Genomic DNA, 230,686 nt, shown 5'->3' with positions numbered 1-230,686 from the left:
AATGGTAGACACTATCTGGTTTCGTCCTGAAGTTAATACCCTTTGGTGGCTCATGGTTGCCTTAATTGCTAGCTATTGGACACCTTTAGCTCAAAACCAGACTCAAGCACCAAATTCACCGACCTGAGAAGTAGCAGTATCAAATAAAAAACAGTCAATAATCAGTTGTCTTTTACTAACTATTGACTGTTTTTGAATTCTTAATTGTCTAATCTCTGTAGGTAGTAGCCCCAGGGGTATTAGGGTCACGATAACGGGTTGGTTCGTCATCACGCTTTCTACCTGCTAAACCAGCTAGACCTAATAGACCTATTAATCCTAGCCAACCCCAATCAAAATCATTGCGCTCATAGGTTGTTGTCCTGGGGGCTGTATTGACTCCGGGGTCAGTAGTTGTCTGGGCTTGTGCCGACAGAGTCAAGGGCATAATTCCCATACTCAAGGTGAGCACGCCCGCGCCAACAGCTTTGGTGAAATTGCGTTTCATCGTGAAAGTTCCTCATGCCATCCGAAGTTATTCACAACTGTATCGAGTTTAAAAGTTAGTAAAATCAATCTGTGGCTATAAACTGGGCATTTTCTTAACTCACGCTGAGGACATATAACATGCTTTCTACTGCAATCCGTTTCTCACCCTAGTGTAGTATGGCAACGCTTGTACTTAATAATTTTTCATTGCCCTCTGAATATCGCGCTGATCTTGGCGTCGCTTCAAGTCTTCTCGTTTGTCGTGAAGCTTTTTACCTTTACCAAGAGCTATACTGATTTTCACCCAGCCTCTTTTAAGATACATTTTCAAAGGGACTAAAGTTAAACCTTGCTGTTCAACTTTGCCAATTAGCTTGCGGAGTTCTTGGCGATGTAGTAGCAGCTTGCGTGTGCGCCGCGGTTCATGATTAAAATATTGTCCACTAGCAGTGTAAGGAGAGATATGCACGTTGATTAACCAGGCTTCGCCATTGCGAAGTAAAGCATAGCCATCTTGAAGATTGACTCTACCCGCCCGAATCGACTTGACTTCGGTTCCTGTCAGCTGAATTCCAGCTTCGTAGGTTTCCAATATTTCATACAAATAACGGGCTTGACGGTTGTCGCTAATAACTTTGTAACCTTCGCTCTTTTCACTCATTGATAATTTTGGATGCGTTAAATGTACCTAAAAAATGGTTTGGATTGACTTTGTGAATTTTTGAGAGGAGATTAAACCACTATAAATGCTGAACTGTATATCACTAATTTAGCTTTTCCAAGTTCCAATTTAAAGTTTTTTCAGTAAATTAAAGTTGCTTAGAAGTCTGTAAACATAATCATTCGGTTTGTCAATTAAGTGTTGCCAAAAACGAGTAAACACTATTGACGTTAATAACTTTGTGTATAGGCTTATTCATGTTTGTTTACTCGGTTTATAGGAAATTATTGTTTAAGTTAATATTAATTTACATGATGGTGAGTATTTACTCTATCTTTTTGGTAATTTGTTACGAATTATAAAGCTCTTGATTTCTCCTAAGCCTATAGATCTGAAATGGGTTTAACGTTGTTAACACTTCTTAATGATTTAAGATTTTCTTTATAAATTAACCCTAAGGCGGTTATTAGCCGCTAATCCTGTCATAGTATGAAACATAAGAACACTAATATTTGCTTGTATTCATTGATAGTGCTCATAGAAGCAAATTTCTTACTAAAAAAAATGCTAGGGGTCTACTGTCCATGCCCTTGACGATCCTTGTAGTGGATGACGATCTGGGCACTCGTCTGTCTATTAGCGATTATCTTGAACTGTCTGGCTACTCGATAATCACGGCTAATGACGGTCAAGAGGCTTTAGCGATGGTGGATGAGTACCATCCTGATTTGATTGTTACGGATATTGTCATGCCACGGATAAACGGCTATGAACTAGTGCGACAAGTGCGTCAAAAACCAGCGTTCCGTTTATTACCTGTAATTTTGTTAACAGCACGAACTAAAACTCAAGAAAGAATTCTGGGCTATCAGTCAGGGTGCGATTTATATTTGCCCAAGCCTTTTGAATTAGAAGAGTTAGCAGCAGCAATTCGTAATCTTTTAGAGCGATCGCAAATCATTCAATCGGAGTATCGTTTTTCTCATAATTTGGGACTTTCGGCTTCCACAAAAGCAGTAGACGCCCATAATTCTCTGTTCACTCAGATTCAGCAATCCCAGCTGTTCTCAGCCCTAACTCACAGAGAACAGGAAGTTCTAGAGCTATTGACTCATGGTCTTTCTAATGCCGACATGGGCCATCAGTTACACCTTAGTCCTCGAACAGTGGAAAAGTACGTTAGCAGTTTATTGAGAAAAACCTCAACTAGCAACAGAGCAGAGTTGGTACGTTTTGCAATTAAGCATGGTTTGGTGGAATAAAAATAGAAGTCAGGACTCTCAAAGTCTTAACTCCTATACTTTCTACGTTGCTATATTGATTGCTGGCTAGTAACGTATGTGAGCAAGCCTTCACAAGCATCGACAAGTAGATCTATCACCTGATTAAATCCTTCTAGACCACCGTAATAAGGATCTGGAACTTCCTTGAGAATGTGTCGAGAGCAAAAATCGCACATCAAACGCACTTTGTGGTGATACTGCCTAGTTTGATCAACAGAGAGAATATCCTTGTAATTCTCTCTATCCATAGCCAAAATTAAATCAAAATCTTGAAAATCTAACTTTTTAAACTGGCGTGCTCGACCACGAAGTTTAATTAAAAGCTTTTTAGCAGCCGCAGCACTCATGCGTTGGTCAGGTGGGCTACCAATATGGTAGCTAGATGTACCTGCCGAGTCACAAAAAATGCTATCACTCAAGCCAGCCTGCTCAATTAGATGATTCATAATATTCTCTGCCGATGGCGATCGGCAGATGTTACCTAAGCAGACAAACAGCAGCTTGTAAGGCATAAATATTTGATTGTTCTTTGTCCTTAGTCATTTGTCATTTGTCCATAGTTATTGACCAAGGACTAATGACTAATGACTAACAACTAAAATCCAGGAAGTTCCAGTCCACTTGTCAAATCTTCCATGCGTTCCCGCATTGTTGCTGTGGACTTGTTGTAAGCGTCTTTCATTGCCACTGTCACAAGATCGGAAAGTACTTCTGCACCTTCTCCTAAAGCATCTGGAGAAATTTCCACTCGCTTGGGTTCTTGGTTGCCACTGACAATTACCTTAACTAGACCACCACCAGACTCTCCTTGAATCTCCATTTGCTCCAATTCTTCTTGGAGTCGCTTTGCACCTTCTTGAACTTGCTGTGCTTTTTTAAAAGCTTCGGCTAATTCTTTCATTTTTCCTAAGCCAAAGCCGAATCCCTGTCCTTTTCCTGTCATAATTGATTGTCCGCGCGTGCGTTGAATAACAAATCAAATTCAATTATAGATGCGGTAGGCAATTTGCCTCTTTTTTTACCAATAATTAATACTGGGCAGGGGGCATGAAGCAGGAGAGCAAGGGAGCATAGGGGAAGTTGCAGTACGGGCAGAGGGCATGAAGCAGGAGAGCAAGGGAGGACAGGGGAAGTTACAGTCAGTCTTTTGTTCCTCTGCCCTTTTGCTTGTTCAGTTCCCACACCATTGATTGCAAGTTTCAACAAGCACTTTAAAACTCTCCGATCATTTTGACTTCTGGCTCTAAACAAATAGACCAACGTTCTTGAACTTGTTGTTGGATATGACGAATGAGACAGAAAATATCACTAGCCTTTGCCCCGCCACGGTTGACGATAAAATTTGCGTGGAGTTGTGCTACTTGTGCTCCACCAATTTGGTAACCTTTTAGACCAGTTTGTTCGATTAACCACCCAGCAGTGTAAGGTTTGGGATTGCGGAACACACTGCCACAGCTAGGGAAGTTGTAGGGCTGGGTGGTCAGCCTATGCTTTTTGTGCTGCTTAGTAAGCGCTACAACTTGTGCTGGATCGGCGCCTGGCTTAAGTTGCAGTGTGACTTGAGTGACTATGCAAGCGCCACCTTGTAGTAATGAAGTTCGGTAGCCATAACCCAGCTGTTCAGGCGTAAGAGTTCCTACTGTACCATCGGGCGAAAGTACTTGGGCGCTAACTAACATATCTGCGATACAGTGCTTATGTGCGCCTGCATTCATGACAACAGCGCCCCCAACAGTTCCAGGGATACCAACAGCCCACTCCAATCCTTGCCATCCTAGTTCTGCTACCTGCCATGCCAAGCTGGGAATTGATTCTCCTGAAGCAACGGTTAATTGACCTGTTTTGGAGTCAAAGTAGCTATAGCGGAGATGACGAGTAGCAATGACTAAGCCTGATATACCGCGATCGCTCACCAACAAGTTAGAACCTGCTCCCAGTATTGTTACTGTTAAATCATGTTCTTTTGCGTAGTTAAGACTGGACTGTAGCGCTTCTAAGTTTCGGGGAGCAACGTACCATTGGGCTGCTCCTCCAACTCTATAGGAAGTAAACGCTGACAAGGAAGCCTGTGACTTAATCGCACAATCAGTACCAGGTAAATAAATTACCTCACTCTTGACTGAATTAGTTGTTTCCTGTTTCTTTGTATTCAAAGCAGAAGGTGTGCAGACGTTTCCAGCTGCCTGGGAAATTGTCATTTTTACTTTAATAGGTAAAATTTTTACATTTTTTTACCGTAATAATACGGCAATAGCATAAACCAATGGAACCGTTGTTAGACGGGCGCTTTGCTTAAAAATCAGACCTCGCAACTTATGATGTGGCTTTAGCCGGTTCGCAAAGTGTTGTAATTACTTCGGGGATTACCTGATTCAAGTTCCCAGCTCCTAGAAAAAGTGCTAAATCACCTGGATGCAGTGTTTGCAACAAGTATTCGCACACTGAGGGTAACGATGGTTGATAAACCACTTGCGGATGTTGCTTGGCAATTTCCGCTGCCAGTTGTTCACCACTGATTTGCCCTAAATTTGGTTCGCCTGCACTGTAAATATCAGTCAGCACAACTAAATCAGCATGAGTAAAAGATTGGGCAAATTCTTCTAAAAAGGTAAGTGTGCGGCTGTAGCGATGGGGTTGGAAGATGGCAACAACTCTCTGCCCTGGTCTTGCCTGTAAACGTGCTGCGGCGAGAGTAGCGCGAATCTCGCTGGGATGATGGGCATAATCATCAATGAAGGTAATACCATCGACTTCACCTCGGAACTCAAAGCGGCGTCTTGCTCCTTCAAAAGTAGCAATTCCTTTGGCTATCTCTCCAAATTCTAAGCCCAAGGCCCGACCAACAGCTACTGCTGCTAGGGCATTACTGAGATTGTGCCGACTAAGCAGCCGCAATTTCAACACGCCCAAAGCTTTGCCTTGTTCCCAAACTAGAGCTGTGGTGCCATCAGCACGATAGTCAACATTGGTGACAGTGTAGTCAGCGTCAGTATCAGAGTGTAAGCTGTAGCTGATTGTTGGTTGCAGGCGATCGCGTACTGTAGCACAGTCAATACTACCTACTAATATCTTACAACTCTTGGCAAATGTCTGGAAGATGTCAACTACTTCCTCTAAAGTATCGTAGTGATCAGGATGATCAAGTTCAATATTGGTAATAATGCCAATTTCAGGGGCGTGTTTGACTAGAGAACCATCTGATTCATCTGCCTCTGCTACCAAATATCGACTTTGCCCCAATCGAGCATTGCCTTCCCAAGCATCTACTTCCCCGCCTACCAAAATCGTTGGGTCTAAACCTGCTTGCAGAAGCATATATCCAATCATGCTACTGGTTGTGGTTTTGCCGTGTGTTCCTGCCACTGCAATACTGTAATAATCGGCAATCAAGGCTGCTAGTACATCTGAACGATGTAAAACCGGACAACCTAATTCCAAAGCTGCTTTGTATTCTAAATTATTAGTGTTAATCGCTGTCGAACAAATGACTTGAGGCAGTATTGATTTAGTAGGAGTAGGCAATTGTTCTTGTGAGTTTAATGCTACTTCATTAGTCAATACCTGAGGGCGAAAGAATTCGAGATTGCTTGCCTCTTGTCTACCAAAAATATGAGCTCCGATAGATTCCAACTTGTGCGTAATGTGGTTTGGACGAAGATCCGAACCTGATACTGGAAATTGGCGTTTGGCAAGAACGTATGCCAGAGCAGACATACCTATGCCGCCGATCCCAATGAAATGAAATGGTCTACCACTAAAATCTACAGAATTACTCATTTATTGCTCCTCTTACACCACACCACACCATAATCACAAATGACACGCGTATCATAACAGGAATTTGATTTTTTACCGTAACTGTTCGTACATGATGTTTATATTTGATGCCAAGTTGACTTTTCTGCTCTGGCTTTGTTTATTCAGAATGATTTTACCTTGGTTGGAGGTTTTTGCTATTTCCAAACTGTTGTTAAGATTATTCTGAAAATTTCTGCCGCATCGGGAAAGAAATTCTTGGTAATGTCAAATACATCTTTTGGTTACCTCACTGGAATTGGCTGCGATCATACAATGTTGGCGAAACTGATTTTAAATTGCATCAAGACTAGGCGCGAATTGACTTCAATAGTACATTGGTAATGAAACTATTTTTCAATTGCATGAAACCCAGGCTTGACTGGATGCAGCAACTAGCAATTTTTGGTGGCACATTTGATCCAATTCATTGGGGACACCTGCTCATAGCCGAAACAGCTTTGCATCAAGTACCACTAAAAAAGGTAATTTGGGTGCCATCGCTAAATCCTCCTCATAAAGAAGCAGCTTTGTTTGAGCATCGCGTGGAAATGCTGCAAAGAGCTACAAAAGATAACCCTGCGTTTACTGTCTCACTGGTGGAGGTAAATCGCTCTGGGGTTTCTTTTGCCATCAACACCTTAATCGACTTATCTGCTTTTTACCAAAATACTCACTGGTACTGGATTTTAGGTTTGGATGCCTTCCAAACCTTACCTCGTTGGTACCGTGGACACGAACTAGCGCAAATGTGTGATTGGTTAATCGCACCCCGATTGCTAGGTGGTGAGACCATAGCTCAAAGCGAGTTAATCTGCAAGCAAGTGGAGCAACAACTGAAGAAGCAGTCACTCACCATTCACTGGCAATTCTTGAATATACCTTTAGTAGGAGTTTCGTCAAGTCTGATTCGCAAACTTTGCTGCCAACGCCAGTCAATTCGCTATTTAGTCCCGGAATCGGTTAGAGCGTATATCGCTAACAACAACCTCTACTCAAACAAATCTGAATAAATTGTGTGTTTTTTTATTGATCCGACACTTTATGGTTATGAGTGCTCCCCCCCTTTGCGATATGATTGGGGTCAACGATATCAACTTATAAGCATAAATACAGAGGGCAAGACACTGTGATTAGAGTTGCAATCAACGGTTTCGGGCGTATCGGACGTAACTTTGCACGTTGCTGGGTGGGTAGAGAAAACAGCCAAATTGACCTTGTCGCTATTAACGACACCTCAGACCCTAGAACCAACGCTCACCTGCTGAGGTATGACTCGATGCTAGGGAAGTTAAAGAATGCTGACATTACTGCCGATGATAACTCTATCATCGTTAATGGTAAGACCATTAAGTGCGTATCTGATCGCAACCCAGAAAACTTGCCCTGGAAAGAGTGGGAAATTGACCTGATTATCGAAGCGACGGGAGTATTTACCAGCAAAGAAGGAGCGCTGAAGCATGTGAATGCTGGAGCCAAGAAGGTTTTGATCACTGCCCCTGGTAAAAATGAGGATGGCACTTTTGTGATTGGTGTGAATCATCACGACTATGACCACAATAAGCATCACATCATCAGTAATGCCAGCTGTACTACTAACTGTTTGGCTCCCATCGCCAAGGTGTTGAACGATAAATTCGGCATCATTAAAGGTACAATGACCACTACCCACAGCTACACTGGTGACCAGCGCTTGCTAGACGCTTCTCACCGAGATTTGCGACGGGCGAGGGCAGCAGCCATAAACATTGTACCCACCTCGACTGGTGCGGCAAAAGCAGTGGCGCTGGTAATCCCAGACCTCAAGGGCAAGCTGAATGGCGTTGCCCTGCGTGTACCTACCCCGAACGTTTCAATGGTAGATTTCGTGGTTCAGGTTGAGAAGCGTACTATTACGGAAGAAGTGAACCAAGCTCTCAAAGACGCCGCTGAAGGCCCACTGAAAGGCATTTTAGACTACAGCGAACTACAACTAGTATCGTCCGATTATCAAGGTTCTGACGCTTCTTCGATTGTTGATGCTGCCTTGACTTTGGTTATGGGCAATGACCTAGTAAAAGTTATGGCATGGTATGACAACGAGTGGGGTTACAGTCAGCGAGTCCTGGATTTGGCAGAATTAGTAGCCCAGAAGTGGCAATAAGATGTCAGTTGTCATTTGTCATTTGTCAAAGGACAAAGAACTAATGACTAAAATGTTGAAATCCCTGGCTAAGATTCAGAACTTGGTCGGGGAATTTTTCTTTTTTGTCGTGTAATATTATTGTTGATTCCGATGTAATCCTGCCCACAATAGCTGCACTTTGATCTAGTTGTTGTACTAAGTCATGGGCTAGTTCTTGTGGCAAGCAAAGCACTAATTCAAAGTCTTCGCCACCATAGAGAGCGTATTCCAGTGCTTGCTCTTTTGTCAGCCAGTGTTCAAAAGCTGTTGGTAAGGAAATTTGGCTGCGCTCTAGGATAGCACCGACACCGCTGGTGCGGCAAATTTGCATAACTGCATCTGCTAAACCGTCGCTGCTATCCATACCAGCGATGGAGAGTAGAGGAGGAGTGGGAGAGTAGGATGCTAAGATTTTTTGGAGGATTGGTAAGACGTCTAATCGTGGTTGGGGGCGTTGGTGTGCTTTGATTAAAGCCGTCTTTTCTGTGTCCCTGAGGTTCTGTCCTAATTCGGGATGTAACAGCAATTCTAAGCCAGCACGGGAGGCTCCGTGGACGCCTGTAACGACGATCGCATTTCCCACTTGAGCAGCAGAACGGCGGATAATTTGATTGGGGTGAACTTGACCGAAAGCGGTAATTGCCAGAGTGGTAATAGGCGATCGCACGATATCACCCCCCACAATTGGAGTATTGTACTGTTGCAGGCATTCTGTCATTCCCTGATACAACCGCTCAACCCAGCTCACCCTAACTTCACCAGGGAGTCCCAGTCCGATAGTGATTCCTAAAGGTGAAGCACCCATTGCTGCTAAATCTGATAAGTTTGCTGCTGCTGCTCGCCAACCAGCATCTTCTGGGGAAGTAGTGACGTTACTAAAATGTACGCCGTCAACCAGGACATCTGTTGTTACTACTAAAGATTGTTTTGGTTCTGTGACTAATACCGCTGCATCATCCCCAATGATTTCCGGGGGACAGAATCGCTGTAGTCTTTCTAAAAGTCCTTGTTCACCAATATCTTGTACTTGTAAGGAAGATAACTCACTGTTCACAATCGGTTTTCCGGTTTGCAAAGTTATAAGAAAACTGATGATTTACTTTACGGTTTAGGATAAGGGTATCGTCTAGGAGTTAGTTGGGATGGTAACAACACCAGTAACTAGCATTACGTTTGAAGAGTACTTAATTTATGATGATGGTAGCGATGTTAGCGATTTCCATTATGAACTCGTGGATGGCAGGCTTGAGCTAATGAACCCACCTAATATTCAACATTTCCTGACTGCCAAATTTCTTGAGCAAGTGCTAGATGCAGAAATCAAACGTTGTGGCTATCCTTGGCTGTGTTTGCGAGAAGGTGGGGTGAGAACGGGTAGAAATAAATCTAGGTTATCTGACCTGTGTATAGTGACGTTAGAGCAAGCAAAAGAATTGTTGAATGTGTCAGCTGTATTTCAATCACCCCCGTTACTAATTGTAGAAGTGGTTAGTCCAGATTCAGTAAAGCGGGACTATCGTTATAAGCAATCTGAATATGCGGCGTTGGAGATTCCAGAATACTGGATTGTAGATCCATTGAAAACGAAGATTTCAGTTTTATTACTAGAAGAGGGACTGTACGAAGAGACAATTTTTACGAGTAACCAGCAGATTGTCTCGCGGACTTTTCCAGAATTAGCAATACCTACGGCACACTTCGTGAACGCTGTTGATCAGGTGTTTACCGCTGGTAATCTTAGTTGATAGGGTTGAATCCCTGAAATTTTTAGGGCAGGCAAGAGATGCCCACCCTGATTCGGAGATTAAGATTATACAATGCCCTGCTAATAGAGCGATCGCATAGCTAACACAGACTCAAGTTTGTTCTGCAATTGATTATATTGCTTGCGGCTCAACCAAATTTTCTATACCTTGCACAACTGTTGCCGATTCAATTTTGTCACCCGCTTTCAGTTTATCCAAAACCTCTTTACCTTCAGTAAGATAGCCAAAAATCGCATAGCGACCATCTAATAAATTGCGTCCTGCGGGTGTGAGTTCAGGCTCAAACAGGAAGAAGAAAAATTGTGAAGAACCTCCATTTACTTCACCTTCGGGACGAGCCATTGCCAACGCACCAAAGGCAGAAAAAGGCAAAACTGGCATATCAATGTAACGACCAGCTTCTTCTAAGGTAATACCATAGGTAGGCTGCTTGTCACCTTCAACCAAAATCTCTAAGGGAATAGCGCGATATTTGTTGTTTTTTGGGTCAATGAAACCCGCCTCCTTTCCTGGTGGATCTCCAGTTTGCAGCACGTAAGATTCTTCAGAACGGGTAAATTCTAGGCCGTTGTAAAAACCACGTTGTACCAAATCTACAAAATTCCCAGCAGTAACAGGGGCACTGTAACCGTCCACTACAAGAGTCAAGTTGCCTTTGTTGGTTTTGAATTCCACGGTGGCACGACCTTTAAGTTGAGGCAGGTTACTGTACTGAGAAGGCACTTCAAAGGGGAATTCCTTCACCATCGACTCTTCTAGCTGAGTAACGATATTTAGTAGTTTGGCTCTTTCTTGTAAAACGTGTTCTTTGTCTTTGACGTTCGCTAATTCTTGCAATTTACCCACGCCAGATTTTAATTCTGCAATCCAAGCTTCGGCTTGGGGTTGGCGTTCTTCGGGAACGCTTGTTAAGATTTGGGAGGGTTTATCGAGAATCCGCGATGCTTGGCTGAGGTCTTTGGAGATAGCACCCCACCGCCGATTCGCCCGCAGCTGGGCAGATATGTCTTCTAAGCTGGCTTGCAGTTGCCGCACAGGTTTATTATCTATCGGAAGTGCATACCGCAACAAAGCTTTGCCGTCGGTAATTGCATTTCCAGCTGGCAGAGCGGCGTTACTGGAGGGAGTCCACCCAGATGTAGTTATGCCTAAAAATATTGCTACCAGCAGTATTGTGATGAGGCTGTTCTTCAGCCAGGATTTTAAAAAGTTAAACATGGCATGGCTCAAATGCAGCATCAAATTGTTAACTGGACGTAACCCATCAATAATCTTCCCACGTTACGTGCTGAGGGAGCAGGTGAAGCAGAGGGAGTAGGGGAAGAATAAATAAAGACAAATGACTCTTAACTCTTGACTCTTGAACGCCAGTTGCTTCTCCTCGCGGAGACGCTGCGCGTAGCTTGCTTCCCCGCAGGGGTACAAGTCGGCGGAGCCGCCCAACACACTGGCTCCTCTTGACTCTTAACAAATGACAAATGTCAACTGACTAATTACTCCGCTTGAAGGGTACAATAAATGCCGATTGTCTTCCAAAAATTGAAAGCTTCATGATCTCCAGTAACGACTTTCGACCCGGTGTTTCAATTGTATTAGATGGGTCTGTATGGCGGGTGATAGAATTCCTCCACGTTAAGCCCGGTAAAGGTTCTGCTTTTGTGCGGACAAAACTGAGAAATGCTCAGAATGGGAACGTGGTAGAAAAAACATTCCGGGCTGGGGAAACAGTACCCCAAGCCACTCTAGAAAAAAGCACCATGCAGCATACTTATAAAGAGGGCGATGAGTTCGTCTTTATGGATATGGAAACTTATGAAGAGGGTAGATTGAGTGCTGCGCAAATTGGCGATCGCGTCAAGTACCTTAAAGAAGGTATGGAAGTTAACGTTGTACGTTGGGGTGAGCAAGTGCTAGAAGTAGAACTGCCCAACTCTGTGGTTTTAGAAGTTGTGCAAACAGACCCAGGTGTCAAAGGTGATACTGCTACAGGCGGCACAAAACCAGCAATTCTAGAAACTGGGGCAAGTGTAATGGTTCCCTTGTTTATTTCCCAGGGGGAACGTATCCGCATTGATACTCGTGACGATAAATACCAAGGTAGAGAATAACTCTGTTCTCTACTGAGGTGCTTTCTTCCGATTTCAATCCCTACAAAGGATTAAATCCCTGCCACACTTAAGATTCTAATTTACTGATAGGTCGAGGTAAGAAAAACTGTGCCATTGGACTTTAATGAAATCCGCCAACTCCTAGCAACTATCGCACAAACAGATATTGCAGAAGTAACGCTTAAAAGCAATGATTTTGAACTAACGGTACGTAAAGCTGTGAGCGTTAGCACTCAGATGTTGTCGGTAGGTCAAGCATCTGGTGGTGTGGTTAGTTCGGGATTGACATCGGTTTCACCCGCACCCCAAGCAGCATCAACTCCAGTACCGGAGGTGGGAACAAATCGCGTTTTTGACAATGCCGCCACTGCAACGCAACTACAGTTGTCAGTAGCTCCCTCAGCAATTGACCAAAGATTAGTAGAAGTACCTTCTCCAATGGTGGGAACGTTTTATCGTGCTGCTGCACCTGGGGAAGCGCCATTTGTAGAAGTTGGCGATCGCATCCGTAGCGGTCAAACAGTCTGTATAATTGAAGCCATGAAGCTGATGAATGAAATCGAAGCTGAAGTCTCAGGACAGGTAATGGAAATTCTCGTTCAAAATGGTGAACCGGTAGAATATGGTCAGCCTTTAATGCGAATTAACCCTGATTAAGTATTAATCTATATATGAAATGAGTCATATACTTTCAATCCTTGCGGGTTAATCCTGATGAAACAAGCTTTGCCTGTACCAGAAGTGGTGCAACAAGTAGCTGAATACTTCAGCATGTTAAGTGAGCCGATGCGTCTACGGCTGCTACACTTGCTGCGGGATGAAGAAAAATGCGTGCAAGAGTTGGTAGAGGCAACACAGACTTCTCAGGCAAATGTGTCGAAGCACCTGAAAGTAATGTGGCAAGCAGGAATTCTTAGTCGCCGTAGTGAAGGAACTTGCGCCTACTACCGGGTAGAAGATCAAATGATTTTTGATTTATGCAACCGGGTTTGCGATCGCCTTGCCACAAGGTTAGAACAACAAGCCCGTAACTTTCGCGTATTAAATGGCAAGCGGTGAGTCCAAAGTTCAAAGTCCAGAGTCCAAAGTCTAAAATCCTACATGTTTTCGACCTTGACTATTGAACGCCAGTCGCACGCGACTTGCTACCCTATGGAAACGCTAAGAGCGAACAACCAGGGAAACCCAGGCAACGCAGTGGCTCCTCAAGTCGAGAAACCATGCACGACAGTCGTTCATGGAGGAAACCGCCTTCTCTACGAAACGCTCCGCGAAGGCTCAGCCTCTCGTAGAGAAGACCCTTCGGGTGACGCTTAAGAGCGTCGCTTTAAGCTTACCCCTACGGGGAAGCAAGCTACGCGTTGGTCTCGTAGAAAAGCCATGCCGTTGGCGCAGCCTCTCGTAGAGAAGGCTTTACGCTACGAAAACAGCTAGTTCCCTAGGTTGCGGAAACCCGCCTACCCCACGGACACGGGAACGCCAAAAGCGAACAGGACTGAACTCACCGCGCTGTCGGTGCTACGCACAGTCGCTACCGCTAGCACTAACACCACGGCACTGGCTCCCCTTGACCTTCGACTCATAACTAAAGCGGATAATTTTTCTGAAAGCTTTCACGAGTTAGTGGCTGTTGTAACTCCACACCTTCACCACCCAAAACATCCAAGGGTTTGCCGTTCACATCAATGTACACCTTAGCTTTTGGATTTAAAGTTGTCGCAGTGTAAACAACTTGTCCCACGCGACCCATCATTGAGGAACTACCACCACCGCTGGTAAAATCTTCAGATAAGTTAACGTGAACCTCATTATTGTCTGCTTTCAGCCCCAATAATTTGGTTCCCTTGGGGATAGTCGTCGAATCTGTCCCTTCTGTCGGGCCTGCTAACAAACTTTGGAAAGCTGCTTCTAAAGCTTGATTAGGCTGTGCAGTAGCTACTTTAACTGGTTGAGGAACCAAATTAATATTTTTGTCTTTTGGTCTGAGCCAATAAACGCTAGGGGTTTTCTCATTACCTAGTTGGGTGGTAGATGGTTGCTGTCCTGGCTGGGTTATTTTTTGAGACGAGCTTGACGGTGTAGGAGAATTATTAGAGTTTGAAGTAACCCAAGCTACACCACCACCCACCGCTAAAACCGCTGCTGAGACAACTGCAATTACACCTGGAGTTATACGGTTAGATCCTTGTTGGTCTTTCATTTTCAAAACCTTCCTGACTGAGGGCTGAATAGTCTTTGTATGAGGAGCAGCCTGGTTAAAGACGATACTTACAAGTGGAGAGTTTCCCAAAATCTACTAGGAGAAGCTCTCTGCTTCAAAATCTTATAATTCGTAATTTTGCTGGTTTCTTACTCTATTTTAGAATTTACACTTATAGTCCGTCACCTGCCCAATTATGTAAATTTAGGGGGCCGACGGCTGAGGATTGGGGACTAGGGATTGGGAGAGTGGAGGAAAAGAACTATTGTCCCATGACACCAGTTGCACGCTACTTGCTACCCTACGGTAACGCTAAGAGCGAATAACCGGGCGAACCCCCCTTCGGGTGACGCTCCCCGAAGTTCAGAGCGGCGGAAGCCGCCGCTCTGACTTCTCTTCTCTTCGAGACGCTCCGCGTAGCTTGCTTTCCGCAAGGTACGCAGCACTGGACTTACCGCAACGAAGTGGTTCCCCAACGCCTATTGCTCTATTGCAGCTTTAATCCAGTGTTTGAGTGTAGTTGTAACTTCATCAATGGCAATTTCTTGAGATTTACGAGTTGCTCTTTCTACAACTTCGACTTTGCCGTTGGCGATCGCTCGTCCAGTTACAATCCTGTAAGGTATGCCAATTAAGTCGGCATCTTTGAATTTCACTCCAGCCCGTTCATCCCGGTCATCTAACAGGGTTTCAATTCCCGCTTGGTTAAGTTCTGCGTAGAGTTTTTGGGCAATTTCGACTTGTTGAGCATCATTAATGTTAGGAATTGTGACTATTGCGTGATAGGGTGCGATCGCTACCGGCCAAATAATCCCATCTTTATCGTAAGATTGCTCTACAGCAGCTTGTGCCAGTCGTGACACACCTATACCAAAACAACCCATAAATAGCAGCTTTTCTTCACCCTGTTCACTAGTATAAGTTGCACCCATTGCTTGAGAATATTTAGTACCCAATTGGAAGATGTGACCTGCTTCGATCCCACGAGCGCTTTGTAAGGTTTGTTCTGGGTTGTGGATCGCGCGATCGCCTGGTCTAGCTTTACGTATATCTACGATAGTATGTGGTAATTGAAATTGCTCATTCCAATTAGCACCCACGACGTGATAGCCAGTTTCATTCGCGCCTGTGACGAAATTTTTTAAATCAACGGCTGTTTGATCCACCAAGCGCACAAACTGAGGATGGATTTGTTTATTCTTAGTTATATAATCATCTGCGATGTCAGGTGCGATATAGCCTAATGGTAGAGATTTAGCTGTCCATGTTTGCTGCGCTTCCGCATTTGGTACATTCAAACTAATGATAGTTTTAGCACCGTAATTAGAAGCTAGTTTGGTCAATTCATTCTGTAATTTGACCTCATTAACTTCTTGATCGCCTCGGATAATCACCAGAACCAACACCGTCATACCATTGTCATAAACTGTCTGGTAAAGGACGTTTTTCACAATTTGGGTGGGAGAACAATTGAGGAATTGACACACCTTTTCAATCGTTTCTGATCTAGGTGTATCGCGTTTTTCATAGGTTGTAAACCGTGAGGGTTCGGCATTAACTGGTAACGAAACAGCTTTCTCCACATTGGCGGCGTATTTGCCATCTTCGGTGAATAAAACCTCATCTTCTCCAGCTTCCGCCAACACCATAAATTCTGTAGAACCAGAACCACCAATTGCACCAGAATCAGCTTCTACCGCTCGAAAAGCTAAACCAGAACGCCGTAGCATGTTGCTATAGGCTTTGTACATATCTTGGTAAGTTTCTTTAAGGCTGGCTTCATCGACATGAAAAGAGTAGCCGTCTTTCATGATAAATTCTCTGCCGCGCATCAAACCAAAACGGGGACGAATTTCATCGCGGAATTTGGTTTGAATTTGGTAGAGATGCAATGGTAGCTGACGATAAGAGCGAATCATATCACGAGCGATCGCTGTGATCACTTCCTCATGAGTTGGGCCTAATCCTAATTGTTGCTCACGGCGATCAATCAGGGAAAACATGATCCCCTCAGCTTTCGTGTAGGTGTCCCAGCGTTCCGATTCTTTCCATAAGTCAGCGGGTTGTAATTGCGGTAGGAGACACTCTTGTGCGCCTGTAGCGTTCATTTCTTCCCGCACAATCTGAGAAACTTTTTGCAGTACCCGCCACATCAATGGTAAATAAGCATAAATACCGCTACCAATGCGACGAATATAACCTGCACGGAGTAATAATTTATGACTGGGAATCTCAGCATCAGATGGATCATCCCGCAGTGTAACGAATAACATTTGTGACAGTCGCATCGTTTATTCCCTTTCCAGAATCGCTAATTTCTAAAATCGGTTAGTCTAAAATTTCTAATCGCAACTTTAGGAGAAAACTACTTTGTCAGATGTGATTTATCAAGCACAAGCACCCTTAGAATTTATTCCTCCGGCGTTTAACCCCTGGGTATTAAAAGTAGTCCATCTGTTACTACCCAGTTGGATAAACTGGCAAACAGCTATTACCCAAATTGAAGCAGACAATGTAGAGGTTTTAGTTGATCTCTATCGCCAGTTTCAGGAGGGTAAGATCCGTTTTATGTTGGCATTTCGCCATCCCAAAACTGACGATCCATTTTGTTTGAGCTACTTGCTTTCTCAACTCGTGCCAAAGGTAGCACGACAGGGGACAGCGCTACAACTTCCGATTCATGCTCATTTTATCTACGATCGCGGCATTCCTCTATGGGCAGGTTCCCATGTTGGTTGGATTGCTTCTCGTTTGGGTGGTACGCCAATTCAGCGGGGTAAGGCTGACTGGACGGGGTTGCGTTCGGCGCGTGATTTGTTTACCAATGGGAAATTCCCGATGGCTGCTGCGCCAGAAGGTGCTACTAATGGTCTATCGGAGATTATCAGCCCCTTGGAACCTGGTATCGCCCAATTAGGCTTTTGGTGTGCTGAAGACTTGCACAAAGCCGGACGCGACCAGCAGGTTTTAATTGTACCAGTTGGGATTAAGTATAGTTACGTTGATGCTCCTTGGGAAGCGATCGCTCAGCTTTTAAGTGAATTGGAAGCGGCCAGTGGTTTACCTGTGAATCCACCAGCACAAGGTAATGTTGCTTCTATAGAGTCGCTTTATCCCCGATTATTGACTTTGGCAGAACATTTACTTTCGCTAATGGAACAATTTTACACGCGGTTTTATCATCAAAAACTGCCAGATGCCAAGATTGTAACTGGGGAAATTCAAGATAGAAATGAAGCACTAGCACATCGTTTGCAAGCTTTGTTGAATGCGGCGCTACTAATATCAGAGCAGTATTTTGACTTGCAGCCAAGAGGCAATTTAAATGACCGCTGTCGGCGGGTAGAGCAAGCTGGTTGGAATTATATATTTAGAGAAGAATTTAAGGATATAAAAGCATTATCTTCTATAGAACGCGCTTTAGGCGATCGCGTTGCTGAAGAAGCAAATGCGCGGATGTGGCACATGCGCTTAGTAGAAAGTTTTGTCGCAGTTTCCGGTAACTATATCCGAGAAAAACCGACAGTAGAAAGGTTTGCTGAGACAACTTTAATATTATGGCAGATGATTACTCGGATCAAGGGTGCTAAAGCTTTACGGCGTCCGCAATTGGGTAAGCAGCAAGTTAAGATAACTGTAGGTGAGCCGATATCTGTTTCTGAGCGTTACCCGGTGTATAAGGAAAATCGCTTGGGTGCGAAGCAAGCTGTTGCCCAATTGACGAATGATTTACAACAGACAATGGAGAGTTTGATTTAGGTGGGAGAAAATAAAACAATATAATGGTAGTGATATTAGTACAGCAATCATAATTAGAATATAGACAAGTTAACAGCTATAAGGATTATATAGCAGTCACACTTTGGATATATTTCTTAAGGATGATTGCTATGCTTTTGTGAATGGTTTAATAGGAATCTTATTATTAGGGAATATTATGAATTTAGCGTATTTAGTATTAGCACATAATACTCCTAATCATTTGTGCAAATTGATTAATGCTCTTAATAGTACTGACACTCAGTTTTTTATACATATAGATAGCAAGAGTGACGAATCGCTTTTTAAAGAAAAAATCAATCATCAAAATGTTACATTTCTTCGAGACAGAGTATCTGTTTATTGGGGTGAATTTTCTACAATTGAAGCTACTATAAATTTGATTCGAGAAGCCTTAAACAGTCAACATAGATTTGACTACCTAATTTTAATTAGTGGAAGTGATTATCCTTTAAAAAGTGCAAGCTACATAAACGACTATTTTTCTCAAAAGGTTGGAACAGAGTTTATCAATTTAGTCGAGATGCCCAATCAAGAAGTAAGTAAGCTTCTAGATAGACTTTATAAGTACCAACCGCAGACACTATACAATCACAGCCTTTACCGTATAATAATGCGAATTTTTGCTGCTGTAATCAACAATATTATACCTAGGAAACGCGATTACAAAAAAGCTCTAGGAAATCTAAAACCATATGCAGGAAGTCAATGGTGGGCATTGTCAGCAGATGCATGTCACTACATCTTATCGTTCGTCGAAACAAATCCTAAAATAGTGAAGTTTTTCCAAAACACATTGACACCTGATGAAATATTTTTTCAGACAATTATAGGTAATTCAAAATTTAGAGAAAAAGTTGCGAAAAATTTGACATTTACTCAATGGCAAGGTGTTGAACATCCAGAATTTATCAACATGGAACAGCTGGAGACTTTGAATAAAATGGATAAAATTGAGGAAGAGAATATCTATGGAAGTGGCGAATTGCTGTTTGCAAGAAAGTTTAAAGATGAAAGTTCAGAACTCACAAATTTCATTGATAATTGGATAGAGAAATCCTAAAGGTAAATGCAATTAAGCATTAGAACTATTGCCTAAATATTTCAAATCTCATGTTGAGCGATCGCTGAAAGCGTTCCCAAAGGTTAGCGAAACATCTATGAGATTCTTTCTTGTGGAGCGAGACGCTGCACATAGCTTGTTTATCGCAGGGTATGTAACATATTAGGGGAAGTAAGCGACAGAATAAAAACCCTGATTTTTTGATGAATTATGTGCTAGGTTTACTTAAGCGATCGCCTCTGACATCTCCTGGAAAAACTTTAGATAAATCGAGAACTAAATCAGGAAAATATGGCAGATTAACTGATTCATTTGGCAAATAAATTAACTTGCGGCGATAACCAAATTTACCCTGCAAATATTGATAAGGCTCGCTATAGCATCCCAAAGAATTATCTACTAAATTAAATATCCAATAATTAGAAATATTCGCTTCTGCATAAAGCAGTAATTTTACCTCTTGGTCATATTTAAAGAAGGAATCAGCAATCTCTATTAAAAGTAATACGTCAGATGGGCTGGGATGATTTGTTAGATAGTCATCATCTCTATTTTTTGCAATTACTCTATCTGGTTCAGGCTCACTGTAGTTAGACAAAGTAATTGGTTGTTGTCCTCGCAGGGTTGCACGATCGCCTACTAACTTATATAATTCTCGCTCTAGGCGTGTTTCACAAACTGAATGTGGTGTACCTTTTACTGCCATGTAGAAAATTTCACCCTTAATTAGCTCAACTCGATCATCCTCCTTAAAGAAGCCGAGTTCTGCCATCCGGTGATATTCAGCTATGGTGAAGCGTTTAGCAGTGGTTAGGCTCATAACAAATACAGGACATGCAGAGTTATTTGCATCTTAACGTTTTACACTAAAAATAAATAGGTGGAATAGGAGCTAACCTTTTCCACCTGTAAAATTAACTTACAAATATCTTTGCAACTTAAGTTAAGTGTTTTTCTAGCAAAGATGCGATCGCGTCTGGATGAATATTTTTGTATTTCTTTTTACCAAGCTGCAAAACACAATTAGGGGCGCTACCGCAGCATTTTTGGCAGCCTGTGTGTTCAATTTTGACTTTATCTAACAAACCGCGATCGCACAAGGTTTTTTCCAATTCTGATAATAACCCTTTGCCACCACGCTTCATACAACCAGACTTTTGACATACCATAATCCTGGCTTTGGGTTGAGGTGGCAGATCTGGAACTGGACAAACACCCATTGATGTTACCCGATAAGCTTTGAGTTTAATTTTACCTGTGTGTGGATTTAATTTACTATGACCACAAACGCGAATTTGCTCACCAGGTACTAACGATGTCAAAGAACGGCGTAACTCTTTAGGAAGTTTAACTTGCACACTTCCAGATGGAACTGCTAATTGTAAGTATTTATATTTTCCTGGTTCATCACCAACAAAACCTAGTAACTGTCCCTCAACATTCAATTCCGATAAAGTCAGATATTTGTCACCCATTTTCAGTCACTCAAAATATAAAATAATAAACCCCATTCTGATGGGGTAATTTCACTCATCCAAAGAAAGAAGGAAAAATCTATTTTTTATCTTTTACCTTCTCTCTTTACTGTCGAATTAGGATTTTATGCCAGGCGTTTAGCTTCTACAGTTTGAGGTAAATTTGCTGCATCTGGCAAATCACGAAATTCTAATTCCCAGCCATTTGCTAAGGTAAGAATTTTTCCCTCATTTCCTTCTGTTTGTTTAACTACTTCTTCCTCTAAGTCTTTTTTAGCAACGTAGACAACTAAATTGCCGGCATCATTCATCCGTAACATTACTTTCATGAGATTCCTCAACAGATTCTAGTTCTTTTTTCTTGCAGCCGACGACGAACCCTGTTTCCAAAAAATGCACGGCATAGATATAAGAAGTCTGCAAATATGTGCCAATACTTGCTATGTAGCCGATATCTCCCTTGTTTGCTAAAACTTGCCCGACTTCTTTCCCAGGAAACGTACCATCGTTTTTTAGCAGTTTGCGAACTCTGACTTTTTCACCAATTTCAAAAGCGGGTGGTAAGTTAAGCTCTAATTCATCGCGTTGCATGAGAATACCTCTGTTCTCGTACCAAATTCAAAAGTTCTTCTGTAGTCAAGCTGCGTTTTTTCTGTATCGATTGATGACGCACTGCGTCTAAAACAGACTGGGTTTCTTGTGGGTTCAAGAAAATACCATGCTGTTGTAGCAGGCTAGATACTAAATGCCGACCAGAATGTTTACCTACTACTAAACGCCGTTCCCAACCTACTTCTTCGGGCGCAAATGGTTCGTAAGTGATGGGGTTTTGCATTACGCCATGAGCGTGAATACCAGACTCGTGAGCAAAGGTATTTTCACCAACAATCGCTTTCCAAGGTGGTACGTCAGCACCGGATGCTGAAGCAACGAGTTGAGATAATTCCAGCAAACTGGGAGTGTCAATACCCAAATCGACGCCATAGATGCGTTTGATCGCCATGACAACTTCTTCTAAGGCTGCATTGCCAGCTCTTTCGCCCAAGCCGTTAACTGTGGTATTGACAGATGAAGCTCCAGCTTTAATACCAGCCAAAGCATTAGCAGTTGCTAGACCAAAATCATTGTGGGTGTGAATTTCTAGGGGTACCAACAAAGCTGATACAAGTCGCTTGACTTTTGTGTAGGTGGTGAAAGGGTCAAGAACTCCTACAGTATCGCAGAAGCGAAACCGTGACGCACCCCATTCTTGGGCATAAAGTGCTACATCTAAGAGGAAGTTTTCATCAGCTCTAGAAGAATCTTCTCCCCCTACTGCTACCCAAAGACCTTTATCGACGGCGAAGCTGATACAATCTTTGAGTTTTTGCAAACTTACTCGCCACTGACCGTGAAATTTTGCGGCGATTTGGATACCAGAGACGGGAATGGCAATATGCACTCGGTTCAGACCGCAGGCTACGGAAGCCTTAATATCTGATATGACAGCGCGGTTCCAGCCTAGGAGTTTAGCTTGTAAACCCAAGTCAGAAATTGCACAGATCGCGCGGATTTCTTCCTCACCCATCGCCGGAATACCGACTTCTAATTCGGGAATACCAATGGCGTCAAGAAACTTAGCGATCGCTACTTTCTCTTGTAAGTTAAAGGCAACACCTGCTGCTTGTTCGCCATCACGTAATGTAGTGTCATTAATTATGATTTGATTCATTGCAAACTTCCCTCTCTCGGAATGTTTCCTAATATCCTTTCTCTCTACAATTCCTAATGATGGTAAATGCTAAAAATATCACAACTCATAATGCAGTATTCTTCATTCTTAATTATTATCGAATTGGGAACACCACATCTGTATGACAAAGAACCAAAACCTGGTATAATTTACGAATTCTTTTTACTGTTGTCAGTTGAAATTTGTTCGAGTAGCAAGCAGCTGATATAGCTATTAATAAGTCCTGAACAAAGCAAAAGACCAAATCCAGCAATTAAAGTGGAAATCATTGTTGTAACCTCATAGTTTCTAGATAATTGGTGTGTAGTTTAACCAGGAAAATGCACTTCAAAGTTAAAGGGTGCAAATTAGCTAAACTTGTTCGGCTAACCAATCAAAAATTCGTCCTAGTTGCTCTAAGTCAACTAGGCCATACTGCCAAAGAAGCATTGGTAACGGCCCATTGTTCAACTCACGGTGTCGCAGCGCCACAGCAATATCAGCTTTTGTAAGTTCGAGTTCATTGTGCAAAAAAGTAATGAATTTTATATCGCTGTTACGAGTTGCCATATCGGACATTCAAATTATTGAGCTAGGTAAGAATTAAAAATTTTAAATTCCAAGTGTTGCTTGGTAATTTCGCCTTTTTAATTGTCGGGATATGTCAGGATAATTTCAGATTTCGTAGACTAGACAAAATCCAAAATTAGGTTAACCTCTATCAGTCTGCAACAAAATTTGCTAGCGGACAGTAACTTCAACTTCTAAATCTATTAGGCGTTCATGCATCTGTGTAAAGAAAACGAATAATACTTGCGTGATGAATTAAGTCTTACTCCTTTCCTGGTAGAAGAATAAGGAAATATTTTTTATCTCACGCAGAGGCGCAGAGAAAGAAAAGATAGGTAATTTTAGAGCGTGAAGGGAGTAATAGTGTATGGATTAGCCATTACCAAATACTGAAGAAAATATCTTTCCTGTTCTATTCAGCACTCAATACTCATTACTGTAATTCCAGCACCGCTCTAGCCAGTCCACTAATTCGTGGCGAGCGGCAATAAATTGCATAACTGTACTGCGTATCAGAATTGCTTCTTGCAAATTATTTACTTGCACTCGCAAAGAACCATCGGGGTGACAGGAACTTTTAATCATTAACTCTTGCAAACGGTGATATATTCGCCAGCGATCGCTCAAAGGAATCTGCAAAACTTGATCGCCTGATGCGTCAGAACTACAAGGTGATAACATAGTCGTTTGTCCTTTGTCAAAAATTCTTGGTTCACGCCTGGTAAAGTTCAGGGTCAAAAGTCCAGAGTAATTAATTTTGACTTTTGACTTTTGACTCTTGACTCTTGACTCTTAAGGTTTGTAGTTGTTGTTCAAGTTGCTCAATGCGCGAGAGCAACGAGCTAATCACAGTTGCTTCTAAATCGGGTAGTTTTCCGTGCTCTAGGGGACTGAGACTGGCGTCATTGCGGGAAATAATCCGCCCCGGAACCCCTACAACAGTGCGATCGCTGGGGACTTGGCGTAAAACAATTGAGCCAGCACCAATACGGACGCGATCGCCAATTTGTATATTTCCTAAAACCTTTGCACCCGCGCCTATCACAACGTTTTTACCCACGGTGGGATGACGCTTTCCGCTTTCTTTCCCAGTCCCGCCAAGGGTGACGCCTTGGTAAATCAGTGTATAGTCTCCCACGATCGCAGTTTCACCAATGACAACACCCATCCCGTGGTCGATAAACACACCTTTACCAATCTCTGCACCTGGGTGAATTTCAATTCCTGTCAAAAACCGCCCGATATGAGAAATTAAGCGAGGGATGAAACCCACTCCTCGACGGTGTAACCAGTGAGCGAGACGATGCAAACATAATGCGTGGAATCCAGGGTAGCAAAACACGACTTCTAACCAATTACGTGCTGCTGGATCGCGCTCAAAAATAATGCGAAAATCACTCAATAATGGCTCAAAAAAAACGCCAGAGAGGAGATTTTTCAGCAGGGATGTATGTGCAGAATCCTGCGTTTTGATAGTCTGGCGATCGCTGATACTGTCAAAGGACTGTTGCATCGGTACTGTCTATCTGGTTAAAAGAGCCATGTGCTATTTTTATGCTTATAGCAGGCGACTTCCAACTAGACAGCAAACCCAATGTCGATTGGATTTATTGAATTGATTAAGGTTGTACTCAAGCGCCCAAACCCCGACTTAACATAAATTTAAAATTTGTCTTGGGGTAGGGGTGCTAGTGTTTAATGATGGGGGTACTAGTATTTTTGGGATAGGGTTTAAGAATTTCTGTACTCGCTACAAGAAACTTTACCTGTAAGACTTTGAAAACATTTAAGCAAGATATTTTGCAATATATTAAGCTGTACTCAGATGCACTCAAATATGAGGTAGATGAAGCTAAAAATCAATATTCTGTATATCGTATTACTATTATTATCTTATTATTTAGCTCTGCAAAAAACAAGTTTCTTTATTTTCTTTTAGGATTTGCTGTCTGTATGTATGCATACGTTTCTAAATATAGCTATAGCTCATAGTAAATATTTTATTCTATTGGTGTGTGGAAGGGAAGCATCTCACTTTTGCAAATATACCTGGCGATTAGAAATCGCGGCTACACAAACAAAGTCCGCCTGCGCGGACTCAAAGAATTTGAAACCCACGAAGATGGGTTTTGTCTGTATAGCCCCGAATAACCTTTGGCAGGGCTAAACATTTCAATCTTCGAGGTGGATTCATCCAGTTCAAATACTCGCCGACGGAGTTCAAAGGTGGATTCATCCAGTTCAAATACTCGTCAACGGAGTTCAAAGGTGGATTCATCCAGTTCAAATACTCGCCGACGGAGTTCAAAGGTGGATTCATCCAGTTCAAATACTCGCCGACGGAGTTCAAAGGTGGATGAACAAAATAGGGGCCTACATGTGTACACCCCTACAGCCAATTTATTTATTGCAAAGATTTTTGAAAATGATATGAGACTCGCCGACGAGTATTAATTTATCAAGAGACGGGAGTTTTTGCAGATTTACCTTTACCAATAGCTTTAAAGCGTTCGCCCAACTGTTCAGCGACAGTCTTTAAGCCTGGAGTCTTTTTCGATGCAGTCTTCACGTAATCATAAACAGTCAAACTGCTAGTCATAGCTTCACTACCGACTGCCATTAGGGTATCATCTACCTGTTCGGTAAGTTGCTGCATTGAGATTAAAAGTTCGGTAAGCGTAGCGGCTAATTGATAATCTTGAACAAGTTCCTCAACGTCAAAGGTGGATGGAAGAATTTCGCGGTTAGACTGAGCAGCGGTGATGCTATTGTTCACAAAAGCTAGGCTTTTATCGCCCATTTTCACCAACTTGCGCCGTTCTTCAGTGCTGAGAGTAATCAAAAAGGGCATCTTTTGTTGGACTGTCTGTAGCGCAGCTTTAATTTCTTTGATATCTTGTGGTGAAAGGGAGGCTGCAATATTTTGATAAGCCATTGTATATTTACCTTGGTAGTTCTAATGGTGAAGTAGCAATAGTTGCTAAGTATAGAATTCCCATTGGTAAACGCGATCGCACATTTTCTTATAATTTTTAGTTTAGTAAAGTGTGTTAGCGCAGCGTAACGCCCCGCAATACAACTAGCTAATTAATAATCCCAAACAAGTTCTTCAGGCGATGTCTACGACGGGCTACGCCTACGCACATCATAATCTATTTATTGATCTGTTTTAGTGCTGATGCTGAGGGATACTGATCAGATGTAATCAAAGCTTGTCGCTCTAGAAGCCTTTCATCGCTGTTAAAATCTAGGATACGTGCAGTCACTTCACCGATATCTGTTTGATGCTGAATTACAGCCTCATCTAGTCGAAAATGATCGCCCCAAAAGTCTCTGCGTGGGTTAAAAAACCGCACAAGTTCGCCAGTTTGCCAATTAATTGACCCCAAATCCGTGCCTTTTTGCAAGTTACAGAAAATACAGGCATAGCAGAGATTATCTGCTACTGTAGTGCCGCCGTGTTTCACGCTGATGATATGGTCAACTTGACAACCCGATGATCTATCTACTTCAGAGACGAGACAGTATTCACAAATATGATCAGCGCGATCGGCAACTAAACGCCGCAGTTCTGCATTAATATATGAGCGAGACACTTTGGATACTTATTTAGGGTTAATGTACTTACGAGCTTTTGCTTTTGCTAATGTCATAATATGCTCTAGTGTGAGGAAATGATCTAACTCTTGCTGGTTACTTCCTGTCAGACCTTCAGTTTTTGCTCGGTAAACGAGATCCTCTAAGCGCTCTTTAGCTGCATCCGAGAGTTTAAAATCGATAACACTTTGGGGAGTGGTTCCAGCAGCAATAAACTCTATAATTTCGTCGTATACTTTGGCTGTATTTACAGATGTGTTCATAAGCTACCTTTTTAATTCATAAATTTTATGCAACTTCCAAAGACTTTCCTAGCGTCTTAGGCTCTGGTAGAGTTTCACCGTCAGCCAAAGATGATTCAATCAGCATTTCTAAAACTTCTTGAGCATTTTTAAAAGCTTCTTCATAAGTCTCTCCGTGAGTGTGACAAAATTCTCCCCATTCAGGAAGACTGACAACAAAACACTCATCTTCATCAGACCATTGAATAATTATTGTGTAGTGAGAATTCATTCTTTTTCTTCCTCTTGAGTATTTTTAATTTCTTCTAACCTTTGAAGTGCATTATTAACGTCTTTCTCTTGGTAAGCTTTAGCATCATTTCCGTCTTTACCTGATATAGTAACTCTCCCAGGTAGGAGGGGATGATACCAATTAGTGTGGCTACCTTTACCAGGACGGTAGGTAAACCCTGCTTGCAGCAATAAACTTTTGAGTTCTCTGATTTTCTTGGGCATATACTCAGCTTACATTTACCCTTCCAACTGCTTTAACTTCTTCTGAGCAAATTCCCGCACTTGCTCATCTGGGTCATTTTTGGCGCGATCGCGCAACAGTGGTAAAGTCTGGGGATGCTGAGGAAATTGCTTGATAATTATCTCTAGTGCAATGCGCCGAGGGTTGGGGTTATAGGGAGGATTATGGCTATCCTTAAAGGGGTCATTAACAGCGCACTGGTAGTAGATGTCAAACAAATCAGCGTAATATTTAAAGTGTTTAGCTAATTCTTCGACTGCTACACGTCGCACATACCAGTTATCATCCTGGGTAGCGCGTTCTTTGAGGATGGATTTGGTGTCGGGATCATCTTTGAAATTTTGAGCTAATTCTTCTATTGCTGTACCTCGCACATAGTCATCATCCTTGGTAGCACGTTCTTTGAGAATGGATTTGGTGTCGGGATCATCTTTGAAATTCTGGGCTAATTCTTCTACTGCTGCACCTCGCACATAGTTGTTATCATCCTGGGTAGCGAGTGCTTTGAGGATGGATTTGGTGTCGGGGTCATCTTTGAAGTTCTGAGCTAATTTTTGGACTGCTAAACCTCGGACATCTTCGTTATCATCTTGGGTAGTGCGTTCTTTGAGGATGGATTTGGTATCGGGGTCATCTTTGAAGTTCTGAGCTAATTTTTGGACTGCTGTACGTCGCACATCGTTGTCATCATCTTGGGTAGCGCGTTCTTTAAGAATGGATTTGGTGTCGGGGTCATCTTTGAAGTTCTGGGCTAATTCTTCTACTGCTACACGTCGAACATACCAGTTATCATCCTTGGTAGCGCGTTCTTTGAGCCAGGTTTTGGTGTTGGGGTCATCTTTGAAGTTCTGGGCTAATTCTTGGACTGCTAGAAGTTGCACGCTTGGGCTATCATCCTTGGTAGCACGTTCTTTGAGCCAGGTTTTGGTGTCGGGGTCATCTTTGAAGTTTTGGGCTAATTCTTGGACTGCTACACCTCGGACATCTTCGTTATCATCCTTGGTAGCACGTTCTTTAAGGATGGATTTGATATCGGGGTCATCTTTGAAGTTCTGGGCTAATTCTAGGACTGCTGCACGTCGCACATACCAGTTATCATCCTTGGTAGCGCGTTCTTTGAGCCAGTTTTTGGAGTCGGGGTCATCTTTGAAGTTTTGGGCTAATTCTTGGACTGCTAGAAGTTGTACGCTTGGACTATCATCTTTGGTAACGCGTTCTTTGAGGATGGATTTGGTATCAGGGTCATCTTTGAAGTTCTTGGCTAATTCTTGAACTGCTACACCTCGCACATCTTCGTTATCATCTTGGGTAGCACGTTCTTTAAGGATGGATTTGGTGTTGGGGTCATCTTTGAAGTTCTGGGCTAATTCTTCTACTGCTGTACGTCGCACACTCGCATTATCATCCTGGGTAGCACGTTCTTTGAGGATAGATTTGGTATCGGGGTCATCTTTGAAATTCTGGGCTAATTCTTGGACTACTACACGTCGCACATACCAGCTATTATCATGGGTAGCACGTTGTTTGAGCCAGGTTTTGGTGTCGAGGTCATCTTTGAAATTCTGGGCTAATTCTTGAACTGCTGCACGTCGCACACTGGCACTATCATCTTGAGTAGCGCGTTCTTTGAGCCAGGTTTTGGTATCAAGAGATTCTTGCCAAGTCGTTGCAATTGCTGTGACTGCTTGAGTGCGAATTTCCTGAACTAGCTTAGTTTCTTCTTCATCGTGATACAGGACGTAATAGTACCAGAGGTCATATTTAGTTAAGTCTTTAAGCTTATTAAGTAATTTATTAGCCGTTGACGCGATCGCCGAGCGATTTCTCACCTCTACAAGACACTTAGCCGCTAAAAAGAGATTGACAAACTTTTCCTCTTCGCCATCTTGCGCCATTAAATAATCAAGAATCTCCCCAACAAATCTTGGCTCAATCATTCCTGCAATTAGTAGCAAGACCTCATGCCAACTTTCATCCTGCCAGTGCTTGCCAAAAACTTCATTCTTAAGTTTCTCAATAGTCAGCGTTTGCGTTTCTTTAAACTGCCAGACAAACTCCCAAGCACAGAAATATTCTAAAAATGTCCGATGCACAAAAGCATAATAATCCGCACCCAAGAAACATAACATAAAGTTGCGAGTCCGCAGTTGATTAATCATCACCTTCGCAACTTCTCTAGGTTTATCAAATTCTATGGTTTTGAGATAATCAGTCAGAACTTTGACTAAATCATTTTCATTAATCAAATTACCTGCCAAACCTTTCTCACCAGTTTGCATAAGATAAGCAACCTGACGCAGAATCGCTTGCTTATCTTTATAATCAATAGTCTTGGGATCTAACCTCTTATCTTCTATCAAAGCGCGTTCCACATCCCATTGATGCAGCAACACCCGCGATGCTTGTTCATAAAGTGTAGCTCTATCTCTTGGTAGCTCCTGATTACGATTAAGAATTGCCATCATCGTCAACAGCAGAGGATTTCCCGCCAATTCTGCAATAGATTTGGAAGTGTCAATCCCTCTTTGCAGGCGTTCCCGTTTTCTAACTTTATCAACTGCATCGGTAAAAGTTAACTCATGCCAACGGTTGATAAAATCCTGAATTTGTTCTGAGTCTAAATCTTGTAATATGAAGTGGCGAAACTCAGCATCACGCAATCGTTGCGGTTTATAGCCAATAATGCGAGAAGTGACAATCACCTGCACATTCTGATATTGATTAGTAAAGCGATGAATATCTGTAATTACATCCTCTCGTTTACCAGAGTCAAATACCTCATCTAAACCATCAAACATCACTAAAGCATTACCCGCCTTTAGTTGTTCATCTAGTTGATGCTGATTGAGATGATGAATCGTTCCACTGCACTTATGGAAGAATTCTAGAAAATTATTGCATTCTTTATCTTCCCGTCGTCGCATATAAGTGCGTAACTCAATTAGCAACGGAATCGGTAATGAGATAACATTATCCAGTGGGGACTCTGCCCAATTCAAAGCCAGAAATTGCAACAATGTAGACTTACCTGAACCAGGATCCCCCAAAATCACGATGTATTTATAATTTTGCTTTTCATTGATAACATCTAATACTGAACGGATCGGCTGTTCAAAATAAACCCGTTTGTGGCGTTCTAATTCTTCTAATTCAATTTCTGCTTCTATTTGGTTACATTCTCGCAGCCGTCTCAGATGTTCTTTAGGCAGTTCGTGAACTTGTGCTAAAACCTGATGAGCTTCCCGAACATTTTGAGCAGTAAAAATTCGCCATAATTTCAGTTCGTTATAGGCATAGCCGCTAGTATCTAAGCTATCTAACTTAAGATTGCCATACCGTTCGCGGATTCCTTCTTGATATTTAATTAAATTAAACTCTGGAACAACACCAGCAATTTCTTTTGTATTTATTTCAATATCAGATAATTTTTGTAATTCTAGGATATGGTGTAATTCTTTTGAATCTAAAAGAAGTTCTTGGACTTGTGTAAAATACTGTTCTGTAAGTGATTGCCAGTTAAACTTAGATGGCAGAGGTTTTAATTGCAGCCTATTCCAACTATCTTCTAGGGTTTTAGCGTCTAGAGATTCACAATTAATATCAAAAGCCTTACCCAGAATTTCTGTAACCGACTTCTCGCTGATAAATTTCTTGATGTCTTTGGTGTACTCTTTAATTTCAACCTCACCAAGCTTGCAACGAACCTTTAGCTGCTGCTGCATGAGTTGCAAAAATTCCTTTAATGCTTTACCAGCAGCAATTTCTGTATCTTCCTTCTTAAGTTTCTGGAAAATCTTGCCAGGGATGCCTTTTAATAAATCTTTAGCCCAATCTTTAGCAGCATCCTTGGCTAAGTCTTCAAGAATGGGTTTAAAAATCAACCCGGCGGCCTGAGTTACACCCCAAATAGCTAACCAGTCCAGCATAATACTCGTGTCTGTTGAGATTTTGACTACGAGTATATACACTAGGTTGAGTAATGTTTCCAAATTTCAGAGTTATTGCAGAAACATCTTGCACGGTGTCCAGATCCCCGACTTGTTTGAAAAGTCGGGGATCTAACAAACCTATCAACTCGCAACTGCGATCGCAATCTTCCCCACAGCACGCTCAGTTTCGCTACAAGTATGAGCAGCCGCTAGTTCTGCTAAGGGATATGTGCGATCAATCACCACCTGGATTTTACCTGCCTCAATCAAATCTTTGAGATAAACCAAGTCTTGAGTGTTGGGCCGCTCAATGATAAATTTAGCTTTTTGACCAGGAATAAAAGCTGTTAATATACCTTGCACAAAGATTTCGGGCGTTGGCAGAGTTGTGATATAAATTCCGTTAGGTTTGAGGACTCGTTTGCTAGTAGAGAGCGATCGCTTTCCAACCACATCAAAGACAATATCGTACTGCGCTATACCTTCAGTAAAATCTTGTCGCGTATAGTCGATGAGGTGATCTGCTCCCAGAGATTTCACAAAATCCAAATTTTTAGTACTGCAAACTCCCGTTACCTGTGTCCCTAAAGCTTTGGCAATTTGCACCGCAAAAATCCCCACACCACCCGCAGCCCCATTAACCAAGACAGCTTGTCCAGCTTGAATATTACCTTGATCTCGCAAGGCTTGCAATGCCGTGAGCGCAGCTAAGGGCACAACAGCCGCTTCTTCATAAGTCAGGTTTGTTGGTTTGGGCGCAACCAAATTTTCTGAAACAGCTGCAAATTCAGCATAAGCTCCTCCAGGGAAGCCAGTACTGCCATAAATGGAATCTCCTGGCTGAAAACGTGTGACTTGACTACCAACCGCTATTACTTCTCCCGCCAAATCAAACCCCAGAATCATCGGGAATTTGTTCCCTGTAAGCAAGCTCAACATTCCTTTGCGGATTTTCCAATCAATGGGATTAACGCTACTGGCATGAACTTTTACAAGTAATTGCTCAGGTTTAATTTTCGGCTGCTCTACGTCTTCGTACTGCAACACTTCAGGCGAGCCATATCGCCGGATAACGACTGCTTTCATCGTATTCCTCCTGCTACCCTGTTTTGTTTACGGAACTCAGAAAGCTTGTTATTGCTTATGACTTTAGTTTAGCGATGTCTACGGCGGGTGTAGATGCAGCATTGGATTTAGTAGCTTGGTTAACTAGCAAAATTTCTGAAACCGTTGAAAGTAGGTAGAAACTTTCTAAAATGAGGATATGAATCTAACACTGCACCTGTATGCCAGCTAGAGACATTTATCACAATAATGTCAAAAATGCTTTGATTAAGGACAAATGGACAATTACTCATGACCCACTAACTCTTAAGTTTGGTAAAAAAGACTTGTACGTTGATCTAGGTGCTAGACAGTTATTAGCGGCAGAGAAAGCAGAATGTAAGATTGCAGTTGAGATTAAAAGTTTTACTGGAAGATCGGATGTTGATGATTTAGAGAAAGCGTTGGGTCAGTATGTTTTATATCAAGATATATTGACTGAGTTGGAGCCAGAGCGGGCGTTATATCTTGCAATACCTAGCAACGTCTTCGATGATTTGTTTGAAGAACCCATTGGCAAACTTTTGCTGAAAAATCGACGTTTAAAGCTGATTACCTTTGATTCAAAACAGGAGGTTATCAAACAATGGATCACACCCAATTAGACAACTATCGCCAAGTAATTGAAAATATCCTGAGTGAATATGCTTCAATTACCTATTCCTATGCCGATATTCAGTCGGAGGTAGTGTTTGATCGAACCCGCGATCGCTATTTGTGGATGGATGTGGGTTGGGATGGCGATCGCCGTATTCATGGCTGTCTGGTTCATGTTGACCTGATTGATGGCAAAATCTGGATTCAACGGGATGGGACTGAAGAAGGCATTGCCGCCGATTTAGAACGGGCTGGAATCCCTAAAAACCACATTGTACTTGGGTTTCGTTCACCGGAAGTAAGGCCCTACACGGGCTACGCAGTTGCTTAAGCTTAAGAGGCGATTTGGTAAGTTGGATTCCAAAATATTCCCTATTCCCTGCTACATCATCGACGAACTCAAACAGATCGTCTTTACTTTGAGCAGTTTTTTCAGGTTACTCAAGTTGTGCCAATTTCTCAAATAGTTCTTGAGCAAGCAGTTTTACTAAGACACATGCGAAGAATAACGTTAGGTGATGCCATTATTAGTGGAACTGCCATAGTGCATAACTTAACTTTGGTAACACGAAATACAGAAGATTTTCGTTATTTCACTCAGCTTCGCCTGCTTAAACCTTTTGAAGCAGACACAATTTAAAAACTTCCGTTTTCTAAGAAGCATTTACCGCAGCAGAACGCCTAAATACTCCTTTGCTGTTCAGGCAAAAGCTTGATGCAATGATAAGTTGTGCCTGAGCGTATTCAATTCCACAGTTATAGCAAGAGGCAGGAGGCAGGAGGTAAAAGTCTTGCTGTACCCGACATTCACGCTTTCAAAATTTCCTAATCTATATGTTATGAGCGATGGATTCTTTCACTCTTTGCTAGCAGAAAACAAAGAGAAGAAAAAGGTTTAAAATTAGATTAGTTGCAAATATTATGCATTAAGCATTTCTTTGAAGGAGTTTATATGCCTTATCAGACAAGGCTTCTAAGCGCAATTTAATGTCATTATCAAGACAAAAATTAAGAAAATATGAATTGCATTTTTCCTCGCAAAAAAATGATATGTTAGATACAGAATTGAATTTCGCACGTGTCTGGAGTAGCACGACGTAGCCTACTCCAGTTTTTCCCCTTAAATCCCTTGACGGTTGTCGCTTTGAACGGGATTTAAGGATGATTTGAGTACATACTAGAATGCTCTCAGAACAGTTAAATGTAGGCTGAAATCCCTGCTGATATTGAGTTTAAATTGAGTACAAAGAAATCCTGAACCCCTCTCCCTAAATACTCGAACCCCAACCAGAAAACACTAGAACCCACACCCGAAAAAAAGTTTTTCAACTCATCTAATGCCTTCACAATCAGGGTTGTGGATTTTGAGTACAAACTTAATAAATCCAATAAATTCTATCCTAGATAGACATATCACTGACCTTGGGGACGGCTGATATAAATCTTATATCGCCAATCACTTAACGCTCTGGCAAACACCAGCAGCTAAAAGTGAGTGGAGAGATGAGATAGCACCATGCCTGAAGTGAATGGAAGTCGCGGCTGTACACATAAGTTCTACCCAAGACCCAACCGTTGACACACACCAGCAGAACCTCAATGATTTTATCGCCTGCCCTACTACGTAATCAGCCGCCCTCATCAGGCATCTTTGCTCTAGTAGGCAGCGTGGGTATAAGACGCGGCTTCAATTCCTAGGCACAGACAAGAGCAACGGCATCTCCCACAGTGGCAGCCAAGTCCACCGACCTTTTGCGAAATTCAATGACATCACCGTCTACACGACTCCTCACCTCCCCCGCTACGGAATCGACGACAACCCCAGCAAAATCAGGTGGTTGCGGCTGCGACAGCACCAGCAGCGCCACCGTGGAAAGGGATGAAAAACTCCAAGAACGCATTGCTAAACATCCCTGCTACAGCGAAGACGCCCATCACCATTACGCCAGGATGCACGTTGCAGTTGCTCCAGCTTGTAACATTCAATGCAACTATTGCAATCGTAAATATGACTGCGCTAACGAAAGTCGTCCGGGAGTGGTTAGCGAGTTATTAACACCAGAAGAAGCAGCACACAAAGCTTTGGTGATTGCAGGTAAGATTCCCCAAATGACAGTTGTGGGAATTGCCGGCCCTGGCGACCCATTGGCAAATCCAGAAAAGACTTTCCGCACATTTGAGTTGATTGCAGACAAAGCACCGGATATCAAGCTTTGTTTATCAACCAACGGTTTAATGCTGACCGAACACATTGATCGCATTAAACAATTAAATATAGATCACGTTACGATTACCCTAAACACCATCGACCCAGAAATCGGCGCACAGATTTATTCCTGGGTTCACTACAAACGCAAGCGTTACAGAGGTGTGGAAGGAGCCAAGATTCTGCTCGAAAAGCAGATGGAAGGATTGCAAGCCTTAAAAGAAGCTGACATCTTGTGCAAAGTCAACTCGGTGATGATTCCCGGAATTAACGACCAGCATTTGGTGGAAGTGAATAAATTCATTCGTGAGAATGGGGCATTTTTGCACAACATCATGCCGCTGATTTCTGCACCGGAACATGGCACACACTTCGGCTTAAGCGGTCAGCGCGGCCCTTCAAACAAGGAACTCAAAGAAGTTCAAGATAATTGCTCCGGCAATATGAAAATGATGCGCCATTGCCGTCAGTGTCGAGCCGATGCAGTCGGGTTATTGGGAGAAGACCGCAGCCAGGAATTTAGCAAAGATAAATTCTTGGAAATGTCCCCAGAATATGACCTCGAAAAGCGTCAAGAAGTACACGAAGGTATTGAGAAGTTTAAAGAAGAACTTAAAGTAGCCAAAGAAAAGGCGCTAGTCGGCAAGAAATTTGCTAACAATCCTAAAGTCCTAGTTGCAGTAGCAACCAAAGGCGGCGGATTGGTTAACCAGCACTTCGGTCATGCCAAAGAATTCCAAATTTACGAAGTAGAGGGCAACGAAGTTCGCTTTGTCAGTCATCGCAAGATTGACCAGTATTGTCAAGGTGGATACGGTGAGGAAGCCACTTTTGAGCATATTATGAAAGCGATCGCAGATTGCAAAGCAGTTTTGGTTTCCAAGATTGGCAACTGTCCTCAAGAAAAATTGCAAGAAGCTGGCATACAGACTATTGAAGCTTACGACGTGATTGAGAAGGTTGCTTTGGAGTTTTACGAGCAATACGTAGAAGGACTAGGGAATAAAGGCTAGGGACTGGGGACTAGGGACTAGGTAAGAGGGGAAAAGGTTAAAGGGAAAAGGAATCATTTTTACCTTTTCTCCTTACCCAATACTCAATCCCCAGTATCCAATACCCAGTACCCAGTACCCAATCCTCAATCCTCAATACCCAAAAAAGGAGAATAATCATGGCTTACAAAATACTTACTAGCCAATGTATTTCCTGCAATCTCTGTTTGTCTGTCTGTCCCACTAATGCAGTTAAGGTAGTTGATGGACAGCACTGGATTGACCCCGAACTTTGCACAAACTGCGTTGGTAGTATTCATACTGTGCCTCAGTGTAAAGCTGGCTGTCCCACCTGCAATGGTTGCGTCAATCAGCCCAGTGATTACTGGGAAGGCTGGTTTGCCAATTACAACCGTGTAGTTGCAAAGTTAACAAATAAACAAGATTACTGGGAGCGTTGGTTTCAATGTTATTCCCAGAAATATTCCGAGCAGTTGCAAAAGCGTCAACACCAAGCAGTAGCAGCAGAAGCCTAATTAAATAATTCGTAATTGAAGACAACAATGCAAAAGAACTGCATCTATCTCGATAATAATGCCACCACCAAGGTAGACCCGGAAGTTGTAGAGGCGATGCTGCCTTACCTAACTGACTATTACGGTAATCCCTCTAGTATGCATACCTTTGGTGGGCAACTTGGTAAAGGAGTGAAAACAGCAAGAGAACAACTTGCAGCCCTTCTGGGAGCAGATGAGTCAGAAATTGTCTACACCAGTTGTGGTACTGAAGGAGATAACGCTGCGATTCGCGCTGCATTATTGGCGCACCCAGATAGACGACACATCATCACCACGCAAGTTGAACACCCAGCGGTGTTGAATGTCTGCAAACAATTAGAAACCCAAGGTTACAGTGTTACCTATCTTTCAGTAAATCATCAAGGGCAGCTGGATCTAGATGAACTAGAAGCATCCTTGACAGGTAACACCGCCTTGGTGACAATTATGTACGCCAACAACGAAACTGGCACGATTTTCCCGATTGAACAGATTGGCTTGCGAGTTAAAGAGTACGGTGCTATTTTCCACGTAGATGCGGTGCAAGCAGTGGGAAAACTTTCTTTGAATATGAAGACCAGTACCATAGATATGTTAACCCTATCTGGTCATAAGATTCATGCACCTAAAGGAATTGGTGCTTTGTATGTGCGGCGTGGCGTCAGGTTCCGTCCTTTGTTAATTGGGGGACACCAAGAACGCGGACGTCGGGCGGGAACAGAGAATGTTCCAGGAATTATTGCCTTAGGCAAAGCAGCTGAACTGGAACTGTTACATTTAGAAGAAGCAACCAAGAGAGAAAGAAGGCTGCGCGATCGCCTAGAACAAACTTTACTCGCTACAATTCCCGATTGTGTCGTGAATGGTGACTCTACGCAGAGATTGCCAAACACCACCAATATTGGCTTCAAGTACATCGAAGGTGAAGCTATCTTACTGTCCTTGAATAAATACGGTATCTGTGCCTCATCTGGCTCTGCTTGCACCTCTGGATCTTTGGAACCTTCTCACGTTCTCCGGGCTATGGGCTTACCCTACACCACTTTGCATGGTTCCATTCGCTTCAGCCTTTGTCGCTACACCACAGAAGCCGAAATCGATCAAGTTATCGCAGTCATGCCCGGTATTGTAGAACGTTTACGCGCCCTCTCACCCTTCAAAAATGATGATGCTGGCTGGTTACAAGAACAGGAGCAAGCACTGGCGGCGCATCACTAATTAGGGAATAGGGAATAGACAATTTCAATATTCACTACTCCCGACTGATCACGGGCTAAAGCCCCGCTACCGCTAACGGAACTCAGCACTCAGCACTCGGAACTTAATATGTGGGACTACACAGATAAAGTATTAGAGCTATTTTACGATCCCAAGAATCAGGGAGCTATCGAAGAAACGGATGAACTTGGAGTTAAAGTTGCAACTGGAGAAATCGGTAGCATTGCTTGCGGCGATGCTTTGAGATTGCACCTGAAAGTGGAAGTAGAATCTGATAAGATTCTAGATGCTCGCTTTCAAACCTTTGGTTGCACCAGTGCGATCGCTTCTTCTAGTGCATTAACCGAGATGATTAAGGGTTTAACTCTCGATGAAGCCTTGAAAGTCTCCAACAAAGACATTGCAAATTACCTTGGTGGATTACCAGAAGCAAAGATGCACTGCTCTGTCATGGGGCAAGAAGCGCTAGAAGCGGCGATTTATAATTATCGTGGCATTCCTCTAACTTCTCATGATGACGATGATGAAGGAGCGCTAGTTTGCAGTTGTTTTGGTATCAGCGAGTCTAAGATTCGCCGCGTGATTCTAGAAAATAATCTCACTGATGCTGAACAGGTAACAAACTACGTCAAAGCTGGTGGCGGATGCGGTTCTTGTCTAGCCAATATCGATGATATTATCAAAGCAGTACAACAGGAATCTGCTGCACCTGCGCTTAACAATTATGCTCTGAAAGTTGCTACAGATATTGCTACATCTCAACAGCAATCGCAACTATCGCTAACCAACGTCCAAAAAATTGCTCTAATTCAAAAAGTTCTGGATGAAGAAGTCAGACCTGTTCTCATCGCCGATGGTGGAGATGTGGAATTGTATGATGTGGAAGGCGATCGGGTGAAAGTTTTGTTGCAAGGTGCTTGCGGTTCTTGTTCTAGTAGTACAGCAACTCTGAAGATTGCGATCGAAGCGAGATTACAAGATCGTGTCAGCAAGAATCTTGTAGTCGAAGCAGTTTAGGAATTGCTGTAGGACTTAACGTACTCTACAAATACGCCCTAATATGCATCAGCCAAGAACAGAAAGTAGGATTTGAACCGGATAATTGTCTTCTCATCAATGCTTCATACCAATTCGCTAAAAGAAAGCTACAGATTAAAATCTGACTTTCTTAATTACGAATTACGAATTACGAATTACGAATTACGAATTGGTATCTGTCCTACGGCTAACAGCATATAGGCAAAACATTAAGTGCCTACTTGCGAATTTCATCATCCAACTCGCTTCAAAGGAACAGGATATGAGCACATTGTACGACAAACTTGGCGGACAACCAGCTATTGAACAAATAGTAGATGAACTCCACAAACGCATTGCAACAGACAGCCTCCTCAATCCCATTTTTGCTGGTACAGATATGGCTAAGCAGCGTAATCATCTAGTTGCTTTCTTATCTCAGATTTTTGAGGGGCCAAAGCAATACGCGGGTCGTCCAATGGACAAAACCCACGCAGGAATGAATCTACAGCAGCAACACTTCGATGCGATCGCCAAGCACCTGAGTGAAGCAATGGCTGTGCGTGGAGAGTCATCAGAAGACACAACCGCTGCACTAGAGCGGGTCTCAAATCTGAAAGGCGCCATTTTAAACAAGTAATAGGACTTACGCATTGATTGTTGACAAATAACAACGTTAAGTCCTACTTGATTCCGGCTAACACACATTATGACGTATTTGTAAATTGCGTAATTTTCTTTGTTCTTTGTCAGAACAAATGACAAAGAACAAACAGAGAAGTCTGTTCGCCGGATAGAGGCGATGGCTTCTCTACGAGACGCTGCGCGAACGCCAAGGGCGAACAGAACTTCAGGGACAAAAAGAAAAGAAATTTAACCAGGAAATAAATGTACTTGCTTTCGATAATTTTAGCTGTGGAGCGATCGCCCCCAGCAGGCATTTATGCCAACGCTACCAACGATGCTCTACACGCGCTCACTACTGTCGCTCAACTGGCGTGAACGCAACTGACAAACGCAAAGACCCACCAACCAACCAATTGCAGGAAAACACCAACCATGACAGACGAAAACATTAGACAGATAGCTTTTTACGGTAAAGGCGGTATTGGTAAATCTACCACCTCCCAAAACACCTTGGCAGCTATGGCAGAAATGGGTCAACGCATCCTTATCGTCGGTTGCGACCCTAAAGCTGACTCCACCCGTTTGATGTTGCACAGCAAGGCTCAAACAACCGTTCTTCACCTCGCCGCAGAACGTGGTGCAGTAGAAGACATCGAAATCGAAGAAGTAATGCTAACCGGTTTCCGCAACGTTCGTTGCGTAGAATCTGGTGGGCCAGAACCCGGTGTAGGTTGTGCAGGTCGTGGTATTATCACCGCCATCAACTTCTTAGAAGAAAATGGTGCTTACCAAGACCTAGATTTCGTATCGTACGACGTATTAGGTGACGTTGTGTGCGGTGGTTTTGCAATGCCTATCCGTGAAGGTAAAGCACAAGAAATCTACATCGTTACATCTGGTGAAATGATGGCGATGTACGCTGCTAACAACATTGCTCGTGGTGTTCTTAAGTATGCTCACACTGGTGGCGTGCGTTTGGGTGGTTTGATTTGTAACAGCCGTAACACAGACCGGGAAATCGAACTGATCGAAACCTTGGCAAAACGGTTGAACACCCAAATGATTCACTACGTACCTCGTGACAACATTGTTCAACACGCAGAATTGCGCCGGATGACTGTTAATGAGTACGCACCTGAAAGCAACCAAGCTAACGAATATCGGATTTTGGCTCAGAAAATTATCGACAACAAGAATCTAGCTATTCCTACACCCATCGAAATGGAAGAACTAGAAGAATTGTTGATTGAATTCGGTATTCTCGAAAGCGACGAAAATGCTGCCAAGTTGGTTGGTAAGACTGCTGCTGAAGCTCCTGTAGTCTAAGTCGCTACTAATAAATAACGCTTTAGCACAAGGAAAAAGGAAAAAGGAAGAATCTCATATTTTACCTTTGACCTTTTACCTTTCCCTCTAATCTCCCCCCTAACTTTAGAGGGGACTCCTAGTCCCCCTATGCCCCGATCCTTACGAGTCACAGAGGCTAAGTATGACACCTCCAGAAAACCAAAACATCATCGAAGAAAGAAAAGAACTAATTAAAGAAGTTCTAGACGCTTATCCCGATAAAGCTAAGAAAAAACGGGAAAAGCACTTAAGTGTATACGAAGAAGGTAAGTCCGATTGCGGCGTTAAGTCTAACATCAAATCCCTTCCTGGTGTAATGACCGCTCGTGGTTGTGCTTACGCCGGTTCTAAGGGTGTGGTTTGGGGCCCTATTAAGGACATGATCCACATCAGCCACGGGCCTGTAGGTTGCGGTTACTGGTCTTGGTCTGGTCGTCGTAACTACTATATTGGCACCACAGGTATTGACACCTTTGGTACCATGCACTTCACCTCCGACTTCCAAGAAAGAGATATCGTTTTCGGTGGTGACAAGAAACTTGTCAAGCTGATCCAAGAACTAGATGTACTTTTCCCCCTCAACCGTGGTGTTTCCATTCAATCTGAATGTCCCATCGGTCTAATTGGGGATGATATCGAAGCTGTTGCTCGGAAGACATCCAAAGAAATTGGCAAGCCAGTTGTTCCTGTACGTTGCGAAGGCTTCCGCGGTGTTTCTCAGTCTTTGGGACACCACATTGCTAACGATATGGTTCGCGACTGGGTATTCACAAGATCTGACCAAGCTAAAAAAGACGGCACACTACAGTTTGAAGGCACTCCCTATGACGTAGCCATCATTGGTGATTACAACATTGGTGGTGATGCTTGGGCTAGCCGCATCCTCCTAGAAGAAATCGGCTTGCGCGTAGTCGCTCAGTGGTCAGGTGATGGCACCATCAACGAAATGTTGATGACCCCTAATGTGAAGATGAACCTCATCCACTGCTATCGGTCGATGAACTACATCAGCCGTCACATGGAAGAAGCTTACGGTATACCCTGGTTGGAATACAACTTCTTCGGCCCCACCAAGATTGCTGAATCTTTACGGGAAATCGCTTCTAAATTTGACGAGACAATCCAAGCAAACGCTGAGAAGGTCATCGCCAAGTATCAGCCAACAATGGATGCGGTAGTTGCTAAGTATCGCCCCCGCTTGGAAGGTAAGACTGTAGCCATCATGGTTGGTGGTCTACGTCCTCGCCACGTTGTCCCAGCTTTCCAAGACTTGGGCATGAAGATGATTGGTACAGGTTATGAGTTCGCTCATAACGATGACTACAAACGTACCACTCACTACATCGAAAACGGCACCATCGTTTATGACGACGTTACCGCTTACGAATTCGAGGAATTTATCAAGGCGCTGAAGCCTGACCTTGTAGCTTCTGGTGTGAAAGAGAAGTACGTCTTCCAAAAGATGGGTCTACCTTTCCGTCAAATGCACTCTTGGGATTACTCCGGCCCTTATCACGGTTATGACGGCTTTGCCATCTTCGCTCGTGACATGGATTTGGCACTCAACAGCCCAACCTGGGGACTAATCGGCGCTCCTTGGAATCAGAAGGTTAAAGCTGACGCTAAAGCTAAAGCTACCGTTTAGGTAAAAGGGAGAGAGAAGTAAGGATAGCCTGGGGTTTTAGCCCCAGGGGGGAGTAGAAAGTAGGGAATTAGTATTCACCACTTCCCACTCCCCATCCCCAGCTCTTGTTACCGACTCCCACCTCAAATCCTCATTCCTCGACTAGAAAATACAGCAAGCTTGGAGATCCACCAAATGCCTCAGAATCCAGAAAAAATTCAAGACCACGTTGAGCTATTCCACCAGCCGGAGTACCAACAACTATTTGAAAACAAAAAGCAATTTGAAAACGGTCACGACCCCGAAGAAGTAAAACGGGTTGCAGAATGGACGAAGGGTTGGGAGTATCGTGAAAAGAACTTCGCTCGTGAAGCTTTAACGGTTAACCCTGCTAAAGGTTGCCAACCTTTAGGAGCAATCTTTGCTGCTGTTGGTTTTGAAGGCACTCTACCTTTTGTTCAAGGTTCTCAAGGTTGCGTTGCTTATTTCCGCACCCACTTAACCCGTCACTACAAAGAACCATTCTCTGGTGTATCTTCTTCGATGACTGAAGATGCAGCCGTGTTTGGTGGTTTACAAAACATGATTGACGGGTTGGCGAACTCTTACCAACTCTACAAGCCGAAGATGATTGCTGTCTGCACCACCTGTATGGCAGAAGTAATTGGTGATGACTTACAAGCCTTCATCAATAACTCTAAGCAAGCTGGTTCAGTTCCTCAAGATTTCCCAGTACCCTACGCTCACACCCCTAGCTTTGTTGGTTCCCACATCACTGGTTACGACAACATGATGAAGGGAATTCTTTCTAACCTGACAGCAGGTCATAAGAAAGAAACCAGCAATGGTAAGATCAACTTCATCCCAGGTTTTGACACCTACGTAGGCAATAACCGGGAAATCAAGCGGATTGCTTCCTTGTTCGGCTTTGACTACACCATTCTCGCTGACAACAGCGACTACCTGGATTCACCAAACACAGGTGAATTCGATATGTATCCAGGTGGTACAAAGCTAGAAGATGCAGCAGATTCAATTAATGCTAAAGCAACGATCGCTCTGCAAGCACACTCTACTCCCAAAACCCGCGAGTACATTGAAAAAGAGTGGAAGCAACCAACCTCAGTTTCCCGTCCTTGGGGTATTAAGGGTACTGATGAGTTCTTGATGAAACTCAGCGAACTGAGTGGTATCCCCATTCCCGAACAATTGGAAATTGAACGCGGTCAGGCAGTTGATGCCATGACTGACTCCCACTCATGGATTCACGGCAAGCGTTTTGCTATCTACGGTGAACCAGATTTAGTTTACAGCGTAGTAGGCTTCATGCTGGAAATGGGTGCTGAACCTGTGCATATCTTGGTTCACAACAGCAACGAAGTATTTGAAGCAGAAATGAAAGAACTGCTTGCTTCTAGCCCCTTTGGTAAGAATGCAACTGTTTGGCCTGGTAAAGACTTGTGGCATATGCGTTCATTGATGTTCACCGAACCCGTAGACTTCCTTGTCGGCAATACCTACGGTAAGTACCTGTGGCGCGATACCAAGACTCCTCTGGTGAGAATCGGCTATCCCATCATGGATCGTCACCACCTGCACCGCTACGCTACTATCGGCTATCAAGGTGTGATCAACCTGCTCAACTGGACTGTAAATACCCTGTTTGAGGAAATCGATCGCAACACCAATATCCCATCCAAAACTGATATTTCCTACGACTTGATTCGTTAGGAATTGAATTCACTCGCAGCGTGCCAATAAAGGGCGGGGAATAATTCATAATTCATAATTCATAATTATGAATTATTTCCACCTTTTTCTTTCTAGCATTTACCTGAAGGTATTGATTATGGAATCTATAAATCACACTCATACTCACTCTCACCCGCACCCTAATTATCATCCACCTAACCAGAAAAAATCTGGCTCATTCGATATCCTAAATCCTTTGCGTCGCGTGGTAGATGGAATTCAGGTTAAACATAATCGCATCGCTCATCTAATTTGCCAAACAATTCCTTGTTGTTGTCCCTTTGAGCGAAAAATTAACTTATTTGGGCGAATCTTCGATATTCCAGCACTGTGTAAACTCAATCCTTTATATAACGAATTTGTCGGATTGCGTTTCCGTGCTTTATCTTATCTCGCCGATGAATGTGGCGAAGATGTCACAAAATACATTTGCTAGTTATTAGTCAAAAGTCAAGAGTCAAAAGTCAAGAGTTAAGAGTCAAAATTAATTAGTTTGGACTTTGGACTTTTAAGCAGTGGACAAATGACAAAGAACAACTGCCATTCAGCACGAGAAGAGAGATGAAAATCACCCAAGGCAAAATTAACGAGCTGCTCAGTGAGTCAGGATGCGAGCATAATCAGCACAAACAAACGGAAAAGAAAAACAAGTCTTGCACACAACAAGCACAACCTGGCGCGGCTCAAGGGGGCTGTGCTTTTGATGGTGCAATGATTGCCCTTGTACCGATCGCAGATGCCGCTCATTTAGTCCACGGGCCGATCGCTTGTGCTGGTAACTCCTGGGGCAGTCGTGGTAGTCTCTCCTCTGGGCCCCAACTCTACAAGATGGGCTTTACGACTGACTTGGGTGAAAACGATGTTATCTTCGGTGGCGAAAAAAAGCTCTATAAAGCGATTCTGGAAATCCAAGAGCGCTACCAACCGGCGGCGGTGTTTGTCTACGCTACCTGCGTTACAGCCCTGATTGGCGATGATATTGATGCTGTCTGTAAAGCTGCTGCTGAGAAAATCGGTACTCCTGTTATCCCAGTAATTGCTCCAGGATTCATTGGTAGCAAAAATCTGGGGAACCGTTTTGGTGGTGAAGCTTTGCTGGAATATGTTGTTGGTACGGCAGAACCAGAATTTACTACGCCCTATGATATTAATTTAATCGGTGAATACAACATCGCCGGGGAAATGTGGGGAGTAACACCACTGTTGGAAAAATTAGGCATCCGCGTTCTGTCCAAAATTACGGGCGATGCTCGCTACGATGAAATTCGCTACGCCCACCGTGCCAAACTCAACGTGATGATCTGCTCACGAGCGCTGGTCAATATGGCGAGAAAGATGGAGGAGCGTTACAACATTCCCTACATTGAAGAGTCTTTCTACGGTATCGATGATATGAATCGCTGTCTGCGAAACATCGCTGCCAAATTAGGCGACGCTGATTTGCAAGAGCGGACAGAAAAGCTGATTGCAGAAGAAACTGCGGCTCTAGATTTGGCATTGGCTCCCTATCGTGCTCGACTCAAAGGTAAGCGGGTTGTTCTGTATACCGGAGGTGTCAAGAGTTGGTCGATTATCTCGGCTGCTAAGGACTTAGGGATAGAAGTTGTTGCTACCAGTACTAGAAAAAGCACTGAAGAAGATAAAGCCAAAATCAAGAAGTTAATCGGCAACGATGGCATCATGTTAGAGAAGGGCAACGCTCAAGAATTGCTACAGCTGGTTAAAGATACTCGCGCAGATATGCTGATTGCTGGTGGACGCAACCAATACACTGCTCTAAAAGCTCGGATTCCTTTCCTTGATATTAACCAAGAACGCCACCATCCCTATGCAGGTTATGTGGGGATGATCGAGATGGCACGGGAACTGTACGAAGCTCTTTATAGCCCCATTTGGGAGCAAATACGTAAGCCTGCTCCTTGGGACGAGGAGGTAGTTTAATGGCGATCGTTAATGTTCCTAACAAAGCACTGACAGTTAATCCCCTCAAGCAAAGTCAAGCTTTGGGTGCAACCTTAGCCTTTTTGGGATTAAAAGGGACGATGCCCTTATTCCACGGTTCTCAAGGTTGTACTGCTTTCGCCAAAGTTGTCTTGGTGCGGCATTTTCGGGAAGCGATTCCTCTGGCTACAACCGCGATGACGGAAGTCACTACCATCTTGGGTGGCGAAGAGAATGTAGAACAGGCAATTCTCACCCTGGTAGAGAAGGCCAACCCAGAAATTATTGGTCTATGCACCACGGGGTTGACTGAAACCAGAGGGGATGACATCGAGGGCTTTCTTAAAGAGATTCGCGATCGCCATCCCGAACTGAATGATTTGGCGATCGTTTTTGCCCCTACCCCAGATTTTAAAGGTGCGTTGCAGGATGGTTTTGCTGTTGCTGTCGAGAGCATAGTCCAGGAAATTCCTCGACCAGGTGGAATCAGAACCGAGCAAGTAACGATTTTGGCTGGTTCTGCCTTCACACCAGGTGATGTACAGGAAGTCAAAGAGATGGTGACTGCCTTTGGACTAGTTCCCATCTTTGTCCCTGACCTTGGTGCTTCTCTAGATGGACACCTAGAGGATGCCTATAGTGCTGTCACAGTCAGCGGTACGACCCTAGCACAACTGCGGCAAGTAGGTAGTTCTGCTTTCACCTTGGCATTAGGTGAGAGTATGCGAGGTGCAGCCAAAATTCTGGAAGAACGTTTTGGCACACCCTACGAGGTGTTTGGCGAACTGACTGGATTAGAACCAGTGGACGAGTTCTTGCAAGCATTGGCAATTCTTAGTGGTAATAGCGTCCCGGAAAAATACCGTCGCCAACGCCGTCAGTTGCAAGATGCAATGCTAGACACTCACTTTTACTTTGGTGCTAAACGAGTTTCCCTAGCCTTAGAACCAGACTTGTTGTGGTCAACAGTGTGTTTCCTGCAATCGATGGGAAGTCAAATTCATGCTGCGGTGACAACCACGCGATCGCCATTGCTAGAAAAACTCCCAGTTAAAAGCGTCACCATCGGCGACTTGGAAGACTTTGAGAATTTAGCGGCCGGATCTGATTTGTTGATTGGTAACTCAAATGTCAGAGCGATCGCTAAACGTCTTTCGGTTCCTTTATATCGTCTAGGCTTGCCCATTTATGACCGCTTAGGTAATGGTCAATTTACCAAAGTAGGCTACCGAGGCACAATGGAGCTTTTGTTTGGTATTGGCAATCTATTTTTAGAACAAGAAGAGTCGTTAGTTAAGAGTCAAGAGTCATTAGTCAAGAGTCATTAATTAAAGTTAATTACTTTGGACTTTTGACCCTGGATTTCGCAAAGCGGTAGACAAAGGATAAATTAGGATGAAAATTGCCTTCACGACAAGTGACCGAGTTCATATTAATGCTCACTTCGGATGGGCAAGAATGATTGATGTCTATGAAATTTCCGATGAGGGATATCACTTCTTAGAAACCCTCAATTTTGAAGGCGACCTGAAAGAAGATGGTAACGAGGACAAAATCACACCAAAACTTGATGCAATAGTTGACTGTACGATTGTTTACGTAACAGCAATTGGTGGGAGTGCAGCGGCTCGTTTAATCAAGAAAGGTGTCACCCCAGTGAAGGCGCGATCGGAAGAGGAAGAAATTAGCGAAGTCCTAAATAAGCTAGTGCAAACCCTCAAAGGCAACCCTCCGCCTTGGCTGCGTAAAGCTTTACAGCAAAAACCCTCAAATTTTGCCGATGAAGTTGAAGATGAAGCAACAGTATGACCACAAATAATAGTGTTAACGGAACTGCTACAACCGAAGTCTTGAACTCGCCTTTTCTCAAGGTATTAATCAAACAAATCCGTGGTCAAGACAGCTATGGAGTTTATCGTAGTTGGTCGGATGAGTTAATTCTCAAACCTTTTGTTGTTAGCAAACAAAAGAAACGCGAAATATCTGTTGAAGGTGAAGTTGATCCGATAACTCAAGCTCGAATTATGGCATTTTTTCGAGCTGTAGCCGCTGGTATTGAACAAGAAACAGGTTTGATATCCCAGGTTGTGGTTGATTTGAGCCATGAAGGATTTGGCTGGGCGCTGGTCTTTTCTGGGCGTCTTTTGCTAGCTGTAAAAACTTTGCGAGATGCTCATCGCTTTGGCTTTGACTCGCTAGAAAAACTAGCAGAAGAGGGAGAAAATTTTGTCCAAAAAGGGATTAATTTGGCGAAGCGCTTCCCAGAAGTCGGCAAACTATAAGAGTTCTAAGTAATAAGTGAAAGTTAATTTATTTGTGTCTTAGTGCCTTTGTAGTAAAAAATAACTCTTGAAATACAAAGGCACTAAGACACGAAGAGAAAATGCCAAGATTTAGGAGTGGTTGATGGTGCAGGCAAAAGAAACAAGTATTGAGGAATTAAAAGGTCAGATTAGACGCCTCAATAGCAAAGCAGGTCAAATGAAAATGGATCTGCATGATTTAGCAGAAGGGCTGCCAACAGATTACCAGCAACTTATGGATGTTGCAGCTGCAACTTATGAAATCTATCGACAGTTAGATGAGCTTAAGCAACAGCTGAAAAAATTGGAGAATGCTAAATGACTGGAACTATTGATGAATTCAAGCAGCTCGTAGATACAGAGGAATTTCTTAAGTTTTTTAACCTGCCTTATGACCAAAAATTTGTGAACGTAAATCGTTTACATATTTTGAAAAAGTTTTCTCAATACATCAAGGAAATTGATGAGAATTCTCCTGATTTAAGTTCAGAAGAGAGACTAAATCAATATTCTCTAGCTTTGCAAAAAGCTTATCAAGTATTTCTCGAATCAACACCGCATGAACAAAAGCTGTTCAAAGTGTTTAATGACAAGCCGAAAAATGTAGTCACACTGACAGAAATCACTTCTGATTAGGAGGTAAAAATTGGTAAACCTGACGCCTACCGAATTAGAACGCTATCGTCGTCAAATTATGCTCCCGAATTTTGGCGAAGTAGCACAGAAGCGTTTGAAGTCGGCGACTGTTCTGGTTACAGGTGTGGGGGGATTAGGCGGTACGGCGGCGCTTTACTTAGCAGTAGCGGGCGTTGGAAGACTAATCTTAGTCCGGGGTGGTGACTTGCGGCTAGATGATATGAATCGTCAGGTTCTTATGACGGACGATTGGGTAGGTAAGCCAAGGGTATTTAAAGCTAAAGAAACTCTGGACGCTATTAATCCTGATGTCCAAGTGGAAACTGTTCATGATTACATCACCCCGGAAAATGTAGATTCGTTGGTGCAATCTGCTGATATGGCTCTTGACTGCGCCCACAATTTTACGGAGCGCAATTTGCTGAACGAAGCTTGTGTGCGCTGGCGTAAGCCAATGGTAGAGGCTGCAATGGACGGGATGGAAGCTTACCTAACTACGATTATTCCTGGTGTGACTCCTTGTTTATCCTGTTTATTTCCAGAGAAGCCTGATTGGGATCGGCGCGGCTTTTCGGTTCTAGGTGCTGTTTCTGGGACATTGGCTTGTCTAGCAGCGCTGGAGGCTATTAAGCTGATCACCGGGTTTAGTCAACCTCTATTGTCGCAATTGCTGACAATTGACCTGAGTCGGATGGAGTTTGCCAAGCGTCGTTCTTATCGCGATCGCTCTTGTCCAGTATGCGGTAATAACGCACCTTGGAGACAAGCGCAATCCAAATCGATGGAACCCAGCAGTATTGCACAAAATAGTTAATTTGACCCATACCTGTAATCAAAACAACCAATCGCTACAATTCAGGAGATTTGATGACCGTTACTTTGTCAGAAAAAGCAGAATTTCATCTGCGAGCATTCCTGCGAGGCTCAGCTCCCGACGCCGATGGCGCAACTAAAGGTGTTCGTATCTCTGTGAAAGATGGTGGTTGCAGTGGCTATGAGTATGCGATGGATATCACCAGCAAACCACAACCCGATGATTTAGTACTTCAGCAAGGTAAGGTACTCGTCTACGTTGAGGCCAAAAGTGCGCCTTTATTAGAAGGTGTTGTAGTTGACTTTGTTGAGGGAGTGATGGAGAGCGGCTTTAAGTTCGTCAATCCCAATGCAACAGATACCTGCGGTTGTGGAAAGTCTTTTAAAGCTGGTGACTGTACGCCTACTGGAATACCCTGTAGCTAATACTATTTCGGGCTTGGGAAGACCAAGTATCAAAGTTTTCCTCAGTTCCGTTAGCATCAAATCTCACTGTGGCGGCTTCTCGTAAATGCCCAAAGAGTAGGATAGGTAAACTCAAAAGCTTCGGGAATTAAATCTAATCGTATAACCTTTGAGGAGAATCACAAAATGGCCAGCTACCAAGTTAGATTGATCAGCAAAAAAGAAAACTTCGACACCACAATTGAAGTTGACGAAGATACTACCATTTTGGCAGCAGCAGAAGAAAATGGTATTGAGTTACCTTTCTCTTGTCACGCAGGTTCTTGTTCTAGTTGTGTTGGTAAAGTCGTTGATGGTGAAGTTGATCAATCTGATCAAATTTTCCTAGATGACGAGCAAATGTCGAAAGGATTCGCTCTACTTTGCGTTACTTATCCTCGTTCTAATTGCACGATTAAGACACATCAAGAACCTTATCTCGTCTAAAGTATTGATCTGCTATCCCTAGCAATCTTTGAAATCTTAGTTTAAGCAAGGATGAAGGATGAACAACATTCTTCATCCTTCATCCTTTATGTTTAATATCTGAAATGTTTACTCCTTTTAGCGTGACTGGCTGCTCATTAGAATTATTGAGAGTGGGAGAGCGAGGAATCGTCACTTTCTGCAAAAGTCAGGATGAAACCATATTGAAAAAACTGACCTCAATGGGAGTGATACCAGGAACTACTATCACTTTAGAACAGCACTTCCCCTCTTTAATTATCAAAGTCGGAAATACATCTTCGCCAATAGATTTGGAAAGTGTTCGCGCTATTTACGTCCGCATTGCCGATAGTTAAAATCAACTAAGTAGGGAGGTTGAATTAAATATAAAACCTCTGTAGTGTTAGCGCGAAGCGCATATCGCACCATGTCTAGTTTTTGGTGCGTTACGGAAGCTGTAACACTACTATATTCTAATTATTTGTGTCTGCCTACTTATAACTATACATTTTAATACTCTCATCCCTTGCTCAAAAATTCTAATAGATGAGGGCACTAGTGTATAAAAAAGCAATTTAATAAAAAAGATAAAGCGACTTACTAAGGTAAGTCGCCTATTTTTCAATCAACAGCAACTATGACATCTGATGCTTTAATCACAGCATAAGCTTGTTTACCCTCTACAAGTCCTAGCTTTTCTGCTGATGATTTGGTGATTATTGACACTAGCTCTACTCCTGGCGCAAGTTCTAAAGTTATCTCAGTGTTAACCGAACCATGCATAACTTTTTTTACAGTACCCTTAAGAGAGTTGCGAGCGCTAATTTCCATTTTTTACCTGTTCTTTAGTTGTTTACGTTTAAATAACGTTAGCAAATTACGGTTTTAAAACCGTAATTATTTAGGATATCTTAATAAATATCAAAGAGATACAGTTAATATTTATGTGTAATTAAAAATAAGATTTGGTACAAAGAATAATTAGGTTTGAGTGTTTTGAAGTACTGATGGTTAATTCTCTAAATGTAGCTAGTCATAAACATAGCTAGTATTTAGTAGGCTCTACAACTGACTACTAAATACTGTTAATTCTGATGATTATTTTTATTTATACCTCATGAATTACTAATTGCCTAAATTATTACTTTTATGAACTATTAGTTACTAGCCTGTAGTAGAAAATAAAACTGTAAAAAATATTGCTTTTTTAGGATTTTTCAAAATTTTTTCTTAGATATGTCTGGAGATCTTTATAAATGATTCATAATTTCAACTTATCGGAGTGATAATATATAACTAAGTTAATTTTTTTGCTAATCAATCTAGACTTTAGCAAAAAGTGTTTACGGAGTGATGTCAAACATTTCTGCCAGAATATTTTGTGAGAATTAAAAATGGCAGGAAGTAAGATTTGCTCACCATCAAACAATTGAATTACTAATCAAAAAGCTCAAATGCCTACTTGCATAGCATTTTTTAATAATGGTGGCTAATACCTACCGTTAGGTTTATCAAGTAAATTTACGCTTGGTAAGTAATTATAATTTGTAGCATTAAAGGGACAATTATGAATCAAGCAAGCAGGCAAAATTTGAGTGAAGAAACAATCCAATGGCTGATAGCAAAAGGCTATAATTCTGAGACTTTAAATCAACCAGGCGAAAATGGTGATACAGCTTTGATGAAAGCTACTAGGGAAGGAGTTAATGCAGTCGTTAAGGAACTGATTGAGGCCGGTGCTGATATCAATGCTAGAAACAGCGATGCCTCCGGCGGGCTACGCCTACGCAACAATGCTTTATGGTTTGCTTGTTTTGGTAATCACTACGATTTAATTCATTTATTGCTAGCTGCAAACATTAATATTGACAACCAAAATGAGAACGGTGCAACTGTTTTAATGTATGCAACATCGGCTGGCAAAACAGAAGTAGTAAAGTTGCTTTTACAGTATCATCCTAACATGTATTTGAAAAATTTAGACGACTATAAAGCTATAGACTTTGCTAGTGATTTGGAAGTTTTAAGGATACTTAAAAATGCCACAAAGTGAGATATCAGGCAAAGTCTATCATGAAGCTACCAAGCATTCTTACTTATCAGTACAACTTGATCCAAATTATATAGATGCCTCAACTCAACCATCTGCATTTAAAATTTATCCAAAGTTTTATCGAAGAGTAAGATTAGATTTTGATAATCTTATTCACTCTTTCATCGGCTTGACTAGTGCAGTTACCCTTGAGAAAGTCTATCAGGATGGTTGCTCTAAACTGCGAGTAAATCCATCAGCAGGCGCTCTGTATCCTACGGAAGTTTACGTACAGGTTCGCGGCATCCAGGGGCTAGTGGACGGCATATATCATCTAGAAGTTGAGAATAATTGTCTAACACTTATCTATGAATTAATTGATGATGGGTTAGAGAGTTATATTATACCAGGTAAAAGTATCAAGGGATTCATCTTTTTAATTAGTTGTGTTTATTATAGGTCTAGCTGGAAATATAAAAATAGGAGCATGAGATATTGCTTTCTAGATAGCGGGCATCATTTAGGTGTGATCGCTGCATCAGCTTATCTTCATAACAAGAACATACAGTTAGTTTTTGACTTTGATAAACTTGCTCTCAATACTGATTTAGGATTTGAGAATAAAGAGTTTATTACCGCTTGTGCTTTCTCAGGCGAAATACAGGAGAAGAATGTCAGAAACTTAAGGCTGAAAGTTCCTTTTGTTTGTGGCACAGATTATTTTGAAGCTAACCAATTTGTTGAAGAAGCTTATCAAGTAACATCTTTGCAGAAGAGTCACCAGCAGAAACTCGAACAGCCTCAATTTAAATTTGACAAGGATAAATTTTACCAAACTATTTGGAATAGACGTTCTGTTAGACGTTTCCGGAAACAGTCTATTTCTCAAGAAGATTATTTATATATATTGCAGCAACTTCAGCAGCCAGTACCAACAGAGAATTATGAGGAGATAGAAATTTTCTCGGTTGTGCATCGAATGGAGAAGACGTCACCTGGGTTATACAAAGGTAGACATTTGATTAAGTCGGGTGATTTTAGTGAAAAGACAGGTTATTTATGCATTAACCAAGCGATCGCCAGAGATTGTGCTGTAACTTTATTTTTTGTATCTGATTATCTAAATTACCAAATTGCTATGTAAATAGCTGGTTTTCTGGGACAGAGAGTTTATCTAACTAGTAATTATTTGGGAATTCAGTGTAGTGGAATTGGTGCTTACTATGATGATGACACCAAGGAATTATTAGAAACAAACAAAGATGTCCTCTATGGAATAGCAATTGGAATGTAAGTAGGAACTTCAAGAGAAATGGCGAGAAAGATGTATTACTTTAATAGTGATGATTCACATCCTATACAACCGACATCTGCTGATATTATACTGCGGCAGCAACTAGAGTATTCTATTAGCAAATACTTTTATGATGCTTGTGATCGCACAATTCAAAATCTCTTATCTAGTTGTCGGTGGTATGTCACAACCCATGCCAATGCTTTAACATTAGTAATTGAATGTCCTGATCAAGTTACTAATTGGCGAGTTTTGCAAAAAATTGTGCCAATGGGGACATTACTCTACGGAATTATTAGCAGTGCTAAAATCCGTGTTTGTCCACCAGAAAGTCAAGGCGTACCTTTTGAAATGAGGGTAGATGAACTCTCTGTTTATCGGGATTGGGCCTGATTCAATTTTGGATTTTGGATTGTTAATTAAAAGTTGATATTCTGTCTGATAAGTGCAACTACCTCTTCAAAAACCAAATCAGCAGAATGTTTAATAGCAGGACTTAACTCTAGTCCCAAACCAAGATTTGCAGCCTCAATTAAATAAACTGTCACCTCTTGAGGAAAGTCATTTTGAAAGATTTTCCGTCCGGCGGCTAAAGCATTATCCCAACGAAAATCATGCAAGTTATAACTAGGTTCCGGTAAAGCTTCTAGTTCCTTTCCAGGAACTTTAAATACAGCACCCGATTCAGAACCAGTTGAACTTGCATCAATAATTACTAATTGCTTACTACCTCTAGCTTGAAACATCACTTCCATACCTGCGGTTCCACAGTCATACACACGCACATTAGGGTGAGGATTTTCAGCTAGATATTTTTGTAAGCGTTGAGCGATGATTACGCCTACGGCGTCGTCACTGCGATTGAGATTACCACAACCGATAATAGTTAACATGGGCAGATACAAGGCGAATGTCTTCAGCCGCCACTAGTGCGATGGCGTATTGTAGGCAAGCACGAGTATCTTCGATTTGTAGATCTCGATAGTAGTCTCGAATGATTTGTCACAGGATTAGAGATTGGGAGTAAGCGATCGCCCTGCTTCTAAAAAGAAGTTACAATAAAAAGCCAGCGCTCCACCCTGATTATTGCTTATCTGGAAACAGACTGGAAACTCAAATGACCTCAGCAGCGATCGCAATACCCAAAAAAGAATCACCTCTGTTGTTTGAGGGACTGACCTGGAGAGAATTCAAAGCCGTTGAGCAGTTATTAAACCGTCCGGGCTATCGGCTGTCTTTCCTGGATGGAGTTTTGGAGATCCGAAGAATGCCTGGAGAACCTCACGAAACTGTTAAAAAAAGAATTGCCGCATTGGTAGAACTGTATTTGCTCGTGGCAGGGTTTGATTTTACTCCAACTGGCTCAATGACCTTAGAAAGTGAAGCGGGTGGTGTCAAGAGAGAGGCAGATGAATCCTATAAACTGGGCCCTGGTCGAGTGCGCCCCGATTTAGCGATTGAGGTGGTGTTTACCAGTGGTGGTATCAATAAACTGGAAACATACAAGCGGCTGTTGATTCCAGAAGTATGGTTTTGGGAAGATGGTGTGTTAGAAGTGTATCACCTACGCTCAGAGGGTAGCGCACTTCATTATGAAAGAGTTTTCAGTAGTGAGGAGGTCAAAGGGATCGACCTGGATTTGTTGTTACGCTGCATTAATATGGTAAATCATGTTGATGCCATTAAGACTTTTCAACAGGCGCTTCAGAAATAACTAATCATATATCTGCTTTAATTTTTGGCGTTGCTGAATCAGGGGATGAAATTTGATGTATTGAAATCTCAAACTCTTTATTCTCTCTGCGTCTCTGTCTTGAAAAGTTTCCTAGGTTGGGAAACTCCGAAGTTCTGATCGCCGGACGCCGGCGCTCAGACTTCTCTCCGCCTACAGAACTTTTCGCTGCGTCTCTGCGTGAAATAAATCATCCCGCAATTATGCAACGCCTAATTTTTAATTGCGCGATGGGCTACGTCTGGCTGTAGGCGATCGCAGACTGTACTGTTTCAATGCCGCTGCTAACTAACCTATTACCAAGTTTAACAAACCTGAAACTTGAGAGTTGGCTTATTGACGAAATAAAGACTCAGATAACGTTGATTGTTTTCGCAATCATAACAGTAGTTAATTACCCAGTTTGCAACAAACAAACTCACATAATTCATAGTCGCTACGAGCGCAAGGCGTGCTGCCATAATCTGCAAAGTCCAAGGTTATACCAGAGGCTTTGGCTATATTAATAGTCAAAGCCTCTGACGAATAAATTTCAATCGGAAACTATAACTCTACACCATGTTTTTTGGCAATTTCAGTAAGTTTCTCACACTGATGTTGTGATGCTTTAGTCAATATTGCTTCTGCATCTTCTGGAGTAGTACCCTCTTTAGGAATTAAATACTTGACATAAAGCGAGACAAAATCGGCTACGACTGCTAAACCAGATAAAGCATGTTTGTCAGCTTCTTTACCTGCGATCGCTGCTACTAAACCTGCTTTAATTGGGTCTGGTTTAACTTTCATGAACTGATCAATAAGTTTCGGGAGATACTCTGCTGGGGGCAAATTTTCTAACTTACTTCTATCTGGAGTAAAGTTACATCCTGCGGCTTTTGCCTGTTCTAAAACACACCATTCTGTAAACTCTTGCAAGGCTGCTTCGGGAAGGCGAGGAAGATATGTATGTAGCGCTAAATCAGACACAAGCTTACCGGGTAAATTTCAGTTTTTTTGAGTGCATTAAAGCAAGCCTAACGCACTATTTCTAGAAGTTTTAGTGTGGTACGCTACGAGTTTTGAATAATTAGTCATTTGTCATTTGTTATTAGTTATTCTCACCTAATACCCATTTCCTAATCCCTAATAACTCGCTTTAGATGTTCTTGTCCCCAGTCGCAAAGAGCTTTCAAGACAGGTATAAGAGTTCTGCCATAATCTGTGAAAGAATATTCCACTTTCAGAGGTACATCTGAGTACACTTTTCGGTTAACAATTCCGTCATTTTCTAGTTCACGAAGTTGTTGAATTAGCATTTTTTCAGTAATTTCAGGAATCAATCGCTTCAATTCGCTGTATCGTTTTGCTTCATCCCTTAAATGCCAAACAATCAAAATTTTCCATTTGCCACCTAAAATTTTTAGCGTTGTTTGCACAAATAATGTGCCTTCACTTTGTTCTTCTGACATTATGATTTGCTTACTTTAGGCTTATACAGACTTACAAAAAAGTAAGTACTTCCCAAAAAGTAAGTATAAGTATACTTTTGAGATAAAGTAATCTCTATCTCGACCCTATGGAGGAAGATCATGCAAGTTTTAGGTGCAATCGCTCTAGTAACTGGGGCAAATGGAGGTCTAGGTAAATACTTCGTAGAGGGATTGAGAGCGCAAGGTGCAGCCAAAATTTATGCTGGCGCTCGCAAGTTGGAGGCGCTTGCTGAAATAGTTGCAACAGATCCGCAGCGAATTATCCCGATTCAGCTGGAAATTACTGATGAAGAATCTGTTCGCAAAGCATCACTAAAGTGTCAGGATGTCAACTTGTTGATTAACAATGCTGGTGTCGGGTTTAACCAGGGATTGATTGCTGCACCTGATTTGTCCGCCGCCAGAGCAGAAATGGATGTTAACTACTTTGGGACATTGATGATGTGCCGTGCTTTTGCCCCTGTTTTGAAACAAAATGCAGGTGGGGCGATCGTTAACATGATATCAATGGTGGCGCGGGTGAATCTTCCCTTAGATGGCAGCTATGGCGCTTCTAAAGCAGCAGTTTTGTCAATGACTCAGGCAGTTCGGGCAGAGTTGGCGGCTCAGAAAACGCTGGTAGTAGGAGTGCTACCAGGAGCTATTAATATTGGCATGGGCAAATCTTTCCCTGATCCTAAAGTAGCACCAGAAGAAGTAGTTCACGATGCACTGCAAGCTGTTGTTAATGGCATAGAAGAGGTTTACCCAGGTGAGCAGGCCAAGCAACTCAATGAGCAATTGATGCAAGACCCCAAGGCGGTTGAAAAGTTTGTTGCCACATTTTTACCAGGTTAAAACAGTGATTTTGCGTTAGCGTAGCTCACCGTAGGTATTGCTCTTGTTGATGTCTTGATAGCGGCAAATTATAGTTACATCAGCACAAGCCGGGAAATTTACTTAAAATTGCTATGAGTCTTTTTTGTCTAGTTCACGGTGCGTTCCAAGGCGCTTGGTGTTGGGATTTATTAATTCCTTACTTAAAAGCGCAAGGTCACAAAACAGTAGCAATGGATTTGCCAATTGAAGATGCATCTGCAAGTTTATCGCAATTTGCAGATATCGTACTTCAAGCGCTGCCAAAAACTGATGATGAAATTGTACTGGTTGGTCACTCAATGGCTGGTACTGTTATTCCCCTTGTGGCAGAAGCGCATCAAGTACGTCAACTGGTATTCGTGACTGCGCTTATTCCATGCCCAGGAACCAGTACACTTGACCAATTTTCTCATAATCTCGATTCTGATAGCCTTAAATCATTAAATTACGAACCAAAACCAATTCAACTCGAACAATTCGATGATGAACCTGAGATGTTTAATCCCGTTTCTGTTGGTAAAGACTTTTCGGATGAAGCGGTATTGATGGAATTATTCTATCAGGATTGTCAACCGGATGTAATGCGCTGGGCACTCTCAAAAAGACGTTTGCAGCAATCAATGGCATATATTTTTGAGGTCAATCCCCTAAAAAGTTTACCAGATGTTGAGTATAAGTATATTGTTTGTACTGATGACCAAATAATTTCTCCTACATGGTCACGTTACGCAGCACGTAAGCGTTTGGGGGTTGATGCCATAGAACTATCTGGAGGACATTGCCCGCACTTGTCTCGTCCTGCTGACCTTGCCTCAGTATTAACAAATAATACTTGTAATAAAAATTAAGATTTCTGACAGAGTTTTTCTCTTCTCAGAGACATAAAAGAGCGTTAGATGTCATGGTAGGGCAAAGGCGATCGCTACCTCATTCAAAAGCTTTGGTTGAACAAACCACCATAACCAGCACTGCGTATCTAGCAAGAGTTTCACTCTTCACCATCCTCAAATGCTGCCAAAATATCTTCTGGCAAAGAAGCGTTGAAATCATCTGGTGCTACGAAACGCCCTTGATCCTGTCCTAAACTATTGAGTCGATTTGATGAGGAGCGAAATGGAATCAATTTTGCGCTCGGAATACCTCGGTTAGAAATAATAATTTCTTCTCCAAGTTCTACGCGTGACAACAGCTTTGAAAGATTCGTTTTGGCTTGATGAATATTTACGGTTTCCATGAGATTAAACTAAGTTTCTAAATTAAGTTTAGTCTGATGTCATAGTGGTGCAAGAGCGATCACTCTTGAAAGATGACCCTAATGCACCGCCTAATAGATAAATAAGTGCGTTACGCTGTCGCGTTAACACACGCTACTACTTTGGAATTCCGAAATCAGATAATCTGTGAGTGTAGCTTTGGGCTGTTCACTACTTAGTTAAAAAGCTTATGAGTCAAGTGATGATCAAAAAAGTGTGCCTTTGCGGCTTTTGCTTATCTTTGTTGGCTGTCGGTTGTACAAGCACTAATTTTGACAGCAACAAATCAGGTCGCCAAAATAGCAAATGAGGTCGCCGAAATAGCAAATGCGCTCGCCAAAATAGCAAATGCGCTCGCCAAAATAGCAAATGCGATCGCTGAAATAGCAAATGAGGTCGCCGAAATAGCAAATGCGATCGCCAAAATAGCAAATGCGAGCGCCGAAATAGCAAATGCGATCGCCAAAATAGCAAATGCGCTCGCCAAAATAGCAAATGCGTAGGCGTAGCCCGTTGTGGACATCGCTATCCTGCTTGGGCGATTACTTGTCCTATTTCTTGAGGCGTTGCACCTGTTGCTAGCATCGCACGTATTAAGAGTTCAATAGAAACCGAAGCATCACCATTCTCAGCTTTGGCAACACGGGGTTGGCTAGAGTTAATTTTCTGTGCCAACTCTACTTGCGTCATCAATTTTTGTCGCCGTTCTTTGAGGTTGTGGCTGAGGGCTAATTTAATCTCAATTAAGGTGGTTTCTTCTGATGTGAGTTCTAAAAATTCTGAAACTGTGCCAACTTTCCAACCCTTTACTTCTAGACGTTCTCTTTTAGCTTGATCCATAACATTAGTCCTCTGTGTCTATGTCATACTTCTTCAGTCGTTTTTTGCAGCTTTTAATCACATTGGTTGGTGTAGCTCTAGTTGTTTTGTTAAAGACTTCAAGAATCAAAATTGCATCGTCATCAATTCGGTAAATAATTCGCCAGTTTTTATCTGCGTCCCGAACTCGTAGTTCATAACAGTGTACTCCGATACTTGGCATGGGTCTTGAATGAGGCATACCAAGGTTTTCACCTTACTGCAAGCATCTGAGCAGTACACCTACTTCTATCCGTGCTTCCAGGCTGAATGGCGGAGTTTTAACCTCACCATGCAACCAAACTAAAGGTTTATCATTTTCATCCATGCCGTTATATATATCATATCTGATATATTTGTAGTTCTAACAGCAGCCGAACAATACCGTGGAGCGGATGAACTGACGACCTTTCTGTTCCTTTTTTAAGGTATCTGCCATTGGTAAGCTGCTCCATTAGGCTGTAATATAGACATTTAAAAACTAAAAAAGTTATAATTTAGACTCTATATATTGCAAAAATTACTGAGATGAATAGCTCTCAAACCTCTGAGAATTCAAGTATTGTTCCACAACAGACTGGAACAAATATGTCCCTTGATGATTTCAAGTCTTTCTATTATCAACTTAATGCAAAGCCTGATACAGAGATCCGTTTACTTCCAGGTAAAAAGACTTTGGAACTAGCGGATATTTTATATATAAATGAACAAATACAAGCCAAACTCAGGAATCATGATGTAACCGCAAGTATTGGATCAATTAATTTCATTCTCTCAAATAAAAAAATTAAGGATTACTCTACTTGGGCTGAATTTGAAAGAGAGAATTGGAACACTATTAATGAAAGAATTCAAACGGTTACTATATCCTGGGTTTTGTAATTAAATTACCTCACTATAATCTTCCTCAAAGACATTCGATAAAGTTAAGGCTTGGTAATTATATTCCACCTAAAGATATGTTTCAGCTAATTCTTACAAGTGATAACATTCAGGAGTTAATAGAGGCGCGGTCTTCTAGTGTCTGTAAAGTTGATTTTATCAATAATATTATTACAATCGAATTATTGAATGTCGTGAGCAATTGGTATGAGGGTTTGAGAGATTCTCCTGAATCTAGCTTTGTTCATAGTTTTTTCAAAAAGCAAGGAAAGTTATTGAGCGAGATTATTCGTTACGCATCGCCTATTGTGCTCTTAATGATTGTATGCCAATACTCAAATTACTTACTTGTTTCATCTTTTAAAAATTAAAGAAGAAATCTCAGTTGAAACATTAAAAAACCTTTTCATAATTTCTGGCAGCAATTTTTATAACTGGGTTATTTTCTGGATTTAAAATTGAAAAATTTATAGATAAACGAGTAGATAAAATTGAGGAATATCCAAGTTTTTCTATTACACGAGGAGATGAAAAAGCTATAGAAGAGTTTGAAAATAATAATAAAAAATTGACTAAACAAATTGTTGGCAGAATTGCTTGGATAATATTCACTATATTAGTTTCGTCATCTTTGAAATTCATAATACGTTACATGGTTTCTTGAGACAATAGTTTTTGAAATTGTGCAGCCTAATACGATACACCATTAGACAGCTAGCTGCACTATACGGAGGATAAAGAATAGTGTCATGATCTCAACCAGAAAAAATAACACAGCTAATGACTAATTCAATCACAATTAGCCATTAGCTATTATAAATTAGCATCCTTTAAGCAGTCCGAAAACGCGCCAACTCTTCACCCGTTTTGGCATCATGGGCGTGAACTGTACACACCAAACAAGAATCAAACGATCGCGCGACGTGACCAACTTCCACAGGGTCGGTAGAATCGTAAATAGGTGTTCCTACTAAAGCTTCTTCAATGGGGCCGCGTTTACCTTCACCATCACGAGGGCCGATATTCCAAGTACCGGGGGCAATTACCTGGTAATTCTTAATCTTACCGCCCTCGACTTCTACCCAGTGACACAGAGAACCTCGCGCTGCTTCAGTTGCACCCCAACCCTTGCCATCTTTTTCTGTGGGTTTGATGTACCAGGGGTCATTTAATTTGAACTCACGCAAACAGTGTTCAGCTTGGCGATACAATTTCACCAGTTCGTGAACTCGCGCTAATTGACGTACATGAATGCTAGCACCACGCATCCGTTTGAAGACATCCAAGATAAACCCGTCGTAATGTTGCCAAGATTCTCCATGTTTACCACCTGCGACTAATTGACGCGCTAGGGGGCCTGCTTCTAAGCGTCCGAAGTCTTGGTGAAGCACTGCACTTGCCCAAGAATAGGCATTGTCGAAATCTTTTGTATTGTTCGCAGTGGGTTTAGTGGTGCGATCGCTGGGGTGAACGTCTGCTGTCCCTTCATCGTACCAGGAGTGAGTTGTATTCTCACGGGTAAAAGACGGATCCATTAAGGTGTGAGTATCAGCGAAACTGTCATATACACCACTTTTCATAATCAAAGCAGCATTTCGTCCTTCAATGGTGGGCTTTTGGTATTTGTCCTCGTGGGCTAAATATCCCCAAGTGACGTATTTACCAACACCAGCGCCATATCTATCTAAACCGATATCTAAACCCATGCGCCAATAAAAACCCAAGTCGGAATCTCGATGATTTCGGTCTTCATCTAACCAATCCATGAAGTCATCATAAGTTTGGATTTGTTCATAACGTTCTAAAGAACAACCCAACCACACGGGTTCTAACCAATTGGTGCGGAAGTATTCCAGAATCGCCCAGGCGCGAGTGATGTCTGTTAGGGTGGGGGCGCACATCACACCACCAGGAACCATGTAGCTAGAATGGGGCCATTGACCGCCTAACAGTGCATATATCTCTACAGGTTTAGCTGAAATTGTAATGCCGATTTCGTAAGACTTGCCAGTGTAGGCGGCAAAGCGTCTGCAAGCTTCGTCATAATAGCGGCTATTGCGGTATTTTTTATTGGTCAAATCAATCGCAAATAAACCATAAAAGTACCGAGGTATGCTTTGGATTGTTTCGACAATTTGACCCAAATTTCTAGCTAAAATTGCATTGCGTGGAACTTCTGTTTCCCAGGCTGTATCTAAGGCCCAGGATGCACAAGTCAGGTGAGAACCGCCGCAAATACCGCAAATGCGAGGCGTAACAATTAATCCGGCTTGGGGGTCTTTACCGCGTAAGATAACTTCAAATCCTCGGAAAAGTTCGGCATGTGTCCAAGCATTGACTACCCGCCCATTTTCGATATCAACTCGGACATCTAAATCGCCTTCAACTCTGCCAACTGGTGAGATGTCTAATGATTGAATTGTCATTTCTCCTCTCCTGTTTTTTATAAGCACTAAAGTGCTTACTACGAACTAAACTGTAAAAAAGTCTTCTTCTGCCCAAGGTGGTGCTGCGTCTTTGGCTACCATTGTGAGTAAGGCGTAGTCTTTTTTGTTGACTCCTGGTGGTAATTCTTTGGGAACTCCCATGACGGTTTGGGTTTTAAATACGGTTCCTGGTTTGAGGTCAAAGAAGGGAAATTCTGGTTCTGTGCAACCTAAACAGGGCATGCCGGCGCGGGTTTTGGAGGAGACGCGATTCCATAAGATGCGGTTGCAGGATGAATGGGTCATGGGGCCGCGACAACCTAAGTCGTAGAATAGACAGCCTTTGCGTTGACCAAATTCGGCGGTTGATGCTTTGTAGGCAAAGTGGACGTTGCGGGTACAACCTGTTTGAGTATAGGTATTGAAGAAGGTTTGAGGACGATGCAGTTCATCGAAAGCAATGTCGGCTATACGTCCTGTGGCGATCGCAACTAATATCTGCGTTATCCAGTCGGGATGGGCAGGACACCCAGGTATATTAATTACGGGTAATCCAGCTTGCGATAAGAAGTCTTTACCTAGAAAGCCGCCTTCCTGACGCTTAAGAAATTGCAAGCCTTCTGACTCGCTGGGGTTGGGTGACATGGCGGGAATTCCTCCCCATGTGGCACAGTCTCCCACGGCTACGATAAAACTAGCAGCTTTGGAGAGGTCTGCTAGCCAGTCTTTCATGGGGCGATCGGCAAACCGATTCCATTCGCCGCTGCCGTTGGGGGCGTTGACAACGCTGCCTTCAAATACCAAGATATCTAAGGGAATTGTGCCAGAAATACAATCCCACAGCAGCGTTTGCAAGTTGTTGCCCAGTTCCACTCCTAAAGATGGATGCCAAAGTAGGTTAATGCCAAAGTCGGCAATTAAATCGCAGACTGTCGGTTCTTCGGCGTTGAGAAATGACATGGTGTTGCCTGAACAAGCACCACCTTGCAGCCATAGTACATTAGTCATCGGCTATCTGTTTTTCTATCGTTTACCATGCATGATGTAGGTGATCAGGTTTGTAGAGTCTCACCTGTTTATCAATATTTATTTTCCAAAATAGGGTATTTTTTTATTCTATTATCTTTCCTAAATAAAAAATTATCATTAGGCAAAAATATAATCTAATAAAGATTTAATTAAAAGGTTATATGGATAACAGACTTTTCAAAAAAAACATGAATAATATATAGACCAACAACAATATTTTTATAGTTATTAAGTATTCAATTTAAGTATGTAAGCTATATACGGGGAAGACCGTAGCTTTAATTTAAAAACATTAAATTTCAAATAAATGTGAGTGTAGTATATAGGTCAATAGTTAGATTTTGATGACAGATAGGTAAATAATCTATTTATTAAATGTCAATATATCAACAAGAAAAATTTGAATTATGTTATATGTTGATACAAAAAATATTATAAGAATATAAGGTGTTTAAAGCTGACATTAATATTGGCATTTTCCCCATAGAATTTTATAAATAGGGTGTTTTATAGTAAAAAAATTGATTGAATTCAAAGAGACTGGATATTGGATACTGGGTATTAGGGATTAGGAATTGGTGAAAGGGAAGAACCATCCCGTTCTTTGCCCTTTAACCTTTAACCTTTCCCCCTTTTTCCTAGTCCAAAGTCCCTAGTTTCAAAAAAGGGGAATTCCGCCTAAAGGACTCAAAGCCTGCGTAAATCTGTATGCCCTGTGATTGGACGCGTAAAGCGTGTCTTGATCTTTCATGGGCGTTGAAAGACTCAATTTCCCAATTGGCTAGAGTACGGCAGTTATGACCCCCAGCATTACAGATTCAGCAGTGAAGGCTGCGATCGCCGCCATTGCATCGGAGTCAGCAACGATGGAGGAAAAAATCCAAATGCTGATCGAGATCGCACAGGGCTTTCAAAAGAAGCCCAAAACTGCCCAAGACTTGCGTAATGCAGTTTCCTTATATTACCGGGCTTATGAGATGTGTGGTGAGGAGTATACCCTGCTGAAGGCCCGCGCCCAGGTGGGAATGGCAGGGACGTTACAGGCAATACCGGATGTGGGAACTGAATTGTTACTGCAAGCGAAAGTAGGTTATGAAGAGGCGCTACCGACTTTACAACAGTTAGCTTTGCCAGAAGAAGTGGCAGAGGCACAGATGAATTTAGGGTTGGTGTTGCAGTCGCTTGTACCCTTCAATTTGGCGCGGATAACGGACAGCATCCAAGCTTATCATGAGGCTTTGCGGGTGTTTACTTGGCAGGATTATCCGCAGGAATACGCGATTTTATACAACAATATTGCGATCGCATACCTTTCTATGCCTTTGGCGTCGGAACGTGAATACTTGCGTCAGGGGTTAGCAGTGCAATCATTTGAGGTGGCGCTAAAGCATATTAATCTGATTGACCATCCTAGAGAATATGCGATGTTGCAAAACAATTTAGGTAACGCTTTGCAATATTTAGTTAGTTCTCATCCTCTGGAGAATAATTTGCGGGCGATCGCAGCTTACAATGAAGCGTTAAAAGTGCGTAACCCCAAAGATACACCCATAGAGTACGCTAACACAATTTCCAACAAAGCTAACGCTTTATTCAACTTACCCGACGACCCAGAAAAGCCCGAAAGTAGTAACTCTAATAATCTCTTGCAAGCGCATACTTACTATCAAGAAGCTTGGGAGATATTCACACAACACCAACAGATGGAACAAGCAGAAATAGTAGCTCAAGCACTACAAGATGTAGAAGCAGAAATGATGAGTTAGGAGTTATGAATCAAATTTACATTCTCACTTATAACTCCTAAGTTTAATCAGAAAGGCAACACAGCATGAGAGATATTTTGACCAACCCTAGTGTGAGTGATTTTCTTACAAGCTTAGCGGCTGGAGAGTTGAACATAGAAACTGAATTAGTGTGGGTAATCATTGCAACCGCTTTATCTATGGTCGGCGGTGCTATTGGCGGGATGCTGTTAGCCGGGAAAGATATCGGTTATCAGTTTTCAGCAATGCTGGGTGCATTATTTGCCCCGGCTGGTGCAATTCCTGCCATAGTATTAGGGTTATTTTTACTGAATTTGTTAACAAATTATTAGGAGGAATTATGTTAGAGATTGGGTGGTTTTCTGCCAAGTTATTTTTTAAAGGAAAGCTGCTGCGTGACCCTATATATTTTATCCAGCAGACTGCTATTGGTGTGAGCATTGGTTTTCTACTACTTGTATTACTTGCACAAGCCGAAATTCCTTTTTGGTTGCCAGTAGTAATATCTAGTTTAGTAACAGGTATGATTATGCCATTTCTCCTCAAAGATTTCAAAATGAAGTGACTTTTTAATTGTCATTTCTCCTTTGTAAATAACCAATGACCAATGACAAATAACCAATGACTAAACTTGAAGAATTGGTTGAGGAAATCAACCGCTTTGAGGCAATTATATCTGAGTGGGATGAAAGCCAACGGTGTGTAGCAGTAGGGCTAAAAAGGTCAATTGAAGCTTTGCATAAAGAAGCATTGACACGTTTGATTAAAAGCCTCAAGCAAGAATCAATGTCAGCTTTGCGTCATGCTGTTGATGATGAAGTAGTGTATGCAGTACTACTTTATCATGAACTAGTAAAATCGCCACAACCGTCATTAACGCAACGCGTTCAGACAGCGCTTGAGGAAATTCGCCCAGGCTTAAAAAGCCATAATGGAGATGTAGAATTAGTGGCAATTAAACTACCAGATACAGTAGAAGTTCAGTTAATAGGAGCTTGTAGTAATTGTGCTGCTTCTACTTTAACTTTATCTCAGGGAATTGAACAGGCAATAAAAAAACATTGCCCCGAAATTACTACAGTAGTTGCGGTCAATAAATCTCCTAGTATTAATAGTGCTAATTCTGGCTTAAGTAGTCCATTTCTTACACAGGTAAATTCTGCTTGGGTGAAATTAGCAACTATTGATCAAGTTCCTGAGTCTGGTATATTGGCAGTAAATTTTGCTAGTAACTCACTAATTTTACATCGTCAAGGTGTTAATATTACCTGTTACCGTAATGCTTGTAGTCACATGGGAGATCCCTTAGAAACGGGTAAGGTTGAAAATGGTATTCTTACCTGTCCTTCTCACGGATTTCAGTACAAATTAGAAACAGGTGAATGCTTAACTGCAATCGATGTTGCTTTAAAGTCTTATCCAGTACAGATTAAAGGTGATAATGTTTTTGTACAGATGCAAAAATAGGGTTTAAGAGTATTTTAGGCATAGGTGATAAATTGCGATCGCCTATGACTCAAGCAATTATATAATGGGCTTGGAATTAAGCGATCGCACTTGAGGGTTCGCATATTCTACACCAATTTATTTGATTTTAAAAGCACTGTGAATTCCGATGTCTAATTGTTTTAAATTATGATTATCAAAGTAAATTATTCAAGTGGAAATCACTGTAATATTAAACTTAAATACAAAATTGCAACCGTTGATACACATTAATTTATGCAAATGAGATTGGATAATTCTCATACATATCCAAACACAATTAACCCTATATAAAAATTGCTACCAAAAAACATAGTAACTCCCCAATTACCTCTATCATCTCAGGGCGCAAAGGTGATTTTAGGTAGCATTCTTGAGCCGCACCAATTAGTAATACCTTTAGCACCCAGTTCTACGACAATGTTTGGGCCTCGTGGTGCTTGTTTACTATCTGATGGGCCATTGTGGGTATCAGATACAGGACATCATCGGTTATTGGGATGGCAAAATTTACCCACTAGAGATAACCAACCTGCTGATTGGGTAATTGGACAACCAGACTTTTATCATGAAGGACAAAATGCTAAAGGTACACCGGGAAAGACAACCCTCAGTGTTCCAACTGGGATTTGTGCTTGTGGGGAGGGTTTAGCGGTAGCAGATGCTTGGAACCATCGAGTTTTGATTTGGAACAACTTACCAGAAGATAGCAATGTTCCAGCAGATTTGGTGTTAGGGCAAGATAATTTTTTTAATAATGAATCTAATAGGGGAAGCCAAATAGCATCTGCTAATACAATGCACTGGCCCTATGGTGTTTTCTACCATCAAGGACGGCTGTTTGTTGCCGATACAGGCAATCGACGGGTTTTAATTTGGCATCAATTACCAACAGAAAACGGTCAACCTGCCGATTTAGTATTGGGACAACCAGATATGATATCTCGTAACGAAAATGGTGGTGGTTCTCCGACAGCAGCGAGTATGCGTTGGTGTCACGATATCATTTTTTGGGGAGAGAATTTGGTTGTTGCTGATGCAGGTAATAATCGCGTGATGATTTGGCAAGGAATGCCAACAGAAAATAATGCCCCTTGTGCAGTTGTGTTAGGGCAAAAAAACTTTAATTCTGTGGAAATGAATCAAGGAGTTTATTTTCCTAGTGCTAGTAGTTTGAGTATGCCTTATGGTGTAGGAGTTGCTGATGATTGGTTGGTAGTTGCGGATACAGCTAATTCTCGATTATTAGGATGGAGCAAACCGGAGTCAATTTTATCATTGCAGGGTGCAATAGCAAATGGCTCGGCATTACCCGCTACAGGCATCGCAGGACAAATAAATTTTCAAAACAAAGGCGAAAATCGCAACTTTGGACTACCAAAGCGAGATAGTTTAAATTGGTGTTATGGAATTAAAATTGTTGGCAAAACAGCGGTAGTAGCTGATTCTGGAAATAATCGAGTTTTGCTGTGGCAGTTTAACTATGGCGATTGAAGAAATTAGAGTCTACGGTACTGTTCAGGGGGTGGGATTTCGCCCTACTGTATATCGTTTGGCTAAAGCTTGTGGGTTGTATGGTGATGTTTGTAATGATGGACAGGGTGTGTTAATTCGGGCATCTGGTAGTGAAGCGGCTTTAACAAAATTTGTCGCTAAATTACAACAAGAATGTCCGCCATTAGCTAGAATTCATCAACTGGTACGAACTCCTTATAAAGGTGAATTTAACTTTAATGATTTTGTAATTTCTAGTAGCGTCAGTAACACAATTAAAACAGAAATTGCTCCTGATGCTGCCACTTGTCCACAATGTCAACAAGAAATCTTCGACCCCTTTAGCCGCTTTTATCGTTACCCTTTTACTAATTGCACTCATTGCGGCCCTCGCCTGAGTATTCTGCGTGCCATTCCTTATGACAGATGCAATACAAGTATGTCTGCGTTTACTATGTGTTCAGAATGTGAGAAGGAATACCACAATGTCGAAAATCGTCGCTTTCACGCTCAACCTATAGCTTGTCACACTTGCGGCCCTACAGCTTGGCTAGAACGTGCTGATGGTAAACCTGTTACCGCTTCCATGTTCTCCATGTTAGATGATGTTGATGCCGTTTGTACCCTGTTGCAAAAAGGTCAGATTGTAGCAATTAAGGGGTTAGGTGGTTTTCATTTAGCTTGCGATGCGATACAGGAAACAGCAGTGCAAAAACTGCGTCAGCGCAAAAGACGCTATCATAAACCCTTGGCTTTGATGGCGCGGGATTTAGCAGTAATTGAGGAATATTGTACAGTCAACGCCAAGGAAAGAAAATTATTAGTAAGTACTGCTGCACCGATTGTTTTAATGCAAACGATAGGAAAAAAACAGGTAGCGCCTTCAGTTGCACCTGTGCAAAATGCCCTCGGTTTTATGCTACCTAATACACCTTTGCATCACCTAATTCTCAGGCGGATGAATCACCCAATTGTCTTAACTAGTGGTAATCTTGCTGATGAACCACAATGTATTAATAATGATGAGGCAAGAGATAAATTAGGAACGATTGCCGATTATTTTCTCTTCCACAATCGGGAGATTATTAATAGAGTGGATGATTCAGTAGTCAGGGTTGTTGGTGATAAAGTACAAACAATTCGCCGTGCTAGAGGATACGCGCCAACACCGATTAATTTACCACCTGGATTTCACAACGTGCCGCAAATTTTAGCAATGGGTAGTGAGTTAAAAAATACTTTTTGCCTGTTGCGTGAAGGTCAAGCAATTCTTTCTCAACATTTGGGAGATTTAGAAGATGCTGCGGTTTTTAATGCTTATCAAGATACATTAAATTTATACTTAAATTTATTTGAGCATAAACCAGAAGCTATAGCCATTGATATTCATCCAGAATATCTTTCAAGCAAACTCGGCAAAAAACTAGCAGCCGCTAATCAAATCAAACTTTACCCAATCCAACATCATCATGCTCACATTGCTGCTTGCATGGCAGAAAATGGTATTCCTCTAGATTCGTCTCCAGTTTTAGGCATTGCTTTAGATGGATTAGGTTACGGTGCAGATAATACACTATGGGGTGGAGAATTTATATTAGCAGATTATTGTACATTTAAGCGCTTAGCAACATTTCAACCAGTAGCAATGATTGGCGGTAAACAAACAATTTATCAACCTTGGCGTAATACCTATGCCCATTTAATAGCTACTGATGTTTGGGATAATCACCAACAACAATATGCGGATTTAGAAATTATACAATTTTTGAAACAAAAGCCACTTCAGCTACTCAATCAGCTTATGGAAAAAGGGATTAACTCACCTCTAACATCCTCAGTGGGACGGTTGTTCGATGCCGTAGCTGCGGCTATCGGTATTTGCCCTGAAGAGTGTAGCTATGAAGGACAAGCAGCAATTGAAATGGAAGCATTAGTCGATATCAATAGCTTAAATAATAATAAAGAAATAGTAACTTATCCTTTTAATTTTAGATTTTTAGATAGTATTTATTGTATAGACCCAAGTCCAATGTGGCAAGCCTTACTCAATGACTTGCAGCAGGAAATTTCACAACCAGTTATAGCTGCAAAATTTCATAAAAGTTTAGCTAATGTCATTACAGAAATAGTTAATCGTCTTTGTCAAGAAAATACGATTAATCAAGTAGCCCTAACAGGAGGTGTATTTCAAAATACTGTATTGTTAGAACAAGTTACTAAGCGGTTAAAAATATTAGGAATAAATGTACTTACTCACAGCTTAGTTCCTACTAATGATGGCGGTATATCTCTAGGACAAGCCGTCATTACAGCCGCTCAAATTCTGACTTAATTCTTGATATTTTAACAAAATTTTTTCTCATAAATTATTTTCTCTGTGTTCTCAGTGCCTCTGTGGTTCGTTTATCCTTAAAAAAGGAAAATAATAATGTGCTTAGGAATTCCCGGACAAATTATCGAAATTACCAACGTTAACCATAAATTAGCCATTGTTAACATTGGTGGCGTCAAGCGCCAAGTAAATATTGCGTGCATAGTTGACGAACAACATCCCCCGGAATCTTGTGTTGGGGATTGGGTGCTAGTACATGTTGGCTTTGCCATGAATCGAATTAATGAACAAGAAGCGGCGGAAACATTACAATTATTTCAGGAATTAGCAGCAGCACAAGCAACTATTAGTAATTAAATAATAGACCTGTTGGATAAATGTTTTTGCCTCACGCAGAGGCGCGGAGGCGCAGAGAAAGAGTTTAGAATGAGGACTTTTGTAATAAGTATAATCTACTAATTTTCAAACTCACGCCTTTCCTTCTTACTTGGCGTTTTTGGCGTCCTTGGCGGTTCGTAAAAAAATATTTTACAAAATAGCGAAATTAATTTATAGGTAAAATCTACTATTCCTAAATCCCTATGAAATACGTTGACGAATTCCGAGAACCCGAAAAAGCTGAAGCCTTACGCCGCGAAGTTGCAAAATTATGCCAGCAACTAGAAAAACCAATCAAAATCATGGAAGTATGCGGTGGGCATACCCATTCTATATTTAAGTACGGTATTGAAGAAATTCTGCCCGATGCCATTGAATTAATTCATGGGCCTGGTTGTCCAGTATGCGTTATGCCAAAGGGTAGGTTAGATGATGCGATCGCAATCTCCCAAAATCATAACGTCATCCTGGCCACATTTGGCGATACCATGCGAGTTCCCGGTTCCAAAACTAGCCTACTGCAAGCCAAAGCTACAGGCGCAGATATCCGTATGGTGTACTCTCCCTTAGATAGCCTGCAAATTGCTAGAGATAACCCCAGTAAAGAAGTAGTCTTCTTCGCCCTAGGCTTTGAAACCACCGCCCCCAGCACCGCCTTCACCATCCTGCAAGCAGCAGCCGAAAAAATTCATAACTTTAGTATGTTTTCTAATCACGTCCTCGTGATTCCCGCCCTTCAAGCACTGCTAGACAATCCCGACTTGCAACTAGATGGATTTGTTGGCCCTGGCCACGTCAGCATGGTAATTGGCACTGAGCCTTATGAATTTATTGCCCAACAATATCATAAGCCAATTGTGATCTCAGGATTTGAACCTTTAGATATTCTCCAATCAATTTGGATGCTGTTGCAACAGCTAATAGAAAATCGTTGTGAAGTCGAAAACCAATATAACCGCATAGTGCAAAAAGCTGGAAATACAATGGCGCTTCAAGCTATGAACAAAGTTTTTGCTGTGCGAGATAGTTTTGATTGGCGAGGCTTGGGAGATATACCCTATTCTGGCTTAAAAATTCGACCCGAATACGCCCAATTTGATGCCGAACTTAAATTTACCATTCCTAATCTCAAAGTAGCCGACCATAAAGCTTGTCAATGTGGAGAAATTCTTAAAGGCGTATTAAAACCTTGGCAATGCAAAGTATTTGGTACAGCTTGTACTCCCGAAACACCCATTGGCACTTGTATGGTATCTTCCGAAGGTGCTTGTGCAGCTTACTACAAATATGGACGACTATCTAATATTGCCAAGAAAACAATAGCTGAAAAACCAAAGATACCTATAACTCAAAAACCCCTTCCTTCTTGCGGTATCTCTTTGGATTAATACAACTTTAGGCAAATTTGTCGTAGAAAAAAACTCTGCGTTCCTCTACGTTTTAATATGAATCTTTATCCCACTAATTCAGCACAAAATCCTCTCTTTCAAAAATTAGAACAAGTCCGCCGCCGCCAAGGTAAAGTGCAAGATACTCATATAAATCTCGCGCATGGCAGTGGTGGTAAAGCTATGCGCGATTTAATTGATGATATCTTTGTCAGTAATTTTGATAATCCAATTCTCTCCCAATTAGAAGACCAAGCCACGTTCGATTTAACCAGTCTCATACAACAGGGAGACAGACTAGCTTTTACAACAGATTCTTATGTCGTAGACCCTTTATTTTTTCCCGGCGGTGATATAGGAGAATTAGCTATTAACGGCACAATTAATGATTTAGCTGTCAGTGGTGCTAAACCCTTATATCTGACTTGTAGCGTGATTTTAGAAGAAGGACTAACTGTAGAAACCCTACGGCGGGTTGCTGTGAGTATGAAATTAGCTGCAAAAAAAGCAGGCGTGCAAATTGTCACGGGTGATACAAAAGTTGTACATCGTGGTGCTGCTGATAAACTATTTATTAATACTGCTGGTATTGGTGTCATTCCTTCAGGAATTACTATTTCTGCTCACAATCTTCAACCTGGAGATGCAGTAATTATTAATGGCGAATTGGGTAATCATGGAGCAGCAATTTTAATTGCTCGTGGCGAATTAGCCTTAGAAACTAATATAGAAAGCGACTGTCAGTCGTTATATAGTTTAGTGAAAACTATCCTCAATGTTTGTCCCAAAGTTCATGCTATGCGGGATGCAACTCGCGGTGGTTTAGCTACAGTTCTAAATGAATTTGCTCTCAGTTCTGATGTAGGAATTCGTCTGTATGAGCAGTCTATCCCAGTGCGCGAAGAAGTAAAAGGGATTTGTGAAATTTTAGGTTTAGATCCTTTATATTTAGCAAATGAAGGTAAGTTAGTAGTAATAGTACCGGGCGAAAATGCAGAAGTTGTTTTATCAGCTATGAAATCCCACCCATCAGGCAAAGATGCTTGTATTATTGGCGAAGTTATACCTTCACCTCCAGGTGTTGTCTTGTTGAAAACAGCTTTTGGCACAGAACGAATTGTTGATATGTTAGTTGGGGAACAACTGCCGCGTATTTGTTAATAATTGATAGTTTTTATATGCATGAATTAGGAATTACCCAAAATATTGTAGCCATTGTAGCTGAACACGCTAAAGGGGCAAAAGTGCAACGTGTTCTATTAGAAATTGGTCAACTTTCAGCTATTATGCCTGATGCTGTGCAATTTTGTTTTGATATTTGCACTCAAAACACAGTTTTAGCAGGGGCGATATTAGAAATTAGGGAAATTCCTGGCTTAGGGCGATGTTGCCAATGTAGTGCAGAAATTCCTTTAGATAAACCCTTTGGTATCTGTAAATGCGGTAGCACGCGATTAGATTTAATCGCTGGTGAAGAACTGAAAATTAAGGAAATAGAAATAGAGGAAGTATGTGTGTAACTTGCGGTTGTTCCGATAATGGCGAAACCAAAATAACCAATTTGGAAGCAAGTGACGTTGAACACCACCATCATACCCACACTTTATCTGATGGTACTGTTATCACCCATTCTCATAGTCACGATACTCACACAGAAGCATCTCAAATTCATGCTAAAGTACATGGCACAACTATATCTTTGGAACAAGATATTTTAGCCAAAAATAACTTGTTAGCAGCCCAAAATCGAGGATGGTTTAAAGGTCGAAATATTTTAGCATTAAATTTAATGAGTTCTCCTGGCGCGGGGAAAACAACTCTCTTAACTCAAACTATTAATGATTTAAAGCATCAATTATCTATTAGTGTCATTGAAGGCGACCAAGAAACTACTAATGACGCTCAAAAGATTAAAGAAACAGGTTGTAAAGTAATCCAAATTAATACCGGAACAGGCTGTCATCTCGATGCATCAATGATAGACAGGGGTTTACACAAATTGAATCCGCCGCTGAATTCAGTGGTGATGATTGAGAATGTTGGGAATCTGGTTTGTCCAGCCTTATTTGATTTGGGAGAACAGGCAAAAGTTGTGATTCTCTCTGTGACGGAGGGAGAAGATAAGCCGATAAAATATCCCTACATGTTCCGTGCTAGTGAGGTGATGATTCTCACTAAAATTGATTTACTACCTTATGTACAGTTTGATGTTCAAAAGTGCATAGAATATGCTCAGCAAGTAAATCCTCAAATTCAGATTTTTCAGGTTTCTGTAACTACAGGAATAGGATTAGATAGTTGGTATAAATGGCTATCTCAAAAGGTAGCAGACTTATCAAACCCATTTTCTGTCTAACTGCCAAGACTGCGATCGCTCAGTATTCCATTTTTTATAGGAAACTATTGCTTAAAGCAGCAGTCTGAAGTTATTTTAAGCGATCGCGTTTCCAATTCAGTGTCAAGCGCGATCGCTACTCTTGAAAAAAGACTAGTTTTATAATCAAATCCCTCTGTGGATTCATGACAAATAAAAGTAATTTTCCAAACATGGGAGGTGAATGTTCTAATTTTCATATCAATGCGTAAATCCTCATGGCTAAAGTTGAAGAATTTGCACCCCAAAAACTTTCCGAAGCAGACCTAAAGCCACGTGGGAGGGTTCATCTGAGTCCTGTCAGTTGGCGCGACCAAATTTTGTATCAGTTGCTACCGGATAGATTCAGTGATGGTGATGAAAATCAAAGAGAACTTTTTGACCGCACTAACCCATTAAGATTTCAAGTCAAAGACAAAGCTAGCTGGATGGCAGCTGGTAATAAGTTCGTTGGTGGTACTCTTAAGGGAGTTAAGAGTAAGTTAGATTACTTGCAACGACTGGGAGTAACAACGCTTTGGCTGAATCCACCTTGGCGACAACGCCCAGACTTAGAAACTTACCACGGTTACGGTATTCAAAATTTTTTGGATATTGACCCCCGTTTTGGAACTCGCCAGGATTTAAGAGATTTAATTGATGCTGCCCACGATCGCAGTATGTACGTCATCCTAGATATAATCTACAACCATAGCGGTAACAACTGGTTTTATCAGGATGAAAGTGGTAGTTCTAGTACAATGCCTTACCGCTTCTCTCCTCCCTATCCCGTTCATGGCTGGCGTTCTCACAATGGGGAAAGTATCCCGGAAATCGCCACCCCCGACGATGGCGTTTGGCCCCAAGAATTTCAAAATCTCGATTGGTATACCCGTGCTGGTGAGATTGGCAGGTGGGATGTGTCATATTGGGAAGACCCACTGAGTCCCAATGCAGAATTTCGCCGTGGCGACTTTTACGATCTCAAAGACTTAAACTTAGAAAACAATCAAGTGATTGCGGCTATAGCGAGAGTATATCAGTATTGGATTGCTCTATCTGACTGCGATGGGTTTCGGATAGATGCAGTCAAGCACGTTTCTCCCGAAGATTCTCGCAAATTCTGTACTGCGATTCGTGAATATGCTCAATCCATCGGTAAGGATAATTTTCTGTTAACCGGAGAAATAGCTTCTGATACGATGGCTGGTGCATACATAGATATTATTGGTCGCAACCTGAGCGCAGTACTAGACATTATTAGCGCCCCAAATGATTTGACTGCAATGGCGAAGGGTTTAGCGCAGCCAAAACAGTTTTTTGATTTGTACAGCGAAGATAAAATTGCCGGAAAATACCGTCAAATTGGGTTATACCATGTCTCCGTTTTGGATGACCATGATATGTTATCCCGTGGATGGAAGCAGCGGTTTGCCGCATATAGCAACGTCCCTAACCTTTATGAACAGGTTGCTCACGTTGTTGGCGTGCAATTAACTATGCCGGGAATTCCTTCTATATATTACGGGACAGAACAGGCTTTTGACGGCAACGCAGGTTATCACGACTACAGCGCAGAAGGTGGGCGATTAGCTGAAGATAGATACATCCGGGAAGCAATGTTTGGTGGTGCTTTTGGTGCATTTCAAACAGCAGGCTGTCATTTCTTTAACATTGACCATCCTACTTATTTGCGGATAGCTGCGATCGCCCATATTCGCAACCGACAAGATAAAATAGGCAAAGCATTGCGCCGAGGACATCACTACCTACGCGAAACATCCTTTTGTAACTATCCGTTCTCAATTCCTGGACAAGGAGAAGTAGTTGCTTGGTCACAAATTTTATTTGACACAGAGGTACTGATGGTGTTAAACACCCACGGCTTAGAAGGCCGAGGTGCAGAGGTGACAGTCGATACTTTCATACATCCGCACAACTCAACCATGACTTTTTTATACAAAAGTGACTGGAGTGATTCACAGTTACGCCATCCACCACGCGACCAAACTGTAGCTGTGCAACATCATAACGATGCACGAGCAACTGTGCGGATTGATTTGCCTCCCTCTGGAATGGCAATTTTGGTGTAGTTAAATGTCGTAATACTTCCCAATATCAAAAATATTGACCTTTCGTTATTGGTCAATTTTTTGTTTTTTTGCCAGTGCATTAGTTTTAATTAATGCACTTTATTTAATTATGGTTTAGCAAAAATCGTCAGCAAAACAGGGCCTAATAAATAGTGGTGACTTAAACAAAGTAGTCCGGCATCAAAGCCTAGGGCTTCACGACTCTCTGGGCTGTAGAATCTAATTTTAGCAGGAGAGGCTGCCACTAACTCTGATGCTGCCTGGCTTTTGGAGGTGATATCAACCAAGTAGAACTTTCCACCCGGAGCAAGTACCCGCGCCACCTCACTTAAAACCTGTTTTGGTTCCGAATAGTGTAAGAAACTTATGGTGTTAAAAACAGCATCAAATTGACCGTCGGCAAAGGGAAGAGACTCAGCTTTACCCTCAACATAAATTAAACGGGGATGGTGGCGGTTTTTCTGTCTTGCTACTCTTAACATCTGAGGAGATAAATCCAATCCAGTACCGCGCAAGTCAGGAAATTCAGTTGCTAGACGTTCTAGTAAGCGTCCAGTACCACAGCCTAAGTCAAGCACATTTGGCCGATTTTGTAAATCAACTTTTGAGAGTAGCCGTTTGTGAATGGCTTGATAAATAACTGAAGGAAAGAGCGTATCATAGCTCGATGCCCAGCGGTCAAAAATTTGCTTTTTATTACTTAGAAAATTACTAATCATTAATTTTTGCAGCTAGCTACTTCCCTTGACTTCTATGACAAGTCAGGGAGGTTTTTGCAGCGCCTCCAATAAGTAGTTTATACCAATTCATAATTCATAATGTTTCGGCTTCGCTCAACAACCTTCATAATTATGAAAGTCATATTTTATCTGAGTTGAGGTTTCCATCTGTAGTATTATTTTGAGTAATTGGTATTACTATAGGACTTACGCACTGAAGCCTGAAACCCTGATCCCCCCTAACCCCCCTTAAAAAGGGGGGAACGTCTAAAGCCCCCTTTCTAAGGGGGTTGGGGGATCTGAGTGCGTAAGTTCTGTATTATTGTTTTCCGCAAGAAGGAAATGGTAAAAGATAGAGATGCTCATGGGATTACCATTAAGCAACTCCTTGAACAAGATTGGAAAATAAATAGCGCTCACTAAGAGGATCTAGTTGACTAATTCTCTAAAACTTGACGAATACGCCGCTCTAACCGTTCGAGATCTAGACCACCTTCATCACGACTAATACGACGCACAGTCGAGTTAACATTGCTTAAGTCTACCAGTAAATCTTGGAGAATTTCTTGCTGTTGACGTGCTTGGGTAACTTCACGTGGTTCCTGCACTAAGTCACGCACGATAGTATCTTCAGCCCGCGAGGCGACGATAGGGTCGCTTTGACCCTGTATATTAACGAAAGTTCGTCGTCCAGGCCCGCGTTCTTCTTCAATGGGTATTACTGCCGTTACCTGATCTGAGCGTACATATTTTCCGAATCCCAGGTGAACTAGCACTGATGACTGTATTTTCATTTAAAATAAAGTTTATTTGGGAACATACTTCTATTTTAAATTCTAATTTGATAGCCAAGAGCTATAACTAGAACGGGTTCTACGCAATTAAGAGTAGTAGTTCCACATTGCAAATAAGGTGCGATTGAATAGGTTTTCGTCCGATGCAAGTAAAAAGACAACCCAGAGATGATAGTCTCTGGGTTAATACCTAAGTTAAAGAGTATTGAAGTAGAGCAAAAGGATCAAGCTTAGCTAAATTTGCTACTTTTTGCGATCGCTAAATCTAGAAAGCTATCGAGAGTTCTAGAACTGAACTAACCCGTTATTTGTACCAAACTCAGCATGAAATTAACCCGCTGCTCAAACTCTAGCTTTTTGATCTCTGCTGTAAACTCGTCTGTTTCAGCAGGTAGTTGATAGTCAGATGGCACTTGAATAATGCTTCCGTTATCCATTCCTTGTGCTAGTAGCAGCCAAACATCTAACCTAGCATTGGGACTTAGAGCATTGTAAGCTTGACTAATATTGTTAGCTGCACCATTAATCAAGTCGCGTTGTGCTTGCAGTTGCTCCTCTGGAGACAAATCCTGGATTAGGTCAAACACTGCTTTAGCAGGACTTTCTACGCTGTCAGGTGGTGCTGGTGATAGCTGCTCTTTAAGATCTAAGTAACCAAACCAAAGTATGCCTAGTTGAGTATCTACATCAAAACGTTTAAAAGTTTCTAAAGCTGGTCTTGTGCTTTCGTCAATTGTGTAGGTCATAAAAAACTCCAAACAAGTTAAGTTATTCTCAATTTCTGAGTTCCTGAAAGAATTCGCTCTCAGTACCTTTACACAAGTTAACGAATAAATGGAGATGTACAACCCTACTTAGGGTAGGGATAGGACTCACTACGTAAGACAGATATAGATAATTCAAATTGCTACTTACAAAAATGTCTATTTCAATGTATGTGCTAGCAAAGATAAAAGCTAAGACTTTTAATAACGCAAGTTTTGTAAGAATTGAGAGATTGACACTTACAAGACATCATTGGGCTTTTTCCCTTTACCCTTTACCCCACCAAGGTCACGCAAGCGAAATATTAATTTGCACTAGGTAAATTATCGGGATCTATGCCGAGCGATCGCAAATACTCGGCTAACTGTTCTGCTCGGATTCGTTCCTGTTCTGCCTGTTCTTCTGCTCTTAAATAGCGATCGCCTTGCTGATCATACCAAGACAACAACTCCTGTTGAATACCAGCTACAGTACCTTGGTATCGTCCAATACCCAAACCCACTTCTGGCATCCAGTAATGTTCACCTATCTGTAATTGGTAATGACCATCCACCAATTTATACACTTCAAACGGTTGATGTTGGTCGCATCGCCAAAATTCTGGATTGTAAATCACATAATACAACACACCAAGTTTGGCATAGATATCCATTTTCTCATCATATTCACCCCCTGGTGAATGAGATACCATTTCTAATGTGAGTATTGGAACTACTTCATTCTCTTCCCAAACTGCGTAACTTTTGCGAGATTTCCCGCCTTTTTTCCGTTCCACTCCTACACTTAAAAAGCCATCTGGCACTACAGGTACTCTGGGATTAACACCTGTAGTGTGATAAACTGCCATGTCTACACCGAAGTACCAATCCATTCGATTTGCCCAAATAGAGTTCAGCAAAAACAGTAGAACATTGGGCAAAAAATTTTGGTCTTCATTATCCACGGGTGTATCGTCTGAGCAAGGCAGTTCGTCAGTGGTCGGTAACGCTTGTTTGAGATCGGGTGAGAACATAACCTTTGTCTCGATGGCGTTGATTTATTTGATTATAAAATAATTAGTATAAATGTAATTTTACAAGTTTGTAGCCGTCACCTTAAAAGGTAACGGCTACTATTAACTAAACTGCATGAATTTAAAGCCAATCTCGATAAGCCGAGATTTCATTCACACTGATTTCAAAGGGCATACCTTTGCCAAATGGCGGATAAACCCGGATTTTAGCATTCCTACTAAACCGCTCTAGCCGATTCCCTAATTGGGGAATATTGCTGACTATATGCCAGTAAGATACGATGTCAGGGCAATCAATTATCAGTGTCAAAGTGGTGGCATTTGTTGTGAGATACCATTGACAACTAGACAATAGTACTTGGGTAATGCGATCGCAGGCTAAATAAAAGCATCTCCCAGTAGATTGTTCTAATTCCATACGCATCATTCCATCCTGTTTTGTCACCTCAATTGGTGGCAAATCATCTGGAGGAAGTAAGGACATTTTAGACATAATTCCGCACCTCTTGGTTGTAGCGAGTCAAACTCTCAAGGTTTTTTTGTAGATCAAAAGATGAGGGTTTGAGTGCTAGCGTACCTAAATCTAATTCATGCTGAAATTTCTTGATTTTGTCGCGACAAGTTGCTACATCACCGATGATTGAGTTCTCAATCAAATAGTCTTCATCAAAACAGATATTTGTGCGATCAAATGGCTTTTGGTTGGAATTCGCACTATTCTGCATTAATTGAGCCGAGTTGGCTGTCATTTTCTGGCTGAATTTACGAATGAAAGGCAAAGCTTCACTCACTGCTTCATCATAAGTTTTACCAACATAAAAGAAGCGGGCCAGCATCAAATTTTCAGCGCCACTGGAATTTAAAGCACGATATTTGGCAACAGTATTCTTCAATCTTTCCAGGGAAAACGGTGGCCCTCCCATCAAGCTGAAGGAATGTTTAGCGGCAAACCCTATACCTTCATCATCACCACTAGCAACATACACTGGAATTTGTCGCTGTAAAGGTTTCGGGTAAATTGTCAGGCGATCGCATTGATAATATTGTCCGTTAAATGATACATCAGTTTCATATAAAAGCTTCTGAATCAATGCGATCGCTTCTAGTGTCTTAGCGCGAGATTCACTTGTCGGTGTGGCAAAATGCTTGTTGTGTTGAGGAAACGGCCCACCTTTAGCAATTCCAAACAACAATCGTCCATTGCATAGGTTATCCAGTGTAGCAATGTCCTCTGCCACCGTAATCGGGTTATGAAACGCCAGCAATACTGCTGCTGTGCCTAATTTGATAGTTGAGGTCAAACCAGCCAGATGCGCTATCAACACCAAAATTGACGGGCTGAGATTCAATTCATTAAAATGATGCTCTGTTACCCAGGCTTCTTCAAAACCCAAGCTTTCCACATGTTTTACCAGCGTGGCTTGCTCAAATATGGCACGACGAGCATCCTGGTGTTGATTTTCGTAATTGCAGAAAAGTCCGGTTTTCATTATTTGCAAGCGCTATTCTACGTTGCAACCCACTGCAACTCTAACCATAAACGTGGGTTGTTATGCTTGAGCTTCGACATGGGATCACGCAACAATCGTTTGGCATTCATGCAGACTACCTGCATTAGACCCATGTTGTCTGCCACTTCTCTGAGTATTTCTTTTTGAGCTTGCACACAGGAAATCATTTCGTCAGAACAATAAATTCCTATGTATTGCAACCGTCTAGCAGGTCGTCCCCAGAAACAGGTGATGACTTTCACATAACACCCGTCTAGTAATTCTCCAACTTTTGGGTAGTAATGGTTGACGACTCTTGTGAATTCTTTGGCTAAGATGTCTTCAGCAATCATTGGAACTGATATTTCTGTAGCGTCCATCACGCTATTTAATATAACATAATTTTGTCATTTAAATATGACAAATCAACCTATTAATCTTAAATAAAACATTAAGTATTACTGAAAGTAAGGCATTTTAATACCAACCCTACAAGCAATTAATAATTAATAAACTATACCTTCTTGAAGATTACCCGATGTGTGCTTATGCAGATATTTTCATAATAACAAACAACAATAGGGAGGGCATTGTAATGCCCTCCCTACAAGCTACAAAGAACGGTGATTCTAAATTTTGAACTTTTAATTGTTATTATCGAGCATTGCGTTCTGAAACTAAAACCTCTGCTACGATATCTGGTACATTTACAAAGTCCAGAAAACCTTCGGAACCACGGATTGGTGAAATAAATGTGTAGTTGGGGTCACACACTCCATTGTCATAGACTTGAATAAACCATCTATCTGGAAATCCTTCTACACCCAATTCTACGATATACCAACTTTCACCAATCAGACGAGAGTTAAAGATTGTGAACCATTCTCTATTTTCTTCTGAGATGTTCCAATCTGCCATGAGAAGCTCTAACGCTATTTGTCCTGCATCAGTTGAAGTCAATAGCATTTTTACTCCTTATTAGAAACTTCAGTGGAAACTTCAGAAACTTCAGGGTACAATCCCAGTTGCTTAGCTAGTTCACGCGCTACAAAGAATAAAAACTGAGCGCCATCTTGATTACCTTCGTGAGCAAACATAGTTGCCACTTGTAACATTGTCTCAACTAAACCAGAATCAATCAATTCTGGCTTAGATTCCAAAACTTCTGGTTCTTGACCATTAGGACATTTGAGTAGCTCATCAATCAGATTAAAATACAAATGTTGGCGTTGTTCTGTCATGGTAAATTTGTTGATTTTGGAATAAGTCTAAGTGCCAAAAACCGGTGCTCAAAACTTCGGTAATTAATTACTGCTCAATACTTTGCTGCCAAAGCCTTTCCAACATTTCGACTTGTTCTTTTAAGACAGCAGCGCGGTAAAAAAGATACCTGTCATAAAAAATAATCCCTAACCCAAGACAAATAGGAGTCAAAACGAAAAACCATTGCAGGATAGTGGCAAGTTTATATTGCTCAGCAACAGTCAGCATTTGATTAACTACATTGCGGTCAGAGGGTTTTGTACTAGCTTGAGATTGAGAGAAATATGTACTATTTGGCTGAGGAGTCCAGGTACTACTCTTATTAACTTTGCAGGTTAAATTCTGGGATTCTACTAAGTTTATATGTCGTTCCCAAACTACACCAAATACTACTAGCTCTGGAGAAAGCACTACTAAAGTAACTACGCAAACTGTAAGAATATTTAAAAGTTTGGCTTTCATTTAGGCTCTCCCTTGCTAGGTAGTATGCACCCAGTAAGAAAATAACTTTTACAATTTATCTAAGTAGCTATCTGTATGTACTTCTCAAACAGTTCTGATACTAAAGATATGTGTAAACGGTAATTCTTAAAATTGTTAGTTGTCAGTTATTTTTCTGATTAGTACTGACTACTATCCACGAATAAATTACCTACTTTCTCACAAAAGTAGAACTATGAGGTCATCAGATACTAGAATGTAGTTTCTCCTACTGTTAAAAGAGGGATTAAGAAGTCCCCCCTTGTTCACTAAGCTTTCGCCTAGGAATTTCGGGGGGTAGAGGGGAATCTCTGCGTAAATCCTATACGTTTTATATCAGTCCCCTCTCTACACAACAGCTTAGCTGAGTCGAATTAAGATTATTAAATTCATTAAAACAGTACTCAAAGTCTACGATCCTTACCTGATAAGTCTTTTAAAAAATCGTTGGGGTATGGGTGCTAGTATTTTTGGGTTGGGGTTCTAGTATTTAGGAAGCGGGGTTCTGGTGTTTGGAGTACTCAACTCAAAGCATTACAGGAACTAGTGTAGGATTGTTTTTTTCTAATTATTTTTTCGTTAAAAACTGTACTCAAAAAATATATCTGTATCTCTCGCTAAATATATATGCAATAACAATAAAAAACAATTAAATTTGCCAAATTAATTCAAGTTTCTATCACAAATAAAAACTCTTAGAATATAGTGCCAAAAGTTTTGCACATAACGCAGGCTGTCTCTAATCCTTGGTGAGTAACCAGTAGGCTCAGCAAACTAATCTGAGCGCGAAAGGCTATGTTAAGCAATGCAATGGTAAAATATAAGTACGGCGAGTCAACCATAGACTAGAACAAAATGAATGGGAACATCTCACAAAAGTTCCTCTTAAACTTCTAGATTTTGTAGTTTAGTTAAAATCTATAGTTGATGCACTAACTTGTAATAAACTGCAAATTAAACAAACAAAATATTATTGTATAAGTAAATACTCTACACTAAATTGAGAATTATAGGGGTGAATTAATGAGAATTGCTAAAGACGTAACAGAACTTATTGGAAGAACTCCTTTAGTTCAGCTAAATAAAATTCCTCAAGCTGAGGGAGTAGTAGCGAGAATAGTTGTCAAATTAGAAGGCATGAACCCAGCTGCTTCGGTGAAAGACCGTATTGGATTGAGTATGGTACTCTCAGCAGAAGCAGAGGGTTTTATTGAGCCGGGAAAAACCATTTTAGTAGAGCCAACCTCTGGTAATACCGGGATTGCTTTAGCGATGGTAGCAGCAGCGCGTGGCTACCGTTTGATTTTGACTATGCCAGAAACGATGAGCCAAGAACGACGGGCTATGCTCAGAGCCTATGGTGCAGCTTTAGAGTTGACACCTGGTACTGAGGGGATGCGGGGAGCAATTCGCAAAGCCGAAGAAATTGTAGCGAACACTCCCAATGCTTACATGCTGCAACAGTTCCGCAACCCAGCTAATCCTCAAATTCACCGGGAAACCACCGCAGAAGAAATTTGGGCTGATACAGATGGAGAAGTGGATATCGTCATTGCTGGGGTAGGTACTGGTGGAACGATTACTGGGATTGCAGAGATACTTAAAGGGCGTAAGCAGAGTTTTCAGGCGATCGCAGTTGAACCCAGCAACAGTCCAGTTCTCTCTGGTGGTGAAGCCGGGCCACATAAAATCCAAGGTATTGGTGCTGGATTTGTTCCAGATGTTCTTCGCCTAGAACTGGTTGACGAAGTAATTAGAGTCAGCGATGAACAGGCGATCGCTTATGGGCGACGGCTAGCAAAAGAAGAAGGATTATTATCTGGTATATCCTCTGGTGCGGCTTTGTGTGCCGCCATTCAAGTCGGTAAACGTCCAGAAAATGCCGGTCATTTAATCGTGCTCATTCAGCCTTCCTTTGGCGAACGTTATCTCAGCACACCCATGTTTCAAGACTTGACTCTAGAGCCTGCTGGCGTCCGTTGAGGAGAGTGGGGGAGCAGGGGGAGATAAGGGAGTCAATACTTTCCCTTATAAACACTTCTTATCTCTCTTATGGCCTGGGAAAAGGGGAAAGGGTAAGAGGTAAATTTCAACCTTTCCCCTTCTTCCTTTCTCCCTTAACTGAAAGGTATTGGATGAGGGAGTAACATTCTTCTTCATTCCCTCATCGTCTAATGTTTACACTTACCTTGATGATGGTGGTCGTGATCGTGACCATGTCCGTGAGCGCAGTTTTGTAAATCCTGCTGTCTGAGATTTTCGCTAATTTCTCGTAAGGATTCATCCACAGGCTTTAAACCAATCCAAGTATCAATCTTCTCGACATCAAAACCTACATCGCGGCGTAGGCTTTGCTCACTGGAGGCATCGCCTACTTCTATTAAAGGACGGCGAATTAATATCGGATCTTGCAGCATCAGCGCTAAAGCTGTTTGTGCATCAAGTTTTTCGGGAACCACCTCACCAGATTTTATCCGTGGAGCAGAACGATTAAACCATTCGACTACGGGGCGATCGCCAAAAAATGAGCGCAAACGTTCAACTGTCCAAGGTTCTGTTAGCAGGTTGTATGGTATCACCTCATGTCCCGCAGCGGTTAGCAAAACCTTTTGCTTGACGCCACCTTTACAACCTGGTTTTCCATAGAAAATTACTCTTGCCATTTAACTGTCTCCTAGTTATTAGGATGTTGAAATAAATAAACTTACAGCTATTTTAGGTATCACGCAGAGCCGCAGCGAAAAGTTCTGTAGGCGGGTTTCCCAACCTAGGAAACTTTTCAAGACAGAGTCGCAGAGAAGAACTTAAGAGTGTGGTCTAAAACATGAAAACTGCTGTAAAGTCAAATTCACATATTTCGCTAACCCTCTGCGTTTCAAATTAAACCTTCAACTTGCCCAGATATTAGCTAGAAATTTCTAGCACTATGTTTGACCGGATCAAACTCGAATCTTTCTTTCGGATCAGTTTCCCCATAAATATTAAAGGTAACAGTTGGTTCATCACCCACTGCTTGCACACTGTGAATTGCATCTGGAGTGAGGCTAATAATATCTCCAGGAAATAAGGTTATCTCTCCCGTCCGTTCGATTTTGTCTTCATATCCTGGGCTGTGAGTGCGTTGCCAAAAAGTGTTTTTTTCCTGACCTTTTAACACCGCTACTATTCCCCACGTCCCATGATTATGAATGGTTGACATCGTTCCCGGTGCAAATGTTACTGTTTGCACAGTTAACGGAAAACCTAATTCATCGTATAGGAGTACAACAGAGGTTCCCGTATTAGGAGAAGGCTCTAAATATTGACTTCGCACCCAGTATGAATTCACAATTAAGCGCCTTACTAACATGCGGATTTCTGGCAGACAACTTGATTCGTCATCTGCATTATTAAGAACATCTTCCACCTCAGTCAAAAACCGATAAAGGCGATAATTCTCTCTCAATAAATCCCATGCTCTCACCGATTTACAGGCTTGATACTGACCGTCTCCTGTTAGCAGCCAATCCCTACCTTTCATAACCTTTAAAACATCAGTTGAGAAGATTGAGGCAAAACAAATGGAGGTGGAGGAGAGAAAGAAGGAATATTTGTTGTGTAAGGAGGCACGCTACCGGCTGGTAAAACAGGTAAAAGAGGAGTACTAGAATGACTAAATGTGGACAGAGGAAGATAGAAAGATGAGTTATTCATGGCTGTTGATGGTTGATTCCTGATTAAATTAATCGTCTTCTTCTGGCGGACGTGTCAAAATATCCAGAAGTATGCCGGCTCCAAAATCATTTTTGGCATCAATCTCCTTGACCCTGGTACTTATTTCTTTGGCTTGGTCTATTTCTCCTAGTTTTGCTAAGACCAATCCAGAAGCAGCATAAGCATTCAAGTACAATCTGATTTGGGGTTCTTCTCGCCGCTTGATTAATATCGGCTTAAGTCTTGACCAGTCATCAGGAAATTTTTCTGCTTCTTTAATTTTATCTATTAATTTGATTGTTGTTTGTAGTGCAAGTATATAATTATTTTTATAGTAGAAAAACCTATACGCTGCTACCAAAATATCTGCATTATCACCAGTTTTGGCTAAAGCTTGTTGAATATATTTTTCGGATTCTGATGTATTTTCCCAAGTTTGTGCAGCTAATATAAGCAACTCTTTAATATCATCAGGAACTTGAAACCATGAGAAGCGATTTGCATCAACTTGCATAATTATTTGGGGACTGGGAACTAAGGGAGCAGGAGAGCAGAGGGGCAGGGGGGCAGAGGGGCAAAAGAGTAATTCTTCCCTTTTCCCCATGCCCAATGCCCAATTTAAAACAGCGTCAGAATGTATACCAAAGTAAAGAGAACAATCCAGATAATGTCTACGAAGTGCCAGTAAATTTCTGCCATTTCGATGAAAGTATGATTGGTTGCAGAATAAGTACCGGGACGACGCGATCGCCATAACACACCTAAAATCAATAACAGTCCCACAAATACGTGCAAGCCGTGGAACCCAGTCATGATATAAAAGCAGTTGGCGAATACGTTGGTAGTCAGACCATATCCTAAAGTCGAATACTCATAAGCCTGACCAAGCAAGAAAATTGCGCCCATGATTGCAGTAATTGCATACCAAAACTGCATTCCCTTGACGTCATTCTTTTTAATCGCCACATCACCGAAGTGAATGACGAAACTACTCGACACCAGAATAATAGTGTTAATCGTCGGCAAAAATAACTCTACTTCAGTTCCTTCGGGAGGCCAAGCATCTGTCATGCCTCGGAAGAATAAATAAGTGGCAAAAAATCCCCCAAACATCAGGGATTCAGAAGCGAGGAACGTCAACAGTCCCCAGACTCTTAAATCTGGATGTTCTTCGTGTCCTGCACTGTCATGTTCCTTCGGCGTTGTAGCTATAGTCATAGATTTATTGACAGTATTATCCGCTGTGTCTGTACTGAAAGCTTGAATCAAGGATCAAGTATGAAGCGGCAAAATTTCATTCCTCACCCAAAATCCTTTATTCCATGTAGAGTGAGCATTATTAGTCCTGTAAAGGTTGGGTTGTACCCAATATGGTTCAGTTAGTGATATTTGGTGTTCGGAGATCCCCCCCAACCCCCCTTAAAAAAGGGGCTAATATCCCTCTTTTACCCCCTTTTTAAGGGGGTCGCCGGAGGCGGGGGGATCTTAACTGAACCGTATTTGGGTTGTACCTCTCTCTTTGAAGACTTGACTTGTTCGGGAATTAAAAAAATTCCGAGTTTCGTGTTCCAAGCTCGGCCTTTCGTGTTCCAAGCTCGGCCTTTCGTGTTCCAAGCTCGGCCTTTCGTGTTCCAAGCTCGGCCTTTCGTGTTCCAAGCTCGGCCTTTCGTGTTCCGAACTCGGCCTTTCGTGTTCCAAGCTCGGCCTTTCGTGTTCCGAACTCGGCCTTTCGTGTTCCGAACTCGGCCTTTCGTGTTCCGAACTCGGCCTTTTATGTTCCAAGCTTCAAATGAATAAAAGTTGCATTCACCTTAACAGGAATAACAGTACTCACTCTACTAACTAAGCACTAACTTCCGGCCTTACAGACGGCTGTACTTCATTGCTGTAACCATGGCCGTAGTCATAAGGGCCGTGAGTGACAACAGGTAACACTTCCCAGTTTTCAATGGCGGGTGGTGAGCTAGTTGTCCATTCTAAGGTTAAAGCTTGCCAAGGATTATCGCCGGCAGGTTTGCCTTTGCTCCAACTGTAGAGAATGTTGATAGCAAAAGGTATTACCGATATCCCCAAAACAAATGAACCAAAAGTACAAATTTGATTGAGGTCGATAAATTGGGGGTCATACATTGCGACTCGTCGGGGCATTCCTTGCAAACCCAACTCGTGCATGGGTAAAAAAGTCAGATTAGTGCCGATAAAAGTAAGGACAAAGTGAACGCGGCCCCAAGCTTCATTCATCATCCGTCCGGTAATTTTGGGGAACCAGTGATAAATGCCGGCGTAAATGCCAAACACGGAACCGCCAAACAGGACGTAGTGAAAATGTCCTACTACATAATAGGTGTCGTGGACGTGAATATCAAAGGGAGCTGTTCCCATCGTCACACCACTTAAGCCGCCCATGACAAACATGGACAACAAGCCAATGGCGAAAAGCATGGCGCTGGTGAAGCGGATTTTACCACCCCAGAGAGTAGCAACCCAGCCGAAAATCTTGACGCCAGTGGGAACGGCAACAATTAGGGTAGAGATAGTGAAGAACATCCGCATCCAACCGGGTGTACCGCTGGTAAACATGTGGTGTACCCAGACGAACAAACCGACAACGCAGATTGCCACACTAGAATAAGCGATCGCTTTATAACCAAAAATCGGCTTACGGGCATGAACTGGAATCACCTCGGACATAATGCCGAAGATGGGCAGAATCATTAAATATACTGCCGGGTGAGAATAGAACCAGAATAAGTGCTGATAGATAACAACGTTACCGCCGGCATCTGGTTTAAAGAAGGATGTCCCAAAGTTGAGGTCAAATAACAGCAGAATTAAACCCGCTGCTAATACAGGTGTGGAGAGTAATGCCAAGATAGAGGTTGCCAAGATTGCCCAGCAGAATAAGGGTACTTGATCCCATTTCATGCTAGGAACCTTCATCATCAAAATGGTGATCACAAAGTTCAGTGAACCCAAAATTGAGGAAGTTCCCACCAAAACGATCGCAAGTATCCACATTGTTTGAGCAATGGGCGCTGTCACCAAGCTTAAAGGTGGGTAAGCTGTCCAACCAGATTGTGAACCGCCGAAGATGAAACTACCTAAAATTAGCGCCCCTGCTGGTGGGTTTAACCAAAAAGCGATCGCGTTCAGCTTCGGGAAAGCCATATCCCTAGCGCCAACCATCAACGGCACAAGATAGTTACCAAATCCCCCAATTGCACTCGGAACAATCCACAGGAAGATCATAATCGTCCCGTGATTTGTCATGAAAGCGTTATACATATTGGGGTCGAGCAAGTCTGCATCTGGTGTTGCTAACTCGGCGCGAATAGCGATCGCCATCAATCCACCGATTAAATAAAACACAAACGCTGTCACCAGGTATTGAATACCAATAACCTTGTGGTCAACATTAAATGTAAAATAATCCTGCCATTTCCACGCTTTGGGATGGGAGGCGTGAGCAATCACCATTTCCGGCTTTTTACCTTCTGGTGGCGTATTCCGTGGAAATTCTACTTTTGTCATATTTTTTCACCGCTACGCAAAGTCCAGGGTCAAATGTCCAAAGTAATTAAATTTGACTCTTGACTCTTGACCATTGACTCATGACTCTTGACCAATGACCATTGACTCTAGAGTTGCTGCACTAATCCCCATATCGTGGATATGAGGAGCGAGAAACTCTGATGTAGATAAGTCGGCAGGATTAACCCTTTGGGTTCGCGAGTTCCCCATCGCCGGAAACCGCCAAGACGGGGACTCGCTCACTGCAACAACTTGATGTAAGTCTTGCTTTTGAGCAATCTGGTTTTCTGTCCGCCAGCTATCATAAGCTTCCGGCGTGTGGACAACTACCTGTGTCCGCATTGAGCCGTGATAACCACCGCATAGTTCAGCACACACCACAGGGTATGTACCTGGTTTGGTAGCGACAAATCGCAGTTCAGTAGGGATACCAGGAAGCGCATCTTGCTTCAGCCGGAAGTTTGGCACCCAAAATGAGTGAATCACATCCTGTGCTGAAAGATTGAGTTGGACATCAGCACCGACAGGAACGTGCAATTCCCCAGAGGTAATCCCACTATCGGGATAGTTAAATATCCAAGCGTACTGTATCCCTTTAACATCAACAACTAAGTCGGCTTGTTTACCTTGGGTTGTGGGAGATGCACCGATGCCAATTGTTGGAGCAGTTGTTGCTTCAGAGGTGTCATTTAAGGTAGCCGCAAGAGCGCTACCTGGCGTATGAGCAATATGAGCTGAGGAATGAGGATGACCCGCAGGCTCAAAGCCTCCCATTCGGTTAAAAACATCTACACTGTAAATGCCCAAGGCCAGCACAATCAATGTTGGAATTGCTGTCCAAAAAACTTCTAAGGGCAAATTGCCTTCAATTGGCGCACCATCGGTATCGTCTCCTTGGCGGCGACGAAACTTAATCAAAAAAACCACAATGGTTCCTTCTACCACCAAAAACAGAGCGATCGCAATGGTAAACATGATATTGAAAAATCCGTCTACCAAAGGCGCTTGTAGCGATGCTTGTACTGGTAATAGAGTGTGATTTTGACCAATCCAAATACTAATTGCTGTAACTACTATCCCAGCAATCAGAGTCCATAATGAAACAGGAATTTGTTGCATACTGCTACCTGCTCTGTAAAACGTCTTTAGGCTACTGGGTACTGGGTATTAAGTATCGGGTATTGGGGAAAGGAAAAGGGGTAAAGGGGAAAGGTAAAAATCATCCCTTTACCCTCTGCCCTTTAACCTTTTCCCTCTTTCCCCAGTAACCATTTTGTTTTCACTTATTAACTTTCTAACGCGCACTAAAAAAAAAGGGGGGAAACTTCCAGATTTTTTCATATCTTTCCCCCCAGTAAATTACAAATTATCTTTCAACTCCTATAAAAAAGGAGCCTTCTTTTTACAGAAAAGCTTGTTGTTCTTAGAAGACACTTTTAGTCCTAATATTGATTAGGCTATATTAGCAGCAAGTTTAAATTTGTTAATAAGTAACAATTTGCGATTTACGGATTTGTTTACTGTGAACTTTTGGGCTTGTTCTGGTAAATAATTAGCATTCCCCTCTAGTTACCTTGCTTAGCGCAATCGCGCTTTCTGTTAAAAGTGCCTCCTTGAACAAACAACAATTTCGACTAACTCCAACAACCTTAATTATTTAATGCAACATGGGTGTAGCAATTCTTTGGACAAATCCGCGCACAAGCTTCACAACCAATACAGTTTTCTGGATAAGCCACCGCCATTACTTTTCTTTCAATTTCTTCATCATCTTCGTCCTCTACAAATTCTCCTTCTTCGTTAAGTGCTTTTAAACCCAGCACATTATATCCGCATACTTTAATACATCTGCCACAGCCGATACATTTGTCTTTGTCAATTTCTTGAGCAAATTTGGGTGTCCAAGTCTTACCGCCAAATGTCAAACCTGTTAGTTGCGCCATGAAATAATCCTCGGCAGTTTTGCCTATTAATTTGTTTGTACTTTTATCTCATCGTATCCTAATATTTTCTGTTTTCGATGTTAGATAATTACTTTTTTCTCATCAAATTTTGATATTTTCAAACACAATTTTGTGTGGTTTTTTAAATTTAATTATGTAGATGAAATTTATTGCCAATAACTATTATGCAGTGTCAAGCAGTAGAATACTTGTATTGCGTCTATCAGGGCATTTGATTAGCTGTTTTATGGTCAGAGTTCAATAACCTCTGCTTGCTATAAACTCTAAAGGAGTTAACACTATTTACAACGAATGCAACTTTAGATATGAGGTAATGATATTAATTTTCAAATCTTCCTATTTTCAGACAAAAATATGCAACACAAATAGTATTTAGATATACAAAACTAGATGTTCGTTAATTACATTTTTATCTATGCAATGTGTATTAAAAAAGCAATTATCTTCCAGATAGCTTTCATTGAAATATCTACATAAATGCTGATAAAGTAAATATTGACTTTGCACATTAATTCACCAGACAAAGCTGAGTTATATAGGATAAAAACTGTAACCTTGATAGCAGAATATTAATCCCTATTAAATATTAAAATTATTAATAAATCAGATGAATACTAGTCGTAATAAGTTTAAATGGTTTCCAAAAATACTTTGGCTAAGGTTTTATAGTCAAAAAGAGATTGTTCGTGAAATATTTATTTAAGGAAATGTTAAGAATGATTTCTAAGCTCATTATGAACAAACTTATTAATTTATTTATGAAATGTATAGTTAATAAGAAGTAATATTAGGCTCGGCTTAAAAGACTTAAATAGCTACCAATTGGATGCGAAGCCAGAATATGGATGTGAGAAGTTAGTGGGGTGAGAAAAGATTATTCTTACCTAAAAAATAATTTGGTAGCAAGTAACGAATAAACAGGACATATTCCAATACCTTTCAACTAAGGGAGAAAGGTGGAAGGAAAAGGGCTTGAATTTGCCTTTTACCTTTTATCCTTTTTCTAGACTCCGAGGTAGGTAATTAGACTTATCTGAAAAGTATTGGGACATATCCAGGGGAGAACTGAGCCTGACATCTCAACGATTAGAGTGGGAAAAGAGCCAAATGCCTTATACAATTCCTAACAACAGTTGCGTTGGATGTGACAATTGCCGTCCCCAATGTCCTACGGGTGCAATCAAACTAGAGAACGATGAATATTGGATCGATCCTTTTCTGTGTAACAATTGCGAGGGTTATTACCCAGAACCGCAATGTGTAATGGCTTGTCCAACTAAGTCTCCCATCCCCTTGCAGGCGAAGAAAGGGAGATGCAAAGTTGAGCCGAGAGATGCTACTAGTTCAGACTTGTTTTCTAACGGCAAGAACAATCCATTTGCTTCAGCGATCGCAATTTGGGAAGCTTGTAACGTATTGGCGCAGCGGACATCGTTGCATTGGGAAAGCGATGAAGAGGGTTATCTGTCTTATGGCAGACAAGTTAACCAAGGACGAGGAGCGATCGCCTTTCACATCCAAGATCCATTTCAAGTTAGCGATCGGGCCACAGACTTAGGAGCGATCGAAGCGTTAGACATTAGAGCCACTTGCATCCATCTGATTTTTGCAGCTTATGCCACAGCCTTAGATCAGCCTTGGGAGCAAGAATTTACTATTGACGAGCGGCAAATTGAGAAATATTTGGGGATGGAGAAACGCAAAGACTTGAGCAAAAATGCCAAGTTGGCTTTAATGAAAAACATTGTGCAGCAAGCTTGCTCACTAATCATCTCCATTGACTGGCCGCAACAAGGACGAGTTAGCGGATTCTCAGTTAAACAAAGTCGCTTGTGGCACTTAGTCGATATTCAGCATCACTTCCAAGAAGACAATCAGGGATGTAAATATCTTGTCGGACTAACTTTTAAAGTAAAAGCGGGTATATGGGCACAGTATTTCTTAAACAAACAAGCATGTAAAGAGCGAACCGCATTCTATCAATACGGCAGTCTACCCAAAACCCTGTTAACTACAGTCATGAGCATTTGGCAGCAACATGAAGGAGCAGTCAGACTAATGCTGTGGTTGCTGTTTAAAACCAAAATGGGTAAAGAACAACGCATCACTGTTCCTACCCTACTACGTGTTGCGTACGGTGAGGAAAAAGTCACCTTAGCCTCTCGACAACGAGAAGAACGCAAGCGCCTACTGCGAACTTTTGAAAGTGATTTGGAAGTTCTCAATCACTATGGAATGAAGCCAATTTTCGATCCAGTTACCTACCCAATAGAAATTCAACCTTTGTGGGCGAAGTTAATTGATCTTCCTGAAGATCCAGATGAAGCGTTAGAATTTTGGACTAATGACGGCGGTGGCGAAACCCGCCTTACAGACACAGGCCCCCGTGGGAAGTGGAATTTGCTGATGAATGCGCGGATTTTGGCTTTTGAACTACCAGCAGAATGGGAGCAGCAAATTTCAGAATCGGAGAAAAAGCAGCGGCGAACTGCTAGAACCAGAAGGAAGCCCAAAGCTACAGGCGATTTGCTGGGTGAGCAGATTTTGCAAGCGCGAAAAAATTTGAATCTCTCTCAAAGAGAATTGGCAAAGCTCACAGGTAAGAGTCAAAGCTGGATTCGAGATGTGGAAAATGGTCGTTTAAAAGCCAAGTTAGAAGACCAAGTGCTACTACGAAAAGTACTAAATATGGTTTAATCTAGACAGCGATCGCGAAAAGACCCAATGGTACTTCCAACGCTATGTAGCCCATCTCCCCGCTGTGGGTGACATTGTTTTGTTTGACCGCAGTTGGTATACCCTGCTGCGGTCAAACAAGTTATAGAGGTGTCCCAGAAGGCTGTTGCACGCTATTGTTAACAGTTTTTGCTTCGACAAAAGCTTCTCGACCTGTAATCAATCTGGAACGACGATTACGAGTGATATAATTCCACGCCCACTGAAATACTACTAGTAATTTAGTGTCAAACTCGATTAAGAAGTAGATGTGAACTAGTAGCCAAAATGCCCAAGCAAGGAAACCTGTGAGTTTGATGAAGCCTAAATCTACAACAGCTAAATTTTGCCCAATCATCGCCAAACTACCCACGTGATTGTAATGAAATGGTGGCAAAGTATGACCTTGAAGCCGTCGTTGAATTAGTTTACCTACATACTCTCCTTGTTGTTTAGCTACGGGTGCAACACCAGGTAACAGTTTACCATCTTGATGGGAGAAGTTGGCTAAATCTCCAATTACGAAAATGTTGTTATAACCCTTGATAGACAAGTCAGGTTCTACAATTACACGTCCTGAAGTATCGCACTCTGCACCTGTACTTTCTGCTAGGACTTTCCCCATGCCCGAACCTTGGACACCTGCTGCCCACAATATGGTTTTTGAGGCAATTTCTATCAATTCATCACCTTGCTTGAAGGTAACAATATCATCTTCAATATTTGTCACCCTGGTGTGAGTGTGGAGTTCCACACCCAACTTTTGCAAAGATACTGCTGCTGATTTCGATAACTCTGGCGCAATATGTGGGAGGATGCGATCGCCACCTTGTAGTAGTAAAATTTTCGTTTCTGAAGTGTTGATGTTGCGGAAATCTTCTTTGAGAGTTTTGTATGCCAATTCCGCGATCGCACCTGCTAATTCTACACCAGTCGGGCCACCCCCCACAATCACAAAACTCAACCAAGCACGGCGTTTTTCGGGATCTGTTTCTTTTTCTGCTGCTTCAAATGCGCCAAATATCCGACGACGCATTTCTATGGCATCTTCAACAGTTTTCAAGCCAGGAGCAACTTCTTTCCAGTTATCTTTACCAAAATAGGAATGGTTCGCACCTGTGGCGACAATTAATGTATCATAAGGTACTACTTCATCACCCAGAATAACCTGTTGCGCTTTTGGATCAATATTATTTACTTCTCCCAACAACACCTTTGTATTCTTGCTTTTGCTAAATACAGATCGCAATGGTGCGGAAATATCAGAAGGTGATAGCGTACCTGTCGCAACTTGATATAAAAGCGGCTGAAATAGGTGAAAGTTACGTTTATCAATGAGAGTAACATTTACATTCGCTGTATTCAGAGCCTTTGCTGCATACAGTCCACCAAAACCACCACCAACGATAACAACCTGATGTGGTGCATTATTCTCAAGTGAGACTGCCATAAGAAATATTTCCTTGTGTTAAGAAGTTGTAACTATTCTTAACAAAGATGTAACAGCATTATGATACAGGTTGCTGTTTATTTAGAACAATTGAAAAAATAATAAAAGTAGTTAAAGAGCGATTCTACCTTACTTTCAAATTTCTGCCGCAGAGATTCAGGGGCAAAAGTATTGATGGCAGAAGTTACACCAGCTAGGCCAATTTTACCGCACTTTAGGAGATGAAAAGAAGATTTGAGCCTACTAAGATTAATAGTAGATGCATACCTTTTTGATTATCTGGTATAACCCAGATTTCTATACGTTACAAGTTTCCGCTTTCTTAGAGGTCAGCCAGAGACTTGCTACAGCATATTTAATCACTACTGATTCTTGTGTTGCATTGCAAGAACTCTTCAGTCGTTGGGTTTTGGTTCCATCTTTTACAAGTTTTGCCTGACAGGTGTAGAGAGAACCAGAAGGTTTTTCAAAACTTAGCTCAGCTTGCATGGTATTATTGTCTAAGCTTTGCTCTAAGATTTTGCCTGTCACCTTGTAGTTAAACCAATCCCATCCGTGGCTAAAGATTAGTTCTCTTTCTAAAATCTGAAGTGCAGTAGGCAAAATTCCCCAGCCTCGATAGACTCTATTCAAGCACTGAATATCGCCAGTACGCGTCAAAATTGATCTGAATGAATCTCGCTCAATAACACCGTAGTATCTTCCTTCTGGCAAGTCAATGATCGTTGGTGCAAACCGATGTCCACCAAAATGGGTTGATTTCCAAATTCGTACATTGTCCAAGCACAAATCAGAAATAGTAGCTGTAGCTTGGAAGTAAAAAGGATTTCCATATCTGGCACAGCACTTATCATGATTACCGTGGGTACAAACTAAAATATCTCTGGTTGCATTAGTGTGTACTTCCGAGTCACAACTCATACCCCATAACCATTTTTGGACAACTGTAGCTACTTGTTCAATATTTGCTAGTTTAAACTCTTGCTTGCGATATCCATTACTTAGCCCCTCTTGTTTTTGATAAATCAAAAGAGTGGTATGGTCTACTTTATGTGATAAATCATTAGCAATTAAGAGAAATCTGATTGGTAGTTTGGCACGCTTCACTTCATCTACCAAAATCCTCAAATTATTTGGTACCCATTTAGAATTAAAAGCTTCTGATATCCAAGGTGGAGGACACTCAATTAAAATATAAGTTTGTTGATTGGTCGCGCTACCAATAATATCTTCTCCTGTTTGCCGCGAATAGTCAGAACAAAAAAAAGTATCCATTTAACTGTACTCATGAATTAATTTTTTGGACAAAGGGAATGAAAAGATAGTAATTGTGTTCTGGGTAACAATTTCCTTGAATCAAGGAGATATAAAAGAACAATATACATTTCTTGGTTAAAACCAAGTAGCCACTTTATAACATCATTTATAGCTAATGTCTTTCCGGTTAATGAACTCTCTATAATAGAGGTAAACAGCCCTAAGAGAGATTTTTCAGTACTTGTAAAGTTAATTTTGTATCTCTTTTCGTATGGCATTTGAGAAATAATTATGCTCTAAAATTCGGTTTTTTGAACTTGGTTTTCTTGCCAAAATTAGATATATTCAACCTTGTGCGATCGCATTATAAGCATCAAGTAACTAGCTTGCTTAAAATATTTATGTAGCTAATATTACTAGTAAAAATTTTACCGACAACAAGGTACTTTTTTAAAGTTTTGTTTAAATTATCTACATATCTAGTTACATCTCCGGTTGCTATACATAAAGGTATACTTCTGCACTACTCTTGTGATGAATGCATTCAGGCTAGATACGGAAACACTTGATTAATAGTAATGGCTTTAGCGAACCAATTCTGTTTTAAGATTTCCACACTACCTACTTTTAATGTATCTATTAATATATACATCTTGCAAATAATTCTCAACTATTCTAGAAAAAATAAAAATAGTTAGGTTGGATGTAAATGCTTTAGTATTTCATACCCAATGCAAAATAAGTTAATGAGCAAGATTAGTGACTAATCATTAGTACGTCACTGAAATCAGCATTAACAAATCTAGTATTTACCCTGTTACCTAACCTAGCTTCCTGAAAATCATATCAGGGTTTGATTCTGGGCATCTGCTTTGAATGTAACTGAAGCCCATAACAAATGCAAGTTTTTGACAATCTTTATGACTTTTGGTACAGTTTGTGACTTCCTGGAGATTTATGAAATTCAGTTGAGCAGGCATTTATATAGTGGAGAGGGCTAACTATAACAAGTATTAATACTCTCAAGATTATAGACAATTTTTTGCACTTGTGACGACAATTTGTCACAAGCTCAGGTGCGACGCAGCCTCACCAAGCATCAAAAAACTAGATGATAAACACAGGAATATTCGGATACTTCAACTACTGAAACAAATAAAAGGCGCGGCTTAATATAATTCAAAGAATTTCGCTAGCTTCCACATAGTATTGTAAGGTGTGTCAAGACTAAAGTAGTGCATTAGCTTTTCTCTTGTGGGATGGGCGTCTCGCCCGTCCGGTGCGGGCTAGAAGCCCACACTACAAGAAAATTTATTGCAACATTTTAGCCTTGCCACGCCAGTCAGGTGTGTTAGATACTAAAAATTTATTGTTCCCACACACCATGACCATCAAGCAAAAAAAGAAGAAATTGTTTACTGTTATAAAAGTTATTTCTATATTTTTTATATCTAGTGCAATTGCATGGGAAGCAGGAAATATCTACGCCACCTTGACTAATCAAAAATTGCCTAATAGTTTCAATTTGATTTTTTGGATAGAACGTTTTGCTCTTGTGGCGCATTTAATTGAGGGAATAGCAGCAGCTTTGTATGCACCTTCAAAAAGAAAGGATTCAATTCAATATGGTACTTACACGTTTTTCGTAGGTACGGTAGGGTTATTAGAATTATTTGAAGAAAAGAACGGTAATTTGATTAATAATCAGTGAACAGTTTTTCAGTTATGAGTCAGAGTCTAGTACAAATAGAAGCGGTAAGTTTGAGTTGGGTTATAATCCTACACTAATCTCAGTTAGCACCCTCACCCGCCCAGAACTCAACTGGGCTAATAGCCCAATTCCACTAAAGTGGACTCAAATCTAACTCAGTCTTCTTTAGAAAACTTTAATACCCGATGACTAAAGTCGCACGCCAGTTGCGTGGCTGTCGGGAAACCTACTAATAACTGATAACTGTTTTAAGCGTAAGATAGTATCTTCATGCAGCGGCTTGCTGCTTGTTCAACATCTGCAACCACTGAACGAGTCTTTGGCGTTGAGCATCATTTACCTGAATACTTGCTGAGCGTAGGGCTGGGCGTGGGAAAATTGCTCGTAAGTCAGCCAGCATTTCCAGCGATTCGCAAGCCTCCAAACACTCAGCAATATAATCAATTGATTCAATGGTGAGCCATTCCTGAGTCGCCTCAAAGTCACAAATATGATGCTTCATAAGGAGTGAAATCACCTTTTAGTTCAATCAAGAGCTGATTTTTTCAATATTTAGACTCAGCGATCGCGCTCGAAATAAACAAAGACAAACCGCAGCTGAGAGTCAAACGGTATTGCCCTCCTTATTTTAGAGCATGAGTGTGGCTTGTGTAGATAGATACCTCAAAATTTCTTGACGAAAACCCAAATACACAATTTTTTCTCAGATAACTCCTTAGTTTTGTCTTTTCTGCTACATGGAGAATAAAAAGCTCAAAAATCCAGGCGATCGCAGTAAACAAAGCGGATTGCACCCCCTGCCATGCTTTATCATGACAAAGCGTCGGATTCAGTACACCCTGAAACTCCAGCAACTAAGCCTGTTTGCAGATAATACAATTCCGTACACTCGCAACAGTAGAGCAGAGACACTGGTGATGAATACTAATGCACTTAAATAGCTAAAGCAACCAAAGAACAAGAATAATGGCTACAAATTTTCATAGCAATTCACAACTTCCCTCCGATATCTCAACTCCTATCAGTCGCATAGCAAAGCCAAATTCTGAGTTCTACTCTATTTTTTCTGAACAAGAAGTTTTAGGAATAATTCATGCATTAGAAGTTAGACGAGAAATACCTCTAAAGTACTCTTACAAAGGTAGAGGGGCAAAAATTTGGGATAATTTTTATGTAAAATATATTATTCCTAAATGGTATCGGACATCAAGTGTAGAAATCGACCTTTTAAAAACGAATTTTGAATACATTAATGGCAATATTCAAAGTTGTAAAAAAGTCAATATTATCGATGTAGGCTCAGGAAATTCATATCCTGTAAAACAATTTATTTATAACTTGAATAAATTGAAAAAAATTAATAAATATATTGCCTTAGATATTAGTGAAGAATTACTTAATGTATCCAGAAAAAATTTTAGTAAATGGTTTCCGTTAATCGAGTTTAACAGTCAGACAATTGACATAGAAAACAGTTGTATTCCCCAAGATTTGTTAAAAAATCAAGCTGATGATGAAAATGAAAATACAGCAAATATAATTTTGCACTTAGGTGTAACAATTGGCAATCATCATCATAGAAATAAAGTCCTTAAAAACTTTCGAGACAGCATGAAAAAGAATGATTTTTTGGTATTTACTAACGAAACTGGTTCTAACTCTAAATGGGATGGCAGCATCAGAGGGGGCTGCAAGTATCATGCAGAGGAAGTATATGGATGGATTAAAAACAAAATGGGGATTAGATCTGAAGATTGTCAACTTGTCAGAAAGTATGATTCCCAAACAGATAGTATAGTTGCCAATATGAAACTCCATCATAATTACACTATAAATTTCTGTTCTCAGGGAATAAATAAGAATCTTGAAATTTTTAAAGGTGAGGAGATTACTATTTGGAGACATCATAAGTATGAAATACCTGAACTTCTCCAAGAAATAGAACAAGCTGGACTAAAACTTGTTCACTATAGTACAGACAAATACTTATCACGGATCATGGTGATTTGTGAAATTGCTAGTAACTAGTGGTTCTGGGAGGTTCGTAGTAAGCACTTTAGTGCTTAAAAAATCCCCATCTACATAAATTTAGAAATCGAACGTAGTGCGAATCACACCAACATACTGCGGATCATTGCTGCTGTCGTTTTCCGGGTTGAGAATTACCCACAAACCAGGGGTTACTGAAATGTTGTCGTTCATTCGCCAGCGATAAAATACTTCTATGTGGTAAGAGTTGTCACTTTCTTCACGAACATCACTGTTAGACACACGGGGGGGTAAACCAAAGAGAATCCCCGGTAGATTGCCCTTTCCCCCCACATCTGGAAACGACATACCGATCGCCCCAAACCAGACATTGGCATTGTCACCATTGTTCACGAACAGAGAATCCGTTCCACCTCTGCCATTGGAAACATTGCTAAAACCAGAGTTCTTGGCAGTTGCCCAAATGTATCCACCCCAAGTATGGATCTGGAAATGTGGAGAAAAGCGATAGTATCCCTGTACACCTACAATATTGTTGGAAGTAGCAATGCTATTGCCAAAAGGAGCGCCTGAAAGCAGGCTACCTGTTCCAGATGTGATATCTACAGAGCCACCAGGGGTGTAACCATGAGAGAAAGCAACACCAACAGATCCTTGTTTACCGTAATACGTCAGGTGTGCCAGAGCGTTGTAGCCACCATCAAATAGCCCGTTTCTCGCCAGTGGAACATTGGGAATGTTTGCTAAATAACCCAAGGTAAGAACCAAGTCATTGGTGATTTTCCAGTTAGCGGCTGCACCACCGCCACCCCGCCGGAAAAGAAGACTGTATGAGCCAAAAAGTGAGGGAACCCCATTACCATCATCAGCGATCGTTGCAGGAGTCACGGTGTCTGTAATATCGGTGTAGCCTATACCTGTGGGCCCAACGATAAAGGAAAGAGAATCGCTGACTGGGAAGTAGTAACGGATGTGAGGAATAAAAAGTGTATTGTTGCTACCACTATCGAAGTTTAACCGCGTCATTCCCGTACCTGTCGCTGACGCAATTTGGCTTGTGCTATTGGAATTTAGGAAGTTTCCGAACTCCAGGCGCACGCGTAACAAATCTTTGCCTGTAAAGCTGCTCTCAAAGTTGAGACGGCCGCGATCGGCAAAGTAAATTTGGGATTGATCGCGTTCGCCACCCACCCTACTACCAAAGGTATCACTCACCGCAGTAATAATTTGAGCATTCAGTCTAGTAGTAGTGGAAAATTGCTGTTCCTCCAGTGTCGCTGCACGTGCCTCCAGCACATCCACCCGCCCACGCAGAGTTGTTAGTTCTGCCGCAAACTCTTCTTGTAATTTTTGCAGGATTGCCAAGTCTTCTTTTTTGACTAAATCATTAGTACCCACAGTAATCAATTCGCTGACTCGATCCATGCAAGCATTTAAACCAGATGCAAACTCGTAACGGCTCAAGGCACGGTTGCCACGATAGGTGGAGTCAGAATAACCTACAATACAGCCGTAGCGTTCAACCAGTGATTGTAATGCCTGGAATGCCCAATCGCTCGGCTTGACATCGGAAAGCTGGGAAACAGAAGTAACTTGTGCCTGCAAGCTGTCATCAGCATCTACTGCACTAGAATTATCCTCTGAAGGTGTTGCCCAGACTGCTGGAACTGCCAAAAATAGCAGGAAAAAGCAATGAAAAAGAATTTTGATCATTGAATTTTGACTAAAAAGGGATAGGGCATCTGCTTACTCTTGCTGATGCCTATGTCTCAATTCGCAATACCTAAAAATCACGCTCTTAGCTTGAAAAGTTCAGAGCGTTGGCGGAAGCTTGTGGATGTGGTTTTTATTGAAGCGAAAGTTTGTATTTGGTTGTTGTCTGATATTTTTCGCCGGGATGTAGTATTACAGACGGAAATGCAGACTCATTGGGCGAATTGGGAAAATGCTGCGTTTCTAAACATACTGCTGCATATTTTTCAATTGCTTTACCGTTATCAGTTTTGAGTGTACTATCTAAGTTCTTGCCTGAATAAAACTGTATGCCCGGCTGGTCTGTAAATACTTCTAATTTTCTGCCGCTTATATCGTCAGTTAATATTGCTATTGGGCTGACTAAATCCTCTTTTTTATTCAACACATAATTATGATCATATCCACCAATTTCGTTGATTATTACACCAATTTTTTTAGGTTGTTTAAAATCAAAGGCAGTACCTATTACTGATTTGATTTCACCTGTAGGAATACTATTGCTATCTGTAGGCGTGTAGTTATCTGCATCAATCATTAGGGTATGATTTAAGCTTGTATTGCTGACATCGCCTGTTAAATTGAAATAAGAATGATTAGTTAAATTAACCGGGGTCGCTTTATCTGTTTTGGCGTTATATTCAATTCTTAGTTCGTTATCGTCTGTAAATGAGTAACGAACCGTTACTTCTAGGTTGCCAGGATAACCCTCTTCTCCATCCTCACTCAGATAGCTTAGTAGTAATTCAGGTATATCACTATCAAGAATTTTTGCATCCCATACTACTTTGTCAAAGCCTTTGTTGCCGCCATGTAGATGATTTTCGCCATTATTAATAGTTAACGAATAAGCTTCCTCGCCAATCTGGAACTTTCCTTTTGCAATCCGATTGGCAAAACGAGCAATCAAAGCACCAAAATAGGGTGGTTTTGCTAAGTAGCTTTCTAAATTATTATATCCGATGACGATACTTGATTTGTTTTTGTTTTTATCTGCTGAAATCCATGTAGTAATGATACCTCCATAATTAGTGATTTTTAACTGGTCGTCGTTTTTGTTAGTAAATGTAAATAGATAAACTGGGTGATTATCTACTTTAGCAAAATTTTCTTTAATAATACCGAATTTTGAAGTTGTGTTGTTTGTCTGATTATCTAGCTGATGATAGTTTGACATGTTTACTGATGTAGACATTATTAATTTTTGGCGTTGCTAAATATAAGTATGAGAATCTTACGCAGAGACGCACATACTCCAATTCAGCAATACCTAATTTTTTTTACTATGTTCAAATGCTCAATGAAAATGTAATATGTTTTGTTTTCTAGCTAATTAGAAGGTAGCTCTAATAGTTTGCTAAAGAAACTTGGCTTTTTAAAGGGAAAAGTGTGCATATTTTTAATCCCTTTCCCTTTCCCTTTTCCCCAGCCTTCACTTAGCATTTTTAGGTTGGTGAACTACTGGTTTGATGTTAATTACATTTCTTCTAACTCAATTCCTTTGGTTTCCTTAATAAAAAAGAGAACGAAGAACAAAGAGATAGCTGCTGCGGTTGTATAAAGACCATAGGCAGAACCTAACCCGAAATATTGCAGTATGGGAGGAAATGTCGTAGAAATGACGAAATTCGCAACCCATTGCATTGCAGCTGCAACTGAAAGTGCAGCACCTCGAATTTTGTTGTTAAACATTTCTCCCAACAACACCCAGACCACTGGCCCCCAGGAGAAACCGAAGCAAAACACATAGAGGTTAGCTGCTAGGAGAGCTACAATACCCGCTGAGCCGCTCAAGGTGGGATTACCAGCAGCATCTAGCTGAGCGGTTCCAAAAATAGTAGCCATCGTTCCCAATGTTAGGGTCATGCCGAGTGACCCTAGGATCAGCAGGGGCTTGCGACCAAATTTGTCTACGAAGGCGATCGCAATCAGTGTTGTAATAATGTTGACGTTGATTTTTCAACGTCTGGAACGTCTGCGGAGGCGATCAATCATTACCGCCACAATGATTACTAGACCTTTGACGACTAGTTGCCAGAAGTAAGACATGTTCAATAGGGTCAAACCATTGTTGAGAACAGCAATGATCAATGCACCTAGAAGGGTTCCGCCAATCGTACCAATGCCGCCTGTAAAGCTAGTTCCACCAAGAATTACGGCAGCGATCGCATCTAATTCGTAACCCTGGCCTAACATGCCAGTAGCACTATAAAGACGGCTGGCGCTCATTATTCCTGCTAAACCCGCTAGCATTCCACTGACGCCATAGACAAATAGCAAGACGCGATTTACTTTGATACCAGTTAGTCGTGCTGCTCGTTCGTTACCACCAACAGCGTAGATTTGCACTCCTAAAACAGTTTGTCTGAGAACAAACCAACTAACTAATACAGTCAGTAGAGCAATGATTACTAGCCAAGGAAGGGGCCCCAAATAGTCATTACCCACCCAAGCAAAATTTATATCGCGGTTAATCACCGTTGTGCCATTGGCAACCAAAAAGGCAGCACCCCGTAGAGCAGTGAGTGAACCCAGCGTGACAATAAAAGGCGGTACATCCAAAAAGGTGATCAGAGCGCCGTTGACTAAGCCTAAAAGCAATCCTGTTAGTAAACCAGCCGGCACAGCCACCCAACCTAAAGCGGGAAGTAGGGATACAAGTACGGCAACTACGGCAGAAACACCCAATATTGACCCAACTGAAAGGTCAATACCTCCGGTCAGAATCACAAACGTCATTCCTGTTGCCAGCACAATGTTGATGGATGCCTGGCGCAATATATTAACGAGGTTGCCGCCTGTGAGGAAGTTAGGAGAAAGGAATGTAAATAAAATGCAGATAATTACTAGAATTGGCAGAATACCTGCAATCTCTAGCAGAGTGCTGATTGATTGACGCTTGCGCGATGTTGAATCCTTGCCTAGTCTGTTATTGGCAGGCTTTAACGTATGACTCATGATCCTAGTACCTCCGATGCTCCAGTTGCGTAGTGCATAATTTTTTCTTGGGTAATTTCTTTACCAAGACTGCCATCCAGTTCACCCACCAGTTGTCCTTCTCGCATCACTAGGACGCGATCGCTCATTCCCACAACCTCTGTTAGTTCGCTGGAAACCATGAGAATGGCAACGCCTTGTGCTGCCAACTCGCTCATAATTCGGTAAATTTCGCTTTTAGCACCGATATCTACGCCACGTGTCGGCTCATCCAACATCAATACTCTCGGCTTAATGGCTAGCCAACGCGCTAACAGTAGCTTCTGCTGATTGCCACCAGAAAGATCCACTGCTCTAATTTCTAAATTGGCCAGCCGAATATTGAAGTTTTCTACCGCTTGCGTTGCCAGCTGATTAACTGAACCCCAATTAACGATGCCAGCCTTTGCATCTTGCTTGAGTGTGTTGATAGCAATATTCTTACGAGCACTCATCTCCAGAAATAAACCCTGGTCTTTGCGGTCTTCCGGGACGTAACCAATTCCGGCTGCAATGGCATCACTAGGCGAATTAATATGCAGTTTTTTACCATTTAGGAATACTTCACCACTTGCCTTGTGATCAGCACCAAAAATCAGCCGGGATACTTCCGTACGTCCTGCACCAACTAGCCCAGCTAGACCAAGAATCTCTCCAGCATGAATTTTTAAACTCATCGGCTCAATCTTGCGTCCGTCGCTGATATTTCTGACTTCTAGCACTACTGGGCCAGGATTCATTTGCCGTTGATGTTCGTAAAAATCCTCCATAGGACGACCAACCATCATCTGCACCAATCGCTGTGGAGAAATTTCATCCCGCGTAAGACTACCAATGTATTGACCATCACGCAGCACACTAATTCGGTCAGCCAGGGCATATATTTCTTCCATGCGGTGGCTGATGTAGATAATGGCAATGCCATCATTCCGCAGTTTGCGAATTACCTCAAATAAATGCTCAGTCTCGCGGTCAGATAGGGCTGCTGTCGGCTCATCCATCACCAAAACGCGGCTTTTATCTTTCAGCGCCCGCGCAATTTCCACCTGTTGCTGTTCGGCGATCAACAAGCTACCAACCACAGTCTGGGCTGTAAAGTTGGCTCCCAGGCTTTGGAGCACCTGCTGTGCTTCAATTTCCATACCTTTGCGGTCTAAAAATTGACCTCGCTGTAACTCGCTACCCATAAAAATATTTTCGGTAACGGTTAAATTGGGTGCAACATTTAGTTCTTGATAAATCAGATTAATACCAGCTTTACGTGCTGTACTCGGATCGGTAATTTTTACAGGGCTACCATTGATGCGAATCTCGCCTTCGTCAGCAATGTAAGCTCCAGCCAAGATTTTCATCAATGTGCTTTTGCCTGCCCCGTTCTCACCCATGAGGGCGTGAACCTCTCCCGGATAAATCGTAAGATTGACGTTTTGGAGAGCAGGTACACCATGAAATCGTTTCCCAATCCCTTGCATTTCTAATACAGGGGTAGTGGTTGGTGTATCAGAAAAAGAAGTTTCAGTAGTTGTTGTCATAAACGAATCCTGTAAAAAAATTGAGTGAGGAGTCAAGGGTCAAGGGTCAGTATTTATTCCCTCTGCCCCTCTGCTTCCTCATCTCCGCAATTCCCACTTACCAACCTTGGGAGGTGTTGACGTTATCTTTTGTGATCAACTTGACTGGAATCAGAATGTTGGGTGATTCAGGTTTTTTGCCATGCAGAATGTCGTTGCCAACCTGAACTGCTTTTCGGGTCATTGCTGTGGGATTTTGAGTAGCAGTCGCAGCATATAGACTGTTGTTGGATGCGATCGCCTGGATTGCTTCTGGCGCACCATCAACGCCAACAATGAAAAATTCCTTGCGTTTGGCTTGGTTAGCTGCTAAATCTACTCCCACGCCACTTGGATCGTTGATGGCAAAGACAGCATCAATTTTGGGATAGGTTGTCAGCAGATCGCTCATTACTTTCAGCCCTCCATCCCGGCTCCCTTCTGCGTTCTGGTCTTTAGAAAGTATTTTTATATCGGGATATTTGGATAATACCTTTTGGCAGCCATCAACTCGCTGGATCACTGAGGACACCGGCGGGCCGTTAACTATTACTACATTGCCTTTGCCTTTGAGGCGATCAACAATATATTTACAAGCCACCTCGCCGGCTTGCAGATTATCGGTGGTAACTGTAGCATCCACATCTGCATCAACGGCTGTGTCTACCGCAATCACGATTTGACCTGCTTTCCTTGCTCTATCGACTGCTGGTCTAATTGCTTTACTATCAGCAGCATTCAGGATAATTATGTCAGTGTCAGCAGCAACGAAATTTTCGATTTGGTTGGTTTGTTGGTTGAGATCGTAGCCACTGGAAACCACAGTAACTCTAACATCATCACCGCCAATCCTCTTGGCTTCTTTCTCAGCTCCCTGTCCCATGAGGACGAAGAAGGGATTACTTAGATCGCCAACGGTGACTCCGACTGATCGCAATTTGACATCCTGATTACTATCTTTGCTCTGTGTAGCTGTGTTGGTAGCAGTGTAGGTATCAGTGTTAGTAGCAGTATTGTTATTGGGAGAGGTATTTGTGCAGCCGACAATAGTACTACTAAAAATACTTAAGATACTAGCTGCGATCGCAATTTTTTTCATATTCATCAATATCTAACAACACATTTGAATTTGAGAAAGGTCAGCAAACTCTAAATCTGCAATGTCATCACAAGATGAACTAGGTCTGAAAACTTCAGACCCAATTTAGTGACACTGCTAGCTTTTGCCATCTCAACTGTTCTCAAACGTCATGTGATATCACTTGATTGGAGTTATTGCTATTAGTTCACTAAATTAGCTTTTTGGTTTTTTAAAGCAAAATCATGAGTGTTGCACTATCTCAAAGATCCACTTTATTTTTTTGTAAAAGTATATTTGGAAGTGCATGGATTGAAAACGGCTTTTAAGTAGCGGGTTTGAATTAAATATAAAACCCCTGTAGGGTGTGTTAACGCGAAGCGCGTAACGCACCATTTCTAGTTTTTGGTGCATTACAGAAGCCGTAACACACCCTACTATCTGCTAATTATTTGTGCCTACCTACTTAACTAAATTTTGAGCCTTATGCTATCAAATTTGCAAATTTTGATGGTATTTGACTATTATTAATAGTTTATCCTGCATTATCACAAAAAAATTAACTCCCTTTATCGAACTTTACAAAACAAAGAAGACTATTCTGTTTCTAAGCAATTCAAGCTTTTTCTCTCAGAGAATTTACGAAAATTAAGCAGCATTCATCTGAGGCTAAATTTAAAAAACTTAACATTTATAACTCCAATTTCCAGTCATCTGCACACATATTTTATATGCGACGTGCTACTCAGATTTAGAAAACGCTCTACCCAGTTTAGTCTTGCCGAAAAATGTTTGCTCATCAGAATAAGCAACAAATAATCGCTATCTGCACAAGGTCAATCAAATATATTGTCTGTGCGGGATTTTGGAAATTTTTGCCTGTCCTACTACCGGATATTTAGAGTTTGATTGTTGTAGGTAAATATTTAGCAACTAAATCTTTATAGTATAGCTTTAGTTTTTGCCAACCAAGAGAAATAGAATTTTTTGAATATAAATCGTAGGGATTGAATAAATTCACCCATTTAAACATTCATTTATCATGTTTATTTATCAAATGCTCGTATGCATTTTCACGGTGTTGGGGATAAAACAAGTGATAGCGGAGAATGTACAATGCAAGTTCGGGGAAATAGTTTTTCATTAAATGATTTCTATACCATCATGACCCTACGAAATATGTACATTATTCCAATTTACAATTCGGCTCATAAACACCATATTTGCTATTACACATAAAGTTATTACAACTAGTATAAAATTGTACAGTTGGTTGAGATGATTCAACCTATAAAACTATTTTACCGTGTCTTTGGTAGGCGTTTTTTAATTCCTGGATTCAGCGATAGCTTTACTTTCTTTTACTATGTTGTCTGGCTCAAGATAGCGATTTAGTAAGTCCTCTTCCCACTCTTTTAGAGAATGCAAGGGATTGTTTTGAGGATGAGCAATAGAATGTTTTAGAGTTTGAGACATATCTTTGTTAAATGATACTTTTGCGCTCCATTTTTTGCAGACGTGTGCATAAACTTGTCATAGATTTATTCTTGCACACGTGTGCAAGAATAGTGTGTTAAGTTTTTTTGCACATTTTGACTCCGTTCCCCATACATTTGAAAATTGCTGTAAATCAGGATTAACTGTTGCTTAAACTGTCTGAAGTCCAATATCAAACGTTGCTGCGTAACCAAGATTTGTTTTGGTGAGTGTAAGTAACAATTGCTCTCCACCGTCTTTAAAGATCCAATCTTCAGTATTCCTCAGCGTACGCTGTCCTCTGCTGGCGTATGGTGCATGTGTATACACCTGATCTGTGATCGAGTCATCAAAGTATAGTTGTGACGTAAACTCATAATTCTGTCTTGATGTCGGATCTGTGCGTACCTTAAAATGGATATGGACTCCTCTACCCTCGTACCAACCAGGGTAGATGGTTGTGAACTGGACGGTTCCATTTGCGTCTGTCACTTGATACCCGCGCAGGAATTTTTTGCCGACGGTATTGAAACTTGGGTCTTTTACATCAGAATAAATACCTAGGGCGTCACAATGCCAAATATCTGCGATCGCACCAACAAGCGGCGTGCAACCAGTACTATTAAACTGAGAAACACGAAGCGTTAGTTTGAGTGGTATACCGTCTTTCACCGAACCATCCGAAGGATCAGAGCGGATATCGGAGCGGTTGAGCTTCTCGTCTACAAAATACGGGCCTTCGGTCTGCTGTGGTCTGACGACACACGTTGGCAATGTTGTAGGTAAGGATACACTAAATTGTATGTGTGCAGAAGAGTGAGACTTTCTAGGCATGCATCCAAAAAGCGTTGCTGCTACAGTTGTCCTAAATAGCGCCAGTGTTTCTCTTCGACTCAGAATCCGACCTACTTGATGATCGTCGTTTTTCATACTATGTATTTGCCTTAACACTGAATTGTTTCAGGTGTTGCTAAATTATTCAAATGATTATTAAACGTTTTTAAATTGGTGGTTTATTAATATGCAAGACTCAGTATTTATTATATTTATTGCCTTCGGATGCATCTGGCTATTGATGGGAGTTGGTGGTTGGATAGCACTTCTCAAATCAGAAGGTGAAGAAATTCGGATTGGTAAATGGGGACTTATTGTTGCTATCCCGATCATTATTCCAATTGTCTTTGCTCTGATCATTGGAGTACTATACCGCTAACTGCATTGCCTATCTTGGGGGTGAGGTGAGGCTTTTGCTGAGTTCAGCTAAATTGGAAAATTATTTGTGGTCATTTCTTAATGCTGTGCTACTACCTCGCGTTACTAAAAAAGGAGATAAAACGAGATTTTCCACACTTTTCCCCTGTACTAAATCGAGTAACATTTGCATAGCAGAGCAACCAATTTCTAACATTGGCTGGGAAACTGTCGTGAGTGGCGGTGTCACGAAACGGGACAGAGCAATACCATCAAATCCGACTAAACTTAAATCTCGTGGTACTGAAATACCTAATTCCTGACAAGCCAATAGAGCGCCAACTGTTACCATATCGTTATAACAAAAGATGCCAGTTACCTCAGCAGTAAATAGTTTAGATAGCATCTTTTGACCAGTACCAACATCGCTTGTTCTGATATTATCTTCATCATTAATTGCAACCCAATCATCAATTTGTGGTAGACCGGCTTCAGCAAGAGCGATTCGATATCCTTCTAGGCGCTGTTGATTTGATCTGCTGCGATCGCCCACACCTAAATAACCAATAGAAGTGTGTCCTAGACTTACTAGATGCTCTACAGCCAATTTAGCACCTAAGCGATCGTCTATTGCTACTGAGTGAAACATTTCTAATTGATCTTCGGCCTGGCTATTAATTAGAACTGTTGGTACAGCAATTTGTATTAGTTGCTTTGTATGCTGTTTACTAATTCGTGAGTCGGCTACCAAAATACCGTCTACTCTACGGCGATGAAAATTATCAATAGCTGCTATTTCCTGCTCCAAATCTCGATGTGAAGTACTTAACACAACACTCAAGCCTGCTGGCCTAGCAACCTGTTCGATTCCCTCTACTACCTCAGCAAAAAAAGGATCTGCTATTGAAGTTACTACTACTCCAATGGTATTAGTACGTGAAGAAAGCAAGCTTTGAGCAATAGCATTGGGTACATAGCTCATCTCTCGCGCCAGTTGCTTAATTTCCTCTCGCACTTTCGGGCTAATTAGAGGGTTATCTCGTAAAGCGCGTGAAACTGTAGAATGAGAAACACCTGCTCTGCGAGCAATATCTTCAATTGAAACTCTTCGTTTACTCATTATTTTACTTTAAAAGACAATTGCACACGTGTGCATAATTATATATTTTAGAGAACTAGAGTTATTTATCAACAGATTCTCATACAAATCGTAATTAGGTCTTGTCGGTATCATTGTACTGCGCTAGAACACCGATTCTTTTGTAGAGACGTTGCAATGCAACGTCTCTACAGTTAACGAAAATTGGTCGTTTTACCGAAAATAAATCGGGTTTTTGCCATTACTGAATCGATGCTCTAGGTATTGCGGAAATACTCACTCTGACAGGATTTAGGCAACTGGTGCATACTCTGTAAAAGGCGAGGCGTAGGCGTAGCCCATCGCGGCTACTAGTACAAAAGCACTTGCCATTAGACTGGACGAAGACCGAGAATGTAAATTAGTAAAATTAATTGATATTCTTTGGGTAAGAAAGAGCAGGAATGAGAGAATTTATTAGGATGTGTTTTGTGTCCAATAATGGGGAAAAGCGGAAGACAGAGATTAAATTAATAAATTAATAATTACTATTGACTAATTCAAATATTTGTGAATATGGCTGTTGCATTTTTTTACTTTTATGCGGAATTGAATGATTTTTTACCACGGCATCAAAAGCAGGTGAGAATATCCCATTGTTTTGAGGAAAGAGCCTCAATTAAGGACATGATTGAAGCGTTGGGTGTTCCTCATCCAGAAGTTGACTGTATAGAAGTTAATGGTGAATATGTAAATTTTTCTTATATTGTTCAAGATGGAGATACTATCAATGTTTATCCGATATCTGCGAGGAACATTGCTAAACCCAGTATTTTTATTTTACCTAAACCACTCAGTGTTATCCGTTTTGTTTTAGATATTCATTTAGGTAAGTTAGCAACATCTCTACGACTTTTAGGCTTTGATACTTTATATCGCAATGACTACGAAGATGAGGAATTAGCAAATATTTCCTACAGTCAAACACGCATTCTTTTAACTCGCGATCGCGGTTTATTGATGCGTAGTTTAGTAACTTATGGATATTATGTGAGAAACACTAATCCTCAGCAACAAATTTTGGAAGTACTGCGACGTTTCGACTTGTTTGAATTAGTATCTCCTTTTCAACGATGTTTGCGTTGCAATGGTTTGTTAGAACCTGTAGATAAACAAGCCGTTATTGAGCAAGTTCCAGAAACGGTGCGATCGCAGATAGATGAATTTAATCGCTGTGAAGAATGTGGTCAGATTTATTGGAAAGGGTCACATTATGAACGACTGCAACAATTTATTGATGGAGTAATTGACTCTAGAAGAGTTGAATGATCAAGCGATCGCATCTTAACTTTGTTTTTAACTATTAGGATTTTTTCTCAACCAGCAATCCATTTATGTAAGTTCTTTTTGAATTATCTATGCTGTTAATGTTCTTGTCTTTGGTAGAACCAGTACCCTCAACGGTTTTTTTTACCTTATTTATGCCTTTTCTAAAAGTCCTGACATAAATTTCAGAATAAGTACTGCAAGACTGGCAATATCCTCCTGATATAGTTTCCATTTGCACCGGAGTTATTTCATCCATAAATAACTGTACATCAGTAGTATGGAAGTTGAAATCTATTATTTTAGCCATTGTTTTAGGTTTCTATATTTCATAGCAGGCAGAGCAAACACTATTTAAATGCTGGATTTCTTCGACTCTGAAAATTTTATAAATTATACATACAGCAGTTGGTATTTTCATGAATCACATGTAGAGACGTTACATGTAACGTCTCATTTTTATCAGCATTAAAAAATAAGATGTGTTTGCTCTGGTTGAGTAAGTCAGTAATGTTTATCATTCAGATTGAAAACTGCTTGCACCTGGAACGTTAGCAATAAGCATTTGACGTTCTCCAAGATTTTCTGTGCCTTCCTCTGGACGATTCAAATCATCAGTAAGGGAATTTTGATCTGTCTGTCCGTTGATTTCCTCTGTTTCGATGGGAGCCGCTTCGTGTTCAAGATTAAGAGAGCGGGGAGGTTCTTTAGCGTGAGATAAATCAATGGGTGGATTTGGTTGTTCGGAAGCCATGAGTTGCTAAATAATATAGTTTTCTATAGTGTTGAATTTATTTTGAATCCAAACATCTTTCTTGAGAAAGAAACCCACGGATGCTATGGGAGTAACCTAAAAGACTATGACATTAATTTTAGCCCTCGATTTTGGTGGAACTAAACTAGCAGCAGCGATGGTGAATGTCGGTTCTAGAGAGTGGTTGCGTTATGAACGCCGTTTGTCGCCAGCAAAAGCAGATGCTAGTACTGATTTGGAAATTATGCGATCGCTTATTTATTCTCTGCTGCAAGGAACAAAACCAGCTGCTATTGGTGTCAGCTTTGGGGGGCCAGTAGATGCTTCCACGGGAACGGTGCGACTATCTCATCATGTCCCCGGATGGGAAAATATTCCTCTCAAACACTTGTTGGAGGATGAATTTGGTGTTCCGGTTGGTGTAGATAACGATGCTAATGTGGCTGCTTTAGGAGAACATCGCTTTGGTGCAGGAGAAGGATACGATAGCCTGTTTTACATCACAGTCAGCACAGGTGTGGGTGGTGGTTGGATACTCAACGGTAAACCTTGGCGGGGTGCAGGTGGAATGGCTGGTGAAATTGGACACATAGTTGTAGATCCTGCTGGGCCAGTATGTTTGTGTGGTAAGCGGGGATGTGTGGAACGGTTGGCGTCGGGGCCCTATATGGCGCAAAATGCTAGGGAAATTTTGGAAAACGTAGACGCGTCAGCGGCTTCCCGGAGAGTACCGCCAAGTCGCCTTCTCTGCGAGAGGCTCCGCCAACGCGAAGCGTTTCGAAGAGAAGGACGCCAAGGAGGAGAGATTTTGAGGGGTTTGGTGGGGGATGATTTAAAGTTGCTGACGGGACAGCTGGTGAGTGAGGCGGCGGCGGCTGGGGATGATTTGGCTAAGGAAGTTTTGCACAAGGCTGCTTGGGCGTTGGGTGTGGGTATTGGCAATGTGGCGAACTTGATGAATCCGCAACGCTTTGTGTTGGGAGGTGGTGTAACGAAGGCGGGAGACGATTTTTGGCAAGTGTTACAACGAGTGGCGCTGGAGATAGCTTTACCAGAAGTTGATTTTGAAATTGTCCCGGCGGTTCTGGGTGATGATGCACCATTATGGGGGGCGGTGGCGCTTACTTCTATATGAAAAAAATATTATTCAAACCATTTGGTGAATATATGAAAGATTTCATTGCTCAAAGCGATCGCCTTTGAATCATGACATGATCACATCATGTAAAATCAAGCGATCGCCTCACTCTTTGCCACATCAAAATCATTGTAAAAATAGCATGATATTAACAGTCTTTATGAAAATAAAACTTCACATTAAATTTGAGTTATATTTTAACAATTAATAAATGACAGCGATAGTTATATGATCTGCTGCCTAAATCCCGAATGTGCGAATCCTCAAAATCCTGATGAAGCAAACTTCTGCCTCAGCTGCGGGATAAAATTGGTATCGTTATTACGAAATCGTTACCGAATTATTAAACTGCTTGGACGAGGGGGATTTGCTCGCACATACATTGCAGAGGATATAGACAAGCTTAATGAAGAATGCGTTGTCAAGCAGTTAGTACGAGATCAATTTTATGGCGGTCGCGGCAGTGATGCACAGAAAAAGGCGACTGAGTTGTTTGAGCGAGAAGCAAAACGTCTGCAAGAGCTAGGGAAACATGATCAAATTCCCACGCTGTATGCTTACTTTAAAGAAGGTGACTTCCTATATTTAGTACAGGAGTTTATCGAAGGACAAAATTTGTTGCAGGAATTAAACCAGCAGGGAATATTTGATGAAGTAAAAATTCGAGAGATATTAAGTGGTTTGTTACCTGTCCTGGGAGCAATACATCAACAGCAAGTGATTCACCGAGATATTAAGCCAGAAAATATCATTCGCCGTCAAAATGATGGCAAGTTAGTGCTAATTGATTTTGGTGTTTCAAAACAAAAGACGGAAACAGTAAACTCTACACCAGGAACAATCATTGGTTCTTTGGGTTATGCAGCAATTGAGCAAATTCAGCTAGGTGAAGCTTATCCTGCTAGTGATATTTACAGTTTGGGAATAACTTGCTTTTATCTGTTGACTAATATTTCTCCCTCACAACTTTGGCTAAAACAGGGCTATAGTTGGGCTTCTCGTTGGCGACAGTATTTGACGCAGCCACTAAGTCAGGAATTAGGGCTAATTATTGATAAATTGCTACAAGAAAACTATGAACAGCGTTATCAGTCAGCAAAGGCAGTATTACAAGATTTGAATTCTCTGCCAGCGCCACAGTTTATAATACCTCACACAGTAATCTCGTCTCCTAACCCATTACCACCACACTCAGAAATTACAGAACAACCAACTAAATATATACCGCAATTCTCCACTTGGAAATTCTTACCAGGGGCAGTAATCGCAAGTTCAGGTAGTTCATTTTTAGCGATCGCTATTCTAAGTTTTGTCGGAACTATCTGGATTAGCTCTGGATTATGGCTACTAATTTTAGGTTGCTTAATCTTTTCTCAATCTCGCTCGCTTTTTGAAAAAGTTTATTTATTTGTGATTGCTATAATTACAAATATATTCATTGCATTTATATTCCAAAGTTTAAAAATCATTAATCCAATCCAATCAGGCATAAATGGGCTAATAGTTGTAGCATTACTAGTTATTTTGGCTGGCTTGTTGGCATTTATGATTCTGGGGATTTCTCAAATAATGAACAAATTTATCTCTCAATATTTTTGATTATTTAAATAAATTTAATTAATGCTTTTTTATTAATTGAGGTAATTATTTATGACTAATAAGAAAGAAAATATTCGGCTACTAATTTCTTTAGGACTGGCGGGAGTCATGGTAGCAGCTATTTTATGGTTAATAGGTAAATTTTCTTCTAATCTCACACCTTCATCAAATTCAATGCCGCTCTCATCTTTAGAGCCAAGTTCATCTCTTCCTGAATGGATGAGTTTGGGTGGGAAAATTTTGGTAACGGCGGATAAAACTGCCGATAAAGAAACTGGAGTTCAAGCTTTTGCATCTAATGATTTTGCCACTGCTGTCACGAAATTTCAATCATCCCTACAAATAAATCGTAATGATCCAGAAACGTTAATTTATTTAAATAATGCCAAAATTGGTAAATCACCAGCGCTAAAAGTTGCCATAATTGCACCAATTGGTCGCACTTTGAACGAGGCAAAAGAGCTTTTGCGCGGAGTTGCCCAAGCTCAAGATGAGGTTAATAATAACGGTGGAATTAATGGTGTACCGTTGCAACTTCAGATAGCTAATGTTGATAATATTGAAAAGCTTCAAGAGTTAGATAATGAATTTGTTAAAGACTCTAGCCTTGTGGCAGTAATAGGGTTTAGTCGCAACGAAAAGATTTATAACGAGCGTGGTTTGGTTAGGATTTCTCTTACAAGTCCAATGACGCAACTTGGAGAAAATCAAACACAGCCTGGACAAGCAAGACACGTGTTTTATGCAAGTCCAAATCGTGACAATTTCACTCAAGCTCTTGCTGAGTATATTGTCAAAAAAGAACGGAGAACAAATGTTGCTATTTGCCAAGCTTCGACACAACAAGAAAGAAGTCAGGAAATTAAAAAACAATACGCTGATTTGATTACTAAAGCAGGGGGAAAAGTCACTGATATAGAGTGTAATTTAAGCGCCCCAAATTTTAGAGCCAGCGATTTTGTGAATAAAGCGATCGCAGATGGTGCAGAAGCTCTACTATTAATGCCTAGACCAGACAAAATTGACTCCGCTCTCGATGTTGCACGAGAAAGTCAAGGCAAACTAGCACTTTTTGGTTCCCAACTGATGTATGGTGAAAAAGTTTTAAAGTTTGGGCAAGGAGATGTCAAAGGAATGGTATTGCCTGTATCTTGGCATCATGATGCTAATAGTAATGCCAGAGGAGGTAATTCTTTTGCTAATAAAGCTGTTAAACTTTGGGGTGGACAAGTAAGTCCACGAACTGCTACGGCTTATGATGCACTTCAAGTAATTATCGCTGGCTTAGAAGAGGGCAGTACCCGCCAAAGTTTGCAAAAGGTTTTGTCTAATCCTAATTTTTCAGCTACGGGAGCAACAGGAAAAATTCAGTTTTCGCCATCAGGCGATCGCCAAGGTGGGGTCTTTTTAGTCAAAGTTGAGCCTTGTGAGTCAAATAAGTCTTGTTCTTCTAGTACTGGCTACGATTTTGTATTAGTGCAGTAAAGGTGAGACTTTCATTTAATTACGGGTTAAAAATTTTGTGAGATTAAAAAGTTACTAATCGTTTCAACCTACTATTACTGTTGAATACCTTGGCGAAATTCTCTAACCGCTTCCAAGGCAGACGACAAAAAAAGACAACGATTGAGCAAAGATAAATCTAATTCTGGTAGGAACTCACTTTTAAAAAGTTTCTCATATTCTTGTTCTCGTAAGCAGTAAACCTCAAATGTCCCATCTTCCCAGAACCAAACTTCCGGGACTTGCATTAATTTGTACTTCTGTAGCTTTATGGGACTACCGCTAGTAATCACTACTTCAATACAGAGGTCTGGTATAGCTTTGTCGTTACCCAAGCAATAAGATAAGTCTGCTTGATACTCTACTATGCTGGGAATCTCCTGGGTAAAACTTCCACTGGGAAAAAATTCAATACCCTGTTCTAAGAAATACTGCCCTAGAAGCAGACCAATTAAACACTTAATCGCCTCAGAGGTTTACCAATACTCGCTATTTCTAAGACTCCTTCACAATAAAATAGCCGCACCCCTGGCACATTTTCAAAGCTAGCTTGAATCGCTTTAAACTTTTCCCAACTCAACCCACGTCGAAAGAAGCGTTGTTCTTCTGGGAAACCAACAGCATTTTCTAACGCTTGAGTCATAATATTTATCTCTTCTCAGTTGTTAGTAGTCTTATCTCTATGCTAAATCAGAACCAAATTATCCCGATGAATTACGGTTTCTGCACCGACATAGCCCAAAATTGTGGGAATTTCCCGTGAATGACGCCCGCTAATTTTTTGCAGTTCATCGCTGCTGTAGTTCACAAGTCCTCTGGCAATTTCTTGACCGTTAGGATCACACAATTGCACAGCATCTTGTGTATCAAACTCTCCTTCTACTGCCTTAATTCCAGCGGCTAATAAAGATTTTCCGGCTAGAGAAATTGCCGCGATCGCACCTGCATCTAAATACAATTTACCAGCAGGTACAAGACCATAAGCTATCCAGCGTTTACGTGCAGAAGTGGGTTCAGGTTGCGGTTCAAAGTGTGTACCAAGGGGTTCACCATTTAAGATTTTTTCGATATTCCGAGGAAATCGCCCTTCAGTAATTACCGTACGCACTCCCGCAGCAATGGCAATCCTCGCAGCAGAAATTTTTGTCACCATACCACCAGTACCCCATTGAGAGCCTGGGGAGCCTGTTTGTATCTGCAATTCTCCCAGTTCTTTCATATTACTAACTAAGGCGATCGGCTGGGCATCGGGTACAGAACGAGGATCGGCTGAATATAGCCTATCTACATCGGTGAGTAAAAATAGCCAATCTGCTTCTACTATGCTGGCAACTAATGCCGAAAGGGTGTCATTGTCGCCAAATTTCAGTTCCTCTACTGCTACGGTGTCGTTTTCGTTGACTATGGGAATCACTCCCAATCCCAGCAGTTCTTGAAAGGTGTTGTAGGCGTTAAGATAGCGGCTACGCTGTACTAAGTCGCTGCGTGTGAGCAATACTTGGGCAATTGGCTGTTGTAGGGTAGTAAATAAATCGTCGTATACGCGGATTAATCTACCTTGCCCAACTGCTGCTACTGCCTGTTTTAGGGCGATCGCTTTGGGGCGTTCGGTTAAGCCCAACCGCGCACAACCCACGCCCACAGCGCCAGAGGAAACCAAAATCACCCGATGGCCTTGGCGTCTCAAATAGCAAAGTGTTTCCGCTAAAGTTGCGATCGTAGAAAGCGCTAGTTGTCCTGTTTTTGGTTGAGTCAGGCTAGAAGTGCCGATTTTGACAACAATCGTTTTGGTCATTGGTTAAGAGTAGAGACGCGATTTATTGCGTCTGTACAAGGGTCAAAATTAATTTGACTTTTGACTATGGACTAAATTGTAAAGCGCCAGTCCCTCTATAAGTGAAGGCTGACGCTCTACGGGTTTATATTTATTTGGTATCAGTTAGGGTCTTTTTTGGCTGACCCTATGTTATTAATACTTATGATCCCCGATTTTTTGACTCTAGTGAGATTCCTTAATTATTTCTTTAGATTTACTTTCCTGACGATTTGTCAAGGTTTGCGAATCTTTGTTTTTTTGGGGGTAATAGAGGCTCCTAAGATTTCTGATATCCAGACTTCAAAGTTACGTATTGGATGAGAGCGGAGAGCGGCATCTGGATGAACAATCGGTTCGACTAGAATGGTAAACATTCCTAGACGATTACCTGCGATGACATCAGTAAATAAGCGATCGCCTACCATCCCTACTTGATGTACTGGTAAATTCATGGACTTAAGTGCGGCTCTGATTTTGCGTCGAGAGGGTTTGGCTGCACCCAAGTAGTAAGGTAAGTTGAGAGAGCGGGCAATTCTACCAATCCGCGCTTCACTCAGGTTGTTGCTCACCAAGCACAGTGAAGCACAAGCACGAATTTGCTCCACCCAAGTTTGTAGTTCTGCTGACGCTACCCCTACTCTCATGGGTACTAAAGTTTCATCCACATCTAACACCAGCCCTTTCAATCCATATCGTTGGATAATATCTGGCGTCAGGTTCAATATCGAACCTTCTAATATCAAGTCAGGCTGTAAGAGATTGTTCCAGGTCATAGTCAACAGTCAAGCTTAAAATGCAAATAAGATTGCTATCTTCAGAAGAACACATTCTGAGTACTTTAGTTGGTACTATTTAACTTTTATTTCAATACTATGCTAGTACCAATGAGTTTATAGGGTGAGCATTGTAATGCCCACCCTACTGTGGTCTATTCATATATAATTAGAAATTCCCAATTAAAAATTTAAAAATGTTGCATTTTCATTTTTAATTTTGAGAGAAGTCGGAGCGAGAGCTACCCTACAGGTTCTCCGTTGGCGGAGCGTCTCGTAGGAAAGGAGTACCGCCGTTGGTGCAGCCTGTTGGAGCGCCGGTGTCCGGCGCTCCAAACTTTTCAAGGCAGGCATCTGAACTTCGGGGATTTATCATCTTATTCGACTTCATTAAAAAGATGTTCTTCTAACAGTGGTTGCACTTGGCGAAACTCTTCTGGAGAAAGTAATTCGGGTTGACCTGTTTTTGATATCCGTGCAAAAAACAGTAGTGGGTCAAGTGGCGTATAAATTGCATACTCTTGGTCTTCATAATAGAAGCTAGATAGTAGCTGTAATTGCTCTGGCTCTAAATCTTCCCCTTCATCTTCGATTTCTAAGGTAAAGAGTTCTGATTCTTCAACTGGAGGCAAATCACCTGCAACCGTCAGAGCGTAGGCTGTGTTCTTAAGTATCAGGTTTTGCTCAGATAGTACAGCTTGGGCTGTGTCAAAAATTTGCTCAATGATGGCATCATCTTCTACTAGAAGGGCTTCTTCTTCCTCTTCCTCACCTTGCCAAGCAAAAATTTCTACAGGTGAGTCTACAGGCAGAAGCAAAACGTATTCTTGCCCATCCACTTCGAGGGAATGCTCAATATAACATTCGAGCGATCGCCCTCTTTCGTCAGTTAAAGTGATTGAACCCGCATGAGCGTGGTCATTTTCTTCGGGAAATTTAGAGGAAAACATAGCCGAAATGTGAAACTTTAATAAATACCAGCAATTGTCAAAATCGTTTAGCTGTTGAATGACAGATGATGTCAACCAAATAGCTTGAGATCTAAATAAAACTGCTGGGTAATCGTTTTCAGAATATCATGTTAAAAGGTATCAATACTCAACAGCAACCACCGACCCGCGGGAACTGCTTCGCCTGGCATCCAACCATTGTTGCAAAATCAAAGAAGCTGCTTTCCGGTCAATCAAACCTTTATGACGTGATGGGGAGCGGTTTTCAGCTATCAGCATTTGCTCTGCTTGATATGAAGTTAATCGCTCGTCCACATATTCCACAGGCAATTTGAGAGCCTTAGCCAGCCTAGTAGCAAACTTCTGGACGTGACGCGCCTGAAATCCCAAAGAGCCATCCATTGAATAGGGTAAGCCAATAACCAGGACTTGCACCTCGCGTTCATTGATTATTTGTCGCATTTGCTCGACATCGCGCTCAAAGGATGTACGCTCAATAGTGGTGATGCCTGTGGCAATTAAACCCGTGCGATCGCACCCAGCTACGCCAACACGTTTGCTACCAACATCTAATCCCAAGGCTGAAATAAACGGTTTTTGTTGCTCTTGGGGGATCACACTAATTCTCCTGCTGTGCATCTGTTGATTCCGGCTGGCCAGATGCTTCTATGCTACTGTTATTACCCGAAAAGTTAAGAGGTTCTGACTTACTTGGCAAAGATCTATCTGACGATGGCGACTTTCCAGGTTGTACCCATGACATACCGCCCGGTATTGGTTTGCGCGCCGGTTGCAGACCTTGCAGCATCTCGCTCCACTGAATTCCTTCTAGGGAGACAAATTTAGACTCTCGTAGCTTGTGCCACACCGAGCGAGACATGATTAGCGTATGTTCTATACGTTTTGCCCCAATTCGCTCCAAATATTCTTCTCGCTCTGGCTGATAGTCTGAAGAAGCTAATTGCAAACCTTGTTGAGGAAAATCTTGAGCAATACGAGCTAGTTGAGACAACAACTCTGGATACAGCCAGGTATAAGCAGGATGAACTGTCAGCGTTGCTGCATGTGGGGCCCCACCCTTGCGGTCAAGTTGTACCTGAAAATGACCGATCGCTGCTTTGCGTTGGGGTTCAAACACATAGCCACTCACTACTTCTGTTTTGGTCAGCCATTGCTTGACAGCATCAGTTAAAACGCCAAACAAACTAGTTTTAAAATCGCGGGTGTTGCGATCAAAGACTTGACGTACCAGAGGGGGCATTGATGCCGTATCTAGTTGATATAGTAACTGGGCATCAGCATTACTTACTGGCAAAAGGTTAGGTAAGTCTGGCTCACCTTGGGCCAATTCGGCCAGCAATTCTGGTTCAATTTCCCAGTATGTCATTTCCGCTAGGCGCTGAAAGCCATTTTGTCGGTACAGTGCCAGCGCCTCTATATCATTGACGTTAACTTCCAGTAGCCAAGTGCGAGCTTCCAGAATCGATTCAAAGCAATGGCGTAAAAGTTGCGAGCCGATTCCTTGTTTATCAGCACCACGCTCCAGCATCACTCGGTCAATCCGCCAAGTGCTGCGTGTCCGGTTAAACGGTGACACTTGAATCATCCCTAAAATCATCCGCCCTTGTTCTGCTACATAGGCACAGAAGCGATACTGAAACGGGTTAGGAAACCAACTCAAAAATTTGAGTAGTCCATACCAGCGGCGTAACTGTTGCATCTGGCTGATGACAAAACGAGCTCCCTGAGGAGTGAGGGCTGCGAATGACTCTTGATTTAGGCGCTCAATTCCGTCCAGATCCCGGTATTGGACTGGTCGAATGATCGCGCTGAGATTTCGAGGAAGTAATGAAGTCATTTTGATTCGAGCCGCCATTTAGCCTTAACTAACTGCTCTTTTAAGGCACTGCTGCCATCATTTTAACGGCTTTGTGCTCCTTGCTATTGTTCCAAAAGAGTGATTTTCGTAACTTAATACTTAAAAAAGCAGACCTTGTGGGAACACTATAGGCGTTAACCCAACAATATCTGCTTTTATTTTATTTGAATTTTGGTTAAAAATTGTATAGATTATGAAACTTGCCGAGAAACTAGCTTTTCAAAATTGGCTTGAGTTTGATGGAGTAATTGCTGGCGACTATCTTCAAGTGTCTGTTTTAGGGTTGGAACCAGATTGCGAGCGTGCAGAGTCATATGAAGTTGCAGGTGGGCGACGTATTCACTGATATCTTCGTTTGGTGCAACTGTGCCCGTTAAGAAATTTGATTCCATTGCTACTGTGTACTCCTTTGTAAATCCTGTTGCCGTGTCTTGACATCACTACTACTTATCACGTTGTTTAGTCTCTCTTTTTAATTTGCAATGAAGTTTAACGGTTATTTGCAATGAAAAAGCAAGGGAGCAGGGAGCAGGGGAGAAAACTCTGCCCTCTGAATGATTCCCACTGTTAAAAATTACACGCTCTTAATTACTTAGGACGATCGCCGAACTCGGAGTTATAACCTTCTTCACCGTGTTCATTGATATCCAGACCTTGGTATTCGGCTTCCTCTTTGACTCGCAGACCGACTGTAGCATCGATAATTTTTAGAATGATCCACGTGCCAATTCCTGCGATCGCATAGGCAATAGCGATCGCGATTAGTTCAATCACCAATTCACCGAAATTACCGCGCAACACGCCATCTTTACCTGCTGCGTTGACTTGGGTAGTGGCAAAGATGGCGGTCAAAATTGCGCCTACGGTACCACCAACGCCATGCACAGGATAGGTATCTAAAGCATCATCAATTTGCAATTTGTGCTTGAAACTCACAGCGTAAAAGCAAATAAAGGCGGTGATGAAACCAATTAAAATCGCTGATAGTGGTGTGACAAATCCGGCGGCTGGAGTAATACCCACTAAACCGGCAACGGCTCCTGTAGCCGCTCCCACTGCGGTTGGTTTACCTCGCAAAACCCCCTCCAAAATCAACCACATTAAAGCCGCCGCTGCCGCCGCTGTGTTGGTAGCAACAAATGCTGTTGTCGCTACATTTGTTACCAAATTACCCGAAATTCCACTAGCAATAGACAAGGCACTCCCAGCGTTGAAACCGAACCAGCCAAACCAGAGCAAAGCAGCACCTAACAAAATGAAAGGAACATTGTGCGGCGGGCTAAGGCGATCAGGATAGGTTTTTCGAGGGCCGAGGACGATCGCTGCAACGAGGGCAGAAACGCCAGAACTAATGTGAACTACTGTGCCACCCGCAAAGTCAAGAGCACCCAAACCACCATACAAACCCAAAAATCCACCTTTAGCCCATACCATGTGAGCCAGGGGGGCGTAAATAAAGGTTGACCATAATAGGACAAATAGCGCATAGGCGCGAAAACTCATCCGTTCAGCGATCGCCCCGGAAATTAAGGCTGGGGTAATGATCGCAAACATGGCTTGATAGATCATGAATGCTTGGTGAGGAATTGTCGAGGCATAAGAAACGACTTCCACCGGGTTTGAGCCTTTGAGATAATCGGTTGTCTCTAGCCCGACGCCATTCAAACCGAGCCACTGTAATCCACCAATAAACGGCAACCCTGGCGCAAAAGCAAGACTATAACCCCACAAAACCCAGGTAACACCGACGATCGCCATCAACACAAAGCTCATCATCAACGTATTTAAAACATTGCGCGATCGCACAAATCCACCATAGAAGAATGCTAATCCTGGTGTCATTAGCAGAACGAGTGCTGATGAAACCAGCATAAATGCTGTATCTCCAGTATCAGCAGCAGGCGGAGCAGCTGGTGTTTGGGCAAAAGCATTGCTCGTCAGCGGTACTCCCAAGATTAGTAGGGCAATCGCCCCAATCGTGACAATTTTCTTCAACACTTACTTTTGTCTTTAAATAGCTAAATAGATTTCAGTACTATTTGATACTCTTTTTTGTCTCTTAAGTTACTCTGTTGTCGTTTTTTGAGAAATTAATAAAAATATAATAATACATCGGAGATACTAAGGTTTAAATAAATATGCATAAATGCAACAATTACATCTTTTTGTTCAGGAATAGCATTTTGTTGCAGCAATACAAAATTTTAAGTTTTTAGTTAATTCCTATTACAAACAAAGATAAAAGTTAGTAGTTGACGCTTTAGCGCTAACTATAAACTACAAAGCATTTTCTATTGAAATTTCTACTTAGCTTCTGGGTGAAAACATGATAATCAATACACTTATCAAAGCTAAACAAGTTCCGATGAGGTCGTAATAGTCTGGAGTCACCCCATCTACCTTCCAACCCCAAAGCATCGCCATTGCAATAAATACACCCCCGTAAGCAGCATATACTCTGCCAAAATTTGCTGTTTGGAGAGTAGCCAGTACCCCATAGATAGCTAAAGCAATTCCACCTAATATCCCCCACCAGAAAGACTTACTTTCCTTCAACCACAACCAGATCAGGTAGCCGCCTCCAATTTCAAATAAACCAGCCCACATGAAATAAAGCAGCGACTTAATCATTTGAGTAATTTATGAATATAAATAAAGTCGAACTCAGTGAAATCACGCTAACGTTTTTAACCAAACTATTGCCATTAATTGAGTAAGTTTGTTTACCTTTAACAACAACTTCAGCCATAAATAAGGCTTAAGGATGAAAGCACCATTACCTGATAACGAAGCACAGAGAATTGAAGCACTTTTGCAGTATAAGATTCTCTACACTCCATCTGAAGCCGCCTTTGACGACCTCACTCGTTTAGCCTCGTATATTTGTGGGACTCCTATTGCCTTAATTAGCTTAATTGATACAAACCGCCAGTGGTTTAAGTCAAAAGTCGGCTTGGAGGCGCTAGAAACACCCAGAGATCAAGCATTCTGCGCTCATGCTATTTTACAACCAGAGATTTTTGTTGTACCTGATGCAACAACTGACGACCGATTCGCCACAAACCCGCTAGTCACTTCTGACCCCAATGTCCGGTTTTATGCTGGTGTACCTTTAACTAACCCTGAAGGACACGCTTTGGGAACACTGTGTGTGATTGACCATGTACCACGGGAACTCACTCCAGAACAGATTGAAGCATTACGAACTCTAGGCCGCCAAGTGATTAAGCAACTGGAACTACGGCGCAATTTAGCAAATTTAGTACTCGCAACCGATGAACGCAAACAATCACAGAAGATACGCAAACAATTCTTTAAAAGAGTTGCGGGAGGTCTTGGGTTAGCGTCAGCAATTTTAATCTTAATTGGTGTGGTTTCTTATCAGAACACTAGAGGATTGATCGATACTAATACTCATGTAAAAAAAACTCAAGATAAAATTAACAGCCTCGAAGAACTGCTGTCGCAAATGAAGGATGCTGAAACTGGACAACGTGGTTACATTCTAACTGGACAAGAACGTTATCTAGAACCGTATCAAGCTGCACTTGCGAACATCGCTCAAAAAGTTGCAGAACTCAAAAATTTAACAGCAAAACAACCAAACCAACAAAAACAGCTCGCATCTATTGAAGCCCTGATAGCAGCAAAATTTTCCGAACTCAAGCAGACTATCAACTTGCGCCAAAACCAGGGATTTGAAGCAGCGTTGCAGGTACTACTGACAAATCAGGGACAAAACCTGATGGATGATATTCGTAAAACCATCTATGAGATGGAGAATGAGGAAAGAAAGTTGCTCCAGCAGCAGTCACAAGCCGCAAAATTCGGTGCGAATAACACAATTTTGACACTTGCGATCGCCATCTGCTTGAGTTTTATCATTCTCTCTGTAGTCTACTACCTGATTTATCGTGAGGTGACTGAGCGGAAGTGGACAGAAGAGACTTTAAACAAAGAGCGCAATTTTATCTCAGCAGTCCTTGATACAGCTGGCGCATTGGTAATAGTTCTTGACTCCCAAGGTCAAATCGTGCGCTTCAATCAAGCTTGTGAGCAAACAACTGGCTACTCGTTCGATGAGGTGAGGGGAAGATTTGTTTGGAACTTGTTGCTAATTCCTGAAGAGTTAGAACCAGTCAAAGCAGTTTTCGAGCGGTTGCGAACTGGTCAACATTCAAACGAATACGAAAACTACTGGATCACAAAGGACGGTAATCGGCGGCTGATTGCTTGGTCGAATACTATCCTCCAAGACTATGAGGGATCTGTAGAATACATTGTTTGTACAGGTATTGACATTACTGATCGCAAGCGAGCTGAACAGCATTTGACTGCACAATATGCTACAACTCGTGTCTTAGCAGAATCTACCACGATTAACGAGGCCACTCCCCAAATCCTCAAAGGTATCTGCGAAAGTTTAGGATGGGATTTGAGTGAAATTTGGATGGTGGATGAGCAAGCAAATATACTGCGTTTTCTCGATATATGGCAGAGAGCATCCCTTGAGGTGCAAGAGTTTGAAGCACTGACTCGCCAAACCACGTTTGCACCAGAGATTGGATTACCTGGTCGCGTTTGGGCTAGTTGTCAACCGATTTGGATTGTTGATGTCGTTAAAGATTTTAACTTTCCCCGCGCCAAAATTGCGGCTGAAGCTGGACTGCATGGAGCTTTTGGTTTTCCGATTCGTAGTGGTAACAAAATTCTTGGCGTCATTACCTGCTTTAGCAATGAAATTCAGCAACCTGACTCAGATTTAGTCAAAATGCTCAGTTCTATTGGTGAGCAAGTGGGGCAGTTTATCCAGCGTAAGCGAGCCGAGCAGGAAATTCAACGTCAAAACTTGCGATCGCAACTATTTACAGAAATCACCCTCAAGATTCGCCAGTCGTTGCAAATCGAAGAAATTCTGCAAATTACTGTTAAGGAGGTGCAAAAGATTCTCCAGACTGACCGAGTATTAATCTATCAAATGCTGCCAGACGGATCTGGAACCACAATTATAGAAGCAGTAGTTTCTGGCTGGACTGCAATCAAGGGGCAAAATATCACCGACCCCTACTTGCGAACAGAATACCTACAGCAGCACTACTTACAACAGTACCGTCAAGGAAATATTCAGGCGATCGCTGATTTGGATTTGGTGGAAGTTCAACAAAGCCATATAGAATTACTGCAACAGTTTGGAGTTAAAGCCAACTTGGTTGTACCCATTCTTGTCAAAGAAGAACTTTGCGGTTTGTTGATTGTCCATCAGTGCGCCGCCTCCCGCCACTGGTCTAGTTTTGAAACTCATCTTTTACGACAAATAGCTGACCAAGTAGGTATTGCTTTAGCTCAAGCTCAATTACTAGAAGCAGAAACTCGCCAACGACAAGAACTCGAAGTTGCTCGTCGCCAAGCCGAATTAGCTTCTAAGTCTAAAAGTGCCTTTTTGGCTAACATGAGTCATGAAATCCGCACTCCGATGAATGCTGTGTTAGGAATGACTGGCTTAGTATTAGAAACTCCTTTGAACCCAGAACAGCGAGATTTTATTGAAACAATTCGTATTAGTGGAGATGCTCTTTTAAGCCTAATCAACGAGATTTTAGATCTGTCCAAACTTGAAGCGGGGGAAATGGCTCTAGAAACTCTAGACTTTGACTTATCTACCTGTGTTGAAGAGGTGTTGGAATTATTAGCGCCTCAAGCTCATAACAAAGGATTGGAAATTGCGGCGTTAATTTATCGCAACGTTTTCACCCATCTCCAAGGTGATGCTAGTCGGCTGCGGCAAATTCTGATGAACTTGATCAGCAATGCTATTAAGTTTACCAGTACCGGGGAGGTAGTAGTACGAGCCGAATTGCGATCGCAAACCTCTACTACAGTTACTATTCACTTTGCTGTAACGGATACCGGTCTTGGCATTAACTCCGAAGATCAACGCAGACTCTTTACACCATTTACGCAAGTGGATGCTTCCACCACTCGGAAGTTTGGTGGCACAGGTTTAGGATTAGCCATCTGTAAACAACTGGTGGATTTGATAGGAGGGGTAATTGGAGTGGAAAGTCAGATTGGAAAAGGATCTAAGTTTTGGTTTGAGCTGACTTTCGCCAAGCAACTTCAGCCTGTTTCCCAAATTCAAGATCGCGGACTTTTGAACAATAAGCGCTTGTTAGTAGTAGATGACAACGCTACCAATCGCAAGATTATCTACCATCAAGCTACCCGTTGGGGGATGCAGGTGGATAAAGTCGATAGTGCTGCTACTGCTCTCAGAGCGATTCAGGATGCCGTTGAGCAAAGCATACCCTATGATGTTGCCTTGGTTGATATGCAAATGCCCGAAACAGATGGCCTGACTTTAGGAGAGCAAATTAAAGCAAATTCTGCGATCGCACAGTTACCTTTAATTATGCTCACCTCTACTAATCAACGGGATGAAGTGCAACAAGCGTTAAAGATCGGATTTGCTGCTTATTTGGTCAAACCTGTTAAGCCATCTCGGCTCCTTGATACTATTATGACTATTTTAGGAACTCAATCTGAATTGGAAGAGGCGGGAGATCAGAGTCAAGAGATAGAAGTGCAGAATTTAGAAAAGGACTGCAAGCATATCTCTGCTGAATATCTCCCTCCACTTTTGAAGTCTAAAATCAGAATTTTGCTGGCTGAAGATAATTTAGTAAATCAGAAAGTAGCCTTAAAGCAACTCCAGAGCTTAGGCTACAAAGCTGATGTCGCCGCCAATGGAAAAGAAGTTTTGCAACTATTGGAAAAAATTCCTTACGATTTAATTCTGATGGATTGCCAAATGCCAATTCTTGATGGTTTGGAAACCACAAGAGAAATTCATCGTTGGCAAGAGAGTGACTTTGCTAATCATCACCGTCCTGTGGTCATTGCTATGACAGCTAATGCCATGACAGAAGACAAAAAAATGTGTCTAGATGCAGGAATGGAAGATTATTTGAGCAAACCAGTATTGAAAGAAAAATTAGCAGCGGTGCTAGAGCATTGGGCAAGCATGATCCTCAGTTTACAAGAATCTGTTGCGCGTGAGCAGATAGATTCTACCAAAAATGACAGTTCCCTCAGCCTACCAATTGATTGGGAACACTTGCATCAACTCTCAGAAAACAATGCAGAATTTGAATTCGAGTTACTGCAAATATTTATTGAAGATATCCAACCCCGTTTAGAGATAACTAAAAGTGCGATCGCAGCTAATGACTTTGGGCAAATTGCCCAACAAGCCCACCATTTTAAAGGTGCTAGTGCTAACATCGGCGCTACAGCCATGCACTTAGCCGCCGATAAATTAGAACAACTAGCTTACCACCAAGAGCGTAGAGGTACTACTAACTTAATTTCCGAGTTAGAAGAGTTTCTTAACTGTATTCAAGCTTTTCTAACTTCCTCCAACCAACGCTTGGAGATAAAAGCTATTCCAGGTGGCGAGAACCATGAATGACCAATAAACTACTCAGGCTTACTTGGTTGAAGCCTGAGTTTTTAGTAGCCCTGTATCCCAGATAGTTAGCTGAACAGGTTGCCCCGTCCACAAAACACAACTAAGATACGAACCTCCAGGCTGGTTTATAGACAGCCCCAAACTAGAAATGTTTTTTGCACCATTCTCGTCAGCATCACCGCACCAACCACAATGACCGCACTTAAACCTCTTGCCGTTTCTGTACGATTCACCTCTAACTGGGTGGATGTGCAGACACTTGTGGCAAGTTTGAGATGTGTATCTTGGGTCAACAAATACCAGGTTCACGCCAAATTTTATCGCCTTATAAACCAAGAATTGGCGGAGTTGGTAGAACGCCCAACTATTACTCCTGCGGCGCTCTGTTTTAGAACGTGGTTGTTGGTTGGTGCGCTCTCGAATCCCCGTCAAATCTTCCAGGGCAATAGTTTGGTTAGTGTTCTTGGCGTGCTGGATAAGTCGATAGCTAACGGTATGGTTTACCTGTGCCTGAAAGCGTCGTTCACGTCCACTCAACCGTTGCAAAATCTGTCTGGCTCTACGACGAGTAGACCTTGTGCCTTTGGACGCTTTTTGCTGCAACGAAGCTCTCACACGGGCATATTTGTCCCGAACCTGAGTTATTTGTTTTCCACTAAATTTCTCCCCTTGCGAGGTAACGGCGATGTCAGTCCTACCCAAATCCACGCCCAAAACTTGATCAGTTTGCTCAGGTTGTGGTGGCTCAGATTCAAGCTGAATTTGCAGGTAGTAAGCGCCATCTTTGCGCTTTCCCAGCACCGCCGATTTTGGGTTTCTACCTGTCAGCAAATGACGCTGATAGTTACCAATATGCAATGGGAATTTTTCTCTTCCCTTAAGCATGGTCAGCGTCACACTCCAGTCTTTCTCCTTAAAGGTGAAAGTCCGAGCGTCATAGGTTGCACTGGTTGGAGCAAGCCCCTTAACAGGTCGGTTTTGCTGCTTGGCGGTCTTCCGATTGGCGCAAACCCTGCGAATAGCATGGATGGTCATCTGAGCCGACAAGCCAGAATAGTCTCGTGCTTCCTTGTAAATCAAGGATTGTACGGCTATCTGGTTGGTCAGTTTTGAGTCAGTGTTTTTGTTCACATACTCACAGCAGTTTGCAAAGGCACGAAGCACCGAGTCAAGTTTTTCAACCTGACTTTTGGTAACTTCGAGTTTACAGCTAACTGTGAGGACTTGAGACATTTTCAACTGGTGAAAAATATGCAGCTAACATACCATGAATTTGCTGATTTCGGGGGCGTCGAACCCCCTAAATCAGCCGCTATACCTCCCCACCCTACTTCGTTGAGGGTGGGGAGGGATAGCGAAACCGTTGAAGTTTGGCGTTGCAGAATAGAAATATGAATCAGTGCAATCGCTATGCAATAAAGCTCTTGCAAAAATATATTTTTGCACCTTGGGGAAAAGAGGAAAGGTTAAAGGGGAAGGGTTGTAAGTCCCTTTTCGCTTTACCCCTTGACCTTTACCCTGACTTTTACAAGAAGTCTAATGTCCAAAATGTGCATTAACGGTAGCTATTTAATAAAGTTTTAGATTTGCATACATCCCTACTGGGCGATCGCCTTTTGGTAAAATTCCCCTGTGCTACGGTATCTGACTACAGCACGGCAGATCTTAGTAGCCAACGAGGAGTGTCTATAATAAGCCGCCAATATCGGACAGTTCCTCTAAAAATGGCTTGATCGCTCTGCACTTTACCTCCTTTTCACGAGATGTGGAAATTAAAAGTCTAGTGTTGCGTCGCGATCGCCAAAAAAGGTACTTTATTTTGTTGCGGTATCAAATAGACAGGCAACAGCTTGTATTTTCCCCTAGCAATTGGTAAGATTCTGCATATCAAGCTTCAAATTTGAGCTTGTAAGGGGTTAAAAGCCCTCTTACCCAGAATATCGGAGATTTCTTTCCTTTCGTAGTGGCTTACTACAGATTATTTAAGCTTCCACGAGCTGAGGGCTGGTAGTGTCTTATAGGCTGGCGATCGCTGAGTGAGTGTTGTCTGGATAGGCAGGGTATAAAGCTCTATCCATGATGCGGAATTGCTGAGTAGAGAACACAAAACCAAAGGATAAGAAAATGCGTCTGAGAAAGTTAGTCAGCTATGGGATCTTTGTGCTGATTGTTGTCATCGGTGTCGGTCTCACGACAATTGCCCGTGGTTATGACATTCCACCCACAACTGGGCAGATTACGTTCGCCGAACAGACGAGTGATCTGATGCTCAACACGTTGTTCGCGGCGTTGACGCAGGAGTTCGACGAAACCACGGTGGATAACGTGGAGCAGGGTAAGCACTCCATCTCACTGATATTTAACGACCAGAACAAGGATATGCGATTGGTCGGCACCGTTGGTCCACTCCGGGAAAGCGATCGCCCCCGCGACAACTTCGAGCGTCAGGCAAACACGCTGGCGATGTCAGGGCAGGCATCCACGTCCGTCCAGCGCGCAGATAATAAATGGTACTATCGGCGATCGATCCCCCTCAGCAACTTCAGAGCGGAGTGTGCGCTGTGCCACGTCAATTATCCGGCCGGCCCCACGTCTGACTGGGTGGGTGCGCTTATGCTCAGAGTGCCTATTAAGGATTAAGGGACTTTCAAAAAATCAAATAATCATTGTAGAAGGTAAAAGAATTCACACTTTCACTTAGCGCCAACGATTATTAATTGGCAAATTGGCAACTTCTGAAAAATTAACTGTGTTAGCTTTAGCAGAATACAAGGTGTATTTGCACTTTCAAGCTATTTGGACGGGCTTCAACCCGTCTTTATTTATCACCATCCCCATTTTCATATCCAGCAGAGGAGCAGGGGAGCAGGGGAGCAAGGGAGCAAGGGAGAACAAGGGGAATAAATTACTGACTCTTGACTCTTGACTGGCATATTTGATTCATCGCAAAATCGCTACAGTATTTTTCTGACATAGACTGCATAAACCCATAACCCCAAACCTATTGATTGAGTGAAGGGATTCAAACCCAAAAAACACTACTCACATCAAAAGGAAAAATGGTTATGAAAACGCAAATGTTGTTGAACTTTGCCTGTTCTGTATCTCTGTTGGGTTCTATCACATTGCCAGCTATTGCTCAACCAGTACCAAGCCAGACGCTTCAACCCCAAGCACTTAGTCAAGAAATTAGTATTCCTCTAGATACAGCAATTATTATCTCATTTCCTGCATCCGTTACCGTAGATGTTGGGCAAAAAAAGGATTATCCCCTCACACTTCCTTTAGCTAGCGCTATTAAAGATAATCAAGGTAATGTTGTAGCACCAGAAAACACTCCTATAACCATTGTCCTCAAACCTACTGATGGAGGCGCTAAAATTATTGGACAGTCGTTAGTTATTAATGGTCGAATTGTCTCAATTAAAGCATCCAGTCAGATGATTCCTGGCACTACCATTACCCAGGTGCGAGCTAACGACAAAGCTGTCGAGAATGGTTCTGTTTGGGGCAGGATTGGGGTATTTGAGCCAAGGAGATCTTGAGCAGTTTGACCGAGGAGCAATGCTGGGAAGCGCTGTTGGCTTGCTCTCAGGCTTGCGCTCCTCAGAAAATACCCATATTGTACAGATTCCCCAGAGCAGTGTTTATGTTTTGTCGCTAGAGGCTCCTATTCAGTTGTCTGCTCGCTAATCCAATCTTGTCGGCTCAAGCAAATAAAATTACATCGGGTGCAATATTGTTAAATGAAAGCTATGTCTAGTTTCAGCTTTCAGATATCGCTCTTGCAAGGGTTGCCATTGCTGCCATGACTGGTAACGATTTTCGGTTAACAAAGTAGCAAGTGTGGGCATCTCAGTGTGAATTTCTGACTTGAAGATATCCGCGAGCCACTCAGCCAAAACTACACTATCTTGCATCGTACCCAAAATTTCTTGGATATTTTTTACCTCTGTAAGATAAGCCGCATAAGATTCACCATATAAGTCAGTAAATAACTCCATTTGGTAACGTATGCGTTTGGATTCTTTTCGCAAACTATGAAGACTTTCACCTTGCTCTGTCAATTGTTTTTCTATTTTTTCTGATTTCCAATTGGTCTGAATTGTTACCTCTGATTCCACAAATTGTGTGCCAACTAGCCAACCTGGGTGCAGTAAGAAACTACTCACTTCTGGTAAAAGTAAATCTGGTAGCACTTGCTGAATGGCAATCGATGCTAAAGGTTGATAACTGGGTGTATCCAACCACTCGTTCAATTCCTCTTTTAGAGATTTGTAGGGTTCATTTTTTAAGGTTTTTTGCACATTCAAGAATACATCTTCACGCTGTTTCGCTAAAGCAGTGAAAGCTGTTTGCAAAGATTGCTGTTCTTTGCGCGGTAAATTTGGTTTGTAATTATTTTCCAAAGTTTCTTTTAGCACGTCCAAATCTCGGAGATTACCAAGACGACGAGCTATTTTACCAATATTTTTATCACTAGCTGACTTTGGTAAATCTAACGCTATACTCAACCTACTGACGGCAGTACGTAGGCGACGCATCCCCACTCGCATTTGGTGCAGTGCTTCTGGATCTTCATCTTTCTTAACTGCTTTTTCCCACTTCAAGGTTTTCTTCAAGTGTTTTTGAATCGCTTGGTAGGCGTAATCTCCGAGTGTTTTTACTGTGGGCTTGGTTGCTAATTCCATAATTGATTTTTGATGAAATACCTAAACAGGTCATTGCATAATAACATTAGTTAAAAATTTCCATGTATGTTTTGAGATTTATTTTTACTACAGTGATAATTGCGAAGTATTATAACTATTGATGCTTGTTGTTTTTAGATAAAAAGGCTGAGCTATCAAAGGTATAAATAGAAATATTACTATTGTCAGTTATATATAAATTATGGTTTATGATGCTTTTTATTGCTGAGTATTAAATAAAACATTAAAATAGCATGATTAATAACTTCGTAATCAGAGAGATCATGTAAAATGTCTAACTCACATTTGATTAATCAAGTTCTCCTAACTTTTGGTGATTGTTTTAAAGAACATAGAGAAGATTTATCAGCAGTATTACTAACTAACCAAAAAGATTTATGGTTTGGGTCAGATGAAACCTCAACTATTGAACGTCTATCTTTGGTTGATGCTGATAAAACTACAGACCACCAACAATTTCGGGTAGCAGAGTTTATCAGTTTACCTGCGCCAGAAGACCAGGAAATTGATATTGAAGGACTTGCTTTTACAGATTATTACTTATGGTTTGTTGGTTCTCATAGCTACAAGCGTAAAAAAGCTAAATCCGATAATACCGATGTAAAAAATTTAAAAAGGCTAGCAAAAACGGAATCAGAACCCAACCGTTACCTCTTAGGACGTATTCCCCTCATAGATGGTAAGTTACTTTCATCTTGTCCACATCCTCAAAATCCAAATGTGCTGTTAAGTGCCGCTAAACTGGAGGTGAATAGCCAGGGTAACTTACTGATGGCAGCTTTAGCAAATGATCCTCACTTGGGATTGTTCGTTAAGACAGGAATTCCTGGGAAAGATAACGGCTTTGATATTGAAGGAATAGCTATTTATCAAAACCGCATTTTTCTAGGTTTGCGTGGCCCTGTATTGCGGGGTTGGGCTATGGTGCTGGAAATTGAACTAAAAGATTGCAGTTCTGGAATCCTAACGCTGCGCCAAATTGGAGAGGAGAAAGAGCTATATAAAAAGCATTTTGTCTGGTTAAATGGTTTGGGAATTCGGGATTTGTGCGTAGATGGTACAGACTTGTTAATCTTAGCTGGGCCGACGATGGATTTAGATGGGCCTGTGCAAGTTTATCGCTGGAGAAATGGCGTGAATCTACGAGAAAATGTCTTTAGTAATCCAGAGTTTGTGCAAGACATTCCCTATGGAAATCGTGAAGATCATGCTGAGGGAATGACGCTTTTTCAGGATATAACTGGTGTACCTTCGCTATTGGTAGTTTATGACTCTCCAGCAAAAACTAGGCTGGTGAATGATAGTGGTGTAATAGCGGATGTATTAAAGCTCGTCGGCTAAAGATTAGTTGAGATTGCTTGTACAGGACAAGTGGGGATACACTGTTCGCAGACAATGCAGCGCGATCGCGTGAATACGAGTTTGAATGTTTCGGGGTTAAGGGTGAGGGCTTCGGTAGGACAAACCCCTGTACACAAGCCACAGTGGACACATACATCAGGATCGATGACGATTTCACCCAAGGTATGAGAAACATTGATATTTCGCGATCGCATCCACTCAATTGCAGCATCCAACTGATCAATATCCCCCGCTAACTCCACTACCAGTTTGCCAATTTGATTTGGGGCAACTTGAGCGCGGATAATATTGGCGGCGACATTGAACTCTTTAGCCAATAGGTAAGTAATTGGCATTTGGACAGCGCGTTTTGGGAAGGTGAGTGTTACTCGTTTTTTCACGGGTTTAGCAGAGAGTTTTTTCTGTGGAGTTGCTCTATTAGCCTAGAATTTGCGTTCTGGGCAGGTAAGGGTAATGCTGCAAGATATCAATTGCTGCCTATACTACTTAGCTTATGAGTTAGGATAGCTATATTTTAATCGGTTGATATGAAAAGAATAGAAGTTGAGCAAAGAACTATTTTAATTGGTTTAGCAGGTAGCCACGGCTATGGTTTAAATCGTCCTGATTCAGACTTGGATTATCGGGGAGTGTTTATTGCACCTAAGAAGTATTACTTGGGATTTGATCGCATAGAACAAAAAGATACTGGTTGGGATGAACCAGGAATATTTCCCTTCATAGATGGCAACAAAGACACAGTTATATATGAGTTAAGAAAACTTCTCCAGTTATTGTCGGGAGCAAATCCCAATGTTTTAGAATTGCTTTGGTTAAATAACTATCCTGTTTTAACTCCAGTAGGGCAGCACTTAATTAACTATAGACAGCTATTTTTGAGCAAGAAAGTTAAGCATACTTATACTGGTTACGCTTTTGCTCAAATCAAAAAGATGGAAACTCATCGTAAGTGGTTGTTAAAGCCGCCGCAAAAAAAACCAATACCATCTGATTTTGCTATAGAAGACGAAGCACCTCTTAGTAAAGATGAGCTAAACGCTTTTCTGGAGTATCTTTATAACTTAATTAGAGGACGAATTGAATTTTTAGAAGAAGCTGAGGAATTGTACAAACTTTTGACAGCAGATATTGATTTCAAAGGTATGTTGAAACAATATACTTTATCCGATGAAACTTTAGAGTATACCCAGAAGTTAACAAATAGTCGGAAAGATTTTATCCGTTTGCTTCAGAAAAGTCAAAATTATCAAATAGCTTTAAGAGAGTGGAAGGCTTACTTATCTTGGCAGGAAAATAGAAATCCAGCTAGAGCAGAAATGGAAAGAAAGTCAGGTTTTGACCTCAAACATGGGATGCACTGCATTAGATTGCTACGCAGTGGAGTGGAAATATTGCGGCGAGGAGAAGTTATTGTAGATAGGAAAATAGCTGGTGATGTTGAAGATTTAAAAGCTATCCTCAAGGGCGAATATTCTTATGAGCAGCTGATGAAAATAGCAGAAGATTTAGTTGCCGAGATGGAAGTTGTTTACGAACAATCCACTCTACCTCATAAACCTGACTTAGAGCAAATTAATGACTTGTGTATGGAATTAGTGGAAATGCAGGGGTGGAGTCAAACTAATTCATAATTGATAATTCATAATTACTAATTAATAATAGAATTTTTTAATTATGACTTATGAATTAATAATTATTCGGTCATTAGTCATTAGCTTTAGACAAATGACTAATTAAAGAGTGTAGATTAAGTCAGCAAAACCATAGAGGCTGATAAACAGCAATATTAATGCTGTGAGTTTGGTCATTCGTGTCTGGTGTGAGGGGGCGATCGCTTCCCGTACTAAGATGGAAATAGATGCCCCAACTACTAAGCTCAAACCTAAGATTAAATATGGTCTGTCAGGTGAAATACTCGCTATTGCCAGCATAGCGATCGCTAGCAATAGCATCAATAACTCTACAAACCGAGGCGGGTTGTATTGGCTAGCTAAAATAAAGCTGTTTAACCAAAAATGCCAAAATCTCATAATCAGTGCTGAGTAGTGTTAGCGGTAGCGGGGCGTTTAGCCCGTGCTGAGTGCTGAGTCAAAAGTCAAGGGTCAAGAGTCAAGAATCAGTAATTTATTCCCCTTGCTCCCCTGCTCCTCATACTTCTCCTAACTCCTAGCTCCTAACTTTTGACCCGCGCCATTTTTCTGTGCGGTATCATCTTCTGTCAGTTCTACACCAAAAACGCGACTAAAAGCTTTTGCAACTTTGTAGCCACTATCAATTGATTCCAAGGGGTCTTTCCGTAGTCTGTGACGTAGACACAACGTAATCACCCGGTGGATGTCATCAACTGTAACTTCGTGACGTCCTTCAAACGCTGTTAAAGCTTTAGCGGCGCGGTTGCTGACGATATCACCCCGCAAACCATCTACATCCAGTTCAGAGCAGACTTCAGAAATTTTTACCCGCAAATCATAGTCAATTTTTACCTCTGGTAAAAGCTGCTGAGCATTGACAATTTGCTCTTGTAATGCTTCTTGCTGAGGTTTGTATTTTTCAAGAAAAGCTGGGGGATTTTGGTCAAATTCTGCCCGTTGCTCTACAATTTGCACCCGCAAGATTGGTTCTTTAACCGTATGGATTTCTGCGTGCATCCCAAAGCGGTCTAGGAGTTGGGGGCGTAGTTCACCTTCTTCTGGGTTTCCAGAACCCACAAGCACAAAACGTGCTGGGTGACGAATTGAAATACCTTCCCGTTCTACAGTGTTCCACCCACTAGCGGCAGAGTCGAGTAACACGTCTACAAGGTGGTCGTCTAGTAGGTTGACTTCATCCACGTAGAGAATACCCCGATTAGCTTTTGCTAGCAGACCTGGTTCAAAAGCTTTGACACCTTCAGACAAGGCTTTCTCAATGTCGATAGTACCGCAAACCCGGTCTTCTGTGGCTCCCAGTGGCAGGTCTACCATTTGGACTTTTTTGTGAGCTATGGGAATTTCCGAACCTTGTTCTAAGAGTTGGCGGACTTCATCGCTCATCACATCGGGGTCAGTGGGGTCACTATTGAAGGGGTCATTAGCCACCACAGAGATTTCTGGTAGTAAGTCGGCCAGCGCCCGGATAGTTGTGGATTTGCCAGTGCCGCGATCGCCCATGATCATTACACCACCAATTTTGGGGTCAATCACATTCAACAGTAGGGCCAGTTTCATTTCTTCCTGGCCTACAATTGCCGTAAAAGGAAATACCACACGACGCGCAGTTGCCGTGGATTGAGCAGTTGGACTCACTAAGTTACCTTAACAATATTTTTCTTATTTACAGTTATTTATTGTAAACTACTGCCGCTAACCAACAATTTACGTTTTGCATATGAAGGTATCTTAAAAAACTCTTTATCGAAACAGCGCTTAGTAAAACTAAGCACATTAACGCACTGGGACAGCTACAAAAATAAAGCCCACTTTCGTGGGCTAATGGAATAAGTAGAGACGTTACATGTAACGTCTCTGAGCGAAAAGTCTAAGCCATTCGCCTAAATGTTCATCAGCTGATTACTGCTGCATAGAAGGTGAAGGAAAAACTCTACTAAATATTGGGATACGTGGCTTAGGCTTAGTTGCAGCTATGCTGGCGCTAGAAACAGAAGAGTTGGGAGTCGTCTCCGTGAAGATAGGTGGTTCGCTATTAGTAAAACTGGCAGAATCACTCAATTCTATTATGGTGGAAGTTTGCTCAGAAGAGGTGGAACTAATATTATTAGTATTTTTGCTGTTTGACTCCACTGGAGTTTGAGCGTGACATGGAGTAATGATCACAGTAGAAGCTCCTAATCCGAGTATTAGTAGATTCCAAATATGTTGCTGCATGAAGATTTTCACAATATGTTAAGAGATATTTAAAATTTGAAAATTTTGTGCTGTTTATTAGTCAAAGATAAAATCTGCTATCTTTCCTAAATAAATATTTGCAATATCAAAGAAATGATTAAGTAGGAAATGATTCACTTGTTAATACGAACTTATACCCACATGTTGTAAAAAATAAAATTTTTTTATTAATCAGTGACAGCAGGTAAAACGTCTTCTGTATGTTCATATTTAAATGCAGTTTAATCTAAATGGCTAGATATTCTACAATATAAATGCACCTACAATAATCTCAGCTTAGTTATGAACTAAGTCAGCACAACTATTAATAATTTAGTGCTATGTATCTTGTTATTAAAAGAGAAATATTACTGAATTCTATTTAGAAAAATTATTTTGAATCAATCAACTAGCTACCCGCGTATTTAAGGAAGTCAAACAGTAAGGATATAAACTCTTAATGAAAATTACGGCAATAATTTAAAGACGTATAGTAATCTAAGATAACTAAGTAAATACTGAGAGAGTTATTTGCTCATGCACTTGCTGATAGCTAGCCAGAAACGGCAATGCTTTATCTCATACACATCTTGTGCTTGTACACAGCCAACAGTCAATATTTTAGGATTTCCCATCTCTACCATAAACTTGAGAGCATCTGTTGATTTTTATCAGTTAGTGATGGGAACAAGACGGTACATTAAAGTGAGAAATTAATGTCGCGCTCAGCTCGACAGTGTGTTGCCAAAACTAGTCATGAAAATCTGTATTGTAGGCGCGGGTGCTATTGGTGGTTATCTGGGAGCAAAATTGGCACTAGCAGGTGAAGCAGTGACGCTGATTGCTCGTGGTTCTCATCTAGAAGCAATTCAAAAAAAGGGGCTGAAGCTAATCATGACAGATGGTTCCAGCCAGATAGCTACTCCGACTCTTGCAACCAGCGATATTTATGAACCAGTAAAACAGGATGTAGTGATTCTGGCTGTCAAAGCTCACAGTGTTGCAGCGATCGCTTCTTCTCTACCATCTCTTTATGATTCTCACACAATGGTGGTAACTGCTCAAAATGGCGTTCCTTGGTGGTATTTTCGCCAACATGGCGGTGAATATGAAGGTACGCGCATTCATTCGGTTGACCCGGATGGGATTATTGAAGCTCATATCGGTGCAGAGCGGGTGATTGGTTGTGTGGTTTACCCAGCAACTCAGATAGTTGAGCCAGGTGTGATCAAGCATATTGAAGGTGATCGCTTTACTTTAGGTGAAATCGATGGTACTAAAACAGAACGCATCCAGTTATTAGCACAGGCTTTAAAGCAAGCAGGATTCAAAGCACCTGTACGGAATCAAATTCGCACCGAAATCTGGATTAAGTTGTGGGGGAATCTGGCGTTTAATCCTATCAGCGCTCTGACTGGTGCGAATCTAGAGCAGATTTGTCAGTATCCCCTTACTCGTGAACTAGCAAGACAAATGATGCGTGAAGCTCAAGCGATCGCCGAAAAGTTAGATATTAAGTTTGGCATTACTTTGGAACAACGAATTAATGGGGCGGAAAATGTCGGCGCTCACAAAACCTCAATGCTACAGGATATTGAAGCCGGACGCCCTACGGAGATAGAGACCATTGTCGGCGCAGTAGCAGAATTGGGGCGACTAACTCAGACTCCCACACCCTATATTGATGCACTTTATGCCAGCGTCAAGCTGTTAGAAGTAACTCGATGGGGAGTGAGGAAATGAGGAAACAATGATTAACCTTGCAGTATTTTGTGATCGCCTACGGCAGGACGTAGGCGATCGCACCTGTAAAATGTGTACTGACAATATCATTTAAATGTACATATCAATCCAACTAGTATTAAAAATCAGTTCATAAATCCGGTTATGGACTTTCAGATAACCTTGTTGCTTGACCACTAAGCCTGACAACAGCAATTCTCTTTCCTCTGGACTATCAACTGAAACGATTTTTCCTTGATGTAAGATTTCTTGATAGAGCTTGAGTAGCCAAACAGGTTTTCGAGTATTTTTGAGAATGCGATCGCGAATAGTTTTCAAATGCTCTGGCTCATCCTGAGATTCCCAATTGTTGATTACATTTGTTTGCACTAAATTCTCAATCCACTCTGCTTCACCGTTTGTAGGAATACGAGATAAAGAACTACGGATGAGCTTACAGAGCTTTTGAGTGAGAAAAGGCTGACCACTTGTCCAGGATAAAACTTCATTAAGCACTATTTGAGGATTGCTGGCTTTTTGGGTCAATCCTTGTAACAAAGGTTGAGCTTCATGCATTTGAAAGCCATTTAGTTGAATTGCCTGACCAATATTAAAAGAAGTTCTTTGATAGTCAGTAATCAAATCTGAAGGTGTTGCAACTCCAAAAAGGGCAAAGGTTAAACGCCGATATTCTGGATTAATACAGCGCTGGTTGTAGCAAAAACGAATTAGAGCAAAAAAGTCATTAACAGGAAATTTTAAGGATAAAACGCTATCAATTTCATCAATAAAAATACAAATTTTTTCACTTTTAATTTGAGCTAGTATAATGTCTTCTATAAATCGACTTAAACATTGGACAGGCGATAAATCTTTTTGTTCATTCCACCAAGCTTTAAAATTTATCTTTTCTAGCAAATCAAAACTTTGCCACAACTCCACCACAAATCCCTTGTACCATTGAGCCGGAGTGACGTTTTCGCTGCCAAGACGGGTGATGTCAATCGCGGCACAGCTAAATCCTTCTTGCTGAAGATGGTGGATCATACGTACCATCAAGCTGGATTTACCCATCTGCCGTGTATTCAGGATATAACAAAACTCTCCTTGCTTTAACGCTTTGTAGAGATAACGATCTGCGGAGCGTACCACATAAGTAGGAGCATCCATTGGCAAACTTCCCCCAACTTGATAATCAAAGCTAAAGGGTTGTTCTGCACTTCTGAGCAGTGCGTTTTCAAATACTAATTCGGCTTGGGTAGCTTTGAGAATTTCTAAAGTTTGTGACAGTTCTTGAGTACGCTCTTTGACTTTTTGTTCTAAATTCAGGTTGGATTTAGCTAATGCGTTTTTAGCTTCGTGCAAGGCAAAATTTTTGACTCCTAGTTCCAATATCAACCGAATTCGCTCGGCTTCTGACCTTTTGCGTTGTGTGATATCTTGAAAGGCAGCGATCGCATAGATAATTTCACCTTTATCATTAAAAATTGGGGTAGCTGATACCTCCAAAGGGATAATCTTGTCTCCTTGGTGAATCTCCATATTATCGACGGTGGAACTTTTACCACTCAATGCCTGCACAATGGGGTGCTGTTCCGTAGGATACAACTCCTCTCTCCCCACTAGATAGGCTCGATAAGTCTCGCTCAATTGATCTTTTGTAGCTCCGGTGACAATTCCTTGACCAAGTATCTGTTGAGCAGTTTGATTAGCGTATTGGGGTTGACCGTTACCATTAATTACGAAGATGCCTACTGGCAAAGCTTCCAGAAATTGAGCCAGCCTGGCCTCGCTTTGGCGCAATGCTTCTTCGGCCCGTTGGCGCACCGTGACCTCTTGTTGCAGACGAGTTAATAATTCTGCTTGAGCCTGCTGTGCTAGAAGTTCTTGTTCCCTAACTGCTTTCATCTGCTGCACATGTTGCAGAGTTTTATTGGTAGTAATTTCTAAATCCTGAAAATTAATCGGTTTAGTCAGAAAGTCAAAAGCACCGCGATTCATCGCCGTTCTGATATTTTCAACATCACCATAAGCAGAAATAATTACTGCTTTAATGATGGGATATAACTCATTGAGCTTGGTAATCAAAGTTAACCCATCCATTTCTGGCATATAAATATCGGTTAATACTATATCTATATGCGGTTCTGCTTGCAGTTTTTCTAGTGCTTCTATACCATTACGAGCAAAAATCAACTGAAATTGCTTTTCTCGAATTTTTTTTCTAAATTTTTGGCGAAGCAAAATTTCTAAGTCAGGCTCATCATCCACAACCAGTATTTTAGCTAGCATAGTTTATTACCTGATTGGGAGTATTTATAATTTAAGGATTTTTTCCTTTAATTTATCAAATTCAATTGGCTTAGTGATATAGTCATCGGCTCCATATTTTTTAGCAGTCATGTAATTATGTTCATCATTGTAAGCAGTAATAATAATTACTTTTAAATTCGGATAATTATCTTTGATAATTTTGAGCATCTCTAGCCCATTCATTCCAGGCATATTAATATCTGTGACAATCAAAGCTGGGCAATTAATTAGTTTGCTTTGTAAACGTTCCAACGCTTCTTCTGCTGAAAAAGCAAAATATAATTTAATTTTATTTTCTTTAAGTTCTCTCTTAAATTTCTGCCTAAACAAGAATTGAACATCTTGTTCGTCGTCTACAACAATTATTTTCATTTATGACTTACGTATTGACAAAATGAACACGATAGTAATAAGAATGTCAATCAATAACACCCTTCCATTTATTTTATCGGTTAACGTAAGGCTTATTATGCAATAGTCAGGAGACAGGGGTCAAAGATTAAGGGTCATTAGTTATCTTTTACAAAGTTCAGATGCCTGCGACAAGCCGCAAATGACAAATAACCTTTAAGTCTTATGTTATTTAAAACTCTTTACTTTTGAGGAAAGTTTTGGGCAAACTGACGATAAACTCTGTATAGTTGCCTACTTCAGTTTCTACGAGAATTTTTCCCTGATGCTGCTGGACAATGATATCGTGAGTAATAGATAAACCTAAGCCAGTTCCTTCACCAGTAGGCTTAGTAGTGAAAAAGGGATTAAATATTTTATCTAATGCTTCGTGGGGAATGCCTTCGCCGTTATCGCAAATGCGAATTTCTACATGCTCACCTAAACTTTTAGTACTGACTGAAAGCGAAGGTAAAAAGTCCTCACTTTCTTGTCCTAGTGCTGGAAAACGCATCTTCTTTTTATGCGCTGCGTAACAAGCGTTATTGATTACATTTATAAAAGCGCGACTAATATTCTGCGGCACAACATTCACTTGTCCAATGCCCTTATCATAATCGGTTTCTATATTTATCTTGAAAGCAGCATCCTTGGCACGCATTCCGTGATAAGCTAGTTCGATCGCTTCCGCCAGTAAGGCGTTAATATTTGTCATTTGTCGATCGCCAGATTGCCCGCGTGAGTGCATCAGCATCCCACTGACAATGTTGTCAGACCTTATACCATGCTCATGGATTTTTTGAGCATTTTGTTTGAGATCATTTAGAATCTCTTCAATATATTCTCTGCTTTCTGGAGCTAAACGGTCTTTTTGATTTTCCATCTCTTCGCATAGTTCCTGAGTTAACTCAACAGAAAGCTCGGCAAAGTTGTTAACAAAGTTTAAGGGATTTTTGATCTCATGGGCGATACCCGCTGTTAAAGCTCCCAGAGAAGCTAATTTCTCTTGGGCGATAATCTGAGCTTGCGTGGCTCTCAACGTTTGTAGGATGCTAGCTAACTCCTGATTTTTATCTTGTAATTCTTGGGTTCTGACCTCTACTTTTTGTTCTAGAGTTCGGCTGTAACCCTCTAACTGTTCATAGAGACGGGAATTTTCGATAGAGATGGCGGCTTGAGCCGAAAGGATTTTTAAGATTTCGACGCGATCGCTAGTAAAAGCACCTGTTGTTAAATTATTTTCTAAATATAAAATGCCGCTCAGTTTGCCTTGATGAATCAGGGGAGTACAGAGAATTGATTTAGGTTGAGTGATGCTAATATAGCAATCGCGAGTAAATTGTCCTTCATTTACAGCGTCATTTAAGACTATATTTTCTTGAGTATGGGCGACATAGTTGATGATAGCGGCTGACAAAAGAGGGATTTGCTGAGCATCAACAGAGTCTACCGGAACTGGTTGCAAGATAGTAACATCATCAGAATTTACTGCCCCTTCAGCTTCTATAAACCAGTGACCCTCTTTTTCCAAAATCAGAAAACCTTTTTCAGCACCGGCATTCTCAATGACAGTTTTCATCATATTTTGCAGTAACTTGCTCAAAACGATTTCACCAGAAATTGTTTGCGAGGCTTTTAGCACCGTGGCTAAATCCAATGCTTCACCGGAACTGCTGGTATTTGTTGAAGTACTGCTGAAAGTTGTTTTGCTGGCGAATGATGTTGAAGCCAACCACTGCGGATATTTCTGATCTAAGTCCTCTACCTTACGCTTTGCACCCCAAATTTGGTAGCCTTGGTAGGCTTTTCTCATGTAGAGTTTGGCAAATTCTTCTTTTCCTCGTTTCATCCAAAACTTTGCTGCTAGTTCATTAGCTAAAGCTTCGTTCTGGATGAATTCATGTTCTTTAGCGGATTCAATGGCTTGGTCATATAAATCTACAGCTTCATACCATTGACCTGAAACCCGAGATATTTCTGCTGCAACCAAAAGATATTTATGCAAAAAGTTTTCTGGACAGATATCTGCCCATTCTTTCATCCGCTTTTGATTGGTTTCCAGTTGCAGCCAGTACTTATCTTGTTCATTTAGTGAAGCTTGGGGATAGAGAGCAACTAGCGTTAGCGAGTGGTAAAAATTATGCTCAGCGATCGCGATCGTTCCGGGAATGTAGTCAACTAACTCTCCCGCTTTCTCCAGATAGATTAACTCAATTGGCTCACCATATAAATAGAGAACTTGAGCTTTGAAAATGTAATAAAAGCAAATTGCTGCTAGTGTTTTATCTTGCTCACAGGCTGTTAAAAAAGCTGACTCTTCTGTCTGTTCTATATCAAAACATAGTTTATCTTGGGTAAGACCTACCAAATTTTGGATGAGGATTTTAGCACCCAATATACAATTAATTGCCCACTGATTTTGAGTTTCTTGACTAAATAGCAAACTGCGAGACGCTTCCTTTAAAAGAGAGTCTAAACTTCTACCTTGACAAATCAGATTGTACAAGTTGTAAGTAAAGGTATATCCCACAAGTTGTAACTCACCAACTTGCAATCCGGCATCAGCACCTTCAGTATTAACTTTCTCAGACAGCTTAATATGTTTCAACCAGTGCATAGTAAAACTGCCATGAATTTGGGTAGCTGCATTCTTACAAGACCAATCTTGATATTTATCAGCTAGCTTCATCCCAAGAGAGCTATATTCATAACCTGAACGATAGTCACGCAACACATGGGTATTGACTACGCCAAAAAAGCTATAGCCCATTGAAGATTTTTCCATGTTACCGTATTTGATATTAAGATTAGCTAATTTAGTTGCAACAAGATTTCTCAAAGCTGGATCTAAAATCCAAGCAGCGGGGAAAATACGAGTCAGTATTTTTAAAGCTGCCTTTTTTTCTGGTATCTGCATTTCTGGATTGTCATATAAAGAAGCGATCGCTCGCTCACCTAAATTTTGGCGATATTCTGCAAGCTCAGCCTCGAAAGCTGCTTGTAAATTCTCTGCTGATAGGTCTATTCCTAGTAGCCTCAGTGCAGTTCGTCCCAACTCAATTCCCTCGCTGATTCGTCCTAAAAGGGTATATTGAACAATTTGTAAGTAGTAAAAGTCTGTGCTATCAAGAGCCGATTTCGCCTGCTTAAGTGACATTTCAAGCAAATATTGAGACTGCTCAAAATTACCATTCAGATACTCGACTTCTGCCAGTTCTTTGTAAAGGTCAAGAGCCATCTCGTAGCGCTCTTGCCAAATATCACCTGGAAACTCGTTCTTTGCAAGAATCAAGTATTCCCTGGATGCTGCATAAGCAGTTGCTTCTTTGGCTTTTTTACCAGCATATAAATTCAATTCTGCTAGTTCTTTCTTTTCAGCCACACTTTCGATTAACTCTCGTCCTTTATTCAGATGACCGACCAAAATAAAAACTTTTTCTTCACGTTCATTTTTACAGATGTTAGCAAGCAACAGCCTGCCAATTTGTAAGTGAACTGCTTTTTTTTGATTTTCATCAATTAGTTCATAAGCAGCCTGTTGTACTCGGTCATGACGAAACTTGTAATTTTGAATAATCAATGCAGATTCAATTGGTGTGTTGGAAGTTGTTTCTAGCTCCGATATAGGCTGAATCAACCCTAATTGAATAGCTGGCAAAAGATTTTTAAAAGTTTCTGGTGCAAATTTTTCGTCAATAATTGCTAATGTATTCAGGTCGAAACTGTTGCCAATACAAGCAGCCAAACGCAGTGCTTTTTGAGTTGTATCTGAAAGTTTTCTGAGCTTGCCGAGCATCAAGTCTACTACGTTTTCTGTGATGTTGAGGGACTCAATGTGAGTAATATTCCATTGCCAGCATTTTTGCTCTCGGTCAAAAGTTAGGAGATTTTCTTGATAAATAGTTTTGAGAAATTCATTGATAAAAAAGGGATTTCCTGAAGTCTTCTGAAAAACTAATTGCGCTAATGATTTGACTGTTTCTTGATCACTGTGGAGGGTGTCTGCAATCATCTGAGTGATTTCCTCCAGGTTTAAGGGGTCAAGATTGATGCAATTAATAATCCCTCCTTGCTGCCTCAAGCGGGCAAGGGCTAGCGATGCGGGATGATTGGGGCCAACTTCATTATCACGATAAGCCCCAAGTAGTAATAAATACTTCATGTTATCGTCAGTCATCATTACCTCAAGTAGCTTGAGGCTGCCAGAGTCAGCCCATTGCAAGTCATCGAGGAAAATAACTAGAGGGTGCGATCGCTGACAAAAAACCCGGATAAAATTCTGGAAGACTGCATTGAAGCGATTTTGTGCCTCAGTTGGTTCTAGTGGTTGCACCGGCTGCTGCGAACCGATAATTAGTTCTATTTCAGGAATAACGTCAATAATTACTTGTCCATTCACACCGACAGCAGCAAGGAGTTTTTCGCGCCACTGAGCTAGTTGAGCTTCGCTTTCAGCTAACAATTGGCGCACCAAAGATTGAAATGCAAAGACAACGGCAGAATAAGGGATATTGCGCTGAAATTGGTCAAATTTGCCAGAGATAAAGTAGCCGCGTTGCTGTGTTATGGGTTTGTAGAGTTCCTGTACCAGCACAGATTTACCAATGCCAGAATAACCACCAACCAACGTCATTTCAATTCGCTTCTGACTTGCTGCATTTTCTTGTTTTTCATCCTGAAGGTCGCGTTCGGCAATCCGCTGAAATGTTGAGAGTAGAGTTTCTATTTCTGCTTCTCGACCGTAGAGTTTTTGCGGAATTTTGAATCGGTCAGAAATATCATAACGAGCCAGGGGAAACTCTAAAATCTGTCCCTGCTGTAACTGTGTCAGACATACTTCTAAATCTGCTTTTAGCCCCAATGCACTCTGATACCGCTCCTCAGACGTTTTTGCTAACAACTTCATGATGATATTGGAGACGGTTCGAGGAATTTCTGGATTGACTTCGTAGGGAGGAATAGGTTGTTTGGCGATGTGACAGTGGACTAACTCCAAAAGGTCGTTAGTTTCAAAAGGCAGCCTTTGAGTGAGTAACTTGTAAAAAGTTGCACCGAGAGAATAAAAGTCAGTGCTGTAATCAAGTGATCGATTCATTCTGCCGGTTTGTTCTGGCGACAGATAAGCTAACGTTCCTTCTAAGACGTTGGGATTTTTAATCGTTGGATTTTCCCGTGTAAATACTGTGGAAATTCCAAAGTCAATAATCTTGAGTTGCTTGGTTTCTGAGTTAAGAACGATATTAGCAGGGGTGATATCTTTGTGAATTACACTAGCAGCATGAATCTCGCTTAGCGTCTGAGAAATCTGAATGGCAATGCAGATAAATTCTGAAAGTGTAAACTTTTGAGAGTTCATCAAAATATCCAACGATTTGCCCCCAAAATCCTCCAAAACCATTGCTAAGGTGCTTTTATAGGGCAGTAAGTTGTAAGCTTTGATTACTCCATCAATTTTTAGAGAACGGGTGATTTCATACTCTTGTTTGTATCGAGTCAGTTCTGAGGGTATTGGGTAATCTTCCTTAAGAACCTTGAGGATAACAGGTTGAGTATTAGAGTTAAGCACAGCTCGGTAGACTAATGAATTAGCACTTTCATAAATCTTGGAGACAATCTGGTAATCTGCGTTAGCGAAGCTCACCAAAGGTATCGCACTCATTTTCAGTTCTCCTCCAAAACAGCACTCTGTGTTTACCGTCTGGTTAATTACAAATTACTCAAAAAATTTCTCTGATCAATCAAGAGATTGTCATCACAAGCATCTCAGCCGTTGCAAAGATATGATGTATCATAACCTATAGTTCTTTGAGTAATTACCTCAAGGGCAAGAAGTAATTAAGTTCCTACTCCAAACCGTAAAAACGAGCAGGGTTGTCCCAAAGAATTTTCTGTACAGTTTTTTCAGGGAGTTTCTCTTGCAGATCTACCATCTGTGCGACAACATCCGTCTTGTGATCCATGTGAGGGTAGTCAGAGCCAAAAATTAAATTATCTGCACCAATATACTCAAGAATCTCATTCAGATAAGGCTCTGAAGGTTCGATCGCAATAAAGCACTGACGGCGGAAATACTCTGAAGGCTTCATTTTTACGATGTCCCCAATTTCCCATTGCAAGTCTTCGTACTCGCGATCGAGTCGCCATAGCCAGTAAGGAAGCCAGCCACAGCCAGACTCCATAAATCCGACTTTGAGGTGAGGATGACGCTCTAAAACTCCGCCTTCGATGAGAGACAGCAGTGCCATCATCTGCTCTAATGGGTGTGAGCAGGCGTGTAGAGCAAAGCGGGTGTTAAAGCGATCAGCTCCAGCAGTGGGTAGGCGAGAGTGAGTTCCTTCGTGCAGGCTAACTGCAATGCCTAATTCCTCGCACTTTGTCCAAAATGGCTCATAGACGGGACTACTTAGCGATCGCCCTTTGACAAGGTTAGGGCGCAAAAATATTGCCTTCCAGCCAAAATCTGCCACCCGCTGCAACTCCGACACCATTTCTTCCGGTGCATGTAGGTTCACAACTCCCACGCCTCTAAGAATTTGCGGGTCATAGCAGCAAAAGTCTCGCAGCCAATTGTTATAGGCGCGGACAAATGCACCAGCCAGTTGAGGAGCCATGCTGTCTACGGCAATCATCCATGAAAAGTACGTCGGATAGACAAACGAAATGTCAACCCCCATCTGCTTCATTGCTAATACATGAGATTCTGAGTCAAAGCTATTAAGCCAAGATAGGGGATAAGCTTGAGTAACTTGTTTAGCTCCTTCAAAGCGCAGCAGATCAGAGTATTTGTTGAGAATTTCCTCACCTTTAATCGTGAAATCTGGAGAGGGAGCAAAGCTTTTAAATGCAGGTTCTAAATACTCTTCCCACATTTGGTATGGCTCGTAAACGTGGGAATCTGCATCAATAATTTTATATCCTTTGAGCATATTTATAGTCAAAACAAGTTTTAGGACAGCTACCAAAACAGGACTTACGCAAAAATTGTGAAAAAGCTTAACTTATCGAACCGCCTTCTCTGCGAGAGGCTCCGCCAACGCGCAGCGTCTCGTAGAGAAGAATTCGTAGAATGTGCGTAAGTCCTACAAAACTTACGCAAGAACTCTCTGAAACTCCTACTCTCCGCGCCTCTGCGCCTCTGCGTGACACTAATTCATATTTCCACTCAGCAACGCCCGTTTTTCATAATTCTGCATAACTTTATAACTAAGAGCGCTTTACATCCACATCGGAAACGGATTAAGCTGCTCCTCTGGAATAGGTTCTTTCAGCCAACCCAGTTGTACCGGAACCTCATAAAGCCGACCCCCTCCTAAGCGCTTCCAGAAATGGCGCATTCCTGGAACGATAACTTTGACAACTTTCAATCCAATATCAGGACGGGTTTGGTTGAGGATGAGCATTTCCATGCCACGTTGCTCAATAATTTGCTGGCAAAGCTTGATATCATCTAGCAGGTCGTTGTGCTCAATCTGAGGATAGTTAGAATGCACTTTAGGAGCAATATTATCAGGTGCTAGGTAAGGCTGATTTTCTAGTGTTGCCGTTTTCCACCAATCTAAAACAGGTGGTTCAGCTGAGGCAGCATATTGAGTTGTGCCATCGGCATGAGAAGCTAAAACAGCAGGAAGAATTTGATTCATTTCCGTGAGAGCTCTTTGAACTGCAAGCTTTGGATCGAAGTGAGTACCAAAGCCTAAAATTATGTCTTCTACTTTGACATCGCTCCTACGACTAATTGCAGTAAAAGTAGGAATATTTAAGTCGCTAGTAATATCAAGAACCCAAACTTCACGATGGATAGATTGATAATAACTTTTCAGATCTTGAAAATACGGCTCGTCAAAACTTTCTAAATCTACCCCCGGCCTGGGAATGCGGTTATACCACCACAAAGCCACACTATCTCGCTCTACCAATTCCATAAAACCCTGAACAGTAGCTTCTTCCAAGGTATTGCCTGCTGCACAACCGTTGGTATCTGCCCAACAGTCTGGCTCAGAAGACAGGGGATAGCCAAAATAACAATAAGCAGTAGGCAAGTACTTAAAACATTGGTGAGTCACAGACCAAACAGGTGTCCACTCAATTTCTCTTTCTTCGTCAAAAGGTTCGGGAACTCTCTGAAAGAAACTGGCACAATAGGCATTCCATTTTTCTCGGTTATCGTATTGAGCTTGGCTGAAGTTCATGCAGATATTAGGATGGATAGCCTTGTCACCCATTTTTTGGTAACTGCTCTTAACTCTAATTTCGTCTCCCTGAAAAACGCCAGAATACCTTTCGATGGCTTCACAGAAACCGCTGGCTCTTGCTTGGGCGTCTGTTCTGCCTTTTCCGGCACTTCTACCGCCGATGTTCTGCTCTAATACACTTAAGTCATCAAACATCGAGGCAAAATGATGCTTAGCAAAATAGGTAGGCGTTAAACCGTTTAAGTTGCGGGAAAGTTTCCCAAACTCTCGCACAATTCCGGTGATGGGGCTAATGTGCTGTTGATATTTCTCAAAGGTTGCTTCCGGTTCTAGGCAGCGATGTCCACCATCAGCAGTAAAAATTTTCTTTCGACTGCCAAATACTACAGGTAGAGGCTGGCGATGCTCTTGTTTAAGAATGCCACAGATGGGACACTGAGGGCGTCTAATCAGCGTGTGGTTCTGCATCTCCAGTGCCAGGGTGTCATGGGTTACAAGCACTCCTTCGAGGCGCTTATTTTCTCCTTGGACAATCCATTTGAGGATTTCAGTCGCCACCATTGAGAGAGCAGTTTGCAGCGTTGAAGGCAGTTCAGCCAATGGTGGCGTTAAAGGTGATGCGTCATTCTTGCGTCTCTGGATAAACCCTTCAACTGGACGATTACCTTGCAAGCGTTGGGATAGACATTCCCAGCAACCCGTTTTGTGGGGATGAAAAACCGGGCCAATCCAGATTATAGTTCCCGTCGGTTTGACTAACATCCAAGGACGCGATCGCGCCAAGTTTTTTTGATTAATCTCTACTAGTTCTGTTCGCAAGTAGTCGTCAGTCAAGACAACTTCTAAGTCTGCTTCTTCGGCGACTTGAATTTGCAGCGATTCCAGGATAGCAATAAATTCTAAAGCAAAAGGTGTCCCTAAAGCCTTGACGGCAACTTTAGTTGTTTGCAACCGACGGCGGGCGTTTTCAAAATTAACGTTCAAATGCTCACAAAATACGGCTAGATTTGCAGGCAAAACCTCCTCATTCTCTATGAGATAGCCTTTTTGCTTTAACTCCATGAGGGCGTAATAAATGTAGGGTGCTGGTAGCTTATCTTGGAGTCGCTCAGTAATTTCATCAGTAGTTAGATTTCCGTCAAGTAAAGGAACTAACAACTGATAGAGGCGATCGCGAAGTATTATCGCACCTCTTTCAGATAAAATAAATACACCTTCTGCTTCAACCGTTTCAACACGAAAGCGAGATTTAAACTTCGGTTTTCTAAACATATTTGCCTAGGGTTACGCGACAGCCGAATGCCAACGCAAGATTTATATGCAAGAAAAGAGGTAGAGTATAAAGAATTTTTCTCCTATTTCTACCTCGATTGTTGTCATCAATTAAATTTGCAAAAGTTATGACCCAGAAACAGGAATATACACAGAAGGAGGAAGATAATTACCGCTAAGATTGTCTTGCATCCAATCTTTAAGTTGGTCTTCTGTGACAGTAAATTCACTCAATGCCGGACGCGGTGGATAAGCAATAATAGCAACATATTTCTCATTTCTTTCTTCATCATACTCATAGGAGATGTTGCCAGTAAACGAATCGACTGTTACCTCAAAGCGAAAATCTTGTACAAGAGGATCAGTGAAAATATAATCATTCGTAGTAAGTTGCTTGTAAACATCAGCCAAAGTCAAGCTAATCCCTGGTGCAGTCTTACTTGAGGTTATAACTTCTTTGATGATTTTGCTTGTTTCTTCCGCAGATTGAGCCGATTGTGGATCGCCATATTCAATTGCTGCTAGACGAAACAGGGCTTGTTTTTTGAGGATAGAGCTGAAGTATTCTTTGAGCTGTTTCTCTTCCTCTTTTTTTATTTCATCTTGCTCAAATGCCAGAAAGTTAGTCCAAGTCCAGGCTATGAGTTGAGTCCATTGCTTAATAATGATTCTGATTTTTGCTGAGTTTTCTGGAGTACGTAATTCTTTAGGAAATGGTGTTTCAAGTTGGGTCGCCATTGTAAAAAACTCCTTGAAATTAGTTTAATTTGGATCACAAAACAATCAATTATCTAGTTACGAAAAAGATAGTTGAGAGTAATACTATTTACTGAGCGTTTGTAGTACCATTGTTAGAATTCGCTCTCGCCATTTGGAAGGTAAAGTCTGCATAAGGTTGCATACGAGTTCGGAGTTTCGCGCCAGTATGACATCCGATGCAATTACTATTTTGGATATAGGGTTCTAGAGTAACGTTGGCTAGCGGCAACTTTGGTGTAATCTCTCTAAGTTGTTCGTTATAAAGTTGACTGGGGTTCGTCAGCCATTGAGTACCAATGAGGTTGTAGTATTGCCAGACTGATGATTTAGAAATATCTTTTAGTGCTTGATGCCATTGCTGATTTTGCTCCGATATTTGAGCATCGAGCGGTGGCTTTGGCTTGAATGAGCGAACTATCTGCGACGGAATCTGATTTTTAATTTCGCCTCCAATCTTCGTCACTGCGTGGGGTGCTTCTTTCCGCCAAAGGTATGGTGGCTCTACATAGGAAGTGTTTTCTACACAGTTTTTTTGACAGTCTGGATTATTCAACGTGTATTGATTGCGTTTCAAAGTTTCATCTGGAACGTTATCTATCTGCTCGAATGTAGACCAAATCCATCCCTGCTCACTAGTTTTATGCTTAATATGGAAGCCAATTAAACCCACTTCTATTACTTGACTAAACTCCTCACCAGTGTCGCTACAAAATGCTTTACCAGTGTCACATTTGTCTGACTGTCCGGGAATCAACACCTTTCGCTTGGTGGTGTAGTAACGAGCTTTTTCGTCTTCAGATATCTGCTCGTCAAAAACTCGCCAACTAGCCTTAATTTCAATTGCACCTTCTTTCTCGTATGTACTACATGGAACTCCAAGTATGTTGTCGTTTTCATTACCGCTACATACAAGGCCAAACTGATTATTGTCATTATTGAATTGTGCTAAATTAACGCCGTCATACCACTTGTTTTTAACAATTTGGTTTAACTCTTGTGGGTTAATGTAGGTTTCGACAATAATATAGTTGCCTCGCTGATCAACCAGAGGTAGATCTTGAGGATTTGCATTCTGACCTTTGGCGTCTAGCTTTCCCTGTTCTGTAAGTTTTACAGTTGAGTTCTTTGGTGGAACCAATCTATTCTCAGCATTCAGACAGATAAAGGGTTTGTTTGGGGTGCTGGGTGTTTTTGCTGAAAGAAATACTGTCTCAGGAGTGCGGTAGAATTCCCAGACACGTGGAGCATCTGGAGCTTCGCCTATTTTCTTGCTTGCTAAAGGAGAGCCTTGCTGACAGTCAGCTGGCCAATTTAAAGCAGCGAAGACTTGCCAAGCAAAGTGGTCAAGAAAAACTACTCGTGGTGTGTTTGGATAGGATGCTTCTTGTTTAGCTTGATTGGGATTATAGGGAATTTCCGCAGTGATTATTTCTGGTTTTGGCTGCAACTGACTCTGCTTTTGAAAGTCTGTTTCAGTTGTAGTGAACGCTAAACTTGCAGAAACACAAGCTAAGAATGCAATTGAAATGGAAATAATTGTAATTGAAATAAGACGTTGAATAGCTCTCATGGATATACAGTACCAAGGGCGATCGCTAATAATGTCTAAATTAATTTAACACAACAAAAATATCTTTATTCATGTATTTAGCAATATGAGCAAGAACAAACGGCACATTTTTTATATATATTAAAAACATGATTTTTGTCTGACATTATCTGTTTTTATATGAATTGTTGTATGAGTTTTTATATGAGTTTTTATATGAGGCTTATATAAATAAAATGAAAAGTTTTATGCTAAGTTCTCTTCTGGCAAAAGTAGCCAGCGATTTTCGTAATGGGCTACGCCCCGTTACACTCTAAGCGTAGCTATGCCGTAGGCTTTACGTAATTCGTCAGGAGACAAGGGTCAAGGCGAGCCACTGCTCGACAGAGTTTCCCGGCTTAAAGCAAGTGGCGTTCAATGGTCAGTAGACCTCTTGCATAAATGCTTAAATTGTCATGTTGAGCGGAGCGAAACATCTCGGAGATTCTTGCCTTCACTACGTTCTTTACCCTACGGGAACGCTGCGCGAACAGAATGACACTAATAATTTTCAGACTTTTGCAATAGGTCTAATATTTATTGCCCCTCTGCTCCCCTAACTACGACATTACTCATAGCGGGTAAAGGCTACTCAGCAATGACTTGTAACAAATTTAAACAAGAAGGAAGAAGTTTGAAATAAGAAGTCAGAAAGATGATCCTTCTTCCCTCTTCCCTCTTGCCTCTGACTTCTGACTTCGTTGAAAGCCAAATACTGGTATTGACTTGACATTAGTACTGTAAATGTTAAAACAAATACTATGAACTAAGTAGTTTTTTAAAGATCATTTAAAGTTCATTGAAATAATCAAACAACAGGTCAACTCATCAGATTTTGCCAAATTTTCGTCAACCCTACATCATCTGTAGGAGCATAGCATCCTTTATCCTTTGGGCTGAGATTGGTTAATCCAAGTCTTTAGCAGAGCTATTAGCCAGCACTGCAAGAAGGTTTCCTGACGGGGTGACTGGCGTCATAAATACTTATTTAACAGGTTTCAGATTCTCGTTTTCTTCCAAAGCCTTTACACACTTTAAGAAAATAAATTATGTTTCTTTCTCAAGCTCTGGCGATAACCCTAGTTGTCAGCCCAGGAATTGACATGGGGCTAAAAGCTGCATCCTTTGTGAAGGCAGACTTGAATCAACCGAAGTTGACAGGCACAGATACCACGGTGAATTTTAACTGGAGCAAAGGCGTACCGACTTCTAACGGCTCTGATAGATTATCTTTGAGTACTTCTACTGCTAGGACATACTACGTCTCTGAGAATGGAGACGATAAAAATGACGGACTAAGACATACTACTCCATTTCGGACGCTGCAAAGAGCAGCAAATCAGGTGACAACACCAGGCGATAAGGTCTACGTCATGAATGGCACTTATACGCGAGCAGATACTTCCAAAGAGATCCTCGTGATTTATGAAAAACATGGTACACCGACTGCCCCAATTACTTTCAAGGCCTATCATGGACACCGCCCCGTCATCAAATCACAAAATCCTTACGCTATTAACGTCGTTGGCTCCTCTTACATTGTTATTGAAGGTCTTGAGCTAGTTGGGAATAACGACAATGTGACTTTAGTGTATGCACAACAGCAAAAAGACAACATACACAATCCGTTAACCAACGGCGCGGGGATTGCGCTCCATCCATCTTTCTCAGGAGGGGCAATCAAAACACATTCTCACCATATAGTGATTCGCAACAACAAAATCTATAAGTTTGGTGCTGGAGCAATTGGTGCGTTCAGAACTGACTACGTCACTATTGAGAACAATATTGTCTTTAAAAATTGCTTGTATAGTTCGACGGGTTCAAACACAATTACCACGCTTCACAACTGGAATTATGACGATAATACTACCGACTATAAAATGATTATTCGGGGGAATACTGTATATGAAAATCGAAGCTTAATTCCTTGGAAAATTTCAGGAACGATCGCTGAGTCTAATGGCATCATGATTGATGATGTTCTAAATACTCAAAAAAATTCAACTCGTGAACCGTATCGGGGAAAAACATTAGTTGCAAATAACATTGTTTACAACAATGGGGCTGCTGGAATTCAAGTATTTAAAAGCCCCAATGTGGATGTGATTAACAACACGACCTATCAGAATTCTCATAATTATACTACTCAATATTTGGGCGAAATTGCAGTAGTTATGACTAATAATGTTAGGGTATTTAACAATATTATGTATGCCAAGAAAAACGGCATAGTCAACCATGTCAATAGAGCGGATAACAATGTCAAGTTTGATTACAACCTGATTTACAATTCATCCAAATTCACCAGTTCAGAATCTAACAATATCATTGGACAAAACCCACTATTTGTAGATATTGGCTATAGAAATTTCTCTCTGAAACTCGGTAGCTTAGCGATTGATGCCGGCACTAGCGTTTTTAATGGCGTGCAAGCACCAAAGATTGACCAGAGGGGTGCGACTCGTCCACAGGATGGCAATGGTAACGGCGATGCGAGGATAGATATAGGTGCTCTTGAAGCTCGTTCACCATTGGCAGCAAAAACCTTCTAAATCAAAAATGGGAGCAACACAGCTCTTAAACAGATGCGCTGAATGGCTTCTCTACTGATTGCGATCGCGACGGTGTAAGTTTGATGGCAAATTCTCAATAGCATGGATCACCGTCGTTGATTCCTGAAAATCTCAGTAAAAATATTACCCTTGTAGTTGGTGATAACCCTTTGCAGCTTGGTAACTTTTTTATAGTTTTATCCTTCGGTCTAAAAATCAAAATAAAAAATCATTTTAGATTATCGTTAGCAAGCACACTAACGCTTCAAAACGCGATGCATCACATCTTAAAGCACAAAAACATAAGTTATATAAAAAAATATTTATTTTTCTACTATATTTAACTAAATGTATCGATTAGTATAGTTTCTTGTACTTGTGCTTTCTAACTTGAGTTATTGATGAAACCTACTATAGAGGGATGAAATCAGGAACGTTTCTGTTAGCGGAACGTCAATGTTCGCTGTTTAAACTGCATCCAAGTCTAAACAGCAAAGGAAAGGAGCGAATTACTTTGAAACTCCGACAAATTGTGTTTCATTCTACCCACAACTACCCCAGACTATAAGTTTTATTGCTCATGCTCAATCTGTCAGTTCCTAACTCTCAAGAAAATCAACCACTGCTTGACGCTACTAACTGGAACGTTATTGAAACGGAGTTTGACCCCACGCAACTCCACCATAAAGAAACTGTCTTCACACTTGGCAATGGTTTCTTAGGAACGCGGGGTACTTTCGAGGAAGGGTATCCCCAGGATTTTACTGCAACACTCATCCACGGTGTGTATGATGATGTGAAAATTTCCTACACCCAACTAGTCAACTGCCCCAACTGGCTGCCATTAGTGGTAAAAGTGGCAGGTCAACGCTTTAGCATGGATAGTGGTGAGATTCTCAACTACGAGCGTCGGCTTGACCTGCGTTTAGGTCTAGTTAGCCGTGATCTGCGTTGGCGTAGTCCTACTGGTCATACTTTGGATTTTCACTTCGAGCGTTTTGTCAGTTTAGCAGACCAACATGTTTTGGCAATCCGCTGTCAAATTACATCCGTAGATTTTGAGGGTGAAATTACCGTCGAAGCTGGATTTGACGCCCAACCGGACACTCAAGGTATTCAACATTGGCAAACCTTAAATCAAGGTGGTGCAGATAATATAATCTGGCTGCACAGCCAAACGCTCTACTCAGGCGCTCAACTCGGCATGGCAGCTAAGTTAGTGATAGAGGGTGACGATGGTGTATCTATGCGTGTTGAGAATACTTCTAATTCTCCCAGCTTGGCAACCACCTTTGAGTTACTAAAAGGAAAAACGGTAACTGTAGAAAAGATTGTCACCCTATTTACGTCACGGGAGACAGAAACCCCGATGACAGCAGCTTTACAAAGGTTAGCTGATGAACCTAAGTACACAACCCTACTAGCGGCTCACATTACCGCATGGGATCAGGTATGGCAAGACAGTGACATTATTATCGAAGGCGATCGCCTCTCTCAATTGAGTGTCCGTTATAATCTCTTCCAATTACTAGCGGCTGCACCACGTCACGACGAGCGCGTTAGTATCCCTCCCAAAACTCTTTCTGGTTTTGCCTATAGCGGACACATCTTTTGGGACACAGAAATTTTTATCCTTCCCTTCTTGACCTTAACTCAACCAGCGCTAGCGCGTAATTTGCTCACTTACCGTTACCACACTTTACCAGGAGCACGACGCAAAGCCCAAGAAGCGGGGTATCAAGGAGCGATGTTTGCTTGGGAAAGTGCTACCACTGGCGATGAAGTAACTCCCCGGTGGGTACCAGGTGCTAACGGTGAACAAATCCGTATTTGGTGTGGTGACATTGAAGTACATATCACTGCTGATGTAGCTTATGCTGTGTGGCACTACTGGCAAACCACCGACGATGATCATTGGATGCGGGATTATGGTGCAGAAATTATCCTCGATACGGCTGTTTTCTGGGAAAGTCGAGTTGAGTGGAACCCAGAACGCAACAGTTACGACATCCTCGATGTGATTGGGCCAGATGAAAATCACGATCGCGTCGATAATAACGCCTTCACCAATCTCATGGTACAGTGGCATTTACAATCTGCTTTAGCACTTTGGGACTGGTTTAAGCAAGCTTATCCCGAAGCTTCAGCACAACTGGTGCAAAAACTCAACTTAACCACAGAACGTCTGCACCAATGGGCGGAAATTCAAGAACGTCTGTTTATCAATGAAGATGCCCAAACAGGTTTGATTGAGCAGTTTGAAGGCTTTTTCCAACTAGAACACGTCAATCTTGCTGATTACGAACCGCGTAGCAAATCTCTGCAAGGACTGCTAGGAATTGAAGCTACTAGCCAAAAGCAGATTCTCAAGCAACCGGATGTGTTGATGCTGCTTTACTTGTTGCGCGATCGCTATGACTATAACACCCTCGCCACTAACTGGGATTATTACAACCAGCGCACCGATCACAGCTATGGTTCCTCATTAGGCCCGGCAATTCACGCTATTTTAGCTTGTGACCTCAATCAACCAACCCAAGCCTACACCCACTTTATCCGGGCAGCATTGGTAGATTTGGAGGATGTCAGACTTAACGCAGCTGAAGGAATTCACGCCGCCAGTGCTGGAGGAGTTTGGCAGGCAGTAGTTTTCGGGTTTGGCGGCATTCGGATGACTCAATTTGGCCCGATTGCTTGTGCAAATCTGCCCCCTGGTTGGACGCGTCTGAAATTTCGACTGCAATGGCGTAACGAGTGGTATGACTTCGACTTGGGAGCCGAAAAAGAAATGGAAGGCAACCAGGAAGTAAAAGTTCCCATGGTAGATACACATCCGACAATTAGCGGTGTAATCTTTGACTTAGATGGGGTGTTAACTGATACTTCAGAGTTTCACTATCTGGGGTGGAAGCAATTAGCGGATGAAGAAGGTATCCCCTTTAATCGAGAAGCAAACGAGGCGATGCGAGGATTGCCTAGACGGGAATCACTCCTGGAAATTTTAGGCGATCGCCCCGCCACTGAAGAGAAAATTCAGGAGATGATGGAGCGGAAAAACCGCTATTACCTGGAATTAATGCAGAAAATTACGACCGCAGATTTACTGCCAGGAGTGAAAAACTTATTACAGGACTTGCAAGCTGCTGGGATAAAAGTAGCGTTAGGTTCATCAAGTAAAAATGCCCAAACTGTAATTGAGCTATTGGGTATTAGAGATAAATTCGATGCTATAGCCGATGGCTACAGCGTCTCTCAACCGAAACCAGCACCAGACATCTTTCTATTTGCTGCCCAGCAACTTGGCCTATCACCGTCACAGTGTGTTGTAGTGGAAGATGCCGCAGCGGGTATAGAAGCTGCTCATGCTGCTGGCATGTCGGCTGTGGGGATTGGCCCAGTTGAGCGAGTGGGTAGAGCTAATGTAGTTTTATCTAGTCTGGAAGATGTTTGCTGGCAAGATTTGCAGGAGCAGGTAGCTACCAGCAAGACAACAGATGCATTCGCAATAGTTTTTGGATAAGCACTTCTTATCTTTAATGTGGGCTGGGAAAAAGTTAAAGGGTCAGAACTTACGCACTCAGATCCCCCAACCCCCTTTCTAAGGGGGTTTTAAACGTCATTGGTGTCAACTTAACGTGAAAGCCTAGTCTGATAAGCATTTCAAAGTTTTTCGATGTACCACCTAGACTTGAGATCCCCCCTAACCCCCCTTAAAAAGGGGGGAATTAGAATCGAATGCCCCCTTTTGAAGGGGGTTGGGGGATCTGAAACTACTGGAAATTGAGTGTTTGAGCTGAAGTTGACACCAATGTTTAGACGTTCCCCCTTTTTAAGCTACGGTGTACACACATCTTTGTACAAAACCAAAATCGTTGTATATCCTCCTAAATCCCCCTTCAAAAGGGGGACTTTGAGAGGTTTTTGCCCCCCTTTTGAAGGGGGGTTGGGGGGATCAAAAGCCTGTGGGGCAACTCTAAAAGACTTGTGTGTACACCGTAGCCTTTTTAAGGGGAGCCAGCGCGGTCTTGGGGTCTCCCCAAGTGGAGCGACTGGCGTGGGTTAAGGAGGGATCAGGGTTTCAGGCTTCAGTGCGTAAGTTTTAAGGGTAAAGGGGAAGGGATAAATTCAGCCTTTTTCCTTTAACCGAAAGGTATTGAATGCACTCGTAGAAGCAATACTCGGAAGTTCGTGCTCAGAACTCGGAAGTTCGTGCTCAGAACTCGGAAGTTCGTGCTCAGAACTCGGAAGTTCGTGCTCAGAACTCGGAAGTTCGTGTTCAGAACTCCAACATCCGAGATCTAAAGGTGATGTCTGGCGATCAACTGGTATGCGTCTATGCTTTGATAATAATCGGAAAAAATACGTTGGTGTCTTATTGCCCACAACCATTTTCAAAGCAGGTCTATCGGACAAGAGTGCAAGTTAGACTTGCTGTACTCCTGGACGACCATCTTCAACCACAAATGAAGCACGCTTACTAATTGTTCCAGATTGGGTTGTCACATCTGATAAAACTAGATAGTCTGTCTTCCAGGTTGTGGGAGTCAGCGCACAACGAACATATCCCCGTTGAGCGTTGAAGAATTTAATGTGAGGATTATCCGGTAAGTAAGCTTCAACCGTGGGGGTGGTGTCTGCTCCATCTCCACCAGAGCTAATTGAAGTACAGACGAATTCACTTCCAACGGTAGCGGATTCTGGCTGATCAAAATTAGCCTTCAGATTCATGGCCCAGTTAGAATGCACATCACCTGCCAAGGATACTGGATTAGAGGGCTGGCGCTGTTCCAGAAAAGCCATCAGGCGATCGCGCGAAGCCAGATAACCATCCCACTTATCCATACTGAAGGTTCCGCCTTCCCCTGGTGTCATGTCTCGCTGAGCAATAGGTACTTGCTGAGCTAAAACGTTCCATTTGGTCTGTGAGCTATTTAGACCTTGGAATAACCAATCTTCCTGTGACTTACCAGTAATCGTTGCCTTTGGATCAAAGTTTTCTGGGCAACGTTCTTTAGTACCATCACCACAGGGCTGATCGGTACGATACTGGCGAGTATCTAAAACATGGAAGGTCGCTAAGTTACCAAAGTCCAGCCGTCGGAAAAGTTGCATATCGGGGCCAGTGGGTCGTGAGAAGGGACGCAATGGCATGTGTTCGTAGTAAGCCTGATAAGCAACTGCTCGCCGCTGGAGGAAAATTGCCCGGTCTTGATCTGGTTCAGTATCAAGTTCTGAGATGTTGTTAGCGTAGTTATTTTCTACCTCGTGGTCATCCCAGGTGACAATCCAGGGAAACGCTGCATGAGCCGCTTGCAGATTGGAATCGGTTTTATAGAGGGCGTGACGGTTGCGGTAATCTTCCAAAGTCACAATTTCTGGACTATTGTGCTGTCTTACCCGGTCTGTTCTGATGCCTCCCTCATATATATAGTCGCCAACATGCACTACTAGGCTGAGGTCTTTCTCTTGGGCCAGATATTTGTAGGCAGTATAGTACCCTTGCTCATAGTTTTGGCAGGAGACAAGTGCAAAGTTAAATTCACTTAAGTAGATGCCTGTTAGAGGAGCTGTACGAGTACGTCCAATGGGGCTAGCGTCTCGGCCGACAATAAACCTATACCAATACCAACTATCGGATCGCAGTCCCTCTACTACAACTCGAACAGAGTGAGCTAGTTGTGGAGTCGCAATTACAGTACCTCTAGAGACAATACGCCTCATGTCAGGATCAGTTGCCACTTCCCAGCGAATTGGTACATTTGCATACGGCATTCCACCCCCATTTAAAGGTTCGGGAGCCAGACGAGTCCAAATCACTACGCTGGTAGGATAAGGTTCACCCGACGCTACACCCAAAGTGAAAGGATAATTGGAAAATCTGCCTCTAGCGAGCACTGGTTGATGAGAAAATTGATTGGCGATCGCTAATCCAGTAAATGCTCCTGCCCCAATAATTAAGTTACGTCGTTTGATCCGACTGTGCAAGAACTGCTCAAAATTCCGGTAATCTAACATCTGTACTCCTGACTAACAGGTAAGTTAAAGCACAGCAACAACTAACACGAAGAAGGCAGGGTAGTCGTAAGCAAACTTCATAGCTAACGCCCTTAGCAAAATCAGGTTTGAATTTCCAGTTTTTACACTGGTATCAATGTGTTAGATGTTCTGTTGCCCTATAACAACCTACTAGGAGGAGATTAATTCTATACAAAGAAATCGTTAATATCAACTTAATTCTTATGTATCTCTAATTTAGACTAAGAATAAAATTACAAATTAAACCACAGATGAACACTTTCTTAGAAAGCTCTTTTTCACAAGATTCCCGACTTTTTAAAAAAGTCGGGAATCTGATCTCTGAAGTGGACAACTTCTGTGTAGAGATAAACAAAATAGTCACTGGTGAGCGCCTCACATCATCTACCCTAGAAAATTTATAGTGACTTTTCGGATAGGCTTTAAGTAGAGTTACAAGCAAAATCGCGTCTTTGTCTAGTAAAAGAGCAAATTTTTGCTTTTGACTTGTGATTTGTGAGTTAATAAAATCCCAGACGCTCGTGACGAGAACTCATTAATGCTATCGGCTTTCAGCCATGAGAGTACAAACAGGTTCAATAGAGGGTGCAACTTTACATGATGGAAACCTTATTTCATGCCTACACCCCTTTACTTACCTGGATAGGTTTAGGTTTTCTGGTATCTCGGTTCATCCCAGATAGTTTTCTGAAGCTACTGGGTTATGGGCTTTACTGGGTTGGAATTCCACTACAACTTTTCGTTCTAGCACGTCATACTAACTTGTCCAATGGTGGACTAATACCTGGAATAGCAATAGTAATTTTGTTGCTGAGTCTGGTTCTAGCCTTGTTAATCTGGTGGGGACGACAATGGTTAATCAGTCTAAAAGAGCAGCCGAAACAAGAGAGTTTGGATCTGTCACTTAATGCTTCATCTTCCGGTTTTAACTCGTTAGTGCGGGCAAGTTTGGGCAGCTTTATTCTGGCTACAATTTTAGGCAATACAGGCTTTGTCGGATTAACACTCACACAGGTGCTAACCAGTCCTGAAAATACTGATTGGGCAGTATTATTCAGCGTTACCAACAATGTTGTAGGCACATACGGTATTGCTATCTTAATCGCCAGCTATTTTGGTAAAAGTCAAACCCAAAACTCTTGGTGGACTCAGTTACGGGATCTTGCAACTGTTCCTAGTTTGTGGGCATTTTTCATTGGCTTAAATACTCAGTTTGTAAAATTGCCAGCGGTGGTTGAGTCAGGACTAGACCAAGCCGTTTGGGTTGTAATCGCTTTTGCTTTGTTACTGGTTGGTCTGCGACTTGGGACAATTAAAGGATGGAAAAGTCTGGAAATCGCCTCAATCGCTAGCGTATTGAAAGTCTTCATTGTGCCAGCGTTGGTGGGATTAGGCGCTACCTATTTAGGCGTGACTGGCGAACACCGACTTGTACTAGTGCTAATGTCTGGAACACCCACAGGGCTTTCTGTACTGATTTTGGCAGAAGTTTATGACCTAGATCGAAACTTGTTGGCTAGCAGTATCGCTTTGACTTTTGTAGGGTTGTTTTTCGCACTTCCCCTCTGGCTTGCTTGGTTTGGCTAAGGTTGAAATCCAGAAGATGCAATAATTTCTGCTCAAGATTCTATGGCTTGGAAACTGGGATAGATCTATCAAGCTAAAAAACAGTTACACTAGCCTTGATCTTGAAAAGTCTGAGCAAAACAAAAATGATGCCTAAAACAAGTTGTTCAAGCTAAATTATATTCTCGTTCCTAATGTCATACACCTCGGTTATAAAAGTTAAGTCTCTAGGAGGTTTCGCAACTTTTATAGTTTCCCAAAACATCTGCTTCCAGAATGAAACACTAGTAGTAATAAGCTAGTCTATTTTTCAACAGAAGCAAGGAATTTTTTATATGTCTATGATGGAATGTCTCGCTAGTAATTTAAACAAAAATTTACTTAGTTGTGGTGTCAAAGTTTTGACAGGAAATTACCGAACAGTAAATTTGTTAGTGGGAATGTTTGCCGCTATCCCCGTCATGGCATTGCCTGTGGATGCTTTGCAAGTAAAAGTGACTCCGACTAATCCTAAATTAGGGGATACTCTATCATTAGAGATTAATCTAGATAATCCCGAAAGTGGTAGCAATCCAACGGTGGCTATTGGCCAGAAAACTTACCCAGCATTTGCAATTGCACCCAGTCGGTATCGAGCTTTTATTCCCACAACTCCCTTAGAAACAGCGGGAATTAGAAAGTTTAGGATTTCCGGGGATGGTCAGGTGCAAAACTTAGCAGTGAAAGTGAGCGATCGCAAATTCCCCGTACAACGCATTAATCTACCACCTGGAAAAGCCGGAGTACAAGCGACAAAGTTAGAGCTTACACGCGTAGCAGCTTTGAAGGCACTACAAACACCACAAAAATATTGGAGTGGTGGCTTCCTCAAACCCAACGCAGGGCGGATTAGTACGATCTATGGTGTACGTCGCTACTATAATGGTAAATTTGCAAAGGACTACTACCATCGTGGCGTTGACTACGCTGGTGCAACGGGTTCGCCTGTAATTGCCCCAGCCGCAGGGCGAGTTGCTTTGGTAGGTAGGGTATCTCAAGGGTTTCGGGTTCACGGGAACGTAGTTGGCATCGACCACGGTCATGGAGTAACCAGTATTTTCATGCACCTGAGTCGTATTAATGTTAAAGAAGGTGATTTTGTGAAACCTGGTCAATTAATTGGCGCAGTGGGTTCAACAGGTGCTTCTACAGGGCCGCATTTGCACTGGGGTCTATATGTCAATGGACAATCTGTTGATCCAACACCCTGGCGAACCAATGTCTTTAATTAGTAGAGACTCAGTTGATCATTTCGGTAAATAGCTTGTGTGTTTTTTTGCCGAGAATTAGACAAAATAAATTAGATTGATACCGTCCCTACCTTGCTTGGCTAGAGTAAAGATGATGAGCGTTATGAGTATCGAAAAAATTGTAGAACAAGCTCTCCAGGATGGTTATTTGACACCAGCAATGGAAGCAGAAGTCGGACGAATTTGTGATAATGCCTCAGAACTCTCAATTGAAGAGTACATGGCGCTGGATCGGCTGATGGGGTCACTGTTGACTGGTGAGGTAGTGGCGGTACCTCGCAAACAATTTATTAACGTCATGGAAGAACTGGTACTGACAGAAGCGATCGCCCGTGTAGCAGAAATTGAAGCTACCAGCGAAAGTTCTCTGGATGTCGGAGATATTGCCGCTTACGCCCTCAACCGTCTGCCACCCTTGTATGCTACCACCGAAGAAGGTGCTAACTACCAGCGTCAAAGAGCTAAGACAGAACTTCAAGAATTAATTTCTCAGCAAGTCGGCGAAGCGATTGGTCGTTACCTAGATCGACCCAATTTCTTTCCAGAACGTCAGGACTTGGGTAAAAATACTGCTAATGATGTTGTACGCCAAGTCAGTGCTTTACTTCAGGCACACGCACCTAACTTTGAGCAAAAATCACCACAATCTTTATAGTCATTTGTTATTAGTCATTAGTTGTTAGACAAATTACTAATGACTAATGACTAATGACTTTTGTCTAATCACGCACTATTACAGTTGTGCCCACCTTGATTTGCTCATACAACATTCGGACATCAGGATTACGCATTCTTAAGCAGCCGTGGGATACAGCTGTTCCTATCACTTCCACCTCCGGCGTACCGTGAAAGCCAATATGATTGCGTCCATCTGACCAAAAGCCAATCCATCTATCTCCTAAAGGACTGTCAGTACCAGCTTCAAATACTTTGCCAGTAATTGGGTGACGCCAAATAGGATGATGTTGCATGTGCATCACCTGAAAATCGCCCGTAGGTGTTTCCCAACCTTTCTTACCTATAGCAATCGGATAACTGGCTATCACTTCATCTTTGGCGTAGACATAGGCGCGGCGATCGCTCAAATCAACAATAACTTGCGTGTTGACAGAGGTCTTCTGATTAGAGGTTTTTTGTTGAGGTAAAGCCTGAGCTAATAAAGACTTTGGCCAACTGTCTTTAGTTATATTATCTTTTTGTGCTTGCGCTACTAATCGAGTCTTGCTTGGAAGGTTAGTCGCTTTAGCTACATTTTTGCTAATAGCAGAATTTGATTTAGACACCTTCTTTTCTGTTACACCTCTAGTAGACACAGACTCACCCAGCGTATCCCCTAAGCCCACTTGCGAGAGATTTCCATAAACAGCCTTTGGGCGGCTTTCTTGAGGATTATTGGAATCTCGCCGCAACGAAGCAGACGCAGGTTGTCCCAAATACGGTTCAGCTGAAGTAATGCGCCAATGGACAGCCAGAGATAAAATTGCTGTGCCAAAACAGAGCATCATTACCATACGCCCTACTGATTCATTTCTTACCATTGCCATCGCTTATTGTTTATCCCTGACATATCCAGCAAACAAATTGAATGCGCTCATGCTCCAAGTATCAAAAATTTATAAATACTTATCAGTTTCATTATGAATCTGCTAATAGCTCTGGGCAAACTAAAGCTATGTAGACTTTGCCAGCAGAAATCTAGGTAAAAAACTTCATTTCTGTGAAGTTCCAAAGGTCGGAAGCCTTTGCTTTGAATGCTTTCTGGAACTCTCGAAATGTAGCAATCAATCATTAATGGTGTGGGTGAAAGAAAGACCATGTTTGAAAAATTATTGCTAACAGTCACAATTACATTTTCCCTCAATTTCTTTTTTCAAGTTCGTGTACCCGAACACACTAATTTTGGTAATTACCAACAGCACTCAGAAAAAACATTAACTATTCTGGTGGCAAATCCCAAAAAATAATAGTCATAGTAAATACAGCAGCATAAATTACAAAAATTCTCACCTGGTTAAGGGTATCAAATCTTACGCCTTAGATCCAGGATAAAGTATGAGATATCAATTTAAAAGTGAAAAATTTTGATCCCTCATCTTTAAAACCATATCTAATTATTTTTGTCAAGCGTGTGTATCCAGTTGCCATAATTAGCACAAAGCTACGTAACATTGCTATTCCCTTGCCAACTGTTAACTGATAAACAAAAAGGCAACTATGCAAGCAGCATAAGGAGACAGTGGCTCTTACCGTTGCTAATAATGTACCCAAACTTGTATACTTCAGTGTTCCAGTCATAAATCCGTCACCTTACCAAGGAACTTCCTGCTCATTAGCAGGTCTAATAGGAAGGGATGATTTAAAGCCAGTACGATCTATGAGTCAGTCGATTACTGTATCCTGGTCAACTGTTGATGCAAGGTATCCAGAAGCATCAGTGCAAGTTGACAAACTCTCTAATCATGATCTAATTTTGCGTTGTCAAGTAGGACTGCGCCCTGATCGTGCTGCGTTTGCAGAACTATTGCGCCGCTATCAGACACAAGTCGATAGGGTTCTATACCACCTGGCTCCCGATTGGTCAGACAGAGCTGATTTGGCTCAAGAAGTTTGGATTCGCGTGTATCGGAATATTAACCGATTGCAAGAGCCTTCTAAATTTCGAGGCTGGTTAAGCCGCATTGCTACCAACTTGTTTTACGATGAGTTGCGAAAACGCAAGCGAGTTGTCAGTCCCTTGTCGCTGGATGCACCTCGCTCAGTAGAGGATGGCGAGATGGATTGGGAAATTGCCGGAGATACTCCAGGCCCAGAGGAAGCACTTACCACTAGAGAATTTTACGAACAACTACGGGAGGCGATCGCGGATTTACCAGAAGTGTTTCGTACTACTATTGTCCTTAGAGAAATTGAAGGCATGGCGTATGAAGAAATTGCCGAAATCACTGGAGTTTCCTTGGGAACTGTGAAGTCGAGAATAGCCAGAGCAAGATCTAGATTACAAGCTCAATTGCAAAATTATCTAGATACCTAATTTACAGTATCTTTCCTTTAACCATTAACAGAATTTAAGCATTGATTAAGAATTGTGAGGAAAAAGCAGATTACTTCTATCATCAGGAGGAAAAATGATTAATTTCTCCGGGTTGTTAGAATCCTTTTACCCGTGTATGAATTGGTAATAATGTTAAGATGACTACTGATTCTCAGTTTTATGACCGTTCCCGCTCGCAACTACCTAAAAATTTGCCAAATGGAATGGCTAAGCATACCAATGAATCAACGGGTTTTATGGATATGGTGAAGCGCGATCGCTTCGAGTTATTAAGTGCTTACCTCGATGGTGAGGTAACAGCAGCAGAACGCAGGCAAGTAGAAGAATGGTTGGCAAACGATGCCTCCGTTCAATGCTTGTATGCGCGACTATTAAAGCTACGCCAAGGCTTGCGAACTTTGCCAGTACCAGCAACACAACAGTCGCCAGAAGCAGCAGTCCAACAAGTATTGGCACGTTTGCGCCGCCGTACTCAGTTAGCCTGGACATTTGGAGGTGCGGCTATTGCTGCTTGCGTTATCGGCGCGGTATCTGGCGTGCTACCGGGTGGTACAAGGGCGCCGCAACTGGCGCAAAAGCCACTAATAGAACCGACACAAACGACTTCAGCGTCTATTGTTCCCCCCGCTTCCCCGCTGATGGTGGGACTAAATAACCCAGTGATTGAAATTCCTAAAGCAGCAGTGGCTCCTGCGGAAAATCAATTAAATCACATACAGCCACAACAGCGAGATACCAAACAGGATATAAACTAATTTGGAGTGAAACCAGAGTTACTCCACCAGCCGTCAGGTTGAGGAACCCCTCCAAATTGGTAAACCCGCTCTGGAGACATTAAGTAGACCCAAGCGTAACCCAGGGATAGTCCTTTTGGATCGTAAACCTCGATAATTTAGCGATTATAGAGGTTTTCTGACATTTGTCTATGTGGCTGGTAATCTTCCAGCACATCTAGCTGTTTTAAAATCTCTGGGTTAGTAAAAGAAAGTAAATATCCGTGGACTTGGCTATCTCCTAGGGTCATCGCTGGATAACCCATCGGTAGAGCAAACAGTTTACCTGTTAACATAGCTGGTTTGGCATCTGCTACCTTGCCAGCGCAGTATTTTTTATAATTAGCTTCCCCTGGTTTGAGTGTGCCGTAGACAAAAACCCGTACCAAACCAGAAAATTTTATTTTTGATTCAGCCATCGCTTATTTTAACCAACTGATTGCTTTGCCTAGCATCTACAATATGGAGGCAGATACGATTACAGACCCAGTAGGAGAATTTTCTGGTGGATTCCCGATATAACCCAGCAGCAATTGAGGAAAAATGGCAAAAAACATGGGCAGAACTTGGCTTAGATAAGACATCCGCAGCAAGCAATAAGCCCAAATTCTACGCTCTGTCTATGTTTCCTTATCCATCGGGCAGCCTGCACATGGGTCACGTCCGTAATTATACGATTACTGACGTAATTGCCCGCCTTAAACGAATGCAGGGCTATCGAGTGTTGCACCCAATGGGTTGGGATGCCTTTGGCTTGCCAGCAGAGAATGCCGCCATTGACCGTGGCGTTCCACCAGCAAAGTGGACTTATCAAAATATTACTCAGATGCGGCAGCAATTGCAGCGTCTTGGTTTGTCTATAGACTGGGACAGCGAAGTTGCTACCTGTTCATCAGATTATTACAAGTGGACACAGTGGATTTTCTTGCAGTTTTTGCAAGCGGGGTTAGCCTATCAAAAAGAAGCAGCGGTAAACTGGGATCCCATTGACCAAACTGTGTTAGCAAACGAGCAAGTTGATAACGAAGGCCGTTCCTGGCGCAGTGGGGCAACAGTTGAGCGTAAATTATTGCGGCAGTGGTTTTTGAAGATTACCGACTACGCCGAAGAATTGCTTAATGATTTGGATAAGTTGACAGGTTGGCCTGAACGCGTCAAGTTGATGCAGGCAAACTGGATTGGCAAATCAACAGGCGCTTACTTGGAATTCCCCATCGTTGGGTTGGATGAAAAAATCGCTGTATACACTACACGCCCAGATACAGTTTATGGTGTCAGCTACTTGGTGTTAGCACCAGAACATCCTTTCACAAAGCGCGTTACCACAAAAGAACAACAAGCCGCAGTAGAAACCTTTATTAAAGAGGTTTCTAATCAAAGCGAATTGGAACGCACTGCGGAAGATAAACCGAAGCGGGGTATTCCTACAGGTGGTAAGGTAATTAACCCCTTTACAGGGGAAGAAGTCCCCATCTGGATTGCTGATTATGTACTGTATGAGTATGGTACTGGGGCAGTTATGGGTGTGCCTGCTCATGATGTGCGGGATTTTAAATTTGCCCAAACTTATGATTTACCGATTGATTTTGTCATCGCTTCGCCAGATGATGTTACAGATTTTGACTTAACTCCAACATCAGAGATAGATGAAGTCACACAAATTATTCAGATTGAATATAACCAGGCATACACTGAACCAGGAATTTTAATTAATTCCGGGCCTTTTACTGGTATGAATTCTACAGATGCTAAGCAAGCGATCGTTGAATACGCCGAAAAACAAGGTTTTGGGAAGGTGCGCGTACAATATCGCCTGCGAGATTGGTTGATTTCGCGCCAGCGGTACTGGGGAGCACCCATCCCAGTTATTCACTGTCCCAACTGTGGAATAGTGCCAGTCCCCGATCAAGATTTGCCAGTGCAGTTGCCGGAAGATGTAGAATTTACCGGACGTGGTGGTTCACCTTTGACTCAGTTAGAAAGCTGGGTAAATGTGCCTTGTCCGACTTGTGGCACTCCAGCGAAGCGAGAAACCGACACGATGGACACCTTTATTGATTCTTCGTGGTATTTCTTGCGGTTTCCTGATGCCAAGAACGAGCAGCAGGTTTTTGATTCCAGTAAAACCAACGACTGGATGCCAGTTGATCAGTATGTGGGTGGGATTGAACACGCGATTTTGCATTTGTTGTATTCGCGGTTCTTTACTAAGGTGTTGCGGGATAGAGGCTTGTTGAATTTTGATGAACCTTTCCAACGTCTGTTGACTCAAGGCATGGTACAGGGCTTAACTTACTTAAATCCCAACAAGGGCGGTAAAGATAAATGGATTCCCTCGAATCTTGTGAATCCAGCTGATCCTCGTGACCCCCAGACAGGTGAACCACTGCAACGCCTTTATGCCACCATGTCCAAATCTAAGGGTAATGGTGTCGCGCCGGAAGATGTCATTGGCAAATATGGCATAGATACAGCACGGATGTTCATCTTGTTCAAAGCACCGCCAGAAAAAGACCTGGAATGGGATGAAGCTGATGTAGAAGGACAATTCCGCTTCTTAAATCGGGTGTGGCGCTTGGTGACAGATTATGTTGCTGCTGGAGTATCCCGTAAAAAAGCCCAACTATCTGATTTGTCTCAGCCGGAAAAGGAATTGCGGCGGGCGATTCACACTGCTATTAAAGCTGTGACAGAAGATTTGGAGGACGAATATCAATTCAACACAGCTATTTCAGAATTGATGAAGTTGAGTAACGCCTTAACTGATGCCAAGTGCAAAAATTCACCAATTTATGCAGAAGGAATTCAGACTTTGGTAGCGTTGCTAGCTCCTTTTGCGCCACACATTGCTGATGAATTGTGGCATTTGTTGGGTGAGAGTAATTCAGTCCACACTCAAACTTGGCCGTCTTTTGACCCTGCTGCTTTAGTAGCTGATGAAATCACTTTGACGATTCAGATTAACGGCAAATTTCGCGGCGTGATTCAAGTGCCAACGCAAACAGATAAAGCAGCGCAGGAAAAGTATGCCTGTGAATCAGAAGTCGCCCAACGTTACATCGCAGGTAAGGAAATTAAAAAGGTGATTGTAGTGCCTGGGAAGTTGGTGAATTTTGTAGTCGCTTAGAGAAAATGGTAACGGACACGATCGCAATTTAACTCTTGGCGTCATCGTGTCTTTGATTTCCAAAGAAAACTTCTTCCCAGAACTTCTCAAGATGGGTGGTAAATGTTACGCTATCCCATCATGACTATCAAGCGCCGACAATTTATCACAACCTGTGGGTTAGCTGCCTTAGCTACCCAAAGCCCTCCACTTGTTGCCCACGGTCAGCTATCCCCGAACATCATCCTCAAACCATCCCGCCTGCAAATAGGTGATACGGTAGGATTGATTGCCCCTGCGGGTATCATTGACGCTAAAGACATCGAAGCAGCAAAGAAATCGATATCACAGTTAGGCTTAAAAGTCAAGCTAGGGAAGCATATTTTAGATCGCTACGGCTATTTAGCTGGTAAAGATGCCGATCGCGCCGAGGATGTTAACGTGATGTTTAGCGATCGCTCAGTGAAAGCAATTATTGCTATGCGTGGAGGCTGGGGTTGTAGTCGCATTTTACCTTTACTTAACTACTCGCTGATCCGTTCCCATCCCAAAATCCTCATGGGGTACAGCGATATTACTTCTCTATTGTTAGCAATTAATGCCCGCAGTCGGGTAATTACTTTTCATGGGCCAGTTGCTACGTCTACTTGGAATCAGTTAACGGTAGATTACCTTAAGCGCATTTTATTTAATGCTGAAGCGGTGACAATGCAAAATCTTAATCCCAGAGAAGTACCAGTGGAGATGATCGCACCCGGAAAGGCAAGGGGTAAACTTGTGGGTGGTAATTTGTCAGTGTTAGCAGCGATGGTAGGATCACCTTACCTGCCTTCCTGGAATAAAAGCATCCTGTTTATAGAAGAAATTGGCGAGGATGTTTATCGTTTAGACCGGATGCTGACGCAGTTAAAAACTGCTGGTATTCTTAACCAAATCGCTGGCTTTATATTTGGGCAATGTACTAATTGTAGTCCTGGGGATGAACCATCATTTACCTTAATGCAAGTATTACAAGACCATATAATTCCCCTAAACATTCCCGCTTGGTACGGTTCAATGATTGGTCATATTAAGGATAAATTTACCCTACCAATTGGTGTAGAAGTGGAAATAGATGCCAATTTTGGAACAATACGAATGTTAGAGGTAGCTGTCAGTTCAGAATAACACAGAGGTAATTTTTACCCTACGAGTGATCGCCTGATTATATTTTCTCTGACACGGGGTGATTTCAACACCTAAATTATGGGTGATCGCTTAATTATTATGTTTTATTTATATATTTCTAAAATCAATCATCGTCTGGCGATAAGCATCTGGCAATCCTGTATCAAAACACTTACCTTTAACAACATATCCTGTCATTCCCTTTTGCTGACACAATCTATCAAGACAAGACGTTAACTGAAATTCACCCCGTTCCCGGAAATTTTTATTGATGTGTTCTGCCAGAAAATCAAAAATTTCCGGCGTCAATAAATATAAGCCAAATATACATAAAAATTTATCTTTTGCCATTCCTTCTACACGCAAATGCTGATATGCATACTCAAGGGTGGGTTTTTCAGAGAGTTGTGTTACTTCAATAATTGAATTTAATTCTTGCCAAATTCCTGTTACACATCCAGCTTTATGAATCATCTCTGCTGGCATTGTAGTTAAACTAACAACGCTTTTATTAACTTGTTCGTAAACATCTAAAACTTGACGTGCACAAGATTTTTCTGTGTCAGATGCATAAATATGATCGCCCAGCATCAACAGAAATGGCTCATCTTGCACCCAGTCCTTGGCACAAAAGACTGCATGACCGTAGCCGGCTTGCTCCTTTTGCGTTAAAATTGTGACCTTGCTGCCTAACTCTTGGAGATATCGGCTATATTCTTGATTCTGTGGTGACAGTTTGTCGAAAAGTTCTTTTTTTGGTGGATTTTTAAATAAATCTTCAAAGATTTCTTGATCATCTGGCTGCACTACTATTCCAATTTCTGTAATTCCAGCACTGATTGCCTCTTCAACAATTGCTAGAATCACAGGTTTTGCCCTGCCATCTTGATCAATAATCGGAAAAAGTTCTTTTTTGACAACTTTAGTAGCTGGAAACAAGCGAGTGCCGAAACCAGCCGCCGGAATCACAGCTTTGTTAACTTGCTTTTTTTGCATAAATCGTCGGTTTTAAATATTAAATTTGAAAAAAATTACAAGCGATTATTTCTGAGAATTTCAATTAGTTGATCATTAAAATTGTAATTTAAATACATAAGCTATCTCTCGCATACTCAATGGCGATTCTTTGCCGATAGCTCACAGCGTATTTACTACATAAGGTGAGTAATTTATATAACTGCATTTTGCACGTTGCGAAACTGTCTGATTTGCTCCTAAACGCAAGTGAACGCCAATAAATATAATTTTTATATACTAAATATATAAATTTTCTCAAATTATGCTTTGTTTTATTCGTTACTATCCATGATGAGTTTTTTTAGTGTTCAGTTGATAAACTGTCACTCACTAGATTCCCCGTTTTATAGCAGAAAAGATATTCTTATTTAGTGCAAGGAGTGATACCATTTCACCACATGTTTGTCACAATTTATCCTCGCAATACTCCCTGTTAGGGGAGTATTGTAGATTTAAAATGTTACAGAGCAAAAGTGGTTTGGTATAAAGTTATACGGGAAAGTGCTTGAGTGAGCAAGACTCTCAAGTACTTTTTTGTGTATAAAAATTTTATTATTGGAGAAAAATATACATTATTTTTCAATTAACTAGGACTTACGCATATGGACACAATATATTGTGTCCCTACAATAATACGTATTCCACGCATTTAAAAATTTCTGCAAGTGTTGCAAAACACACACGCAATAGAATCAGAACTTACGCAAAACTTGCGATATTGAGGATTTTGAGAAAATCCCAAGCGATCGCTAAAATCTTTACAATATTAAATAAGATAAAGATGTATATCAGAGTCAGAATCAATGGTGCTATTTGGATTTGGCAAAAAACAGGTTATGCCCACTCCTGAAGAAGCTTTGCCAGGAAGGGCACAGTCTATACAAGTACCCACTCATCACTATGTTAATAAGAATCCCCTAAAACCTCCTTTTCCCGATGGATTGGAAAAAGCATTGTTTGGTTTGGGCTGTTTTTGGGGTGCAGAACGTAAATTTTGGCAACTGAACGGAGTTTACACCACCGCCGTAGGATATGCTGCCGGGTTCACGCCCAATCCTACCTATGAAGAGGTATGTAGTGGACGGACTGGTCACAATGAAGTCGTATTAGTTGTGTTTGACCCCAAAGAAATTAGTTATGGCGAACTGCTAAAAGTCTTCTGGGAAAGCCACAACCCCACCCAAGGAATGCGTCAGGGTAATGACAGCGGCACTCAGTACCGTTCTGGAATATATGTGTATTCTGAAAGTCAAAAGCAGCTAGCAGAAGCATCACGAAAAGCTTATCAGCAAGCTCTCAACAAATCAGGTTATGGCGAGATAACTACAGAAATCTTGGATGCACCTGAATTCTATTACGCAGAAGCTTACCATCAGCAGTATTTAGCTAAAAACCCCAATGGTTATTGTGGTTTGGGTGGTACAAACGTTGCTTGTCCTGTGGGTGTAGTTGAATCGCAAGTAAGGAGTTAGAAGAACAGGAGTCAGAAGAGAGCAGGGGAAGAATACCCCACTGTCTCCTGACTGCCTTCTTCTTACAATGCAGATTTGAGCAAAGCGATCGCCCACGTCCACAATGCAATACTTATAGGTGCTCCAATGAGGACACCGGCGATCGCCCAGCCTCTTTGATGGGCTTTGAAGTGTTCAATACTGCGCCACGGCCTACTTTTCCAAGCCCATTCATTGCCCTTTGCACCGAGAGCGATCGCCATTACCCAGCCAATTTGTGGTACGAAACAGAATAGCCCAAACCACACTTGATTAGGCCACAACCATAACCAAGGTAGTAGAAACGCCCCCCAATTCCACCCCAGAATTTCCTCTGGGACGGCTTCAGTGTAATTATTGATTCCGCATCCAGAATTGTTGGTGACTTGTTTTAATGGCAAAAGCTGATTCTTGGCAGGTTTGACAGCCAAACCAGATTTGAGAGCATTCAACGCTTGACGAGCACTAGCAAAGCGCTGCTCTGGAGCCGGTTCAGTTAACTTTTGTAACCAGCTGATCAAACTCGGACTCAGGTTAACTCGCTCAGTAAATTGCAACCGCAAATCTTGCTGCGGTAAATCAGAAGGGGAGATACCAGTTAACAAATGAATCAAAGTTGCTCCCAGTGCATAGAGATCCGATGCTGGAACCGCTCTACCACCAAATTGTTCCATTGGAGCATAACCATAAGTACCCACAATGGTAAAAGTAACGCCTTCTTTTGCCGCCTTATCCTGAACTGCGCCAAAATCAACTAAATAAATATGATTATCTTCACCCCAGATTAAATTACTTGGCTTAATATCCCGGTGCAACACCCCTGGATTCAACTCATGCAAATGCATGAGAATATTCAAAACCTCAATAGCAATTTTCCTAACTCGTTTTTCGGTAAACCTTTTGCTAATAGTAAGTTGTTCCTTGAGTGACTCACCAGGAATATACTCTTGTACTAAGCCAAACCAGAGTGTGCGATCGTCAATACAAAAATAATCGATATACCGAGGAATACGGGGATGATTTAGCTGTTTAAGAATTTGTGCTTCTCTCTCAAAGAGTTTTAGGTCATCCCACTGTACAGTACCGCCAAAAGCCAAAAGTTTGACAACAACTAACGAATTTTCTGCATCGGAAGCTCGTAAATCCTTTGCTAGCCAAGTTTGACGAATCCCATTGTTGCCGAGTTGGCGTTGAACTTGATAACGCTCTTGTAATATCTGCTCTGCTTGCAGCATTTGACACCTGCTTGCAATTTACGCTGATCTGATTCTCTTACTATTTAAGGATAGTCATTATCTCGCAAGACTGTGGGAGGGATAGAATCAGAGAAGCAAACTTAGTGTCAACGATCATTTGCCGATCCAAGATAATTTTTGCTGTAAAAAGCTTGATATTCCGCAGACAGCAAAAGTTCCCACCAATCACGATGAGCGAGATACCATTCAACAGTTAAACGTAAACCCTCAGCAATTGTAACTGAAGGCGTCCAACCAAGTTGATTTTTGATTTTGTTCGCATTAATTGCATATCTCCTGTCATGTCCTGGTCTATCTTTGATGAAAGTAATTAACTGCTTTGAGGGCAAAACTGGTAAGTCAGGTGCTAATTCATCCATCATCTGGCACAAAATCTGTACAAGATTGATATTTTCTACCTCATTGTTACCACCAATATTGTAAGTTTCTCCTGGTTTACCGTGATTAATCACCACATCTAAAGCATGACAATGATCGCCTACATAAAGCCAATCTCGTACATTCTTACCATCACCATAAACAGGTAATGGCTTACCCATTAAGACGTTAATACACATTAATGGAATGAGTTTTTCGGGAAATTGATAGGGCCCGTAATTATTAGAGCAATTTGTGATAAGTGTCGGGAGTTTATAAGTATGATAATAAGCACGAACTAAGTGATCACTGCCAGCTTTCGAGGCTGAATAGGGACTATTAGGAGCGTAGGGCGTTGTTTCACAAAACGCTGACTCATCTGGGTTCAGACTACCATAGACTTCATCAGTAGAAATGTGTAGAAAACGATAGCTAGACGGCTCTGATTTTGCCTCCCAGTGCTGCCGAAAAGCTTCTAGAAGAGTGAAAGTTCCTACCACATTAGTTTGCACAAAAGCGCCAGGTTCGAGAATTGAGCGATCAACGTGAGATTCAGCGGCAAAATGGGCGATGATATCAATATTTTCAGTTGCTAATAACTGCTCTACAACAGAGCGATCGCAAATATTTCCCTGCACAAACCGAAAATTTTCTCTTCCTTCAACTAGCGCTAAATTACGACGATTTCCAGCATAAGTAAGAGCATCCAACACTACCACTCGGTCACTGGGATAAATTTGACACCAATGATGCACAAAATTTGCCCCAATAAATCCCGCACCCCCTGTTACCAATAACCGCCGATTCATTAATTTCCTCTCTTTTTTTGTGGTTCGTCAATCTTTTTCACGCCGCACCACAATATTAACCCCTAAAATATTTTTTGCTGAACTTATCGTATATCCTCTGTGCCATTAGTTTTGCCATACGCATTTTCGTCAAACTCTTAATATTAGATGAATGCCGGATTTTGTGATCAAAAAATTCATTTAATTCATCTACTATTACTTGGAAACGCTGAATAATATTTTCAGTTCTATACTCAGTCAAAAACTCTTTAGAAAAGGATAGTGGCATGGAAGAATTAACCACTTTCAAAATACGTTGTACATCATACTCTTGAGAATAGCCGGCAATCTTATAGCAATTAAATCCTGGATCTAAATAATCGGACAATCCACCATTGACACTAGAAAATACTTGACAGCCACAGGCGATCGCTTCCATTGGTTGCAGTCCAAATCCTTCACTAACACGCTGTTTCGCCCAATATTCAGCAGAATCATACAGATAAACCTTAGCCCTATTAAATAATCCAGGTAAATCTTCTACATAGGAATCAACGACCAATACTTTACATTTTTTTTGTAACGCCGGAATCAATTGCTTAATTAAATACTCAGAAGATTTTCGAGTTTGAACTAAAACATCAATATCTCGCTCAATATGTGAATTTTGAAATTCCTCAGGAATTTGATTAGGCAAATAGTAAATCAGAGAGTTGGGTGATTTTTGTCCCCAATATCCCATCGTATTTCGACTCACAGTAATGATCGGAATACTCGCAGGTAGCACAAATGGGTAACCTGCACTATGAGCATGATAAACTACGTTGTAAGATTTGAGCTTAGTGACAAGTTTAGCAACATCAAATCCCCAGCTAATGACAAAAAGTACATCATTTAAATCTTTCTCTTTTAGCAAATCATCTATGAAAAGCTTGCCTTTTTCTCGTTGACGATAAGTTACAACATCCGCACTACAGAAGTGCTGAGCAAGATTAACTGTTTTTAACTCTGCAAATAAACCACCACAAGCAAATTTGTCATCTGTCCCAGGGAGTAAGAAGTAAAGCTTTCTCATTACACGATTTTTTTATATGAGTAGGGGAAGTGGGGGAATCAGAGGAAGTGGGAGAACCAAGGGAAAAAATAACTCTTGACCCTTGACTCTTGACTCCTCTCCTTCTAATTAATCTTGCCAGCACACCTTAACAAAATGCCCCTGTCGTCCCCAAACGTCGCGTGTACGGGTAATATTTTCAATTGCTAGGTTAAAGGGGATAGCAGTTGTTAAGTAGCGCTGCGCCATAGAACCCAAATCAGGTGCAAGTTCGGCTGCTGTGGTGGCTGCTAACCCCAAACCTATCAGCTGCTCAATTGGTCGAAACGGTAGTATAAGATGCACACTCACAGCTAGTCCAGCTGTTAAGAGCATTGCTACTGATAAATTGGTGCCGCAACGGGGATGTACAGCCAAATCCCATTCTCCACTGGTGAGGCGATGTTGAGCAAGTGCGATCGCTCGCCGCAAATCACTAATGTTTACCTCACCATAAAGGTAGAAACCCTGTTCGGTAGACAAACCGCTTAATAGTTCGTTATCAACTTGAATATTAGTAGACGCTAGTGGAGGAGAATAAGCGCTTTTTGATTCACCTAGAACCCAAACAGTTGCGTGTTCTAGGGCGTGAACCTGTCGCAGCATCAAAATTTCTTTCAAACCTGGAATAAACGATAGCTGCTTGAGTAAATCGGCATCTTGTGTAGGTTGGGGAAAGTCCAAGGGTCGGTCTTCGAGGCTCGGAACTTTCCCAGATAAAGGTATTGTAAAATCAAAACCAAAAAAGTCAAAGGGAGATGAACCACCTTTGGCAGAAGCAGAAGTATTCATAGGAACACTGCTCCCCAAGCCTATGGAGCAACATAGATTTCTTTCAAATGTAACGCTTGAGCCTGTGGATTGTTGCTAATTTTTGTTGATGATTCGTTGACAACAAAGTTAGAGCGCTATATTCCAATAAAGATCTTTATGGATTTTGGCAATACGTTATTTATAAGGGCAGTTTCGCCGGCTTAAGGAAACTGCTTGTTCCAGACTCACGTTAGCGTGAGTTTTCTTTTCGTCTTTGTAAATGTCAGTTGAGTACTGAGGAAATTTCCCATCGGTACTAATTATTTTTTTCCTAGGGAAATATAATAGTACCGATGGAAGGAAAACTGCCTTTACCCAGAACCAATAGGCTAGTAATCCGTTCTGCTGCATTTTGAGAGGAATTCTGAATCTATAGTTTCCGCTTCCGAGGGTTAGCTGGCTCCATTAGCGTAAACTCCCACTAAGTAAAGGATGCGGAATTGGTAGAGGTGATCACACTGAAATAAAGGCGTGAGGAGAACAATCAGTAAATCTCAAAATTGGGTTGTCAGCATACTAGACAAGATTAATCACGTCGTTACTAGCAAATTGTTTATTCGTTCTGATTAGGCAGAATACAGCAGTTGACATCATTCAAACAGACTTTGCCCCACTGTAAAGCCCAGCGGACAAGAGCTACTCGATTTTCTGTCTGGGTCTTAGTCAGAATATTACTGATATGGTTATCAACTGTACGCTTGCTAATTTCCAATTTTCCTGCAATTTCTTGGTTAGTTAAGCCAGCGGCCACTAAGTCGATAATTTGCAGTTCTCTGTCTGACAGAGTAACAGGGGTCTGAGACTCGCCACCAGCCATGACTGTTTCTATCCTCCCTTGGTATATGTACTTAATCGCTCTTTCTAATTCTAGAAGATTCTTTTGTAGGTAGGGGTTTCAAGTGTTCGTGGCAATACCATTATCTATATTTTCTTTGGATTTAAAATTGACAGTAATCTAAACCACGAAACTTTTATGTATTAAATATTGCTTTTTTGAATATAAAGTTACCGTATAATTATTGAGTAAATCAAGCGAGTATCCAGAGCATATACATGATATGGGAGTAGTAAAAATTGCTATTTCATTGTATGAAGGACTGGCGACAAATAAGCAGAGAACATTGTAGATTTTATACTGGAAATTTGTCATCTGTCTTTAGAAGTTTGCTAGGTCGGGAAACCCCCGAAGTTCACAGTTCGCCGATTTCTGGCGCTTTGACTTCTCCCCGCATACGACAGGCTCAACTTTTGGCAAAATCGAAAATCTAAAATGAAATGAGCAATCCCCGTGTTTTGTGCCTCGGTGAAATTTTGTTTGATTGTTTAGCCGATCAATTGGGGCTAAACCTGGAAGAAGTTCAATCTTGGACTCCCTACCCAGGAGGAGCACCAGCTAACGTAGCCTGTGCTTTAGTAAAGTTGGGAACGCCAGCAGGATTTATCGGAGCAGTTGGTGAAGATGAGCCAGGAAATGCACTGGTCAAGCTATTACAAGAAGTAGGTGTAGATACTACGGGGTTGCAACGCCATCCCACAGCACCAACACGGCAAGTTTACGTGACGCGAGATCTAGCAGGCGATCGCACCTTTGCTGGATTTGGTCAGTATAACACCGCAGAATTTGCCGACACCCGCCTGCAAGCCAAGAAATTGCCAAATTTGCTCTTTCAAGAGGCAGATTTTCTGGTTTTGGGTACTTTGGAATTAGCCTATCCTGAAAGCGAGCAGGCAATTCACCGCGCCCTAGAACTGGCAGAACAATACGACCTGAAAATTGTCCTAGATGTCAATTGGCGTCCTGTATTTTGGCAAGATTCCAACATCGCTCGTCAAAAAATTCAAGAATCATTTAAGCGAGTTGATTTTCTGAAACTCTCCAAAGAAGAAGCCGAATGGCTATTTGATACCGCCGATCCGGGAGCCATTACTTATCGCCTGGCTTCAGTTGAAGGGGTGCTGGTGACAGATGGTGAAAACGGTTGTGCCTATTGTCTGGGTGAAAATGAGGGCAAATTACCTTCGTTTTCCATTTCCGTAGTCGATACAACAGGTGCAGGAGATAGCTTTCTAGCAGGGTTCATCCACCAGCTGAGTCAGCATGGTATCCATAGCTTGCGGGATGCACAAATAGCAAAACGCATCGTTACCTATGCTAGTGCTGTTGGGGCGCTGACTACCATTAAACCAGGAGCGATCGCTTCTCAACCAACATCTGCTGAAGTCGAAGCTTTTCTAGCCTCAAATCAACTTTAGTAATTTCGTAGAGACGTTGCAATGCAACGTCTCTACAGTAGACCTCTTGCATAAATGCTTAAATTTAGGACTTACGCACTGAAGCCTGAAACCCTGATCCCCCCTAACCCACGCCAGTCGCTCCACTTGGGGAGACCCCATCGCATGATTGCGTCTCCCCAACTCTTGGAGACGCTACGCGAAGGGAGAAGACCGCGCTGGCTCCCCTTAAAAAGGGGGGAACGTCTAAAGCCCCCTTTCTAAGGGGGTTGGGGGATCTGAGTGCGTAAGTTCTGAAATTGTCATATTGAGCGGAGCGAAACATAGGAGTGAGATTCCTCCCTCCACTACGTTTTGGTCAGAATGACACTAATAACTTTCGGACATTTGCAAGAGGTCTAATGTCTATTCAAAATATGTCTTGAGATAATCCACGATCATTTCTGGTGGCTCAGAAACATCGATATACATAGCATCAGGTGGCTCCTCAAGGGCATCAAATTGGCTCTTGAGGAGTTTTTCGCTCATAAAATGATTGTGGCGTTCTTGTAATCGATTTTGAATGACCTCGAAAGATCCTTTGAGGTAAACTAACTTGACACGATCGCTATCCAATGACAAAAACTGGCGATAGTTAGCTTTGAGTGCTGAACATGCTAACACCACATTTTTATTTTCTTGCAACCACTGGGCGATCGCTCTTTGCAAATCTTGCAACCAAGGTATTCTATCGGCATCACTCAAGGGGATACCAAGCCGCATTTTCTCAATATTTGCTGGCGAGTGGAAAGCATCAGCGTCTCTGAATTCCCAGTGTAATGCATCCGCTAATAGAAGCCCGATGGTAGTTTTGCCAGATCCAGATACACCCATTACCAGAATAATCATATTAATTTGGCGCAAAGACACGAAAATAAAAAGACTCTTGAGCGATCGCCTACTTACTGAATTGAAGCCTTAACCCGTTACCACAGTCAATTTATCCTATCAACTAAGATATGCAGTCATGCGATCGCCTCTGGCGGGGCGTAGCCCATCGCCTCCTCAACAATTCTGTAAACCTCATAGACGGTGATCACAAGGTCTACAGTTTGGGATAATATGAGAATTCATGACATCAAAAGTAGAGTAGCTCTAAAAGTACTACTGTGTAACTGTTTCAGCTATCGGTTTTTATAGTCTTTGCCTATTTCACTTCTAATTTGGCAAAGTTAAGCTGTGCTGGAATCAAATACTCAAGGTTTGCGCCGTGTCAATCAAACACTACAAGCTTTAGTTTTAGGCAATGTTGTACTGCTTTGCCCTGATGACATTAAAACCTCATATTAGACGATGCAATGAACAATCAATCTGAGGACGAGTTTTTACAAGATCTGCCATTGATTTTAGCGGGGCCAATTTTACAACACACCGAACCCGAATCAGTGACGGTCTGGGTTGCACTCAAACAGCCTTGTCAAGTAGAACTCAAGGTGTACGACACAACGCATGACGGTACAGTGTTAGGTAACTCTCTATTAGAAGGAAGACGCTCTACAGTTGCGCTGGGAAAATCACTTCATATTGTAGCGGTAACGGCTCAGTCTAAGGGTAGAGAATGCCTAACTAGCGATCGCATATATGCTTATGACCTCCAATTTACTAACCAAACCTCTCATGAGCAATCTTTGCAGCAAGCTTTGTGTTCAAACCGCTTTCCCAACGTCAACATCAGCTATTTTGAACATCAAAAACCAACATTTGTTCTGCCGCCCAGCCGTCTCCAAGATTTACGACTTGTGCATGGTTCCTGTCGCAAACCCCACGGCGATGGATTCGATGCACTGCCTATCTTAGATTGCTTAATCGAAGAAGCTGCAAACCAACCAGCAAAGCGTCCCCATCAACTTTTTCTCACTGGCGATCAGATTTACGGAGACGATGTTGCCGCACCGCTATTGTGGGTGTCTAATATGCTTGGCGACGTGTTGCTGGGCTGGGAAGAACAGTTACCAATGACTCAGAATAAACCTACAAATGTTAGTTACCATACACCCAAACAGTTACCTCCCGGACAGCGAGTTGAAGTTGCGACTTACCAAGCTGGTTTTACAGCCGGATTACACAATAAAGATGCCAAAGTTGCCAGTCACCTTTTAGGTCTTGGTGAGTACTACGCATCTTATTTATTGGTTTGGTCGCCTGTGTGCTGGCCGACCACTTTCCCCAAGGGACGGGAGATGATGGGCGGTAACAAAGCGCGTCGCCAGTGGGATCGGGAAGTTCGAGAGATGCGCCAGTTTATCCATACTCTCTGGAAAGTGCGACGCGCCTTCGCAAATATTCCCGTGTATAGTATCTTTGATGACCATGATGTCAGCGATGATTGGAATCTCAATCAGGCATGGTGTTTACGAGTACTGGGACGACCCTTGGGGCAAAGAACTGTTCAAAACGCCCTGTTAGCTTATGCAGTTTCTCAGGCATGGGGCAATACACCCAAGCAATTTGAAGTCGGTCAACCTGGTGAAAAATTATTGGCAGCTGCTCAGGAGTGGTCTGCTTCCCAAGGTACAAATATTGCAGCTTATAATGCGATCGCCCGTTATCTAGGGATGCCACCTACCAACCCAAGCACTAACTTACCTGAGTTTGTTCAAGACGGTTCAGTATTTGTGCTAGAGCGACATCCTGAAGCACTTACTTGGCACTATACAGTACGGAGTCATTGCCATGAAGTGATTGTTTTAGATACGCGCACATGGCGGGGCTACCCTGCCGATGACAAACCAACTGCGCCACCGATGCTGCTTTGTCCCCAAGCCTTCGAGCAACAACTCTCTCTACCTCTACAACAAGCACCTCAGATTCAAGCCACATTAGTAATTGCACCTACGAATCTATTTAGCTTAAAAGTAATTGATTGGATTCACCATTGGCAGTTGCGACGCGATAAAGTGTTTGCCGCTGATGTTGGGGATTCCTGGAATATTCACACTGAAGCATTGGCGCAATTTATAACTACTCTATTTGAGCAACGCCAACAAGTTGTTGTTCTGTCTGGAGATATCCACTACGGTTCTGTTGTTCGCATGTCTCATGTAGCTACTTCTGCGAGTTCTAAAACGCAATCTGTCTTGGTGCAATTAACTGCTAGTGCGATGAAGAATGAAGAGACTATTACTCGGATCATCCATACACGATTGAAAGACTGGCTTTTACCGGAAAAGGTAAGACGGTGGATAGGATGGTCTAATCCACTCAATATGGTAGAACAAACAGCCAAACAATCTCGCCGCCATCAGCAGCCACAGATGAAACCCGATTGGTATTGTGCATTAGAGTGGATTCCTCGACAAAACACTCGGACTCCTGACTTTGGAGCTAATATACCGTGGCTAATCACTACCCGACAACAAGCAAGAAACGACAAACGCAAATGGTTAAAGCGGCTAATGTTCTGGAATTTACCCTGGTTTCAAGAGGGACGAGAAGTGGTGGGATTAAATAATTTGGCTGTAGTTAAATTTGAGTTGGCAGACACCAGCAGCCCTCACAAAGCAATTCAAGATTTGTACTGGTTTTCTCCCTGGTATCCTACCCAAATTGTTTATAGCCGTTTTGAAAGCCAACTTGTGCCTAATCAGTCTTTGTATGGGTTAGGAAGTACTAGTAAACTTGAGCGCTGATTAATTTTCGCGCGATCACACTCATAAAATGAACATTTATACCTAAAATGTAGTAATTAATACTATTTTTTGGTGGCAATCAAGGTAAATTTATTCCGTGCAAAGGAGTGTCAAGGGTGCATTTGCTAAACATAGATGAAATTTAGCTTGTTCAACGCGCTGAAGTATACGTTAATTCGCTTTAAAAAAATTGCAATAGCGAAAACGGGCGGCGAAGCTAATGAAAGCAAGCACCACATGGAGACAAAATGCAAATCATTAAGCGCAATGTCGAGTTAAGAGTAGACGACAGTTTAATGCGTGTTTACGTAGCATCTCCCAAACCAACAGGACTTTATCCAGGCATTTTGTTTCTGAGTGATATTTATCAGTTAGGTGGTGCAATGATTCGTTTGGCTAACTACTTAGCAGGATGCGGCTATGTAGTAGCAGCCCCGGAAATTTTCCATCGAACTGAGCCAGTTGGTCTAGTTATTGAACCAGACGATCTTGGACGGATGCGGGGTAATGACAATGCTCGCCGAACTCTAGTAGCTGATTATGACACTGATTGCCGTGCTGTGATTGAATTTCTTAAAAAAGAAAGTTCAGTTTCTCCGGGACAAATAGGCACTCTCGGATTTTGCATTGGTGGACACTTAGCTTTCCGAGCAGCTTTTCTGGATGAAGTTAAGGCAACAGTCTGCTGCTATCCTACTGGTATTCCGAGTGGTAAGTTAGGTAAGGGAGTAGCTGATACAATCGAGCGAGTCAGTGAAATCAAAGGCGAGATGCTAATTGTGTTGGGTACTCTTGACCCGCATATACCGGAGAATGACCGTCAAACCTTAACTAAAGCATTGGAAAATGCTAGGGTATCTCACAAAACTTTCTTGTATGAAGCAGAACATACCTTCATGCGCGATGACGGTTATCGCTACGATTCTGCTGCTGCTACCTCTGCTTGGTCTGAAATAGTAGCGTTCTACTTGTCACACCTAAGTTCCCAAAATTAAAACGCTGACTGATTTGATAGAAGAGTGGTTGGACGTTCATTAAAGTAAAATCCGCATACGTTGAATTCCAACGCCATCAACCACATATTTACTTCCCTGCTTTACCCAGGAATTGCGTCGGAATCTAGTTTCCACTCATGCTTGAGCAATTGCTGGTAAGTCTTTTCTTGAATCATCATCCGCTCATACAACATGAGTAATAACGCCTGAGCTTGTTCACGAGACATTTGCTGCACTTGGTCAGCAAAGCAACGGAGGCTAAATTCTTGTTCTAAAGATAATTTCATGGGCTGGTTCATTTCTGGCTCCTATGCCAAACTGGGGCAAAAACTAGAGGGTTAATAATAGCTTCTTTAATCTAAAGCTAAATATGTTGAAGTCTTACACCCATTGAACTTGAGGGCGTTTCCTTGTTTATGGGTGTTACCCTCTGTAAATTTATATTAACTAGTATAACAAAAAATTTACAAAGCTGGGATGATGCAAACGTGTCCTGCTTTTAACGCAGGGGAACGCAGAGGAATGCAGAGGTATTACTGTGTAATCAAATTTTCAGCTTTGCTAAACCCAAATAACGGATACCCTCTGGAGAGACATCAAAACGGCAGGGTAAGACTTCTAAACCGAGAGCGATCGCAGCCCGCAACAACTTACCATATATAGGGTCTGTAATATCGCCGGGGGCGAACTCAGTACAATCTCCCCGATTGATAAAGTAAAGCATCACCGCACGAGTTAGAGGTAACAGCGCCGTCAGTTCCCGTAAGTGCTTTTGTCCCCTTGTCGTTTCCGTGTCGGGAAATACTGCTAATCTCCCCTGCGCCCAAGTTGTGTTTTTCACTTCTAAATAAATCGGGCGATACTTATCACTCCCTGTCAAGAAAAAATCTACCCGACTTTTTTTATCTTGCCCATAAACTACTTCACCCCTGATTTGGTTATATTCGCCCAATTCTGGGAAAAGTTGTTTGGCCAAAGCTATCTTCACCAATCGGTTGGGCAAAACAGTATTTATGCCTACCCAAGTCGGCTCATTATCATGCACCTGAATTAGTTCCAAGGTGTAAGCCAATTTGCGGTTGAGATTATCGCTTTTGGAAAGCTGTACTGCACTACCAGGAGTTGATACTCCAGTCATTGGCCCTGTATTTGGACAGTGTGCTATCACTACTTCGCCAGAAACAAGTTGAACATCGGCAAAAAAGCGCTTGTAGCGTTTGAGCAAAATACCAGAATACAGAGGTGGATAGCGATAAAGCCAATCAATCATTATGGAACCTTGTTGCTGCTAGTAAATATACGTCGATTTTGCTGTAATTCTTCTTTGAAGAACTAAAACTGGTAGCGCATACACTCTACTGCTATTTAGCAGCTTGGCAAAGCAACCTTGTTTGTAGAATCTTGTGGAAACATGATTAGTTACGTTTCATTACATCTTGTACATTTGAAAGGTCTTTCTCATATCATGATTTGTCAATTTCTGTAGTCGTTTTTACGACAATTTAATAAAAAGTAGCATATACTTAAGGGTATAAGCCTCCCATAAAGAAAAATTTGGGAGGATTTAAACATGCAAGGAGGTAAATCCTATGCAAAAAGTATGGGGATTAACGGAATTAGAATATGCCTTTCTATTTACCCTGAGAAAGGTAAATTCAATAAATCTAGAAGGTTTTAAGCAATTTTTTAACGAACTACCTGTTGACCCTTATATCAAAGGTAACTATCGTTTGAGAAGATTATCTAGGTTCACAGTTTCTAGAGATAATTTAATCAAGCTACCTCATGGCTATCTCTTCCAAAGCAAAGAATATAATCCATTATTGGGTGATGTCAAAAGAGAGTTTGCAGAATTAGATGATGCACTCATAGAACTTGATATATTTAAGAATCTGGTTTTGGCATTTAGTGATTCCTGTAAACTTCATCCTGAAGCTGAAATCGGAGTTCATCAAATTAGAACTATCTGTTCACCCGATAATTTAGGTAATCCCGCGCCGGAAGGTATCCATCAAGACGGTACTGATTTTATTGCTATTTTCTCCGTTGACCGAGATAATATTCAAGGCGGAGAAACACATTTATACACTGCTAAAAAAGAAAAGCCTGTGTTTAGTAAAATTCTAAATCCAGGAGAACTAGTATTAGTCAACGATCATGAGTTTTTCCACTTCACTACTCCCATAAAACCAGTTACAAATTCTCAGGGAACGAGAGACGTTTTTGTTCTCACCTCACCTAGTTTACTTTCGGAGTAAGAATTCTAAAACTTGCTTTTCTAGTCAACTGAAAATATTTTACAATCTACAAGATATGGGGAATTGAATGCAGTCATTTCCCCAGCTTTTTTATCCGGTATTGGAAATAATCTTGCGGATAGTGGTTTATCTAGCTTAATAGCTAAAGTTGCCATATCAATTAATAACGCTGCAATCTTTTCTGTTGTGATATCACCCGGAATCGGAACTGTATCCAGTCCACAGCCACAAACTGCTGAATACAATAGTAAATTGGTAATATTATAGGTTTGCTCGTTAGCTCTTGCAGCCAAACCGACATCTTCACAAACAGGAAGCATAAGACCAGAGTAACCACATATTTTTACTGATACACTTTTCAAAGCACGGGTTAGCATACCAGAAATCGCTAGTGTTCCTTGATGTCCGAACTTGCCATTCATTAGTATTTCATAAGCAACAGCAATACTATTTTGTTTATCTAATGATGGTGTAAGAGATGTATCAATACCTCCATAAGCAATATCAAATTTATCAGATATTTTTTCGGCGATCGCAGCAATCTTATTTAATTCGATTTCCAACAAGGATTGCAGATTTTTTTCTGCCAATTGTATATTGTTAGCTTGGGTAAAAGCTTGCATTACCAAGTTACCTAATTCTAAACCTACAGCAAAAGATGTATTTCCTACATGATAGGAAGTAGGAAAAAATGGGATACCTGGCGGACAGTTTGCCCACACGCAGAAGCGAAAATTGCCATAGCCGTTTTCAGTTTCTTGCGAAATGCGTTTAATCGCTTTTGCAGATTCCCAAGCATTTTCAAAGTTTATACCAGTCTGGCGATCGCCAATTTTGCTTGAGGAGTAAATAATCGATGTATTTTTGTTAAAATCTGGAATTATAGCTATGGTTTCGGGTTGGCTTGCATAACCGATATTGAAAAAGCTAATATTAAGATTTTGACCAATTTGTTCTAAAGTTTGAATTTTACTGATAATTTCAACTGTTGATAATCCTTGTGAATATTCTGACCAAGCATTAGTAGCTATTCTAGTGGTTTGTACTTCGTAGCCTTGTTGCTCAAAAAATGCCTTTGCTTGCTGATTAAACGCAGCTGCTTGCTTAATTTTTTCTATATCTTTTAGCGATTGAAGTGATATTCCTGTGGTGATAGTTCTAATTTTCATCAGTACCAAGTATTATTAATAGTAGTAGGACTCAAAGTAAACAAAAATATACATATTACTGTTTTAGCGTAAGTTTGGACTAAAGCTAACTTCAAAAGCTAGAAGTATACAATATTCCATAAGGTACATACCATTTATAAAAATTTATGATAGATATTCGTTTTGTTTTACAGAAAATAGGAAATGAATGAAAGTCACGCTGAATACTTAGAATATTAAGGGCGAGTGACTTTTGGAATTAAACTAACTGATTCAACCCCAAAAAACGCCATGAATGACGAATTTTACTATAAGGGATTAGAAAAAGCCAAACAAAAAGACTATGCTGGTGCAATTAAGGAATTTAACCATGCTTTGCAACTAACACCTTACTTTGCTGAAGCTTACTTTCAGCGAGGTTTGGCATATTATGACTTAGGCGCAATTCTCCAGGCTGTTTCAGATTACACCGAAGCTATCAACCTTAATCCTGAGAGTGTCGAAGCATATTATTGTCGTGCGTTAGCCAGGGTAGCGCTGAAAAATCTGCCAGGAGCGCTAGAGGATGTTGAACGCGCTATTCGTCTGAATTTAAATTATGCGGCTGCTTATAGTCTGCGGGGAATTGTGCGGCGCAAACAGGGGTATATTCAAGATGCGATCGCTAATTTTAAAAAAGCAGCAGAATTATATTTAGAGCAACAGGACAAAGAAAATTGTCGCCTTTGTCTAGAACAAATTAAAAAGCTACAACCACCAGAAAAGCTAGCTGTTAAGCAATCAATTAAAACTCAACCTATCCTATCTACAAACGATTATTTCACACAATTATTAGAAAAAGCTGAAAAGGGAGATACGCAAGAGGCGATCGCTGATTTAAACTGGGTGTTACAAGCAGATTCGCAAGATGCCCAAGCTTACTGCTGTCGTGGGGTTGTGCGTTGTAAAATCGGGAATTATCGAGAAGCGATCGCAGATTTTAATCAAGCACTAAAACTGAATTTTCAAGAAGCAATTGTTTATCGCAACCGAGGCAAAGCACGTTATTTGTTAGGTGATCATCAAGGAGCGATCGCAGATTTTAACCAAGCACTCCAGATACAACCGGAAGATATCCTAGTGTATGTTGCCAGAGGTAATGTCTATCGGGCAATGGGCAATTATCTGGGTGCAATTAAAGATTACAACCAAGTATTACAAATTAATCCAAATGATGCCCAAGCTTACTATAATCGGGGCATTGCTTATACTTTATTAGAAGAAATGCAAAACGCTGTGGAAGATTATCAGCGAGCAGCAAGTATTTTTTGTGAACAAGAAGATTGGGAAAATTACCAACAAGTTTTAAATAATCTCGAAAAAATTCAAAAATTCAGTCCTGAATCCAAAAAGCAAAAAGATAACTTGCTACGTCAGCGACTTTTGCGATTAGTTGGAGGATATTGGGAAATAGCTCAAAGATTGATTGATCAAAAACAAGATTATTATCCTGGAATGTCAGAGGAATGGTATTTACAAAAAGTCATCGATGATTTGGAACGCGATCGCGGTAAGTAGCAAATTGGATAATATCTCACGCCAAGAGACTAGTTTTTCAGTCACATGGATAAATTAGCTCCATTACTCAATTTCTGTAATTCATAATCAAGCCATCTCGTAAAGTCGGCAAAATGCTACTTCGGTATGGCGACAGCCTGATGGGCGAATCAGGTAAATTAAAGATAAGTAAAGAAACGCTAATTTAACTAAATGACCGCTCTCAGTTTACAGGAAATCTCTGCTCAGTTAGAAAGTCCGAATTTGCGCGATCGCATGGTAGCCCTTGCCAATCTGCGTCACGTTTCCCCTGAAGACGCAGTACCTTTGATTAAAAAGGTATTGGATGATGAATCTCTGCAACTGCGCTCTATGGCAATATTTGCCTTGGGAATCAAGCCTACGGAAGAATCTTATCCACTTTTAGTGAGAATACTAGAAACCGATCCAGATTATGGTATTCGTGCTGATGCCGCTGGTGCTTTAGGATATTTGGGTGATGTCAGAGCCTTTGAAGTGCTTTCACGGGCATTTTATGAAGATACTGATTGGTTAGTCCGCTTTAGTGCAGCCGTTTCTCTAGGCAATATTAAAGACCCCCGCGCCCACGAAATCCTCATTAAGGCGTTGGATAGCGAAGAAGTAGTTTTGCAACAAGCTGCAATCTCCGCTTTAGGAGAAATAAAAGATATTGATTCTGTAGATCAAATCCTGCGCTTTGCCCAATCAGATGATTGGTTAGTACGGCAACGTCTTGCAGAAGCTTTGGGTCATCTTCCTACTCCCAAGAGTATCTCTGCTTTAAAATACTTAGAAAAAGACAATCACAACCACGTTGCTGAGGCAGCAAGGTTTTCTCTTAAGAAACTTGAGGAAACAGGCAATCCAGCTTAATATCAGTTCCTACTACCTTTTAATAATAAGTGGGGTTTTCGCATTTTGATGCAGGGTAATTTCATTCATGAATATTGAAGAATTTTTTCAGTTGAGTGCTGGTAAATGGTTTTCCCATCGTACTAGTCACCATTTAGCTGATAAGCAATTTGAACATGGCAAGTCAGACATCATCATTGAGACGCTAGCAGCAGATCATCCAGAGGTGATCAAACTGTGTCAACTGTACGAAATTGCTCCTGATTCAGCATCTTGTGGCGCTAGAGTTACTTGGAACGGCACGGAGCCAGAAAAATCCAATGGTTCTACTGTGTTGGTTTTAGTACCCGATGCAGATAATCCTGCTGAAGGCAAGTTACTCCGGGAGATGGATCATACGGAGAAATCCCCAGTAGCCAGACGTTATACGATAGACAGTGATGGCGCTTTGACCTTAACTACAGAGTATGAAACCATCTGGTCTGAAGAACGCCTGTGGTTTGCTAGCCCTAATTTACGAATGCGGGCTAGTGTATTAAAGCGTTCTGACGGCTTCAGTGTAGCCTCTTTCACTTCTGAGATTCGCATGGGTGGTTTTCCACCAGCTGCGAAAGCTTCCGAAACAGCTAATTCAGCATCGAGTTAGTGTTGCTATTTAATAAATCCCCCGGAAACGGGGGAGTCAAAATAATTCATAATTATTTGGTCACTATCTCCAATTACTCCATCAACATTAACCGCAGGGGATCTAAACGCACATACCAAGGTAAAGGTTGGTCTTTTATAGTCACCCATTTTTCCTTGAAAACTTCTGCTTGCAGATGGTAATCTTGAAGGCTATGAGCAGGAGAATGCAGTTTTAAAAATAACGTCATACGGTGGGGCGTTTCACTTGTGCGTACTACCCAGCAGGCAAAGGTATTTTCACAGGATGAATCTCTGGTAAATGTGAGCTGATGGGCGCGAATGCCGACATGAGATAATTCGCTCTTGATCGGTTCAATAACTTGGAGACTACAACCCCAGTCAACTGCTTCTACTTGTTCTGATGATTTGAGAACAGCACGAGAAAAGTTTTTACACCCAGTTAATTGAGCAACACTCACATTAGCAGGATGCTCAAAAATATCGTATTTAGAACTATGATGAACTGCTTTCCCATGCTCCAATACCAACAGATTAGAGCAAATTCGGTAAGCTTCTTCCATATTGTGGGTAACAAATAGAGTCACACCTTGATATTCAGCTAAAGTTGCCGTCATTTGCTGTTCTAATTGACTACGCAAGTGGGTATCCAGTGCAGAAAACGGCTCATCTAAAAGTAAGATTTCTGGTTGACTAGCCAATGCTCTGGCTAAGGCTACGCGTTGCTGCTGTCCTCCAGAAAGTTGATGCACAAAGCGATCGCCTAATCCCTGCAACTGCATGGCTATTAGTTGCTTTTCTACCTGTACCCGAATAGCCCCAGCAGATAGTCCCTTTGGTAAACCGAAAGCGATATTTTGCGCCACATTCAAATGTGGGAAAAGAGCATAATTCTGCACTAAAAAACCGACGCGGCGATCGCGACTTGGCAAATTAATTCCTTGTTCCGAGTCAAATAATACTCTACCATTCAAGACTATGCGCCCTCTAGTCGGTGTTTCTATCCCCGCAATGCAGCGCAAAATCATACTTTTACCCGCTCCAGAACCTCCCAATAATCCCAAAGGTTGCTCATTACTATTAAATGACACCTGGAGATGAAAACTCGGCAATCGTTTCTCGATGTCTACAAATAATCCTCTGCCCCCCTGCTCCTCTGCCCCCCTGCTCCTCTGCCCCCCTGCTCCTCTGCTCCCCCTGCTCCTCTGCCCCCCCTGCTCCTCTGCTCCTCTTGTCCCCCCATACCCTCCTCTCTCCCTAAATTCCTGCCAAAGATTGACTGCAATAATTCCAGATAGAGAAATTATCATAATAGCGATCGCCCAAAACCAGGCTTCGTTCATTGCTCCAGCTTCCACAGCAAAATAAATTGCCATAGGGATTGTCTGAGTTTGTCCAGGAATGTTACCAGCCAACATCAACGTGGCGCCGAATTCACCTAGAGCGCGAGCAAAAGCAAGAGTTGTGGCGGCTACAATGCCAGGTAATGCTAAGGGTAAACTAATGCGCCAAAAGATTGCGGTATCTCTTGCACCAAGAGTTTTGGCTACCCGTAGTAGATTCCCATCTATCTGTTCAAAAGCTCCCAGCGCAGTTTTATACATCAATGGAAAAGCGACAACTGTAGCTGCGATCGCTGCACCATACCAAGTAAAAACAATACTAAAATTCAAAGACTCCATCAGTTTCCCTGCTGGGCCATTTTTGCCAAAAAATAGCAGTAACAAAAAACCAATTACTGTAGGGGGTAAAATGAGCGGTGCAATAAATAAACCCTCAATCAAAGATTTACCTTTGCCGCGATATTCCAACATCCAATAGGCAGCAGCAATGCCTAAAAAAAAGGTGATAAATGTAGCGAGTAATGAGGTTTTAAGTGATATCCAGAGGGGCGATAAATCCATTTTTATAGATGTGTGTAGAAGAATTGATGTATGCAATTTGTTATGAATAGTTCAAATTAACCTAATTAAAATTTCTCTTTTGTCAACTCTTAGCTAGCGTCAAACATTGTTTATTAAACACAGGTTTGGCTTGATTGCCAGATAAAAGTTGCCCAATATCCTTACTCATCAAAGTAAAAATGCGTTGATTATTTGTTTCTAGAACACCGATTCAGTATTCAAGATAGGGACGAGAAAAACCGATTATTTCGTAGAGACGTTGCATTGCAATATCTCTACAGTCAACGATAATTGGTCGTTTTACCGAAAAGAAATCGGGTTTTTGCGATTACTGAATCGATGCTCTAGGATCTCAAGTCTTTTTAAGTTGGTAATAAATAGATAATAAGAAAATCTTAAAAGCAGAGCATTAGTCTACAATAATCTCTGAATATCAGATATCATACTACCAAAATAATTGGTAAACAGTAGCAATTACTACAATAAAATTATTGTAAAAAATAGTCTATAGATTTTACTTAAGAATGCTCACAATGGCTGCAATTAATGCAGCTGGCTCTACTGGTTTAGCGAGATGGCGTTGAAATCCTGCCGCGATCGCCCTTTGCTCATTTATTTCTCCAGCGTAGGCACTCAAAGCAATTGCTGGAATGTTTCTGCCTTGGTCAGACTTTAAGCTTCGCACTCGCCGCATTAGCATATACCCGTCCATCTCTGCCATGCCAATATCGCTCACCAACACGCTTGGCTGAAACTGAGCTAAAGTAGCCAGGGCTTCAGCAGCCGAAGCCACAGCAATTACATGTGCTTTTTCCTGCTCTAGTATAAAACTGATATACTCCCGCATATCAGCCATGTCATCCACTACTAAAACCGTAACGCCCTGCAAATCTGGACAAGGTTGAGATTCCCTGATTTGTTGATGCATTCTTAGTTGTTGCTGCATCAGCGGAAGTTTGACAGTGAAGGTGGCTCCCTGTCCTTCTCCAAAGCTTTCTGCCTGAACTGTACCGCCGTGCAACTCGACGATTTGGCGGACGATCGCTAATCCTAACCCTAAGCCACCAAACTTTCGAGTCGTAGCACTATCTGCTTGTCGGAAATACTCAAACACATGGGGAAGAAAGTTAGGATGGATACCTTTGCCAGTGTCGCTGACTAGAATTTGAGCATCACAATCAACGCGCTCTAATCGCACCTCTACTTTTCCTGCTTGAGGTGTGAACTTGACGGCATTCGAGACAAGATTCCAGATCACCTGCTGTAGGCGACCTGCATCGCCTAAGATTTGTCCAATATCCGGTTTTAGTACCGTTTGAATTTGAATGGATTTGGCTTCTGCTGCCAGTCGCACAGTCTCCAATGCGGCTGTAATAGTCATAGCAAGATTGATTGGAGCGACATTCAAGCTAAGTTTACCCTGTAAGATGCGAGAAACATCAAGCAGGTCTTCAATTAGTTGCACCTGGAGTCTAGCATTCCGCTCGATCGTTTCCAGTGCATAGGTTGTTTTCCGCTCATCTAGCTTGCGAGATTGCAGCAACTTTGACCATCCCAAAATCGGGTTCAGGGGCGTGCGGAGTTCATGGGATAGCACAGCCAAAAACTCATCTTTGACCCGATTTGCTGCCTCAGCTGTCTCTCGTGCAGCTTGTTCCCGTACTAATAGTTTTTCACGCTCTGCCTCCGCGCATTTGCGTTCGGTAATATCACGCGCAACACAATAGAGCAGCTTTTGCTCTAGGAAAGGGGCAACACTCCACAAAATCCAGCGGTAGGAGCCATCTCGACAGCGGTAACGGTTCTCAAAACCACTGGTCTGGATACCTTGGGCTAGCTTTTGCGCTTCAACTTGCGTCGCAGCCTGATCATCTGGATGAACAAACTCAATGTAAGGCTGTGTGGTTAATTCTTCTAAGGTATAGCCGAGCGTTTTAGTCCAAGCCGAGCTAGCCTGTAGAAAGTACCCATCAGTATTAACGATTGCCAGCATATCACGGGAAAGTTGAAAGAAGCGATCGCGGTCTTCTTCGGCTTTCCTGCGCTCGGTAATGTCTGCGAGTGCGCCGGGAAAAGCGACTGGTTTACCAGCGGTGTCATATTCAACATGACCTCGTGCAGTAACCCACCGCTCCTCGCCAGTGGCAGTATAAACGCGGTACTCAGCCAGATATTCCTCACCCGTGGCGATCGCCTGGTTAATTGCCACTAAGACGCGTGGTCGGTCTTCCTCGTGCATAGCACGCAAAAACATCTCAATCGGCAATCCCTTTGCTGCACTTTCTGGGTCTAATCCAAACAAGTGAGCAAAAGCTGCATCTATAGTAATTCGGTCTTCGAGAAGATTCCACCGCCAAGTATAAACCGCTCCAGCCAACAAAGCAGACTCTAATTGTACATGAGCTTCCCGGAGATCTTCTTGTGTTTGCTTACGATTGGTGATTTCCGTGACAAAGATGATAACTCCGCTTTCTGAAGGGTAGACACGGTTTTCAAACCAACGTTGCCAGTGGGAATAAAAGTATTCAAACTGGGTAGGAGTTTGCTCAACAACAACGCGATGCAACTCGCTGTAAAACTGGCTATTTATCATTTCCGGGAACAAGTCCCAAATGCTTTGTCCGATTAGTTCTTCCCTGGATTTGCCAGTCACTTCCAGCACGCGATCATTGACGTAAGTGTAGCGCCACTCCCCATCAAGTCTAAAAAATTGGTCGCTAAGGCTCATCAAAACGCCATCCAAGCTTGTTTTGGCAGCTTGCGCCTCCATTCGCAGTTCTTGCTCGTGGTGCATTGCCTCCTGAAGCTGTCGATTCACCTCCTTTAATTCTTGAGCACGGAGATAAACCTCTGCCTCCATAAGTTCAGAGTGACTTCGCAACGCCTGATTTTCTAAATATTGTTCATTGCGCTGCTGTCGAAGCTGCACAAATTCAGTCACGTCCTGAACCTGGTGAATAATGTAAGCAACCTCCTGGTTTTCTCCCAACACAGGTGAATTGACCGGACTCCAGTAGCGTTCTTCAAAACCACCGCCTTGAGACTCTGGACGGGGAATATCATATTTCTGAACTGCCATCACGTCGCTGGTTCGGCTCTGGATTACTGCCTTTAAGGAAGTTTGGAGGTTGCGGACTCCACTCGCGGTAGGATCATTAGGGTTGTCGGGAAACACTTCAAAAATGCCGCGACCCAAAATTTCTTCTCGTTGGGTCATTGTTGCCTGCAAGTAAGCGTTGCTGACTGCAATGATCCTAAACTTAGATAAGTCGGCTGCTAGCACGAGATACAAGCCGGGAACCGCCTCAAACAGGGCGCGAAAATCAATAGATGCAGCAGGCCCATTCTGCTCAGATACAGTTAGAGATGGATCGTGATGCTCAAAACTCATAAATCTAGAAGGCTGAACCAGCAGTGACCATAAACCTGAAATTTTGTTACATCCAGTTTGCAGCTATGACGCAATGGAAGATCAGTAGTGAAGGATAGCAGCATCCTAGTACTAGGTTGAACTAGCTTGCGAAAACGGTTTGGTTACTCCGTAGTCACGCCAGTTCAGCTTCAGTTTGTTGCAATCGATTCAACAAAGTTTGAAAAGCTGAAGTTTCATGCATAATAATTTCAGCTTTGCCATTTACCTTTAGAACTAATGACGTTTAAAATCAGTAAGCGTTCAGATATTCTTGATTGAAATCATAGTGGCTTTAGCAGTCAATTTAGATCGAATTTAACACTTAATCACCCAGAAGCTTCGTTATATCATTTCTGCGCTTTTTGTGCTAATTGTTATTATTAATTTACAACTTAAACATTATAGATGACTGATATATAGTAGTTTTCACTTGAGTTAGATACGAGAAGAAATAATTCACCACAGATGAAGACAACGAAAAGTTCTGGAGGCGCAGAGAAGTCTGCGCGTCCGGGTTTTACGGCGCAAAACTTTTCAAGCTAGATAAATTTATACCTCAGCAAATTAGGAAACGCTATATCTGTCCCAGATGCACCAGCCATTCTTTTAATGTCACTATTTAAATTTGCAACAAGCCAGCGATCGCCTGCGGTAGCGGCAATACAATCAAAACTAACAAAGCCATTGCCAGTAAACCTAAAATGTCACGTCCGTTATCCAATTCGGTGACATCATTCAGCGCAGGTTCATCAATCAACGGTATGAATAATAAGATAATTGCCCACAACAGAAATTCATCTTGGACTAACGAAAGTACTAGTAACAACAAACGAGAAATTTGACCAATTGCCATTGCGGTTCGTTGCCCAAAAATCGCATGAACGATGTGACCCCCATCTAGTTGTCCTACTGGCATTAAATTCAATGCTGTAACAATCAGACCCAAAAAACCCGCTACTGCCAAGGGATGTAAATCAATAGCTGATTTTGACGTTAATTGACTACCTAAAGCCAACTTCGAGAGCAACGCTAGTAAAATTGAATATCTGGGATTGAGGGCATCAAAGTTCAACAGACCTGTTTTCTCAGTGAGGGGAACCATTTCTGAATTAGCCAAGCCCCATATTAGTAATGGCAAACTTGCAATAAAGCCTGCAATTGGCCCAGCAATGCTAACGTCAAATAAAGCTTTACGGTTGGGAATCGGACTACGCATCTGAATAAATGCGCCAAAAGTTCCCAAGAAAAAAGGCATGGGGATAAAATAAGGTAGCGTCGAGCGAATTTTGTAGAATCTTGCTGTTAAATAGTGACCAAGTTCGTGAATGCCCAAAATAGTCATTAGTCCTAAAGCATAGGGCAATCCCTTCAAAAGGACAGTTGGGTCAGATTCCAGTGTCGTTGGCTCAACACCAGCAATTTTCGCTCCCACCAAAGTAGTAGTAACCAAAGTAGCTGCTAGCAGCAAAAGTGCTAATCCTGGTCGAGTTAACTTTTCTGGGTTGCGTTGTAAATTTCCCTCTTTAGCAGCTTGAGTGTTAGGAACCAGCACAAAGAAGGGTTTACCATTCAAACCTTCTTGAAAGATTAGCAAGAAGCGATCGCCAAATTGTGCTTCAACATTTGCCTTAATCTGCTGGTAAGCATTATTTGGTGTAGTTCGTAACTGACCTCGGCAGACTACCGCTTGGGGTCGATACTCAATGTTTTGGACGTAGTATGTAGACCAGGAAAAACAATTTCGCAGCTGGGTTTCTTCTGTTGGCTCAATGGGACGCACTGGTGCTGTTTCTGCTATGGGATGGGTCGCCGACTGTGATTCCGGGGCTTGGGCTTGGGTCTGTGTGTCCCTTGGTGCTTGACGTCCCCATTGAAACAACAGCCAGTATAGCAGCAGGCACACAACTGACGGCCAAATGAGCAGCGATGGCGGCGGTGGTTGCTTGGCCCCATACATCAGCGTCCATCCGCTCAATACAAATGCGGGTGTCATTAACACCAGCCATAATAACCACACTGGTGTTCGGGTGATATGAGCGACGCTGCGCTGCACCATTAAATAAGTAGCCAGCCCCAGTAAAAGGAGAAACCAAAATGCCATGTTATCTTCAGTAATTTTGATAGAATATCATGCCTGTATGATGAGTACCACAGTACTAATTACAAGGCAGACTTCAAACTCCGATCTTTTCAACAACGGTTAATAGTGCTAGTTATCTCTCAAGTTGCAATTCTTCAGAATTTCCACACTTTAACCTGATTATCCACAACTCCTCAATTTCGGCTTTTTTCTCATGTGCCCCTTACCTCAACAGCCAAGTCATACAGCTAAGCCACCACGGGCTGTGTTCTCTCACGAAGCTCAAGGTTCATTCTCTAATGAGAACTTCGCGCCTGAGAGCATTTTTGCCTTTCCACCAAATCGGGACACGTTAGGGGGAACCTCTTACTTTATTGTAAGAAATGAAGGCAATATCCTCATAGATTGCCCTGCTTTAGAACAAACAAATCAGGATTTTTTGCGATCGCATGGAGGCGTACGTTGGTTATTCCTCACTCATCGAGGTGCTATTGGCAAGACAGCACAAATCCAACAAACCTTTGACAGCGAGATTCTCATCCAAGAGCAAGAGGCTTATTTATTACCAGGCTTAACCGTAACTACCTTTAGTCAAGAATTAACTCTCAATTCAACAATACAAGTGATTTGGACACCAGGTCATACTCCTGGATCATCTTGCCTTTACTACAGTAACCTGGGAGGTATGCTGTTTTCTGGACGCCATTTAGTCCCCAATCAGCAGGGCAAACCAGTACCATTGCGATCGGCAAAAACCTTTCACTGGCCCCGACAAATTAAAAGTCTTCGGCTCCTCTTTGAGCGCTTTACACCAGAAACTCTCCAGTATATTTGTCCCGGTGCTAATACGGGTTTTCTTAGAGGCAAACGTGTAATAGATCAAGCTTATCAGCGCCTTGCCTGCTTAGATTTACAGGCTTTGCTTCAGTCACAACCCATCCTGTGAGGGACTGAGTATTGGGGATTAGGGACTAGAAACTATTAAGAAAGAGGGGTAAAAGGTGAGCCAGCGCGGTTTTCTCTACGAGACGCTGCTTTGTAGCTTGCTTCCCCGTAGAGGTACACTTAGAGCGACGTAAGAGCGTTAACCCGAAGGGGTTAAAGGGTAAAGGGATGATTTTTACCTTTCCCTTTCCCCAATGCCCCATGCCCAATTCCCAATCACGCCTTTCCCGCTACTACTGAGTCTTTGACCAAAAGTTCCACCGCCGCTTGATATTGTAGATCTGCTTGAGTGCCAATCTTTTCACGGTTAATCAGCTCTTGGGAAACTACTTTGTCTGGCTTAATACCTAGTTTGTTAATATCTCGGTGCTTGGGGGTTTCGTACTTAGCGATTGTTACTGCCAAGCCTGAACCATCTGATAATTCAAATAAGGATTGGATTAGGCCTTTACCAAAGGTGGTTTCGCCTACTAGTTGAGCACGACCATTATCTTGCAGTGCGCCGGCCAGAATTTCACTAGCGCTAGCAGTTCCTTGATTCACCAAAAGCACTAGAGGATCTTCTGTCAGCGGTGGGCCAAAGGCTTCAAAACTTCCTTGAATGCCTTGCCGATTAACGGTATAGACTATAGTCCCGGAGTCTAACCATAAGCGAGCAATTTCAATTCCTGATTGCAATAGCCCCCCAGGATTATTTCGTAAATCCAAAACGTAGGCAGCAGCGCCTTTTTTTTCTAGACTAGAAATAGTGTGCGCCAATTCCATTGAGGCGTTGGCGTTGAATTGAGTTAGGCGAATGTAGCCAATGGGTGTACCTTCTGGGGAAACACGTAATTCTGATACTACAGGGTTAAGAGCAATGCGATCGCGCGTAACTCTAATTTCTGTTTCTCCCTCTCCGTCTCGTTCGATTAAGAGAGTCACAAGACTGCCAATTGGCCCGCGCATCCTGGTCGCAGCTTCATCGAGAGTCAAATTTTCAGTGGAAGTACCCTCAATTTTGATGATGCGATCGCGTGGTCTAATCCCGGCTTTATCTGCTGGGGAACCTTCTATAGGAGCTACTACTTCTAATTTACCAGTATCAGGATTCAAAGCAATTTGCAACCCCACCCCCGTCAGTTCTCCAGAAGTATTTACTTGTAAACTGCGGTATTGCTCTGGGTCTAAAAAGCGGGTAAACGGGTCGTTGAGACTCTTGAGCATCTTCTGAATTGCTCCATAAGCGGCTTGATTGTCTTGCAGCGGCTTCTCTAGAGCTTTTTGCCTGACTGCTGCCCAGTTTTGATGATTAAATGTCTCATCTAGATAAGTGCGATTGACAATTCGCCAAACTTCTGAAACAAGTTTTTGTTCCCCCGTCAAAGCCGCTGCTGGTTGAATAAGTGTGCCCAGCGCCAACCAAACCGTCACTAACAATGAAAATCCTAACCGAAAAGCTTTTGTGTGCATGAACCCCATTTTAAATTCCACCTCAACCCAAATTGCCTAGAACTGCCCAGTTACCTTGTTGTTTATGAAATCTATCTCTCGACTATGTTACTTTTTTTATAGAAGTGGTGCATTGCTCTCATCTAGTTGTTTCCTCAACTGGTGCAAGTAGATCCCACTCACTAGACGATAAAATCTACTTTGTTACCACCATTTTTGGTGCTAGGTTGCAAAGAGATAGCAATATATTCGGTGTTTACAGAGTGTTAAGTTCCTTAAAACTTTGACCGCTCTGAAAGCTGACAAACAAACGAACAGATTCCTCTTTGCTAAAATCCCAAAATTGCTAATTGGGAGAGAAGTCTGAGCGGAGCGAAAAGCCAGATGGTCGGTTTGCGAGAACTCTGAGTGTCGGATAGAGGCAAACAGAAATTCAGTGTCCGATCTGGACTTTTCAATCTGAGGCTTGCGACCATCGAAATTTTTTCTATGGTCGAGGCTAGGCGAACGATCGCCGATTCAGAACTTCGGAATTTATCAACCGCAACCGCTTTTTAGGAACTTGAGATTGTATGGCCAACGTTTATGACTGGTTCGAGGAACGCTTAGAGATTGAGGCGATCGCTGAAGACGTTACTAGCAAGTATGTCCCTCCCCACGTCAATATCTTTTACTGCCTGGGTGGAATTACCCTAACTTGCTTTTTGATCCAGTTTGCAACTGGATTTGCGATGACATTCTACTACAAGCCAACTGTAGCCGAAGCTTACTCCTCAGTAGAGTACATCATGAATGAAGTCAACTTCGGTTGGCTAATTCGCTCCATTCACCGCTGGTCTGCCAGCATGATGGTGCTGATGATGATTTTGCACACCTTTCGAGTTTACCTAACCGGTGGTTTCAAAAAGCCCCGTGAATTGACTTGGATAAGTGGTGTTATCCTGGCTGTAATCACCGTTTCCTTTGGCGTCACTGGCTATTCTCTGCCTTGGGATCAAGTAGGATACTGGGCTGTGAAAATTGTCAGCGGCGTACCAGAAGCAATTCCCGTTGTCGGCGTTCTTATCTCTGACCTGCTACGCGGCGGTTCAAGTGTTGGTCAAGCAACCTTAACTCGCTACTACAGCGCACACACCTTTGTATTGCCTTGGTTGATTGCAGTCTTCATGCTGTTTCACTTCTTAATGATCCGCAAGCAAGGCATTTCCGGCCCTTTGTAATCTCAGCTATCAGCGAAAGGCAACAAATATCAGTTCCAAGATGGAGTTGTTTGTTCTAAACTTATGAAAAATAAGAATTTAGTGACAGATAAGTTACACAAAGACGAACACTTGCATCTTAAACTGAAAGCTGTAAAAGCCCTGGGGCGGCTTGCCTAATAGCTAATAGCTTTCACAAATGCTTTAACTTAATTTAAGCAGGAGAGCACATTTAAATATGGCAACACAGAAAAAACCTGACCTTAGCGATCCGAAGTTAAGAGCTAAACTCGCTCAAGGTATGGGTCACAACTACTACGGTGAACCAGCTTGGCCTAATGACCTACTTTACGTATTTCCAATAGTGATCATGGGTTCCTTTGCTGCGATCGTGGCTCTAGCTGTGCTAGATCCTGCTATGACAGGTGAACCAGCAAATCCTTTCGCCACCCCATTGGAAATTCTGCCAGAGTGGTACTTATATCCGGTCTTCCAGATTTTGCGATCGCTTCCTAATAAACTCTTAGGAGTGTTAGCAATGGCGTCCGTACCTCTGGGACTGATCCTCATTCCGTTTATTGAGAATGTTAATAAGTTCCAGAACCCCTTCCGTCGTCCAGTTGCGACCACGGTGTTTCTCTTTGGTACTCTTGTTACCCTGTGGCTAGGTATTGGTGCAGCCCTCCCATTAGATAAATCTTTGACCTTGGGACTGTTCTAAATTAGTCACCACAAAGTGCTTTGACGCCTGTGAGTTTCAAGAGCATGTGCAGATGTGCTTTTGAGAAAAATCAACAGGCGTCAATTTTAATAGTCTAGGTTGCATCTTGGATTTTAAGTTTTGGATGGAAAAGCTATTCCAAAAGCTAAAATCATTAAAAGCTAACAAACACAAACAATTCTCACTTAACTTAATTCAAGTCACGGTCAATGCTTAGCATAGTGGAGCAAGACCATCTGACGGTGAAGAGCGAACTCAAGCTCCTAAACCAGGTGCAACAATGGTTTGAGCAATTTTGTCTGCAACATTTGTCTCAACTTGGCTGGTCAGAAACCCAACTTTATCGCCTCAACTTGGCATTAGCAGAAGGCTTTACCAACGCTGTTCGTCACGCTCATCATGCTTTACCCCCGGAAACAACCATTGAAATTGACGTTTATCTATGGATTGATCGGCTAGAGATTAAAATTTGGGATCATGGAAAACCTTTCAATCCTGATGCGATCGCTGAGCCTGCACCAGGTACTCTGCAAGTAGGTGGGTATGGATGGTTTCTCTTACGACGCCTAGCAGATCGTGTCGTCTACGAACGTGGTGCGGATGGTAGGAATTGTCTGCTCATCGTCAAATACTGTGTAGAAGAACAGTGAACTAATTACCCACACCATCGCTTAACGTTTTGGTGTGGGCTTACTTTTTTATTCGATAAGAGTTGATTGTTCTAATAAAATCTGGAGCAGATTGAGAATCAATCTGCTCGAGCCAGAAAAGGCTATAGTGAATTGCCCAAGCATTCAAGCATTGTAATAATTGACTCCTTTAGGCGGGTCATAAAACCAGCCCTCACCTATGTAATATTGCTTTTAGTGTTGATATCGTTCTTTGACTACTTGGTCGTACTTTTGATTATTTATTCCTATATGTATGTATAAAAAAAAATAGTTAGTACAGTAAAGTCAGCATTCGAGTTGTAGTAGCTCCTTTGCTAGGATTTGTCAGCAGTGTTGGTAGCCTGATTTTTGTTCTCCAACACGTGCTATCTAGTGCTTAAAAAGACAGAGATGTAGGGTACAAAAGATGATTAAGACAGCCCTAATTACAGGAATTACTGGTCAAGATGGCTACTATCTTAGCCGTTTGCTCCTCAATGAGGGTTATCGAGTTGTGGGATTGGTATCCCCACATCGACAACCTAATTTAACAAAACTAGGAACTCTCGCAAATCAGGTAGAAATTTACACTGTTGACTTGAGAGATAGTACAGCGCTGTTAACCGCAGTTGAACAACTCCGTCCTCAAGAAATTTATAATTTAGCGGCTCCCAGTTTCGTACCCGATTCGTGGAACGACCCCTTGGGAACCCTGGATTTAATAACTGGTACAGCTACCAGGCTATTAGAAGCTGTGCGACAAGTTGGTTTGTCTACGCGATTTTATCAAGCCAGCAGTTCAGAAATGTTTGGGGATGTTTTGCTTTCGCCTCAAGATGAAGAAACCCCCTTTTGCCCTAAAAATCCTTATGCTGCGGCAAAATTGCACGCTCACTGGACAATGGTGCATCACCGACAGCGCTATGGTCTATTTGCCTGTAGTGGAATTTTGTATAATCACGAATCTCCTCTACGCCCACCTCAGTTTGTTACGCGCAAAGTTTCTTTGGCAGCTGCATCAATTAAATTGGGTTTAATCGACACCTTGGAAATGGGTAACTTGGATGCCAAACGTGACTGGGGCTTTGCAGGTGATTATGTCGAAGTGATGTGGCGGATGTTACAGGTGAATGAACCAGAAGAATACGTGATTGGTACAGGTAAGCTGCATAGTGTTAGAGAGTTAGTTGCCATAGCCTTTGAATCTGTAGGACTAGACTGGACGCAGCATGTAATTATCAATACAAATTTATTGCGGACAGATGAACATTTTCAACTGGTTGCCAACCCCAGTAAAGCCAAAAGAAACCTTGACTGGGAACCCCAAGTCAGCTTTGAGCAGCTTTTAGAGAAAATGGTAAAAACAGATTTAGAGCTTCTACAAAGCGGTGCGATCGCCTGTATAGCCCCGAAGGGTTCACCCTAGAAGAAACGAAACGGGCAGGCTTCTTGAAAGAAAGCCGGGCAAGGCGCATCAAGCGATCGCACTTTTACCGCGATTTTAAATAGACAAGTATGATAACCAATAAAGTAGCAAAAAACCTAATTTTAGGTAAAAGGTTTAACAATCAAGCTAGTCATATTTTCGTATTCTTAGAAATTTTTGCTCGTGAAGGTGGCATTCAATCTTATGTGAAGGATATTTTTCGTTCATATTTGGGATTGAGTCAAGCCAACAAAGCAGAAGTTTTTTTACTGCGAGATCGTCCTGACTGCTCAAATCCTTTTGAGTCCCAAAATTTAAAATTTCATTACTTTCAAAATCAGTCCCCCCAGATAGGGAGACTGAAAATGGCAGCGGCTTTGCTCAAGTGTTTATTACAAAACCGTCCCCAGCACGTTTTCTGTGGACACATTAACCTAGCAGTACTAGTACAAACTCTTTGCCAGCCTTTGGGCATTCCCTACACCGTCCTAACTTACGGCAAGGAAGTTTGGGAACCGCTCAAAAATCAAGAACGTCGCGCTTTATCCTCAGCATCTAAAATTTGGACAATTAGTCGTTACAGTCGCGATCGCGCTTGTGCTGCTAATGGTTTAGACCCCAACATTATTCAGATGATACCTTGTGCCATTGATGGGGATAAATTTACTCCTGGTTCTAAGCAGCTAGAATTAGTTGAGAAGTATGGCCTAACAGATGCCAAGGTGTTAATGACTGTGGCACGGCTGTGGTCAGGGGATATTTACAAAGGTGTAGATGTCACAATTCGAGCTCTACCAAAAATTGCTCAGATTTTTCCAGAAGTAAAATACTTGGTAATTGGTCGTGGCGATGACCAACCGCGATTAGCCCAGCTAGCAATAGATTTAGGTGTGAGCGATCGCATTGTTTTTGCAGGCTTTGTTCCCACAGAGCAATTAATTGAACATTACCGCCTTGCTGATGCCTACATTATGCCTTCTCAAGAAGGCTTTGGCATTGTCTATCTAGAGGCGATGGCTTGTCAGGTTCCGGTGTTATCAGGTGATGACGATGGTTCAGCTGACCCCTTGCAGGATGGTAAACTAGGGTGGCGAGTACCGCACCGCAGTCCAGATGCTGTAGCAGCAGCTTGTGTAGAAATTCTGCAAGGTAATAATCAGCGTTGTGATGGTCAGTGGTTGCGAGAGCAGGCGATCGCTCTGTTCGGTATGGATGCTTTCCAACAGCGGTTGCAACAGATGCTTCTATCCTCATTCCTAAGTCATAATGACAAATGACCAATGACCAATGACTAAACTCGCTATCCTAGAAGGAGAGCAGGACGACATTTAAAAAATGAGCTTTAAGACATTTCAATTGAATCTTTTGAATCTCCGCCCTTGGCTCACCCTACTAGCAGTTGTTTGGTTGCTGGCATCATTGGGCTTGGGTTGGTTGGTTAACTCCTTGCTAATTATTTTTGGGTTGCTGTTATTAGCACCCATTGTTGCCTTCTTTGGGTTTCGCTGGTGGCTACAACGCAACTTAGTTGCTGACCAGTGTCCCGTCTGTGGATATGAATTTACAGGTTTAAATAACAGTCAATTACAGTGTCCTAACTGTGGAGAGCCTCTGTTATTACAAAATGGTCATTTTCGGCGCTTCACACCAGAAGGTACAATTGATGTCACAGCAGTCGAAGTACCAGCAAAATCACTAGAAGATTAGCCATTAGTCATTAACAAAGGACAAATGACTATTTCTTTTGTTGCGAAATAGATAGGGTATAGCTATGTTGTTGTTGTGATAAATCGCCCACAAATAGCAAATATTTTCCTGGCTGCCAGTAACCGGAAAGTTCTAGTTTACCTCCAGAGTAACTATCCGCCAATACGCAAAAGCGTCCCCCAGGGCCATCAATTAACAGTGTTGGCTGTCCCTTACTTTCAACTGTTAATCGCAAGTAAGGCAGTGACTCTGTAACCTGGATAACTTGATTAGGTGCAGCAGTTATATTGCCACAATTACTTTTGACAGAACCTCCAGATTGTCCGTTCAAAATCAGTGGATCTGGCTGTAAATTTTGATTAATTTGGATCTGTGGTGTCTGTGCGAAACCAGCCTTGGTGAGAACCAAACTCATAGTTAAAGCTGCGGGAACAAACTTAAATAGCCTAAGCGTCTTCATTTTAATTAATGCTCCCGACTGTTTTTAGAGCAATATTGTGGTATTATACATAGTCTATTTTTTTAGACGACAGCTAACGGTGTTTGTTCCGAAAAGCGTCGTATAATTTTTTATTTTGTAACTTAATTGCTATATGACTAAATATTCAAAAATGATGCTGTACTCGGTGACTATAAGAAGTCTCATCCCAATTACTAATCCCTGACCACCTTGGTGTAAATAACTAATCACTAGTAAATTTAAGTGACATCACCTCTTGGAAGGCAACAAGAGAAAAGCATGATTTTTCTCTGCATACAAAGGTTTTGTACATATAAACATTAGCTAAAATCACTAAGAAAGCTGCCAAAAATGAGATTTGGTTGCTCTGTTGTTGAATAAGTGGCCTAGCTGAGGTAGAAAAAATTTATGAATTCTCAACCTGAAGAAGACTTGCAGCATCGCCTCGAAAAGCTAGAGGCAGAGATTAATACTCCATCTGAGGTGGTTCCCCAACTACAAGAACAAAAACAGACCCCTCAGTCTGGTGCTAGCTTTAACTTCTATCTAGAGCGATTTCAAAGCTGGTTCAACAGCTTATCTGGGACAAAAAAGTGGATATTTTCTGGTGTAGCAGTGCTAATAGGCTTTGCGATGCTGCAAGTAGTATTCAAACTGGTTGTATCTGTTGTTAGTCTGGCACTGTTGGCAGTGTTGGTGTATGTTGGATACAAATTTTTTGTATCTAGTAACTTTCAACGTAAGTAATAGTCTAATTTAACTGCGTTAGTAGCGGCGTAGAAATTAAAGTCAAAGGAAATTATACGATGGCGACCCCAATTGTGAGGAGAAGTAGTAATGAATCTAGTCGCTCAAAAGAACCGACGAGAGCCAATTCGCTGCCGTTAGCAACTAGGCGTTTTGCGGCTTGGGCAGCAGAAATCACACTAGTAGTTGCCAGTGGATTGATTCCCTTTAGCATTGGTGTGTATGCGAATTCTAGAAGCGATTTTAACCGAGTGCCACTTAATCCCGTGCTGGTAGTAACGGAAAGAGCGATCGCTAGGCCTTTGGCTTTACCTGTCAGTTATGGCATCCGTAACGTAGCATGGCCAACTAATTTCTTGTGGACATTAGCTCTATTCGCACCTGTAACTCTCTCTTGGTGGCAATTATATTTACTAGGTAAAACTGGTAGTACAATTCCCAAGCGTAGGTTGGGCGTGCGGGTTGTCAATGAGCAAGGGAAGCCGCCTGGTTTGGGAGCAGTTGTGATTAGAGAAGGAATTGGTCGTTGGGCTGTACCCACATCCATCGCCTATTTTCTGTGGCGCTATAGCTTTGCCTTTCCCAATTTAGGGCTATTCACATTTTTGGCTGTATTGATGGTATTAGGAGAAGGGATGGGCTTGCCGTTGCGCCGGGGACGTCGCGCACTGCACGATCAACTTGCAGGTACTTACGTTACCGATGCTACTCGCCCTTTGCCACCCAAAAACGAGGATGGCAAAAGCCGGAGTCAGTCTGCCAGAGACAATGAAACCGATGAATGGCAAGAGGGAAATGAGCAAGTAGCTACTGCATCAATAGCGATGTCTAGTAACACTTCCCCTACCTTGTGGCGGCGGATACAGCAAAACCCCAATCTAATTTTGTTTGGAGTGGCGTTAGTGAGCATGACTGCTGTATTAGCCACTTTAATAGGTACTCAAGTCTACATCCAAACCCAGCAAACCCAGCGGACAACTAAGCAAATTAATAGCCAACAGTTTCTCGCACTCGTCAAACAGTTAAATCCTAACTCTGGTGCTACCAATGAGGAGCGCCGGAGTGCAATTTTAGCTATGGGTAGTCTCAATGACCCGCAGGCGATCCAATTTCTAGTAGATCTTCTGGTTAACGAAACTAACCCCACTCTTTTAGATACAACTCAACAAGCTTTGGTAACTGTCGGTCTAAAAGCCATCCCTGAATTAAAAACCAAGAATCAGTTTCTAGCTGGCGAGATCGAATCTGTAGGTAACAGCGCTTCCCAAGAGCAGGAATTGAGACAAAAGCGGTTACAAATTAACCAAGGAACAATCAACAAGATTCTCGCTGTTTCCAGTGGTCAAACTAATGGTATCGATCTCAGTCGTACCCAGTTAGGTCGCAGCGGCTCCGAAGGAAGTTCCTTTTTCAACTTAGTATTAGACAATGTTGATTTATCTGGCATTAAGTTCAAATCTACAAATCTTAACCAAGCCAGTTTTAAGGGTAGTCGCTTTCGGGGCGTGGGTGAGGATGGACGCTGGGATACCTACGACGATACGATCGCCAATTTGAGCCAAGCTCAGTTGAAGCAAGCTAATCTGACTGATGCTAATCTTAGCCGCGTCTTGATGAATGGTAGCGATTTAAGCCGCGCCACTCTCAATAGAGCAAACTTATCTGATGCGCGTCTAGTTGATGCGAACCTCAGTAGTACTCAGCTAGTGGGAGCCGATATGCATCGCGCAGTCTTAGAAAATGCTAGCTTGACTGGGGCTGATTTAGGTGACGCCAAATTGAACGAAGCCAATTTGTACGCAGCTCGTTTAGGTCGTGTGATTGCAATAGGAACAATATTATCTCACGCCAACTTAACCAAAACCGACTGGCAAGGAGCAGATTTATCAGGAGCCTATTTGGATCATGCTAATCTGAGCAATGCCAACTTAAGCGCTACTCGTCTAACTGGTGCTGTCTTGCGCTCTGCCTATATGGAAAACGCCAACTTGCGGAATGCTGACCTGAGTCTTGTAGATTTACAAGGAGCAAATGTAGCAGGAGCAGATTTTCAGGGGACAATTCTCGCTCCTAGCAAACAAGATCCAGCGGATCAATTTGTACAAACTCCAGATACCGGCTCACAGTCTGCTGTAGTACAAGGAGTTGATTTTAGTCAAGCCAAAAATTTAGATGCCAAGCAACTGGCTTACATTTGTACTCAAGGAGGCATTCATCCCCGTTGCCCATAAAATGAGGTGGGGAGTAGGGGAGTAGGGGAGCAGGGGAGCACAAGGGGAATAAATTACTGACTCTTGACCTTTGACCCTTGACAAATGAAAAAATCAAAAATGGTGTGAGGAGTAGGGTAATGAAATATTTTCCTTGTTGGGTTTCAGTTGTGGGAGCTAGCTTGATGTTGAATCTGGCTATTAGCAATCAAGCAGCACAGGCTCAAGTAGCATACGGGAGTTATGTTGGTATAGGGCCGACTGTTGGTATTACTGACGGTATCCAATTGGGCGGAGTTGTAGCAGCCCGCTACAAGCTGCTGGAAGCACCAATTTCTTTCCGCGCCCAAGCTTTAATAGGACAAAATACAGCAATTGTACCAACGGTTTCTTATGACCTCCCTCTTAACTGGCATACAGATGCCTACTTAGGAGCTGGGTTGGTGTTGGCTGGTGGTGGTAACTCTTCTCCTGTGGGCGACAAAATTAGTTTTGCCTTACAGCCGGGAGTTGATTACGTTGTCCCAAATAGTAATACTGTGATTTTTGGCAACGCTATCATTGCTTTTGATGCTTATCGTGACAGCGGTGGTGCAGCTGTTTCCGTACAGGGTGGTGTTGGCTTGAGATTTTAATTGACAATTAGCAAAGCTCACGAATTTTTCACAGGTAAGGCTGAGTACCAATTTCCGCATATATTTCATATTGTTTATATTAGCGATCGCTCCCCTTGGCTGCAAATCCGAGGGGAGTTTACAAGTTAACGTGAGTAAATTCCACAGCTACTATCAATAACTGGAGAGTGTTGGAATCAATAAACTCAGATTTTACTTGAGCCAGTCTTTGTCTAGCCGCAATGCATATTTTGATAGTTTTATCTAGCGATGAACTTCGTACGCTGGGTTAAAGATTTCTTATTGTTTATATAAGGCTTGCTCATCCTTTTATTGTGAGGATTAAGAGTAATGATGAGTAGTATAAAAAGTATTCCTTTTAAATGTTTTGACTAAACCACAAGCTGCATATTGATAAAATTACAGAATTTTTTTATATATGAATACTTGAGTGCCTGATTATGTGGTAAATATCTTACCTAAATATGCAGAAAATCTTTAGCTGTAGGGTTTTTGAAATACAGAGGTAAAATAAAAATATATAGATAGCGATCGCTCATTCAAGCCCTACCCTTATAGCAATCCCCTATTTTCCAAGCGCGTTGTAGTCAGGAGGGCAAGATACTAGCATATCTATAGACAAAGAAACCAGCCCTCATATCTTATGTCTAGTAAAAATCTTTGGGCTGTTTACTTTAGATTCTATGCAGTATAAACTAGTTAAGTTTATTTGCATTTAGTAACTTACGTTAGTTTCCTGATAGGTTACAAATCATAAACCATCTATCGCAAATTTAACCAAAATTTTTTCTAACTTTAAAATCCAGAGGTATAAATGACTATTACTAATTCTAACAAACAAACAAATGAATTTAATGAATATAAAGTGCTCAGAGATAAACCACATTGGCCAGGGCAACCCATAATTGATACTGCTGTCAAAGGTCGAGATCCCAAGATGCTAGATACTACAACTGATAGTTCTATTTTCAATGGTTTAAATCGCGGTCGAGTTGCTATTTTTATTGATGGTTTAAACTTACTTCATACAGCTTTACAACTCGGCATTGAAATTGATTATCTTAAATTGCTTTGTCGTTTAACTAATAGTTCACGACTGTTGCGGGCTTTTTTCTATATTGGCGTTGATTTCACCAATGAAAAGCAGCAAGGTTTTCTATTGTGGATGCGGCGTCATGGCTATCGTGTAGTTACCAAAGATATAGTTTTGCTAGCAGATAATTTAAAAAAACCAAATTTAAACATTGAAATTGCTGTAGATATGATCAATTTAGCTCCCTACTACGATACTGCGGTTTTAGTTAGTGGAGATGGAGATCTAGCCTACGCTGTAAACGCTGTCAGCAGAATGGGCGATCGAGTAGAAGTAGTTAGTCTACGAACAATGACTAGCGACAGTTTGATTGATGTTGCTGATTGCTTTATTGACCTCGATAGTATTAAAAAGCATATTCAAAAAGATACTAATCTAGGCTATAGTTATCGAGCACCATCAAATTCAAACCTTTAAATTTAAGTCTAAAATCCATCGCAGTCTACACTAAATTATTGCAAAAGCCTTAATAAGTTTTTGGAGTAAAATCGTAAACCAAGAAATTATTCTGTGTATTTTGCTCAACTCTAAATGAGATGGATATTTTAATAGTTGAAGACGAACCAGAAATTGCTCATTTAATCCAACTTTCTTTAGAAAAAGAAGGATTTTTCTGTCGCATTAGCTGCGATGGCATGAATGCCTTGCAGATGTTTCAGGAGCAACAACCTGATTTAATCATCCTCGATTTAATGATTCCTGGTTTGGATGGGTTGGAAGTTTGTGCCAGAATTCGCCAAAAACCAGGTGCAAAAGATCCTTACATTTTGATGCTCACGGCTAAGGGTGAAGAAATTGATCGCGTTATTGGCTTGTCTACTGGTGCTGATGATTACATGGTCAAGCCCTTTAGTCCCAGAGAGTTGGTAGCTAGGGTGCGGGCCCTATTGCGGCGTAGCCTCCGCCAAGGAGGACAATATCAGGTCAATCGTACCCAACACTTTATAGTAGATGTAGACCAGCATACTGCCAGTCGCCAAATGGATTCTCAGCAACCAGAAATTCTGGAATTAACTACCCTAGAATTTAACTTGCTAAGCACTTTTGTCAGCAATCCCGGTCGAGTTTGGAACCGCACCCAATTAATTGACAAACTTTGGGGGGATAACTTTTTTGGTGATGAGCGTGTGGTTGATACTCATGTAGCCCGATTGCGAAAAAAGATTGAGCCTGACCCTGCAAATCCTACTTTTATTAAAACTATTGTTGGTGTGGGCTATAAGTTTGAAGATTCCCTAGTAGTGTGAGCGTCATGAAGATGGGCCTGCGTTGGACGAAGTCCTTACCTTTAGCATCGCGCCTATTTTTCTCCCACTTAGTAGTGATGATGGTGGGGGTAGCTAGTCTGGTGATTATTAGCAAAGTTTCTTCCCCCCGCTTGTTTGTCCTGCATTTGCAACGACTAGAAAATCGGGGATTTAACTTAATTGCTGTCCGTACTGAATTGGTTACAGGATTTGAACTTGCTTGGCGACGAAGCACTATTTGGTCAGTTTTAGCTGGTACTACCGCAGCCGGAGGATTGAGCTACTGGGTATCCAGACGAATTATGCAGCGATTAACCGAGATGGAACAAATCACCCAGAAATTTGCTGCTGGTCAGATGGATGCAAGATTACCTCTATCCGACATTCCAGAACTCAATAGACTAGGTGCTAGTTTTAATCGGATGGCAGCCAGTTTAGAAGGGGTGGAAGCGCGGCGGCGGGAACTGATTGGAGATATGACCCATGAACTACGGACACCGCTTACAGTAGTGCGTGGTTACTTAGAAGAACTGGCTGATGGGGAGATTGAAACGTCTCCTGAGATTTATCGGCGCTTAGCAAAAGAAACTAAGCGCTTAGAACGTTTGGTAAACGATTTACAAGAACTTTCTAAGGCTGAAGCTGGCTATTTGCCAATTAATATACAGCGAGTAAATCTGCGTCCTTTGTTAGAGTCATTAGTGGAGAAATTTAGCGACCAGCTATTAGAAGATGGACCAGTTATGCGTTTGGAATGTCCATCTGTGCTGCCTCCTGTGTTGGCAGATGTTGACCGCACAGAACAGGTATTAGTGAATCTGCTTGGTAATGCAGTGCGTTACACTACTAAGGGTTCTATTACTATTCGCACTTGGACAGAAGCATTTAAACTCTGGATTGCGGTTATGGATACAGGTATTGGTATTGCTCCAGAGAATTTACCGCATGTATTTGAGCGCTTCTGGCGAGCTGACCGATCGCGCGATCGCCATTCTGGAGGAACCGGCATTGGTTTAACTATCTCCCGCCGCTTGATTGAACTGCAAGGCGGTCAAATTCACGTAGAAAGCAAGTTGGGAACTGGCAGTACATTTCAGTTTTTTCTGCCTTTAGCTTGAGTTTAACTTTAAATCGCTGAGGGAGAGGCAATAAATGTCCAACTCGCCATATATGTTCCAACAAATATACTGGAATAATCAGCATTGCTATCAGGAACAAACCAGTCAGGAATCGCCTTCTGCTGTTCAACCCTCTTTTCCAAGCCGATTTGTATGGAGATATTTTCGTGAACAATCTTTGCCTTAGCAATTTCCAGCATTTTTTCTACTGACTTTTGCAACCACTCTGCTCGAACAAATAAACTATGAGATGGGTGATTACCATAGCAAAAAGGCACAATAATCACGAGATATCCGTTATCAGTGAGTATTTTATCCAGACAGAATTGAATAATTTCTTGATCATCTTTTTTTTCTTGAGTTTCCTTATCAACACTATGAAATAGCAGACCTGCTAGCACGACTGCATCAAATTTTTGATTTTTCTCAGCAATCTCAGGTAGAAAAAGTGATAAATCTTTGGCAATAAACTTTCTATTTGAATAGAGTTTTAAACATTGTTCAATAGCTAATTCACTGTGATCAACTCCAAGGTAGTCACATCGAGCAGGTAGATATTTGCTTAAAGCCCCATTCCCACATCCTAAATCTAATAAAGAGAATGACTTTTCTGGAAAAGCATTATCTAAAAAACCAGCAGCCGGCGTATACCGGGTAACATTTTCAGGCGCTTCAAAGTAAGAATAATAGTCATCTTGGAAACGTTCTTCCTCAGATGTTTTGCGATCGGGAATCAAGTTTTTCATTAAAAAACCTCATTTGATTAAGATTGGGTAATTACTAAAGATGCCATTACATAATATTGAAAATATATAAAAGCATATAGCGATATAGATATATTAATCTTTTCTATTAATAAAAAGTAAGAAATAAAATTAGTTTTCTATATACCAGCATATTTGCTATTGTTAATTTTAAAAATATCTTTCAAGGTAGATTATCAATTCATCCTTATACAGGATGCTAACTGGCGTTTCGCTCATTGTTAAAGTGGTTTTTCAGATTTAGGGCTAAAGTGGTTGCATCCACTCGGCTCTGAAATCGTAAACTTGCAATAGGTTGCCACTCAACTTTTGCTCAAAGCTCTGCTAAGCTTTATCTCTACTCACGTCGCTACACTTTGTAGGCGATCGCTACTCAACTTTAAGACTTTGATTGCCTAACCACTACAACTACTCAATGTCTCTAATCTCTTTTCTGCCCAAAATAGAACATCACTGAAGTGGCAATCGGTTTGCAAGAAAATTTTTGTTAAGTTAACCACGCCTTTTTATATGCCAAATTCGTCCCAAAGCTTTTCTTCAGAAACGTGGATAAAACAAAGTGCAAATTTTGACGCTGATTTACTTAAGCTGGGATAGAAGAATAACAAAAAGTTGCGGTTTAGTAAATTCATAATCTGAAACTAATTTTCAACTTTCCTAATCTGTGGTCAATAAACAAGGCAGATTAGCGAAAGGCTGCAATAAAATTAGCTGGAATTAGCCTTTTTCTGTTACCCTGAAAAGGAAAAATAAACTCATATTTCTTAAATACTCTCTAACTGATACACTATTCTTATGATAGGTAGCTAAAGTGTCATACTTAAAGTAGCATCACAAGATAGTGTTCGCCTAATTAATACGTTATTAACGTGTATAAACTATGCAAACTACTTCAAATCGAGTTCCAGATTTTGAAAAACTATTTAGAGAAAAATTACAACTCAATAATTGTAGGCTCAGAAAAAAAAGAAAAGAGAATAATTATGAAATAACTACTCCAGCCAAGGACATTTTTTTAATGTATTGGCACGAATTTCCAGAAATTAACTTGATATATCAGCCTGTAGGAATACGCACAGAGCAAACTGTAGTTTATGAGCGAGCTATCCGTTCTCATATTAAATTTTGTTTGAGCAGTATCCAGGATCGCCCTTTGAATGATGAACTCCAGGGTTTATCAAGTTTGCAAGATGTTGGCTAAGAGTTATATGAAGAATGGGAAAGGAATATTCTATACCTTTCCCCGTACTCCGGCTTTTGTAAAAAGTCTATTCTTCTACATAGCCTTTAACAATTAAAGTTAGGGTGGGCTGCTACCCACCCTAAAGTATTGCTTACTTAGTAGTACTTTCTGCTGGTACTTCAGTAGATGTCTTGCCAATCAACATTGCGGCATTTTCCTCACTTTCGAGGATACCGAATTCAATCAACAACTCTTCTAGTTCTTCCATCTCAATGGGTGTGGGGATAGTGAGCTTGTCGTTACCGATGATTTTCGTAGCCAGTGTCCGATATTCGTTACTTTGATTACTGTCAGGTGCGTACTCGTTTACTGTCATGCGGCGTAATTCAGCGTGCTGCACGATATTGTCACGAGGTACATAGTGAATCATTTGGGTGTTTAAGCGTTTTGCCAGAGTTTCGATAAGATCGATTTCCCGGTCAACGTTACGGCTGTTACAAATCAGACCACCTAAGCGCACACCGCCAGTGTGAGCATATTTTAGAACACCGCGAGCGATGTTGTTAGCTGCATACATCGCCATCATTTCACCGGATGTAACGATGTAGATTTCTTGGGCTTTACCTTCGCGGATAGGCATAGCGAAACCACCACACACAACGTCACCCAACACGTCATAAGACACGAAGTCAACGTCTTTATATGCACCATTTTCTTCCAAGAAGTTAATGGCGGTGATGATACCGCGACCGGCGCAACCTACACCGGGTTCTGGGCCACCAGACTCCACACAACGGACGTCCCGAAAGCCAGTAAGCATGACTTCTTCGAGTTCTATGTCTTCTACAGCGCCTCGTTCAGCAGCCAATTGCAGAACGCTGGTTTGGGCTTTGCTGTGTAGCATCAAACGGGTAGAGTCAGCTTTAGGGTCACAACCGACAATAAGAATGCGTTGACCCATTTCTGCCATAGCAGCAAGGGTATTTTGAGAGGTGGTGGACTTACCAATACCGCCTTTACCGTAAAAAGCTATCTGTCTAATTTTTTCGTCAGTCATGGTTGGTGTTTCCTACAATTGTTCTGTTGGTGGGTCTGAAGGTTGAGGTAAGACGTTCATGCTTGGTAATATTGGCAGGCACATACCACTTGCTGGAGGCGATGCCTACGATTAGCTTCTTTACGAGAGGCTATGCATCACAGCAAAAACAGTTAAAATCCAGAACATGTTCAAAGGAATATTGCAAATGCCACCAGAGGCACAGTTAAATTATTTCTTTTGGAAAGCCAACTGTAGCTTGTTTCCTGTAAGATAGTGTTCTGGTGCTTGGAGTTAATGCAGAGAAACTCTACATCTCTCGATAACGAAGCCTTTAAACTTTGACTAAAGCATTACCGTGTTGTAACAGAATCCCAATTGGTTGCTCAAACCTTAAGAGTGGTTACAGTAGGAATTTCAATTTACGCAGATTTGTTTCCCTTAACCACACAACCAACCAAAATTGCAATCCACTCCAAATGGTCGCTACAACTTCCTCGATTTTGCTTGTGTCATAGTTGCCAAGAACTTCTAATTACGAGCGCAACCAATCAATATCCCCAAGTACTGAGCAACTGCTGTACTAGCGTTTCTTGCAAGTATTCCTTGAGAATCAATCGGATTGTGACTGATGTAGGGGAATAAATTCCAACCCAAAGCCGATAGCTACAGATGTTGTGCTGATGTAAGCATCAGCAACCTCTGATACTAATACCGATTTAATTAATGATTGCAACAAATCCTTTAGTAGAGACGTTGCATTGCAACGTCTCTACATGGTCTATCTGTCACATTCTTTTTTTAAATTGGCATAAGATTTGGGAAACATCTTGGTGACTTTTGACAATATGGTTAAATTTCTGGATATTAAGGAACGACACCTGCTTTTATTGAAGTTTTCGTTCCAAAAATATGCAACTGCTGAAACCTAGTTCACGGTTATAAATGGTCGCTACCGCTTGCACTAAGTCATTAACAGTTTTGAATTTCTATCTGCTTCCCAGACTATACTAAAAGTCTTTCTTCCCAGACTAAAAGAGTGATCGCATCTGGTAGGTAATGCTAGCTATGTTAGCCAACTCTTGCTGGCTTATACCCAGTCAAGTTCTGAATTAACTTCAAGTTATTACCAAGCTTAATATCTTGCTTCATTTGGCTTTGTATTTTCGCTACAAAATATAGCGAATTGAAGGGGATTTACCAGAGCACAAGAAGCATATTAATCTAGCTTCAGTTTTTTTGAAGTCTTTTTGTGCTTTTACTTTTTTGATTCCTATAATAACCATAGCATAGATATTGCTAAATTATTTTACGATTTGCAAAAGTTGCTTGCATTTGAAATCTACTTTTATTCTTAGCAAAATCTAACTATTGACTACCTTAAAAACCAGTTAAAAATGTATTTAAGTTTGCTATAGATAAAATTAATTAAGTAACAACCGCCTCAGAAACAACAGATACACAAGCATTGACCAAAGATAATAGCGGCCCTAATTGCTCCTGACCATTAACAGCTAAATCGCTGTGACACAAATAAACTTTTTCAGATACACGAGATAGCAAATCTGCCAAAATTCTTCGTAGTCGTTGTTCTTCTGCCAATTTCTCATCTTCTGCTGTCCAAGGTTCACCTAACCTTTCTTGCAGGAAAAACGGCGCACCAAACAATGTAGCCGCACCACCTTTTGCCCACAGGGGTGAACCAGCATCTAGCCAGAAATGCCAGCGGTGAAATCGTCTACTAGAGCGGTATTGGAAAATTGTGGCTAAGGTGACGGCTTTTTTGGCTGCTCCAATGGGGCGTACAGGATAGGGGTTGGCGGTGATGGTACCACGCCGCAGTAGTTGAATGAATTCGTTAATGGTGGCGTGAGGTGTCGTTTCTAGTGGGTCAATTTGTCGTAATCGGGTGTCAATTTCCCAGTAATGTTGAGCAGTTTCGAGCAATTCCCGCAGTGCTGCCAGTTGATCGTAGGGAAGATTGCTGCCATTCCACAAAAAGTGCTGAATGGCTCTGTCTAAAAGGGAGATGGGACTGGGAATCAGGCGGAGTTCTTGTTGCGATCGCTGTTTTTCTAGCCACTGCAATATATCATTATAAGCTGTGGTAGCTGCATAGCCGATTCTATCCCAGCGTTCAAACGTCGATACTGGCAGTAAGTTGGGACTATCAGGATGGGGTACAAAGCAGTAATCGGCAATTAACCCAGCACGTACCGGGTCAATCTTTGGGTGATGGGGTGAAGAATTATTCTCCCCCTCTTCCACTCTTCCACTCGCCCCCTCTCTTCCACTTAGTACCACGAGCATCTCAGCCACGGCATCCCGATCTACTAGGCGTCCCAAACCAGGATAAACGAGTGCCAGCATCGTTAATAAGGCGCGGATAACGGGTGAACTAATTAGGGGACGCTGATCGTTGAGCGATTCTACGAGTATATTTTGCTTAACGAGGATTTCTACCAGGGTATAACGAGCGATCGCATCCAAACCAGGGGCAATAATTACCACTTGTTCTGGTTCAACTTGCCCAGATTTGATCGCATTAGCAATTACCTCTGCTGTTTGTCGCAACAGTTGAGCGCGGGAGGTGGTTAGAATTGACTGTATTGCATTTGGTAAACTGTACAATCCCATCGGTTCTGTGACTAATTCCACCATTGATATTGCAAGTCTATCTGCAAGAGAATCTGAGGGGAAGCCGGTTAAGGTTTCTATATGACAACGCCCTGCTAATCCTTCTAGGTAGTCGGGATCTGCTCCCAATCCTAATCGCACTGCACCATTGGGGTTATAGCTAAACGCTCCTACTGCACCTTGATCTAAGAGCAAATCAAACAGCTGACGTGCTACACCAGGATAATCATCTACATCATCTGCCAGTACCGCCTGATAGCGTTTAGTTAGGTGTTGTTGGTAATTGCGATCGCTTAATAAGTACTGACTATATAGTTCGGTAATAATTCCATAAGTTAGAAATCCCCTCTCTAGACACCAGTTACGCCAATCTAGCAGCAAAGACGCCAAAAATTCTGGCTCTAGGTTTATAGCATTCTCTTGCAAACCCTTTTGCAGAATTGGGGCAATATCTTCGCAAGGTGTGCCGCTGTAAGCTGCTAATTGCAACAAGTCTAGGATGCGACGTATAAAACGAGACTCATTCACTCCCGCTAGACGTAAAATTTCTTCATTTAATTGGGAACGCCAGAGTTTGGTTGCCAATTCTTGCTCGGTTTCTGGACGCAATCTTACTGGAAATTGTGCTTTCAAGTTCAACAACCGAATCAGCAACGGCCAAAATAGAATAACTTCATCTTGGAAAAAACCTAGCGGTGTCTTAGCACGAACCGGATATTTTCCTAGAGTATTTGTAACAATTTTATCTCCCAATTCTCGACGATTGTCATCATTAGCAGCTAAGACCAAAACTCCTGGTTCTGTTGGCCGAAGATACAAAAATTTTGGTAGATGACCACCTTTTTCCTGTCTTAGATTTTTAGTATAAAATGATTCAATATATTTGTTTTCAGTTTGCACCCAACTACAAAATTGCTCTATCAAGCGAGCAGTCTTACCACTGCGGCTAGTACCCACAATCCAAACTGAATGAGACACAAAACTTCTCCTTGTAGATTTGCTAATATACCTCGTGCGTTAACTTAGGGTTAAGAATCACCAAAACATGCTGGATGATTGTCTGCGATGAAAAACTCTGTTTTTAGCCAAAAAATCTATCATTTATTACTGCCTGCTTACCGTTGGTATTTACAGACACCAGAGCGTTCTCTAGATGAAGCCTACCAGGCGGCATTAAAAATTAAGGAAATAGAAAGTAAGCATTTCAATGGTAATAAAATAGACGTTGACTCAGCCATGTACAGCAACAGCGTGATGGATTATTTTGAGTCAGACCTGAAAAAGCTATTAAAAATTTCCCGGATGAGGCTTACAGAGTTTAAAGCCAGCCGTTGGTTCTTAAACGAAGAGAACCAAAAAGCAGCCCAGAAAGCAGGCATAGAATATCCCAATGCTTCTTTAGTTTTGGAAAAGCTAAACTTCATTGATCAAGTCATATCAAAATACACTGTATTTAATCAACCAACAACTTCTTCAACTTTAGTTACTAACCCTCAAGTTTTGCCAGTTGAATCGGCTATCGCTCCATCATTACCAACAAAAAAGCCAACTCCAAACCCTGAGAAAAAACCACAACGAAAAGCCGACACATTGGGGATTTTACCCCGTTCAATTTTAAGTACCATCAATCGTTTACAAGTTGAATTAGATCCTAATTCTGAACAAGATGTAGTTCAAAACTTTCGTCAAACTCAAAGAAGAACAATAATATCTATTAGATTCATCTTATTGTTAATTATAGTACCACTTTTAACCCATCAGTTAGCAAAGATTTTTGTAGTAGGGCCGCTTGTTGATAATTTTAGAGGCTCTGAGCAAGTGCAAGTATTCCTCAATTTTGAGATGGAAGAAGAAGCTCTTGGAGAGCTGCAAAGATTTGAAGAGAAAATCAAGTTTCAAAATCTTATTAGTAATGCACCTCCACTAACTTCTAAGCAGATTGAAACCGAAATGCAAGAAAAAGCTCGCGAGATTGCTGAGGAATTTCGTGGCGAAAGTGCTAATGCAATCAAAAATGTTTTTTCTGATATTTTTTCTGTTGGTGCTTTCATTTGGCTTTTGCTAGTCAGTAAGTCTTCTATTGGGGTGATTAAAGATTTCTTTGATCATATTGTCTATGGTTTGAGTGATAGCGCTAAGGCATTTATTATCATTTTGTTCACTGATGTCTTTGTCGGATTCCACTCTCCTCATGGCTGGGAAGTAATTCTAGAAGGTTTATCGCGTCATTGGGGATTACCCGCTAATCGAGATTTTATCTTCTTATTTATTGCCACATTTCCAGTGATTTTAGATACCATTTTTAAATATTGGATATTCCGATACTTGAACCGCATATCACCTTCGGCAGTTGCTACTTATCGTAATATGAATGAATAATAAGATTGGGAATTGGAAATGGGACATGGGGAAGGGAAAATAGGATAAATTTGCTTAATGCTTGGCTTATTTCCAATATTTAATATCAAATACTTAATACCTATTCCTATTTTTTAGATGAAAAAAACATTTGCAGCGATCGCCATTAGCATACCCGTGATTCTATCGGTTTTTTTGGTGCGTATGCAATCTTTAGCGCATCAGAAACTCAGTCTGCCAGAATGCCGGGTGAAAAAGTGGGATATACCAACGTCCTCTTTTACTAACCAAAATCAAGATGCATCTATTCAAAAGCCAAAAACCCAAGCATCACCAGTACTGATTCAAAGGTTGCCAGTTACTTGTTGCCAAGGTGATGCTTCTTGTGTAGATGAATTTATCTATGCAAAAGAAAATAGTCAATTACCAGATAAAAAGGCATTATTGACAGCTATTAATCATAGCCTGCAATATCTGCAAACAGCTAATGCTATTGCTGCTTATCAAAGATATCAAGTGACTGGAATTACACGCGATCGCGTGCTAAATAGCTTGAAAAGATTTCGGGAACTACTATTAAAAACTACTTCTGCAACCGAATTGCATACAGCTATAGAACGAGAG

The 230,686-nt window shown here is 41.8% G+C and carries 216 protein-coding genes and 4 pseudogenes (2 of these 220 only partly in view); 105 read left to right on the top strand and 115 right to left on the bottom strand.

Annotated features, from left to right (window positions below):
* Window positions 1-127: the end of an IctB family putative bicarbonate transporter gene (locus tag HCR01_RS06640; RefSeq protein WP_193195447.1), read on the top strand. Its footprint begins 1,283 nt before the window's first position; only the last 127 of its 1,410 coding nucleotides appear in the window; its start codon lies off the left edge, out of view; it ends in the stop codon at window positions 125-127.
* 81 nt (window positions 128-208) lie between these two features.
* Here the strand turns inward: HCR01_RS06640 and HCR01_RS06635 are convergent, their stop codons facing one another.
* A complete protein-coding gene (locus HCR01_RS06635; RefSeq protein ID WP_193195446.1) occupies window positions 209-487 on the bottom strand; it encodes a WGxxGxxG family protein in 279 nt (92 codons plus the stop codon).
* 174 nt (window positions 488-661) lie between these two features.
* Window positions 662-1,129: an SsrA-binding protein SmpB gene (gene smpB / locus HCR01_RS06630; RefSeq protein ID WP_191759894.1), complete on the bottom strand. Its 468-nt coding sequence runs from the start codon at window positions 1,127-1,129 to the stop codon at window positions 662-664.
* Between the two features lie 584 nt (window positions 1,130-1,713).
* Between smpB and HCR01_RS06625 the strand changes: the two genes are divergently transcribed.
* The gene (locus HCR01_RS06625; RefSeq protein WP_193195445.1) at window positions 1,714-2,391 is read left to right on the top strand and encodes a response regulator transcription factor; all 678 of its coding nucleotides are present in this window, start codon (window positions 1,714-1,716) and stop codon (window positions 2,389-2,391) included.
* A 50-nt stretch (window positions 2,392-2,441) separates the two neighbouring features.
* On the opposite strand, the gene HCR01_RS06620 is transcribed toward HCR01_RS06625, so the two are convergent.
* The 4 genes from HCR01_RS06620 to murC all read right to left on the bottom strand — a co-directional run bounded on the left by HCR01_RS06620 (window position 2,442) and on the right by murC (window position 6,189).
* Window positions 2,442-2,924 carry a low molecular weight protein-tyrosine-phosphatase gene (locus HCR01_RS06620; protein WP_193195444.1) on the bottom strand — a complete coding sequence of 161 codons (483 nt, stop codon included), beginning with the start codon at window positions 2,922-2,924 and terminating at the stop codon, window positions 2,442-2,444.
* An 83-nt stretch (window positions 2,925-3,007) separates the two neighbouring features.
* On the bottom strand, window positions 3,008-3,355 hold the full coding sequence (locus HCR01_RS06615) for a YbaB/EbfC family nucleoid-associated protein (RefSeq protein WP_193195443.1): 348 nt from the start codon (window positions 3,353-3,355) through the stop codon (window positions 3,008-3,010).
* Between the two features lie 268 nt (window positions 3,356-3,623).
* Entirely contained in the window at window positions 3,624-4,610 is a 987-nt protein-coding gene (gene murB / locus HCR01_RS06610) for a UDP-N-acetylmuramate dehydrogenase (protein ID WP_193195442.1), read from the bottom strand.
* Between the two features lie 115 nt (window positions 4,611-4,725).
* A complete protein-coding gene (gene murC / locus HCR01_RS06605; RefSeq protein WP_193195441.1) occupies window positions 4,726-6,189 on the bottom strand; it encodes a UDP-N-acetylmuramate--L-alanine ligase in 1,464 nt (487 codons plus the stop codon).
* Window positions 6,190-6,593: 404 nt separating this feature from the next.
* Here murC and nadD point away from each other — a divergent pair, with 404 nt between their 5' ends.
* Window positions 6,594-7,220 (top strand): nicotinate (nicotinamide) nucleotide adenylyltransferase, encoded by a 627-nt coding sequence (nadD, locus tag HCR01_RS06600; protein WP_193195601.1) that lies wholly within the window; start codon window positions 6,594-6,596, stop codon window positions 7,218-7,220.
* A gap of 116 nt (window positions 7,221-7,336) precedes the next feature.
* Window positions 7,337-8,350, top strand: coding sequence for a type I glyceraldehyde-3-phosphate dehydrogenase (locus HCR01_RS06595; protein ID WP_193195440.1), 1,014 nt, complete (start codon window positions 7,337-7,339; stop codon window positions 8,348-8,350).
* Between the two features lie 40 nt (window positions 8,351-8,390).
* Here HCR01_RS06595 and thiL read toward each other — a convergent pair whose 3' ends face one another.
* A complete protein-coding gene (gene thiL, locus HCR01_RS06590) occupies window positions 8,391-9,425 on the bottom strand; it encodes a thiamine-phosphate kinase (RefSeq protein WP_193195439.1) in 1,035 nt (344 codons plus the stop codon).
* A gap of 88 nt (window positions 9,426-9,513) precedes the next feature.
* On the opposite strand from thiL, the gene HCR01_RS06585 reads away from it, so the two are divergent.
* On the top strand, window positions 9,514-10,116 hold the full coding sequence (locus HCR01_RS06585) for a Uma2 family endonuclease (protein WP_193195438.1): 603 nt from the start codon (window positions 9,514-9,516) through the stop codon (window positions 10,114-10,116).
* Window positions 10,117-10,248: 132 nt separating this feature from the next.
* On the opposite strand, the gene HCR01_RS06580 is transcribed toward HCR01_RS06585, so the two are convergent.
* Window positions 10,249-11,355, bottom strand: a complete 1,107-nt coding sequence (locus HCR01_RS06580; RefSeq protein ID WP_193195437.1) for a peptidylprolyl isomerase — start codon at window positions 11,353-11,355, stop codon at window positions 10,249-10,251.
* 332 nt (window positions 11,356-11,687) lie between these two features.
* Between HCR01_RS06580 and efp the strand changes: the two genes are divergently transcribed.
* The 4 genes from efp (at window position 11,688) to HCR01_RS06560 (ending at window position 13,562) form a co-directional block, all read left to right on the top strand.
* Window positions 11,688-12,245: an elongation factor P gene (efp, locus tag HCR01_RS06575; RefSeq protein ID WP_162397634.1), complete on the top strand. Its 558-nt coding sequence runs from the start codon at window positions 11,688-11,690 to the stop codon at window positions 12,243-12,245.
* A gap of 108 nt (window positions 12,246-12,353) precedes the next feature.
* Window positions 12,354-12,902 carry an acetyl-CoA carboxylase biotin carboxyl carrier protein gene (accB, locus tag HCR01_RS06570; RefSeq protein ID WP_193195436.1) on the top strand — a complete coding sequence of 183 codons (549 nt, stop codon included), beginning with the start codon at window positions 12,354-12,356 and terminating at the stop codon, window positions 12,900-12,902.
* Between the two features lie 57 nt (window positions 12,903-12,959).
* The gene (locus HCR01_RS06565) at window positions 12,960-13,304 is read left to right on the top strand and encodes an ArsR/SmtB family transcription factor (protein ID WP_162397632.1); all 345 of its coding nucleotides are present in this window, start codon (window positions 12,960-12,962) and stop codon (window positions 13,302-13,304) included.
* A gap of 93 nt (window positions 13,305-13,397) precedes the next feature.
* Entirely contained in the window at window positions 13,398-13,562 is a 165-nt protein-coding gene (locus HCR01_RS06560) for a hypothetical protein (protein ID WP_193195435.1), read from the top strand.
* A 268-nt stretch (window positions 13,563-13,830) separates the two neighbouring features.
* Here the strand turns inward: HCR01_RS06560 and HCR01_RS06555 are convergent, their stop codons facing one another.
* The gene (locus HCR01_RS06555) at window positions 13,831-14,445 is read right to left on the bottom strand and encodes a GerMN domain-containing protein (protein ID WP_193195434.1); all 615 of its coding nucleotides are present in this window, start codon (window positions 14,443-14,445) and stop codon (window positions 13,831-13,833) included.
* A gap of 479 nt (window positions 14,446-14,924) precedes the next feature.
* Window positions 14,925-16,733 carry a proline--tRNA ligase gene (locus HCR01_RS06550; RefSeq protein ID WP_193195433.1) on the bottom strand — a complete coding sequence of 603 codons (1,809 nt, stop codon included), beginning with the start codon at window positions 16,731-16,733 and terminating at the stop codon, window positions 14,925-14,927.
* An 82-nt stretch (window positions 16,734-16,815) separates the two neighbouring features.
* Between HCR01_RS06550 and HCR01_RS06545 the strand changes: the two genes are divergently transcribed.
* Together HCR01_RS06545 and HCR01_RS06540 are read left to right on the top strand one after the other, a co-directional pair.
* On the top strand, window positions 16,816-18,204 hold the full coding sequence (locus HCR01_RS06545) for a 1-acyl-sn-glycerol-3-phosphate acyltransferase (RefSeq protein WP_193195432.1): 1,389 nt from the start codon (window positions 16,816-16,818) through the stop codon (window positions 18,202-18,204).
* 103 nt (window positions 18,205-18,307) lie between these two features.
* Window positions 18,308-19,288, top strand: a complete 981-nt coding sequence (locus tag HCR01_RS06540; protein WP_193195431.1) for a beta-1,6-N-acetylglucosaminyltransferase — start codon at window positions 18,308-18,310, stop codon at window positions 19,286-19,288.
* A 208-nt stretch (window positions 19,289-19,496) separates the two neighbouring features.
* Here HCR01_RS06540 and HCR01_RS06535 read toward each other — a convergent pair whose 3' ends face one another.
* The 16 genes from HCR01_RS06535 to HCR01_RS06465 form a co-directional block, all read right to left on the bottom strand.
* Window positions 19,497-20,108: a Uma2 family endonuclease gene (locus HCR01_RS06535; protein ID WP_193195430.1), complete on the bottom strand. Its 612-nt coding sequence runs from the start codon at window positions 20,106-20,108 to the stop codon at window positions 19,497-19,499.
* 118 nt (window positions 20,109-20,226) lie between these two features.
* Window positions 20,227-20,763 carry a (2Fe-2S) ferredoxin domain-containing protein gene (locus HCR01_RS06530; protein WP_193195429.1) on the bottom strand — a complete coding sequence of 179 codons (537 nt, stop codon included), beginning with the start codon at window positions 20,761-20,763 and terminating at the stop codon, window positions 20,227-20,229.
* A gap of 125 nt (window positions 20,764-20,888) precedes the next feature.
* Entirely contained in the window at window positions 20,889-21,092 is a 204-nt protein-coding gene (gene nifT, locus HCR01_RS06525; protein WP_162397624.1) for a putative nitrogen fixation protein NifT, read from the bottom strand.
* Window positions 21,067-21,354 carry a nitrogen fixation protein NifZ gene (locus HCR01_RS06520; RefSeq protein ID WP_193195428.1) on the bottom strand — a complete coding sequence of 96 codons (288 nt, stop codon included), beginning with the start codon at window positions 21,352-21,354 and terminating at the stop codon, window positions 21,067-21,069. The genes nifT and HCR01_RS06520 overlap by 26 nt, the downstream gene beginning before the upstream one ends.
* Entirely contained in the window at window positions 21,341-22,474 is a 1,134-nt protein-coding gene (nifV, locus tag HCR01_RS06515; RefSeq protein WP_193195427.1) for a homocitrate synthase, read from the bottom strand. The genes HCR01_RS06520 and nifV overlap by 14 nt, the downstream gene beginning before the upstream one ends.
* 372 nt (window positions 22,475-22,846) lie before the next feature.
* Window positions 22,847-23,044: a DUF2949 domain-containing protein gene (locus HCR01_RS06510; protein WP_162397621.1), complete on the bottom strand. Its 198-nt coding sequence runs from the start codon at window positions 23,042-23,044 to the stop codon at window positions 22,847-22,849.
* Between the two features lie 423 nt (window positions 23,045-23,467).
* Window positions 23,468-23,725, bottom strand: coding sequence for an Asr1405/Asl0597 family protein (locus HCR01_RS06505; RefSeq protein WP_193195426.1), 258 nt, complete (start codon window positions 23,723-23,725; stop codon window positions 23,468-23,470).
* A gap of 70 nt (window positions 23,726-23,795) precedes the next feature.
* Window positions 23,796-24,557 carry a serine O-acetyltransferase gene (gene cysE / locus HCR01_RS06500; protein WP_193195425.1) on the bottom strand — a complete coding sequence of 254 codons (762 nt, stop codon included), beginning with the start codon at window positions 24,555-24,557 and terminating at the stop codon, window positions 23,796-23,798.
* 585 nt (window positions 24,558-25,142) lie between these two features.
* Complete coding sequence (locus HCR01_RS38490) at window positions 25,143-25,364, bottom strand: hypothetical protein (protein ID WP_226889164.1); 222 nt, start codon at window positions 25,362-25,364, stop codon at window positions 25,143-25,145.
* Window positions 25,365-25,502: 138 nt separating this feature from the next.
* Window positions 25,503-25,979 carry a hypothetical protein gene (locus HCR01_RS06495; RefSeq protein ID WP_193195424.1) on the bottom strand — a complete coding sequence of 159 codons (477 nt, stop codon included), beginning with the start codon at window positions 25,977-25,979 and terminating at the stop codon, window positions 25,503-25,505.
* Window positions 25,980-26,196: 217 nt separating this feature from the next.
* Window positions 26,197-26,640, bottom strand: a complete 444-nt coding sequence (locus tag HCR01_RS06490; protein ID WP_193195423.1) for an HNH endonuclease — start codon at window positions 26,638-26,640, stop codon at window positions 26,197-26,199.
* 9 nt (window positions 26,641-26,649) lie between these two features.
* Window positions 26,650-26,904 (bottom strand): hypothetical protein, encoded by a 255-nt coding sequence (locus HCR01_RS06485; RefSeq protein ID WP_193195422.1) that lies wholly within the window; start codon window positions 26,902-26,904, stop codon window positions 26,650-26,652.
* 25 nt (window positions 26,905-26,929) lie between these two features.
* Complete coding sequence (locus HCR01_RS06480; protein WP_193195421.1) at window positions 26,930-27,154, bottom strand: type II toxin-antitoxin system HicB family antitoxin; 225 nt, start codon at window positions 27,152-27,154, stop codon at window positions 26,930-26,932.
* Window positions 27,151-27,378, bottom strand: coding sequence for a type II toxin-antitoxin system HicA family toxin (locus HCR01_RS06475; protein ID WP_193195420.1), 228 nt, complete (start codon window positions 27,376-27,378; stop codon window positions 27,151-27,153). The genes HCR01_RS06480 and HCR01_RS06475 overlap by 4 nt, the downstream gene beginning before the upstream one ends.
* A 15-nt stretch (window positions 27,379-27,393) precedes the next feature.
* The gene (locus HCR01_RS06470) at window positions 27,394-31,323 is read right to left on the bottom strand and encodes a HEAT repeat domain-containing protein (RefSeq protein WP_193195419.1); all 3,930 of its coding nucleotides are present in this window, start codon (window positions 31,321-31,323) and stop codon (window positions 27,394-27,396) included.
* A 144-nt stretch (window positions 31,324-31,467) separates the two neighbouring features.
* Window positions 31,468-32,412 (bottom strand): NAD(P)-dependent alcohol dehydrogenase, encoded by a 945-nt coding sequence (locus HCR01_RS06465; RefSeq protein WP_193195418.1) that lies wholly within the window; start codon window positions 32,410-32,412, stop codon window positions 31,468-31,470.
* Between the two features lie 200 nt (window positions 32,413-32,612).
* Between HCR01_RS06465 and HCR01_RS06460 the strand changes: the two genes are divergently transcribed.
* The 22 genes from HCR01_RS06460 (at window position 32,613) to HCR01_RS06355 (ending at window position 51,307) form a co-directional block, all read left to right on the top strand.
* Window positions 32,613-33,035 carry an element excision factor XisH family protein gene (locus HCR01_RS06460; protein WP_162397609.1) on the top strand — a complete coding sequence of 141 codons (423 nt, stop codon included), beginning with the start codon at window positions 32,613-32,615 and terminating at the stop codon, window positions 33,033-33,035.
* Entirely contained in the window at window positions 33,017-33,358 is a 342-nt protein-coding gene (locus HCR01_RS06455) for a XisI protein (RefSeq protein ID WP_193195417.1), read from the top strand. Before HCR01_RS06460 ends, HCR01_RS06455 begins: the two co-directional genes overlap by 19 nt.
* Before the next feature lie 36 nt (window positions 33,359-33,394).
* Complete coding sequence (locus HCR01_RS06450) at window positions 33,395-33,667, top strand: PIN domain-containing protein (protein WP_193195600.1); 273 nt, start codon at window positions 33,395-33,397, stop codon at window positions 33,665-33,667.
* 1,124 nt (window positions 33,668-34,791) lie between these two features.
* Window positions 34,792-36,246 carry a nitrogenase cofactor biosynthesis protein NifB gene (gene nifB / locus HCR01_RS06445; RefSeq protein WP_193195416.1) on the top strand — a complete coding sequence of 485 codons (1,455 nt, stop codon included), beginning with the start codon at window positions 34,792-34,794 and terminating at the stop codon, window positions 36,244-36,246.
* A 158-nt stretch (window positions 36,247-36,404) separates the two neighbouring features.
* Complete coding sequence (locus HCR01_RS06440) at window positions 36,405-36,761, top strand: 4Fe-4S binding protein (RefSeq protein WP_193195415.1); 357 nt, start codon at window positions 36,405-36,407, stop codon at window positions 36,759-36,761.
* 27 nt (window positions 36,762-36,788) lie between these two features.
* A complete protein-coding gene (gene nifS / locus HCR01_RS06435; protein WP_193195414.1) occupies window positions 36,789-38,000 on the top strand; it encodes a cysteine desulfurase NifS in 1,212 nt (403 codons plus the stop codon).
* A 108-nt stretch (window positions 38,001-38,108) separates the two neighbouring features.
* Complete coding sequence (nifU, locus tag HCR01_RS06430; RefSeq protein ID WP_193195413.1) at window positions 38,109-39,017, top strand: Fe-S cluster assembly protein NifU; 909 nt, start codon at window positions 38,109-38,111, stop codon at window positions 39,015-39,017.
* A 283-nt stretch (window positions 39,018-39,300) separates the two neighbouring features.
* Window positions 39,301-39,657, top strand: coding sequence for a group 1 truncated hemoglobin (locus tag HCR01_RS06425; protein ID WP_193195412.1), 357 nt, complete (start codon window positions 39,301-39,303; stop codon window positions 39,655-39,657).
* A 419-nt stretch (window positions 39,658-40,076) separates the two neighbouring features.
* A complete protein-coding gene (gene nifH / locus HCR01_RS06420) occupies window positions 40,077-40,970 on the top strand; it encodes a nitrogenase iron protein (protein ID WP_162397600.1) in 894 nt (297 codons plus the stop codon).
* A 163-nt stretch (window positions 40,971-41,133) separates the two neighbouring features.
* Window positions 41,134-42,636 carry a nitrogenase molybdenum-iron protein alpha chain gene (gene nifD / locus HCR01_RS06415; RefSeq protein ID WP_193195411.1) on the top strand — a complete coding sequence of 501 codons (1,503 nt, stop codon included), beginning with the start codon at window positions 41,134-41,136 and terminating at the stop codon, window positions 42,634-42,636.
* A 174-nt stretch (window positions 42,637-42,810) separates the two neighbouring features.
* Complete coding sequence (gene nifK / locus HCR01_RS06410; RefSeq protein WP_193195410.1) at window positions 42,811-44,346, top strand: nitrogenase molybdenum-iron protein subunit beta; 1,536 nt, start codon at window positions 42,811-42,813, stop codon at window positions 44,344-44,346.
* A 118-nt stretch (window positions 44,347-44,464) separates the two neighbouring features.
* A complete protein-coding gene (locus tag HCR01_RS06405) occupies window positions 44,465-44,803 on the top strand; it encodes a Mo-dependent nitrogenase C-terminal domain-containing protein (protein WP_193195409.1) in 339 nt (112 codons plus the stop codon).
* 125 nt (window positions 44,804-44,928) lie between these two features.
* On the top strand, window positions 44,929-46,308 hold the full coding sequence (gene nifE / locus HCR01_RS06400; protein WP_193195408.1) for a nitrogenase iron-molybdenum cofactor biosynthesis protein NifE: 1,380 nt from the start codon (window positions 44,929-44,931) through the stop codon (window positions 46,306-46,308).
* Entirely contained in the window at window positions 46,308-47,636 is a 1,329-nt protein-coding gene (nifN, locus tag HCR01_RS06395) for a nitrogenase iron-molybdenum cofactor biosynthesis protein NifN (RefSeq protein ID WP_193195407.1), read from the top strand. Before nifE ends, nifN begins: the two co-directional genes overlap by 1 nt.
* Window positions 47,637-47,703: 67 nt before the next feature.
* Window positions 47,704-48,117: a nitrogen fixation protein NifX gene (gene nifX, locus HCR01_RS06390; RefSeq protein WP_193195406.1), complete on the top strand. Its 414-nt coding sequence runs from the start codon at window positions 47,704-47,706 to the stop codon at window positions 48,115-48,117.
* A complete protein-coding gene (locus HCR01_RS06385) occupies window positions 48,114-48,590 on the top strand; it encodes a NifX-associated nitrogen fixation protein (RefSeq protein ID WP_193195405.1) in 477 nt (158 codons plus the stop codon). The genes nifX and HCR01_RS06385 overlap by 4 nt, the downstream gene beginning before the upstream one ends.
* Before the next feature lie 124 nt (window positions 48,591-48,714).
* Window positions 48,715-48,933: a CCE_0567 family metalloprotein gene (locus tag HCR01_RS06380; protein WP_162397592.1), complete on the top strand. Its 219-nt coding sequence runs from the start codon at window positions 48,715-48,717 to the stop codon at window positions 48,931-48,933.
* Complete coding sequence (gene nifW, locus HCR01_RS06375) at window positions 48,930-49,247, top strand: nitrogenase-stabilizing/protective protein NifW (RefSeq protein ID WP_193195404.1); 318 nt, start codon at window positions 48,930-48,932, stop codon at window positions 49,245-49,247. Before HCR01_RS06380 ends, nifW begins: the two co-directional genes overlap by 4 nt.
* A gap of 10 nt (window positions 49,248-49,257) precedes the next feature.
* Entirely contained in the window at window positions 49,258-50,061 is an 804-nt protein-coding gene (locus HCR01_RS06370; protein WP_193195403.1) for a HesA/MoeB/ThiF family protein, read from the top strand.
* 53 nt (window positions 50,062-50,114) lie between these two features.
* Entirely contained in the window at window positions 50,115-50,486 is a 372-nt protein-coding gene (locus HCR01_RS06365) for a HesB/IscA family protein (protein WP_193195402.1), read from the top strand.
* 165 nt (window positions 50,487-50,651) lie between these two features.
* Window positions 50,652-50,951, top strand: coding sequence for a 2Fe-2S iron-sulfur cluster-binding protein (locus tag HCR01_RS06360; RefSeq protein ID WP_191759948.1), 300 nt, complete (start codon window positions 50,652-50,654; stop codon window positions 50,949-50,951).
* 104 nt (window positions 50,952-51,055) lie between these two features.
* Window positions 51,056-51,307, top strand: a complete 252-nt coding sequence (locus HCR01_RS06355; protein WP_162397587.1) for a FeoA family protein — start codon at window positions 51,056-51,058, stop codon at window positions 51,305-51,307.
* A gap of 265 nt (window positions 51,308-51,572) precedes the next feature.
* Here HCR01_RS06355 and HCR01_RS06350 read toward each other — a convergent pair whose 3' ends face one another.
* On the bottom strand, window positions 51,573-51,782 hold the full coding sequence (locus HCR01_RS06350; protein WP_162397586.1) for a TOBE domain-containing protein: 210 nt from the start codon (window positions 51,780-51,782) through the stop codon (window positions 51,573-51,575).
* A gap of 736 nt (window positions 51,783-52,518) precedes the next feature.
* Here HCR01_RS06350 and HCR01_RS06345 point away from each other — a divergent pair.
* The 3 genes and pseudogenes from HCR01_RS06345 (at window position 52,519) to HCR01_RS06335 (ending at window position 54,670) form a co-directional block, all read left to right on the top strand.
* Window positions 52,519-53,004, top strand: coding sequence for an ankyrin repeat domain-containing protein (locus HCR01_RS06345; protein ID WP_193195401.1), 486 nt, complete (start codon window positions 52,519-52,521; stop codon window positions 53,002-53,004).
* A pseudogene (locus HCR01_RS06340) lies at window positions 52,991-54,277 on the top strand (nitroreductase family protein). The gene HCR01_RS06345 and the pseudogene HCR01_RS06340 overlap by 14 nt, the downstream one beginning before the upstream one ends.
* Before the next feature lie 18 nt (window positions 54,278-54,295).
* Window positions 54,296-54,670: a hypothetical protein gene (locus HCR01_RS06335; RefSeq protein WP_193195400.1), complete on the top strand. Its 375-nt coding sequence runs from the start codon at window positions 54,296-54,298 to the stop codon at window positions 54,668-54,670.
* A 26-nt stretch (window positions 54,671-54,696) separates the two neighbouring features.
* Here the strand turns inward: HCR01_RS06335 and HCR01_RS06330 are convergent, their stop codons facing one another.
* Entirely contained in the window at window positions 54,697-55,170 is a 474-nt protein-coding gene (locus HCR01_RS06330) for a hydrogenase maturation protease (RefSeq protein ID WP_193195399.1), read from the bottom strand.
* Window positions 55,171-55,394: 224 nt separating this feature from the next.
* On the opposite strand from HCR01_RS06330, the gene HCR01_RS06325 reads away from it, so the two are divergent.
* Window positions 55,395-55,991: a Uma2 family endonuclease gene (locus HCR01_RS06325; protein ID WP_193195398.1), complete on the top strand. Its 597-nt coding sequence runs from the start codon at window positions 55,395-55,397 to the stop codon at window positions 55,989-55,991.
* A 561-nt stretch (window positions 55,992-56,552) separates the two neighbouring features.
* Here HCR01_RS06325 and HCR01_RS06320 read toward each other — a convergent pair.
* Window positions 56,553-56,975 (bottom strand): hypothetical protein, encoded by a 423-nt coding sequence (locus HCR01_RS06320; protein WP_193195397.1) that lies wholly within the window; start codon window positions 56,973-56,975, stop codon window positions 56,553-56,555.
* A 149-nt stretch (window positions 56,976-57,124) separates the two neighbouring features.
* Window positions 57,125-57,457 carry a winged helix-turn-helix transcriptional regulator gene (locus HCR01_RS06315; protein WP_193195396.1) on the bottom strand — a complete coding sequence of 111 codons (333 nt, stop codon included), beginning with the start codon at window positions 57,455-57,457 and terminating at the stop codon, window positions 57,125-57,127.
* 120 nt (window positions 57,458-57,577) lie between these two features.
* Here HCR01_RS06315 and HCR01_RS06310 point away from each other — a divergent pair, with 120 nt between their 5' ends.
* Both HCR01_RS06310 and HCR01_RS06305 read left to right on the top strand, forming a co-directional pair.
* The gene (locus tag HCR01_RS06310; protein ID WP_193195395.1) at window positions 57,578-58,315 is read left to right on the top strand and encodes an SDR family oxidoreductase; all 738 of its coding nucleotides are present in this window, start codon (window positions 57,578-57,580) and stop codon (window positions 58,313-58,315) included.
* A 113-nt stretch (window positions 58,316-58,428) separates the two neighbouring features.
* Window positions 58,429-59,184, top strand: a complete 756-nt coding sequence (locus tag HCR01_RS06305; RefSeq protein WP_193195394.1) for an alpha/beta fold hydrolase — start codon at window positions 58,429-58,431, stop codon at window positions 59,182-59,184.
* A 140-nt stretch (window positions 59,185-59,324) separates the two neighbouring features.
* On the opposite strand, the gene HCR01_RS06295 is transcribed toward HCR01_RS06305, so the two are convergent.
* On the bottom strand, window positions 59,325-59,570 hold the full coding sequence (locus HCR01_RS06295) for a type II toxin-antitoxin system Phd/YefM family antitoxin (protein ID WP_193195393.1): 246 nt from the start codon (window positions 59,568-59,570) through the stop codon (window positions 59,325-59,327).
* Window positions 59,571-59,861: 291 nt separating this feature from the next.
* Here HCR01_RS06295 and HCR01_RS06290 point away from each other — a divergent pair, with 291 nt between their 5' ends.
* Entirely contained in the window at window positions 59,862-60,092 is a 231-nt protein-coding gene (locus tag HCR01_RS06290) for a hypothetical protein (protein WP_226889163.1), read from the top strand.
* Between the two features lie 22 nt (window positions 60,093-60,114).
* Here HCR01_RS06290 and HCR01_RS06285 read toward each other — a convergent pair whose 3' ends face one another.
* Both HCR01_RS06285 and HCR01_RS38485 read right to left on the bottom strand, forming a co-directional pair.
* Complete coding sequence (locus tag HCR01_RS06285) at window positions 60,115-60,429, bottom strand: helix-turn-helix domain-containing protein (RefSeq protein ID WP_193195392.1); 315 nt, start codon at window positions 60,427-60,429, stop codon at window positions 60,115-60,117.
* Window positions 60,430-60,433: 4 nt separating this feature from the next.
* Entirely contained in the window at window positions 60,434-60,649 is a 216-nt protein-coding gene (locus HCR01_RS38485; RefSeq protein ID WP_226889162.1) for a type II toxin-antitoxin system RelE/ParE family toxin, read from the bottom strand.
* 326 nt (window positions 60,650-60,975) lie between these two features.
* Between HCR01_RS38485 and HCR01_RS06275 the strand changes: the two genes are divergently transcribed.
* Window positions 60,976-61,329 (top strand): hypothetical protein, encoded by a 354-nt coding sequence (locus HCR01_RS06275; RefSeq protein ID WP_193195391.1) that lies wholly within the window; start codon window positions 60,976-60,978, stop codon window positions 61,327-61,329.
* A gap of 393 nt (window positions 61,330-61,722) precedes the next feature.
* Here HCR01_RS06275 and HCR01_RS06270 read toward each other — a convergent pair whose 3' ends face one another.
* From HCR01_RS06270 to HCR01_RS06260, 3 genes are all read right to left on the bottom strand, one after another.
* Window positions 61,723-61,971, bottom strand: a complete 249-nt coding sequence (locus tag HCR01_RS06270; protein ID WP_193195390.1) for a hypothetical protein — start codon at window positions 61,969-61,971, stop codon at window positions 61,723-61,725.
* Between the two features lie 188 nt (window positions 61,972-62,159).
* Entirely contained in the window at window positions 62,160-63,755 is a 1,596-nt protein-coding gene (locus tag HCR01_RS06265) for a nickel-dependent hydrogenase large subunit (RefSeq protein WP_193195389.1), read from the bottom strand.
* A 45-nt stretch (window positions 63,756-63,800) separates the two neighbouring features.
* The gene (locus HCR01_RS06260; protein ID WP_193195388.1) at window positions 63,801-64,763 is read right to left on the bottom strand and encodes a hydrogenase small subunit; all 963 of its coding nucleotides are present in this window, start codon (window positions 64,761-64,763) and stop codon (window positions 63,801-63,803) included.
* A gap of 818 nt (window positions 64,764-65,581) precedes the next feature.
* Here HCR01_RS06260 and HCR01_RS06255 point away from each other — a divergent pair.
* The 11 genes from HCR01_RS06255 (at window position 65,582) to hypB (ending at window position 75,983) form a co-directional block, all read left to right on the top strand.
* Window positions 65,582-66,550, top strand: a complete 969-nt coding sequence (locus tag HCR01_RS06255; protein ID WP_193195387.1) for a hypothetical protein — start codon at window positions 65,582-65,584, stop codon at window positions 66,548-66,550.
* Window positions 66,551-66,615: 65 nt separating this feature from the next.
* On the top strand, window positions 66,616-66,882 hold the full coding sequence (locus HCR01_RS06250) for a hypothetical protein (RefSeq protein ID WP_193195386.1): 267 nt from the start codon (window positions 66,616-66,618) through the stop codon (window positions 66,880-66,882).
* An 8-nt stretch (window positions 66,883-66,890) separates the two neighbouring features.
* On the top strand, window positions 66,891-67,115 hold the full coding sequence (locus tag HCR01_RS06245) for a hypothetical protein (protein ID WP_193195385.1): 225 nt from the start codon (window positions 66,891-66,893) through the stop codon (window positions 67,113-67,115).
* A gap of 56 nt (window positions 67,116-67,171) precedes the next feature.
* Window positions 67,172-68,017, top strand: coding sequence for a NifU family protein (locus HCR01_RS06240; protein WP_193195384.1), 846 nt, complete (start codon window positions 67,172-67,174; stop codon window positions 68,015-68,017).
* Window positions 68,018-68,332: 315 nt separating this feature from the next.
* Window positions 68,333-69,529, top strand: a complete 1,197-nt coding sequence (locus tag HCR01_RS06235) for a hypothetical protein (protein WP_226889161.1) — start codon at window positions 68,333-68,335, stop codon at window positions 69,527-69,529.
* Window positions 69,519-71,861 carry a carbamoyltransferase HypF gene (gene hypF / locus HCR01_RS06230; RefSeq protein ID WP_193195383.1) on the top strand — a complete coding sequence of 781 codons (2,343 nt, stop codon included), beginning with the start codon at window positions 69,519-69,521 and terminating at the stop codon, window positions 71,859-71,861. The genes HCR01_RS06235 and hypF overlap by 11 nt, the downstream gene beginning before the upstream one ends.
* Before the next feature lie 96 nt (window positions 71,862-71,957).
* The gene (locus tag HCR01_RS06225; protein ID WP_193195382.1) at window positions 71,958-72,218 is read left to right on the top strand and encodes a HypC/HybG/HupF family hydrogenase formation chaperone; all 261 of its coding nucleotides are present in this window, start codon (window positions 71,958-71,960) and stop codon (window positions 72,216-72,218) included.
* Between the two features lie 224 nt (window positions 72,219-72,442).
* On the top strand, window positions 72,443-73,627 hold the full coding sequence (gene hypD, locus HCR01_RS06220; protein ID WP_193195381.1) for a hydrogenase formation protein HypD: 1,185 nt from the start codon (window positions 72,443-72,445) through the stop codon (window positions 73,625-73,627).
* 57 nt (window positions 73,628-73,684) lie between these two features.
* A complete protein-coding gene (gene hypE, locus HCR01_RS06215; RefSeq protein WP_193195380.1) occupies window positions 73,685-74,788 on the top strand; it encodes a hydrogenase expression/formation protein HypE in 1,104 nt (367 codons plus the stop codon).
* Window positions 74,789-74,805: 17 nt separating this feature from the next.
* Complete coding sequence (gene hypA / locus HCR01_RS06210; RefSeq protein ID WP_193195379.1) at window positions 74,806-75,147, top strand: hydrogenase maturation nickel metallochaperone HypA; 342 nt, start codon at window positions 74,806-74,808, stop codon at window positions 75,145-75,147.
* Entirely contained in the window at window positions 75,138-75,983 is an 846-nt protein-coding gene (gene hypB / locus HCR01_RS06205; protein ID WP_193195378.1) for a hydrogenase nickel incorporation protein HypB, read from the top strand. The genes hypA and hypB overlap by 10 nt, the downstream gene beginning before the upstream one ends.
* A 44-nt stretch (window positions 75,984-76,027) precedes the next feature.
* On the opposite strand, the gene HCR01_RS06200 is transcribed toward hypB, so the two are convergent.
* Complete coding sequence (locus tag HCR01_RS06200) at window positions 76,028-76,201, bottom strand: hypothetical protein (protein ID WP_193195377.1); 174 nt, start codon at window positions 76,199-76,201, stop codon at window positions 76,028-76,030.
* A gap of 18 nt (window positions 76,202-76,219) precedes the next feature.
* Between HCR01_RS06200 and HCR01_RS06195 the strand changes: the two genes are divergently transcribed.
* Window positions 76,220-78,073 (top strand): alpha-amylase family glycosyl hydrolase, encoded by a 1,854-nt coding sequence (locus tag HCR01_RS06195; RefSeq protein ID WP_193195376.1) that lies wholly within the window; start codon window positions 76,220-76,222, stop codon window positions 78,071-78,073.
* Window positions 78,074-78,180: 107 nt separating this feature from the next.
* On the opposite strand, the gene HCR01_RS06190 is transcribed toward HCR01_RS06195, so the two are convergent.
* The 10 genes from HCR01_RS06190 to HCR01_RS06145 all read right to left on the bottom strand — a co-directional run bounded on the left by HCR01_RS06190 (window position 78,181) and on the right by HCR01_RS06145 (window position 84,578).
* Window positions 78,181-78,792: a class I SAM-dependent methyltransferase gene (locus HCR01_RS06190; protein ID WP_193195375.1), complete on the bottom strand. Its 612-nt coding sequence runs from the start codon at window positions 78,790-78,792 to the stop codon at window positions 78,181-78,183.
* 437 nt (window positions 78,793-79,229) lie between these two features.
* Window positions 79,230-79,586, bottom strand: a complete 357-nt coding sequence (locus tag HCR01_RS06185) for a hypothetical protein (protein ID WP_162397552.1) — start codon at window positions 79,584-79,586, stop codon at window positions 79,230-79,232.
* A 296-nt stretch (window positions 79,587-79,882) separates the two neighbouring features.
* Entirely contained in the window at window positions 79,883-80,332 is a 450-nt protein-coding gene (locus tag HCR01_RS06180; protein WP_193195374.1) for an orange carotenoid protein N-terminal domain-containing protein, read from the bottom strand.
* Window positions 80,333-80,655: 323 nt separating this feature from the next.
* The gene (locus tag HCR01_RS06175) at window positions 80,656-81,363 is read right to left on the bottom strand and encodes a Uma2 family endonuclease (RefSeq protein WP_193195373.1); all 708 of its coding nucleotides are present in this window, start codon (window positions 81,361-81,363) and stop codon (window positions 80,656-80,658) included.
* Between the two features lie 121 nt (window positions 81,364-81,484).
* Window positions 81,485-81,856, bottom strand: a complete 372-nt coding sequence (locus HCR01_RS06170) for a hypothetical protein (RefSeq protein WP_193195372.1) — start codon at window positions 81,854-81,856, stop codon at window positions 81,485-81,487.
* Entirely contained in the window at window positions 81,849-82,853 is a 1,005-nt protein-coding gene (locus tag HCR01_RS06165; protein WP_193195371.1) for an LLM class flavin-dependent oxidoreductase, read from the bottom strand. The genes HCR01_RS06170 and HCR01_RS06165 overlap by 8 nt, the downstream gene beginning before the upstream one ends.
* 17 nt (window positions 82,854-82,870) lie before the next feature.
* Entirely contained in the window at window positions 82,871-83,233 is a 363-nt protein-coding gene (locus HCR01_RS06160; protein ID WP_193195370.1) for a hypothetical protein, read from the bottom strand.
* Window positions 83,234-83,507: 274 nt separating this feature from the next.
* Window positions 83,508-83,819: a hypothetical protein gene (locus HCR01_RS06155; RefSeq protein ID WP_162397547.1), complete on the bottom strand. Its 312-nt coding sequence runs from the start codon at window positions 83,817-83,819 to the stop codon at window positions 83,508-83,510.
* Window positions 83,820-83,821: 2 nt separating this feature from the next.
* Window positions 83,822-84,094, bottom strand: a complete 273-nt coding sequence (locus HCR01_RS06150) for a hypothetical protein (protein ID WP_193195369.1) — start codon at window positions 84,092-84,094, stop codon at window positions 83,822-83,824.
* Between the two features lie 67 nt (window positions 84,095-84,161).
* On the bottom strand, window positions 84,162-84,578 hold the full coding sequence (locus HCR01_RS06145; protein WP_193195368.1) for a hypothetical protein: 417 nt from the start codon (window positions 84,576-84,578) through the stop codon (window positions 84,162-84,164).
* 1,041 nt (window positions 84,579-85,619) lie between these two features.
* Here HCR01_RS06145 and cysK point away from each other — a divergent pair.
* Window positions 85,620-86,579, top strand: coding sequence for a cysteine synthase A (gene cysK, locus HCR01_RS06140; protein WP_193195367.1), 960 nt, complete (start codon window positions 85,620-85,622; stop codon window positions 86,577-86,579).
* A gap of 188 nt (window positions 86,580-86,767) precedes the next feature.
* On the opposite strand, the gene HCR01_RS06135 is transcribed toward cysK, so the two are convergent.
* From HCR01_RS06135 to fdxB, 8 genes are all read right to left on the bottom strand, one after another.
* A complete protein-coding gene (locus tag HCR01_RS06135) occupies window positions 86,768-87,259 on the bottom strand; it encodes an ArsC/Spx/MgsR family protein (RefSeq protein WP_193195366.1) in 492 nt (163 codons plus the stop codon).
* Window positions 87,260-87,504: 245 nt separating this feature from the next.
* Window positions 87,505-88,116, bottom strand: a complete 612-nt coding sequence (locus HCR01_RS06130; protein ID WP_193195365.1) for a cupin — start codon at window positions 88,114-88,116, stop codon at window positions 87,505-87,507.
* A 5-nt stretch (window positions 88,117-88,121) separates the two neighbouring features.
* On the bottom strand, window positions 88,122-88,289 hold the full coding sequence (locus HCR01_RS06125) for a hypothetical protein (protein ID WP_193195364.1): 168 nt from the start codon (window positions 88,287-88,289) through the stop codon (window positions 88,122-88,124).
* A 28-nt stretch (window positions 88,290-88,317) separates the two neighbouring features.
* Window positions 88,318-88,803, bottom strand: a complete 486-nt coding sequence (locus HCR01_RS06120; protein ID WP_193195363.1) for a hypothetical protein — start codon at window positions 88,801-88,803, stop codon at window positions 88,318-88,320.
* A gap of 104 nt (window positions 88,804-88,907) precedes the next feature.
* Complete coding sequence (locus HCR01_RS06115; RefSeq protein ID WP_193195362.1) at window positions 88,908-89,507, bottom strand: heme-copper oxidase subunit III; 600 nt, start codon at window positions 89,505-89,507, stop codon at window positions 88,908-88,910.
* Window positions 89,508-90,131: 624 nt separating this feature from the next.
* Window positions 90,132-91,820, bottom strand: coding sequence for a cytochrome c oxidase subunit I (gene ctaD / locus HCR01_RS06110; RefSeq protein ID WP_193195361.1), 1,689 nt, complete (start codon window positions 91,818-91,820; stop codon window positions 90,132-90,134).
* 78 nt (window positions 91,821-91,898) lie between these two features.
* On the bottom strand, window positions 91,899-92,939 hold the full coding sequence (locus tag HCR01_RS06105) for a cytochrome c oxidase subunit II (RefSeq protein ID WP_193195360.1): 1,041 nt from the start codon (window positions 92,937-92,939) through the stop codon (window positions 91,899-91,901).
* 530 nt (window positions 92,940-93,469) lie between these two features.
* Window positions 93,470-93,763: a ferredoxin III, nif-specific gene (gene fdxB / locus HCR01_RS06100; RefSeq protein ID WP_193195359.1), complete on the bottom strand. Its 294-nt coding sequence runs from the start codon at window positions 93,761-93,763 to the stop codon at window positions 93,470-93,472.
* Window positions 93,764-94,891: 1,128 nt separating this feature from the next.
* Here fdxB and HCR01_RS06095 point away from each other — a divergent pair.
* Together HCR01_RS06095 and HCR01_RS06090 are read left to right on the top strand one after the other, a co-directional pair.
* A complete protein-coding gene (locus tag HCR01_RS06095) occupies window positions 94,892-96,481 on the top strand; it encodes a helix-turn-helix domain-containing protein (protein ID WP_193195358.1) in 1,590 nt (529 codons plus the stop codon).
* Window positions 96,471-96,608, top strand: a complete 138-nt coding sequence (locus tag HCR01_RS06090; RefSeq protein WP_320073089.1) for a hypothetical protein — start codon at window positions 96,471-96,473, stop codon at window positions 96,606-96,608. The genes HCR01_RS06095 and HCR01_RS06090 overlap by 11 nt, the downstream gene beginning before the upstream one ends.
* Here the strand turns inward: HCR01_RS06090 and HCR01_RS06085 are convergent.
* Entirely contained in the window at window positions 96,603-97,949 is a 1,347-nt protein-coding gene (locus HCR01_RS06085; RefSeq protein ID WP_193195357.1) for an NAD(P)/FAD-dependent oxidoreductase, read from the bottom strand. The two genes, HCR01_RS06090 and HCR01_RS06085, sit on opposite strands and share 6 nt — an antisense overlap.
* A gap of 297 nt (window positions 97,950-98,246) precedes the next feature.
* The gene (locus HCR01_RS06080; RefSeq protein ID WP_193195356.1) at window positions 98,247-99,224 is read right to left on the bottom strand and encodes a sucrase ferredoxin; all 978 of its coding nucleotides are present in this window, start codon (window positions 99,222-99,224) and stop codon (window positions 98,247-98,249) included.
* Between the two features lie 1,312 nt (window positions 99,225-100,536).
* On the opposite strand from HCR01_RS06080, the gene HCR01_RS06075 reads away from it, so the two are divergent.
* Complete coding sequence (locus HCR01_RS06075) at window positions 100,537-100,917, top strand: hypothetical protein (RefSeq protein WP_320073085.1); 381 nt, start codon at window positions 100,537-100,539, stop codon at window positions 100,915-100,917.
* Between the two features lie 268 nt (window positions 100,918-101,185).
* On the opposite strand, the gene HCR01_RS06070 is transcribed toward HCR01_RS06075, so the two are convergent.
* Entirely contained in the window at window positions 101,186-101,419 is a 234-nt protein-coding gene (locus tag HCR01_RS06070) for a hypothetical protein (RefSeq protein WP_193195355.1), read from the bottom strand.
* Between the two features lie 235 nt (window positions 101,420-101,654).
* Here HCR01_RS06070 and HCR01_RS06065 point away from each other — a divergent pair, with 235 nt between their 5' ends.
* Entirely contained in the window at window positions 101,655-101,858 is a 204-nt protein-coding gene (locus HCR01_RS06065; RefSeq protein WP_193195354.1) for a hypothetical protein, read from the top strand.
* A gap of 25 nt (window positions 101,859-101,883) precedes the next feature.
* Window positions 101,884-102,945: an L-histidine N(alpha)-methyltransferase gene (locus tag HCR01_RS06060; protein WP_193195353.1), complete on the top strand. Its 1,062-nt coding sequence runs from the start codon at window positions 101,884-101,886 to the stop codon at window positions 102,943-102,945.
* A gap of 60 nt (window positions 102,946-103,005) precedes the next feature.
* Here HCR01_RS06060 and HCR01_RS06055 read toward each other — a convergent pair whose 3' ends face one another.
* From HCR01_RS06055 to HCR01_RS06020, 9 genes and pseudogenes are all read right to left on the bottom strand, one after another.
* Window positions 103,006-104,619, bottom strand: coding sequence for an iron uptake porin (locus HCR01_RS06055; RefSeq protein WP_193195352.1), 1,614 nt, complete (start codon window positions 104,617-104,619; stop codon window positions 103,006-103,008).
* 133 nt (window positions 104,620-104,752) lie between these two features.
* Window positions 104,753-105,853: an aldose epimerase family protein gene (locus HCR01_RS06050; RefSeq protein WP_226889160.1), complete on the bottom strand. Its 1,101-nt coding sequence runs from the start codon at window positions 105,851-105,853 to the stop codon at window positions 104,753-104,755.
* Between the two features lie 281 nt (window positions 105,854-106,134).
* A complete protein-coding gene (locus HCR01_RS06045; protein ID WP_320073088.1) occupies window positions 106,135-106,599 on the bottom strand; it encodes an MFS transporter in 465 nt (154 codons plus the stop codon).
* An 18-nt stretch (window positions 106,600-106,617) separates the two neighbouring features.
* Complete coding sequence (locus tag HCR01_RS06040; RefSeq protein WP_193195351.1) at window positions 106,618-107,616, bottom strand: ABC transporter permease subunit; 999 nt, start codon at window positions 107,614-107,616, stop codon at window positions 106,618-106,620.
* Window positions 107,613-109,166 carry a sugar ABC transporter ATP-binding protein gene (locus tag HCR01_RS06035; RefSeq protein WP_193195350.1) on the bottom strand — a complete coding sequence of 518 codons (1,554 nt, stop codon included), beginning with the start codon at window positions 109,164-109,166 and terminating at the stop codon, window positions 107,613-107,615. The genes HCR01_RS06040 and HCR01_RS06035 overlap by 4 nt, the downstream gene beginning before the upstream one ends.
* 97 nt (window positions 109,167-109,263) lie before the next feature.
* Complete coding sequence (locus tag HCR01_RS06030; protein ID WP_226889159.1) at window positions 109,264-110,289, bottom strand: ABC transporter substrate-binding protein; 1,026 nt, start codon at window positions 110,287-110,289, stop codon at window positions 109,264-109,266.
* A gap of 871 nt (window positions 110,290-111,160) precedes the next feature.
* Window positions 111,161-111,406: pseudogene (locus HCR01_RS40710) on the bottom strand (inositol oxygenase family protein).
* A gap of 182 nt (window positions 111,407-111,588) precedes the next feature.
* Window positions 111,589-111,738: a hypothetical protein gene (locus HCR01_RS38475; RefSeq protein ID WP_226889158.1), complete on the bottom strand. Its 150-nt coding sequence runs from the start codon at window positions 111,736-111,738 to the stop codon at window positions 111,589-111,591.
* 171 nt (window positions 111,739-111,909) lie between these two features.
* Entirely contained in the window at window positions 111,910-112,512 is a 603-nt protein-coding gene (locus HCR01_RS06020) for an intradiol ring-cleavage dioxygenase (protein WP_226889157.1), read from the bottom strand.
* 247 nt (window positions 112,513-112,759) lie between these two features.
* Here HCR01_RS06020 and HCR01_RS06015 point away from each other — a divergent pair, with 247 nt between their 5' ends.
* Window positions 112,760-112,951, top strand: a complete 192-nt coding sequence (locus HCR01_RS06015; protein WP_193195348.1) for a hypothetical protein — start codon at window positions 112,760-112,762, stop codon at window positions 112,949-112,951.
* 60 nt (window positions 112,952-113,011) lie between these two features.
* On the opposite strand, the gene HCR01_RS06010 is transcribed toward HCR01_RS06015, so the two are convergent.
* Complete coding sequence (locus HCR01_RS06010) at window positions 113,012-114,049, bottom strand: LacI family DNA-binding transcriptional regulator (protein WP_193195347.1); 1,038 nt, start codon at window positions 114,047-114,049, stop codon at window positions 113,012-113,014.
* Window positions 114,050-114,583: 534 nt separating this feature from the next.
* On the opposite strand from HCR01_RS06010, the gene HCR01_RS06005 reads away from it, so the two are divergent.
* On the top strand, window positions 114,584-115,336 hold the full coding sequence (locus HCR01_RS06005; protein WP_193195346.1) for a Mut7-C RNAse domain-containing protein: 753 nt from the start codon (window positions 114,584-114,586) through the stop codon (window positions 115,334-115,336).
* 34 nt (window positions 115,337-115,370) lie between these two features.
* Here the strand turns inward: HCR01_RS06005 and HCR01_RS06000 are convergent, their stop codons facing one another.
* Together HCR01_RS06000 and HCR01_RS05995 are read right to left on the bottom strand one after the other, a co-directional pair.
* Window positions 115,371-115,643: a hypothetical protein gene (locus HCR01_RS06000; protein WP_193195345.1), complete on the bottom strand. Its 273-nt coding sequence runs from the start codon at window positions 115,641-115,643 to the stop codon at window positions 115,371-115,373.
* Between the two features lie 207 nt (window positions 115,644-115,850).
* Window positions 115,851-116,087 carry a hypothetical protein gene (locus tag HCR01_RS05995; protein WP_193195344.1) on the bottom strand — a complete coding sequence of 79 codons (237 nt, stop codon included), beginning with the start codon at window positions 116,085-116,087 and terminating at the stop codon, window positions 115,851-115,853.
* 106 nt (window positions 116,088-116,193) lie between these two features.
* Here HCR01_RS05995 and HCR01_RS05990 point away from each other — a divergent pair, with 106 nt between their 5' ends.
* The 3 genes from HCR01_RS05990 (at window position 116,194) to HCR01_RS05980 (ending at window position 120,309) form a co-directional block, all read left to right on the top strand.
* A complete protein-coding gene (locus HCR01_RS05990; protein ID WP_193195343.1) occupies window positions 116,194-117,222 on the top strand; it encodes an ROK family protein in 1,029 nt (342 codons plus the stop codon).
* 231 nt (window positions 117,223-117,453) lie between these two features.
* Window positions 117,454-118,824, top strand: a complete 1,371-nt coding sequence (locus tag HCR01_RS05985; RefSeq protein ID WP_193195342.1) for a protein kinase domain-containing protein — start codon at window positions 117,454-117,456, stop codon at window positions 118,822-118,824.
* A 51-nt stretch (window positions 118,825-118,875) separates the two neighbouring features.
* Window positions 118,876-120,309, top strand: coding sequence for an ABC transporter substrate-binding protein (locus tag HCR01_RS05980; protein ID WP_193195341.1), 1,434 nt, complete (start codon window positions 118,876-118,878; stop codon window positions 120,307-120,309).
* A 74-nt stretch (window positions 120,310-120,383) separates the two neighbouring features.
* Here HCR01_RS05980 and HCR01_RS05975 read toward each other — a convergent pair whose 3' ends face one another.
* From HCR01_RS05975 to HCR01_RS05935, 10 genes are all read right to left on the bottom strand, one after another.
* Entirely contained in the window at window positions 120,384-120,740 is a 357-nt protein-coding gene (locus HCR01_RS05975) for a Uma2 family endonuclease (protein WP_320073087.1), read from the bottom strand.
* A gap of 38 nt (window positions 120,741-120,778) precedes the next feature.
* The gene (locus HCR01_RS38470) at window positions 120,779-120,970 is read right to left on the bottom strand and encodes a hypothetical protein (protein ID WP_226889156.1); all 192 of its coding nucleotides are present in this window, start codon (window positions 120,968-120,970) and stop codon (window positions 120,779-120,781) included.
* A gap of 42 nt (window positions 120,971-121,012) precedes the next feature.
* A complete protein-coding gene (gene proB / locus HCR01_RS05970; protein WP_193195340.1) occupies window positions 121,013-122,122 on the bottom strand; it encodes a glutamate 5-kinase in 1,110 nt (369 codons plus the stop codon).
* A 254-nt stretch (window positions 122,123-122,376) separates the two neighbouring features.
* Window positions 122,377-122,916: a YqeG family HAD IIIA-type phosphatase gene (locus tag HCR01_RS05965; RefSeq protein WP_193195339.1), complete on the bottom strand. Its 540-nt coding sequence runs from the start codon at window positions 122,914-122,916 to the stop codon at window positions 122,377-122,379.
* A gap of 377 nt (window positions 122,917-123,293) precedes the next feature.
* The gene (locus tag HCR01_RS05960) at window positions 123,294-123,866 is read right to left on the bottom strand and encodes a DUF3727 domain-containing protein (protein ID WP_162397507.1); all 573 of its coding nucleotides are present in this window, start codon (window positions 123,864-123,866) and stop codon (window positions 123,294-123,296) included.
* A 141-nt stretch (window positions 123,867-124,007) separates the two neighbouring features.
* Window positions 124,008-124,505 (bottom strand): Holliday junction resolvase RuvX, encoded by a 498-nt coding sequence (gene ruvX, locus HCR01_RS05955; RefSeq protein WP_193195338.1) that lies wholly within the window; start codon window positions 124,503-124,505, stop codon window positions 124,008-124,010.
* Complete coding sequence (locus tag HCR01_RS05950) at window positions 124,486-125,742, bottom strand: GNAT family N-acetyltransferase (RefSeq protein WP_193195337.1); 1,257 nt, start codon at window positions 125,740-125,742, stop codon at window positions 124,486-124,488. The genes ruvX and HCR01_RS05950 overlap by 20 nt, the downstream gene beginning before the upstream one ends.
* Window positions 125,743-125,936: 194 nt before the next feature.
* Window positions 125,937-126,137: a hypothetical protein gene (locus HCR01_RS05945; RefSeq protein ID WP_162397663.1), complete on the bottom strand. Its 201-nt coding sequence runs from the start codon at window positions 126,135-126,137 to the stop codon at window positions 125,937-125,939.
* Window positions 126,138-126,333: 196 nt separating this feature from the next.
* Window positions 126,334-127,743 (bottom strand): ammonium transporter, encoded by a 1,410-nt coding sequence (locus tag HCR01_RS05940; RefSeq protein ID WP_193195336.1) that lies wholly within the window; start codon window positions 127,741-127,743, stop codon window positions 126,334-126,336.
* Between the two features lie 309 nt (window positions 127,744-128,052).
* Window positions 128,053-128,376 carry a YnfA family protein gene (locus tag HCR01_RS05935; RefSeq protein ID WP_193195335.1) on the bottom strand — a complete coding sequence of 108 codons (324 nt, stop codon included), beginning with the start codon at window positions 128,374-128,376 and terminating at the stop codon, window positions 128,053-128,055.
* Between the two features lie 133 nt (window positions 128,377-128,509).
* On the opposite strand from HCR01_RS05935, the gene HCR01_RS05930 reads away from it, so the two are divergent.
* Window positions 128,510-133,213, top strand: a complete 4,704-nt coding sequence (locus HCR01_RS05930; protein WP_193195334.1) for a GAF domain-containing protein — start codon at window positions 128,510-128,512, stop codon at window positions 133,211-133,213.
* Between the two features lie 18 nt (window positions 133,214-133,231).
* Here the strand turns inward: HCR01_RS05930 and HCR01_RS05925 are convergent, their stop codons facing one another.
* Window positions 133,232-134,446, bottom strand: a complete 1,215-nt coding sequence (locus HCR01_RS05925; protein ID WP_193195333.1) for an RNA-guided endonuclease InsQ/TnpB family protein — start codon at window positions 134,444-134,446, stop codon at window positions 133,232-133,234.
* An 891-nt stretch (window positions 134,447-135,337) separates the two neighbouring features.
* Here HCR01_RS05925 and HCR01_RS05920 point away from each other — a divergent pair.
* Together HCR01_RS05920 and HCR01_RS05915 are read left to right on the top strand one after the other, a co-directional pair.
* Window positions 135,338-135,853 (top strand): hypothetical protein, encoded by a 516-nt coding sequence (locus HCR01_RS05920; RefSeq protein ID WP_193195332.1) that lies wholly within the window; start codon window positions 135,338-135,340, stop codon window positions 135,851-135,853.
* Window positions 135,854-136,278: 425 nt separating this feature from the next.
* Window positions 136,279-136,906: pseudogene (locus tag HCR01_RS05915) on the top strand (hypothetical protein).
* Window positions 136,907-136,935: 29 nt separating this feature from the next.
* Here the strand turns inward: HCR01_RS05915 and HCR01_RS05910 are convergent.
* On the bottom strand, window positions 136,936-137,904 hold the full coding sequence (locus tag HCR01_RS05910; protein WP_193195331.1) for a CHAD domain-containing protein: 969 nt from the start codon (window positions 137,902-137,904) through the stop codon (window positions 136,936-136,938).
* 291 nt (window positions 137,905-138,195) lie between these two features.
* Here HCR01_RS05910 and HCR01_RS05905 point away from each other — a divergent pair, with 291 nt between their 5' ends.
* Complete coding sequence (locus tag HCR01_RS05905; RefSeq protein WP_193195330.1) at window positions 138,196-139,266, top strand: DUF3616 domain-containing protein; 1,071 nt, start codon at window positions 138,196-138,198, stop codon at window positions 139,264-139,266.
* On the opposite strand, the gene HCR01_RS05900 is transcribed toward HCR01_RS05905, so the two are convergent.
* Window positions 139,263-139,667, bottom strand: coding sequence for an NIL domain-containing protein (locus HCR01_RS05900; protein WP_191761799.1), 405 nt, complete (start codon window positions 139,665-139,667; stop codon window positions 139,263-139,265). The two genes, HCR01_RS05905 and HCR01_RS05900, sit on opposite strands and share 4 nt — an antisense overlap.
* Window positions 139,668-139,814: 147 nt before the next feature.
* On the opposite strand from HCR01_RS05900, the gene HCR01_RS05895 reads away from it, so the two are divergent.
* The gene (locus tag HCR01_RS05895) at window positions 139,815-140,918 is read left to right on the top strand and encodes a DNA polymerase beta superfamily protein (protein ID WP_193195329.1); all 1,104 of its coding nucleotides are present in this window, start codon (window positions 139,815-139,817) and stop codon (window positions 140,916-140,918) included.
* A gap of 102 nt (window positions 140,919-141,020) precedes the next feature.
* On the opposite strand, the gene HCR01_RS05890 is transcribed toward HCR01_RS05895, so the two are convergent.
* The 3 genes from HCR01_RS05890 to HCR01_RS05880 all read right to left on the bottom strand — a co-directional run bounded on the left by HCR01_RS05890 (window position 141,021) and on the right by HCR01_RS05880 (window position 143,150).
* Window positions 141,021-141,317 (bottom strand): hypothetical protein, encoded by a 297-nt coding sequence (locus HCR01_RS05890; RefSeq protein WP_193195328.1) that lies wholly within the window; start codon window positions 141,315-141,317, stop codon window positions 141,021-141,023.
* 129 nt (window positions 141,318-141,446) lie between these two features.
* A complete protein-coding gene (gene bchI / locus HCR01_RS05885; RefSeq protein ID WP_193195327.1) occupies window positions 141,447-142,571 on the bottom strand; it encodes a magnesium chelatase ATPase subunit I in 1,125 nt (374 codons plus the stop codon).
* A 264-nt stretch (window positions 142,572-142,835) separates the two neighbouring features.
* Window positions 142,836-143,150 carry a hypothetical protein gene (locus tag HCR01_RS05880; protein WP_193195326.1) on the bottom strand — a complete coding sequence of 105 codons (315 nt, stop codon included), beginning with the start codon at window positions 143,148-143,150 and terminating at the stop codon, window positions 142,836-142,838.
* A 756-nt stretch (window positions 143,151-143,906) separates the two neighbouring features.
* Here HCR01_RS05880 and HCR01_RS05875 point away from each other — a divergent pair.
* Entirely contained in the window at window positions 143,907-144,893 is a 987-nt protein-coding gene (locus HCR01_RS05875) for a 2-dehydropantoate 2-reductase (protein WP_193195325.1), read from the top strand.
* 90 nt (window positions 144,894-144,983) lie between these two features.
* Here the strand turns inward: HCR01_RS05875 and HCR01_RS05870 are convergent, their stop codons facing one another.
* From HCR01_RS05870 to HCR01_RS05840, 7 genes are all read right to left on the bottom strand, one after another.
* The gene (locus HCR01_RS05870) at window positions 144,984-147,164 is read right to left on the bottom strand and encodes an AAA-like domain-containing protein (protein ID WP_193195324.1); all 2,181 of its coding nucleotides are present in this window, start codon (window positions 147,162-147,164) and stop codon (window positions 144,984-144,986) included.
* Between the two features lie 24 nt (window positions 147,165-147,188).
* Window positions 147,189-147,557 carry a response regulator gene (locus tag HCR01_RS05865; RefSeq protein ID WP_193195323.1) on the bottom strand — a complete coding sequence of 123 codons (369 nt, stop codon included), beginning with the start codon at window positions 147,555-147,557 and terminating at the stop codon, window positions 147,189-147,191.
* 211 nt (window positions 147,558-147,768) lie between these two features.
* The gene (locus tag HCR01_RS05860) at window positions 147,769-153,234 is read right to left on the bottom strand and encodes an ATP-binding sensor histidine kinase (protein ID WP_193195322.1); all 5,466 of its coding nucleotides are present in this window, start codon (window positions 153,232-153,234) and stop codon (window positions 147,769-147,771) included.
* A 184-nt stretch (window positions 153,235-153,418) separates the two neighbouring features.
* Complete coding sequence (locus HCR01_RS05855) at window positions 153,419-154,501, bottom strand: amidohydrolase family protein (RefSeq protein WP_193195321.1); 1,083 nt, start codon at window positions 154,499-154,501, stop codon at window positions 153,419-153,421.
* A gap of 288 nt (window positions 154,502-154,789) precedes the next feature.
* Window positions 154,790-157,039 carry a TOMM precursor leader peptide-binding protein gene (locus HCR01_RS05850; protein ID WP_193195320.1) on the bottom strand — a complete coding sequence of 750 codons (2,250 nt, stop codon included), beginning with the start codon at window positions 157,037-157,039 and terminating at the stop codon, window positions 154,790-154,792.
* A gap of 126 nt (window positions 157,040-157,165) precedes the next feature.
* The gene (locus HCR01_RS05845; protein ID WP_193195319.1) at window positions 157,166-157,777 is read right to left on the bottom strand and encodes a hypothetical protein; all 612 of its coding nucleotides are present in this window, start codon (window positions 157,775-157,777) and stop codon (window positions 157,166-157,168) included.
* A gap of 88 nt (window positions 157,778-157,865) precedes the next feature.
* Window positions 157,866-159,368, bottom strand: coding sequence for a hypothetical protein (locus HCR01_RS05840; protein WP_193195318.1), 1,503 nt, complete (start codon window positions 159,366-159,368; stop codon window positions 157,866-157,868).
* A 1,067-nt stretch (window positions 159,369-160,435) separates the two neighbouring features.
* Here HCR01_RS05840 and HCR01_RS05835 point away from each other — a divergent pair.
* A complete protein-coding gene (locus HCR01_RS05835) occupies window positions 160,436-161,941 on the top strand; it encodes a right-handed parallel beta-helix repeat-containing protein (protein ID WP_193195317.1) in 1,506 nt (501 codons plus the stop codon).
* A gap of 580 nt (window positions 161,942-162,521) precedes the next feature.
* Window positions 162,522-165,461, top strand: a complete 2,940-nt coding sequence (gene pgmB / locus HCR01_RS05830) for a beta-phosphoglucomutase (protein ID WP_193195316.1) — start codon at window positions 162,522-162,524, stop codon at window positions 165,459-165,461.
* 902 nt (window positions 165,462-166,363) lie between these two features.
* Here the strand turns inward: pgmB and HCR01_RS05825 are convergent.
* Window positions 166,364-167,956: an alkaline phosphatase D family protein gene (locus tag HCR01_RS05825; RefSeq protein ID WP_193195315.1), complete on the bottom strand. Its 1,593-nt coding sequence runs from the start codon at window positions 167,954-167,956 to the stop codon at window positions 166,364-166,366.
* Window positions 167,957-168,574: 618 nt separating this feature from the next.
* On the opposite strand from HCR01_RS05825, the gene HCR01_RS05820 reads away from it, so the two are divergent.
* From HCR01_RS05820 to HCR01_RS05810, 3 genes are all read left to right on the top strand, one after another.
* Window positions 168,575-169,564, top strand: coding sequence for an AEC family transporter (locus HCR01_RS05820; protein WP_193195314.1), 990 nt, complete (start codon window positions 168,575-168,577; stop codon window positions 169,562-169,564).
* A 314-nt stretch (window positions 169,565-169,878) separates the two neighbouring features.
* Window positions 169,879-170,814: a M23 family metallopeptidase gene (locus HCR01_RS05815; RefSeq protein ID WP_413773925.1), complete on the top strand. Its 936-nt coding sequence runs from the start codon at window positions 169,879-169,881 to the stop codon at window positions 170,812-170,814.
* 121 nt (window positions 170,815-170,935) lie between these two features.
* The gene (locus HCR01_RS05810) at window positions 170,936-171,487 is read left to right on the top strand and encodes a late competence development ComFB family protein (protein ID WP_191757296.1); all 552 of its coding nucleotides are present in this window, start codon (window positions 170,936-170,938) and stop codon (window positions 171,485-171,487) included.
* Between the two features lie 64 nt (window positions 171,488-171,551).
* Here the strand turns inward: HCR01_RS05810 and HCR01_RS05805 are convergent, their stop codons facing one another.
* On the bottom strand, window positions 171,552-172,376 hold the full coding sequence (locus HCR01_RS05805; protein ID WP_193195313.1) for a L,D-transpeptidase: 825 nt from the start codon (window positions 172,374-172,376) through the stop codon (window positions 171,552-171,554).
* Between the two features lie 270 nt (window positions 172,377-172,646).
* On the opposite strand from HCR01_RS05805, the gene HCR01_RS05800 reads away from it, so the two are divergent.
* The 3 genes from HCR01_RS05800 to HCR01_RS05790 all read left to right on the top strand — a co-directional run bounded on the left by HCR01_RS05800 (window position 172,647) and on the right by HCR01_RS05790 (window position 174,639).
* The gene (locus tag HCR01_RS05800; protein WP_193195312.1) at window positions 172,647-172,796 is read left to right on the top strand and encodes a hypothetical protein; all 150 of its coding nucleotides are present in this window, start codon (window positions 172,647-172,649) and stop codon (window positions 172,794-172,796) included.
* A 410-nt stretch (window positions 172,797-173,206) separates the two neighbouring features.
* On the top strand, window positions 173,207-173,863 hold the full coding sequence (locus HCR01_RS05795) for a sigma-70 family RNA polymerase sigma factor (protein WP_191757300.1): 657 nt from the start codon (window positions 173,207-173,209) through the stop codon (window positions 173,861-173,863).
* Between the two features lie 158 nt (window positions 173,864-174,021).
* Window positions 174,022-174,639, top strand: a complete 618-nt coding sequence (locus HCR01_RS05790; protein WP_193195311.1) for an anti-sigma factor family protein — start codon at window positions 174,022-174,024, stop codon at window positions 174,637-174,639.
* Here HCR01_RS05790 and HCR01_RS05785 read toward each other — a convergent pair.
* A pseudogene (locus tag HCR01_RS05785) lies at window positions 174,636-175,076 on the bottom strand (gamma-glutamylcyclotransferase). The gene HCR01_RS05790 and the pseudogene HCR01_RS05785 sit on opposite strands and share 4 nt — an antisense overlap.
* 86 nt (window positions 175,077-175,162) lie before the next feature.
* Between HCR01_RS05785 and leuS the strand changes: the two are divergent.
* Complete coding sequence (leuS, locus tag HCR01_RS05780; protein ID WP_193195310.1) at window positions 175,163-177,784, top strand: leucine--tRNA ligase; 2,622 nt, start codon at window positions 175,163-175,165, stop codon at window positions 177,782-177,784.
* Window positions 177,785-177,904: 120 nt separating this feature from the next.
* Window positions 177,905-178,930, top strand: a complete 1,026-nt coding sequence (locus HCR01_RS05775) for a S66 peptidase family protein (protein ID WP_193195309.1) — start codon at window positions 177,905-177,907, stop codon at window positions 178,928-178,930.
* Between the two features lie 108 nt (window positions 178,931-179,038).
* On the opposite strand, the gene HCR01_RS05770 is transcribed toward HCR01_RS05775, so the two are convergent.
* Window positions 179,039-179,926 carry a UTP--glucose-1-phosphate uridylyltransferase gene (locus tag HCR01_RS05770; protein ID WP_193195308.1) on the bottom strand — a complete coding sequence of 296 codons (888 nt, stop codon included), beginning with the start codon at window positions 179,924-179,926 and terminating at the stop codon, window positions 179,039-179,041.
* An 824-nt stretch (window positions 179,927-180,750) separates the two neighbouring features.
* Here HCR01_RS05770 and msrA point away from each other — a divergent pair.
* Window positions 180,751-181,419 (top strand): peptide-methionine (S)-S-oxide reductase MsrA, encoded by a 669-nt coding sequence (msrA, locus tag HCR01_RS05765; RefSeq protein WP_193195307.1) that lies wholly within the window; start codon window positions 180,751-180,753, stop codon window positions 181,417-181,419.
* Between the two features lie 62 nt (window positions 181,420-181,481).
* On the opposite strand, the gene HCR01_RS05760 is transcribed toward msrA, so the two are convergent.
* From HCR01_RS05760 to HCR01_RS05740, 5 genes are all read right to left on the bottom strand, one after another.
* On the bottom strand, window positions 181,482-182,672 hold the full coding sequence (locus HCR01_RS05760; protein ID WP_193195306.1) for a serine/threonine protein kinase: 1,191 nt from the start codon (window positions 182,670-182,672) through the stop codon (window positions 181,482-181,484).
* A gap of 107 nt (window positions 182,673-182,779) precedes the next feature.
* Window positions 182,780-183,859, bottom strand: a complete 1,080-nt coding sequence (rfbB, locus tag HCR01_RS05755; protein WP_193195305.1) for a dTDP-glucose 4,6-dehydratase — start codon at window positions 183,857-183,859, stop codon at window positions 182,780-182,782.
* Between the two features lie 55 nt (window positions 183,860-183,914).
* A complete protein-coding gene (locus tag HCR01_RS05750; protein WP_193195304.1) occupies window positions 183,915-184,913 on the bottom strand; it encodes a glycosyltransferase in 999 nt (332 codons plus the stop codon).
* Between the two features lie 108 nt (window positions 184,914-185,021).
* Window positions 185,022-185,723 (bottom strand): DUF6391 domain-containing protein, encoded by a 702-nt coding sequence (locus HCR01_RS05745; RefSeq protein ID WP_193195303.1) that lies wholly within the window; start codon window positions 185,721-185,723, stop codon window positions 185,022-185,024.
* A gap of 574 nt (window positions 185,724-186,297) precedes the next feature.
* Window positions 186,298-186,561: a helix-turn-helix domain-containing protein gene (locus HCR01_RS05740; RefSeq protein ID WP_191757312.1), complete on the bottom strand. Its 264-nt coding sequence runs from the start codon at window positions 186,559-186,561 to the stop codon at window positions 186,298-186,300.
* 458 nt (window positions 186,562-187,019) lie between these two features.
* Between HCR01_RS05740 and HCR01_RS05735 the strand changes: the two genes are divergently transcribed.
* Window positions 187,020-187,997 carry a carbohydrate kinase family protein gene (locus HCR01_RS05735; protein WP_193195302.1) on the top strand — a complete coding sequence of 326 codons (978 nt, stop codon included), beginning with the start codon at window positions 187,020-187,022 and terminating at the stop codon, window positions 187,995-187,997.
* A 384-nt stretch (window positions 187,998-188,381) separates the two neighbouring features.
* Here the strand turns inward: HCR01_RS05735 and HCR01_RS05730 are convergent, their stop codons facing one another.
* Entirely contained in the window at window positions 188,382-188,864 is a 483-nt protein-coding gene (locus HCR01_RS05730) for a gluconokinase (protein ID WP_193195301.1), read from the bottom strand.
* A gap of 449 nt (window positions 188,865-189,313) precedes the next feature.
* Here HCR01_RS05730 and HCR01_RS05725 point away from each other — a divergent pair, with 449 nt between their 5' ends.
* Window positions 189,314-191,644, top strand: coding sequence for a PhoD-like phosphatase (locus HCR01_RS05725; RefSeq protein WP_193195300.1), 2,331 nt, complete (start codon window positions 189,314-189,316; stop codon window positions 191,642-191,644).
* Between the two features lie 248 nt (window positions 191,645-191,892).
* Window positions 191,893-192,639: a dienelactone hydrolase family protein gene (locus HCR01_RS05720; RefSeq protein WP_193195299.1), complete on the top strand. Its 747-nt coding sequence runs from the start codon at window positions 191,893-191,895 to the stop codon at window positions 192,637-192,639.
* A gap of 101 nt (window positions 192,640-192,740) precedes the next feature.
* On the opposite strand, the gene HCR01_RS05715 is transcribed toward HCR01_RS05720, so the two are convergent.
* Complete coding sequence (locus HCR01_RS05715; RefSeq protein WP_162397458.1) at window positions 192,741-192,938, bottom strand: NblA/ycf18 family protein; 198 nt, start codon at window positions 192,936-192,938, stop codon at window positions 192,741-192,743.
* A gap of 245 nt (window positions 192,939-193,183) precedes the next feature.
* Window positions 193,184-193,909 (bottom strand): DNA/RNA nuclease SfsA, encoded by a 726-nt coding sequence (gene sfsA / locus HCR01_RS05710; protein WP_193195298.1) that lies wholly within the window; start codon window positions 193,907-193,909, stop codon window positions 193,184-193,186.
* A gap of 319 nt (window positions 193,910-194,228) precedes the next feature.
* Here sfsA and HCR01_RS05705 point away from each other — a divergent pair, with 319 nt between their 5' ends.
* Entirely contained in the window at window positions 194,229-194,897 is a 669-nt protein-coding gene (locus tag HCR01_RS05705; protein ID WP_193195297.1) for a 2OG-Fe dioxygenase family protein, read from the top strand.
* A gap of 20 nt (window positions 194,898-194,917) precedes the next feature.
* Here HCR01_RS05705 and HCR01_RS05700 read toward each other — a convergent pair whose 3' ends face one another.
* On the bottom strand, window positions 194,918-196,066 hold the full coding sequence (locus HCR01_RS05700; protein ID WP_193195296.1) for a DUF711 family protein: 1,149 nt from the start codon (window positions 196,064-196,066) through the stop codon (window positions 194,918-194,920).
* A 270-nt stretch (window positions 196,067-196,336) separates the two neighbouring features.
* Here HCR01_RS05700 and HCR01_RS05695 point away from each other — a divergent pair, with 270 nt between their 5' ends.
* The 3 genes from HCR01_RS05695 to HCR01_RS05685 all read left to right on the top strand — a co-directional run bounded on the left by HCR01_RS05695 (window position 196,337) and on the right by HCR01_RS05685 (window position 199,100).
* The gene (locus HCR01_RS05695; protein WP_193195295.1) at window positions 196,337-197,602 is read left to right on the top strand and encodes a tetratricopeptide repeat protein; all 1,266 of its coding nucleotides are present in this window, start codon (window positions 196,337-196,339) and stop codon (window positions 197,600-197,602) included.
* 192 nt (window positions 197,603-197,794) lie between these two features.
* The gene (locus HCR01_RS05690) at window positions 197,795-198,475 is read left to right on the top strand and encodes a HEAT repeat domain-containing protein (RefSeq protein ID WP_162397452.1); all 681 of its coding nucleotides are present in this window, start codon (window positions 197,795-197,797) and stop codon (window positions 198,473-198,475) included.
* A gap of 67 nt (window positions 198,476-198,542) precedes the next feature.
* Window positions 198,543-199,100: a phycobiliprotein lyase gene (locus HCR01_RS05685; RefSeq protein ID WP_193195294.1), complete on the top strand. Its 558-nt coding sequence runs from the start codon at window positions 198,543-198,545 to the stop codon at window positions 199,098-199,100.
* A 73-nt stretch (window positions 199,101-199,173) separates the two neighbouring features.
* Here the strand turns inward: HCR01_RS05685 and modB are convergent, their stop codons facing one another.
* The 3 genes from modB to HCR01_RS05670 all read right to left on the bottom strand — a co-directional run bounded on the left by modB (window position 199,174) and on the right by HCR01_RS05670 (window position 206,516).
* Entirely contained in the window at window positions 199,174-201,009 is a 1,836-nt protein-coding gene (gene modB, locus HCR01_RS05680; RefSeq protein ID WP_193195593.1) for a molybdate ABC transporter permease subunit, read from the bottom strand.
* Between the two features lie 508 nt (window positions 201,010-201,517).
* Complete coding sequence (locus tag HCR01_RS05675) at window positions 201,518-204,394, bottom strand: PAS domain S-box protein (protein ID WP_226889154.1); 2,877 nt, start codon at window positions 204,392-204,394, stop codon at window positions 201,518-201,520.
* 640 nt (window positions 204,395-205,034) lie between these two features.
* The gene (locus tag HCR01_RS05670; protein ID WP_193195293.1) at window positions 205,035-206,516 is read right to left on the bottom strand and encodes a site-2 protease family protein; all 1,482 of its coding nucleotides are present in this window, start codon (window positions 206,514-206,516) and stop codon (window positions 205,035-205,037) included.
* A gap of 193 nt (window positions 206,517-206,709) precedes the next feature.
* Here HCR01_RS05670 and HCR01_RS05665 point away from each other — a divergent pair, with 193 nt between their 5' ends.
* Entirely contained in the window at window positions 206,710-207,441 is a 732-nt protein-coding gene (locus HCR01_RS05665; protein ID WP_193195292.1) for an MBL fold metallo-hydrolase, read from the top strand.
* Between the two features lie 215 nt (window positions 207,442-207,656).
* On the opposite strand, the gene ctpA is transcribed toward HCR01_RS05665, so the two are convergent.
* A complete protein-coding gene (gene ctpA / locus HCR01_RS05660; RefSeq protein WP_193195291.1) occupies window positions 207,657-208,901 on the bottom strand; it encodes a carboxyl-terminal processing protease CtpA in 1,245 nt (414 codons plus the stop codon).
* Window positions 208,902-209,443: 542 nt separating this feature from the next.
* Between ctpA and petB the strand changes: the two genes are divergently transcribed.
* The 6 genes from petB (at window position 209,444) to HCR01_RS05630 (ending at window position 214,574) form a co-directional block, all read left to right on the top strand.
* Window positions 209,444-210,091, top strand: a complete 648-nt coding sequence (petB, locus tag HCR01_RS05655; RefSeq protein WP_162397445.1) for a cytochrome b6 — start codon at window positions 209,444-209,446, stop codon at window positions 210,089-210,091.
* Window positions 210,092-210,308: 217 nt separating this feature from the next.
* Window positions 210,309-210,791 carry a cytochrome b6-f complex subunit IV gene (gene petD / locus HCR01_RS05650; protein ID WP_162397444.1) on the top strand — a complete coding sequence of 161 codons (483 nt, stop codon included), beginning with the start codon at window positions 210,309-210,311 and terminating at the stop codon, window positions 210,789-210,791.
* A 209-nt stretch (window positions 210,792-211,000) separates the two neighbouring features.
* The gene (locus tag HCR01_RS05645; RefSeq protein ID WP_162397443.1) at window positions 211,001-211,441 is read left to right on the top strand and encodes an ATP-binding protein; all 441 of its coding nucleotides are present in this window, start codon (window positions 211,001-211,003) and stop codon (window positions 211,439-211,441) included.
* A 427-nt stretch (window positions 211,442-211,868) separates the two neighbouring features.
* Window positions 211,869-212,867, top strand: coding sequence for a GDP-mannose 4,6-dehydratase (locus HCR01_RS05640; protein WP_193195290.1), 999 nt, complete (start codon window positions 211,869-211,871; stop codon window positions 212,865-212,867).
* Between the two features lie 89 nt (window positions 212,868-212,956).
* Window positions 212,957-214,144: a glycosyltransferase gene (locus HCR01_RS05635; protein WP_193195289.1), complete on the top strand. Its 1,188-nt coding sequence runs from the start codon at window positions 212,957-212,959 to the stop codon at window positions 214,142-214,144.
* A 58-nt stretch (window positions 214,145-214,202) separates the two neighbouring features.
* Window positions 214,203-214,574, top strand: a complete 372-nt coding sequence (locus HCR01_RS05630) for a hypothetical protein (RefSeq protein ID WP_193195288.1) — start codon at window positions 214,203-214,205, stop codon at window positions 214,572-214,574.
* A 28-nt stretch (window positions 214,575-214,602) separates the two neighbouring features.
* On the opposite strand, the gene HCR01_RS05625 is transcribed toward HCR01_RS05630, so the two are convergent.
* A complete protein-coding gene (locus tag HCR01_RS05625) occupies window positions 214,603-215,034 on the bottom strand; it encodes a hypothetical protein (protein ID WP_193195287.1) in 432 nt (143 codons plus the stop codon).
* A 408-nt stretch (window positions 215,035-215,442) separates the two neighbouring features.
* Here HCR01_RS05625 and HCR01_RS05620 point away from each other — a divergent pair, with 408 nt between their 5' ends.
* From HCR01_RS05620 to HCR01_RS05595, 7 genes are all read left to right on the top strand, one after another.
* Window positions 215,443-215,781, top strand: a complete 339-nt coding sequence (locus HCR01_RS05620; RefSeq protein WP_193195286.1) for a hypothetical protein — start codon at window positions 215,443-215,445, stop codon at window positions 215,779-215,781.
* Window positions 215,782-215,840: 59 nt separating this feature from the next.
* Entirely contained in the window at window positions 215,841-218,012 is a 2,172-nt protein-coding gene (locus HCR01_RS05615) for a pentapeptide repeat-containing protein (protein ID WP_193195285.1), read from the top strand.
* Between the two features lie 119 nt (window positions 218,013-218,131).
* Complete coding sequence (locus tag HCR01_RS05610) at window positions 218,132-218,626, top strand: hypothetical protein (RefSeq protein ID WP_193195284.1); 495 nt, start codon at window positions 218,132-218,134, stop codon at window positions 218,624-218,626.
* Window positions 218,627-218,755, top strand: coding sequence for a hypothetical protein (locus HCR01_RS39870; protein WP_264299884.1), 129 nt, complete (start codon window positions 218,627-218,629; stop codon window positions 218,753-218,755).
* Window positions 218,756-219,440: 685 nt separating this feature from the next.
* Window positions 219,441-220,136: an NYN domain-containing protein gene (locus HCR01_RS05605; RefSeq protein ID WP_193195283.1), complete on the top strand. Its 696-nt coding sequence runs from the start codon at window positions 219,441-219,443 to the stop codon at window positions 220,134-220,136.
* Between the two features lie 119 nt (window positions 220,137-220,255).
* Window positions 220,256-220,966, top strand: coding sequence for a response regulator transcription factor (locus HCR01_RS05600; RefSeq protein WP_193195282.1), 711 nt, complete (start codon window positions 220,256-220,258; stop codon window positions 220,964-220,966).
* 5 nt (window positions 220,967-220,971) lie between these two features.
* Entirely contained in the window at window positions 220,972-222,084 is a 1,113-nt protein-coding gene (locus tag HCR01_RS05595) for a sensor histidine kinase (RefSeq protein ID WP_193195281.1), read from the top strand.
* A gap of 8 nt (window positions 222,085-222,092) precedes the next feature.
* On the opposite strand, the gene HCR01_RS05590 is transcribed toward HCR01_RS05595, so the two are convergent.
* Window positions 222,093-222,830, bottom strand: a complete 738-nt coding sequence (locus HCR01_RS05590) for a class I SAM-dependent methyltransferase (RefSeq protein WP_193195280.1) — start codon at window positions 222,828-222,830, stop codon at window positions 222,093-222,095.
* Window positions 222,831-223,728: 898 nt separating this feature from the next.
* Between HCR01_RS05590 and HCR01_RS05585 the strand changes: the two genes are divergently transcribed.
* Window positions 223,729-224,049, top strand: coding sequence for a hypothetical protein (locus tag HCR01_RS05585; protein ID WP_193195279.1), 321 nt, complete (start codon window positions 223,729-223,731; stop codon window positions 224,047-224,049).
* Between the two features lie 133 nt (window positions 224,050-224,182).
* Here HCR01_RS05585 and nifH (HCR01_RS05580) read toward each other — a convergent pair whose 3' ends face one another.
* The 3 genes from nifH (HCR01_RS05580) to HCR01_RS05575 all read right to left on the bottom strand — a co-directional run bounded on the left by nifH (HCR01_RS05580) (window position 224,183) and on the right by HCR01_RS05575 (window position 228,682).
* A complete protein-coding gene (gene nifH, locus HCR01_RS05580; RefSeq protein WP_193195278.1) occupies window positions 224,183-225,088 on the bottom strand; it encodes a nitrogenase iron protein in 906 nt (301 codons plus the stop codon).
* 592 nt (window positions 225,089-225,680) lie between these two features.
* Window positions 225,681-225,806: a hypothetical protein gene (locus tag HCR01_RS39865; RefSeq protein WP_264299883.1), complete on the bottom strand. Its 126-nt coding sequence runs from the start codon at window positions 225,804-225,806 to the stop codon at window positions 225,681-225,683.
* Window positions 225,807-226,495: 689 nt separating this feature from the next.
* Window positions 226,496-228,682 carry a recombinase family protein gene (locus HCR01_RS05575; RefSeq protein ID WP_193195277.1) on the bottom strand — a complete coding sequence of 729 codons (2,187 nt, stop codon included), beginning with the start codon at window positions 228,680-228,682 and terminating at the stop codon, window positions 226,496-226,498.
* Between the two features lie 78 nt (window positions 228,683-228,760).
* Between HCR01_RS05575 and HCR01_RS05570 the strand changes: the two genes are divergently transcribed.
* Window positions 228,761-230,083 carry a proton extrusion protein PcxA gene (locus HCR01_RS05570; RefSeq protein ID WP_193195276.1) on the top strand — a complete coding sequence of 441 codons (1,323 nt, stop codon included), beginning with the start codon at window positions 228,761-228,763 and terminating at the stop codon, window positions 230,081-230,083.
* 117 nt (window positions 230,084-230,200) lie between these two features.
* Window positions 230,201-230,686, top strand: the 5' portion of a protein-coding gene (locus HCR01_RS05565; RefSeq protein ID WP_193195275.1) for a murein transglycosylase A. 810 nt of this gene lie beyond the right edge of the window; only the first 486 of its 1,296 coding nucleotides appear in the window; it begins with the start codon at window positions 230,201-230,203; its stop codon lies beyond the right edge, outside the window.

This window comes from Nostoc sp. MG11, assembly GCF_014904695.1.
GTDB lineage: Bacteria > Cyanobacteriota > Cyanobacteriia > Cyanobacteriales > Nostocaceae > Komarekiella.
This window is presented reverse-complemented; position numbering and strand designations above follow the sequence as displayed.

Coding starts and splice junctions, on each gene's coding strand:
- HCR01_RS06635 (WP_193195446.1), bottom strand. CDS start 487: ATGAAACGCAATTTCACCAAAGCTGTTGGCGCGGGCGTGCTCACCTTG.
- smpB (WP_191759894.1), bottom strand. CDS start 1,129: ATGAGTGAAAAGAGCGAAGGTTACAAAGTTATTAGCGACAACCGTCAA.
- HCR01_RS06625 (WP_193195445.1), top strand. CDS start 1,714: ATGCCCTTGACGATCCTTGTAGTGGATGACGATCTGGGCACTCGTCTG.
- HCR01_RS06620 (WP_193195444.1), bottom strand. CDS start 2,924: ATGCCTTACAAGCTGCTGTTTGTCTGCTTAGGTAACATCTGCCGATCG.
- HCR01_RS06615 (WP_193195443.1), bottom strand. CDS start 3,355: ATGACAGGAAAAGGACAGGGATTCGGCTTTGGCTTAGGAAAAATGAAA.
- murB (WP_193195442.1), bottom strand. CDS start 4,610: ATGACAATTTCCCAGGCAGCTGGAAACGTCTGCACACCTTCTGCTTTG.
- murC (WP_193195441.1), bottom strand. CDS start 6,189: ATGAGTAATTCTGTAGATTTTAGTGGTAGACCATTTCATTTCATTGGG.
- nadD (WP_193195601.1), top strand. CDS start 6,594: ATGCAGCAACTAGCAATTTTTGGTGGCACATTTGATCCAATTCATTGG.
- HCR01_RS06585 (WP_193195438.1), top strand. CDS start 9,514: ATGGTAACAACACCAGTAACTAGCATTACGTTTGAAGAGTACTTAATT.
- HCR01_RS06580 (WP_193195437.1), bottom strand. CDS start 11,355: ATGTTTAACTTTTTAAAATCCTGGCTGAAGAACAGCCTCATCACAATA.
- efp (WP_162397634.1), top strand. CDS start 11,688: ATGATCTCCAGTAACGACTTTCGACCCGGTGTTTCAATTGTATTAGAT.
- HCR01_RS06565 (WP_162397632.1), top strand. CDS start 12,960: ATGAAACAAGCTTTGCCTGTACCAGAAGTGGTGCAACAAGTAGCTGAA.
- HCR01_RS06560 (WP_193195435.1), top strand. CDS start 13,398: ATGGAAACGCTAAGAGCGAACAACCAGGGAAACCCAGGCAACGCAGTG.
- HCR01_RS06555 (WP_193195434.1), bottom strand. CDS start 14,445: ATGAAAGACCAACAAGGATCTAACCGTATAACTCCAGGTGTAATTGCA.
- HCR01_RS06550 (WP_193195433.1), bottom strand. CDS start 16,733: ATGCGACTGTCACAAATGTTATTCGTTACACTGCGGGATGATCCATCT.
- HCR01_RS06535 (WP_193195430.1), bottom strand. CDS start 20,108: ATGAGCCTAACCACTGCTAAACGCTTCACCATAGCTGAATATCACCGG.
- HCR01_RS06530 (WP_193195429.1), bottom strand. CDS start 20,763: ATGGGTGACAAATATCTGACTTTATCGGAATTGAATGTTGAGGGACAG.
- nifT (WP_162397624.1), bottom strand. CDS start 21,092: ATGAAAGTAATGTTACGGATGAATGATGCCGGCAATTTAGTTGTCTAC.
- HCR01_RS06520 (WP_193195428.1), bottom strand. CDS start 21,354: ATGCAACGCGATGAATTAGAGCTTAACTTACCACCCGCTTTTGAAATT.
- nifV (WP_193195427.1), bottom strand. CDS start 22,474: ATGAATCAAATCATAATTAATGACACTACATTACGTGATGGCGAACAA.
- HCR01_RS06510 (WP_162397621.1), bottom strand. CDS start 23,044: ATGGCAACTCGTAACAGCGATATAAAATTCATTACTTTTTTGCACAAT.
- HCR01_RS06505 (WP_193195426.1), bottom strand. CDS start 23,725: ATGTTATCACCTTGTAGTTCTGACGCATCAGGCGATCAAGTTTTGCAG.
- cysE (WP_193195425.1), bottom strand. CDS start 24,557: ATGCAACAGTCCTTTGACAGTATCAGCGATCGCCAGACTATCAAAACG.
- HCR01_RS38490 (WP_226889164.1), bottom strand. CDS start 25,364: ATGAATCCACCTTTGAACTCCGTCGGCGAGTATTTGAACTGGATGAAT.
- HCR01_RS06495 (WP_193195424.1), bottom strand. CDS start 25,979: ATGGCTTATCAAAATATTGCAGCCTCCCTTTCACCACAAGATATCAAA.
- HCR01_RS06485 (WP_193195422.1), bottom strand. CDS start 26,904: ATGAACACATCTGTAAATACAGCCAAAGTATACGACGAAATTATAGAG.
- HCR01_RS06480 (WP_193195421.1), bottom strand. CDS start 27,154: ATGAATTCTCACTACACAATAATTATTCAATGGTCTGATGAAGATGAG.
- HCR01_RS06475 (WP_193195420.1), bottom strand. CDS start 27,378: ATGCCCAAGAAAATCAGAGAACTCAAAAGTTTATTGCTGCAAGCAGGG.
- HCR01_RS06470 (WP_193195419.1), bottom strand. CDS start 31,323: ATGCTGGACTGGTTAGCTATTTGGGGTGTAACTCAGGCCGCCGGGTTG.
- HCR01_RS06465 (WP_193195418.1), bottom strand. CDS start 32,412: ATGAAAGCAGTCGTTATCCGGCGATATGGCTCGCCTGAAGTGTTGCAG.
- HCR01_RS06460 (WP_162397609.1), top strand. CDS start 32,613: ATGCCAGCTAGAGACATTTATCACAATAATGTCAAAAATGCTTTGATT.
- HCR01_RS06455 (WP_193195417.1), top strand. CDS start 33,017: ATGGATCACACCCAATTAGACAACTATCGCCAAGTAATTGAAAATATC.
- nifB (WP_193195416.1), top strand. CDS start 34,792: ATGACATCACCGTCTACACGACTCCTCACCTCCCCCGCTACGGAATCG.
- HCR01_RS06440 (WP_193195415.1), top strand. CDS start 36,405: ATGGCTTACAAAATACTTACTAGCCAATGTATTTCCTGCAATCTCTGT.
- nifS (WP_193195414.1), top strand. CDS start 36,789: ATGCAAAAGAACTGCATCTATCTCGATAATAATGCCACCACCAAGGTA.
- nifU (WP_193195413.1), top strand. CDS start 38,109: ATGTGGGACTACACAGATAAAGTATTAGAGCTATTTTACGATCCCAAG.
- HCR01_RS06425 (WP_193195412.1), top strand. CDS start 39,301: ATGAGCACATTGTACGACAAACTTGGCGGACAACCAGCTATTGAACAA.
- nifH (WP_162397600.1), top strand. CDS start 40,077: ATGACAGACGAAAACATTAGACAGATAGCTTTTTACGGTAAAGGCGGT.
- nifD (WP_193195411.1), top strand. CDS start 41,134: ATGACACCTCCAGAAAACCAAAACATCATCGAAGAAAGAAAAGAACTA.
- nifK (WP_193195410.1), top strand. CDS start 42,811: ATGCCTCAGAATCCAGAAAAAATTCAAGACCACGTTGAGCTATTCCAC.
- HCR01_RS06405 (WP_193195409.1), top strand. CDS start 44,465: ATGGAATCTATAAATCACACTCATACTCACTCTCACCCGCACCCTAAT.
- nifE (WP_193195408.1), top strand. CDS start 44,929: ATGAAAATCACCCAAGGCAAAATTAACGAGCTGCTCAGTGAGTCAGGA.
- nifN (WP_193195407.1), top strand. CDS start 46,308: ATGGCGATCGTTAATGTTCCTAACAAAGCACTGACAGTTAATCCCCTC.
- nifX (WP_193195406.1), top strand. CDS start 47,704: ATGAAAATTGCCTTCACGACAAGTGACCGAGTTCATATTAATGCTCAC.
- HCR01_RS06385 (WP_193195405.1), top strand. CDS start 48,114: ATGACCACAAATAATAGTGTTAACGGAACTGCTACAACCGAAGTCTTG.
- HCR01_RS06380 (WP_162397592.1), top strand. CDS start 48,715: ATGGTGCAGGCAAAAGAAACAAGTATTGAGGAATTAAAAGGTCAGATT.
- nifW (WP_193195404.1), top strand. CDS start 48,930: ATGACTGGAACTATTGATGAATTCAAGCAGCTCGTAGATACAGAGGAA.
- HCR01_RS06365 (WP_193195402.1), top strand. CDS start 50,115: ATGACCGTTACTTTGTCAGAAAAAGCAGAATTTCATCTGCGAGCATTC.
- HCR01_RS06360 (WP_191759948.1), top strand. CDS start 50,652: ATGGCCAGCTACCAAGTTAGATTGATCAGCAAAAAAGAAAACTTCGAC.
- HCR01_RS06355 (WP_162397587.1), top strand. CDS start 51,056: ATGTTTACTCCTTTTAGCGTGACTGGCTGCTCATTAGAATTATTGAGA.
- HCR01_RS06350 (WP_162397586.1), bottom strand. CDS start 51,782: ATGGAAATTAGCGCTCGCAACTCTCTTAAGGGTACTGTAAAAAAAGTT.
- HCR01_RS06345 (WP_193195401.1), top strand. CDS start 52,519: ATGAATCAAGCAAGCAGGCAAAATTTGAGTGAAGAAACAATCCAATGG.
- HCR01_RS06335 (WP_193195400.1), top strand. CDS start 54,296: ATGGCGAGAAAGATGTATTACTTTAATAGTGATGATTCACATCCTATA.
- HCR01_RS06330 (WP_193195399.1), bottom strand. CDS start 55,170: ATGTTAACTATTATCGGTTGTGGTAATCTCAATCGCAGTGACGACGCC.
- HCR01_RS06325 (WP_193195398.1), top strand. CDS start 55,395: ATGACCTCAGCAGCGATCGCAATACCCAAAAAAGAATCACCTCTGTTG.
- HCR01_RS06315 (WP_193195396.1), bottom strand. CDS start 57,457: ATGTCAGAAGAACAAAGTGAAGGCACATTATTTGTGCAAACAACGCTA.
- HCR01_RS06310 (WP_193195395.1), top strand. CDS start 57,578: ATGCAAGTTTTAGGTGCAATCGCTCTAGTAACTGGGGCAAATGGAGGT.
- HCR01_RS06305 (WP_193195394.1), top strand. CDS start 58,429: ATGAGTCTTTTTTGTCTAGTTCACGGTGCGTTCCAAGGCGCTTGGTGT.
- HCR01_RS06295 (WP_193195393.1), bottom strand. CDS start 59,570: ATGGAAACCGTAAATATTCATCAAGCCAAAACGAATCTTTCAAAGCTG.
- HCR01_RS06285 (WP_193195392.1), bottom strand. CDS start 60,429: ATGGATCAAGCTAAAAGAGAACGTCTAGAAGTAAAGGGTTGGAAAGTT.
- HCR01_RS38485 (WP_226889162.1), bottom strand. CDS start 60,649: ATGCCTCATTCAAGACCCATGCCAAGTATCGGAGTACACTGTTATGAA.
- HCR01_RS06275 (WP_193195391.1), top strand. CDS start 60,976: ATGAATAGCTCTCAAACCTCTGAGAATTCAAGTATTGTTCCACAACAG.
- HCR01_RS06270 (WP_193195390.1), bottom strand. CDS start 61,971: ATGAATTTCAAAGATGACGAAACTAATATAGTGAATATTATCCAAGCA.
- HCR01_RS06265 (WP_193195389.1), bottom strand. CDS start 63,755: ATGACAATTCAATCATTAGACATCTCACCAGTTGGCAGAGTTGAAGGC.
- HCR01_RS06260 (WP_193195388.1), bottom strand. CDS start 64,763: ATGACTAATGTACTATGGCTGCAAGGTGGTGCTTGTTCAGGCAACACC.
- HCR01_RS06255 (WP_193195387.1), top strand. CDS start 65,582: ATGACCCCCAGCATTACAGATTCAGCAGTGAAGGCTGCGATCGCCGCC.
- HCR01_RS06250 (WP_193195386.1), top strand. CDS start 66,616: ATGAGAGATATTTTGACCAACCCTAGTGTGAGTGATTTTCTTACAAGC.
- HCR01_RS06245 (WP_193195385.1), top strand. CDS start 66,891: ATGTTAGAGATTGGGTGGTTTTCTGCCAAGTTATTTTTTAAAGGAAAG.
- HCR01_RS06240 (WP_193195384.1), top strand. CDS start 67,172: ATGACTAAACTTGAAGAATTGGTTGAGGAAATCAACCGCTTTGAGGCA.
- hypF (WP_193195383.1), top strand. CDS start 69,519: ATGGCGATTGAAGAAATTAGAGTCTACGGTACTGTTCAGGGGGTGGGA.
- HCR01_RS06225 (WP_193195382.1), top strand. CDS start 71,958: ATGTGCTTAGGAATTCCCGGACAAATTATCGAAATTACCAACGTTAAC.
- hypD (WP_193195381.1), top strand. CDS start 72,443: ATGAAATACGTTGACGAATTCCGAGAACCCGAAAAAGCTGAAGCCTTA.
- hypE (WP_193195380.1), top strand. CDS start 73,685: ATGAATCTTTATCCCACTAATTCAGCACAAAATCCTCTCTTTCAAAAA.
- hypA (WP_193195379.1), top strand. CDS start 74,806: ATGCATGAATTAGGAATTACCCAAAATATTGTAGCCATTGTAGCTGAA.
- hypB (WP_193195378.1), top strand. CDS start 75,138: ATGTGTGTAACTTGCGGTTGTTCCGATAATGGCGAAACCAAAATAACC.
- HCR01_RS06200 (WP_193195377.1), bottom strand. CDS start 76,201: ATGAAAATTAGAACATTCACCTCCCATGTTTGGAAAATTACTTTTATT.
- HCR01_RS06195 (WP_193195376.1), top strand. CDS start 76,220: ATGGCTAAAGTTGAAGAATTTGCACCCCAAAAACTTTCCGAAGCAGAC.
- HCR01_RS06190 (WP_193195375.1), bottom strand. CDS start 78,792: ATGATTAGTAATTTTCTAAGTAATAAAAAGCAAATTTTTGACCGCTGG.
- HCR01_RS06185 (WP_162397552.1), bottom strand. CDS start 79,586: ATGAAAATACAGTCATCAGTGCTAGTTCACCTGGGATTCGGAAAATAT.
- HCR01_RS06180 (WP_193195374.1), bottom strand. CDS start 80,332: ATGACCTACACAATTGACGAAAGCACAAGACCAGCTTTAGAAACTTTT.
- HCR01_RS06175 (WP_193195373.1), bottom strand. CDS start 81,363: ATGTTCTCACCCGATCTCAAACAAGCGTTACCGACCACTGACGAACTG.
- HCR01_RS06170 (WP_193195372.1), bottom strand. CDS start 81,856: ATGTCTAAAATGTCCTTACTTCCTCCAGATGATTTGCCACCAATTGAG.
- HCR01_RS06165 (WP_193195371.1), bottom strand. CDS start 82,853: ATGAAAACCGGACTTTTCTGCAATTACGAAAATCAACACCAGGATGCT.
- HCR01_RS06160 (WP_193195370.1), bottom strand. CDS start 83,233: ATGGACGCTACAGAAATATCAGTTCCAATGATTGCTGAAGACATCTTA.
- HCR01_RS06155 (WP_162397547.1), bottom strand. CDS start 83,819: ATGCTATTGACTTCAACTGATGCAGGACAAATAGCGTTAGAGCTTCTC.
- HCR01_RS06150 (WP_193195369.1), bottom strand. CDS start 84,094: ATGACAGAACAACGCCAACATTTGTATTTTAATCTGATTGATGAGCTA.
- HCR01_RS06145 (WP_193195368.1), bottom strand. CDS start 84,578: ATGAAAGCCAAACTTTTAAATATTCTTACAGTTTGCGTAGTTACTTTA.
- cysK (WP_193195367.1), top strand. CDS start 85,620: ATGAGAATTGCTAAAGACGTAACAGAACTTATTGGAAGAACTCCTTTA.
- HCR01_RS06135 (WP_193195366.1), bottom strand. CDS start 87,259: ATGGCAAGAGTAATTTTCTATGGAAAACCAGGTTGTAAAGGTGGCGTC.
- HCR01_RS06130 (WP_193195365.1), bottom strand. CDS start 88,116: ATGAAAGGTAGGGATTGGCTGCTAACAGGAGACGGTCAGTATCAAGCC.
- HCR01_RS06125 (WP_193195364.1), bottom strand. CDS start 88,289: ATGAATAACTCATCTTTCTATCTTCCTCTGTCCACATTTAGTCATTCT.
- HCR01_RS06120 (WP_193195363.1), bottom strand. CDS start 88,803: ATGCAAGTTGATGCAAATCGCTTCTCATGGTTTCAAGTTCCTGATGAT.
- HCR01_RS06115 (WP_193195362.1), bottom strand. CDS start 89,507: ATGACTATAGCTACAACGCCGAAGGAACATGACAGTGCAGGACACGAA.
- ctaD (WP_193195361.1), bottom strand. CDS start 91,820: ATGACAAAAGTAGAATTTCCACGGAATACGCCACCAGAAGGTAAAAAG.
- HCR01_RS06105 (WP_193195360.1), bottom strand. CDS start 92,939: ATGCAACAAATTCCTGTTTCATTATGGACTCTGATTGCTGGGATAGTA.
- fdxB (WP_193195359.1), bottom strand. CDS start 93,763: ATGGCGCAACTAACAGGTTTGACATTTGGCGGTAAGACTTGGACACCC.
- HCR01_RS06095 (WP_193195358.1), top strand. CDS start 94,892: ATGCCTTATACAATTCCTAACAACAGTTGCGTTGGATGTGACAATTGC.
- HCR01_RS06085 (WP_193195357.1), bottom strand. CDS start 97,949: ATGGCAGTCTCACTTGAGAATAATGCACCACATCAGGTTGTTATCGTT.
- HCR01_RS06080 (WP_193195356.1), bottom strand. CDS start 99,224: ATGGATACTTTTTTTTGTTCTGACTATTCGCGGCAAACAGGAGAAGAT.
- HCR01_RS06070 (WP_193195355.1), bottom strand. CDS start 101,419: ATGAAGCATCATATTTGTGACTTTGAGGCGACTCAGGAATGGCTCACC.
- HCR01_RS06065 (WP_193195354.1), top strand. CDS start 101,655: ATGGAGAATAAAAAGCTCAAAAATCCAGGCGATCGCAGTAAACAAAGC.
- HCR01_RS06060 (WP_193195353.1), top strand. CDS start 101,884: ATGGCTACAAATTTTCATAGCAATTCACAACTTCCCTCCGATATCTCA.
- HCR01_RS06055 (WP_193195352.1), bottom strand. CDS start 104,619: ATGATCAAAATTCTTTTTCATTGCTTTTTCCTGCTATTTTTGGCAGTT.
- HCR01_RS06050 (WP_226889160.1), bottom strand. CDS start 105,853: ATGTCTACATCAGTAAACATGTCAAACTATCATCAGCTAGATAATCAG.
- HCR01_RS06040 (WP_193195351.1), bottom strand. CDS start 107,616: ATGAGTCATACGTTAAAGCCTGCCAATAACAGACTAGGCAAGGATTCA.
- HCR01_RS06035 (WP_193195350.1), bottom strand. CDS start 109,166: ATGACAACAACTACTGAAACTTCTTTTTCTGATACACCAACCACTACC.
- HCR01_RS06030 (WP_226889159.1), bottom strand. CDS start 110,289: ATGAATATGAAAAAAATTGCGATCGCAGCTAGTATCTTAAGTATTTTT.
- HCR01_RS38475 (WP_226889158.1), bottom strand. CDS start 111,738: ATGTCTCAAACTCTAAAACATTCTATTGCTCATCCTCAAAACAATCCC.
- HCR01_RS06015 (WP_193195348.1), top strand. CDS start 112,760: ATGCAAGACTCAGTATTTATTATATTTATTGCCTTCGGATGCATCTGG.
- HCR01_RS06010 (WP_193195347.1), bottom strand. CDS start 114,049: ATGAGTAAACGAAGAGTTTCAATTGAAGATATTGCTCGCAGAGCAGGT.
- HCR01_RS06005 (WP_193195346.1), top strand. CDS start 114,584: ATGGCTGTTGCATTTTTTTACTTTTATGCGGAATTGAATGATTTTTTA.
- HCR01_RS06000 (WP_193195345.1), bottom strand. CDS start 115,643: ATGGCTAAAATAATAGATTTCAACTTCCATACTACTGATGTACAGTTA.
- HCR01_RS05995 (WP_193195344.1), bottom strand. CDS start 116,087: ATGGCTTCCGAACAACCAAATCCACCCATTGATTTATCTCACGCTAAA.
- HCR01_RS05990 (WP_193195343.1), top strand. CDS start 116,194: ATGACATTAATTTTAGCCCTCGATTTTGGTGGAACTAAACTAGCAGCA.
- HCR01_RS05985 (WP_193195342.1), top strand. CDS start 117,454: ATGATCTGCTGCCTAAATCCCGAATGTGCGAATCCTCAAAATCCTGAT.
- HCR01_RS05980 (WP_193195341.1), top strand. CDS start 118,876: ATGACTAATAAGAAAGAAAATATTCGGCTACTAATTTCTTTAGGACTG.
- HCR01_RS38470 (WP_226889156.1), bottom strand. CDS start 120,970: ATGACTCAAGCGTTAGAAAATGCTGTTGGTTTCCCAGAAGAACAACGC.
- proB (WP_193195340.1), bottom strand. CDS start 122,122: ATGACCAAAACGATTGTTGTCAAAATCGGCACTTCTAGCCTGACTCAA.
- HCR01_RS05965 (WP_193195339.1), bottom strand. CDS start 122,916: ATGACCTGGAACAATCTCTTACAGCCTGACTTGATATTAGAAGGTTCG.
- HCR01_RS05960 (WP_162397507.1), bottom strand. CDS start 123,866: ATGTTTTCCTCTAAATTTCCCGAAGAAAATGACCACGCTCATGCGGGT.
- ruvX (WP_193195338.1), bottom strand. CDS start 124,505: ATGCACAGCAGGAGAATTAGTGTGATCCCCCAAGAGCAACAAAAACCG.
- HCR01_RS05950 (WP_193195337.1), bottom strand. CDS start 125,742: ATGGCGGCTCGAATCAAAATGACTTCATTACTTCCTCGAAATCTCAGC.
- HCR01_RS05945 (WP_162397663.1), bottom strand. CDS start 126,137: ATGGAATCAAATTTCTTAACGGGCACAGTTGCACCAAACGAAGATATC.
- HCR01_RS05935 (WP_193195335.1), bottom strand. CDS start 128,376: ATGATTAAGTCGCTGCTTTATTTCATGTGGGCTGGTTTATTTGAAATT.
- HCR01_RS05930 (WP_193195334.1), top strand. CDS start 128,510: ATGAAAGCACCATTACCTGATAACGAAGCACAGAGAATTGAAGCACTT.
- HCR01_RS05925 (WP_193195333.1), bottom strand. CDS start 134,446: ATGTCTCAAGTCCTCACAGTTAGCTGTAAACTCGAAGTTACCAAAAGT.
- HCR01_RS05920 (WP_193195332.1), top strand. CDS start 135,338: ATGCGTCTGAGAAAGTTAGTCAGCTATGGGATCTTTGTGCTGATTGTT.
- HCR01_RS05910 (WP_193195331.1), bottom strand. CDS start 137,904: ATGGAATTAGCAACCAAGCCCACAGTAAAAACACTCGGAGATTACGCC.
- HCR01_RS05905 (WP_193195330.1), top strand. CDS start 138,196: ATGTCTAACTCACATTTGATTAATCAAGTTCTCCTAACTTTTGGTGAT.
- HCR01_RS05895 (WP_193195329.1), top strand. CDS start 139,815: ATGAAAAGAATAGAAGTTGAGCAAAGAACTATTTTAATTGGTTTAGCA.
- HCR01_RS05890 (WP_193195328.1), bottom strand. CDS start 141,317: ATGAGATTTTGGCATTTTTGGTTAAACAGCTTTATTTTAGCTAGCCAA.
- HCR01_RS05880 (WP_193195326.1), bottom strand. CDS start 143,150: ATGCAGCAACATATTTGGAATCTACTAATACTCGGATTAGGAGCTTCT.
- HCR01_RS05875 (WP_193195325.1), top strand. CDS start 143,907: ATGAAAATCTGTATTGTAGGCGCGGGTGCTATTGGTGGTTATCTGGGA.
- HCR01_RS05870 (WP_193195324.1), bottom strand. CDS start 147,164: ATGCTAGCTAAAATACTGGTTGTGGATGATGAGCCTGACTTAGAAATT.
- HCR01_RS05865 (WP_193195323.1), bottom strand. CDS start 147,557: ATGAAAATAATTGTTGTAGACGACGAACAAGATGTTCAATTCTTGTTT.
- HCR01_RS05860 (WP_193195322.1), bottom strand. CDS start 153,234: ATGAGTGCGATACCTTTGGTGAGCTTCGCTAACGCAGATTACCAGATT.
- HCR01_RS05855 (WP_193195321.1), bottom strand. CDS start 154,501: ATGCTCAAAGGATATAAAATTATTGATGCAGATTCCCACGTTTACGAG.
- HCR01_RS05850 (WP_193195320.1), bottom strand. CDS start 157,039: ATGTTTAGAAAACCGAAGTTTAAATCTCGCTTTCGTGTTGAAACGGTT.
- HCR01_RS05845 (WP_193195319.1), bottom strand. CDS start 157,777: ATGGCGACCCAACTTGAAACACCATTTCCTAAAGAATTACGTACTCCA.
- HCR01_RS05840 (WP_193195318.1), bottom strand. CDS start 159,368: ATGAGAGCTATTCAACGTCTTATTTCAATTACAATTATTTCCATTTCA.
- HCR01_RS05835 (WP_193195317.1), top strand. CDS start 160,436: ATGTTTCTTTCTCAAGCTCTGGCGATAACCCTAGTTGTCAGCCCAGGA.
- pgmB (WP_193195316.1), top strand. CDS start 162,522: ATGCTCAATCTGTCAGTTCCTAACTCTCAAGAAAATCAACCACTGCTT.
- HCR01_RS05825 (WP_193195315.1), bottom strand. CDS start 167,956: ATGTTAGATTACCGGAATTTTGAGCAGTTCTTGCACAGTCGGATCAAA.
- HCR01_RS05820 (WP_193195314.1), top strand. CDS start 168,575: ATGATGGAAACCTTATTTCATGCCTACACCCCTTTACTTACCTGGATA.
- HCR01_RS05815 (WP_413773925.1), top strand. CDS start 169,879: ATGTCTATGATGGAATGTCTCGCTAGTAATTTAAACAAAAATTTACTT.
- HCR01_RS05810 (WP_191757296.1), top strand. CDS start 170,936: ATGAGTATCGAAAAAATTGTAGAACAAGCTCTCCAGGATGGTTATTTG.
- HCR01_RS05805 (WP_193195313.1), bottom strand. CDS start 172,376: ATGGCAATGGTAAGAAATGAATCAGTAGGGCGTATGGTAATGATGCTC.
- HCR01_RS05800 (WP_193195312.1), top strand. CDS start 172,647: ATGTTTGAAAAATTATTGCTAACAGTCACAATTACATTTTCCCTCAAT.
- HCR01_RS05795 (WP_191757300.1), top strand. CDS start 173,207: ATGAGTCAGTCGATTACTGTATCCTGGTCAACTGTTGATGCAAGGTAT.
- HCR01_RS05790 (WP_193195311.1), top strand. CDS start 174,022: ATGACTACTGATTCTCAGTTTTATGACCGTTCCCGCTCGCAACTACCT.
- HCR01_RS05775 (WP_193195309.1), top strand. CDS start 177,905: ATGACTATCAAGCGCCGACAATTTATCACAACCTGTGGGTTAGCTGCC.
- HCR01_RS05770 (WP_193195308.1), bottom strand. CDS start 179,926: ATGCAAAAAAAGCAAGTTAACAAAGCTGTGATTCCGGCGGCTGGTTTC.
- msrA (WP_193195307.1), top strand. CDS start 180,751: ATGGTGCTATTTGGATTTGGCAAAAAACAGGTTATGCCCACTCCTGAA.
- HCR01_RS05760 (WP_193195306.1), bottom strand. CDS start 182,672: ATGCTGCAAGCAGAGCAGATATTACAAGAGCGTTATCAAGTTCAACGC.
- rfbB (WP_193195305.1), bottom strand. CDS start 183,859: ATGAATCGGCGGTTATTGGTAACAGGGGGTGCGGGATTTATTGGGGCA.
- HCR01_RS05750 (WP_193195304.1), bottom strand. CDS start 184,913: ATGAGAAAGCTTTACTTCTTACTCCCTGGGACAGATGACAAATTTGCT.
- HCR01_RS05745 (WP_193195303.1), bottom strand. CDS start 185,723: ATGAATACTTCTGCTTCTGCCAAAGGTGGTTCATCTCCCTTTGACTTT.
- HCR01_RS05740 (WP_191757312.1), bottom strand. CDS start 186,561: ATGGCTGGTGGCGAGTCTCAGACCCCTGTTACTCTGTCAGACAGAGAA.
- HCR01_RS05735 (WP_193195302.1), top strand. CDS start 187,020: ATGAGCAATCCCCGTGTTTTGTGCCTCGGTGAAATTTTGTTTGATTGT.
- HCR01_RS05730 (WP_193195301.1), bottom strand. CDS start 188,864: ATGATTATTCTGGTAATGGGTGTATCTGGATCTGGCAAAACTACCATC.
- HCR01_RS05725 (WP_193195300.1), top strand. CDS start 189,314: ATGAACAATCAATCTGAGGACGAGTTTTTACAAGATCTGCCATTGATT.
- HCR01_RS05720 (WP_193195299.1), top strand. CDS start 191,893: ATGCAAATCATTAAGCGCAATGTCGAGTTAAGAGTAGACGACAGTTTA.
- HCR01_RS05715 (WP_162397458.1), bottom strand. CDS start 192,938: ATGAACCAGCCCATGAAATTATCTTTAGAACAAGAATTTAGCCTCCGT.
- sfsA (WP_193195298.1), bottom strand. CDS start 193,909: ATGATTGATTGGCTTTATCGCTATCCACCTCTGTATTCTGGTATTTTG.
- HCR01_RS05705 (WP_193195297.1), top strand. CDS start 194,229: ATGCAAAAAGTATGGGGATTAACGGAATTAGAATATGCCTTTCTATTT.
- HCR01_RS05700 (WP_193195296.1), bottom strand. CDS start 196,066: ATGAAAATTAGAACTATCACCACAGGAATATCACTTCAATCGCTAAAA.
- HCR01_RS05695 (WP_193195295.1), top strand. CDS start 196,337: ATGAATGACGAATTTTACTATAAGGGATTAGAAAAAGCCAAACAAAAA.
- HCR01_RS05690 (WP_162397452.1), top strand. CDS start 197,795: ATGACCGCTCTCAGTTTACAGGAAATCTCTGCTCAGTTAGAAAGTCCG.
- HCR01_RS05685 (WP_193195294.1), top strand. CDS start 198,543: ATGAATATTGAAGAATTTTTTCAGTTGAGTGCTGGTAAATGGTTTTCC.
- HCR01_RS05675 (WP_226889154.1), bottom strand. CDS start 204,394: ATGAGTTTTGAGCATCACGATCCATCTCTAACTGTATCTGAGCAGAAT.
- HCR01_RS05670 (WP_193195293.1), bottom strand. CDS start 206,516: ATGGCATTTTGGTTTCTCCTTTTACTGGGGCTGGCTACTTATTTAATG.
- HCR01_RS05665 (WP_193195292.1), top strand. CDS start 206,710: ATGTGCCCCTTACCTCAACAGCCAAGTCATACAGCTAAGCCACCACGG.
- ctpA (WP_193195291.1), bottom strand. CDS start 208,901: ATGGGGTTCATGCACACAAAAGCTTTTCGGTTAGGATTTTCATTGTTA.
- petB (WP_162397445.1), top strand. CDS start 209,444: ATGGCCAACGTTTATGACTGGTTCGAGGAACGCTTAGAGATTGAGGCG.
- petD (WP_162397444.1), top strand. CDS start 210,309: ATGGCAACACAGAAAAAACCTGACCTTAGCGATCCGAAGTTAAGAGCT.
- HCR01_RS05645 (WP_162397443.1), top strand. CDS start 211,001: ATGCTTAGCATAGTGGAGCAAGACCATCTGACGGTGAAGAGCGAACTC.
- HCR01_RS05640 (WP_193195290.1), top strand. CDS start 211,869: ATGATTAAGACAGCCCTAATTACAGGAATTACTGGTCAAGATGGCTAC.
- HCR01_RS05635 (WP_193195289.1), top strand. CDS start 212,957: ATGATAACCAATAAAGTAGCAAAAAACCTAATTTTAGGTAAAAGGTTT.
- HCR01_RS05630 (WP_193195288.1), top strand. CDS start 214,203: ATGAGCTTTAAGACATTTCAATTGAATCTTTTGAATCTCCGCCCTTGG.
- HCR01_RS05625 (WP_193195287.1), bottom strand. CDS start 215,034: ATGAAGACGCTTAGGCTATTTAAGTTTGTTCCCGCAGCTTTAACTATG.
- HCR01_RS05620 (WP_193195286.1), top strand. CDS start 215,443: ATGAATTCTCAACCTGAAGAAGACTTGCAGCATCGCCTCGAAAAGCTA.
- HCR01_RS05615 (WP_193195285.1), top strand. CDS start 215,841: ATGGCGACCCCAATTGTGAGGAGAAGTAGTAATGAATCTAGTCGCTCA.
- HCR01_RS05610 (WP_193195284.1), top strand. CDS start 218,132: ATGAAATATTTTCCTTGTTGGGTTTCAGTTGTGGGAGCTAGCTTGATG.
- HCR01_RS05605 (WP_193195283.1), top strand. CDS start 219,441: ATGACTATTACTAATTCTAACAAACAAACAAATGAATTTAATGAATAT.
- HCR01_RS05600 (WP_193195282.1), top strand. CDS start 220,256: ATGGATATTTTAATAGTTGAAGACGAACCAGAAATTGCTCATTTAATC.
- HCR01_RS05595 (WP_193195281.1), top strand. CDS start 220,972: ATGAAGATGGGCCTGCGTTGGACGAAGTCCTTACCTTTAGCATCGCGC.
- HCR01_RS05590 (WP_193195280.1), bottom strand. CDS start 222,830: ATGAAAAACTTGATTCCCGATCGCAAAACATCTGAGGAAGAACGTTTC.
- HCR01_RS05585 (WP_193195279.1), top strand. CDS start 223,729: ATGCAAACTACTTCAAATCGAGTTCCAGATTTTGAAAAACTATTTAGA.
- nifH (WP_193195278.1), bottom strand. CDS start 225,088: ATGACTGACGAAAAAATTAGACAGATAGCTTTTTACGGTAAAGGCGGT.